Annotated in this window: 201 protein-coding genes, 7 pseudogenes and 2 riboswitches; of the genes and pseudogenes, 113 read left to right on the plus strand and 95 right to left on the minus strand. The window is 71.7% G+C overall.

From position 1 onward, the window contains the following. Positions 1–64 precede the first annotated feature (64 nt). From ABTY98_RS02620 to ABTY98_RS02640, 5 genes are all read left to right on the plus strand, one after another. Positions 65–1285: a carbohydrate-binding protein gene (locus ABTY98_RS02620; protein WP_352219028.1), complete on the plus strand. Its 1221-nt coding sequence runs from the start codon at positions 65–67 to the stop codon at positions 1283–1285. 128 nt (positions 1286–1413) lie between these two features. Then, positions 1414–2190, plus strand: a complete 777-nt coding sequence (locus ABTY98_RS02625) for a polysaccharide lyase family 7 protein (protein WP_352219029.1) — start codon at positions 1414–1416, stop codon at positions 2188–2190. 87 nt (positions 2191–2277) lie between these two features. Continuing rightward, positions 2278–3087 carry a DUF4389 domain-containing protein gene (locus ABTY98_RS02630; protein ID WP_352219030.1) on the plus strand — a complete coding sequence of 270 codons (810 nt, stop codon included), beginning with the start codon at positions 2278–2280 and terminating at the stop codon, positions 3085–3087. Between the two features lie 42 nt (positions 3088–3129). Then, the gene (locus ABTY98_RS02635; RefSeq protein WP_352219031.1) at positions 3130–3582 is read left to right on the plus strand and encodes a hypothetical protein; all 453 of its coding nucleotides are present in this window, start codon (positions 3130–3132) and stop codon (positions 3580–3582) included. A 154-nt stretch (positions 3583–3736) separates the two neighbouring features. After that, entirely contained in the window at positions 3737–4714 is a 978-nt protein-coding gene (locus ABTY98_RS02640) for an SMP-30/gluconolactonase/LRE family protein (protein WP_352219032.1), read from the plus strand. Positions 4715–4767: 53 nt separating this feature from the next. Here the strand turns inward: ABTY98_RS02640 and ABTY98_RS02645 are convergent, their stop codons facing one another. Continuing rightward, positions 4768–8142 carry a pyruvate carboxylase gene (locus ABTY98_RS02645; RefSeq protein WP_352219033.1) on the minus strand — a complete coding sequence of 1125 codons (3375 nt, stop codon included), beginning with the start codon at positions 8140–8142 and terminating at the stop codon, positions 4768–4770. A gap of 109 nt (positions 8143–8251) precedes the next feature. Continuing rightward, positions 8252–9160: a hypothetical protein gene (locus ABTY98_RS02650; RefSeq protein ID WP_352219034.1), complete on the minus strand. Its 909-nt coding sequence runs from the start codon at positions 9158–9160 to the stop codon at positions 8252–8254. Between the two features lie 231 nt (positions 9161–9391). On the opposite strand from ABTY98_RS02650, the gene bla reads away from it, so the two are divergent. From bla to ABTY98_RS02685, 7 genes are all read left to right on the plus strand, one after another. Beyond that, a complete protein-coding gene (gene bla / locus ABTY98_RS02655) occupies positions 9392–10267 on the plus strand; it encodes a class A beta-lactamase (protein WP_352219035.1) in 876 nt (291 codons plus the stop codon). A 180-nt stretch (positions 10268–10447) separates the two neighbouring features. Further along, positions 10448–12070, plus strand: a complete 1623-nt coding sequence (locus tag ABTY98_RS02660; protein ID WP_352219036.1) for a sensor histidine kinase — start codon at positions 10448–10450, stop codon at positions 12068–12070. Continuing rightward, entirely contained in the window at positions 12067–12474 is a 408-nt protein-coding gene (locus ABTY98_RS02665; RefSeq protein WP_123979438.1) for a roadblock/LC7 domain-containing protein, read from the plus strand. The genes ABTY98_RS02660 and ABTY98_RS02665 overlap by 4 nt, the downstream gene beginning before the upstream one ends. Beyond that, complete coding sequence (locus ABTY98_RS02670; RefSeq protein ID WP_352219037.1) at positions 12471–12818, plus strand: DUF742 domain-containing protein; 348 nt, start codon at positions 12471–12473, stop codon at positions 12816–12818. Before ABTY98_RS02665 ends, ABTY98_RS02670 begins: the two co-directional genes overlap by 4 nt. Beyond that, positions 12799–13425 (plus strand): GTP-binding protein, encoded by a 627-nt coding sequence (locus tag ABTY98_RS02675; protein WP_471501596.1) that lies wholly within the window; start codon positions 12799–12801, stop codon positions 13423–13425. The genes ABTY98_RS02670 and ABTY98_RS02675 overlap by 20 nt, the downstream gene beginning before the upstream one ends. Then, positions 13422–14630: a cytochrome P450 gene (locus tag ABTY98_RS02680; RefSeq protein ID WP_352219038.1), complete on the plus strand. Its 1209-nt coding sequence runs from the start codon at positions 13422–13424 to the stop codon at positions 14628–14630. Before ABTY98_RS02675 ends, ABTY98_RS02680 begins: the two co-directional genes overlap by 4 nt. A 70-nt stretch (positions 14631–14700) precedes the next feature. Beyond that, positions 14701–15927, plus strand: coding sequence for a cytochrome P450 family protein (locus ABTY98_RS02685; protein ID WP_352219039.1), 1227 nt, complete (start codon positions 14701–14703; stop codon positions 15925–15927). Here the strand turns inward: ABTY98_RS02685 and ABTY98_RS02690 are convergent. Both ABTY98_RS02690 and ABTY98_RS02695 read right to left on the minus strand, forming a co-directional pair. Continuing rightward, complete coding sequence (locus tag ABTY98_RS02690; protein ID WP_352219040.1) at positions 15924–17087, minus strand: NAD-dependent formate dehydrogenase; 1164 nt, start codon at positions 17085–17087, stop codon at positions 15924–15926. The genes ABTY98_RS02685 and ABTY98_RS02690 overlap by 4 nt on opposite strands. Positions 17088–17192: 105 nt before the next feature. Continuing rightward, positions 17193–18125: a LysR family transcriptional regulator gene (locus tag ABTY98_RS02695; protein WP_352219041.1), complete on the minus strand. Its 933-nt coding sequence runs from the start codon at positions 18123–18125 to the stop codon at positions 17193–17195. Positions 18126–18366: 241 nt separating this feature from the next. On the opposite strand from ABTY98_RS02695, the gene ABTY98_RS02700 reads away from it, so the two are divergent. Together ABTY98_RS02700 and ABTY98_RS02705 are read left to right on the plus strand one after the other, a co-directional pair. Next, the gene (locus tag ABTY98_RS02700; protein WP_352219042.1) at positions 18367–19356 is read left to right on the plus strand and encodes an aldo/keto reductase; all 990 of its coding nucleotides are present in this window, start codon (positions 18367–18369) and stop codon (positions 19354–19356) included. A gap of 47 nt (positions 19357–19403) precedes the next feature. Then, complete coding sequence (locus ABTY98_RS02705; RefSeq protein ID WP_352219043.1) at positions 19404–20564, plus strand: PP2C family protein-serine/threonine phosphatase; 1161 nt, start codon at positions 19404–19406, stop codon at positions 20562–20564. A gap of 81 nt (positions 20565–20645) precedes the next feature. On the opposite strand, the gene ABTY98_RS02710 is transcribed toward ABTY98_RS02705, so the two are convergent. Both ABTY98_RS02710 and ABTY98_RS02715 read right to left on the minus strand, forming a co-directional pair. Continuing rightward, positions 20646–21059 carry a carboxylesterase family protein gene (locus ABTY98_RS02710; protein WP_352219213.1) on the minus strand — a complete coding sequence of 138 codons (414 nt, stop codon included), beginning with the start codon at positions 21057–21059 and terminating at the stop codon, positions 20646–20648. 30 nt (positions 21060–21089) lie between these two features. Next, positions 21090–21263 carry a hypothetical protein gene (locus ABTY98_RS02715; RefSeq protein WP_352219044.1) on the minus strand — a complete coding sequence of 58 codons (174 nt, stop codon included), beginning with the start codon at positions 21261–21263 and terminating at the stop codon, positions 21090–21092. Between the two features lie 25 nt (positions 21264–21288). Here ABTY98_RS02715 and ABTY98_RS02720 point away from each other — a divergent pair, with 25 nt between their 5' ends. After that, positions 21289–22074 (plus strand): NPP1 family protein, encoded by a 786-nt coding sequence (locus ABTY98_RS02720; RefSeq protein ID WP_352219045.1) that lies wholly within the window; start codon positions 21289–21291, stop codon positions 22072–22074. Between the two features lies 1 nt (position 22075). Here the strand turns inward: ABTY98_RS02720 and ABTY98_RS02725 are convergent, their stop codons facing one another. The 4 genes from ABTY98_RS02725 to ABTY98_RS02740 form a co-directional block, all read right to left on the minus strand. Then, positions 22076–22537, minus strand: a complete 462-nt coding sequence (locus ABTY98_RS02725; protein WP_352219046.1) for an SRPBCC family protein — start codon at positions 22535–22537, stop codon at positions 22076–22078. A 73-nt stretch (positions 22538–22610) separates the two neighbouring features. After that, positions 22611–23426 carry an SAM-dependent methyltransferase gene (locus ABTY98_RS02730; RefSeq protein ID WP_352219047.1) on the minus strand — a complete coding sequence of 272 codons (816 nt, stop codon included), beginning with the start codon at positions 23424–23426 and terminating at the stop codon, positions 22611–22613. A 116-nt stretch (positions 23427–23542) separates the two neighbouring features. After that, positions 23543–23779, minus strand: a complete 237-nt coding sequence (locus ABTY98_RS02735) for a DUF397 domain-containing protein (RefSeq protein ID WP_174856016.1) — start codon at positions 23777–23779, stop codon at positions 23543–23545. A gap of 1 nt (position 23780) precedes the next feature. Further along, positions 23781–24656 (minus strand): Sco1979 family transcriptional regulator, encoded by an 876-nt coding sequence (locus ABTY98_RS02740; protein WP_352219048.1) that lies wholly within the window; start codon positions 24654–24656, stop codon positions 23781–23783. A gap of 329 nt (positions 24657–24985) precedes the next feature. Between ABTY98_RS02740 and ABTY98_RS02745 the strand changes: the two genes are divergently transcribed. Continuing rightward, entirely contained in the window at positions 24986–25594 is a 609-nt protein-coding gene (locus ABTY98_RS02745) for an ATP-binding protein (protein WP_352219049.1), read from the plus strand. Between the two features lie 497 nt (positions 25595–26091). Here the strand turns inward: ABTY98_RS02745 and ABTY98_RS02750 are convergent, their stop codons facing one another. The 4 genes from ABTY98_RS02750 to ABTY98_RS02765 form a co-directional block, all read right to left on the minus strand. Then, positions 26092–26343 (minus strand): hypothetical protein, encoded by a 252-nt coding sequence (locus ABTY98_RS02750; protein WP_352219050.1) that lies wholly within the window; start codon positions 26341–26343, stop codon positions 26092–26094. 21 nt (positions 26344–26364) lie between these two features. After that, complete coding sequence (locus tag ABTY98_RS02755; RefSeq protein ID WP_352219051.1) at positions 26365–28512, minus strand: hypothetical protein; 2148 nt, start codon at positions 28510–28512, stop codon at positions 26365–26367. Between the two features lie 95 nt (positions 28513–28607). Next, complete coding sequence (locus tag ABTY98_RS02760) at positions 28608–29066, minus strand: flavodoxin family protein (RefSeq protein ID WP_352219052.1); 459 nt, start codon at positions 29064–29066, stop codon at positions 28608–28610. A gap of 91 nt (positions 29067–29157) precedes the next feature. Beyond that, positions 29158–31122 (minus strand): DUF1996 domain-containing protein, encoded by a 1965-nt coding sequence (locus ABTY98_RS02765; protein ID WP_352219214.1) that lies wholly within the window; start codon positions 31120–31122, stop codon positions 29158–29160. Between the two features lie 330 nt (positions 31123–31452). After that, positions 31453–31627, plus strand: a riboswitch (cyclic di-AMP (ydaO/yuaA leader). A gap of 8 nt (positions 31628–31635) precedes the next feature. On the opposite strand from ABTY98_RS02765, the gene ABTY98_RS02770 reads away from it, so the two are divergent. Then, entirely contained in the window at positions 31636–33624 is a 1989-nt protein-coding gene (locus ABTY98_RS02770; protein WP_352219053.1) for a C40 family peptidase, read from the plus strand. A 33-nt stretch (positions 33625–33657) separates the two neighbouring features. Here the strand turns inward: ABTY98_RS02770 and ABTY98_RS02775 are convergent, their stop codons facing one another. Continuing rightward, positions 33658–34716, minus strand: a complete 1059-nt coding sequence (locus ABTY98_RS02775; protein ID WP_352219054.1) for an NAD-dependent epimerase/dehydratase family protein — start codon at positions 34714–34716, stop codon at positions 33658–33660. 247 nt (positions 34717–34963) lie between these two features. Between ABTY98_RS02775 and ABTY98_RS02780 the strand changes: the two genes are divergently transcribed. The 7 genes from ABTY98_RS02780 to ABTY98_RS02810 all read left to right on the plus strand — a co-directional run bounded on the left by ABTY98_RS02780 (position 34964) and on the right by ABTY98_RS02810 (position 44856). Then, a complete protein-coding gene (locus ABTY98_RS02780; protein WP_352219055.1) occupies positions 34964–36328 on the plus strand; it encodes an FAD-dependent oxidoreductase in 1365 nt (454 codons plus the stop codon). Between the two features lie 301 nt (positions 36329–36629). Then, positions 36630–37769: a hypothetical protein gene (locus tag ABTY98_RS02785; protein ID WP_352219056.1), complete on the plus strand. Its 1140-nt coding sequence runs from the start codon at positions 36630–36632 to the stop codon at positions 37767–37769. A 40-nt stretch (positions 37770–37809) separates the two neighbouring features. Then, positions 37810–38097, plus strand: a complete 288-nt coding sequence (locus tag ABTY98_RS02790) for a YkvA family protein (RefSeq protein WP_352219057.1) — start codon at positions 37810–37812, stop codon at positions 38095–38097. A gap of 99 nt (positions 38098–38196) precedes the next feature. After that, positions 38197–40692, plus strand: a complete 2496-nt coding sequence (locus tag ABTY98_RS02795) for a SpoIIE family protein phosphatase (protein ID WP_352219058.1) — start codon at positions 38197–38199, stop codon at positions 40690–40692. A 189-nt stretch (positions 40693–40881) separates the two neighbouring features. Beyond that, the gene (locus ABTY98_RS02800; protein WP_352219215.1) at positions 40882–43518 is read left to right on the plus strand and encodes a SpoIIE family protein phosphatase; all 2637 of its coding nucleotides are present in this window, start codon (positions 40882–40884) and stop codon (positions 43516–43518) included. 57 nt (positions 43519–43575) lie between these two features. Next, entirely contained in the window at positions 43576–44202 is a 627-nt protein-coding gene (locus tag ABTY98_RS02805) for a hypothetical protein (protein WP_352219059.1), read from the plus strand. 351 nt (positions 44203–44553) lie between these two features. Continuing rightward, positions 44554–44856, plus strand: a complete 303-nt coding sequence (locus ABTY98_RS02810; protein ID WP_352219060.1) for a hypothetical protein — start codon at positions 44554–44556, stop codon at positions 44854–44856. Here ABTY98_RS02810 and ABTY98_RS02815 read toward each other — a convergent pair. Then, positions 44831–46666 carry a glycoside hydrolase family 15 protein gene (locus tag ABTY98_RS02815; protein WP_352219061.1) on the minus strand — a complete coding sequence of 612 codons (1836 nt, stop codon included), beginning with the start codon at positions 46664–46666 and terminating at the stop codon, positions 44831–44833. The genes ABTY98_RS02810 and ABTY98_RS02815 overlap by 26 nt on opposite strands. 170 nt (positions 46667–46836) lie before the next feature. Here ABTY98_RS02815 and ABTY98_RS02820 point away from each other — a divergent pair, with 170 nt between their 5' ends. The 5 genes from ABTY98_RS02820 to ABTY98_RS02840 all read left to right on the plus strand — a co-directional run bounded on the left by ABTY98_RS02820 (position 46837) and on the right by ABTY98_RS02840 (position 51902). Beyond that, a complete protein-coding gene (locus ABTY98_RS02820; protein ID WP_352219062.1) occupies positions 46837–47043 on the plus strand; it encodes a hypothetical protein in 207 nt (68 codons plus the stop codon). 61 nt (positions 47044–47104) lie between these two features. Continuing rightward, positions 47105–47647, plus strand: coding sequence for a tRNA-specific adenosine deaminase (locus tag ABTY98_RS02825; RefSeq protein WP_352219216.1), 543 nt, complete (start codon positions 47105–47107; stop codon positions 47645–47647). A gap of 111 nt (positions 47648–47758) precedes the next feature. Further along, the gene (gene sthA / locus ABTY98_RS02830; protein WP_352219063.1) at positions 47759–49162 is read left to right on the plus strand and encodes a Si-specific NAD(P)(+) transhydrogenase; all 1404 of its coding nucleotides are present in this window, start codon (positions 47759–47761) and stop codon (positions 49160–49162) included. A 295-nt stretch (positions 49163–49457) separates the two neighbouring features. After that, positions 49458–50930, plus strand: coding sequence for an APC family permease (locus ABTY98_RS02835; protein ID WP_352219064.1), 1473 nt, complete (start codon positions 49458–49460; stop codon positions 50928–50930). Positions 50931–50942: 12 nt separating this feature from the next. Continuing rightward, positions 50943–51902, plus strand: coding sequence for a hypothetical protein (locus ABTY98_RS02840; RefSeq protein ID WP_352219065.1), 960 nt, complete (start codon positions 50943–50945; stop codon positions 51900–51902). A 10-nt stretch (positions 51903–51912) separates the two neighbouring features. On the opposite strand, the gene nicT is transcribed toward ABTY98_RS02840, so the two are convergent. Then, complete coding sequence (nicT, locus tag ABTY98_RS02845; protein WP_352219066.1) at positions 51913–53073, minus strand: Nickel transporter NicT; 1161 nt, start codon at positions 53071–53073, stop codon at positions 51913–51915. A 170-nt stretch (positions 53074–53243) separates the two neighbouring features. Then, positions 53244–54191, minus strand: a complete 948-nt coding sequence (locus tag ABTY98_RS02850; protein WP_352219067.1) for a lysylphosphatidylglycerol synthase domain-containing protein — start codon at positions 54189–54191, stop codon at positions 53244–53246. A gap of 147 nt (positions 54192–54338) precedes the next feature. On the opposite strand from ABTY98_RS02850, the gene ABTY98_RS02855 reads away from it, so the two are divergent. Beyond that, complete coding sequence (locus ABTY98_RS02855; protein ID WP_352219068.1) at positions 54339–54722, plus strand: BlaI/MecI/CopY family transcriptional regulator; 384 nt, start codon at positions 54339–54341, stop codon at positions 54720–54722. Beyond that, complete coding sequence (locus tag ABTY98_RS02860; protein ID WP_352219069.1) at positions 54719–55612, plus strand: M56 family metallopeptidase; 894 nt, start codon at positions 54719–54721, stop codon at positions 55610–55612. The genes ABTY98_RS02855 and ABTY98_RS02860 overlap by 4 nt, the downstream gene beginning before the upstream one ends. A 172-nt stretch (positions 55613–55784) precedes the next feature. Here the strand turns inward: ABTY98_RS02860 and ABTY98_RS02865 are convergent, their stop codons facing one another. Then, positions 55785–58130, minus strand: coding sequence for a glycoside hydrolase family 65 protein (locus tag ABTY98_RS02865; RefSeq protein WP_352219070.1), 2346 nt, complete (start codon positions 58128–58130; stop codon positions 55785–55787). Further along, positions 58127–58861 (minus strand): HAD family hydrolase, encoded by a 735-nt coding sequence (locus ABTY98_RS02870; RefSeq protein ID WP_352219071.1) that lies wholly within the window; start codon positions 58859–58861, stop codon positions 58127–58129. Before ABTY98_RS02870 ends, ABTY98_RS02865 begins: the two co-directional genes overlap by 4 nt. Positions 58862–58938: 77 nt before the next feature. Here ABTY98_RS02870 and ABTY98_RS02875 point away from each other — a divergent pair, with 77 nt between their 5' ends. Further along, the gene (locus tag ABTY98_RS02875) at positions 58939–59613 is read left to right on the plus strand and encodes a nucleoside/nucleotide kinase family protein (protein WP_352219072.1); all 675 of its coding nucleotides are present in this window, start codon (positions 58939–58941) and stop codon (positions 59611–59613) included. Between the two features lie 330 nt (positions 59614–59943). Here the strand turns inward: ABTY98_RS02875 and ABTY98_RS02880 are convergent. The 6 genes and pseudogenes from ABTY98_RS02880 to ABTY98_RS02905 all read right to left on the minus strand — a co-directional run. Beyond that, positions 59944–60154, minus strand: a pseudogene (locus ABTY98_RS02880) (hypothetical protein); the annotation flags it as partial. Positions 60155–60197: 43 nt separating this feature from the next. Further along, complete coding sequence (locus ABTY98_RS02885) at positions 60198–61916, minus strand: hypothetical protein (RefSeq protein ID WP_352219217.1); 1719 nt, start codon at positions 61914–61916, stop codon at positions 60198–60200. A gap of 2 nt (positions 61917–61918) precedes the next feature. Next, positions 61919–62821, minus strand: coding sequence for a carbohydrate ABC transporter permease (locus ABTY98_RS02890; RefSeq protein ID WP_352219073.1), 903 nt, complete (start codon positions 62819–62821; stop codon positions 61919–61921). Further along, complete coding sequence (locus tag ABTY98_RS02895; protein ID WP_352219074.1) at positions 62818–63729, minus strand: carbohydrate ABC transporter permease; 912 nt, start codon at positions 63727–63729, stop codon at positions 62818–62820. Before ABTY98_RS02895 ends, ABTY98_RS02890 begins: the two co-directional genes overlap by 4 nt. Before the next feature lie 117 nt (positions 63730–63846). Continuing rightward, complete coding sequence (locus ABTY98_RS02900; protein WP_352219075.1) at positions 63847–65175, minus strand: ABC transporter substrate-binding protein; 1329 nt, start codon at positions 65173–65175, stop codon at positions 63847–63849. A 276-nt stretch (positions 65176–65451) separates the two neighbouring features. Further along, positions 65452–66585, minus strand: a complete 1134-nt coding sequence (locus ABTY98_RS02905; RefSeq protein ID WP_352219076.1) for an ROK family transcriptional regulator — start codon at positions 66583–66585, stop codon at positions 65452–65454. Positions 66586–66907: 322 nt separating this feature from the next. On the opposite strand from ABTY98_RS02905, the gene ABTY98_RS02910 reads away from it, so the two are divergent. The 6 genes from ABTY98_RS02910 (at position 66908) to ABTY98_RS02935 (ending at position 76122) form a co-directional block, all read left to right on the plus strand. Next, entirely contained in the window at positions 66908–67813 is a 906-nt protein-coding gene (locus tag ABTY98_RS02910; RefSeq protein WP_352219077.1) for an N-acetylglucosamine kinase, read from the plus strand. A gap of 291 nt (positions 67814–68104) precedes the next feature. After that, the gene (locus ABTY98_RS02915) at positions 68105–70033 is read left to right on the plus strand and encodes a phosphatase PAP2 family protein (protein WP_352219078.1); all 1929 of its coding nucleotides are present in this window, start codon (positions 68105–68107) and stop codon (positions 70031–70033) included. Between the two features lie 92 nt (positions 70034–70125). Beyond that, positions 70126–71802, plus strand: coding sequence for an ArnT family glycosyltransferase (locus tag ABTY98_RS02920; RefSeq protein WP_352219079.1), 1677 nt, complete (start codon positions 70126–70128; stop codon positions 71800–71802). A 133-nt stretch (positions 71803–71935) separates the two neighbouring features. Then, entirely contained in the window at positions 71936–72859 is a 924-nt protein-coding gene (locus tag ABTY98_RS02925) for a MurR/RpiR family transcriptional regulator (protein WP_352219080.1), read from the plus strand. A gap of 428 nt (positions 72860–73287) precedes the next feature. Then, the gene (locus ABTY98_RS02930) at positions 73288–73671 is read left to right on the plus strand and encodes a hypothetical protein (RefSeq protein WP_351696863.1); all 384 of its coding nucleotides are present in this window, start codon (positions 73288–73290) and stop codon (positions 73669–73671) included. Between the two features lie 87 nt (positions 73672–73758). Further along, positions 73759–76122, plus strand: a complete 2364-nt coding sequence (locus ABTY98_RS02935; RefSeq protein ID WP_352219081.1) for a SpoIIE family protein phosphatase — start codon at positions 73759–73761, stop codon at positions 76120–76122. Between the two features lie 288 nt (positions 76123–76410). Here ABTY98_RS02935 and ABTY98_RS02940 read toward each other — a convergent pair whose 3' ends face one another. Next, entirely contained in the window at positions 76411–77142 is a 732-nt protein-coding gene (locus ABTY98_RS02940) for a peptidoglycan-binding protein (protein WP_352219082.1), read from the minus strand. 176 nt (positions 77143–77318) lie between these two features. Here ABTY98_RS02940 and ABTY98_RS02945 point away from each other — a divergent pair, with 176 nt between their 5' ends. The 4 genes from ABTY98_RS02945 to ABTY98_RS02960 all read left to right on the plus strand — a co-directional run bounded on the left by ABTY98_RS02945 (position 77319) and on the right by ABTY98_RS02960 (position 82095). Further along, on the plus strand, positions 77319–78062 hold the full coding sequence (locus ABTY98_RS02945; RefSeq protein WP_352219083.1) for a TetR family transcriptional regulator: 744 nt from the start codon (positions 77319–77321) through the stop codon (positions 78060–78062). A gap of 183 nt (positions 78063–78245) precedes the next feature. Next, complete coding sequence (locus ABTY98_RS02950; RefSeq protein WP_352219218.1) at positions 78246–78680, plus strand: Zn-ribbon domain-containing OB-fold protein; 435 nt, start codon at positions 78246–78248, stop codon at positions 78678–78680. A gap of 51 nt (positions 78681–78731) precedes the next feature. Continuing rightward, a complete protein-coding gene (locus tag ABTY98_RS02955) occupies positions 78732–79118 on the plus strand; it encodes a nuclear transport factor 2 family protein (RefSeq protein ID WP_352219084.1) in 387 nt (128 codons plus the stop codon). Between the two features lie 214 nt (positions 79119–79332). Next, positions 79333–82095 (plus strand): alpha/beta hydrolase, encoded by a 2763-nt coding sequence (locus ABTY98_RS02960; protein ID WP_352219085.1) that lies wholly within the window; start codon positions 79333–79335, stop codon positions 82093–82095. 60 nt (positions 82096–82155) lie between these two features. Here the strand turns inward: ABTY98_RS02960 and ABTY98_RS02965 are convergent, their stop codons facing one another. Further along, complete coding sequence (locus ABTY98_RS02965) at positions 82156–82551, minus strand: PPOX class F420-dependent oxidoreductase (RefSeq protein WP_352219086.1); 396 nt, start codon at positions 82549–82551, stop codon at positions 82156–82158. Between the two features lie 36 nt (positions 82552–82587). Continuing rightward, complete coding sequence (locus tag ABTY98_RS02970; RefSeq protein ID WP_352219087.1) at positions 82588–83760, minus strand: MalY/PatB family protein; 1173 nt, start codon at positions 83758–83760, stop codon at positions 82588–82590. Between the two features lie 190 nt (positions 83761–83950). Between ABTY98_RS02970 and ABTY98_RS02975 the strand changes: the two genes are divergently transcribed. Continuing rightward, positions 83951–85324 (plus strand): S1 family peptidase, encoded by a 1374-nt coding sequence (locus ABTY98_RS02975; RefSeq protein WP_352219088.1) that lies wholly within the window; start codon positions 83951–83953, stop codon positions 85322–85324. Between the two features lie 79 nt (positions 85325–85403). Here ABTY98_RS02975 and ABTY98_RS02980 read toward each other — a convergent pair whose 3' ends face one another. Both ABTY98_RS02980 and ABTY98_RS02985 read right to left on the minus strand, forming a co-directional pair. Beyond that, positions 85404–85592, minus strand: coding sequence for a hypothetical protein (locus ABTY98_RS02980; protein ID WP_352219089.1), 189 nt, complete (start codon positions 85590–85592; stop codon positions 85404–85406). 142 nt (positions 85593–85734) lie between these two features. Beyond that, positions 85735–86883 carry an ROK family protein gene (locus ABTY98_RS02985; protein ID WP_352219090.1) on the minus strand — a complete coding sequence of 383 codons (1149 nt, stop codon included), beginning with the start codon at positions 86881–86883 and terminating at the stop codon, positions 85735–85737. Positions 86884–87024: 141 nt separating this feature from the next. Between ABTY98_RS02985 and ABTY98_RS02990 the strand changes: the two genes are divergently transcribed. Then, complete coding sequence (locus tag ABTY98_RS02990) at positions 87025–88227, plus strand: Gfo/Idh/MocA family protein (RefSeq protein ID WP_352219091.1); 1203 nt, start codon at positions 87025–87027, stop codon at positions 88225–88227. 27 nt (positions 88228–88254) lie between these two features. Here the strand turns inward: ABTY98_RS02990 and ABTY98_RS02995 are convergent, their stop codons facing one another. Further along, entirely contained in the window at positions 88255–88950 is a 696-nt protein-coding gene (locus ABTY98_RS02995) for a L,D-transpeptidase family protein (RefSeq protein ID WP_352219092.1), read from the minus strand. 188 nt (positions 88951–89138) lie between these two features. Between ABTY98_RS02995 and ABTY98_RS03000 the strand changes: the two are divergent. Further along, positions 89139–89443: pseudogene (locus ABTY98_RS03000) on the plus strand (aspartate aminotransferase family protein); the annotation flags it as partial. Here ABTY98_RS03000 and ABTY98_RS03005 read toward each other — a convergent pair. Beyond that, positions 89429–90247, minus strand: a complete 819-nt coding sequence (locus ABTY98_RS03005) for an SDR family NAD(P)-dependent oxidoreductase (RefSeq protein WP_352219093.1) — start codon at positions 90245–90247, stop codon at positions 89429–89431. The pseudogene ABTY98_RS03000 and the gene ABTY98_RS03005 overlap by 15 nt on opposite strands. A 50-nt stretch (positions 90248–90297) precedes the next feature. On the opposite strand from ABTY98_RS03005, the gene ABTY98_RS03010 reads away from it, so the two are divergent. Continuing rightward, a complete protein-coding gene (locus tag ABTY98_RS03010; RefSeq protein WP_352219094.1) occupies positions 90298–90834 on the plus strand; it encodes a hypothetical protein in 537 nt (178 codons plus the stop codon). Between the two features lie 12 nt (positions 90835–90846). Here ABTY98_RS03010 and ABTY98_RS03015 read toward each other — a convergent pair whose 3' ends face one another. The 4 genes from ABTY98_RS03015 to ABTY98_RS03030 form a co-directional block, all read right to left on the minus strand. After that, positions 90847–91761, minus strand: a complete 915-nt coding sequence (locus ABTY98_RS03015; RefSeq protein ID WP_352219095.1) for an SDR family oxidoreductase — start codon at positions 91759–91761, stop codon at positions 90847–90849. Between the two features lie 95 nt (positions 91762–91856). Next, complete coding sequence (locus ABTY98_RS03020; protein ID WP_352219096.1) at positions 91857–92234, minus strand: DUF4180 domain-containing protein; 378 nt, start codon at positions 92232–92234, stop codon at positions 91857–91859. A gap of 57 nt (positions 92235–92291) precedes the next feature. Beyond that, positions 92292–92921, minus strand: a complete 630-nt coding sequence (locus tag ABTY98_RS03025; RefSeq protein ID WP_352219097.1) for an MBL fold metallo-hydrolase — start codon at positions 92919–92921, stop codon at positions 92292–92294. Beyond that, a complete protein-coding gene (locus ABTY98_RS03030; protein ID WP_352219098.1) occupies positions 92921–94009 on the minus strand; it encodes an S-(hydroxymethyl)mycothiol dehydrogenase in 1089 nt (362 codons plus the stop codon). Before ABTY98_RS03030 ends, ABTY98_RS03025 begins: the two co-directional genes overlap by 1 nt. 204 nt (positions 94010–94213) lie before the next feature. Between ABTY98_RS03030 and ABTY98_RS03035 the strand changes: the two genes are divergently transcribed. Then, positions 94214–95992 (plus strand): ABC transporter ATP-binding protein, encoded by a 1779-nt coding sequence (locus tag ABTY98_RS03035; protein ID WP_352219099.1) that lies wholly within the window; start codon positions 94214–94216, stop codon positions 95990–95992. 79 nt (positions 95993–96071) lie between these two features. On the opposite strand, the gene ABTY98_RS03040 is transcribed toward ABTY98_RS03035, so the two are convergent. Then, positions 96072–96359 (minus strand): hypothetical protein, encoded by a 288-nt coding sequence (locus ABTY98_RS03040; protein ID WP_352219100.1) that lies wholly within the window; start codon positions 96357–96359, stop codon positions 96072–96074. A 172-nt stretch (positions 96360–96531) separates the two neighbouring features. Here ABTY98_RS03040 and ABTY98_RS03045 point away from each other — a divergent pair, with 172 nt between their 5' ends. Together ABTY98_RS03045 and ABTY98_RS03050 are read left to right on the plus strand one after the other, a co-directional pair. Then, positions 96532–96897 (plus strand): nuclear transport factor 2 family protein, encoded by a 366-nt coding sequence (locus tag ABTY98_RS03045; protein ID WP_352219101.1) that lies wholly within the window; start codon positions 96532–96534, stop codon positions 96895–96897. Positions 96898–96989: 92 nt separating this feature from the next. After that, positions 96990–97072, plus strand: a riboswitch (ZMP/ZTP riboswitch). 26 nt (positions 97073–97098) lie between these two features. Further along, positions 97099–97947 (plus strand): bifunctional 5,10-methylenetetrahydrofolate dehydrogenase/5,10-methenyltetrahydrofolate cyclohydrolase, encoded by an 849-nt coding sequence (locus ABTY98_RS03050; protein ID WP_352219102.1) that lies wholly within the window; start codon positions 97099–97101, stop codon positions 97945–97947. Here the strand turns inward: ABTY98_RS03050 and ABTY98_RS03055 are convergent. Then, positions 97948–98265 (minus strand): annotated as a pseudogene (locus ABTY98_RS03055) (CU044_5270 family protein); the annotation flags it as partial. A gap of 16 nt (positions 98266–98281) precedes the next feature. Between ABTY98_RS03055 and ABTY98_RS03060 the strand changes: the two are divergent. Then, positions 98282–98558 (plus strand): annotated as a pseudogene (locus tag ABTY98_RS03060) (cbb3-type cytochrome c oxidase subunit I); the annotation flags it as partial. Further along, complete coding sequence (locus ABTY98_RS03065; protein ID WP_352219103.1) at positions 98548–98859, plus strand: hypothetical protein; 312 nt, start codon at positions 98548–98550, stop codon at positions 98857–98859. The pseudogene ABTY98_RS03060 and the gene ABTY98_RS03065, both read left to right, overlap by 11 nt. 96 nt (positions 98860–98955) lie before the next feature. Here ABTY98_RS03065 and ABTY98_RS03070 read toward each other — a convergent pair whose 3' ends face one another. After that, on the minus strand, positions 98956–100935 hold the full coding sequence (locus ABTY98_RS03070) for a ricin-type beta-trefoil lectin domain protein (protein WP_352219104.1): 1980 nt from the start codon (positions 100933–100935) through the stop codon (positions 98956–98958). Between the two features lie 160 nt (positions 100936–101095). Then, positions 101096–101767 carry a TetR/AcrR family transcriptional regulator gene (locus tag ABTY98_RS03075; protein WP_352219105.1) on the minus strand — a complete coding sequence of 224 codons (672 nt, stop codon included), beginning with the start codon at positions 101765–101767 and terminating at the stop codon, positions 101096–101098. A gap of 171 nt (positions 101768–101938) precedes the next feature. On the opposite strand from ABTY98_RS03075, the gene ABTY98_RS03080 reads away from it, so the two are divergent. Further along, the gene (locus tag ABTY98_RS03080; protein ID WP_352219106.1) at positions 101939–103186 is read left to right on the plus strand and encodes a YncE family protein; all 1248 of its coding nucleotides are present in this window, start codon (positions 101939–101941) and stop codon (positions 103184–103186) included. 62 nt (positions 103187–103248) lie between these two features. Here ABTY98_RS03080 and ABTY98_RS03085 read toward each other — a convergent pair whose 3' ends face one another. Then, a complete protein-coding gene (locus tag ABTY98_RS03085) occupies positions 103249–105105 on the minus strand; it encodes a cellulase family glycosylhydrolase (RefSeq protein WP_352219107.1) in 1857 nt (618 codons plus the stop codon). Between the two features lie 231 nt (positions 105106–105336). On the opposite strand from ABTY98_RS03085, the gene ABTY98_RS03090 reads away from it, so the two are divergent. The 8 genes from ABTY98_RS03090 (at position 105337) to ABTY98_RS03125 (ending at position 113554) form a co-directional block, all read left to right on the plus strand. Next, entirely contained in the window at positions 105337–105588 is a 252-nt protein-coding gene (locus ABTY98_RS03090) for a hypothetical protein (protein WP_352219229.1), read from the plus strand. A gap of 370 nt (positions 105589–105958) precedes the next feature. Continuing rightward, positions 105959–106441 carry a (2Fe-2S)-binding protein gene (locus tag ABTY98_RS03095; RefSeq protein ID WP_352219108.1) on the plus strand — a complete coding sequence of 161 codons (483 nt, stop codon included), beginning with the start codon at positions 105959–105961 and terminating at the stop codon, positions 106439–106441. Then, positions 106438–108912, plus strand: a complete 2475-nt coding sequence (locus ABTY98_RS03100; RefSeq protein ID WP_352219109.1) for a xanthine dehydrogenase family protein molybdopterin-binding subunit — start codon at positions 106438–106440, stop codon at positions 108910–108912. Before ABTY98_RS03095 ends, ABTY98_RS03100 begins: the two co-directional genes overlap by 4 nt. Next, a complete protein-coding gene (locus ABTY98_RS03105; protein WP_352219110.1) occupies positions 108909–109763 on the plus strand; it encodes an FAD binding domain-containing protein in 855 nt (284 codons plus the stop codon). The genes ABTY98_RS03100 and ABTY98_RS03105 overlap by 4 nt, the downstream gene beginning before the upstream one ends. A gap of 33 nt (positions 109764–109796) precedes the next feature. Continuing rightward, the gene (locus ABTY98_RS03110) at positions 109797–110654 is read left to right on the plus strand and encodes an AAA family ATPase (RefSeq protein WP_502994127.1); all 858 of its coding nucleotides are present in this window, start codon (positions 109797–109799) and stop codon (positions 110652–110654) included. Between the two features lie 6 nt (positions 110655–110660). Then, complete coding sequence (locus tag ABTY98_RS03115) at positions 110661–111821, plus strand: vWA domain-containing protein (protein ID WP_352219111.1); 1161 nt, start codon at positions 110661–110663, stop codon at positions 111819–111821. Continuing rightward, positions 111814–112920, plus strand: a complete 1107-nt coding sequence (locus ABTY98_RS03120; protein WP_352219220.1) for an XdhC family protein — start codon at positions 111814–111816, stop codon at positions 112918–112920. Before ABTY98_RS03115 ends, ABTY98_RS03120 begins: the two co-directional genes overlap by 8 nt. Positions 112921–112939: 19 nt before the next feature. Continuing rightward, the gene (locus ABTY98_RS03125) at positions 112940–113554 is read left to right on the plus strand and encodes an SRPBCC family protein (RefSeq protein WP_352219112.1); all 615 of its coding nucleotides are present in this window, start codon (positions 112940–112942) and stop codon (positions 113552–113554) included. Positions 113555–113707: 153 nt separating this feature from the next. On the opposite strand, the pseudogene ABTY98_RS03130 reads toward ABTY98_RS03125, so the two are convergent. Both ABTY98_RS03130 and ABTY98_RS03135 read right to left on the minus strand, forming a co-directional pair. Next, positions 113708–113848, minus strand: a pseudogene (locus ABTY98_RS03130) (GNAT family N-acetyltransferase); the annotation flags it as partial. A 252-nt stretch (positions 113849–114100) separates the two neighbouring features. Further along, a complete protein-coding gene (locus tag ABTY98_RS03135) occupies positions 114101–114601 on the minus strand; it encodes a metallophosphoesterase family protein (protein ID WP_352219113.1) in 501 nt (166 codons plus the stop codon). Positions 114602–114691: 90 nt separating this feature from the next. Between ABTY98_RS03135 and ABTY98_RS03140 the strand changes: the two genes are divergently transcribed. From ABTY98_RS03140 to rfbC, 5 genes are all read left to right on the plus strand, one after another. Then, positions 114692–115129 carry a MarR family winged helix-turn-helix transcriptional regulator gene (locus ABTY98_RS03140; protein ID WP_352219114.1) on the plus strand — a complete coding sequence of 146 codons (438 nt, stop codon included), beginning with the start codon at positions 114692–114694 and terminating at the stop codon, positions 115127–115129. Beyond that, positions 115126–116538 carry an MFS transporter gene (locus ABTY98_RS03145; RefSeq protein WP_352219115.1) on the plus strand — a complete coding sequence of 471 codons (1413 nt, stop codon included), beginning with the start codon at positions 115126–115128 and terminating at the stop codon, positions 116536–116538. Before ABTY98_RS03140 ends, ABTY98_RS03145 begins: the two co-directional genes overlap by 4 nt. A gap of 8 nt (positions 116539–116546) precedes the next feature. Next, positions 116547–117131, plus strand: coding sequence for a hydrolase (locus ABTY98_RS03150; protein ID WP_352219116.1), 585 nt, complete (start codon positions 116547–116549; stop codon positions 117129–117131). Between the two features lie 149 nt (positions 117132–117280). Then, complete coding sequence (locus tag ABTY98_RS03155; protein WP_352219117.1) at positions 117281–119308, plus strand: glycosyltransferase family 2 protein; 2028 nt, start codon at positions 117281–117283, stop codon at positions 119306–119308. A 5-nt stretch (positions 119309–119313) separates the two neighbouring features. Beyond that, a complete protein-coding gene (rfbC, locus tag ABTY98_RS03160) occupies positions 119314–119907 on the plus strand; it encodes a dTDP-4-dehydrorhamnose 3,5-epimerase (protein WP_352219118.1) in 594 nt (197 codons plus the stop codon). Positions 119908–119958: 51 nt separating this feature from the next. On the opposite strand, the gene ABTY98_RS03165 is transcribed toward rfbC, so the two are convergent. From ABTY98_RS03165 to ABTY98_RS03190, 6 genes are all read right to left on the minus strand, one after another. Continuing rightward, positions 119959–120783 carry a class I SAM-dependent methyltransferase gene (locus ABTY98_RS03165; protein WP_352219119.1) on the minus strand — a complete coding sequence of 275 codons (825 nt, stop codon included), beginning with the start codon at positions 120781–120783 and terminating at the stop codon, positions 119959–119961. Positions 120784–120939: 156 nt separating this feature from the next. Then, positions 120940–121821, minus strand: a complete 882-nt coding sequence (gene rfbD / locus ABTY98_RS03170) for a dTDP-4-dehydrorhamnose reductase (RefSeq protein ID WP_352219120.1) — start codon at positions 121819–121821, stop codon at positions 120940–120942. Next, positions 121821–122819: a dTDP-glucose 4,6-dehydratase gene (rfbB, locus tag ABTY98_RS03175; RefSeq protein WP_352219121.1), complete on the minus strand. Its 999-nt coding sequence runs from the start codon at positions 122817–122819 to the stop codon at positions 121821–121823. Before rfbB ends, rfbD begins: the two co-directional genes overlap by 1 nt. After that, positions 122816–123883 (minus strand): glucose-1-phosphate thymidylyltransferase, encoded by a 1068-nt coding sequence (locus ABTY98_RS03180; protein WP_352219122.1) that lies wholly within the window; start codon positions 123881–123883, stop codon positions 122816–122818. Before ABTY98_RS03180 ends, rfbB begins: the two co-directional genes overlap by 4 nt. 161 nt (positions 123884–124044) lie before the next feature. Continuing rightward, the gene (locus ABTY98_RS03185; protein ID WP_352219123.1) at positions 124045–124320 is read right to left on the minus strand and encodes a hypothetical protein; all 276 of its coding nucleotides are present in this window, start codon (positions 124318–124320) and stop codon (positions 124045–124047) included. Positions 124321–124388: 68 nt separating this feature from the next. Continuing rightward, on the minus strand, positions 124389–126836 hold the full coding sequence (locus ABTY98_RS03190; protein ID WP_352219124.1) for a SpoIIE family protein phosphatase: 2448 nt from the start codon (positions 126834–126836) through the stop codon (positions 124389–124391). A gap of 195 nt (positions 126837–127031) precedes the next feature. Between ABTY98_RS03190 and lanKC the strand changes: the two genes are divergently transcribed. From lanKC to ABTY98_RS03210, 4 genes are all read left to right on the plus strand, one after another. Then, positions 127032–129611, plus strand: coding sequence for a class III lanthionine synthetase LanKC (lanKC, locus tag ABTY98_RS03195; RefSeq protein WP_352219125.1), 2580 nt, complete (start codon positions 127032–127034; stop codon positions 129609–129611). A gap of 69 nt (positions 129612–129680) precedes the next feature. Then, on the plus strand, positions 129681–129797 hold the full coding sequence (locus ABTY98_RS03200; RefSeq protein ID WP_351696969.1) for a SapB/AmfS family lanthipeptide: 117 nt from the start codon (positions 129681–129683) through the stop codon (positions 129795–129797). A gap of 99 nt (positions 129798–129896) precedes the next feature. Next, complete coding sequence (locus ABTY98_RS03205) at positions 129897–131609, plus strand: ABC transporter ATP-binding protein (RefSeq protein ID WP_352219126.1); 1713 nt, start codon at positions 129897–129899, stop codon at positions 131607–131609. Beyond that, a complete protein-coding gene (locus ABTY98_RS03210; RefSeq protein WP_352219127.1) occupies positions 131606–133723 on the plus strand; it encodes an ATP-binding cassette domain-containing protein in 2118 nt (705 codons plus the stop codon). The genes ABTY98_RS03205 and ABTY98_RS03210 overlap by 4 nt, the downstream gene beginning before the upstream one ends. Before the next feature lie 7 nt (positions 133724–133730). On the opposite strand, the gene ABTY98_RS03215 is transcribed toward ABTY98_RS03210, so the two are convergent. After that, complete coding sequence (locus tag ABTY98_RS03215) at positions 133731–134339, minus strand: response regulator transcription factor (RefSeq protein WP_352219128.1); 609 nt, start codon at positions 134337–134339, stop codon at positions 133731–133733. A 313-nt stretch (positions 134340–134652) separates the two neighbouring features. Between ABTY98_RS03215 and ABTY98_RS03220 the strand changes: the two genes are divergently transcribed. Beyond that, a complete protein-coding gene (locus ABTY98_RS03220; RefSeq protein ID WP_352219221.1) occupies positions 134653–136812 on the plus strand; it encodes a SpoIIE family protein phosphatase in 2160 nt (719 codons plus the stop codon). A gap of 88 nt (positions 136813–136900) precedes the next feature. Here the strand turns inward: ABTY98_RS03220 and ABTY98_RS03225 are convergent, their stop codons facing one another. Next, positions 136901–138325, minus strand: coding sequence for a S1 family peptidase (locus ABTY98_RS03225; RefSeq protein WP_352219129.1), 1425 nt, complete (start codon positions 138323–138325; stop codon positions 136901–136903). Positions 138326–138532: 207 nt separating this feature from the next. Between ABTY98_RS03225 and ABTY98_RS03230 the strand changes: the two genes are divergently transcribed. From ABTY98_RS03230 to ABTY98_RS03250, 5 genes are all read left to right on the plus strand, one after another. Next, complete coding sequence (locus ABTY98_RS03230) at positions 138533–138946, plus strand: PaaI family thioesterase (RefSeq protein ID WP_352219130.1); 414 nt, start codon at positions 138533–138535, stop codon at positions 138944–138946. A gap of 484 nt (positions 138947–139430) precedes the next feature. Next, the gene (locus tag ABTY98_RS03235; RefSeq protein WP_132894275.1) at positions 139431–139646 is read left to right on the plus strand and encodes a type A2 lantipeptide; all 216 of its coding nucleotides are present in this window, start codon (positions 139431–139433) and stop codon (positions 139644–139646) included. A gap of 111 nt (positions 139647–139757) precedes the next feature. Next, entirely contained in the window at positions 139758–140564 is an 807-nt protein-coding gene (locus ABTY98_RS03240) for an HlyD family efflux transporter periplasmic adaptor subunit (protein WP_352219131.1), read from the plus strand. Next, positions 140561–142783, plus strand: a complete 2223-nt coding sequence (locus tag ABTY98_RS03245) for an NHLP family bacteriocin export ABC transporter peptidase/permease/ATPase subunit (RefSeq protein WP_352219132.1) — start codon at positions 140561–140563, stop codon at positions 142781–142783. The genes ABTY98_RS03240 and ABTY98_RS03245 overlap by 4 nt, the downstream gene beginning before the upstream one ends. Position 142784: 1 nt before the next feature. Beyond that, positions 142785–145601, plus strand: a complete 2817-nt coding sequence (locus ABTY98_RS03250; protein ID WP_352219133.1) for an NHLP bacteriocin export ABC transporter permease/ATPase subunit — start codon at positions 142785–142787, stop codon at positions 145599–145601. A gap of 4 nt (positions 145602–145605) precedes the next feature. Here ABTY98_RS03250 and ABTY98_RS03255 read toward each other — a convergent pair whose 3' ends face one another. Then, entirely contained in the window at positions 145606–146136 is a 531-nt protein-coding gene (locus tag ABTY98_RS03255) for an SRPBCC family protein (protein WP_352219134.1), read from the minus strand. An 11-nt stretch (positions 146137–146147) separates the two neighbouring features. Beyond that, positions 146148–146483 (minus strand): annotated as a pseudogene (locus tag ABTY98_RS03260) (ArsR/SmtB family transcription factor); the annotation flags it as partial. Between the two features lie 260 nt (positions 146484–146743). Here ABTY98_RS03260 and ABTY98_RS03265 point away from each other — a divergent pair. Both ABTY98_RS03265 and ABTY98_RS03270 read left to right on the plus strand, forming a co-directional pair. After that, positions 146744–148246 carry an MFS transporter gene (locus tag ABTY98_RS03265; protein WP_352219136.1) on the plus strand — a complete coding sequence of 501 codons (1503 nt, stop codon included), beginning with the start codon at positions 146744–146746 and terminating at the stop codon, positions 148244–148246. 216 nt (positions 148247–148462) lie between these two features. Beyond that, positions 148463–148846 (plus strand): STAS domain-containing protein, encoded by a 384-nt coding sequence (locus ABTY98_RS03270; RefSeq protein WP_352219137.1) that lies wholly within the window; start codon positions 148463–148465, stop codon positions 148844–148846. A gap of 135 nt (positions 148847–148981) precedes the next feature. Here ABTY98_RS03270 and ABTY98_RS03275 read toward each other — a convergent pair whose 3' ends face one another. Continuing rightward, positions 148982–149404 (minus strand): subtilase-type protease inhibitor, encoded by a 423-nt coding sequence (locus ABTY98_RS03275; RefSeq protein ID WP_352219138.1) that lies wholly within the window; start codon positions 149402–149404, stop codon positions 148982–148984. A 324-nt stretch (positions 149405–149728) separates the two neighbouring features. Here ABTY98_RS03275 and abmR point away from each other — a divergent pair, with 324 nt between their 5' ends. Together abmR and ABTY98_RS03285 are read left to right on the plus strand one after the other, a co-directional pair. Beyond that, positions 149729–150259: an ATP-binding transcription factor AbmR gene (gene abmR, locus ABTY98_RS03280; protein ID WP_352219139.1), complete on the plus strand. Its 531-nt coding sequence runs from the start codon at positions 149729–149731 to the stop codon at positions 150257–150259. Between the two features lie 222 nt (positions 150260–150481). Continuing rightward, the gene (locus tag ABTY98_RS03285; RefSeq protein ID WP_352219140.1) at positions 150482–152089 is read left to right on the plus strand and encodes a purine-cytosine permease family protein; all 1608 of its coding nucleotides are present in this window, start codon (positions 150482–150484) and stop codon (positions 152087–152089) included. A 598-nt stretch (positions 152090–152687) separates the two neighbouring features. Here the strand turns inward: ABTY98_RS03285 and ABTY98_RS03290 are convergent. The 3 genes from ABTY98_RS03290 to ABTY98_RS03300 all read right to left on the minus strand — a co-directional run bounded on the left by ABTY98_RS03290 (position 152688) and on the right by ABTY98_RS03300 (position 155443). Further along, the gene (locus ABTY98_RS03290) at positions 152688–154355 is read right to left on the minus strand and encodes an RICIN domain-containing protein (protein WP_352219141.1); all 1668 of its coding nucleotides are present in this window, start codon (positions 154353–154355) and stop codon (positions 152688–152690) included. Between the two features lie 467 nt (positions 154356–154822). Further along, positions 154823–155200 carry a toxin Doc gene (locus ABTY98_RS03295; RefSeq protein ID WP_352219142.1) on the minus strand — a complete coding sequence of 126 codons (378 nt, stop codon included), beginning with the start codon at positions 155198–155200 and terminating at the stop codon, positions 154823–154825. Between the two features lie 3 nt (positions 155201–155203). Continuing rightward, complete coding sequence (locus tag ABTY98_RS03300) at positions 155204–155443, minus strand: hypothetical protein (protein ID WP_352219143.1); 240 nt, start codon at positions 155441–155443, stop codon at positions 155204–155206. Positions 155444–155620: 177 nt separating this feature from the next. Between ABTY98_RS03300 and ABTY98_RS03305 the strand changes: the two genes are divergently transcribed. The 4 genes from ABTY98_RS03305 (at position 155621) to ABTY98_RS03320 (ending at position 157573) form a co-directional block, all read left to right on the plus strand. Further along, on the plus strand, positions 155621–156109 hold the full coding sequence (locus ABTY98_RS03305) for a methylated-DNA--[protein]-cysteine S-methyltransferase (RefSeq protein WP_352219144.1): 489 nt from the start codon (positions 155621–155623) through the stop codon (positions 156107–156109). A 14-nt stretch (positions 156110–156123) separates the two neighbouring features. Next, positions 156124–156846: a 2OG-Fe(II) oxygenase gene (locus ABTY98_RS03310; protein ID WP_352219145.1), complete on the plus strand. Its 723-nt coding sequence runs from the start codon at positions 156124–156126 to the stop codon at positions 156844–156846. A 134-nt stretch (positions 156847–156980) separates the two neighbouring features. Next, positions 156981–157361, plus strand: a complete 381-nt coding sequence (locus ABTY98_RS03315) for a DUF2267 domain-containing protein (protein ID WP_352219146.1) — start codon at positions 156981–156983, stop codon at positions 157359–157361. Further along, positions 157358–157573, plus strand: coding sequence for a hypothetical protein (locus ABTY98_RS03320; RefSeq protein WP_352219147.1), 216 nt, complete (start codon positions 157358–157360; stop codon positions 157571–157573). Before ABTY98_RS03315 ends, ABTY98_RS03320 begins: the two co-directional genes overlap by 4 nt. Here ABTY98_RS03320 and ABTY98_RS03325 read toward each other — a convergent pair. Continuing rightward, entirely contained in the window at positions 157545–160655 is a 3111-nt protein-coding gene (locus ABTY98_RS03325) for a glycoside hydrolase family 2 TIM barrel-domain containing protein (protein WP_352219148.1), read from the minus strand. The two genes, ABTY98_RS03320 and ABTY98_RS03325, sit on opposite strands and share 29 nt — an antisense overlap. A 272-nt stretch (positions 160656–160927) precedes the next feature. On the opposite strand from ABTY98_RS03325, the gene ABTY98_RS03330 reads away from it, so the two are divergent. Then, positions 160928–163309 carry a SpoIIE family protein phosphatase gene (locus tag ABTY98_RS03330; protein ID WP_352219149.1) on the plus strand — a complete coding sequence of 794 codons (2382 nt, stop codon included), beginning with the start codon at positions 160928–160930 and terminating at the stop codon, positions 163307–163309. Here the strand turns inward: ABTY98_RS03330 and helR are convergent. The 3 genes from helR to ABTY98_RS03345 all read right to left on the minus strand — a co-directional run bounded on the left by helR (position 163306) and on the right by ABTY98_RS03345 (position 167554). Further along, a complete protein-coding gene (gene helR, locus ABTY98_RS03335) occupies positions 163306–165486 on the minus strand; it encodes an RNA polymerase recycling motor ATPase HelR (protein WP_352219150.1) in 2181 nt (726 codons plus the stop codon). The genes ABTY98_RS03330 and helR overlap by 4 nt on opposite strands. A 127-nt stretch (positions 165487–165613) precedes the next feature. Continuing rightward, a complete protein-coding gene (locus ABTY98_RS03340) occupies positions 165614–166795 on the minus strand; it encodes a glycosyltransferase (protein WP_352219151.1) in 1182 nt (393 codons plus the stop codon). A 210-nt stretch (positions 166796–167005) separates the two neighbouring features. Further along, positions 167006–167554, minus strand: coding sequence for an RNA polymerase sigma factor (locus tag ABTY98_RS03345; protein WP_352219152.1), 549 nt, complete (start codon positions 167552–167554; stop codon positions 167006–167008). A 46-nt stretch (positions 167555–167600) separates the two neighbouring features. Between ABTY98_RS03345 and ABTY98_RS03350 the strand changes: the two genes are divergently transcribed. The 5 genes from ABTY98_RS03350 to ABTY98_RS03370 all read left to right on the plus strand — a co-directional run bounded on the left by ABTY98_RS03350 (position 167601) and on the right by ABTY98_RS03370 (position 173142). Further along, positions 167601–168998, plus strand: a complete 1398-nt coding sequence (locus ABTY98_RS03350) for a serine/threonine-protein kinase (protein WP_352219153.1) — start codon at positions 167601–167603, stop codon at positions 168996–168998. A gap of 128 nt (positions 168999–169126) precedes the next feature. Beyond that, positions 169127–169840, plus strand: coding sequence for a DUF4232 domain-containing protein (locus ABTY98_RS03355; protein WP_352219154.1), 714 nt, complete (start codon positions 169127–169129; stop codon positions 169838–169840). Positions 169841–170063: 223 nt separating this feature from the next. Further along, positions 170064–171317, plus strand: a complete 1254-nt coding sequence (locus tag ABTY98_RS03360) for a polysaccharide deacetylase family protein (protein WP_352219155.1) — start codon at positions 170064–170066, stop codon at positions 171315–171317. A 57-nt stretch (positions 171318–171374) separates the two neighbouring features. Next, a complete protein-coding gene (locus ABTY98_RS03365) occupies positions 171375–172634 on the plus strand; it encodes an arsenic transporter (RefSeq protein WP_352219222.1) in 1260 nt (419 codons plus the stop codon). Between the two features lie 16 nt (positions 172635–172650). Continuing rightward, positions 172651–173142 (plus strand): universal stress protein, encoded by a 492-nt coding sequence (locus ABTY98_RS03370; protein ID WP_352219223.1) that lies wholly within the window; start codon positions 172651–172653, stop codon positions 173140–173142. Positions 173143–173154: 12 nt separating this feature from the next. Here the strand turns inward: ABTY98_RS03370 and ABTY98_RS03375 are convergent, their stop codons facing one another. Both ABTY98_RS03375 and ABTY98_RS03380 read right to left on the minus strand, forming a co-directional pair. Continuing rightward, positions 173155–175017, minus strand: a complete 1863-nt coding sequence (locus ABTY98_RS03375; protein ID WP_352219156.1) for an RICIN domain-containing protein — start codon at positions 175015–175017, stop codon at positions 173155–173157. Positions 175018–175472: 455 nt separating this feature from the next. Continuing rightward, the gene (locus ABTY98_RS03380; RefSeq protein ID WP_502994128.1) at positions 175473–176375 is read right to left on the minus strand and encodes a helix-turn-helix domain-containing protein; all 903 of its coding nucleotides are present in this window, start codon (positions 176373–176375) and stop codon (positions 175473–175475) included. Between the two features lie 63 nt (positions 176376–176438). Between ABTY98_RS03380 and ABTY98_RS03385 the strand changes: the two genes are divergently transcribed. Next, positions 176439–177221 carry a phytanoyl-CoA dioxygenase family protein gene (locus tag ABTY98_RS03385; protein WP_352219158.1) on the plus strand — a complete coding sequence of 261 codons (783 nt, stop codon included), beginning with the start codon at positions 176439–176441 and terminating at the stop codon, positions 177219–177221. A 13-nt stretch (positions 177222–177234) separates the two neighbouring features. On the opposite strand, the gene ABTY98_RS03390 is transcribed toward ABTY98_RS03385, so the two are convergent. The 3 genes from ABTY98_RS03390 to ABTY98_RS03400 all read right to left on the minus strand — a co-directional run bounded on the left by ABTY98_RS03390 (position 177235) and on the right by ABTY98_RS03400 (position 179310). Then, positions 177235–178203, minus strand: a complete 969-nt coding sequence (locus ABTY98_RS03390) for an aldo/keto reductase (protein ID WP_352219159.1) — start codon at positions 178201–178203, stop codon at positions 177235–177237. 94 nt (positions 178204–178297) lie between these two features. Then, positions 178298–178831 (minus strand): flavoprotein, encoded by a 534-nt coding sequence (locus ABTY98_RS03395; RefSeq protein WP_352219160.1) that lies wholly within the window; start codon positions 178829–178831, stop codon positions 178298–178300. Between the two features lie 20 nt (positions 178832–178851). Then, entirely contained in the window at positions 178852–179310 is a 459-nt protein-coding gene (locus tag ABTY98_RS03400) for a nuclear transport factor 2 family protein (RefSeq protein WP_352219161.1), read from the minus strand. 95 nt (positions 179311–179405) lie between these two features. Between ABTY98_RS03400 and ABTY98_RS03405 the strand changes: the two genes are divergently transcribed. Continuing rightward, positions 179406–179957: a TetR/AcrR family transcriptional regulator gene (locus ABTY98_RS03405; protein WP_352219224.1), complete on the plus strand. Its 552-nt coding sequence runs from the start codon at positions 179406–179408 to the stop codon at positions 179955–179957. Positions 179958–180064: 107 nt separating this feature from the next. On the opposite strand, the gene ABTY98_RS03410 is transcribed toward ABTY98_RS03405, so the two are convergent. Further along, positions 180065–180301 (minus strand): NAD(P)H-dependent oxidoreductase, encoded by a 237-nt coding sequence (locus tag ABTY98_RS03410; RefSeq protein ID WP_352219162.1) that lies wholly within the window; start codon positions 180299–180301, stop codon positions 180065–180067. A gap of 15 nt (positions 180302–180316) precedes the next feature. On the opposite strand from ABTY98_RS03410, the gene ABTY98_RS03415 reads away from it, so the two are divergent. Beyond that, entirely contained in the window at positions 180317–180625 is a 309-nt protein-coding gene (locus ABTY98_RS03415) for a hypothetical protein (protein ID WP_502994129.1), read from the plus strand. Here the strand turns inward: ABTY98_RS03415 and ABTY98_RS03420 are convergent. Together ABTY98_RS03420 and ABTY98_RS03425 are read right to left on the minus strand one after the other, a co-directional pair. Beyond that, complete coding sequence (locus tag ABTY98_RS03420) at positions 180606–180806, minus strand: ferredoxin (RefSeq protein ID WP_352219163.1); 201 nt, start codon at positions 180804–180806, stop codon at positions 180606–180608. The two genes, ABTY98_RS03415 and ABTY98_RS03420, sit on opposite strands and share 20 nt — an antisense overlap. A gap of 12 nt (positions 180807–180818) precedes the next feature. Then, positions 180819–182060 (minus strand): cytochrome P450, encoded by a 1242-nt coding sequence (locus ABTY98_RS03425; RefSeq protein ID WP_352219164.1) that lies wholly within the window; start codon positions 182058–182060, stop codon positions 180819–180821. An 18-nt stretch (positions 182061–182078) separates the two neighbouring features. On the opposite strand from ABTY98_RS03425, the gene ABTY98_RS03430 reads away from it, so the two are divergent. Further along, on the plus strand, positions 182079–182357 hold the full coding sequence (locus ABTY98_RS03430; protein ID WP_352219165.1) for a hypothetical protein: 279 nt from the start codon (positions 182079–182081) through the stop codon (positions 182355–182357). After that, positions 182354–182986, plus strand: coding sequence for a LysE family transporter (locus ABTY98_RS03435; protein WP_352219166.1), 633 nt, complete (start codon positions 182354–182356; stop codon positions 182984–182986). Before ABTY98_RS03430 ends, ABTY98_RS03435 begins: the two co-directional genes overlap by 4 nt. A 15-nt stretch (positions 182987–183001) precedes the next feature. Here the strand turns inward: ABTY98_RS03435 and ABTY98_RS03440 are convergent, their stop codons facing one another. Further along, positions 183002–183421 (minus strand): nuclear transport factor 2 family protein, encoded by a 420-nt coding sequence (locus tag ABTY98_RS03440; protein WP_352219167.1) that lies wholly within the window; start codon positions 183419–183421, stop codon positions 183002–183004. A 172-nt stretch (positions 183422–183593) separates the two neighbouring features. On the opposite strand from ABTY98_RS03440, the gene ABTY98_RS03445 reads away from it, so the two are divergent. Next, positions 183594–184043 (plus strand): nitroreductase family deazaflavin-dependent oxidoreductase, encoded by a 450-nt coding sequence (locus ABTY98_RS03445; RefSeq protein WP_352219168.1) that lies wholly within the window; start codon positions 183594–183596, stop codon positions 184041–184043. A gap of 95 nt (positions 184044–184138) precedes the next feature. On the opposite strand, the gene ABTY98_RS03450 is transcribed toward ABTY98_RS03445, so the two are convergent. Beyond that, positions 184139–185140, minus strand: coding sequence for a cation diffusion facilitator family transporter (locus ABTY98_RS03450; RefSeq protein ID WP_502994130.1), 1002 nt, complete (start codon positions 185138–185140; stop codon positions 184139–184141). A 123-nt stretch (positions 185141–185263) separates the two neighbouring features. Here ABTY98_RS03450 and ABTY98_RS03455 point away from each other — a divergent pair, with 123 nt between their 5' ends. Further along, positions 185264–186277, plus strand: a complete 1014-nt coding sequence (locus ABTY98_RS03455; protein WP_352219169.1) for a glutathione S-transferase family protein — start codon at positions 185264–185266, stop codon at positions 186275–186277. A gap of 16 nt (positions 186278–186293) precedes the next feature. After that, complete coding sequence (locus ABTY98_RS03460) at positions 186294–186599, plus strand: DUF4235 domain-containing protein (protein WP_352219170.1); 306 nt, start codon at positions 186294–186296, stop codon at positions 186597–186599. A gap of 6 nt (positions 186600–186605) precedes the next feature. Here the strand turns inward: ABTY98_RS03460 and ABTY98_RS03465 are convergent, their stop codons facing one another. Together ABTY98_RS03465 and ABTY98_RS03470 are read right to left on the minus strand one after the other, a co-directional pair. Then, positions 186606–186998 carry a VOC family protein gene (locus ABTY98_RS03465; protein WP_352219171.1) on the minus strand — a complete coding sequence of 131 codons (393 nt, stop codon included), beginning with the start codon at positions 186996–186998 and terminating at the stop codon, positions 186606–186608. A 51-nt stretch (positions 186999–187049) separates the two neighbouring features. Continuing rightward, positions 187050–187805: a TetR/AcrR family transcriptional regulator gene (locus tag ABTY98_RS03470; RefSeq protein ID WP_352219172.1), complete on the minus strand. Its 756-nt coding sequence runs from the start codon at positions 187803–187805 to the stop codon at positions 187050–187052. 123 nt (positions 187806–187928) lie between these two features. Here ABTY98_RS03470 and ABTY98_RS03475 point away from each other — a divergent pair, with 123 nt between their 5' ends. From ABTY98_RS03475 to ABTY98_RS03490, 4 genes are all read left to right on the plus strand, one after another. Then, the gene (locus ABTY98_RS03475; RefSeq protein ID WP_352219173.1) at positions 187929–189422 is read left to right on the plus strand and encodes an APC family permease; all 1494 of its coding nucleotides are present in this window, start codon (positions 187929–187931) and stop codon (positions 189420–189422) included. Positions 189423–189434: 12 nt separating this feature from the next. Then, complete coding sequence (locus ABTY98_RS03480; RefSeq protein WP_352219174.1) at positions 189435–191069, plus strand: amidohydrolase; 1635 nt, start codon at positions 189435–189437, stop codon at positions 191067–191069. A gap of 178 nt (positions 191070–191247) precedes the next feature. Further along, entirely contained in the window at positions 191248–191604 is a 357-nt protein-coding gene (locus ABTY98_RS03485) for a hypothetical protein (RefSeq protein ID WP_352219175.1), read from the plus strand. A gap of 363 nt (positions 191605–191967) precedes the next feature. Beyond that, positions 191968–193707 carry a hypothetical protein gene (locus ABTY98_RS03490; protein ID WP_352219176.1) on the plus strand — a complete coding sequence of 580 codons (1740 nt, stop codon included), beginning with the start codon at positions 191968–191970 and terminating at the stop codon, positions 193705–193707. A gap of 137 nt (positions 193708–193844) precedes the next feature. Here ABTY98_RS03490 and ABTY98_RS03495 read toward each other — a convergent pair whose 3' ends face one another. The 5 genes from ABTY98_RS03495 to ABTY98_RS03515 are packed head-to-tail and all read right to left on the minus strand — an operon-like array spanning position 193845 to position 198279. Then, the gene (locus ABTY98_RS03495) at positions 193845–195095 is read right to left on the minus strand and encodes a cytochrome P450 (RefSeq protein WP_352219177.1); all 1251 of its coding nucleotides are present in this window, start codon (positions 195093–195095) and stop codon (positions 193845–193847) included. Then, positions 195092–195697 carry a GTP-binding protein gene (locus ABTY98_RS03500; protein ID WP_352219178.1) on the minus strand — a complete coding sequence of 202 codons (606 nt, stop codon included), beginning with the start codon at positions 195695–195697 and terminating at the stop codon, positions 195092–195094. Before ABTY98_RS03500 ends, ABTY98_RS03495 begins: the two co-directional genes overlap by 4 nt. Then, positions 195678–196049, minus strand: coding sequence for a DUF742 domain-containing protein (locus ABTY98_RS03505; RefSeq protein WP_234537899.1), 372 nt, complete (start codon positions 196047–196049; stop codon positions 195678–195680). Before ABTY98_RS03505 ends, ABTY98_RS03500 begins: the two co-directional genes overlap by 20 nt. Next, positions 196046–196456 (minus strand): roadblock/LC7 domain-containing protein, encoded by a 411-nt coding sequence (locus ABTY98_RS03510; protein ID WP_046733906.1) that lies wholly within the window; start codon positions 196454–196456, stop codon positions 196046–196048. Before ABTY98_RS03510 ends, ABTY98_RS03505 begins: the two co-directional genes overlap by 4 nt. A gap of 5 nt (positions 196457–196461) precedes the next feature. Then, on the minus strand, positions 196462–198279 hold the full coding sequence (locus tag ABTY98_RS03515; RefSeq protein WP_352219179.1) for a sensor histidine kinase: 1818 nt from the start codon (positions 198277–198279) through the stop codon (positions 196462–196464). Between the two features lie 347 nt (positions 198280–198626). On the opposite strand from ABTY98_RS03515, the gene ABTY98_RS03520 reads away from it, so the two are divergent. Then, positions 198627–198989, plus strand: coding sequence for a DUF1304 domain-containing protein (locus ABTY98_RS03520; RefSeq protein ID WP_352219180.1), 363 nt, complete (start codon positions 198627–198629; stop codon positions 198987–198989). Next, the gene (locus ABTY98_RS03525; protein ID WP_352219181.1) at positions 198986–199573 is read left to right on the plus strand and encodes a TetR/AcrR family transcriptional regulator; all 588 of its coding nucleotides are present in this window, start codon (positions 198986–198988) and stop codon (positions 199571–199573) included. The genes ABTY98_RS03520 and ABTY98_RS03525 overlap by 4 nt, the downstream gene beginning before the upstream one ends. Positions 199574–199577: 4 nt before the next feature. On the opposite strand, the gene ABTY98_RS03530 is transcribed toward ABTY98_RS03525, so the two are convergent. Continuing rightward, positions 199578–199775, minus strand: coding sequence for a hypothetical protein (locus ABTY98_RS03530; RefSeq protein WP_352219182.1), 198 nt, complete (start codon positions 199773–199775; stop codon positions 199578–199580). 342 nt (positions 199776–200117) lie between these two features. Here ABTY98_RS03530 and ABTY98_RS03535 point away from each other — a divergent pair, with 342 nt between their 5' ends. Then, complete coding sequence (locus ABTY98_RS03535) at positions 200118–201068, plus strand: NADP-dependent oxidoreductase (protein ID WP_352219183.1); 951 nt, start codon at positions 200118–200120, stop codon at positions 201066–201068. A gap of 19 nt (positions 201069–201087) precedes the next feature. Here the strand turns inward: ABTY98_RS03535 and ABTY98_RS03540 are convergent, their stop codons facing one another. Together ABTY98_RS03540 and ABTY98_RS03545 are read right to left on the minus strand one after the other, a co-directional pair. After that, on the minus strand, positions 201088–202194 hold the full coding sequence (locus tag ABTY98_RS03540; RefSeq protein WP_352219184.1) for an NAD(P)-dependent alcohol dehydrogenase: 1107 nt from the start codon (positions 202192–202194) through the stop codon (positions 201088–201090). 25 nt (positions 202195–202219) lie between these two features. Next, entirely contained in the window at positions 202220–203677 is a 1458-nt protein-coding gene (locus tag ABTY98_RS03545) for an aldehyde dehydrogenase family protein (RefSeq protein ID WP_352219185.1), read from the minus strand. Positions 203678–203823: 146 nt separating this feature from the next. Here ABTY98_RS03545 and ABTY98_RS03550 point away from each other — a divergent pair, with 146 nt between their 5' ends. Then, positions 203824–204252, plus strand: a complete 429-nt coding sequence (locus tag ABTY98_RS03550; RefSeq protein WP_352219186.1) for a MarR family winged helix-turn-helix transcriptional regulator — start codon at positions 203824–203826, stop codon at positions 204250–204252. 174 nt (positions 204253–204426) lie between these two features. After that, a complete protein-coding gene (locus ABTY98_RS03555; RefSeq protein WP_352219187.1) occupies positions 204427–204819 on the plus strand; it encodes an anti-sigma factor antagonist in 393 nt (130 codons plus the stop codon). Between the two features lie 28 nt (positions 204820–204847). Here the strand turns inward: ABTY98_RS03555 and ABTY98_RS03560 are convergent. The 3 genes and pseudogenes from ABTY98_RS03560 to ABTY98_RS03570 form a co-directional block, all read right to left on the minus strand. Next, positions 204848–205018, minus strand: a pseudogene (locus ABTY98_RS03560) (EF-Tu C-terminal domain-related protein); the annotation flags it as partial. Positions 205019–205033: 15 nt separating this feature from the next. After that, complete coding sequence (locus ABTY98_RS03565; RefSeq protein WP_352219188.1) at positions 205034–205990, minus strand: ribose-phosphate diphosphokinase; 957 nt, start codon at positions 205988–205990, stop codon at positions 205034–205036. Positions 205991–206049: 59 nt separating this feature from the next. Beyond that, positions 206050–206766, minus strand: a complete 717-nt coding sequence (locus ABTY98_RS03570) for an SDR family oxidoreductase (protein ID WP_352219189.1) — start codon at positions 206764–206766, stop codon at positions 206050–206052. Between the two features lie 74 nt (positions 206767–206840). Between ABTY98_RS03570 and ABTY98_RS03575 the strand changes: the two genes are divergently transcribed. Continuing rightward, a complete protein-coding gene (locus ABTY98_RS03575; protein WP_352219190.1) occupies positions 206841–207656 on the plus strand; it encodes a helix-turn-helix transcriptional regulator in 816 nt (271 codons plus the stop codon). Positions 207657–208172: 516 nt separating this feature from the next. Beyond that, entirely contained in the window at positions 208173–208805 is a 633-nt protein-coding gene (locus ABTY98_RS03580) for a DUF4230 domain-containing protein (RefSeq protein WP_352219226.1), read from the plus strand. A 27-nt stretch (positions 208806–208832) separates the two neighbouring features. Here the strand turns inward: ABTY98_RS03580 and ABTY98_RS03585 are convergent, their stop codons facing one another. From ABTY98_RS03585 to ABTY98_RS03610, 6 genes are read right to left on the minus strand one after another with little or no spacing between them, the layout of a single operon-like run. Next, entirely contained in the window at positions 208833–210584 is a 1752-nt protein-coding gene (locus tag ABTY98_RS03585; protein WP_352219191.1) for a complex I subunit 5 family protein, read from the minus strand. Continuing rightward, positions 210584–210931 carry a sodium:proton antiporter gene (locus ABTY98_RS03590; protein WP_352219227.1) on the minus strand — a complete coding sequence of 116 codons (348 nt, stop codon included), beginning with the start codon at positions 210929–210931 and terminating at the stop codon, positions 210584–210586. The genes ABTY98_RS03585 and ABTY98_RS03590 overlap by 1 nt, the downstream gene beginning before the upstream one ends. Positions 210932–210941: 10 nt before the next feature. After that, the gene (gene mbhE / locus ABTY98_RS03595; protein WP_352219192.1) at positions 210942–211682 is read right to left on the minus strand and encodes a hydrogen gas-evolving membrane-bound hydrogenase subunit E; all 741 of its coding nucleotides are present in this window, start codon (positions 211680–211682) and stop codon (positions 210942–210944) included. Further along, complete coding sequence (locus ABTY98_RS03600) at positions 211679–211933, minus strand: Na(+)/H(+) antiporter subunit B (RefSeq protein WP_352219193.1); 255 nt, start codon at positions 211931–211933, stop codon at positions 211679–211681. The genes mbhE and ABTY98_RS03600 overlap by 4 nt, the downstream gene beginning before the upstream one ends. Further along, on the minus strand, positions 211926–212378 hold the full coding sequence (locus ABTY98_RS03605) for an MrpF/PhaF family protein (RefSeq protein WP_352219194.1): 453 nt from the start codon (positions 212376–212378) through the stop codon (positions 211926–211928). Before ABTY98_RS03605 ends, ABTY98_RS03600 begins: the two co-directional genes overlap by 8 nt. Further along, complete coding sequence (locus tag ABTY98_RS03610) at positions 212375–212557, minus strand: hypothetical protein (RefSeq protein WP_352219195.1); 183 nt, start codon at positions 212555–212557, stop codon at positions 212375–212377. Before ABTY98_RS03610 ends, ABTY98_RS03605 begins: the two co-directional genes overlap by 4 nt. 533 nt (positions 212558–213090) lie before the next feature. Between ABTY98_RS03610 and ABTY98_RS03615 the strand changes: the two genes are divergently transcribed. After that, a complete protein-coding gene (locus tag ABTY98_RS03615; protein ID WP_352219228.1) occupies positions 213091–213516 on the plus strand; it encodes a VanZ family protein in 426 nt (141 codons plus the stop codon). 168 nt (positions 213517–213684) lie between these two features. After that, positions 213685–214926: a ricin-type beta-trefoil lectin domain protein gene (locus tag ABTY98_RS03620; RefSeq protein ID WP_352219196.1), complete on the plus strand. Its 1242-nt coding sequence runs from the start codon at positions 213685–213687 to the stop codon at positions 214924–214926. Positions 214927–214938: 12 nt separating this feature from the next. Here ABTY98_RS03620 and ABTY98_RS03625 read toward each other — a convergent pair whose 3' ends face one another. Then, on the minus strand, positions 214939–215187 hold the full coding sequence (locus ABTY98_RS03625) for a hypothetical protein (protein WP_352219197.1): 249 nt from the start codon (positions 215185–215187) through the stop codon (positions 214939–214941). A gap of 67 nt (positions 215188–215254) precedes the next feature. On the opposite strand from ABTY98_RS03625, the gene ABTY98_RS03630 reads away from it, so the two are divergent. From ABTY98_RS03630 to ABTY98_RS03640, 3 genes are all read left to right on the plus strand, one after another. Further along, positions 215255–216295 carry a PHP domain-containing protein gene (locus ABTY98_RS03630; protein WP_352219198.1) on the plus strand — a complete coding sequence of 347 codons (1041 nt, stop codon included), beginning with the start codon at positions 215255–215257 and terminating at the stop codon, positions 216293–216295. Positions 216296–216587: 292 nt separating this feature from the next. Next, positions 216588–217550 (plus strand): SDR family NAD(P)-dependent oxidoreductase, encoded by a 963-nt coding sequence (locus tag ABTY98_RS03635; RefSeq protein ID WP_352219199.1) that lies wholly within the window; start codon positions 216588–216590, stop codon positions 217548–217550. Between the two features lie 123 nt (positions 217551–217673). Further along, positions 217674–218702, plus strand: a complete 1029-nt coding sequence (locus ABTY98_RS03640; protein WP_352219200.1) for an SDR family oxidoreductase — start codon at positions 217674–217676, stop codon at positions 218700–218702. 12 nt (positions 218703–218714) lie between these two features. Here the strand turns inward: ABTY98_RS03640 and nrfD are convergent, their stop codons facing one another. The 3 genes from nrfD to ABTY98_RS03655 form a co-directional block, all read right to left on the minus strand. After that, a complete protein-coding gene (gene nrfD, locus ABTY98_RS03645; protein ID WP_352219201.1) occupies positions 218715–219659 on the minus strand; it encodes an NrfD/PsrC family molybdoenzyme membrane anchor subunit in 945 nt (314 codons plus the stop codon). Beyond that, on the minus strand, positions 219656–220501 hold the full coding sequence (locus ABTY98_RS03650; protein ID WP_352219202.1) for a 4Fe-4S dicluster domain-containing protein: 846 nt from the start codon (positions 220499–220501) through the stop codon (positions 219656–219658). The genes nrfD and ABTY98_RS03650 overlap by 4 nt, the downstream gene beginning before the upstream one ends. Then, on the minus strand, positions 220498–221192 hold a 695-nt coding region (locus tag ABTY98_RS03655), incomplete at its 5' end, for a molybdopterin dinucleotide binding domain-containing protein (RefSeq protein ID WP_352219203.1). The genes ABTY98_RS03655 and ABTY98_RS03650, both read right to left, overlap by 4 nt.

Here is a 221192-nt window from a genome sequence, read left to right on the forward strand (position 1 = left end):
GTGCTCGCGACACCTCTGGAAGCTGGGGCACCACCCCCACCTCCCCGCCCCCCTGGAGGCACCAGTGAGAACCCTTCGCGCATGTCTGGGCGCGGCGGCCGCCGTCACCCTCGCCGCCGCCGGCACGACCGCGCTCATCGCGAGCGACGCCTCGGGCGCGACCACCGCGCTCAGCAACCGGTGGTACGCGGCCGCTCCCTATCTGATGCCGCTGGACAACAACCCGCCGAACGCGTCCGCCATCATGGACGCCACTGGCCTCAAGGCCTTCCAGCTGGCGTTCGTCCTGGCCCCCAACGGAGGCGGCTGCTCCCCCACCTGGGGCGGTACGGCGGCGGTCTCCTCGGACACCGCAGTCCAGTCGGCCATCAACACCATCCGCGCGAAGGGCGGCGACGTCTCCGTCTCGATAGGCGGCTACGGCGGCACCAAGCTGGGGCAGACCTGCGCGGACGCCGCCTCCACCGCGGCGGCCTACCAGCAGGTGATCACGAAGTACGGGCTGCACGCGATCGACTTCGACCTGGAGGAGCCGGAGTACGAGAACACCGCGGCGATCAAGAACGAGATCGGCGCCGCGAAGATCCTCCAGCAGAACAACCCGGGCCTGTACGTCTCGGTCACCACGGCCGGTACGGCGGACGGGACCGGCTGGTTCGGCAAGCAGATGCTGCTGGAGGCGAAGTCCCAGGGGTTCACGCCGAACAACTTCTCCATCATGCCGTTCGACGGCGGCTTCAGCGGGGCGGCCTCGCAGACCAGCGCGCTCACCAACTTCAACGCGATCCTGCAGTCCACCTTCGGCTGGGACCAGGCGACCGCCTATGCCCACGAGGGCTTCTCCGGGATGAACGGCCGCAGCGACACCGGCGAGTACTTCACCCAGGCCGACTTCCAGACGGTGCTCGACTACGCCACGAGCCACAACATGGACCGCTTCACGTTCTGGTCCCTGAACCGCGACCGTCAGTGCACTCCGGTCGACAACAACGGCACCACGTCCGGGACCTGCTCCAGCGTGGCGCAGAGCGACTGGGACTTCGCCAAGTACTCGGTGAAGTTCGCCGGGGTGACCCCGCCGACCACTACTCCCACTCCCCCGCCCACCCCGACCCCGACCCCGACGCCCACCTCCTGCAAGACCGCGTGGAGCTCGACGGCGGTGTACACGGTCGGCAACGAGGTCTCGTACAACAGCCACAACTGGAAGGCCAAGTGGTGGACCCAGAACGAGGTGCCCGGCGCCTCGGAGTGGGGTCCCTGGCAGGACGAGGGCGCCTGCTGAAACCCTTGACGGAGTTGGTTCGGACCTTTAGCTTCACGGGTCATCGACGGTTATGGATGCGTCCAGGGTTCACAGGTATGAACGACTTCTGATCTCTGGACGCAGCCCTCTCCCGGAAGGACCCCCACATGAACCGTTCCCGGCTGCTCGTGGCTCCGGCCGCCGCGGGCCTCGCCCTCGCCCTCACCGTGCTCACCGGCGGCAGCGCGGGCGCTGCGGACCCGAACGTCGCGCCCGGCGGCAACTTCGACCTGTCCATATGGCAGCTCCAGGAGCCGGTCGGCTCCCCCGGCTCACCGACCACCATCCCCTCCTCCCGGCTGCAGGGTGCGGGCGGCTACCAGGACGCGTACTTCTACACCGACACCCGCGACGGCGCGATGACCTTCTGGGCGCCCGAGAAGGGCGTCACGACCCCGAACTCCAACTACGCCCGCTCCGAACTGCGCGAGATGAACCGCGACGGCAGCGCCGCCAACTGGTCGCTGAGCGGCAACCACAGGATGAGCGCGACCCTGCGGGTGGTCTCGGTGACCAAGAACGTGTGCGTGGGCCAGATCCACCTCGGCACCGGCGGCTCCTCCACCAAGCCGCTGCTGGAGCTGTACTACCACTCCAACGGCGACATCGTCCTCGGCACCGAGAACTCCCCGTCCGGCGGCCAGACCACGCACAGCGTGGGCCATGTGTCGATCGGCAAGACCTGGACCTACACCATCGCCGTCTCCGGCGGGAACACCATCGACCTGACCGTCAACGGCACTACGACCCACTACGCCATTCCGTCCTCCTTCAATCCGTACAAGCAGTACTTCAAGGCGGGCTCGTACAACCAGTCGTCCTCCGACAGCACGACCAACGGCGCCCGGGTCGCGTTCTACGGTCTGACCGTCAAACACGGCTGAGTTCGGCCGCACGGGCCTGGCGGGGGCCGGGGTTCCGCCGCACGATGGTGATGCCGTCCGCACCGCGGCCGGACGACGGGAGGACCGATGAGTCAGAGCTGGGGACCACGTCCTCCCGTCACGACGGACGGCGCCGAGTGGCGGCCGGCCCTGGACATCCCGGCACCCGGGCCGCAGCGCCGCTGGACGGTGCTGCTGCGCTGGCTGCTGCTGATCCCGCAGTACATCGTGGTCTGCCTGTTGGGCATCGCCGCGTTCCTCGTGACGGTGGCCGGCTGGTTCGCGGCGCTCGTCCTGGGCCGGCTGCCCGACGCGATCGCCTCGTTCCTCGGCATGTACCTGGCGTACGAGACACGGGTCGCGGCCAGCTCCATGCTTCTGGTGGACCGCTACCCGCCGTTCGCCCTGACCGCGCCGGACCACCCGGTGCAGATCGAGCTGCGGCCCACCACCCTGAACCGGTTCGCGGTGCTGTTCCGGCTGATCCTGATGATCCCGGCCGCGATCATCGTGAACTTCGCGGCGGCCGGCTGGTTCGCGATCGGCTGGATCTTCTGGATCATCGCGATCGTGCTGGGGCGGCTACCCGGGCCGGTCTTCGGGGCGACGGCCGCGGTCGCCCGCTACCGGATGCGGTTCGGCGCCTACACCAGCATGCTGACGCCCGTCTACCCGAAGGGGCTGTTCGGCGACCAGCCGGCCGCCAAGGCGGAGAAGGCCCGCTCCGCGACCCGGCCGCTGCTCCTGGACACCGGCGCGAAGGTCCTCATCTGGGTCTTCCTGGTCATCGGCCTGCTCACCCAGGTCTTCTCCCGCACCACCGCCGACTACGACGGCCACGACGACAACGGGCTCGCGAACCCGGCGCAAGTGGTACATCTCCCCGGACGGTCGTAGCGTCGAAGAGAAAGATGCACGGCGGAACTGGTGGGAGCGACCATGCGCAGACCAGTGGTGGGAACGGCGATCGGACTCGGGGCGGCCCTGCTGCTCACGGCGGCCATGACGACAGCCTCCGCGACCCCGCCGACACCGGCCGCGCCGCGGGCGACCCAGCACCCCGTGCTCGTCGACTGCCTCTGGCACCAGCGGTTCCGGCCGACCGACTTCATCCTGGCCTGCGGCGACGGCAACAGCGTCCTCACCGGCATGCACTGGACCCAGTGGAACGACAGCACGGCGGTGGCCCAGGGCGTGAACGCGGTGAACGACTGCAAGCCGTACTGCGCCGCCGGCACCTTCCGCGAGTACAAGGTGACCGTACGGCTCGACCGCCCGACCGCCTGGACCAAGCATCCGAACGTGCAGCAGTTCACGCGGATGAGCCTGATCTACGCCGGCGCCAAGCCGGAGGGATACACGCAGGTCATGAACTACCCGCTGTGGAACTGAGCGGGACCGTCACCCGGCTGCGCGGCAAGCGGGGCCACGCCGTGCGCCGGGCGGGCGACGTCCCGGCCGGGGCTGACACGGGCCGGGGCCGACCAACCGTCATGTTTGTGTGACCGGTACGCCGGAGCCTTGCGCTCCCGTCGAAAGAGGTCACATGCCCCGATTTCTCCGCCCGGCCGCCGTCGTCCCGGCCGCGGTCATGATCGGCCTGCTCGCGGCGGCTCCGGCCGCGAGCGACGAGCCGGTCGTCTCGAACGCCCACGTCATCGCGCACTTCGATCTGGCCAACGGGCAGACGCCCGAGAACCTCGTCACCGAGCGGGGCGGCTCGGTCGACGTGACCTTCGCGTTCGCCCGGCAGGTCGCCAAGGTCACCCGGGAGCGCCGGGTCCGGGTGCTCGCGACCCTGCCCGCCGAGAACAACGCCCGCACGTCCCTGATGGACGGCGCCGTCACGCTGGGCCTGGCCCGCGCCCACGACGGCACGCTGTATGTCAACTACGCCACCGGCACCGGCAAGACCGGCGTCTGGCGCATCCCGGCGGGCGGCGGCACACCCGAGCAGATCGCCCAGCTGCCCCCGGGCGGCCTGCCCAACGGGCTCGCCCTCGACGAGCGGCACGGCGTGCTCTACGCCGCCGACTCGGTACTGGGCACGGTGTGGCGCATCCCGCAGACCGGCGGCACGCCGACGGCCTGGGCCACGGGCACGACGCTCAGGGGGCTGCCGGCCCCGGCTACCGGCTTCGGCGCCAACGGGATCAAGGTGCACCAGGACGCGGTCTGGGTGACCAACAGCGACCGCGGGACACTGCTGCGCATCCCGGTCGGCGCCGACGGCTCGGCAGGGACGATCGAGACGCGGGCGACCGGCCTCACCGGCGTCGACGACTTCGTCTTCCCCGGGCACTCGGACGTCGTGCTCGCCGCGCTGAACCCGTCCAACGAGGTCGTCCTGGTCCACCCGGACGGCGCCCGCGCCACTGTCCTCACCGTGCAGGACGGCCTGTCCAACCCGACCTCGCTGGCCGTGAACGGCCGCGATGTGTTCGTGGCGGGCGGCGCCTACTCCACCCAGCGCGACCCGAACCTGCTGAAGGCGCATCTGCGCGCGCACTTCGCCCGCTCGTAGCCGAGGAGGGGAGGGCCGGCACGGACCGGCCCTCCCCTCACCCCGGCCCAGGCTCAGGCGATCTCGACCAGCAGGTCGCCGCCCTCCACCTGCTGGATGCGGTTGATGGCGATCCGGGAGATCCGGCCGGCCTTCGGGGCGGTGATGGTGGCCTCCATCTTCATGGCCTCGATCGTGGCGACCGTGGCGCCCGCCTCGACCTCCGCACCCTCGTTCACGGCGAGGGTGACGACTCCCGCGAAGGGGGCCGCGACATGGCCGGGGTTGGCGCGGTCGGCCTTCTCGGTGGCCGGGATGTCGGAGGCGGCCGCCCGGTCGCGGATCTGGATGGGCCGCAGCTGGCCGTTGAGGGTGGACATCACCGTGCGCATACCGCGCTCGTCGGCCTCGCCGATGGCCTGGAGTTCGATGAGCAGCCGGACGCCGGGCTCCAGGTCGACTGCGTACTCCTTGGCCGGGCGCAGGCCGTAGAAGAAGTCCTTGCTGTCGAGGACGCTGGTGTCGCCGTAGGTCTGGCGGTGGGTCTCGAACTCGCGGGTCGGGGCCGGGAACAGCAGCCGGTTCAGGGTCGCGCGGCGGTCCTTGGCGAGGCCCTCGCGGTCCTCGGTGCTCAGCTCCGGTACCGGCTTGGCGGCGCCGCGGCCCTGGAGGGCCTTGGTGCGGAACGGCTCGGGCCAGCCGCCGGGCGGGGTGCCCAGCTCGCCGCGCAGGAAGCCGATGACCGAGTCGGGGATGTCGAACCTGTCGGGCGTGGCCTCGAAGTCCTCCGGGCTCACCCCGGCGCCGACCAGGTGCAGGGCGAGGTCGCCGACCACCTTCGAGGACGGGGTGACCTTCACCAGCCGGCCGAGGATACGGTCGGCGGCCTCGTACATCGCCTCGATGTCCTCGAAGCGGTCGCCGAGGCCGAGTGCGACGGCCTGGGTGCGCAGGTTGGAGAGCTGGCCACCGGGGATCTCGTGGTGGTAGACGCGGCCGGTCGGGGAGGCGAGGCCCGCCTCGAAGGGGGCGTAGACCTTGCGGACGCTCTCCCAGTACGGCTCCAGGTCCTCGATCGACCGCAGGTCGAGCCCCGTGGGACGCTCCGAGTAGTCGGTCGCGGCCACGATCGCCGACAGGGAGGGCTGCGAGGTGGTACCGGCCATGGAGGCCACCGCGCCGTCCACCGCGTCCGCGCCCGCCTGGATCGCGGCCAGGTAGGTGGCCAGCTGGCCGCCCGCCGTGTCGTGGGTGTGCAGGTGGACGGGCAGGCCGAACTCCCGGCGCAGTGCCGAGACGAGCTTCGCGGCGGCCGGGGCGCGCAGCAGACCCGCCATGTCCTTGACGGCGAGGATGTGCGCACCGGCCTCGACGATCTGCTCGGCGAGCCGCAGGTAGTAGTCGAGGGTGTAGAGCCGCTCGTCCGGGTTGGACAGGTCTGCCGTGTAGCAGAGGGCGACCTCGGCGATCGCGGTGCCCGTCTCCCGTACGGCCTCGATGGCGGGGCGCATCTGGCCGACGTCGTTGAGGGCGTCGAAGATGCGGAAGATGTCGATGCCGGTGGCGGCGGCCTCCTGGACGAAGGCGTCGGTCACCTCGGTCGGGTACGGGGTGTAGCCCACGGTGTTGCGGCCGCGCAGCAGCATCTGGAGGCAGATGTTGGGGACGGCCTCGCGCAGGGCGGCCAGGCGCTCCCAGGGGTCCTCGGCGAGGAAGCGCAGCGCGACGTCGTAGGTGGCGCCGCCCCAGCACTCCAGGGAGAGCAGTTCGGGCAGGGTGCGGGCGACGACCGGGGCGACGGCGAGGAGGTCCCTCGTGCGCACCCGGGTGGCGAGCAGGGACTGGTGGGCGTCGCGGAAGGTGGTGTCGGTGATGCCGATGGTCGGCGACTCGCGCAGCCGGCGGGCGAAGCCCTCCGGGCCGAGCTCGACCAGGCGCTGGCGGGAGCCCGCGGGCGGCTCTCCGGCCGGCAGCGGGGGCAGCTTGGTGGTCGACTCGATCAGGTGGGGGCGCTCGCCGTGCGGCTTGTTGACGGTGACGTCGGCCAGATAGGTGAGCAGCTTGGTGCCGCGGTCGGCGGAGGAGCGGGCGGTGAGCAGGTGCGGGCGCTGCTCGATGAACGAGGTGGTGATCCGCCCGGCCTGGAAGTCCGGGTCGTCCAGGACCGCCTGGAGGAAGGGGATGTTGGTGGCCACACCGCGGATGCGGAACTCGGCGACGGCACGCCGGGCACGTCCGATGGCGGCCTTGAAGTCCCGGCCCCGGCAGGTGAGCTTCACCAGCATCGAGTCGAAGTGCGCGCTGATCTCCGTACCCGCGTGGGTGGTGCCGCCGTCCAGCCGGATGCCGGAGCCGCCCGGAGAGCGGTAGGCGCTGATACGGCCGGTGTCGGGGCGGAAGCCGTTGGCCGGGTCCTCGGTGGTGATTCGGCACTGGAGGGCGGCGCCGCGCAGCTTCACGGTGTCCTGCGACAGGCCGAGGTCGGCCAGGGTCTCGCCGGAGGCGATACGCATCTGGGCCTGGACCAGGTCGACGTCGGTGACCTCCTCGGTGACCGTGTGCTCGACCTGGATGCGGGGGTTCATCTCGATGAAGACGTGGTTGCCCGCGCGGTCGAGGAGGAACTCCACGGTGCCGGCGTTGCGGTAGCCGATCTCGCGGGCGAAGCGGACGGCGTCGGCGCAGATGCGGTCGCGCAACTCCGGGTCGAGGTTGGGCGCCGGGGCCAGCTCGATGACCTTCTGGTGGCGGCGCTGGAGCGAGCAGTCGCGCTCGAAGAGGTGAATGACGTTGCCCTCGCCGTCGGCGAGGATCTGCACCTCGATGTGGCGCGGGTCGACGACGGCCTTCTCCAGGAAGACGGTCGGGTCGCCGAACGCGGAGGCCGCCTCCCGGGAGGCCTGTTCGATGGACTCGCGCAGCGCGGCCGGGTCCTCGACCCGGCGCATTCCGCGGCCACCGCCGCCGGCGACGGCCTTCACGAACACCGGGAAGCCGATCTCGTCGGCGGCACAGACCAGTTCGTCGATGTCGTTGGAGGGCTGGGAGGAGCTGAGCACCGGTACTCCGGCAGCGCGGGCGGCGGCGACCGCGCGGGCCTTGTTGCCGGTCAACTCCAGCGTCTGGGCGCTCGGCCCGACGAACGTGATGCCCGCCTCCTCGCAGGCGCGGGCTAGTTCCGGGTTCTCGGAGAGGAAGCCGTAGCCCGGGTAGACGGCGTCGGCCCCGGCCCGGCGGGCGGCGCCCACGATCTCCTCGACGGAGAGATAGGCCCGTACCGGATGGCCGGGTTCCCCGATCTCGTAGGCCTCGTCGGCCTTCAGCCTGTGCAGCGAGTTGCGGTCCTCATGAGGGAACACGGCGACCGTACGCGCGCCCAGTTCATAGCCCGCGCGGAATGCGCGGATGGCGATCTCTCCACGGTTGGCGACCAGCACCTTGCGGAACATCCCTGGATCCCTTCAGCCTGCCGGCGACAAACACCATGGTGTCAGCCGCGCCCTGCCGTAGCCCGCGCAACATTAGGGGTTGCCCGGACCGGCTGAAGTGCGAAAACCATCACATTGACGTCGTTGAGCAGTTCGGCGGGTCGGCCGCGTGACTTATGGGGTTTCGGGGAAGCCGAGAGGGTTGGGGAGTCTCAGGGGACCCGGAGCGACGGTACGGGCTGGTGCGGTGGCCCGGATGGGACACGGGCGGGTCGGGCCGGTGGACGGGCGGGTCGGGCCGGGGCGGGGCCGGACGGGTGCCGAGGCGATCGGCGAGCCGGGCCGGGACCCGGAGCCGGCGGCCGCGCAGCAGGCCGAGGACGATCGCCGCGGCCACGGCGATCAGGTGCTCGCGGCCGGCGAGGTTCGGTACGGCGATGGACTCCCACACCATCGAGCCGCCGGTCAGCGCGAAGACGACGGGCGCACGGCGGACCACGGCCAGATAGGTGAACAGGCCCACCACTGCGGCGGACGGCCCCGTGTCGAGGATCCGGCCGGCCTCCGGGGGCAGGCCGAAGCCCCACCACCCGGGGCCCAGCGCGACCATCACACGGGCGGTCATGGTGCCGGCCAGGGTGGTGAGGTACGCGACGGCGAGGGTCCGGGCGCGGCCCAGGCTGAGTTCGGCGAGGGCGAAGGCGAGGAAAAGCTGGGTGATGCCGGCCCAGACGGGGAGGTCGAGCGCGGGGACGTAGAGCGAGATCGGGGTGCGCAGCAGGGACCGCCACAGGGGAAGGTCGGCGGTGACACCGCCCAGGTGCCATACCAGCCTTCTGCCGAAGGGGTGCTGGGCGATGTCGTGGAAGAAGATGACACCGAACGCGGCCACGAACGCCAGCACGATCCCGGAGAGACCACGCCGTACGAGCTGCCGTACCGGCTCAACCACGATGCTGTGCCATTCGTCGCGCAGCGTGCGCCGCACGAACCGGGCCGCACGCGCGGCCGCCGTCCCCCAGCTTCCGTTCCCCGTCATGAAAGGCATCGCCCCCTCGATACCGGCCCCCTGCCGTCGGGCCTGCGCCCCCCAAGAGGCTCTCCGCTCCCCGGCCGTTCCACGCGCATCGTAGAGACGTTCGGATCATTTGCGACGATGCGGGAGCTACTGCCGGTTGGATACCGGCGTCGGGTTTATCACCCGCCCACGACGCAACCTCCAGGGGAGTGATCGCGTCCCCCTCATCGAAACCTCGGTAAAGGAGTGGTAATGCAGCAGCCGTCGCGGCGAACTGTGCTGACCGCGGCCCTGGGAACCGCACTGCCCGCCCGCACGACTCCGGACACCGCGAGCAGATTCCGGGCACTGGAGCGCGAGCACCGGGCCCGGCTGGGGGTGTTCGCCTGGGACACCGGCTCGGGGGCCCGGGTCCGCCACCGCCCCGGCGAACTCTTCCCGATGTGCTCAGTGTTCAAGACGCTCGCGGTCTCCGCCGTGCTGCGGGACCTGGACGAGGACGTGCTGAGTCAGGTCGTCCACTACGACGAGAGCGATGTCCAGAAGTCGGGCGGCGCGCCGATCACGGGCAAACCCGAGAATCTCGCCGCCGGAATGACGGTGGCGGAGTTGTGCGGAGCGGCGATCTCGTACAGCGACAACACTGCGGCGAACCTGTTGCTGGAGCAACTGGGCGGGCCGGTGGCGGTCACGCGGCTGTGCCGTTCGATCGGGGACCGGGTGACGCGGCTCGACCGGTGGGAGCCGGAGCTCAACTCCGCGGAGCCCGGCCGGGTCACGGACACCACCTCTCCCCTGGCCATCGGCACCAGCTATGCGCGGCTGGTCGTCGGGGGTGCCCTGGACGGCGCGGACCGGCGGCGGCTCACCGGCTGGCTGCTCGCCAACACCACCGGAGGGGAGCGGATCCGTGCGGGGCTCCCCGCGGACTGGACCGTCGGCGACAAAACCGGAACGGGCGCCTATGGCACCGCCAACGATGTCGCGATCGCCTGGCCCCCGGGCCGTGCCCCGGTCGTCGTCGCCGTCCTCTCCACCCACACCGACGCCGCCGCCCAGGCCGACTCGGCGCTGGTGAAGGAGGCGACCGCCGTGGTGGCGGACGCGCTCACACGAGGCGATTCGTGAGTTCGTTCGCAGTCGGGACACAGCAAGTCGCCTGCCGTGGCAGCGCTTTCCTGCAAGGAGAGCGGAACTGTTCTGTTTCGATCACGAACTCTCGTATAGTGACGGCCAGTTCAGCACCGAGCGTCACTTCTCCTTCACCGGAACAACATCCCTACCCGCTCCGAGGACCAGACCGGACCGATGACCGCGCCCACGCACCCCGGCGATCGACCTGCCCTTCGTACGCTCGTTCCGACCCTCGCGCTGACCGCGGTGGTGTCGGCCCTCGTGGTCGTCGCCGCGGTGACCGCCGCGCCGGCCTCGGTCCGCACGCCCCTCGCCCTGGGGGCCAGTGCGGCCGCCCTGGTGCTGTGCGCGGCGGTGACCTGGGCCGTCCACTCGGCGCGGGCCGCCCGGCGCGCCCGGCGCCGGCTGGAGACGGTGAGCCAGGACATCGGCCGGCTGCTCCAGCAGCAGGCCCGCACGACCGAGGAGGCGCGCCAGGAGCACCAGCGGCTGATCGACGAACTGGCCCAGCAGCGCAGCGAGTTCTCGGCCTCCTTGGAGCAGGAGCGGGCGCGGATCCAGGAGGGCAGCAGTCAGGAGCTGGACCGGTACCGGCAGGAGAACGCCCGGCTCGCCGCCGAGCTGGAACAGGCCTCCCGGGAGCGGGCCGCGGCGATCGCCGCGGCAGGCAACGCGGCCGGCCGGATGCAGGCCCTGGCCACCGCCACCCTCGCCGACCTGCGGGCCATGGAGGAGCGGCACACCGACGAGGACGTGCTCGCCGACCTGCTGCACCTCGACCACCGCACGGCCCAGGCGGGCCGGATCGCCGACTCCATCGCCGTACTGACCGGGTCGCGTTCGGGCCGCCGCTGGGCGCGTCCGATCAGCATGGAGTCCATCCTGCGCGGTGCGATGGGACGCATCAGCGGCTACCGCCGGGTGCGGGTGCACTCGGTGAGCGAGACGGCCGTCACCGGCCACGCGGCCGAGGGTGTCATGCATGCGCTCGCCGAACTCCTCGACAACGCGGCCAACTTCTCGCCCCCGACGGCCGAGGTCCACGTCTATGTGGAGGAGGTGCCGGCCGGGGTCATCGTGTCCGTGGAGGACAGCGGGCTGGTGATGGGCGATGTCCAGCTGCGCCGCGCCGAGCGGGCGGTCGCGGGTGACACCTTCGGGCTGGGCGGTCTCACCGGCACCCGGCTCGGCCTCGCGGTGGTCGGCCGGCTGGCCGGCAAGCACGGTCTGAAGGTGTCGTTCCGGCCGTCGGCCCGCGGTGGCACCGGGGTGCTGATGCTGGTCCCGCAGGACCTGCTGACCCGCCCGGTCGCCGGCGAACCCGCGCTGCCGAAGCAGCCGGAGTCTCCCGAACCGGTGCCTGCCGCGCCGGATCCGACACCCGTCCACGAGTCCGCGGAGCCCGACGAGGACGAGGACGGATCCACCGGCCTGCCCAGGCGGCGCCGCGGCCGGACCCTCGCCGAGGCCGAGCGCCGGTCGGCGCCCCAGCCGGCCGAGCCGCGGCCGGCGCCGGCCGCCGAGGACGCCCGGCTCCGCGCCTCCCGCTTCAACAGCTTCCGGCAGGCCGTCCGCCCGGCCGCAACCGACTCCGCCGAGGTCCGCGGAGCACCCGACCACCCCGCCGAGGCCTTTCGCGCGCCGGACTCCGTCGAGGTCCCGGGCGCGGCGGACGCCGCCACGGCCCCGTACACCCCCACTCCGGCGCACGACCCGGCCCCCGCGCCCCACCCGGAGTCCGGCCCCGATCCCACGTCCCACCCACACGCGCACCCGGAAGGCGACACCACTCCATGACCGGCAGGACCACCGCCGACGACAAGCTCACCTGGCTCATCGAGGGCCTCCTGGAGCGCACCCCCGGCGCGCGGCACGCCCTGGTGCTCTCCCGCGACGGGCTGAAGCTCTGCCGTACTCCGGAGCTCTCCGTCGACCAGGCCGACCAGCTCGCGGCGATCGCCGCCGGCATCCAGTCGCTGTCGCACGGAGCGTCCGTCGAGTTCGGCGACGGCAGCGGTGGCGTGCGGTCGGCGATGACCGAGTTCTACGGGGGCGTGCTGTTCATCGTGGAGGCCGGCGAGGGCGCTCATCTGGCCGTGGTGACCAGCGAGGACGCGGACCCGGGGCTGGTCGGGCACAACATGAGCGAACTGGTCGAGCAGCTCGGCGAACACCTGACCGCGCAGCCCCGCACGTCATGAGCAGGCCCGGCAGGGACGACGCTCCCGACCGCCTGTACACCATCACCGGCGGCCGCAGCAGCACCGGACCCGACAGCCCCTTCGACCTGGTCACACTGGTCGTCGCCGAGTCGGAGCCGGCCCCCGGCATGCAGTCGGAGTACGCGGCGATCCTGCGGCTTGCCGAGTTCCCGACCGCGGTGGTGGAGATCGCCGCGGAGCTGAAGCTGCCCGTGAGCATCACCAAGGTCCTGCTGTGCGACCTGCAGGCGGCCGGCCGGGTCAGCGCCCGCCATCCCCACCGGCCGGCCATCACCGACCCCGACATCCTGGAGCAGGTGCTCGTTGGACTCCGCAACCTCTGACGCGCGCACCCCGTTGGGTGCCTCCGCCGACAACGGTTTCAAGATCGTGGTCGTGGGCGGCTTCGGCGTCGGCAAGACCACCCTGGTCCGTTCCGTCAGCGAGATACGTCCCCTCAACACCGAGGAGACGATGACCCAGGCCGGCGAGGAGATCGACGACATCCGCGAGGTGCGCGGCAAGTCCGCCACCACCGTCGCCTTCGACTTCGGCCGGATCACGCTGGACGCCCGCAATGTGCTGTACCTGTTCGGGGCGCCGGGCCAGGAGCGGTTCTGGTTCCTGTGGGACCGGCTGTTCTCCGGCACCCTCGGGGCGGTCGTGCTGGTCGACACCCGGCGGATCGACGACTCCTGGTACGCCATCGACCGGCTGGAGAAGCACGGCACCCCGTTCGTCGTCGCCTGCAACGACTTCGGCGGGCCCGTGCACACACCCGAGGACGTCCGGCACGCGCTGGACCTGGACCCGCACATCCCGCTGGTCAACTGCGACGCCCGGTCCCGGGAGTCCGGCAAGCAGGTGCTGATCACGCTGGTCCAGCACGTCAAGAACCGGTACGCCGGCCCCTCGGCACCGGCGGACCTGCCCCGACAGGAGTTCGTGTGACCCCCGAAGCCGTGCCGCTCAGCGGCCCCCGGTTCCAGACCGAACCCGCGCGTCTGTACCGGGAGATGCGGCGCGAGCACGGCGCCGTGGTCCCCGTCATGCTCGACGGGGACGTGCCGGCCTGGCTGGTGCTCGGCTACCGCGAGCTGCACCAGGTGACCGGTGATCCGGTGCTGTTCAGCCGGGACTCCGACCTGTGGAACCAGTGGGACATCATCCCCGCCGACTGGCCGCTGCTGCCGATGATCGGCCGCAAGCAGCCGTCGATCCTCTACACCGTCGGCGAGCGGCACCGCGAGCGCGCCGGGATGATCAGCGACGCGCTGGAGGCCGTCGACCCCTTCGAACTGCGGGGTCACGCCGAGCGGTTCGCGGACGAGCTGATCGACGGGCTGTGCACCAGCGGCGAGGCGGACCTGGTCGGCCAGTACGCGATGCTGCTGCCGGTACGGGTGCTCGCGCAGCTGTACGGCTTCTCCGACGAGGAGGGCCCCGGCCTGGTCACCGCGCTCAACGACATGATCGACGGGCGTGAGCGGGCGATCGCCGGGCAGACCCATCTGGCCACTTCCATGGCGCAGTTGCTGGCCGACCGGAAGGCGGACCCGGCCGACGACGTGGTGTCGCGGATGCTCCAGGACAAGAGCGGGTTCAGCGAGGAGGAGATCGCCCAGGACCTGATGGTGATGATGGCGGCCGGGCACCAGCCGACCGCGGACTGGATCGGCAACTCGCTGCGCCTGATGCTCACCGACGACCGGTTCGCGGCCTCCCTGTTCGGCGGCCGCAACAGCGTCGCCGAGGCGATGAACGAAGTGCTGTGGGAGGACACCCCCACCCAGAACGTGGCCGGCCGCTGGGCGTCCCGCGACACCCAGCTGGGCGGCCGCCGCATCCACGCCGGTGACCTGCTGCTGCTCGGGCTGCAGGGTGCCAACTCCGATCCGCAGGTGCGCACCGACGCCTCCGCGCTGACCGGCGGCAACAACGCGCACTTCTCCTTCGGGCACGGCGATCACCGTTGCCCGTTCCCGGCGCAGGAGGTCGCCGAGGTGATCGCCCGGACCGGTATCGAGGTCGTCCTCGACCGGCTGCCGGACATCGACCTGGCCGTGCCCGCCGAGTCCCTCACCCGCCGGCCCTCGCCCTGGCTGCGGGGGCTGACCGAGCTTCCCGTCCGGTTCACGCCCGTACCCACCCTGTAATCCACACCGACGGTCAGGCGCAGCACCGATTGGCGCAGTACTCCGACCCTGCCCTGGGAGGCATGTCACGATGACGACCGGTACCGAACACGCCCGGATCGCCCTCGACCCCTTCGTCACCGACCTGGACGGTGAGAGCGCGCGGCTGCGCGCCGCCGGTCCGCTCGCCGCCGTGGAACTGCCCGGCGGGGTGCCCGTCTGGGCGGTCACCCGTCATGCCGAGGCCAAGGCGCTGCTCACCGACCCGCGTCTGGTCAAGGACATCAATGTATGGGGTGCCTGGCAGCGCGGGGAGATCCCGCCGGACTGGCCGCTGATCGGGCTCGCCAACCCGGGCCGTTCGATGCTGACCGTGGACGGCGCCGACCACCGCCGGATGCGCGCGCTGGTCGCGCAGGCGCTCACCCCACGCCGGGTGGAGCAGATGCGGGAGCGGATCGAGAAGCTCACCCAGGATCTCCTGGACGCGCTCCCGGCGGACCAGGAGACCGTCGACCTCAAAGCAGCCTTCGCCTATCCGCTGCCCATGTACGTGGTCGCCGACCTGATGGGCATCGACGAGGCCAAGCTCCCCCGTCTGAAGGTGCTGTTCGAGAAGTTCTTCTCCACCCAGACCCCGCCCGCGGAGGTCGTCGCGACCCTCACGGAGCTGGCGCAAATCATGGCGGAGACGGTCGCCGCCAAGCGGGCCGAGCCCGGCGACGACCTGACCAGCGCGCTGATCCTGGCCTCCGAGGACGGCGACCACCTCACGGACGAGGAGATCGTCTCCACCCTGCAGCTGATGGTGGCGGCGGGGCACGAGACGACGATCTCCCTGATCGTCAACGCCGTGGTCAACCTCTCCGCCCACCCCGGCCAGCGCGCCAAGGTGCTCTCGGGCGAGGTGGACTGGTCGGCGGTGGTCGAGGAGACCCTGCGCTGGTCCACCCCCACCTCGCATGTGCTGATCCGCTTCGCCACCGAGGACGTGCCGGTCGGCGACAGGGTGATCCCGGCGGGCGACGCGCTGATCGTGTCGTACGCCGCGATCGGCCGCGACGAGCAGGCGCACGGGCCGAGTGCCGGGGAGTTCGACATCACCCGGGAGGCGAAGAACCGGCACATCTCCTTCGGGCACGGCCCGCATGTCTGCCCCGGCGCGGCCCTGTCCCGGCTGGAGGCGGGCGTCGCGCTGCCCGCCCTCTACGACCGCTTCCCCGGCCTGGACCTCGCGGTTCCGGCGTCGGAGCTGCGCAACAAGCCGGTGGTCACCCAGAACGACCTCTTCGAGCTGCCGGTCCGGCTCGGCTCCTAACTGGTCCTGACGGAGTACGACTTGGCTCCCGTGCCGGCCAGCCCGCCGCCGTCGACGATCAGGTACTCGTCGCGGATCGGCCGGCCGGCGAGCCAGGACTCCAGGATCTCCCGGGTGCCGGCCGCGTAGCGGGCCTGCGCGGAGAGGCTGGAGCCCGAGATGTGCGGGGTCATCCCCTGGTGCGGCATGGTGCGCCACGGGTGGTCGGCGGGCGCGGGCTGCGGGAACCAGACGTCGCCCGCGTACCCGGCCAGCTGCCCGTTGCGCAGCGCCCGGTCGACGGCGTCCCGGTCGGCGATCCGGGCCCGCGCGGTGTTGATGAGATACGCGCCGCGCTTCATCGTGCCGATCAGTTCGTCGCCGAACAGGCCCTCGGTCTCCGGGTGGAGGGGCGCGTTGACGGTGACGACGTCGCAGTGCGGGACCATGGCGGCCGCGCTCTCGTGGAACGTCAGGTTCAGCTCGCGCTCGACGGACTCGGGCAGCCGGGCGCGGTCGGTGTAGTGCAGCTGCACGTCGAAGGGCGCGAGGCGGCGCAGCACCGCGAGACCGATCCGGCCGGCGGCGACCGTGCCGACGTGCATACCCTCCAGGTCGTACGAACGGCTCACGCAGTCGGCGATGTTCCAGCCGCCGTCGAGCACCACCTGGTGCGAGGGCAGGTAGTTGCGGACGAGCCCCAGGATCACCATCACCACGTGTTCGGCGACGCTGATGCTGTTGGAGTACGTCACCTCGGTGACCGTCACTCCGTGGGCGATCGCGGCGTGGAGGTCGACGTGGTCGGAGCCGATGCCGGCGGTGATCGCCAGCTTGAGGTTCCTGGCGGCGGCGATCCGCTCCGGGGTGAGGTACGCCGGCCAGAAGGGCTGCGAGATGACGACGTCGGCGTCGGCCAGCTCACGGTCGAAGACGGAGCCCGTCCCGTCCTTGTCGGAGGTGACGACGAGGGTGTGGCCGGCCTTCTCCAGGAAGGAGCGCAGGCCGAGTTCACCGGATACGCTGCCGAGCAGGTGGCCCGGGGGGAAGTCGATCGCCTCGGGGGTGGGGGTGGTCTGGCCGCCCGGGTAGTGGTCGATGACGGGGATGTCGTCGCGGGCGTAGGTCTTCGGGTATCCGTCGGTCGGGTCGTCGTACAGGACGCAGAGCACCTTGGCCATGGTGGCGTCTCCTCAACTCCGTTGCGGATGGCTTGCCTTCACGATCCTCGGGGGCAACTGCGCAGGTCAAAGCGAACTTTGTTATGTGGTCGTAGCCCGCGTCTATCAGTCGCGGCCGTCCAGGTGGGCGGTCAGCAGGCTGTCGAGCGCGTCCCGCAGCCGCGCCTGACGGGCGACCTTCACCAGGGCCTCGGCGAGCACGGACTGGGGTTCGCTGCGGGCGACCACGAGGCCCACCCGCGGACCGTGGGCCGGGCCCGCCAGGGGGACCACGCGCATGCCCGCCGGCACACCGAACATGTGCAGCCAGGCGTGGGAGATCACACTGGACCAACGGCCGCCGGGGAGGTGGGCGTAGAGCCCGGCCACACTGTCGGACTCGATCGCCGGGACCGGTGCGGCGCCGTCGGCGGCGAAGCACTCGTCGATGATCCGTCGGTTGCGCATCCGCGGTCCGAGCAGGCACAGCGGGAGGGCGGCGGCCTGGGACCAGGTGGCGGCGACCATGTCGCCGAGGGGGCCGCCGACCGGGGTGAGCAGGACGTAGCGCTCCTCGTAGAGCGGGAAACGGCGGACCTGTCGCAGCTCGTCGTCGTCCAGGTAGGTCATGGCCGCGTCCAGCTCGAAGTCCGTGAGGCCGCGCCGGATGTCGGCGGACGACAGGGACTCCATCGCCACCCGGGCGTGCGGATGCCGGTCGCAGAAGGGGCCGGTGAGCAGCGAGGCGACGGGGACCACGGTGGGGATGATCCCGAGACGCAGGGTGCCCGTCAGGCCGTCCCGCAGCGCCGACAGCTCCTGGCGCAGCGCGTCCCGCTCGGCGAGGATGCGGTGCGCCCACGCCAGCACCAGCTCGCCCTCGGGGGTCAGGCCCTCGTAGCGGCGGCCCCGGCGCACGATCGGCACACCGAGTTCGTGCTCCAGCCGCCGGATCGCGGCGGACAGCGAGGGCTGGGAGACATGGCAGGCGGCCGCCGCCCGGGCGAAGTGGCGCTCCCGGGCCAGCGCGACGAGGTATTCGAGCTGGCGCAGCAACATGCGGGCTCCCCGGAAGGCTGGGCGGCGATCACGGTCCTGGGGTCTACATCTACCGGATCGGCGGCGCCGCCCGTTTGACTTCGAGTGCTCTTGAATTTGACTTCGAGTGCTCTTGAAGTCGTAGCGTCCACGGCGCCGGGGTCGCCCCGGGATGCCGACGGCCGGAAACCGCCGCTCCATGGAATAGGGGCCCGAGCCGACCGGAACCAGGAACGAATGAGCAGGAAAGGCTGGGAGTCACATGCGACAGCGCCAACTGGGAGATCTGCGGGTTTCCGCCATCGGCCTCGGCTGCATGGGAATGTCCGCCTTCTACGGCACCACGGACCAGGAAGAGGGCGCGCGGACCATCCACCGCGCGCTGGACCTCGGGATCACCTTCCTCGACACCGCGCAGCTCTACGGGCCGCTGACCAACGAGACGCTGGTCGGCGAGGCGATCCGGGGGCACCGGGACGAGTACGTGATCGCCACGAAGTTCAACTTCCGGATGGACAACGCCGTCCCCGGTGACATGAGCACCGTCGGCCGCCAGGACGGCTCGGCCGAGCACGTCCGCAGTTCGGTGCACGGCTCGCTCCAGCGTCTCGGCACCGACCACATAGACCTCTACTACCAGCACCGCGTCGACCCGAACGTGCCGATCGAGGAGACCGTCGGCGCCATGGCCGAGCTGGTCGCCGAGGGCAAGGTGCGGCACATCGGGCTGAGCGAGGCGAGCCCCGAGACGATCCGGCGGGCCCACGCGGTCCACCCGATCGCGGCCGTGCAGACCGAGTACTCGCTGTGGACGCGTGACCCGGAGGACGAGGTGATCCCGACCTGCCGTGAGCTGGGCATCGGGTTCGTGCCGTACTCCCCGCTGGGCCGTGGCTTCCTGGCCGGCCGGTTCTCCTCCCCCGACGACCTCGACGCGAACGACTGGCGCCGCACCGGTCCCCGCTTCACCGGCGACAACCTGGAGGCGAACCTGCGGCTCGCCGACAAGGTGAAGGAGATCGCCGCTGAGAAGGACGTGACCCCGGCCCAGCTGGCCCTCGCCTGGGTGCTGGCCCAGGGCGACGACATCGTCCCGATCCCGGGCACCAAGCGCCGTACCTACCTGGAGCAGAACGCCGGCGCCGTCGACGTCGAACTGACCAAGGAGGACCTGGCCCGCATCGTCGCCGAGATACCGAAGGCGGCGGGCGAGCGCTACGACGAGTCCGGGATGCGGAGCGTGAACCTCTAGGACCGTTCGGGGTGGCCGCTCGATCCGGGGTGGCGCACGCTGGGGGCATGGGGAGCTGGCAGAGCAGTGCGGCGGGGCTTCGGCAGTCATGGCAGTCGTCCCACGCGCTGCTGTTGCTCCCGGTGCTGCTCATCCTGGTGATCACGGTGGCGGACCTGCGCTCGCCCGAGGACATCCATCTGGGCCCCACCCTGGTCATCGCCCCCGCGCTCACCCCGTCCTTCGCCGGTCCCCGGACGACCGCGCTGGTCGGGGCACTCGCGGTGACCGCCCAGGTGCTGATTGCCGTGCTCCACGGCGGGCTGACCACCGCCAACCACATCGTGCAGATCGTCACCCTCGTCCTGCTCTCGGTGATCGTGGTGATCTACAGCGCCGTCCGCGAGCGGCGCCGCGCCCAGCTGGCCCAGGTCCGCACGGTCGCCGAGGCCGCGCAGCACGTGCTGATGTGGCCGCTGCCCGAGCACATCGGCCCGCTGCGGATCGCCTCGCTGTATCTGGCCGCCGAGGACGAGGCGCAGATCGGCGGCGATCTGTACGCGGCCACCCGTCGCGACGGCGAGGTCCGCGTCCTGATCGGCGACGTCCGGGGCAAGGGGCTGTCGGCGATCGGGGAGGCGGCGCTACTGCTCGGCGCCTTCCGGGAGTCCGCCCACCGACATGTCACCCTGCCGGACCTGGCGGCCGCCCTGGAGCAGAGCGTGCAGCGCTACGCGGCGGACCTGGAGCCCGTGGAGGAGGCGGGCGAGCGGTTCGTCACCGCGCTGCTGGTCGAGATCCCCGACGAGGACCCGGTCACCAGGATGACCAGCTGCGGCCATCCGCCGCCCCTGCTGCTGAGCCCGGGGCACGCGGTCACCGTCCCGAGCCTGCATCCGTCGCCGCCGCTGGGGGTGCACGGTACGGGCGGCACCGAGCACACCCTGGACGTGTTCTCCTTCGAGCCGGGCGACACCCTGCTGCTCTACACCGACGGTGTCGTCGAGGCGCGGGACGCGCAGGGCCGTTTCTACCCGCTGGCGGAGCGGGTCGCGCAGTGGACGGACGCCGCTCCCGAGGCACTGATGCACCACCTCCGGCGCGATCTGCTGGCGCATGTGGGCGGACGCCTGGGCGACGACGCGGCCCTGATCGCCCTGCACCGCACTCCGACGACCGAGCACCGCCGCCACCACGGCATCCTCGGCCACGGCGCCGCCCGGCCGTGAACGGCCCCGGCACCCCGGCCCTCGGAACCCCGGTCCTCAGAACCCCGGTCCTCAGAACCCCGGTCCTCAGAACCCCGGTCCTCAGAACTCCTTGCTCTGCGACTCCAGGTATGACTTCAGGAAGGTGAACTTGGCGTCGCTGTCCGCCGCCGCGACCGTGCCGAAGTCGGCGCCGAGTTCCATCGTCCGCGGGGTGTCGGTGGCGAGGGCGGGCCGGTCGGTCAGGGAGCTGCCGTTCGGGTCGCCGGTGGCGGCGAAGCGGGCGACGTAGGAGGCGGTGGTGTCGGCGATGTCGTAGTCCTGGGAGGTCCAGGGGCGGTCGGTGCTGTAGAGGTGGCCGAGCAGGTAGTAGACGTCGGAGCTCTGGAAGGCGCCGGTCACCTCGGTGCCGATGACCGGGTTGGTGGCGTCGTGGCCGGGCAGGACACGGGTCCAGAAGTAGGTGTGGACGGGGCCGGAGTTGCCCGCGGTGTCCTTGAACTGGGTCGCCCACAGGAAGGCGGAGACGCGTTCCTCGTCACGGGCTTAGGCGCTGTACTGCTGGGCCGCCGCCGCGTCGCCGTCCGCCGGGTACAGCTCCAGGAAGGTGTCGGCCAGCCCCAGCGGGCCGAACTCGGAGCGGGCGTACGCAATTGTCTTTGGGTCAAAGTCAAGTCGTGAGGGTGGTCTCGACCATTGCTCGAATGTCAGACTCCGCATCGCCTTTCAGAGACAGGGAGTCGACATGCCCGACCTGCAGTCCCCCACCCGCAGACGGACGCTCCGCAAGGCCGTCGCCGCCGCTCTCGGCGCGCTCGCGCTGGTCGTCGCCGTGCCCGCCACCGCGCACGCCGATGTCCTGACGCTGCTCCCGCAGAACGCGGACGGACTGGAGCAGACGTTCTCCCCGGCCTACGACTACGACGGCGACGGCTGCTACACCACCGCCGCGATCGGCGCCGACGGCACCCTCAACCCCGGTCTGGCGCTCGGTGGTGACGTCAACGGCCACTGCCACGACTACGCGCAGCTGGCCAACGCCAACACCTACTCACGCGAGAAGTGCAACAACGGCTGGTGCGCGGTGATGTACGCCAGCTACTTCGAGAAGGACCAGGCGACGTACGGGCCGCTGGCCATCGGCCACCGGCACGACTGGGAACACGTCATCGTGTGGATCCAGAACAACCAGGTCCAGTACGTCTCGGTCTCCCAGCACAGCAGCTACCAGGTGGCGGCCGCCTCGGCGATCCGGTTCGACGGCACCCACCCGAAGATCGTGTACCACAAGGACGGCCTGTCCACCCACGACTTCCGCTTCGCCAACTCCAACGACGACCCGCCGGAGAACGTGACCGGCGGCTGGTTCTTCCCGCGTCTGGTGGGCTGGAACGGCTATCCGGCGGGCTACCGCGACAAGCTGATGAACGCCGACTTCGGCGACGCCACCATCAAGATCAAGGACGGCTCCTTCGAGTCGAACCTGTCCTACTCGATGCCGTCCGGGATCGCCTTCGACCCGTACGCCTGAGTCACTCCCGGCCCTCGACGAGCCGGGCCAGGTTGTCGAGGGCCATCCGGGTGCCCAGTTCGTTGTCCTCGGGGCGGACGCCTTCGGGGATGCCCTCGTGCAGGACCTCGACGTCCGTGCCGCCACCGGCCGCGGTGAGGGCTGTCGTCATCTTCATGGTGCCGTGCACGGCGTCGTCGTCGGTCTCGAAGTCGATGACCTCGACGACGAGGCGGTCCGGGACCAGCCGGGCGAAGTGCCCTCGGTAGGTGTCGGTGTGACCGCCGGACTTCCCGGCGCGGCCGGGGTCGTCGTAGTCGAGGGACACCCGGAACTCGCCGCCCTCCCGGGCGTCGAAGGCGTGGACCCGGGCGGTCATGCCGTCCGGTGCCCGCCAGGCGGCGACCGCCTCCGGGTCGAGCAGCGCCCGGTAGACGGCGGCCGGGGGTGCCTGCATCCGCCGGGTGACGCGCGTGCTGTTCATGCCCTCACGGTAGCCGTCGGACGACCGTGCCGGGGCCTGGAAGGTGAGCCGGGCCCCGGCACGGAACCCGGGGTCACGGCTTGCGGGCGACCGCTCCGTACATCGCGATGTCCTCGTCGCGGATGCCTTCCTCGCCGGTGCCGTCCGGGTGCCACTTGTGCACCTGGACGATGCCGGGCTCGACCAGCTCCAGGCCCTCGAAGAACTCGTGGGCCTCGTCGATGGTCCGCAGCCGCATCGGCATGTTGCGGGCCGCGTACTCGTGGGCGACCCGGCCCACCTCCTCGGGCGCGAACTCGGCGGTGCCGATGGACATCGCCAGATAGCTGCCGGAGGGGAGCGGTTCCAGCAGCCGTCGTACGACACCGACCGCGTCGTCCGCGTCGAGCATGAAGTGCACGATGGCGATCACCGTGAGCGCCACCGGTCGGCCGAGGTCGAGGGTCTCACGCAGCTCGGGGGCGTCCAGGATGGCCGCCGGGTCGCGGAAGTCCGCCTCGATGTAGGCCGTCCTGCCCTCGGGCGTGCTGGAGAGCAGGCCCTGGGACAGGGTGAGGACGATGGGGTCGTTGTCCACATAGACGACCCGGGAGTCGGGGGAGACCGCCTGGGCTATCTCGTGGAGGTTCGGGGAGGTGGGGATGCCGGTCCCCACGTCCAGGAACTGGCGCATCCCCGCTTCCTCGGCGAGCCAGCGCACGGCGCGGTTCATCCAGTCGCGGTTGGCGCGCATGTGGATCGGGAGGGCGGGCCACTCCCGGGACATGGCGTCGCCCGCCTCCTGGTCGGCGGGGTAGTAGTCCTTGCCGCCCAGGATGTAGTCGTAGATCCGGGCGGAGTGCGCGTTCTCGGTGTCGATGCGGTCGGCCGGCCATCCGTTGTCGGGCAACGCCGTGTCTCCCATTCGGGTGAGGTGAGGGGGTGCGGGGGGACTTCGGGGGGGTGGTACAGGTGTGGGCCGTTGCTGAACGATCAGCTATAGCAAGGAAGTTCCAGGAACACGGTTCACATCAGGAAGTCGGCGTCACCCGCCTTCACACCGGACAGGAAACTGGTCATCTCGCGGGGCGTGAAGACCAGCGCCGGGCCGTCGGGGTCGGTCGACTGGCGTACCGCGACCCGGCCGTCGGCGAGCTTCTTCACTTCCACGCAGGCTCCGCCGGCGTCGTCGCTCCACGGCTTGGACCAGCCGCGCGCGCCGAGTTGCCGGGACGGGATGCCGTTGTGTATGGGGTGGTGCACGTCAGAGCTCCTCGCGAATCGCACCGAGGATGACCTCGGTCTTCCTGGCGGGCGCCGCCTGGGCGCCCAACCGGTCCAGGGCCTCGCGATAGACCACGACATCCTCGCTCTTGTCCAGGTAGACGGCGCCCACCAGGCCGTTGAGATAGACGATGTCGGGCAGTTCGCGGGCCCGGAACCGGAAGAGGTGGTACGCACCCGCGCGCATGGCCGGGTGCGGGCCGTTGGCGAACGGCATGATCTGCAAGGTGACGTTGGGCAGCCGGTTGATCTCGACGAGATGGTCGATCTGGGCGCGCATGACCCCGGCGCCGCCGACCGGCCAGCGCAGCACCGTCTCGTCCATCACGACCCAGAGCCTGGGCGGCGCCTCGCGGGTGAGCAGTTCCTGCCGGCGCATACGCAGCGCCACCCGGCGCTCGGTGGCCTCGGCCGGGGCGTGCGGGTTGCCCGCGCCGAGCAGGGCGGCCGCGTACTCCCGGGTCTGCAACAGGCCGTGCACGAACTGGTTCTCGTAGGCGCGGATCTGCAACGCGGCCTGCTCCAGGCTCAGATACGCGGCGAACCAGTCCGGCATCACATCGCGGTAGGTGTGCCACCAGCCGCGCTTGTTGGCCTCGCGCACCGACTGCAGGAAGGTGTCGAGCTCCTGGCGGTCCGTCACGCCGTAGATCTGCAGGAGCTTCTCGGCGTCGGTCAGCCGGAGGCGGGCCACCTTGGCGGCCTCCATCCGGCGGATCGTGGAGTGGCTGACCCCGATCGCGGCGCCCGCCTGCTCGTAGGTCAGGCCCGCCCGGGTCCGCATCTCCTCCAGCTGCCGGCCGAGGATCATGCGCAGGACGGAAGGGGCACCGCCCCAGTCGGTCTCCGAGGTCACGCCCTACCCCCTCACAGCGGGTTTCAGGGACACCGTCTCACGCACTCGTGATCGGTCACGGACTCATTCGATCACTTCTTGTCGGGAGCAGCATGCACTTCACTTCTTGCAATTTTCAACTTGCAGGTTGCGAGGCGATGTTGGCAGATGCCAGAGTGGACCTACTGCTCCGACCGACCAAGGAGCAGGCGAAGCGGTCCAGTTGGGGGAGACTGAGCTGCGATCCGGTGTCGTCCAGGCACGGGTCGTCGTCTGCCCCCCGGGCGGCCCGGGGCGGATGCGACCGCCCAGCCCCCCACGCTGCGAAGCCGGACGAAAGGCGTACGGCGATGGCCCCGCCCTCTCTCCCCCAGCCGCTCGACCGACTGCCCGACGACCGGATACCCGGTCGGCCCCGACCGGCCCTCGCGGCCGGTGCCGAGGGACCGCACCGCCCGTCGGACGCGACGGACATTCCCCGACCACCCGGAGGCGAACGCCTCGGTCGACTCCCTGGGCCGCAAGGCCTCGACCGGTTCGCCTCCGGGGACCGGCCCCTCCCGCACAGCCTGGCGTTCGACCTGGCGCCGACACCGCGGGCGGTGGGCAACGCCCGCCGCAGCGTGGGCGAGCTGCTGGCCTCGTGGGGCGTGTGCGAGGAGGCCTGCGACAACGCGGTCCTGGTGACCTCCGAACTGGTCACCAACTCGATCGTCCACTCGGCCGGCCGGCGGATCATATGCCGGGTGCACGCCGCCCCTGACCGGATCCGTATCGAGGTCGAGGACCAGAGCGGGAGCTTCACACTCCCGGTGCCCCGGCAGGCCAGACCCGACGAGCAGAACGGGCGCGGGCTGTTCCTGGTCGACGCGCTCAGCCTCGACTGGGGCGTCACGGTCGCACCAAAGGGATCCTCCGCACGCGTCGTCTGGGCCGAGCTGTCGACGGCACCGGACTGACATCCCCCACACACTCAGAAAGCCCGTCGTCTCATGAACCGTCCCCCCACGCCTGAACTCGCGGCCGACCCGTCCTGGACCCGCACCCGTCCGAAGCCCGGCCCGGAACAACCCCACACCACCCCGGCCGGCTGACCCCGCTCCCTGTCCCGCCCCGCGGCCCGGGCCTCTTGCGAGGTCCGGGCCTCGGCGTGCCCGGGGCGGGGGCGCCCGGCACGGGATGCGGTCGCCGGGGTGGCGCCCGGGCGAGGCGTGCCTGCTGGTCCTGGAGGCCGCGCTGCACGGCTGACGCCCGGAGCGCCGCGTGGTCCTGGCGTCCACCCCGTGCCGGCCGGGGACGTGGGCGCCGCCAGTCGACGGCGGCGAGGGCGGGTACGGCGTCCTGCCCGCCGAACCCGACGCCCGGGCGGCAAGGCCGCCGCTGCCCGGAAGTGCGAAAGCCGTCGAAGGGACGACGACCGCGGACCGGTCCGGGCCCGGGCCCGGGCGGGTGCCGGTCACTGTGTGGCATGCGTCAGCAATGCCGTTGCCGCGGAGCGCAGTTGGGCCGCCGCGGCCGCGCAGGCCGACGCCTGTCGTTCCAGGGTGGCTCCGCTCCATTCCGGTGCCTCGGCGCAGCCGCGCAGGGTGACGGCGGCACCGCGCAGCCGCTGTGCATAGCCGTCCATGCGGTCGGCATCGACTCTCAAGTCGTTGACGTACGCGAGGAGTTCGGGGGCGGCGGTGGCGGGACGGGATTCGGTCACCATGGGGCGCACCTGTTCTCGGGCTCAGCGCGGCAGCAGCGCGCCGGCGCTTCTGTGGGCGATGAACCGTGGGCTGGTCAGGACGAACCCGGGCCGGACGGTGTCGAGTTCGAGGATCTGGAGGTGGCGGGCCAGCGGTCCGTGCCCGCCGTCGAGCCGCAGCCGTACCCGCGGGCGGGTGTGGACACGCGGTCGGCCGGCGGCACGGACCAGGGTGCGTACGGCGCTGTCGCCCCGGCGCCCGTAGAGCACCCAGTCCGGCTCCGGACAGCGCACACCGGGGCCGAGGCTGCCCTCGACGCTCAGGCCCAACTCCGGTGCCTCGACCCGGAGTTCGTGTCCCTGCAGGGCGACCTCGGCGGATCCGTGCACGGCCGGCTGCGCCCAGAGCTCCTCGGCCACCGCCCGCGCCTCCTGGGTGCCGACGGCGACGGCGACGACGTATCGCCCGGTGCGGCGCAGGTCGACGCGGCGCAGCAGGTCCCTGGCCAGGTCGTAGGCGTGCGGCCGCCACAGGTCGTCGACCACGACGGACAGGCCGAGTTCGGTGTAGGGGCCGATGGTGGTGCAGCGGTGCTCGTAGAGGGAGAGCACGGCGAGGGCGCGGCGGCCGAGGCGGGTGGGGGCCATCCAGGTGGCGTCCGGCAGCAGGCTTCGGGCGACGTCGGTGTCGACCGGGTAGCACAGGTGGGCGGCTGAGGAGTCGTAGTAGCGGACCGGCACGTCGACCGGGCCCGCCGAGGTGGGGACGCTGCTGGTGGGGACGGTCAGCAGGGGGTAGCCCTCGGGCGGGCGGGCGCGGTCCTTGAGCCGGTAGACGCAGGTGCGTTCGACCGGGCCGCGATAGGGGGTGAGGGCCTGGTCGACGTCCTGGGTGACCTGTGGGATCACCGTCTCCAGGTGGTCGATGTAGACGCGGAGCAGGTGGCAGCGCGGGAACTCGTGGTCGGGGCCGGTGTAGTCGGCCCGGTACCGGTTGGGGTGCGGGTCGAACGCGGGGCCCGCGCTACGGCTGTCGAGGACCGGGACGATGTCGTGCCGGTTGGTGATGCCGGCGACCCAGGTGCGCGGGTCGGCGGGTTTCCTGTCGCCGATCGGGGAGCCGACGGCGACCACGTGGGTGACCCGGTATGCGCGGCAGAACTCGTCGTCCTGCGCGAGGTTCAGCAGCGCGGTGCCGCCCTCGCCGTGCCCGACGAGCGCGAGGTCGGCGCCGCGCGGGACGCCGTGCTCCCGGATCGCCAGCAGGATCGAGCGGGTGTAGGGCGAGTCGGTCGTGAACAGGTTGCGCCAGGCGCCGGCGAAGTCCTGCGGGGAGTCGCCGCGGGGGCGGCCGGGGGCCGTGCCGGGCGCCTCGACGACGTACCGGAGCACACCGTCGGGGCCTCGCACCTCCTGGACCAGGACGCGGCCGTCGGTGGCGAGGACGTCCATGGTGCGCAGGAAGGCGAGCAGGGAGCCCTCGGCGGCGATGCCCTGGGCCTCCAGGGCGGACGGTTCGACGGCCTGGACGGCGCCTTCATCCCGGTCCATGACGGAGGGATGGGCGGCGCTGACGCCCCGCACCGGGCCGGCGGTCAGCTCACGGCCGGCGACGAGCGCCCAGGCGGTCTCGTCGTTGATCGGGTCCTCGTCCAGCAGGCCGCGAATGGCGAGGAGTTCGGCCAGGACGGGGGCCATTGCGGACAGGGCCCGTTGGGCACCCTGGTCCTTGAACAGGGTCCGCAGCGCACGAACGGCCTCCCGGTCGTGGTCGGCGGTGACCGCGGCCGTCAGCCTGCGCATGCCCGGGTCGTGCCCGAACTCGGGGTGGTCGAGCAGGACGGCGGCGATCCTCAGCCGCAGCGAGGTGACCGCCACCAGCGCGGCCAGGCTCTCCCGGCCCAGCGCCTCCCCCGCCGCGCCGAGCAGACGGCCCATGCCGTCCGGTGCCACGATCGCCGAACCGCCGAGCCCCTGCCGGTTGGTGAGCGCCCGCAGCAGCGCCCAACGGGCGGCGTAGCCGGTGCGCGGGCGACGGCGCGCGGAGCTGGTCAGCGCCGGTGCGAACAGGACGGAGCTGGTCCGTGCGCAGACCTCGCGGATGCCCTCGGCGACGTCCACGACCTCACGGGCGCACTCCCGCAGCAGTTCGTTCGCGGGCGGCCCGGAGGCATGCCGATGCGCTGCCATCCGACGCTCCCTGGGATCGACGACATGGCCTCGTCCCATCGTGTGCCCTGGACCCGGCGCCCGCACCTTCGTCCCACGGGGTGACGGAGAGGACGTCAGGCGTCGTCGGCGAGTCCGGCGGCGATTGTCGCCCCGAGTTCCCAGCACGCCTCGATGTCGGCCTTGCCCGGCTCGCCGGTCACCGTGACCGGCCGGGCCGCCGCGCGCCAGCCGAGGCCGGTGGTGATGGCGTCGAGGGCACGCAGGGCGCCGGTGACGTCGTTGCCGCCGTGCACATAGGCGCCGAAAGGACGGCCCTGCGTCTCGTCCAGGCATGGGTAGTAGATCTGGTCGAAGAAATGTTTGAGGGCGCCGGAGACATATCCGAGATTGGCCGGGGTGCCCAGGAGGTAGCCGTCGGCCGCGAGAACGTCGGAGGCCGTGGCGGACAGGGCGGCCCGCCGCACGACCCGCACCCCCTCGATCTCCGGGGTCGTCGCCCCGGAGACCACGGCCTCGAACATGGCCTGGCAGTGCGGTGAGGGCGTGTGGTGGACGATCAGCAAGGTAGACACACCGGCACCCTGCCGCGCCGAGCCCGCCGACGGCAAACGCGCAGGAGGTGCCGTCTGGACCAGGCCGGCCATGAGCCGCGGTACGTCTCCGTCAGGACGAGGTCCAGCGGGTGCGCCACAGCAGCACGAACCCGGAGGCCAGCAGCAGTCCGCCGAGGAGGGCGGGCCAGAGGTGGGCGCCGGTCTCGGCGAGATCGCCCTGGACGGCCTGCGGCTCGGTCTGGGGTGCGGTCGACGGGGTCTCCTGACCCACCGGAGCGGCACCGGCCGCGCTCGCCGTGCTGGTCGGGGTCGGGGTTTCGGGCCGCTCGGTCGGCCGGCTGATGTCACCGCCACCCGATGTGGTGCCCGACGACTTCTTGGGTGAACTGCTCGTGTAGACCCTCGGCAGACCGGTGTTGCCGGTGGGGGCGGTTCCCGTGGCGGGCTGGTCGGCCGGGGGCTCGGATGGCTCCGCGCTCTCGGACTCGGCCGGGGGCTCGGAGGGCTGGGCGCTCTCGGACTCGGCCGGCGGGTCGGCCGGGGCCGCCGTGTCGCTCGGCTCGGTGACCGGGCTCGCCGTGTCGGACGGCGGGTTCTCCGGGCTCGCCGACTCGGACGGGACGGGGTCGGCGCTCTGCGACGGCGGCTGCTCGTCGGCCCCCGCCCCGCAGGTGCGACCGGAGTTGATGCAGTCGACCATCTTCCGCATCAGGCTCTCGTCGAAGACGTTGATGAAGTCGCCGTGGTCGGTGACCGGCTTGTGCAGCTGCTCGGGGAACGAGTCCACCGCGAACAGCGGGACCGTACGGCCGCCGTCCTGGAGGCTCGGCGCGTCGACGTCGTAGACGATGCGCTGCACCAGCTGCGGGATCGCCCGGAAACCGGCCGGGCAGCTGCCGTCGGCCGCGGCGAACGCCACGTGGGTGCGGTGGTTGGCGCTGTCGATGTTCCGGCCGTCCCAGCAGCTCTGGAACTTGAACGTGCGTACGACGTCACTGCCCGAGGGACAGAGCGGGTACTTGTCCTTGAGCTGCCGGTCCTCGAAACCGGTGCAGCTCCAGGAGGCGTTGGCGTTGGCCGGGCCGTTGACGAAGGCCTTGGCGTCGCCGGTGATGATGCGCAGCAGCCGCGGCATCTCGGTGACCTTGGAGCTCGGGTTGCCCTCGAAGGTGAGCGTGACCTCCTTCGCCGTCACGATCTGACCGGCGTTGCCCTCGGTGCCGCCACCCGGCTTCTCGGCGTCCCGCTCCTGCCTGCCGTTCTGCAGCCGCAGTACGGGCCAGTAGTACGTGGACTTGTCGCCCTGGTCCGCGCAGCTCGTGTCGGCGTTCGCGAGGTCGTCGTCGCTGGCGAAGGCGTTGTTGGACTGGTTGCCGACGTAGTCGTGGAAGTGGTGGGCGCCGTTGGAGACACCGGGCGCGACGATCACGTTGTCCGAATTGAACAGGCCGTTCGCGTTGACACCGCAGCTGGAGGCGAAGGTGCCGGTGGAGCCGCCGGGCTGCTCGGCCGGGGTCGTGACGTTGGGCTGGACGGTGGTGATGTCGGCGTAGTCGGCGGCGACCGGGCCGTTGCCACCCTGGCCGCCGACACCGGCGCCGGCGCTGGCGCGCTGGCTCGGCGTGGCGCTGTCCTGCGGCGCCGTTGACTGCCCGCCGCTCTGGTCCGAGGAGCGCAGGGTGCACGCGGCGAGGTCGTCGAGGCCCTGGGGGCGGCGGTCGCCCTCGCGGTCGACGGCGTCGGCGATCCGCTGGAGGGATTCGGACCGCTTCTCCTTCAGCGGATCCAGGATCGTCCGGTCGGCGAGGCCGGGGTTCTGCTGGATCGCCGCGGCGGACTCCTTGAGCTGCTGGTAGGCGGCCGCGATCTGCTGGTCCAGCTGCGCGAGTTCACCGTCGACGTCGGCCCGGGCCCCGTCGGGCACGTCCGTCAGCCGGCTGCCGATGTCGGGGCAGTACACGGTGGGCGCGGACAGCACCTGGCCGGTGGCGATCTGCCCGGACTGCTGGTCCGAACCGCCTTCGGTGGCCGAGGCGTAGACGTTCACCGCGACCAGTACTCCGCCGCCGAGCATCAGCGCGACCGCTGCGAAGGTCGCGCGTTGTGCGCCGGTCGGGCGTCTGCGCCTGTTGGGTCTCAAGGTCGTTCCCCTGCGTGTCGGTCGGCCGGACATGGAAATCCCCCGTCACATACGCAGCGTGGCGCCACCGTGTTCAACGGTCCCGCGAATTCACGGTGACCTCACAGGAAGCGCCCCCTTGGGCGGCGGTCTGGTCCCGAACGCTACGACGAACATCACAAATACGTATCGGACATTACGCACGTCAACCTTCACACGAGTGACACAAGTTGGCTAAGTTGACGGGCAAGCCGCTCGGCTCCCCCCGGCGAATCCCGTCGGGCCGCGCGGCCTCCGCCGAATCCGGTGCCCAACGGGGCGATCCGGAGCCGGGGACCCAACCGAACCACTGGGGTGAATCGGCCAACTGCCCTTAGGGGCAAGGGCCGTAGGGCATGCCTTCCGGATCGACCCGCCCGAACCCGACAGCTAACTCGGTAGGCGGAGCACGGAAGGAGCACGACCCCCATGGCGCCCGAGAGCCGTGACGAGGTTCGACAGCGGATCGACAGCCTCTACGACCAGGCCGAGAACGCCACCGGGAACTACAACGCCACACGTGCGATGAACGGGGGCTCGCGGTCCCGCGGTGTCCCGCTCTTCAAGCGGCCCCGGCGTGACGACCCGGGCCTCGACAACATCGCCCGGGAGTGGTTCGACAGCGCGCGCTCGCGACTGGGGCCGAGTGTCCCGGCGGCGCTGCCCGCCGACCGGCAGCCCGCGCGGCCCGGCCCGCGGCGGCCAGTCAGCGCCATGGCCGCCGACCTGCTCGGCCAGTTGGAGGGCTCCGGCCCGTCCCGGCCCGAGCTGACCGCGGGACCGGCCGCGAACAGCGACATCGAGGTCGTCCGCGAGCTGACCGAGCGCCCGAAGCTGGAACTGACGGCCGGGTCCCCCGCGGCGCTGCCGCCGGGACCGTCGAGTGCGCCCAAGGCGCTGCCGGCCGTCGCCGCGCCGCAGCGCCAGGCGCCGGGCACGTCCAAGACCAAGAACCAGCTGAAGATCGCCAAGGCGCGTGAGCTGCTGTCCCAGCGCACCGGACAGCGCGCGATCGCGGCGCTCGAACCGCCCGCGCCCGCCCCGGTCCCGCAGCCCGCGCCGGTCGCGCAGTCCCCCTGGCCGACGCCCGGGGCACAGATCCCGGCGCAGCAGTGGCCGGCCGCCGCCGGCATGCCCGGACAGTACGGCGACACCGGCGCCTTCCGGACCGACGCCCTGACCGGTACGGGCGCCTTCCCGGCGGTGACCGTGACGGAGACGGGTGCCATACCGGTGGTGCCCGCGACGGACACCGGCTCCTTCCAGGTCATGACCCCGGGCGCCGGCCGGCCCATGTCCCCGGCGGACACCGGCGGCTTCCGCATCATGACCCCGGGCCGTACGGACACCTTCCCGGCCGTCTCCCCCACCAACGCGAGTGCCACACCGACCGCGAGCCCGGGCGACACCGGTTCCTTCCGGGTCATGACGCCCGGCGCCACGGGTACGTTCCCGATGCCGGACGACACGGGCGCCTTCCCGACCGCGGCCCCCATGAACACCGGCGCCTTCCCGACCGCAGCGCCCGCCATGCCGGCGGCGGCCGCTTCGGCTCCGATGGACACCGGCCCCTTCCAGGGCATGATGCCGGCCGCGACCGCCGCCTACGTCAGCGCGCCCCCGGCCGCCGCGGAGACCGTTTATCCCGCTTATCCCGCCGCCGCATACGCCATGTCGTCGGACGACTGGGGCACCGGCGCCTTCCCCGCGGCGCCCGCCGCCGACATGGGCGCCTACGCCGCCGGAACGCAGCCCGCGGCCGCCGCCTACACCACCGCCCCGGCGGCGACGCCCACGGCCGTGACGGACCCTCCCTGGGCGATGATGGCGTCCGCCGCAGCGACGACCGCGCCCCCCATGACCATGGCCACCGCCGCCCCAGCCGCTCCGGCTCCGCTCCCCCCGGCAGCCCCGGTAGTCACCGCGCCCATCCCGACCGCACCCCCGATGATCACCGCCCCGCTCCCCACCACGCCCCCAGCCACCACCGCAGCCACCTTCGCCCCCGGAGCCGTCGCCGACACCGGTTCTCTCCTCGTGCCCGGCTCCGCCGCCGAGTCCGGGAAGGCCATGAAGGCGCTGGCGTTCGCACGGGCGCAGATCGGACGGCCCTGTGTCTGGGGGGCGACGGGACCGGAGTCGTACGACTGCTCCAGCCTGACCCAGGCCGCCTGGCGGGCCGCAGGGGTGTCGCTGCCGCGCAGCGCGCAGGAGCAGACCTTCGCCGGCACCCCGATGCCCCTGTCCGCCATCGAACCGGGTGACCTGGTCTTCTTCTTCGACAACGACAGCCACGTCGGGGTCTACGCGGGCAACGGCATGATGATCCACGCGCCGAGCCCGGGGGCGTCCATCCGCGAGGAGTCGATCTACAACGCCGGGGAGTCGGCGATCCACCGGGTGGTCCGCCCGGCCTGATCCCCGGCCGTCGAGGTCGTCGGGTCGTCGGGGTCAGACCCTCCGCCGCCGCGTGCGCCAGCTCTCGTGGTGGTCCAGGAGGGTCTCCTCGACGGGCCGGTAGGTGAGGCCCAGCTCGTGGACGCTGCGGCTGTTGTCGACGCGGAAGCGGATGCCGAGGTGCTTGCGTATGTAGTCCTGGGTGAGGCCGAAGTACGGGCCCAGGATGCGTACCGGCCAGTGCGGAAGCGCGGTGCGCGGCAGGCGCGGATCCCAGGGGCGGCGCGTGCGGATGATCCGGGACATCTCGTGGAAGGACGTCATGGTCTCGTGGGCCACGATGTAACGGCCCCTGGCCGCCGGGTTCTCGGCCGCCGCGATGTGCGCGTCGGCCACGTCGCGGACGTCCGCGGTGGTGAAACTGAAGTCCGGGGCGCCGTAGCAGAAGTAGCCCTTGAACAGCTCGTCCAGCAGGAACAGGCTGCCGGACTCGGAGGCGGGCGTGAGCGAAGGGCCCAGGATCAGGCCGGGGTTGACGGAGACCATGCGCCAGCGGTCCTGGGCGGCCTCGGCGTCCCAGACGGCGCGTTCGGCGACCGTCTTGGCGTAGTGGTAGGGGTTGTCGGCCACCGTGCTGGTGGTGTTGAAGTACTGCTCCGTGAGGATCTCGCCTGCCATCCCGCGGACGTCGCAGTAGTCGCCGAAGATCGCGCCCACGGTGGAGGTGAAGACCAGGGTCGCCACCTCCGGGATGCGCTCCACGCTCGCGAGCACGTTGCGGGTGCCGAGCAACGCCGGTTCCACGACGTCCCGTTGGCCGTCCTTGATCCGCTCCGGCATCAGGAACGGCGAGGCCACGTGGAAGACGGTCGCACAGCCGCGGAACGCCTCGTCGAAGGAGCCGTCCTTGAGCAAGTCGGCCTCGAACAGGGCGAGTCGGCCGGGGAAGGCCTCCTGGAGTTCCCACAGGGGCCGGACCTTGGCGACGTCGGAGGCGCTGCGGACGGTCGCGTGGACCCGGTAGCCCCGCTCCAGCAGCCTGCGTACCAGATGGCTGCCGACGAATCCGCTGCCGCCGGTCACCGCGACGGTCGTCTCCCCGCGTGCGTCCACACTGTCACCCCTCGCCGTCCGGCCACCGCGCCTCGGTACGCCGCGGAGGACAGGGTGGTGCATGCCCGGGGCGCCCGCCAAGCACCAGGAGGAGGGCTGTACCCTCTCCGGGGCATAAGCTGGCACCGACATAGGTCATAAGGTCGCCTTATGAGGTCATAGACCGGACCCGTGTACTAACTTAGGACTGCCTTAGTTTAGGCTTCCCGTTCGAGATCGAATGTCCTCACTCGAAGGGAACCTGATCATGCCGCGCCCCCTGCGGGTAGCCATCGTCGGAGCCGGCCCCGCCGGGATCTATGCCGCCGACGCCCTGCTCAAGTCCGCGGTGGCCGCCGAGCCCGGCGTGTCCATCGACCTCTTCGAGCGGATGCCCGCCCCCTTCGGCCTGATCCGTTACGGCGTCGCCCCCGACCACCCGCGCATCAAGGGCATCATCACGGCCCTGCACCAGGTGCTCGACAAGCCGCAGATCAGGCTCTTCGGCAATGTGGACTACCCGACCGACATCAGCCTCGACGACCTGCGCACCTTCTACGACGCCGTGATCTTCTCCACCGGCGCGACGGCCGACCGGGAGCTGCGCATACCCGGCATCGAGCTGGACGGATCCTACGGCGCCGCCGACTTCGTCTCCTGGTACGACGGCCACCCCGACGTACCGCGCACCTGGCCGCTTCACGCCGAGAAGGTCGCCGTCCTCGGTGTCGGCAACGTGGCCCTGGACGTGGCCCGCATCCTCGCCAAGACCGCCGACGAGCTGCTGCCGACCGAGATCCCGCCGAACGTGTACGAGGGCCTGAAGGCCAACAAGGCGCTCGAGGTGCACGTCTTCGGCCGCCGCGGCCCGGCGCAGGCGAAGTTCTCCCCGATGGAGCTGCGGGAGCTGGACCACTCCCCCAACATCGAGGTCATCGTCGACCCCGAGGACATCGACTACGACGAGGGCTCGATCGAGACCCGGCGCGGCAACAAGCAGGCCGACATGGTCGCCAAGACGCTGGAGAACTGGGCGATCCGCGATGTCGGCAACCGCCCGCACAAGCTCTTCCTGCACTTCTTCGAGTCCCCCTCGGAGATCCTCGGCGAGGACGGCAAGGTCACCGGTCTGCGCACCGAGCGCACCGCCCTGGACGGCACCGGCAACGTCAAGGGCACCGGCGAGTTCAAGGACTGGGACCTCGGTGCGGTCTACCGCGCCGTCGGCTACCTCTCCGACAAGCTGCCCAAGCTGCCCTGGGACATCGACTCGGGCACCGTCCCGGACGAGGGCGGCCGGGTCATCGAGGAGAGCGGCAAGCACCTCCAGTCGACCTACGTCACCGGCTGGATCCGGCGCGGCCCGGTCGGCCTGATCGGCCACACCAAGGGCGACGCCAACGAGACGGTGTCGAACCTGCTGGACGACCACGCCAACGGCAGGCTGCACACCCCCGCGTCGCCCGCGCCGGAGGCCGTGGACGCCTTCCTCGCCGAGCGCAACGTCCGCTTCACCACCTGGGAGGGCTGGTACAGGCTGGACGCCGCCGAGCGGGCGCTGGGCGAGCCGCACGGCCGTGAGCGCGTGAAGCTCGTCGAGCGCGAGGACATGCTCCGGGAGAGCGGCGCCTGACGCGACACCGACCTGCTCGAACAGGGGGCCGACGGACGCCGTCGGCCCCCTATCGTGTTCACCGTCAGCCCGGTGAACGGGGCCCGCCCCTGAGCGGATGGGCGGGCGGGCCCCGTTCACCGCGCCATTGTCCGGGGTATGCCTGATCGGGGGCACGGGTGAACCGGCGTCATACGACGCACACGGCGCACACCCCGGGTGCGGGGCGCGTTCCCCGTGCGCGGGCGGCCCCCGCCCGGTGGGACACGCTCCCGGGCGGTGATACTGGAAGGCACACCCGCTCCCATCAGCAGATTGGCCCATGTCGAACTCCGCCACCGACCGTGCCGTCCTTCCGCCGACCGTCTGGGCCGCCCACGGCCGCCACACGGGTCCTGACTCCGAGAAGGTGATCCGCCGGATCCTGCGCCACCGCAAGGAGACCGGCGCCCTCGACGACTTCGTCGAACCCGCCGTGCCCGAGGACTCCGACCGGCGGGTCTTCGAGGCCCGCTGGCGCGTCGACGACGGCACGGTGACGGCGCGCGCCCGGCTGACCCTCGTATCACAGCAGGCCGGGCGGGAGTGGCAGCTGGTCGCTGAGGCCGAGCGGCCCTGGGACGAGGCCTGGCCCTCCCCGGCGACGATGTTCTGGCCCGACGGCGACGAGGCCGGTGACGGCGGCGAGGCCGCCTGGGACTACCACCCGGCCGTCGCGGGCCTGCGGCTGCGCACGGTCAATCCGCTGCCCGCCGACGACAAGGAGATGCGCCGGGTGCTGCGCGACGCCGCGAAGGACGCCTGGTGCGTCAACCTCGTGGTGCACGAGGCGATGACGCCCGACGCGCTCGGCCGCCTGCCGCTGGTCCGGCAGCTGCCGCCCGGCCTCGCCCACCGTGTCGTGGAGCACCGGGCCACACCCCAGCAGTTCCGTGCCGTCAACTGGGCGGTACGTGACCTCGGCGTCGAAGTGCCGCGCGGCGGTGCCGTCCTGCTGCCCCCGGACCCGGCGCCGTCCGGCTACGACCCGCGGGAGTACGCGGTGCGCAGCGTCTTCCTGGACGGCTCGGAGCCCGCCGAGCTGGTCGCCGCCCTGATCCGGTTCGCCGCGCTGCCCAAGCCCGCGCCGCAGGGCGCCGAGGAGGCGCTGGCCGATCTGCGCGACAACTGGACCCTGATGACGCTGGAGGAGGAACTGGCACGCGAACGCGAGCGGGTCGCCCAGTACGCCGAGGCCCTGGAGGCCATGACCAGGTCCCGCGACCTGTACCGGGAGGCCGCCGAGCGGGCCGACGAGGCACTCGCCGCGCTCCGCGACACACCCGCCCCCGCCGCGCTCGCGCCCCAACCCGCCTCCCCCTTCCAGCAGTTGACCCGTGTGTTCAAGGGGCTGCGGCCGCCGAAGGAGAATGCCGAGCCGGCGGCCATGGCGGAGGACGAAACCGGGAAGACGGACCGGTGAGGAACCCCGGGCCGGACCGGGGCCGGACGACAGGACAGCCATGGACACCACCACGACCGTGCTCGTGATCTGCGCGATCGTCGCGGCGGCCCTGCTCGCCGGGGCGGTCACGGTACTCGTACGACTTGTCCGCACCCGGAGCACCCTGCGCCGGGCCGGGCTGCCGACCGGACCGCGCTGGGTGTTCTGGGGCGCTGTCCTGTATCTGGTGCTGCCGACCGACCTGCTCCCCGACCCGATCTACCTGGACGACATCGGCGTCCTCCTGCTGGCCCTGCGCACGATGCGCGCGGCCCGGGTGCTGCCGACGGAGGATCCGGAACTCTGAGCCGCCCGGGGCAGGACGGTCGCCCGGGTGCGTTCCGTGGGCGTCGTGGCGCATTCTTGCTGTGTCCCCACCGGCGGTGCACGGACGAGGTAGGACCGGATGACTGGGAGCGGCGAGCACCTGGGCCGGGCGCGTGAACGGCTGACCGCGCTGCTGGTCGACGCCTCGACCAGTGCCCTGGGCGCGGCGGGCGGCCATGTCGCCGGGGTGTACCTGCGCTCCAGCCCCCCGGGCCTGCTGCGGCTCGCCACGCTGGTGGGGCTGCCCGCCCCGCTGTTCCGACCCTGGTGGCGGCTGCACATGGACCGCCCGTACCCGGTCGCGGACGCCTACCGGCTCGGGGTGCGGGTGGTGCTGCCCAACGCCACCGAGATGGTGCGCCGCTACCCCCAGTTCGCGGCCGGTCTGCCGTTCCAGTTCGGGTCGGTGTACACGCCCGTGCCCGGGGCGGCGCCGGCTTTCGGGGTGCTCGCGGTGCTGCGTCCGGCGGCCCCGGACACGGAGGACGAGCTGCCCGGCCTGGACCATCTGGGCCGGCTGGCCGAGGACCTGGGGGCCGGGCTGCGCAAGCTGGTGGCCGAGGAGGGTGACGCGGCGGTCGCCTGGGAGGGCGAGCCGGTGTGCGTACGGCCGCCCGCGGCACACCCAGGGACAGCCCGGGCCGGCCGTTTCACCTGGGATCCGGCCACCTCGGCGGTGCGCGCGGACGACCGGCTGCATGCCTTGCTCGGCGTCGCCCCGGAGGACTTCCCCGCCACCGGCGCCGAGCTGGCGGCGGCCGTCACGCCGGCCGACGCCCACCAGGTGCTGACCGCGCTGCGCGAGACCGCGGCCGGCCGGCCGCCGGACTCCCCGCTTCGCGTGTGGGCCGCGGACGGCGCCCCGCGCCTGCTGGAACTGTGGCCGCCGCCCGGCCTCGCGGACCCGACCCTGGTCTCCGGGATCGTCCTCGACCCGGGCCCCGCCGCGTCCGCCGACGGGGTGGTCGATCTGCTCCCCCTGGGCGTGTTCTGCCTGGACCGCTCGGGGCTGCTCCGCTACGTCAACCCGGCCGCCGCCCGCCTGACGGGCCGGCCGGCCGCCGAACTGCTCGGGCGACCCGTGTGGGAGGCCATGCCGTGGCTGAGCGGGCCGCCGTACGACGACCACTGGCGCGGTGCGCTGCTCGCCCCCGACCCGGTGCACTTCCAGGTCCGCCACGGGGACACCGGCGAAGGCGACTGGCTCGCTCTGTCCCTGCACCCCGGCCCCGACCTCATCACCGGCACGGTCGTCCCCGCCCACCGGATCGACCCGGCCGTACATCTGCCCAGCCCGCCGGAGCCGGGCGCGGCGGCCGGTCCGACACCTGCCGGGGGTGCCCCGACGGCTCCGCTGTACCGGCCGATCGCCCTGGCCATCGCGCTGACCGACGCGGTGACCGCACGGCAGGTGTCGGCGGTGGTGATGCAGGAACTGCTCCCGGCCTTCGGCGGCCGCCGGCTGGCCATCTACCTCCTCCAGGAACGGCATCTCTACCTGGCGTGGGAGTACGGCTTCCCGCCGGGCTTCCTCGCCCCCTTCGAGGGCATCGGACTCGACGCCCACGTGCCCGGCGTGGAGACCCTCACCACCGGCAGACCGCTGTTCTTCGAGTCGATGCGGCGACTGGCGGACACCTATCCGGGCCTCGCCCTGGACGCCGCCGAGGGCGCCCGCGCCTTCCTGCCGCTGATCGCCTCCGGCCGCCCGGTCGGCTCCTGCATCCTCGGCTTCGACGTCGAGCGCGGCTTCACCACCGAGGAACGCACGGTCCTCACGGCGCTCGCGGGCCTGATCGCACACGCGATGGAGAGGGCCCAGCGGTACGACACCGAGTCCGCCCTCGCCCGCGGTCTCCAGCAGGCGCTGCTGCCCCGCCGACTGTCGGCCCACCCGCAGGTGGAGACCGCCGGCCGGTATCTGCCGGGCACCCAGGGCATGGACGTGGGCGGCGACTGGTACGACGTCGTCGAGGCCGGCGACGGACTGGCCCTGGTCATCGGGGACGTCCAGGGGCACGGGGTGCAGGCGGCCGCCACCATGGGTCAACTGCGCAGTGCCGTAAGGGCGTTCGCGCTCGGCGACCGGCCGCCCGACGAGGTGCTGAGCGGCACGAACCGTCTGCTCATCGACCTCGACCCGGGTCAGTTCGCCAGTTGCTGCTATCTGCGCCTGGACCCCGCCACCGGGCTGGCCCGGGTCGCCCGGGCCGGTCATCCGCAGCCTCTGCTGCGCGCCCCGGACGGCCGCACCCACGTCCTGGAGATCGCCGGCGGAGTCGTGCTGGGTGTGGATCCGCGCGCCCGGTACCCGGTGACCGAGCTGGTGCTGGAGCCGGACGCGATCCTCGCCCTGTACACGGACGGGCTGGTGGAGCGGCCGGGCGAGGACATCGACGACGGCATCGCGGTGCTGCGGCTGGCCCTGGCGAAGGCCGGGTCGGCGCCGGGCCGGCGCGGCGGCCGCTCGCTGGCCGGGGTGGCCGACCGGCTGACCGCCACGGCCCGGCACGCCACCGACCGCCCCGACGACGTGGCGCTGCTGCTCGCCGCCCTCCGCCCGGCCTCAGGGTAGCGTCGGTTACGGCACAACGGGGTATGAAGCCGGTTACCTCTGGAGACCCTCTCGCCTCGCAGGGCCGGGCAGTGTAGACATGGGCTCATGGTCCGTCTGCCCGGCCGGTCCGACACTCGGCCGCCTCCTTCCGGGATTCCGCGCGCGCCGCTCGCAGAGCGGGAGCAGACGGCGACCCGGCCCGGGCATATGCGGTCCGGGCGGCGGTGGTCGGCGCGCAGCGGCCGCAGCGTGGCCGGACAGGTGTTCATGCTGCAGGTGGTGATCGTGCTGCTGCTCGTCGTGTCGGCTGTGGTGGCACAGGTCCTCCAGGTACGGCACGACAGCAGTACGGAGGCCCGCAACCGGTCCGTGGCCGTCGCCGAGTCCTTCGCCAACGCGCCCGGTACCGCCGCCGCGCTGCTGCTGCCGGACCCGACGGCCGTGCTCCAGCCGAAGGCCGAGGCGGCCCGCAAGGCGACCGGTGTGGACTTCATCGTCGTCATGAACACCGAGGGGATCCGCTACACGCACCCGAAGCCGGACCGCATCGGGAAGAAGTTCGTCGGGGACATCGGGCCCGCGCTGGCCGGCGGCACCGTCACCCAGGAGGTGAAGGGCACCATCGGGGAGCTGGTGCAGGCCGTGGTCCCGGTCAGGGACGCCGGCGGCAAGGTGGTGGGGCTGGTGGCGGCCGGCATCACCACCGCGCACGTGGGCGGCACCGCCGACCAGCAGCTGCCGCTGCTGCTGGCCTCGGCCGCTGCCGCACTGGCCCTGGCGACCGGGGGCACTGCGCTGGTCAGCCGCCGCCTCAGACGTCAGACACACGGTCTCGGTCCGGATGAGATGACCCGCATGTACGAGCACCACGACGCGGTGCTGCACTCCGTGCGGGAGGGGGTGCTGATCGTCGGCGGCGACGGCCGGCTGATCCTCGCCAACGACGAGGCACAGCGTCTGCTGGACCTGCCCGCGGACGCCGAACGCCGCCGGGTCCGGGACCTCGGCCTGGACAGAGACACCGCGGAGCTGATCGCCTCGGGGCGGATGGCCACCGACGAGGTGCACCTGGTCAAGGACCGGCTGCTGGCCGTCAACCAGCGCCCCATCGAGGTGCGCGGTGGGCCGCCCGGCAGTGTCATCACCCTGCGCGACTCCACCGAGCTGCGCGCCCTCTCCGGGCGCGCCGAGGTGGCCCGCGAGCGCCTGAACATGCTGTACGACGCCGGAGTGGGCATCGGTACCAGCCTGGATGTCACCCGCACCGCCGAGGAACTGGCGGAGCTGGCCGTGCCCCGGTTCGCGGACTACGCCGCCATCGACCTGTACGACGCGGTCCTCAAGGGCGAGGAGCCCAAGCCCGGGGACACGGTGCGCCGGGTGGCGTTCGCCGGGCTGCGCAAGGACGCCCCGCTGTACCAGGTCGGCGAGCGGATCCGTTTCGTGCCGTCCTCGCCGCAGGCCCGCTGTCTGGCGACCGGTGAGTCCGTCGTGGAGCCGCGGCTCCGGGACGCGCCCGGCTGGCGGGCCCAGGACGTGGAAGTCGCCGGCCGGATCCTGGAATTCGGCATCCATTCGCTGATCACGGTGCCGCTGCGGGCCGGGAACCTGGTGCTGGGGGTGGCCAACTTCTGCCGTTCGGAGAAGCTCGCGCCGTTCGACACGGAGGAACTGGCCCTCGCGGAGGAACTGGTGGCCCGGGCTGCCGTCTCCATCGACAACGCCCGCCGCTACACCCGCGAGCACAGCATGGCGGTGGCCCTCCAGCGCAGTCTGCTGCCGCGCAGCCTGCCCGAGCAGAGCGCCCTGGAGATCGCCTACCGCTATCTGCCGGCGCAGGCGGGCGTGGGCGGCGACTGGTTCGACGTGCTGCCGCTGTCCGGGGCGCGGGTGGCGCTGGTGGTCGGGGACGTCGTGGGGCACGGGTTGCACGCGGCGGCGACCATGGGGCGGCTGCGCACGGCCGTGCACAACTTCGCGGCGCTGGACATGACACCCGACGAACTGCTGAGCCTGCTGGACGAGCTGGTGGGCCGTATCGACCAGGACGAGACCCCCACGGACAGCACGGCCCCGGTCACGGGCGCGACCTGTCTGTACGCGATCTACGACCCGGTCTCCCGGCGCTGCACGGTGGCCCGGGCCGGTCATCCGCCGCCGGCGCTGCTCAGGCCGGACGGCACTGTGGAGTTCCCGGACGTGCCGACCGGTCCGCCGCTGGGAGTGGGCGGACTGCCCTTCGAGACGGCCGACCTGGAGCTGCCCGAGGGCAGCAGCCTGGTCCTGTACACCGACGGGCTGGTCGAGGACCGGCAGCGGGACATCGACGAGGGGCTCGAACTGCTCGCCGGTGCCCTGGAGTCGGCGGCCGGCGGGGCCCCCGAGGAGACCTGTGCTGCCGTCCTGGAGCGGTTGCCGGCCCGCCCCAGCGACGACGTGGCGCTGATCGTCGCCCGCACCCGGGCGCTCGGCGCGGACCAGGTCGCCGAGTGGCAGGTGCCGGCCGACCCGGCGGCCGTCTCCGAGGTGCGGTCCAAGGTGACCCGTCAGCTCGCGGACTGGGACCTGGACGAGCTGTCGTTCACCACCGAACTGATCCTCAGCGAGCTGGTCACCAACGCCATCCGCTACGGCCGCGCGCCCATCGGGGTACGGCTGCTCCGCGACCGGACGCTGATCTGCGAGGTCTCCGACGCCAGCACCACCTCGCCGCATCTGCGGTACGCGGCGAGCACCGACGAGGGCGGCCGGGGGCTGTTCCTGGTCGCGCAGATGGCCGAGCGCTGGGGCACCCGGTACACGCCCGCCGGCAAGGTCATCTGGGCGGAGCAGCCGCTGCCCTGATCCACAAGACACACCCCCCTCGCACCATTGTGTTGAGGACACGTCACCCCGCGGGTGATGATCTCCGTTGTCTTCTCGCGCCGCAGTCGCCGCCCGAAGTCCGCCGAACTCGTCAAGGCCTGGGAGTGCCTGGACTCCGGGGATCTTCCCGCAGCGGTACGGCGGTTGCGGGCCGCCGGGGAGGACGTGCCGGTCGCCGAGGTGGCCCTCGTGGTCGAGCGGGCCGCCCAGGCTGCGGGTTTCGACGATCTCGAACAGGCCGCCGCCGCGCTCGCCGCCCGGCCCGACCATGCCCAGAACCTCTTCCACTTCCGGTACGCGTGTGTCGGACGCGGCCTGGCCTTCCTGGCGATCCCGCCGCTGCGCACGGTGCTGAGCCACAACCCGGGTGCGCTGATGGTCCTGCGGGAGCTGGTCTCGGCGTACGAGCGCGAGGAGCGCCACCAGGAGGCGATGGCCAAACGGCCCGGCACGAGGACGGGTTCGCCGACTGGCCGGACCGGTGTCTGCTGGTCTACAACGCGATCATGGCGGGCGATCTCGGCATGGCCCGCCGTCAGCACGCGCTGCTGCCCGAGCCGGAGGACGCGCGGTGGCTGCCCGCACGGGACCGCCGGACCCGGATGCTGGAGCGGGCCGCCGCCCTCGGCGAGCCGTCGGATCTGCGCGACCGGCAGTATGTGATCGGCGATCAGGTGCTGGGCACGCTCTCGCCCTTCGGCTTCGCCGCCGGTACGGCGGGCCGCTACGCCTGGCTCCAGGACAGCCCCGAGCTGTGTCTGGCTGGCCTGCGGCGGCCGGCCACCCTCCTGTACACGAGGCGGGCGAACCGGCGCTCGGTGTCCCTGCTGCCCGACCGCGGCTCGCCGGTCCTTGGCCTGGCCGCCGCCGAGGTGCTGCACCTGCCGGCCGAGCCGGACTGGCCCGACACCGTCGTCGTGGCGTACGACCTCAACGAGCCGGCCGTGCACCCCTCGGGTCCGGAGATCATCGGGGCCCTCTTCGAGCGTGCGCCGGGTCAGATGCTGCACGAGCATGCGAGCTGCTGGACGGGCACCCCCGGCCGTCACCGCCGACAGCATCGGTCTGCCGCACCAGTCGGTGGTGGCCTCGTGGGGCGAGCGGCTGGGGGTCGGCGAGAACGGCGGGGCCGAGCGGGCGGCGGCCAACGAGGGGGACGGCGAGGGGCCGGCCGACACGGACGAGGCGTTCGCCGCGTTCGCCGAGTCCGTCCGGGACACCTGGCTCACCGGTGACCCGGGCGGGCGTCAACTCGGCCGGTCCGGTGAGCAGTTCACGTTTCGTGTGAACCTCAGCCGAGCGCCCGGTCCAGGTTGAAGGCCGCGCTGATCAGGGAGAGATGGGTGAACGCCTGCGGGAAGTTGCCCTGTTGCTCGCCGGTGCGGCCGATCTCCTCGGCGTACAGGCCGAGATGGTTGGCGTAGGTGAGCATCTTCTCGAAGGCGAGCCTGGCCTCGTCCACACGTCCGGCGCGCACCAGGGCCTCCACGTACCAGAAGGAGCAGATGGAGAAGGTGCCCTCGTCGCCGCGCAGCCCGTCGGGGCTGGCCTGCGGGTCGTAGCGGTAGACGAGGGAGTCGGAGACCAGGTCCTCGCCCAGGGCGTCCAGGGTGGAGAGCCACTTGGGATCGGTCGGCGCGATGAACTTGGCCAGGGGCATCATGAGGAGCGAGGCGTCCAAGACGTCCCCGCCCTCGTACTGGACGAAGGCGCCGCGCCGCTCCGACCAGCCGCGGTCCATGATCCGCCGGTAGATGGCGTCCCTGGCGCCCTGCCAGCGGGCCAGGTCGGCGGGTAGGCCGCGCCGGTTCGCGAGGCGGATCGCCCGCTCGACGGCGACCCAGCACATCACCCGCGAGTAGAGGAAGTTCTTGCGGCCGCCACGGGTCTCCCAGACACCCTCGTCGGGCTGGTCCCAGTTGTCGCAGACCCACTCGACGAGATGGGTGACGTCGTCCCACTGAGCGCTGGAAATGGGCTGGGCCCACTTGTCGTAGAGGTAGATCGAGTCGATGAGGGCGCCGTAGATGTCCAGCTGGAGCTGGTCTGCCGCGGCGTTGCCGACGCGTACCGGGGCGGATCCGCAGTGGCCCTCCAGATGCGGGAGCACGCGTTCGGACAGGTCGGTGCGGCCGTCGATGCCGTACATGATCTGCAGCGGTCCTGAGGCGGCGCCGTCGCCGTGGCTGATGTAGGTGGTCAGGAACTTCATGAAGGCCTCGGCCTCGCCGGAGAAGCCGAGCCGTAGCAGGGCGTAGACGGCGAACGCGGCGTCGCGGATCCAGACGTAGCGGTAGTCCCAGTTGCGTTCGCCGCCGAACTGCTCCGGGAGGCTGGTGGTGGGAGCGGCCACGATCGCACCGGTGGGCGCGTAGGTGAGCAGCTTCAGGGTGAGCGCAGAGCGGTGCACCATCTCACGCCAGCGGCCCCGGTAGCGGGACCGGGACAGCCAGCGCCGCCAGTAGCGGACCGTGGCCTCGAACTGGCGCTCGGCCTCGGCGTGGGCGCAGCCACGCGGGGCGATGTGGTCGCCGGCCTGGTCGAGGGCGAAGACCGCGGACTCGCCCTCGGCGAGTTTGAAGTCGGCGTGGGCGTCGGGGCCGTCGCTCTCCATGACCACCGTGGAGGTGAGCGCCAGGGAGATCACCTCGGACTCGAAGAGGGCGGTGCCGTCGAGCAGGCGCAGGGTGTGCGCGTCGGCGCCGTAGTTGAAGCGGGGCGCCACCCGGACCCGGAAGGGGACGGTGCCGCGCACACAGATCACCCGGCGGATGAGCCGGTGCCGCTCGCCGTCCCCGGACTCGCCGGTGACGGGCATGAAGTCCTGGACCTCGCCGACGCCCTCCTCGGTGAAGAACCGGGTGATCAGCACGTTGGTGTCCGGGAAGTAGAACTGCTTGGTCCGGGCCGGGACGGCCGGGGCCAGCGCGAAGCGACCGCCGCGCTCGGCGTCCAGCACGGCCGCGAAGACGCTGGGGGCGTCGAACGACGGACAGCAGTACCAGTCGATGGTGCCGTCGCTGCCGACCAGGGCCACAGTGCGCAGATCGCCGATCAGCCCGTGCTCGGCGATCGGCAGGTAGCGGGGGCTACCGGGCGCATTCTGACAGAACCGCTGTTCGATCATCGCGGCGGCCTCCCCGGAACGGATGTATGGGCACAGTACATCTTAAAAAGGATAATTTCCTTCCCGTGCCGGGTATCGGGCCGGGAAGGAGCCCCTGGCCGCTCGGGATGCGGGGTGCGGCCGGGCGGGCAATTGTGAGAGTGTGCACCCCGCTCCGCGAAGGAGGGACCATGTCGACCACAGAACCCGAAGCGTCCCGGTCGTCCGACGACCGCGCCACCCCGGACTTCCTGCTGCACAGCGCCCCCGGCACCGGGGTGGCGCCCGAAGACCTGGTGATGGCGTCGGGCCGGGACGTCACCCCGGCCACGCTGGAATGGGCCAGGAAGAAGATGGAGCGCGAGGGGCCGAACTGCGTCGAGAGGCTCCTGCCCTGAGGAGAGACGGTTGACGCTGGACAGGCGCCGCCTCCTCGGACTGCTCGGATCGGCGGGCGTGGTGCCCGCCGTACACACGGCGCGGCCCGCTCCCGCCGTCGTCGTCACGTCCACGGGCGGCGACGGCGAGGATCACGAGCGGTTCATGAGAGCTGCGGTCGACCAGGCGCGCCGCAACCCTCGCTACCCCTTCGGCGCGGTGCTCGTGGGCTCGGGCCGGGTCCTGGGACGGGGGGCCAACACCTCGGCCGAGAACCGACGGACCACGGGGAGACGGTCGCCATGGCGGACTGTGTGCGCCGGGTCGGCAACCACGGGTGGCCGCGCGACCAGCCTGTACGCGACCGGGGAGCCGTGTGCCATGTGCATGAGCGCCTGCACCCTGCGCCTGGGCCGGGGTGGGCCAGGTCGTCTGGGGCACCTCGATCGAGGGGCTCGGCCGCACCGGACTGGTCCAGATCGCCATCCCGGCGCGGGAAGTGGCCGCCGCGGCCAGGTCCTTCTACTCCCTCGGCTGCACGCGGGCGTGCCGGCCGGGACGACGGACGCGCTGTTCCGGCGGGCCCAGATCCTGCGCGGGAACCGGGCGGGCGGGGCGCCCTGAGCCGGCCGAGGTGCGCGGGACGCCCAACGGCCCGGGACCGTACCCGATTTCATACGAAGGTTGCCCGTTCAGCCTTTCGAAGCGGGGCCGCGTGCTGACAGACTTCGCAGGGTGCCCGACTTCGACATGCTCGTCATCGGATCCGGACCCGGCGGCCAGAAAGCCGCCATCGCCGCGGCCAAGCTGGGCCGCCGGGTCGCCGTGGTCGACAGCCCCGAGATGGTCGGCGGTGTGTCCATCCACACCGGCACCATCCCCTCCAAGACCCTGCGCGAGGCGGTCCTCTACCTGACCGGTCTCACCCAGCGCGATCTCTACGGTCAGAGCTACCGGCTCAAGGAGGACATCACCGTCGCCGACCTGACCGCACGCACCCAGCACGTGGTCAGCCGCGAGGTGGACGTCGTCCGCAACCAGCTCTCCCGCAACCACGTCACCCTCTGCTCCGGCACCGGCCGGTTCGTCGACCCGCACACCGTCGCCCTGCGCGAACCGAACGGCGACGAACGGCTGTTGAGCGCGGAGCACATCGTCATCGCCACCGGCACCCGGCCGGCCCGCCCGGACAGCGTCGAGTTCGACGGCCGCACCATCATGGATTCGGACAACGTGCTGTCGCTGGAGCGGGTGCCGCGCTCCATGGTGATCGTGGGTGCCGGTGTGATCGGCATGGAGTACGCCTCGATGTTCGCGGCGCTCGGCAGCAAGGTCACCGTGGTGGAGAAGCGCGCGGGCATGCTCGACATGTGCGACGTCGAGGTCGTCGAGTCGCTGAAGTACCACCTCAGGGACCTGGCCGTCACCTTTCGGTTCGGCGAGACCGTAGCCGCCGTCGAGCGGCACCCCCGGGGCACGCTGACCGTGCTGGAGAGCGGCAAGAAGATACCGGCGGACACGGTGATGTACTCGGCGGGCCGGCAGGGCCTGACCGACGGACTCGACCTGGACAAGGCGGGCCTGTCCGCGGACCGGCGTGGGCGGATCACGGTGGACGAGCATTACCGCACCGAGGTGCCGCACATCTACGCCGTCGGCGATGTCATCGGCTTCCCGGCGCTCGCCGCGACCTCCATGGAACAGGGCCGGGTCGCCGCGTACCACGCCTACGGGGAACCGGTTGGGCAGATGGACAACCTGCAGCCGATCGGGATCTACACCATCCCGGAGATCAGCTTCGTCGGCCGGACCGAGGACCAACTCACCGAGGAGTGCGTGCCGTTCGAGGTCGGGGTGGCCCGCTACCGGGAGCTGGCCCGGGGCCAGATCATCGGCGACTCGCACGGGATGCTCAAGCTCCTGGTCTCCCCCGGCGACCGGCGGCTGCTCGGTGTGCACTGCTTCGGTACCGGCGCGACAGAACTGATCCATATCGGTCAGTCGGTGATGGGCTGCGGCGGCACGGTCGACTACCTGGTGGATGCCGTGTTCAACTACCCGACGCTGGCGGAGTCTTACAAGGTCGCGGCCCTGGACGCCACCAACAAGCTGCGGCAGCTCGACCGGCTGGAGGACTGAGGGCGTTCAGGAACGGCTGCTGCCGGTGTGAGAGTTGGCCCCTTCAAGTGGCATATGTGATTACCGGTCGGTCAGCTTGAAAGGTCAAAGAGGGCCGCTATCATCACACCCACACACGCGGTGTGACCGTCTGCCGACTCTCGGCATGCGGCCCTCACCACCCCTCTCTTTCTTCTGACCGGCCCCTGACCCGAGGCCATCCCTCTCCGGGTTCGAGGACGGTCGCGCACCCCCCACCCGTACCGCCGCGGGTCGCACTCCCGTGCGCCGTGCACGACCGGAAAGCAGCACAACCATGAGCAACATCAGGGGCAGAGGGCTTCAAGCCAACGCCCTCGGAACGTTCGACACCGTGGTGATGGCCGTAGCGGGCAGCGCACCGGCGTACTCGCTGGCCGCGACCACCGCGGTCCTGGTGGGGGCGGTGGGTCTGGCCAGTCCGGCCGCGCTGCTGTGGTGCGCGATACCGATGCTGGGCATCGCGCTGGCCTTCAGCTATCTCGGCCGGATCGACGTGAACGCGGGCGCGAGCTACTCCTGGGTGGGCCGCACCCTGCACCCCTTCCTCGGCTTCGTCAGCGGCTGGGCGCTGGTGGTGTCGGCGACCATCTTCATGGTGGCCGGTTCACTGCCCGCCGGCTCGATGACGCTGTCCCTGTTCGACGCGGGCCTCGCCGACAACGTGGCGCTGTCGACGGTGGTCGGGGCCGTCTGGTTCCTGGTCATGCTGGCGGTGGTGCTCGGCGGCGCCCGGCTCACGGTCCGCGCCCAGCTGCTGATGTCGGGCATCGAGCTGGCGATCCTGCTGCTGTTCGCGGTGCTGGCCCTCTTCCACACCGGCAACGCCCGCGCCTTCGACTGGTCGTGGCTCGGCTTCAGCCACTTCGACGGCGTCTCCGGCTTCGCCTCGGGCGCGCTGATCGCCGCGTTCTACTACTGGGGCTGGGACGTCACCAGCAACCTCAGCGAGGAGACCCGCAACTCCCGCCGCACGACCGGACTGGCGGGCCTGATCGGCGTCGGCATCGTCTTCGCGCTGTTCGAGGTGTTCACCATCGCCGTGAACGTCATCCTGTCCTCGGACCAGATCGCGAAGAACGACGCCAACGTGCTGGCCTTCCTCGGTGAGGAGATCTGGCCGGGCTGGGGCGGCAAGCTGCTGATCGTCGCCGTGATGCTGTCCACCATCGCCACCCTGGAGACGACCCTCATCCAGGTCACCCGCTCGCTGTTCGCCATGGGCCGCGACCGCACGATGCCGGCCGCGCTGGGCAGGGTGCACCGCACCTGGAACACCCCGTACGTGGCGATCGCCGTGGTCGGCGGGGTGGCGCTGGTGATGTTCATCGCCTCCAACGCGCTGGGCTCGGTGCGCGAGATCCTCTCCGACGCCATCTCGGCGATCGGCCTCCAGATCGCCGTCTACTACGGTCTCGCGGGCCTCGCCGTGGTCGTCGCCTACCGCAAGATGCTGTTCAGGTCCGCGGGCAACTTCCTGCTCGGCGGGGTGTGGCCGCTGCTCGGCGCGGTCTTCATGTTCTGGATCTTCGTCGAGTCGCTCAGTCAGCTGAGCACCGCGGCGATCGCGATCGGTATCGGTGGTCTGGCCGTCGGCCTGATCCCGATGCTCTGGTACTGGAAGCAGGGCAGCGACTACTACCGGCCTGCCAAGCTGGACGCCACCCGCACGGTCGAGGCCGACTACGTGCTCGACGACCACACCCCCGCACAGGCCCAGGCTTACGAAGGCCTCCCCACGGATTTCTGAGGTGCGAGCCCGATGGCGCGAGACCGCTTCGCCCCCGACTTCGACCCGGACTGCGGGGACGCCGCCCTCACCTCGGCCCGTCAGGACATCGTCATCGGCCGCTGGCAGGGCCTGAGGGACCTGCTGCGGGCCACCGGCCCGGACTGGCTCGTCCGCGGGCACCGGGTGCGGCTGCTGGCGCAGGCCTGCGCGCGCAGTTCGACGGCGGAGTCCTGGCTGGCCACCGAACCGCACGGCGCCGACGCGCTGGTACTGCGGGCGGCGACCGAGACGGCCCGGGCGTTCACCCTGGCCATCTCGGCGGGCCGGGGTGCCCCGATGGACCGGTCCAGGATCGACGCCGCCGTGCTGGCCTGCCTGGCGGCCGCGGAGGCCTACCCGCAGGATCCGACCCCCTGGGTCTCCCTGATCTCGGTGGCGCGCCTGTATCCGACCGGGGTGCGCCGGCAGGAACTCGCCCGCTGGTGGGACGAGTTGCACCGGCGCGACCCGTACAACGTGGAGGGCCATCTCCAGGTGCTCCACTACTACTCCGCACGCTGGCACGGCACGCACGGCCTGATGTACGACTTCGCCCGGGACGCGGCCGGGGTCGGCCCGCCCGGCTGCCCGCTGCCGGTCCTGGTGCAGTACGCCCGTGTCGAGGAGTTCCGTTTCGCCCTGGACGGGGCGAAGGGACAGCAGACCTCGGTGGGGCACGGCCAGCACTGGAAGCACGACGGCGCGGTCAGCGACGTACGGCGCACCTGGGAGCGCTGGATCGCCCAGCGCGGCGAGGAGCCCGTCGCTCCCGGCGAACTGCGTGACCTCAACTACCTGACGCACGCGGCCTGTCAGGCGGGGGTCACGGACATCGCCTCGGCCCTGCTGCGGCTCCAGGGGCGGCGGGCGACCCGCACCCCGTGGTCGTACACCGGCGACGCGGAGAAGCAGATCCTCAAGTGGCGGGCGGATCTGAAGATCCGCGGCTGAGGGGGGCGGCCTACGCCTCGGTCTGCTCGGCGGGCCGGGCGAGGCCCGTCGTCCACTTCTCCTCGATGCGGCCCGCCTTCCAGATCAGCAGGGCGATCACCCAGGTGGCGAAGAACAGGCCGACGATGACGAAGCCCACGGTGTTGAGGTCGAGGCCCGAGACCCAGTCCCAGAAGGCGCCGTGCAGGTCCAGCTTGTCGGCGAGGAGGCCGAGGAGCTCCACCGTGCCGATGATCAGGGCGACGGCGACGGACAGACCGGTGATGGTGAGGTTGTAGTAGACCTTGCGAACCGGCTTGGAGAACGCCCACTCGTAGGCGAAGTTCATGAACGAGCCGTCGATGGTGTCGAGCAGCGACATACCGGCCGCGAACAGCACCGGCAGGGTCAGGATGGCGTACCAGGGCAGACCGGAGGCGGCGCCGGAGCCGGCCAGGACCAGCAGGGCGATCTCCGTGGCGGTGTCGAAACCGAGGCCGAACAGCAGGCCCAACGGGTACATCTGCCAGGGCTTGCTGATCGAGCCGGTGACCCGGCCGAGGAAGCGGTTCATGAAGCCGCGGTTGTTCAGCTGTGTCTCCAGGGCGGCCTCGTCGTAGGCGCCGGAGCGCATCTGCCGGAACACCTTCCAGATGCCGGCCAGGATGACGAGGTTGATGCCGGCGATGAGGTAGAGGAAGGTCCCGGAGACCGTCGTACCGATGAGGCCGGTGACGTCGTGGAGGTGCGAGTCGTCGTCCTGGACGGGTCCGGCCAGGGTCTTCATGCCGAGCGAGAGCAGGAGGGCGAGGCCGAAGACGATGCTGGAGTGGCCGAGGGAGAACCAGAAGCCGACCGACAGCGGGCGCTGCCCCTCGCCCATCAGCTTGCGGGTGGTGTTGTCGATCGCCGCGATGTGGTCGGCGTCGAAGGCGTGCCGCATGCCCAGGGTGTACGCGGTGACGCCGATGCCGATGCCGAAGGACTCCTTGCCGACGCTGAAGTGCTGCGGCGCGATGATCCCGACCAGGGTGCCCCAGCCGATGACGTGCAGGGCGAGCACGAAGGAGGCCATCCCGCCGACCCTGATCCACTCCTGCCGTGTCATGGAGCCCCGGACACGGTGCCAGGCCGAGCGCTTGGTCTCGGCCTGGGCGGGGAGGGACGGAGCGGAACCAGGGGCGGCCGTCATCGGGAGGTGGCATCCTTCGGTCGAGCTTCGAGCAGCTGCCGTCGGCAGCCTTGTGCCATCTTTCCGTACTTGCAATTCGTTCGCATTAAAGCCGGCGACAGACCTTTCCCATGAGAACCCCATGGGACGGTAAAGGGGCGGTTGGGGTGATCACTCGGCCGGCAGGCGGGTCACAGCGCCCGGCGCCGGACCAGCACCCCGAGCACCAGCAGGCCGGGCAGCAGCGGCAGCCACATGGTCAGCAACCGGTAGCCGAGCACGGCTGAGGCTGCCGCGGCGGCCGGGGTTCCGGAGGCGGTCAGGGCGAAGGCGAGGGCCGCGTCGAGCGAGCCGAGGCCGCCCGGGGTGGGCAGCAGGGCGGCGGCGCCGCTGGCGGCGAGGTAGAGCAGCGCCACCCGGGCCGGGGACAGCGGGAGTTCGACGGCCCGGGTCACGGCGATGAGGACCAGGGCGTGCAGCCCGGCGAAGGCGACGGAGCCGCCCCACAGCGCGGCCGCGCGGACGGGGCGGCCGTGCAGGGCCCGGATGTCGGCGGCCACGGCGGTCACCGCACCCCGGCAGCGGGCCCACACCCGGACCCGGAGCAGGACGACGAGCAGTGCGGCCGCGGCGGTCACGGCGAGCAGCACGGCCACGGACACATGCGGGATCCGCAGCAGCCCCGGACAGGCCGGGGCGAGGACGGCGATCAGGACCAGGCGGACCACGGCACCGGCGGCGGCCTTGACTGCCAGGGCCGACGCACCACGGCCCGCCGGGAGTCCGCAGCGCATCAGGAAGCGCAGGTTCACCGCGCCCGCACCGAGCCCCGCGGGCAGCAGGTGGTTGGCGGCCGAGGCCGCGAACTGCGCGGCGACCAGGCGCCCGCCGGGCAGCCCTTGGGCGACCGCGCCCTGCTGGGCGAGGGCCGAGGCCGCCCAGGTCCCGGCCGCCGCCAGGGCCGCCACGAGCAGCCAGCCCTGGTCGGCGACGGCGAGCCGGAGCGCCCCGTGTTCCACGGTCGGCCAGTGCCGCCGGAGCAGCCAGCCCGCACCGGTCAGCAGGGCGAGGCAGAGACCGGTCTGCCAGTAGACACCTCGGCGGCCCGTGACGGGCGTGGCGTTCACGTTCGGGACCATCGAGGCACCCACCCCTGTTCCCTTACAGCTCGCAGGACCGTCCTTGAGCTTCAGGGACAAAGACTGACAAACTAACCAGAATTACTGGTGGAGGCCGCGCAGGTACGTCCATACGAACGGCGGCACTACGCGCTGTAAGGTTGTGCCATGGCTGGCACAGGGTCCCGCGGCAGGGCGGAGCGGCGCAGCGCCGGAGAGCTGGAGAGCGAAGTGCTGGCAGCCCTGTGGGCGACCGAACGCCCGTTGACCCCCGCCGAGATCCAGTCCGAGATCGGCGGGGGACTCGCGTACAACACGGTCCACACCATCCTCAAACGGCTCTACGACAAAGGGCTGGTGCTGCGGGACGCCGACGGGCGACGCGGTGCCTACCGGCCGGCGAAGAACGCCGCCGAGCTGACCGCCGAGGCCATGCACGAGGCCCTGGACCGGGGGCCTGACCCGATCGCCGCCCTTCAGCAGTTCGTGTCCGGACTGAGTGCGGAGGAGGAGCGGGCGCTGCGCAATCTGTTCGCCGGGGGCGCGGCATGAGGTTCGACGTCTACACCCCGCTGCTGGTCTCCCTGCTGCTGCCGTCGGTCAGTGGGCTGATCGGCCGCCGGGTGGCCCCGGCGCTGGCCGCGCGTGTGCTGACCTCCGCCGCCGTACTGACCGCCGCCGCGACCACCTGGTCCCTGGTGCTGCTGACCACCGCCCTGCTCGGCGACGCGCCGCCGGTGATCCGGGAGGCCCACGAGGACGGCCGCCCGCTCACCGACCCGGTGCCCGAGGTGATCGGCGTCGCCGCCTGCCTCACGCTGGCCGTGGTGGTGTGGCGGGTGCAGCGGGCGGTTCGGGCCGAGCGCCGGACCCGGCGGGCGCTGCGCCGGCTGTGCGAGGGGCATCCCGGAGACACCGAGCTGGTGGTGGCCGCCTGCGAGGTGCCGCAGGCGTTCGCGATCCCGGGCCGGCCCGGCCGGATCCTGGTCACCTCGGCGATGCTGAGCGCGCTGGCACCGGCCGAGCGGCGGGTGCTGCTGGCCCATGAGCGGGCCCATCTGACGCACCGGCACGGCCGTATGGTGACGGCGGCGACCCTCGCCGCGGCCGCCAACCCGCTGCTCGGCCCGGTCCGTGCGGCCGTGACCTTCCTGGTGGAGCGGTGGGCGGACGAGGAGGCGGCGACCGAGGTCGGGGACCGCGGGACCACCGCCCGGGCGCTGGCCCGGGCGGCGCTCAGCGCGGGCCGGGGCCGCCCGTCCTGCGCCCTGAACTTCACGGACCGCGCGGTCACCCGCCGGATCGCCGCCCTGCAGACCACTCCTCCCCCGCACCTGTGGCTCGCCGCGGCGGCCGTTCTCGCGCTGGGCGCTCTGGCGGCGCTGTTCGCGGTGGACGCGACAGGCGATCTGATCGGTCTGCTCTTCAACGCGCTCACGTGAAGTGCCCCGTTTTCAGGGGCGTGGGGAACTGCGCGACCAGCCACGACGGCGCCGCGGACGAACGATCGCGCATCTTTTCGGATTGCGCCGCAGGGCTGCGGATGCGTTGCAGAGTGCCGGTGGGTTGTGGCCGGTCGCGCAGTTCCCCGCGCCCCTTGCGGGGCGCTGCGGCTCACGCCGGTCGGGTCGGCGCCCGATGTGGCGGTTGTTGCGGTGTCGGTCCCGGGCGCACCGGGGGTACCGCGCGCACCGCAGGACCGTCCGTGCTGACCGTCAGCGGCTCCCCGTGGTGGTGGAGGGTGAGCGGCGGGCCGTCGAGGAGCGAGTACGTCGCCTTGTCGGCGCCGATCTCCACACGCAGTCTGCTGCCGCGCAGTTGCAGGGTGAAGGCGAGGCGGCGCAGCCGCTCGGGCAGCCGGGGCGCGAAGCGGGCGCCGTCGTCGTGGTGGCGCAACCCGCCGAAGCCCGCGACCAGTGCCATCCAGGTGCCGGCGAGGGAGGCGATGTGCAGTCCGTCGCGGGTGTTGTGCTCCAGGTCGTCGAGGTCCATCAGCGCGGCCTCGGCCGTGTAGGCGTGGGCGAGGGTGAGGTGCCCGGCCTGGGCGGCGACGACGGCCTGGCAGCAGGCGGACAGGGAGGAGTCGCGTACGGTCAGCGGCTCGTAGTAGGCGAAGTTGCGGGCGATGTGCTCCTCGTCGAAGAACGCCCCGCAGGTGTACATCGCCAGCACCAGGTCGGCCTGTTTGACGACCTGTTTGCGGTAGAGGTCGAAGTAGGGGAAGTTCAGCAGCAGCGGGTACTGCTCGGGGCTGGTGTTCGCGAAGTCCCACCGCTGGTAGCGGGTGAACCCGGCGTGCTGTTCGTGGACGCCCAGTTCGTGGTTGTAGGGGACGTGAACGGAGTCGGCGGCGTCCCGCCAGGCGGCGCTCTCCTCCGCGTCGACGCCGAGCGCCGCCGCCTGGCGCGGGTGGCGTTCGACGGCGTCGGCGGCGGCCAGCAGGTTCGCCCTCGCCATCAGGTTGGTGTACGTGTTGTCGTCGGCGACCGCGCTGTACTCGTCGGGGCCGGTGACGCCGTCGATGTGGAAGGCGCCGCGGCTGTCGTGGTGCCCGAGCGAACGCCACAGGCGGGCGGTCTCCACGAGCAGTTCGACACCGGTGTCCCGTTCGAAGTCCACATCGCCGGTGGCGGCGACATAGCGGACCACCGCGTCGGCGACGTCGGCGTTGACGTGGAAGGCCGCGGTGCCGGCCGGCCAGTACGCCGAGCCCTCCGAGCCCGCGATGGTCCGCCAGGGGAACGCGGCGCCGTCCAGGCCCAGTTGGGTGGCCCGCTCACGCGCGGCGGGCAGGGTGTTGTAGCGCCAGCGCAGCGCCTCGGCGACGGCGTCGGGGGCGGTGTGGGTGAGCACGGGCAGCACGAACATCTCCGTGTCCCAGAAGGCGTGCCCGTCGTATCCGGAGCCGGTCAGCCCCTTGGCGGGTATCGCGCGCTGTTCGGCGCGGGCCCCGGCCTGCAGCACATGGAAGAGGGCGAACCGGACGGCCTGCTGGACCTCCTCGTCACCGTCCACCTCCACGTCGGCGCGGGACCAGTAGTCGTCCAGGTAGCCGCGCTGTTCGTCGGCGAGGCCCGGCCAGCCCTCGTGCGCGGCGGCCGCGAGCGCCGCGTCCACCTGGTCGGCCATGGCGGGCAGCGAACGCACCCCGGACCAGCCGTGGGCGACGAACTTCTCCACCCGCAGCCGCTCCCCCGGCTCCAGCACGGAGGTGACGGTCAGCCGGGCCACATCGATGTCGCTCTCGGCGTGCGTGGTGGTCCGGCCGGGACCGGCGACCGTGTGGTCGGCGGCGACCGCGACCCGCAGGCCGCTGCGCCGGGTGCGGTGCACCAGGCGCAGCCGGCGCCCGGCGGCGAAGCCGTCCTCCTGCTCCAGCGGTGACTGAAGCGCCACCGCGGCGCGCGGGTCGCCGTTCGCCCCGGGCAGCTGCTCGTTGGCGACCAGCTCGGACTGGATGACGACCCGGCAGCGCCGGTCGACGGCCTCCACCTCGTAGGCGACGGCGGCCACCGCGCGCTGGGTCAGCGACACCAGCCGGGTCGAGCGCACCCGGACGGTGGACCCGGCCGGCGAGGTCCACTCACAGGTCCGCTCCAGAACGCCCCGGCGCAGGTCCAGCACCCGCTCATGGGCGACGAGGCGGCCGTAGCGCAGGTCGAAGGGCTCGTCGTCGACCAGCAGCCGCAGGATCTTGCCGTTGGTGATGTTGATGACGGTCTGCCCGGACTCCGGATAGCCGTAGCCGGCCTCGGCATACGGCAGCGGATGCACCTCGTGCACGCCGTTGAGGTAACTGCCCGGCAGACCGTGCGGCTCGCCCTCGTCGAGGTTGCCGCGCCAGCCGACATGCCCGTTGGACAGCGCGAACACCGACTCGCTCTGCGCGAGCACATCGAGGTCGAGTTCGGTCTCGCGGACCGCCCAGGGCTCCACGGCGTACGACCGTTGGGTGATCACTGCTTGCCTCCCAGTTCGGCGAGGTCCTTCACGACGGTGTCCGCGCCGTGGGCGTACAGGGCGTCCGTCTGCCCGACGCGGTCCACGCCGACGACGTACCCGAAACGGCCGGCTCGACCCGCGTCCATGCCGGCGAGGGCGTCCTCGAAGACGGCGGCGTGGGCGGGCTCGACGCCGAGGTCGTGGGCGGCGGCAAGGAAGGTGTCGGGGTGCGGTTTGCCGGGCAGGTGGCGCTCGGTGGCCACCACCCCGTCGATGCGGACGTCGAAGAAGTGCTCGGCGCCGATCGAGCGCAGCACGTCACGGCAGTTGGCGCTGGAGGAGACGATCGCGGTGCGCAGTCCCCGCGCGCGGACCGCCTCCAGGTAGCGCAGGGTGCCGTCGTAGGCCTCGACGCCGTCGGTGTGGATCTTCTCCAGGAGCAGTTCGTTCTTGCGGTTGCCGAGGCCGTGCACGGTGGCGGCGTCCGGCGGGTCGTCCGGGGTGCCCTCGGGCAGGTGGATGCCGCGGGAGTCGAGGAAGGCGCGGACCCCGTCGGCGCGGGGGCGCCCGTCGACGTATTCGTCGTAGTCGGCGACCGCGTCGAAGGGCCGCTGGCCGTCGTAGCCGCGCAGGAAGGCGTCGAAGGTCTCCTTCCAGGCCGCCGCGTGCACGACGGCCGTCTTGGTGACGACCCCGTCGAGATCGAAGAGGCAGGCCTGGATGGTGTCGGGCAGACCGAGTGCTGTCATGTCCGGCATCTTCCCCATCCGGAGGCTTCGAGGGGGTGGCACACACCACATCCCGGGTGCGATGTCACACTTTTTGCGTGCCGCTGACTTTCGACGACCTCCTCGACCGGGCCCGTTCACTCACCGGACGCGGTCCGCGCGCGATCCTGGGCATCGCGGGCGGCCCCGGTGCCGGCAAGACCACGCTCGCCGAGCATCTGGTGCGCGAGTTGAACGGCTCCGGCGAGCCGTGGGTGGCGCAGGTACCCATGGACGGCTTCCATCTGGCCGACGTCGAACTGGACCGGCTGGGGCTGCGCGACCGCAAGGGGGCGCCCGCGACCTTCGACGCGGCCGGGTACACGGCGCTGCTGCGGCGGTTGCGCGAGGACACCGGCGAGGTGGTGTACGCGCCGGAATTCGAGCGGGTCCTTGAGCAGCCGCTGGCGGGCGCGATCCCGGTGCCGCCGACGGCCCGGCTGGTGGTGACGGAGGGCAACTACCTGCTGCTGACGGACGGCCCGTGGGCGCGGGTGCGGCCGGCCCTGGACGAGGTGTGGTTCTGCGAGATCGACGAGGCCGAGCGGATACGGCGGCTGGTCGCCCGGCACGAGGAGTTCGGCAAGGGGCACGAGCAGGCGGTGGCCTGGGTGGCGGGCACCGACCAGCGCAACGCCGACCTGGTCGCGGCGACCCGGGACCGGGCGGACCTGGTGGTGCCGGAGACGGCGCTGCCCGTGCCGTATGACGCGGGCAGCCGTGGCCCCGGCTAGGGGTCCGGCGGATCAGGTCGGCCGGGAGGGACTGCGCTTCTCGGCCGAGCCGAGAACCCGGCTGAAGGGGGATCGTCGTCGACCGACGACAACTCAGCCGTGTGAACAACACTGCGAGTCAATACACCTGGCAACTGGTGAGGGCGAGGCCGGGATCGCCGTGGGGTCCTCGGTTTCGATGACGGCGGTGAAAGCCTCGGTGTGCACGGTCAGGTCGCCTTCGAACGATGGCGTGAAGTCTCCGCCGGGTCCGTACCGTACGGCGAACACATGCAGGTGCTGCGGTGCGCCCGGCGCCGGTTCGGCCTCGTACGCGGTGGAGGTGACCAGAAGCCGCGGGTCCTTGGCGCGCTGCCAGGCGAGGGCCAGCAGGGAGGTGTCGCCGATGTCGTCGTCGGTGTCGGGATGTTCGAGGCTGCCCTCGGGCGTGAGGCGGCCAGGGCCTGCTCCACGACGTCGGCGAGGACCGCGTCGTACGCCTCTGGGGTGGACGGCAGGTCGTGCAGCGGGCCGAGCCGGCGGAGGAGGCGCACGGGTGGATCAGCCCTTCATGCCGGAGGTGGCCATGGCGTGGGTCGTCGGGGTCAGAGGACGGGTGCGGGGTGGCGGGCGCGCAGTGTGACGCTCAGTGTGTGAGGGCCGTGCCCACCGATGTAGACGCGGTTCCCGGTCGTCGCGTCTGTGCCGCCCACCACGGTGTGGTCCTGCCCCGGGTCGTACCGCAGTACGTCGCTCCGGTCCGGCCCGGCAAGCGGTTCGCCTGCCTCGACGCCGACCTCGACCCGGATCTCGTCGTCACCGGCCCGGTAGGTCATCGGCCCCGTCGTCAGGCACCAGCGCCCGTCGCCGATCGGTACGGCGCCGTCTGGCACGCCACCCGGCCGGAAGGTCAGTTCGAGGGCCCAGGGCACCCTCGGTCCGCTGATGTCGATCCGCAGGTCGGCACCGTCTTCCCGCAGGTCCACCTCGACGCGGGTCGTGTGTGAGACCTCGTCCCGAGGCCGGTCCGGGAAGGCCATCGCGGCCGAGAAGCGCCCCTCGTCCGCCATCCGGTAGGCGCCGTCGTCCCGCCTCCGGTCCGGCGGGAGCGGCTGGTAGTAGGCGGCCGTGAGGGTTTCGGTGAGCCGGTACTGGTTGCCGGCGAGCTGTTGCATGCCGGCGGCGCGGAACGGGCCCAGGTCGAAGAAACCCCGCGAGAGACGGACCGCGTCGAGGACGGCGTCGCCGGCGAACAGGCGCATGAAGGTGGGATTGCAGGCGAGGCCCGAGCGGATGCGCCGGTGCTCGGGCACGTCGGAGCCGCCGTACACCACCGTGTGCGCGATGGCCGAGGCGCGCGCGGCGAGGCACGCGGTGGTGATGTACCGGTCGCGCGGAAGTGGCTCCGCGGCCGGGGCCGGCAGGGCACGGCACAGGTCCGGGGTGAGGAGGGTCTCGGCGAGCAGGTCGGGGTCGTCGATGCCGCCGGCCGCCGCCAGCCGCGCCGCCCGGCTGAAGTCGCCCCGGCCGGTGCGGATCGCGAGCAGCCGGTAGTGCGGCAGATAGGGCTCCAGTGGGAACGGGTGGTTCTGGTCCTGCCGTCGCGAGTGGACGGTCTCCACCGTGCCGTCCGGCCTGATGAGGTCCAGGGTGGTGGCGAGATTGCGTTCGACGGCGTCCAGCAGGTCGGCGCGGCCGAGCACGCCGGCCAGCAGCAGCAGCGACGGGTTGGAGACGTGGGCCGCGTAGTTGGCGCTCCGTTCCGAGTACAGGCCCTCCGCGTCGATGTCGACGCCCTCGGCGAGCCACTCCTCGACGCGGTCGAGCAGCCGGTCGTCGGGGAACGACCGGTGCAGCCGGGCCAGCGCCGCGCACAGCTCCCAGCGGTGGTTCGGGGTGTGCACCCCACCGGTCAGGAGACTGCCGGAGGCGGCCCCGGCGATCTCGGCGAGCGCGGACGTGACGTCGCGCAGTTCGGGCCCCGCGCCGGCGGCGAGGACGTGCGCGTCGCACACGTCGTTCACGGTGAAGGCGGAGTCCGGCGGTGACTGCACGTTGTCGCCGCCGGCGAAGAAGCCGGTGCTGGTCTGCGCGGCCCGCAGGGCGCGGAGGTGGGTCATCGTGGCGGCGATGGCCTGCCTGCTGCCGTACAGCGCCGAGTTGGGGGAACGGTATACCGCGATCAGAGTCTTCACCCGGCGCGCCAGACCACGGTGCGGCACGCCGGCGGGTTCCTCGTCGGGGCCGGCCGCCAGCGGGGCGGCCAGCCGGTCGGCGGCACGGGCCACCGCGCGGACGAACTCGTGGTCGAGCGGGGTGGGCACCATCAGTCCTTCAGTCCGGCGTTGATGTCGGCGCTCATGACGTAGCGCTGGAAGACCAGGAAGATGACGATCAGCGGGATCATGGAGATGACCGATGCGCCGAGCAGGACCGACCAGTTGATGTTCTGCGCGCCGACGATGCTCTGGATGCCGATCTGCACGGTGAACTTGTTGGGGTCGTTGAGCATCAGCAGCGGCCAGATGTAGTCGTTCCACCGCCACTGGAAGGACAGGATGGCGAGGGTCAGCATGATGGGCCGGGAGAGCGGCACCATGATCCGCAGGAAGATCGACAGTTCGCGGGCGCCGTCGATGCGCGCCGCTTCCACGAGCTCGTCGGGAACCGTCAGGAAGAACTGGCGGAACATGAAGCATCCGGTCGCGGTGAGCACGGCCGGGAGGATGATGCCGGCGAACGAGTTGTAGAGGCCGAGGTTGCGGACCACCAGGAACTCCGGGGCGAGCATGACCTCGGACGGCAGCATCGTGGTGGCCAGGATGCAGATGAAGAACGCCTTGAGCCACCGGTTGTCGTACTTGGCCAGCGCGTACCCGGTGCAGCAGCTGGCTCCTACCGTGAGGATCGTCGTGATCACGCACACGATGGTCGTGTTGATGAAGTACTGGGAGAAGTTGGCACTGCGCCACGCCGTCAGGTAACCCGACAGGGTCGGGTTGTGCGGAACCAGGGTCAGCGGATAGGAGAACAGATCCCCGGCCGGTTTGAGGGAGCTGAGGATGAACCACAGCACGGGCAACCCGTAGAGGCACGCCAGGATCCACAGCAGTGTCGTCGCGGACACCGCCCGCCGGAGCCCACCGCTGCCCGCGCTGCGCGGCCGCTTCTTGGAGACGGCTCGTCCGGGACCGGAGTCGACCGGGCGTGGCGTGTCTGTGGTTGTCATCGGTTCTCCACCCGCCGGTTGACGATCAGCTGGACGATCGCGACGGTCATCAGGATGAGCATGAGCACGAATGACGCGGCGCTCGCGTAGCCGATCTGGCCCCGTTGGAAGCCGGTCTGGTAGATGTACTGGACAAGCAGGTTGTTCGACGTTCCGGGTCCGCCGTTGTTGAGGGAGACGAACAGCGGATATTCCTTCATCGCGTTGATCGTGTTGAGCAGGATGACGATGAACGAGGTGGGCGCGATGCTCGGCAGTGTGATGCTGATGAACTGGCGCCAGGGGCCGGCGCCGTCGAGCGAGGCCGCCTCGTAGTACGACACCGGCACGTTCTTGATCGCCGCGATGAACAACAGCATCGAGAAGCCCGTCCAGGCCCAGGATGCCGCCATCACCACCACCAGCAGCGACAGGTCCGCGTTCGACTGCCACGGAACCGCGTGTCCGCCGAGCTTCTCGATGACGTAGTTGGCCAGTCCGAAGTTCTCACCGAACAGCCACCGCCACAGGACACCCACGACGATGGGCGACAGGAGCCACGGGATGAAGAAGACGACGCGGGCGACCGACGCGCCCTTGGCGTGCTTGCTCACCACCACGTTGGCGATGAGCAGCGAGAGCGCGAAGTTCAGCGGAACGAAGAGCACGGTGTACAGCAGCGTCCGGAACAGCGCGTCGTAGAAGGTGGAGTCCCCGAACAGGTTGTGATAGTTGTCCAGTCCGACGAACTGGAACGGCCCTACACCCGTGTAGTTCGTGAAGGAGTAGACGAGCCCGATCACCGCCGGCCAGACGAAGAACAGCGCGAAGAGCACGACATTGGCCGCGATGAGGACGAGCGGCGCGATGGTGTAGGTGCTGCGTCGCCTGGGCGGGCTCCCGGACACGTCCGAGGCGCTTTTTGTCATCTTCCTGACTCCGTGCTGGTGGAATGGATTGCTGTGGGCTCACGCCATGAGCCCGGCATCAGGTGGGCGTCCAGGGCCGGGCGGCGGTGTCTCGACCCCGCCGCCCGGCCCTGTGGCCTACGATCCGCCGCCGACCTGCTGGTTGTAGCCGTCCACGATGTTCTGCAGGGCCTTGTCGGCCGACTGCTGGCCGTTGATCGCCTTGCCGAGCTCCGTCTTCGTCGGGTCGGTGGTGAGGCTCTTGCCCTTCAGCACCCAGTTCGTCTGCGCGCCGTTGAAGTAACCCGAGATCGGGGCGTAGAGCGGGATCTCCTCGTTGTACAGCTTGAACGCCGCCTGCGCCGCCTCGGAGGTGAAGGGGTACTTCGGGGTCAGACCGCTCTCGACAGGGAGGAACCCGGAGGTCTCGACCAGCTCGGTGTACTGCTTCGGGTCGTAGACCCAGGACATGAACTTCTTCGCGGCGGTGGCCGCGGCGCCGTTGTTGTTGAAGCCCACCATCATGCCGCCGCTGTTTACGTCACTGGCCTGCACCGGCTGGGCGGGAGTCGGGACGCTCGCCCAGTCGAACTTCTTGATGCTGTCCGCGAAGGCGGCGACCTGCCAGACACCGGACCAGTAGGCGACCACGTCACCGCTCTGGAACATGGCCGACGGGTCGGCGCCGCTGGTCCACACCGACTTCGGCATGGTCTTGTCGTCGTTCAGTCCGACGAAGTAGTTCACGGCCTTCTTGGTCGCGGCGTCCACCGAGAACTTGCCGGAGGAGTCCGCGTGGACGTACTTCCCGCCCATCTCGTACACCATGGCGCGGAGCCGGGACGGCGACTGGTCGAACGTCAGGGAGTACTTGGCGCCGGTCTTCTCCCGGACCTTGTTCGCCGCCGCGATGAACTCGGTCCAGGTCCAGGTCTTCGAGGGCGAGGTCGGGACGGAGACACCGGCCTTCTTGAACAGCGTCTCGTTGATGAACAGGCCGGACGCGGTGACGTCCGAGGGGATGGACAGCACCTTCCCGGACGAGTCCTTGGCGAGGAAGTTGGCGTTGATGTTGTAGCTCTTGTCGTTGGCGATGGAGCTGAGGTCGATCAGCTTGTTCGACCAGATCGGGTCCAGCGCCGGCACGTCCGCGACGTCGGGCAGCGAGTTCGCCTGCGCGGCGTTGTGCAGCTTCGTCGGGTAGCCGTCGTAGGGGATGTTGACGAGCTTGACGTCGACGCCCGTTTCCTTCTTGTACTGCGCCACGAGCTTCTTCCAGCCCGCGTCCTGCCCCGGAACCGTGGAGATCCAGAACGTCAGCGACTTGGAGGTCCCGCCCGAGCCGGACCCCGACCCGCAGGCGGAGAGCAGCAGGGCTCCTGCCGTGGCCACGGCAGCGAGGGGAACCAGGCGGCGCATACCGCCGCGGCCGAGTCGGCGGGAGCGCCGCACACCCACAGTGGTCATCTTCGATCCCATTTCGTTCGTAGGGACGGAGCACGGCGCCGACCGAGGCGGCACGGGTGCATTTTGAAGGAAAGGTCGCTTTCCGGGGGCGCGGCCTCGCCCGGCCGCATCGTCCACGCGGGGCGAGATCCCCGGCCGTCCTGGCCGTCACCGCACGGGCACGCCCTCGTGCGGTTGCCGTACGTCGTGTACGGGCTGGGACGCTCACCCCAAGTCGGCGTCCCGGCCGACTTAGAAAGCGCTTGTCCGGACATTGGCAGACCGAGTTGGAGGCCGTCAATCCTTCGCCTGCGCGCCTTCGGTCACGTTTTGGACTCCCTTGGCCACCGCGAGCCGGGCCGCGCCCACGACGGTACCGAGATCGCCGATCTGGCTGCTGACCACCTCGGTGGGCCAGCTCAGCCGCCCCAGTTCGGCCCGCACCCCGGGCAGGAGCTGGGGATCCGCGCCGGTGCTGCCGCCGAGCACGATCAGCCCCGGGTCCAGTACGGCGGCCACGGCGGCGGCCAGCCGGCCCACGTCGGCGGCGTGCCGGGCGACCAGGGCACGGGCGGGCTCCAGGCCGTCGGCGGCCAGCGCGAAGAGCCGGTCGGCGGTGCGGGGGCGCGGGCCGTCGGCGGCCCGCCAGGCCCGGGCGGCCCGGCGCAGGAGGGCCTGTGAGCCGACGTAGGCCTCCAGGGCCTCCTGGCGCGGCTCCCGGTCGTCGTCCCAGGGGTAGGGCAGCCGGGCCAGCTCACCGGCCGCCCCGTTGGCCCCGCGCAGCACCTGGCCGCCGATGACGATGCCGAGACCGATACCGACCCCGATCCGCAGATAGCCGAAGCTATGGCGCCCCCGGGCGGCGCCCTCGTGGAGTTCGGCGAGGGCGGCGCAGTTGACGTTGTTCTCCAGGTGGACGGGGACGCCCGATGGCAGCGCGACGGACACCGCGTCGAAGACCGGTCCGGCCTTGGCGGTCGCCGGGCGCATCCCGCCGCCGGTGCGGTCGGGGGCGGTGACATCACCGACGGCGACCACGATGGCCCGCAGCGGGGCGCCGACGGGCAGTGCGGCCAGCGCCTCGCGGACCGCGTCGGCGGCCCGGGCCCGCGGAGTGGCCGCCTCGGCGAGCAGGGTGCCGTCCAGGGCGCAGCCGCGCACCCGGGTGCGGGCCGGCCCGAGGTCGACGGCGAGGACGGATCCGGAGGCGGGCCCGAGCCCGTAGACGACGGCGGAGCGGCCGGTGCCGCCGGACGCGGTGCCGGAGCAGGCGGCCAGCCGTGCGCCCTCCAGTTCCGCGACGGCGGCGGAGACCGTCGGCTTGGACAGGCCCGCGAGGCTCGCGAGCTGCGGCCGGGTAGCACTGCCGGCCCGGGCCAGCACGGCGAACACCGCGCCGGCGCTCTCGGTGAGGCGGGGGGCTTCGGTCACGACGTGTTTCACAGTTCCCCCATGGGTCAGGGGCCGCGCTCCCCGGATGGCGGGATGCGGCGATGCGATGCCCTCGTGCCGCGCGGCCCCGCCCTGCGGCGGCGTCCCGTTGATCGACTGCGCGACAACTCTTGACGCACTGTACTTCGTTAGTTAACTTCCTAACGAAGTACACGGTACTCGCCTGCCGTGCCCCGAAAGAAGCCCGTCCCGGGGCTTCCCGATTCGCTCAACTCCTGTTCGGCCAGGCACGGTTCGCCCGCCGTCGCAGCACAGTGCCAGGCTATTCGGTGCTCTTCGCCCGGACGACGAAAGAGGATCCGTGCAGGACGCTCCTTCTTCCCCGCTCGTGGTCGGTGTCGACGTGGGCGGCACCAAGACCCATCTCCGTGCGCTCGCCGGCGCGGACGTGGTCGCCGACCACGTCCGTTCGAGCAGTGGCTGGCGGCCGCACGACCCGGCCGCCGCCGCCCGCTGGCTGGCCGCGCTGGTCCACGAGGCCCTGCCGGCCGGCGCCCGCCCCGCCGCCCTCGCCGTCGGCGGGCACGCATGTGAGACCCCACGCCAGTGCGCCGCGATCACCGCCGCGCTGCGGGACTTCCACGAGACGCCCGTCCTCGTCGTCGGCGACGCCGAACTCCTTGTCCCCGCCGCGGGCCTGGACAAGGGCGTCGGCCTGGTCGCCGGTACCGGTTCGGTGGCCGTAGGAGGGCACGCCGACGGGAGCCCCGTGCAGGTCGGCGGCTGGGGTGCGGTCCTCGGTGACGAAGGCGGCGCCGCCGGACTCGTGCGCGAGGCCGCCCGCGCCGTCTGGGCCGCGCACGACCGCGGCGAGGCACCCGACGCGCTCGCGACAGGGCTGACCGCCGCCTTCGGCGTGACCGAAGTACCCTCGCTCGGCGCCGCGTTGGAGGGTGTCACCGACGTCTCCGCGGAGTGGGGTCGGCACGCTCCGGTGCTCTTCGCCGCCGCCGACGCGGGCTCCGTCCTCGCCGAGGACGTGATAGCCCAGGGCGGTCGCGCCCTCGCCGGCCTCGTGCTGCGACTGGCCGCGCGCGGTGTCGCCGTGGACGACGTGGTGGTAGCGGGCGGCACGATCCTCTCCCAGCCGCGCCTGTACGACGCCTTCGCCGCCGCGCTCGCCCAGGCCCTGCCGGGCGCCCGGCCAAGGCGCCTGCGCCTCCCGCCGGTCGAGGGGGCGGTGGCGCTGGCGCGTTCGATCATGTGAGAAACCTGTCTTCGGCCCGTTCGGTCTACCGCGTGTGGACCACGGGCTGTTCGACGCTGCGAACGCGCAGGTCCGGGCCCTTCTTCCGGTGAACCACCGGGCTGTCGTTCAACTCCGGGTCATGTGGCGGTCGTCGGACCATGACCGCCGGGACACGGGCCCGCCTTAGAACTTCGCTCGTTCAACACTTTTCCCACGCGAACCCACACGCTCACGCACATCGGGCGCACCGGGTGTGCGTGTGAACTCCCCTCCGGCCGTCGCGCCGTAGACCTCAAGAGAGGCACACCCATGCCGTCACCTGCCGGGCATCACACCTCCTCACCGGCCCGTGGACTCGCCGTCGGCCGACGGGGATTCCTGAAGACCTCGCTCGGCGCGTCGGCGGGTGTGCTGGCGGCCCCGACGTTCGTCGGCTGGCTCGCCGCCGCGGACGCCAAGGCCGCGACCGCTCTCGCGTTCGTCGACGACTACAAGACGAACATCAGCACCAACCTCACCGCCGACACCAACGCGGTGGTCCGCATCCTCGGCGGCTTCGCTCAGATATGGAAGACCGGTGCCGCCTGGAACACCGGCACCGTGCTGCGGGCCGACATCCTGCGCGACAACATGCGCTACTGCGCCAAGATCACCGCCAGGCGCTCCGTCGCCGAGGCGAAGAAGGCGTTCCTCTACGACCGCCAGCACCAGAGCTACGCGATGATCGCCGGCCTCGGCCCGCTGGCCGACCTCTACAAGGCAGGTGCGCTCGCGGTCACCTCGATCACCAGCGCCCCCGACGGGACGCCCGCGACCACCATCAACGACGCCGTCCCGGCCGACGCCCCGGCGGGCTCTGCGCTCGGCGCGGGCTCGCACAGCTCCGCGCTCGGGAAGGTGGCCGAACTGGTGGACACCGTGCGGGGCAACTACGCGTCCGGCAACCCGTCCAAGTACGCCTACCAGTACCCGCGTCCGTGGCGCATGAACGAGGACAGCAAGGTCGTCGACACCGGCAGGACCGACGCCTACGGCTTCCCCGTCTACGAGTCCGACGTGGTCGTCGCCCCGCAGCTGCTGCGCCAGCGCAGCAGCTCCCCGGTCGACGACGGCGGCTTCCCGTCCGGCCACACCAACGCCTTCCACCTGGCGGGCCTGGCCTACGCCTACGCGGTGCCGGAGCGCTTCCAGGAGCTGGTCACCCGCGCCCTGGAGCTCAGCGACACCCGCATCGTCGCCGGTATGCACAACACGGTCGACGTGATCGGCGGCCGCATCATGGCCACCGCCCTGGCCGCCGCCACCCTCGCCGACCCGGCCAACGCCGCCCTCAAGGCGGCCGCCCGCGCCCAGGCCCTCGCCTACTTCGAGGCGCAGACCGGCAGCACCGCCGACACCCTGTACGCCTACGCCCACTCGGCCCCCGCCGCCGACCCGTACGCCGACCGCGAGGCCAACGAGCGCGCGGCCACCCCCCGGCTGACGTACATCCTGCGGCGGCAGGGCGGCGACCTGCCGTTCACCGTGCCCAAGGGCGCCGAGGTGCTCCTGGAGACCCGCCAGCCCTACCTCACCGCCGACCAGCGCCGTGAGGTGCTGCGCACCACCGGGCTGCCCTCCGGCTATGTGCTCCTTGACGGCGTCGAGCAGTGGGGCCGCCTCAACCTGTTCGCCGCGGCCGACGGTTACGGCGCCTTCGACACGGACGTCACGGTCACCCTGGACGCGGCGGCCGGCGGCTTCTCGGCGGCCGACAGCTGGCGCCACGACATCGACGGCCACGGCGGGCTGACCAAGGAGGGCACCGGCACGCTGACGCTCACCGGGAGCAACGGCTACCGCGGCGGCACCGTGGTGGCCGGGGGCACCCTGGTCGCCGCCTCGAACGAGGCGCTGGGCCGCGGCGACGTCCGGATCACGGCCGGCACCCTGCGGGTGGCCGGGGGACTGTTCGTGCGCGGGACGTACACGCAGGACGCGGGCACCCTGGAGGTGACGCTCGGAAAGGGCCGCAAGGCGCCGCTCCAGGTGAAGCACCTGGCGGTGCTCGGCAAGGGCAGCACGCTGTCCCTGAACCTCGACACCGAGCACCCGCCGGCCGCGGGCTGCACCCTCCTGGTGCTCGACGCACCGCGGCTGCGCGGACAGTTCGACCACGTCGAGCTGAACTCCGACAAGCTGCGGGCCGTACCCGTGTACACGGCAGACGGTCTGTCGGTACGACTCGTGAAGCGGTGACGCGCCCGGTGGCGGGAGCGATGCGACAGTAGGGCCATGATGCGGCCCTTGATCGCTCCCGTCACCGCGGGCCCGGTGTCCCCGCGGGGCGGATGATGGCAAGCGAACAGCAGTCGGTCCTCGATCCCGGCGACCTCGACGACCCCGGACCCGCCCCCATGGCCCGGCTGCGGGCCGCCCTGCGCGCCCGCCGCCGGTGGCTGGTGCCGCTCCTGGCGACGCTGCTGCTGGCCCAGATGGCGGTGGCGATGGTGACCACCGCCGTCCAGCAGACTCCCACCGTCGACGAGCCGGTGTATGTCGCCACGGCCACCGACTATCTGCACGAACACCGGCTGCGCTACAACCCCGAGCACCCGCCGCTCGGCAAGCTGGTCGTCATGGCCGGCGTCGCGGTCGCCGATCCGCACTACGACCCGTCGTACCAGGGCAGCCAGGGCCAGGTGGGCAGGCATCTGCTGTACGCGTCGGGCAACGACCCCTGGCGGCTGATGCTGTGGGCCCGGCTGCCGATGATCGCCCTGACACTGCTGTTCGGTCTGGTCGTCCTCGCCTTCGCCCGCGAGATCCTCGGTGCGGCCGCCGGGCTCCTGGCGCTCGCCCTGTACTCCTTCTCCCCCGACGTGATTGCGCACGGCTCGCTGGCCACGCTGGACGTCCCGGCGGCCGGGTTCGTCCTGACATCGGCCTGGCTGGTGTGGCGGGCCCGTCGCCGCCCCCGGCTGTATCTCCCGCTCGCGGGTGTCGCCCTGGGCGCCTCGGTCGCGACGAAGATGAGCGCGCTGCCCGCGATCCCGGTGCTGATGGCACTGGCGGTGGTCACGGTGTGGCACGACCGCCCGCAGAGACTGCGGCGCGTGCTCGCCGCGTCAGCCGTGATGGCCGTGACGGCCGTCGCCGTCGTCTGGCTCTCGTATCTCGCGGTCGATCCGCGGCTGCGCTTCGTGCCCGCCGAACCCGTGCCCGCCGTCCACGGGCTGCGCGGGCTGATGGCCGGCCTGATGCCCTTCCCGCGCGCCTACCGGGACGGCATGCGGGTGCAGTTCGCCTTCGAGGACCTGCCCTGGCAGGGCTTTCTGTTCGGGCATCTGTACACCGGCTCCCGCTGGTACTACCTGCCGGCCGCGCTGCTGGTGAAGACCCCGCTCGGCATGCTCGCGCTGTGGGCGGCCGGCGCCGTGGCGATGACGTCGGTACGCCGACTGCGGCCGGCCGCGCCGTATGTACTGCTGCCGCCGGCCGTGCTGCTGGCCTCGGCGATGACCGGGTCGCGGGACTTCGGGACGCGGTACGCGGTGTTCGTGCCGATGTTCCTGGCGGTGGGCGGGGCTTCGGTGCTCGCGCTGCGGTGGCGGTGGTCGCGGCCGGTGAGCGGGGCGCTGGTGCTGTTCGTCGCGGTGAGTTCGCTGCGGACGTTCCCGTTCTATCTGCCGTACTCCAACGAGGCGTTCGGCGGCCCGGCGAAGACGCATCTGCGGTTGCACGACTCCAACGTGGACTGGGGCCAGGACCTGGGCCGGCTCGCCGACCGGCTGAGGGAACGCTACCCGGGCGAGCGGATCTGGCTGGTCTACAAGGGAAGTGGCGTTCCGTCGTACTACGGCATCCATGCCGCCGACCCCCGCAAGGTGCCGCTCGGCACGGTGCACGGGCTGCTGGTCGTCTCGGACTCGTGGGTCGCCAAGGCCCGCGGCGGACTGGCCGAACTGATCGACAGCAGCCGTCCGATCGATGACGTCGGTCATTCGATCACCATCTACCGGCGCTGAGCACCGGGACCCGGGGACGGATGCGCAAGCTCTGTCCTCGGCTCCCGGGGCGGTCCGGCGCTGCGCACAACCCCTGGTCACCATGGGCCGTGAGCTATGTTGAGTCCTCGTGGGAGACAAAGGAGGCGCTTCGGTGCCATCGCCGCAGCAGGCTCGCGCTCAGGCATCCGCGATCACCTCGGGCAAGACCGTGCCGGAGGCGGAGGCCGCACCCACCTCCCAGCTCCGCGAGCTCTTCGACGGTCCCCGGCTCTCCCCCGGCCAGCGGCGCATCGCCCAGTACCTGATCGACCACATCACCGAGGCGGCCTTTCTGTCGATCACCGACCTCGCCGAGCGGGTCGGGGTCAGCCAGCCGTCGGTGACCCGGTTCGCGGGGGCGGTCGGCTTCAGCGGCTATCCCGCGCTGCGCGAGCGGCTCCAGTCGATCGCGCTGCGCACCCTGGCGGGCGGCACGGGTGCCGCCACCGAGCACCGCAGCAACGAGCTCCAGGCGGCCGTCGACGCCGAGATCGAGAACCTGGAGAATCTGCGCCGGGACTTCGCCGATCCGGACCGGGTGATCTGGATCGGCCGTGAGCTGTCCCAGTCGGCCCCGCTGACCGTACTCGGCCTGCGTATCTCCGTCTCGCTGGCGGAGTACTTCGCCTACGCCGCTCGCCGTATCCATCCCGACGTACGGCTGGTGACCCGGGGCGGCAGCGTGGCCTACGACGCGCTGCTGCAGTCGCGCGAGGCCGGCGGCACCTGGGTGCTGGCGTTCGGTATGCCGCGGCACGCGCAGGAGACGCTGACCGCGATCCGGGTGGCGCGCACCGCCGGTCTGCGGGTCGCCCTGGTGACCGACCTGGCGCTCGGCGCGCTCGCCGACGAGGCTGACGTCACCTTCAGCACCGGCATCGGGTCCCGCCTGGTCTTCGACACCTACGCGGCGCCCGGCCTGATGGCCGCCGCGCTGCTCCAGGCCATGACCGACGCCGACCCCGAGCGCACCCAGGCGCGCCTGGAGGAGTACGAGCACGTCGCCGAGCAGCACCAGTTCTTCCTCAAGGACTGAGCCCGAGGCCCGGGGTACGGGCCGTCCCTCCCCTCCCGTCGCAGGAACCCGTAGGCGGACCATTCACCGCAATTCGAGCATGAATGTTTTCATACGTCTTGCAAACAGGACGGCATATATAAATACTGCTCACGGATCACCCCGGCCCACTCCGGGCACGTTCCGCACCGAGGACGCACCGCTCGCACCCGCCCCGAGAAAACCGACGGACCGCCCATGCGCACGCAGCACCACCCGCAGCGCCGGCGGCCGACGCCCGGGGTCCCTGCACGGACGCCCCCTGCCGCCGTCTCCTACCCGCGTCGGCGCCGGGGGTGTTCGAACGGGCATCGCCTGCGCGATTCGCCCGCGGCGGCTCCGGCCATCCCCTAGGCCGGAGCCGCCCAGACATCCGTCGACCACCCTTCCCGACGCCGCACCCGGAAGCGATGATCATGACCCTGACGACGACCACCCGCATCAGTCCCGACTGGCCCTGCCAGGTCAAGACGCCGGGCAGTTACGACTGGGAGCGCTCCGCCACCAAGTGGCTGCGTGAGCTGGTGCCGGCCCGCTACGCCAGCTACCCGGCGCTGATCCGTCACCCCGTGCTGCTCGCCCGGCACGCGCAGATCCAGGTCCAGCACGAGATCCGGGTGGCGCGCACCGCGCTGCAGACCGCGCGGGCCGAACTACCTCTGCTGGGACTGCCGGAGTCGGTCATCGAGCACACGATCAAGCTGTACGCGGCGGAGGTCCTCCAGCTCCAGCACATCGCCCGCAGTGTCCGCGTGGTCACCGAGGCGCTCGTCGGGCACAGTACCGGCCGTTGACCAGTCCGGTTCCCGGATACCCCGATCCTTCACCGATCCGGCACAGGTGTGAGGGGAGGCTCCTTCCTGTGACATGCTCGATCCGTGATGAGCGAGCAAGCGCCGCCGGTCGGAACCGGTGCCGTCGCCGACCTGGCGGCTCTGGCCAAGGTCGTGTCCCGGCAGCGCGCCGAGCTGGACCGGCTGCGGGACCAGGTGGCCACCTCCACCGTGGTGGAGCGGGCCAAGGGCGCGCTGATGGCCACCACGGGCTGCTCCCCCGACGCCGCGCACGAGGCGCTGCTGCAGCGGGCCCTTGCCGGTAGCCGCACGCTGCTCGAGGAGTGCTGGCTCACCCTCGGCGCCCTGACGCCCACCGTGCCCCCGGCCCTCGACACCCTCACCGAACTCCCCGCCCCACAAGCCCCACGGAAGTCGCTCGCCGGGCTCGGCACCGCAGAGACGCTCGGCCGCCTCGGCAAGGCCCTGGTGCACGTCGACTCCCCACAGGAGCTGGCCGACTCGCTGCTCGACCACCTGGCCCCCGGGGTCGGCGCCGACGCGGTGCTGCTGTACCGGCGGCTGCCCGGCCAGGGACTCGAACTCGTGGGGTACGCCGGCGTCGACGCGACCCTTGCCGCCCAGTGGCACCGGCTGCCGGCGCTGCGCGGGATCGCCCCGCTGGAGACGCTCAGGTCCGGTGAGCCCCTCTGGCTGGAGCACTTCGCCCAGGACCGGCAGGAGTACCAGCTGATCGACGAGCCGCACGGGCGCTGGCTGTCCCGGGCCTGGCTGCCGGTGACGACCGGGGACACCACCGGCGTGGCCGTCGGTGTGCTGCGCCGGCCGGACGCGGTCTTCGGGCCCGCGGACCGCGAGCTGCTGCGGGCCGTCGCCCGGCTGTGCGCAGGCCGGCTCACCGCCCTCGGATCGCCGGCCGAACCGCTGGCCTCGGGCTTCTCCCGGACGGTGCAGACGGTGCTGGACGCGCTGCCGGGAGCGGCGGTCCTGCTGACCCCGCTGCGCACCGCCATCGGGAAGGTGGAGGACTACCGCATCGACGCGGCCACCCCGAACGCCGCCGACATCCTCGGCCGTACCGGCCGCGAGCTGGTCGGCTCGCACATCCTGGAGAGCTATCCCTCGATCGCCGGCGAGTCGCTGTGGCAGGGGTATCTGAAGGCGCTCGACGGGGAGCCGTACGAGGGTGAGCCGTTCGTGCACGAGGAGGTCGTCGCGGGGACGACCGTTACGGCGGTCTACTCGGTGCGGGCCACGCGGCTCGGCGACGGGCTGCTGGTGAACTGGCAGCAGCACGACATGGAGGCGCGGCAGGAACAGCGTCTGGCGGACATGCAGCGGCTGGGCAACCTCGGCTGGGCGAACTGGAACCTGATAACCCATCAGGTCACCTGGTCGTCCCAGGTGTACACCATCCTGGGCCGGGACCCGGGACGCGGAGCAGTGGCCCTGGACCTGCTGCCGGACCTGGTCCTCCCCGAGGACGCCCACGCGCTGGCCCGCGCCGTCTCCGAACTCGCCCGCACCGGCGGATCGTTCGACGTCCCGTTCCGGATCAGGACCGGGAACGGCGTACGGCATCTGCGGGCCGTCGCGGAGGGGGTGACCGCCGCGGACGGCATGGTCGTCGAGGTGCACGGCTTCGTCCAGGACCTCACCGCGCAGCGCAGCGCCGAACTCGCCCTGGTGGACAGCGAGCGGGCGATCCTGATGCAGCGCGGCGTCCTGGAGGCCGAGCGCGCGCTGGCCGCCCGGCTCCAGCACGCGCTGCTCCCGCTGCCCAGCGGACCGGTGCGGCTGTGCGGGCTGCGCGTCGAGGTCGCCTATCTGCCCGCGCAGGCGGACGTGCATGTCGGCGGCGACTGGTTCAGCGCCATCCAACTTCCCGACGACTCCGCGCTGTTCGTCGTCGGAGACGTGGCGGGCCACGGCGTCGACGCCGTCGCGACGATGGCCCAGCTCCGGTTCACCGCCAAGGGCATGGTGAGCACCGGCTCCTCGCTGACCGGTGCGCTCGCCCGGCTGAACTTCCTGCTCCTGCACTCGCGCGACAGCCAGTCCACCGCGACCCTGATCCTCGCCCGCTATCAGCCCGCCGAGCGCCGTCTCGTCTGGGCCCAGGCGGGTCACCTGCCGCCCCTGCTGGTGCGCGCGGGCGAGGTCCACCGGCTCGACCGCCCCGACGGCATGCTGCTCGGGGCTTCGGCGGACCCGGTCTACGAGTCCGCCGAGTTCCGGCTGGAGCCCGGCGACCGGCTGCTGCTGTACACCGACGGACTGATGGAGCGGCCCGGCGAGGACATCGACATGGGCCTGACCCGCCTGGCGGAAGCCGTCCGCACCGCCGAGCCCGGGTCACTGGAGGCGCTGCTCGCCGCGATGCTGGAGGGCGAACGCCGCGACGACGTGTGCGTGCTGGACATCCGGGTGCCGGTGGCGGAGGAGGAGTAGCCGGAGCGGTCAGTCGTCGTCGCGGTGCCGCCAGTACCAGAACAGGCCCGCCACCAGGGCCAGCAGGAACACGGCGGGCACCAGCAGGCCCGGGATGCGGGAGCCGTTCATCGGCATGGCCTTCGGGGTCGTTCGGAGGGAGCTCGGCAGCACGGGGCTGCCGGGTGGCTGCCCATGGTGACGCCCGCTCCTCGCACGTTCCCAGCGTTTTCCTGATCCATTGCCCGGCGTTCGAAAATGCTCGTCTGAGCGGCCGGCGGTACCGCTCACCGGGCCGTTCGTCGCCGCTCAGCCGTCCGTCGGGCTGGTGCGCGACTCCAGGGCCCGGCGGGTGTCGTCGCCGTAGACGCCGCGCTCGTCGCCGCTGATGCCGTACCAGATCTGGAAGCGTTCCACGGCCGCGGTGAGGGCGGCGTCGTACGTTCCGCCGGTGGAGCCGTCACGGTAGACGTCCGGGATGCGCAGGAGGCGCTGCTCCAGGTCGACGACCTCGGGGCCGGTGTCGCCCTGGCGGAGGGTGCCGGCCCCGTCGGGGTCGGTGGAGGTGTCCGAGGCCGGTGGGGTGGTGGCCGGTGCGGTGGTGGCGGACGGGGCGGGCTGGGCGGCCGCGGCGGTGCCGTCGCGGCCGGGCAGCAGGAGGGCGCAGCCGAAGCCGACCAGGGCGGCCGCGCCGACGGCCACCACGGCGGCGGCCCGGCGCAGTCCCGGGCCGAAGCCGAAGGCGCGGGACGGGCGGGTCCCGTGGCCGCCCTGCGCGGTGCGCGAGCCCTCGGTGACGGGCGGCAGTTCCTGGGTCTCGTCCTCGGTGCCGGCATCGGACCACCGGTCCTGGTCGAAGGCCTCGAAGGCCGCCGGACCCGGCTGCTTCCCGGTCTCCCTCCCCTGCTCGCCGGCCTCCGCCTCCTCCCGGATCTCGCGCATCAGCTCCGCGAGAGCGTCGAGTCGGCGGGGGCGCAGGACCCGGATCGGTTCCAGGACCGGCCCGCGGTGCGGCTGCTCAGGGTCGGGCGGTGTCGACACACTGCTCTCCTTCTACGTCCCGTACGCACGGGTGTCCGCGATCCCCGAGAACACATACGGCAGGACCGGTCCATCGGTTCAGCCCGAGCGCAAGAGGCAGCAGAGCACTGCACTCAGTTCCCCGTGCGGCGTGCACTGAGTGCCATGAGGGGCGGCGGAATGCTACGTTCGCGTCCATGAGCTCCAGCAGCACGGCGCCGCCCGCGAAGCCGCCCATGCGGGACGCCCTGGTCGCGTCGGCCTTCCGGCTCTTCCTGGAGCGCGGCTACGAGCAGACGACCGTCGACGACATCGTTGCCCTGGCCGGGGTCGGGCGGCGCTCGTTCTTCCGTTACTTCCCGTCCAAGGAGGACGTGGTCTTCCCCGACCACGAGGGCTGCCTGGCCGACATGACCGCCTTCCTGGCGGCGAGCGACCCGGAGTGCGAGCCGGTGCGGCGGGTGTGCGACGCGGCGCGGCTGGTGCTGCGGATGTACGCGGAGAACCCCACGTTCTCGGTGCAGCGCTACCGCCTGACCAAGAAGGTTCCGGGGCTGCGCGCGTACGAACTGTCGGTGGTGTGGCGCTACGAGCGTGCGCTGGCCGAGTATCTGCGGGGCCGGTACGCCGGCCGCCCGGACGGGACGCTGCGGGCTGACGTGATCGCGGCGGCCGTCGTCGCGGCGCACAACAACGCCCTGCGTTCCTGGCTGCGTTCGGACGGCGAGGGTGACGCGGCGGCGCCGGTCGACCACGCCCTCGGGTATGTGCAGGCCGCGTTCGGCACCGAGGCCGCCGGGCCCGCTCCCGGTGGGGCGTCGGCCGCTCTGTTCGGCGGCCCGGTGGAGCACCCGGACGACGTGGTCGTGCTCGTCTCCCGGCGGGACGCCCCGCTGTGGCGGGTGGTGCAGGAGATCGAGACCGCGTTCGGCCGGGCCTGACCGCGCCGGTACGCGGGGCCCAGATCGACGCAATTTTGGGGTACGCAGTGCCTTTACGCCTGACACTGAGTGCCATACTCTGTCGACGTGCACGGTCGCACGGCGAACCGGGCACAGGCGTGCGCGGCCGGGTCCGGGCACGCGGGATTCCGGATTCCGGGCGAGCGCAGGGAGTTGACCAGCGTGTACCACCACTCAGCGAGCGCCGCGCAGTCGGCGGTCGGATTCGCGACGAGCGTTCTCGACCCCGCGCCCGCGGACCACCGCCCCGCGGACCACCACAAGGACGCCATCGTCTTCCAGCGCTGCACCTGGTGCGGCACCGCCATGTACCACCGGCTGCTGTGTCCGGTCTGCCAGGGCAGCGAGTTGCGCACGGAGCGCAGCGAGGGCACCGGCACGGTCCGCCACGCCACGGTGGTGCACCGCAACACGCCTGCCGCGCGCAATGTGTCCCTGATCGAGATGGCCGAGGGATTCGTCGTGCGGGGCCGGGTCATGGGCCCGCTGATCGGCATCCACAGCGGCGACCGGGTCAGGCTCTCCACGGCGAAGGACCCGGTGCGGGGCGAGCCGGTCTTCCAACTGCTCGACGAGCCCTACCGGGCCTGGACCTGACGGTCCGAAACCAGTTGCGCGAAGGCCGGTGACCTGGGCGAGGATGCGTCCATGGACGATGAATCGGCCCAGGTGGAGACGGCGATCGCGGGCGAGCTGCGGCTCATGGACCCCGAGGTGCGCGCCTCACGGGAACGGGCGGGCGAGCTGCTCGACCCGGAGTTCGTGGAGGTCGGCGCGTCCGGCCGGCGGTACACGTACGAGCAGCTACTCGCCGAACTCCCGGACAAGGCGGGCGCGTCGAAGGACGGCCCCGTTTACGAACCCTCCGGCATGAGCGGTGTCGTACTGGCTCCGGGCCTGGTGCATGTGACCTTCGAGGCAAGGCTCGGCGACCGCCGCTCCCGGCACAGTTCCCTCTGGCGCAGGCGCGACGAGGAGAGCGGCTGGCGGATGTACCACCACCACGCCACGGTCGTACCGCCCGGCGTCGAGTAGCAGCGGCGCCGTCCAGGACCACGGGCCCTCCGGTCCCGGCGGAGGCCGCCGCGGGACGGGCCGCCCCCGAGCTCACCAGGTGCCGCCCGTCCCGCAGGTAACCAATCCTTCTTCCTTCACAGGCAACCCACAGTCTTCCCTCCCCGTCCTCCGGGGCGCGAGGGGCTCCCCGGGACGGCCGGCGTGCCCGCACTCGCCTTCTGAGGAGGGAACATTGGTCCGTACCCGGCGCATATGGGTCACCGCGGCCGCGGTGCTCGCGCTTGCGGGAGGGGTGTCCGGCACCACCGCACACGCCCGACCGGCCCCAGCTGCCACCGAGTCCGACGGGAAGCTGCCCCCGGGCTGGCGCATCGACGACGGGCGGTCGGCGCCCCAACTGGTGTGGCGGTCCGGCAGACGGGTGCCGATGGGTGACGCGCGGGTTGAATTCCGTTCGGACGGGCGGCTGTTGGGAGTGCCGAAGCCGGAGCGGGACGGGCACACCTTCCGGCTCGGCCTCGAAGGAGCCCGGGCCGGTGAGCTGAAGGGCCTTCAGGTCTGGTCGGGGGGACGGCGGTTGGACACCCCGGCCGGCGCCGCCACGGCGACGAGCCCGGCCGCCCGGCCGCCGGCCCCGCTGCCCGCCGGCCCTGTTGATCCGGGCAAGCCCGGCCGCTACCGCACTACCACCGGCGAGTACCAGCTCAAGTCGGTGCGTCTGCCCGGGTTCTCCGTCCCCGTCGAGATGCGCGCCGTGGTGGTCGCGCCCACCGGGGTCTCCGGCCCGCGCCCGCTCGCGCTGTTCCTGCACGGCCGCCACGCCACCTGTTACGCCCCGCACGGCGACAACGGGGAGGCCTCCGGCGCCTGGCCCTGTCCGGCCGGGACCCTCCCGATACCCAGCCACCGGGGCTACCTCCGCGACCAGCGGCTGCTGGCCTCTCAGGGCTATGTGACCGTGTCGATCTCGGCGAACGGGATCAACGGCCAGGACTGGCAGGCCGAGGACGGCGGCGCACAGGCCCGTTCGTCGCTGATCCGGCTGCACCTGGCGCACTGGGCCGACTGGGCACAGCACCCGGCGCACGCGCCGAGGATCGTGCGCCAGGCGCCCCGCGCCGACCTGTCGCGGGTGCTGCTGATGGGCCACTCGCGGGGCGGCGAGGGCGTCAACCGGGCCGCGCTGGACAGTCTCTACCCACCGCCGGCCGACCAGGACGGCTACCACGGCAAGGTGCGCTGGCACATCAGCGGCACCGTGCTGATCGGCCCGACCGTCTTCGGCCAGAACCCGGTGCCGGACGTGCCCTCGCTCACCGTCCTGCCGGGCTGTGACGGCGATGTCTCCGACCTCCAGGGCGAGGTGTACGTCGACGGCACCCGCGCGGTCAGCGCCGGCAAGGCCCTGCACAGCGCGGTCTATGTGATCGGCGCCAACCACAACTTCTTCAACACCGAGTGGACGCCTGGGCAGGCGCAGGCCCCGGCCGAGGACGACTTCTACGACGACCCGGACCAGCGGGACCCGGTGTGCTCCAAGGGGACCGCGACGCGGTTGACCGCCGACCAGCAGCACCGGGCGGGCTCGACGTACATCGCGGCGGCGGCCCGGCTGTTCGTCGCGGGTGACGACAAGGTGCGTCCACTGCTGGACGGTTCGGGGCGGCGGGCGCCGTCGGCGGATCCGGCCCGCGTGCTGAGTCACGCGGTCGGCGCGAACCGTGGCGCCGGGTTCCTGCCGGACGGCGAGGTGACCGTGACCGGTGGCCGGCTGTGCGCCGCGGCCGATCCCGACCCGGCGGTGGCCTGCCTGGGCGAGGGCGCCAAGGGTGCCTCGCCGCACTTCGCACAGTGGGAGACGGCCCGGGAGGCAGGGCGGAACGCGGTCGCGCTGCGCTGGACGGCCGCGGGGGCGGCGACCCGCGTACAAGTGGCGCGGCCGCTCTCCCTCCGGGGCGCCGACGCGCTCGCGCTCCGGGTCTTCGTGCCCCCGAACACCAAGGGCACCGAACTCGACGTGGCCGTCACCGACGCACACGGCCGTAGGGCGACGCTGGGCCGGATCCGGGTCGACGGGCTGCCCGGCAGCGAGCGCACCGCGTCCTACTGGGCGCGTGAAGTGCGCGTGCCACTGACCGCCGCGCGCCGGGCCGGCGTCGATCTGCGTTCGGTCAAGTCCCTCGAACTGACCCCGCGTTCGGCCTCGGGACGGGCCTGGCTGATGGACGCCTGGGGCTGGCGGCCGGGCACCCCGGCGGTACGGGCGGCCGCGCTGCCGCGCGTCGACGTCGGCCGTCTCACGGTCGACGAGGGCGACTCGGGCGTACGCACCTACCACGTCCCGGTGCGGGTGTCCGGCCGGGGCAGCGGCCAGGTACGGGTGTACGTCATCGACCCGGCGACCGGCACCGCGAAGGACCGCCTGGTCACCGCGCGGCCCGGCGGCCACGCCGTCGACGTACCGGTCGAGGTGCGGGGCAACACCCGCTTCGGGGCCGACCTGCCGTACGACGTACTGGTCAAGGCCGTGCACGGGGCGGTCGTCGGCTCCTACCGGGGCGGGCTGACCGTGCGCAACGACGACCCTGCGCCCACGGTCACCGTGACCCCGCTCGCGGACAAGGTGACGGAGGGCTCGGCGCTGAAGTGGCGGATCTCGCTGTCCGAGGCCGCGGACACGGACATCGGTGCGCCGTTCGTCCCGGTTCCGCCCGGCGGCGGTCCGGAGCTGTCCACCAAGGACGTCGACCCGCGCTGGCTGGCCGAGGCATCCGGCGCCGAACCCGACCCGGAGCGGCCGCTGTCCAGGGTGGACGGCTTCTACCTGTGGCTGGACATCCCGGCCGGGCAGACGAGCCTCGACGTCACCGTGCCCACCGTCGAGGACCGGGTCCGTGAACCGGCCGAGTCGGTCAGTTTCCGGCAGACCGGCGACGACGGTGAGCCGCTGCCGGACGGTCTGGTGCTGAACGGCACCGTGCTGGACGCCTCTTAGCGTTCCTCGCGCTGCCGGCCGCCTCGCAGCGCTCCTCGCGCCCTGGGAGATACGGCCTCCTCAGGGCGCGAGAGTCACCCGGATGCCGACGGTGCCCTCGCGGCCGCGCCGCAGCCTGCTGCCGAGCAGGGTGAGGCGGCCGGTGATGCCGTACTTGCGGGCGATGAGGTCGCGATAGCGGGCGGTGGTGGGCGCGTCAGCGATCTCGGCGGTGGCCGGGACCGGGTCGCCGGTCGGGCGTCCGCGCAGGTCGCAGGGGGCGACCCGGACATCGGCGCGGCGGCGGATCCGCTTGACCTTCCAGGTGTCGGCGGCCGTCCAGACGCCGAGGGTGTCTCCGTCCCGCACCACCCAGACCGGGGTGGGGACGGGGGTGCCGTCCTTGCGGTAGCTGGTGACAAGCAGGTACTTGCCGGCGCCGAGCCGGTCGAGGTCGGTCCCGGTGGTGTCGTCCATGCCGGAAGTGTAGGAGGCGCGCCGCCGGGCGGCGCCTCAGGCCAGTGCCGCCGCCATCCGCCGTACCGCCTCCGTGATCACCTCGGGCGAGGTGGCCAGGTTGAGCCGTACGTGCCCGGCGCCGCCCGTCCCGAAGGAGATACCGGAGTTGACGGCGACCCGGCCGCGCGTCAGGAAGACCTCGGCCGGGGCGTCGCCGAGTCCGAGGGCGCGGCAGTCCAGCCAGGCGAGGTACGTGGCCTCGGCGGGCCGGTACCGGATCGCGGGCAGGTGGCGGTCGAGGAGTTCGGCGAGCAGGCGCCGGTTCTCGTCGAGGCCGGCCAGCAGGGCGTCCAGCCAGGCGGTGCCGTCGGTGAGGGCCGCGGTGTGGGCGATGACGCCGACATGACTCGGGCCGTGGCTCACCTCCTCCGGCATCCGGGCGAGGTCGGCGGCGGCACCGGGTCCGGCCACGCCGAGCGCGGCCTTGAGGCCCGCCAGGTTCCAGGCCTTGGACGCCGACATCAGGGACAGGCCGCGCTCGGCGCCCGGCACGCTCAGATACGGCACGAAGTCGACGCCCGGGGCGGTGAGCGGGGCGTGGATCTCGTCGGCGACGACCCGGACGCCGTACCGCTCGGCGAGTTCCGTGACGGCAGTGAGTTCCCCGGCGGTGTGGACGGTGCCGGTCGGGTTGTGGGGGCTGCACAGCAGATGGGCGGCCCGCCCGCCACCGAGCCCGCGGAAGGCTTCCTCCAAGACGTCCAGGTCGATACGCCCGTCGGCGCCGAGCGGGGCCTCCACCACCCGCCGGTCCATGTGCTCGACGAACTGGTAGAACGGCGGATACACCGGCGAGTTGACGACCACCGGGTCACCGGGCCCGGTGACCAGTCTCAGCATCTCGACCACGCCGAGCATGACGTCGGGGACGATCGCGGTACGGGCCACGTCCAGCCCGTGCCAGCCCCAGCGTTTGGCGGCGAACGCGGCGAGTGCCTCGGCGTAGCCGGTGCCCGCGGGATAGCCGGTGTCCCCGAGTTCCAGCGCGTCCGTGACCGCGCGCACGACCGGCTCGGCGAGCGGCACGTCCATTTCCGCCACCCACACCGGGAGCACGTCCTGCGGGTAGGTGTGCCATTTCATGCTGGTACGGCGTCGCAGCCGGTCGAGGGTGAGGGCGCGCAGCGGGTTCGGTTCGTCCGGGTTCTCCTGCGGGATGCTGGTCATGGGGTCAAGATAGGCGGCCTCGGGGTGCCCGGGAACGCGTCGGACGGCCACGTCGTACCGCCATGGGATCGCAAAGATCACCGTGGTGCTGAACGCCTTCGGGGCCGGCCCCGTATGGAGAGCAGGGCGCTCGACGACCGGAGGGCCCCGCGGTGTCGACACCGCGCGTTCGGGGTTTCGGGAGCCATGGATGAGGCACGCACGACGACGGGTCGTCCGGCGGGGGACACAGCTGGCGGCGGTCGGCGGACTCCTTCTGGGAGGCGCGATGGTCACGACGGCCATGGCGAGCGAGACTCCCGGCGCGTCCGCCGTCCCGTTCAGCTCCGCCGCCAAGGCCGGTGACACCGGCGCCGCGCTGGTGGCCAAGCTCGGTGCGGCCCGTACGGCGGGCAGTTGGATCGGCGCCGACGGCAAGCCGGTGGTCGCGGTGACCGACGAGCAGGCCGCGGCGATGGTGAAGCAGGCGGGCGCCGAGGCCAAGATGGTGTCGCACAGCATGAACGAGTTGAAGGCGGCCACCGCCACGCTGCGTGCGGCGCCTCGCGTGGCCGGTACCGCGTGGGCGGTGGACTACCGGACCAACCGGGTGATGGTGGAGGCCGACAGCACGGTCTCCGCCTCCGACTGGTCGGATCTGAGCCGGGTCGCCGCGGGCATCGGCAGTTTTGTGCAGATGCAGCGCTCGGAGGGCAAGTTCACCACCCGGCTCAACGGCGCGCAGCCGATCCTGTCGACGGGCGGCCGCTGTTCGGCGGGGTTCAACGTCACCAACGGGCAGACCGACTTCATCCTCACCGCCGGTCACTGCGGTCCAGCCAACACCGTCTGGTTCGACGACGACCAGGGCAACCAGCAGCTGGGCACCACGATCAACACACAGTTCCCGGGCAGCGACTTCTCACTGATCCAGTACGCGAACGGGAAGGCCGGTGACAACGCCGACGTGGTCGCCATCGGCAACGGCCAGGGCGTGCGGATCACGGGGGCGGCCGATCCGACGGTGGGGCAGCGGGTGTTCCGCAGCGGCTCCACCAGCGGGCTGCACGACGGCACGGTGACCGCGCTCAACGCGACCGTCAACTATCCGGAGGGCACGGTCACCGGGCTCATCCAGACGAACGTGTGCGCCGAACCGGGCGACAGCGGCGGTCCGTTGTTCTCCGAGGGCATCGCACTGGGCATGACCTCGGGCGGCAGTGGTGACTGCACCACGGGCGGGGTGACGTTCTTCCAGCCGGTGACGCGGGCGATGGCGGCGCTGAACGTGCAGTTGATCGCGTCGACGCAGAACGCGACCGGGGGGCAGAGCGCCTCGCCGGCGCCCTCGACGCCTGCCACGCACAGTGCGATCGCGCCGAGCGCGGCGTCGCCGGGTTCGTCGACGCCGGTCGGCAACGCGGGCGACACCGGTCTGGTCGCCCGGCTCACGGACACCCGCAATGTCGGCCCGGGTCTGCTGGTGATCGGGGGCAGCCTGGTCGCCCTGGTCGCGACCCGCTACTTCCGCGCGGAGCAGGACCGTAAGGCTTACCAGCGCTATTACTCGGCTACTTGGGGCTGACGGCGGGGACCGGGGCTGCCGAAGGACCCACGGGCCTACGAGAAGGGCACCCGTCCCGACGGGTGCCCGGGACGGGCGGTCAGGCCGCCTGGTCCGGCTGGTGCGGGGACGCGGCCGCCCATTCGAGGACGAGCCGCCGGTATTCCTCGCGCTGCTCGGTGCTCAGTGTCCCGCCCGACCGGAGCCACAGGGCCCGGATCTCCTCGTTGACCTCGTCGGCCGATCGCTCGGTGACGGCTTCAACAGTGGTGGACATGGTGTGAAGCATATGCCGGTCGACGTGAAGGCACCGTGAGTAAGTGCGATCGAATACGAACATATCGGACCGTGTTACTCATCACGTCAATGAGTCAAGGGGACACGGGAGTTCGATGCCGTGCGGCGGCGGACAGCCGGGCGGAGACAGCGGTTCAGGCCCCGTCCCCACCGAGCACCAGCACCTGGATCGCCAGCACGGCCGCGCCGCGCGCCCAGTCGTGGAAGTCGGAGACCTTGGTCTCCAGCCGGATCGGCGCCGCGAGCGGATGGCGGTGGGCGCTGACGGTGTCCCGCACCGTGTCCCCGGCCACCTCCATCAGGCCGACCCCTTCCCCGGCGAGCAGGATCTTCTGCGGCATGACGAAGTTGGAGATCTGCGCGAGCAGGGTGCCCAGCGCCCGGCCGGCCTCGCCGATCACCCGTGCGGTCATCGGCTCGCCCTCCGCGGCGCGGGCGAGGATCTCCTCGTACGACGCGTCACGGCCGGTGGCGGCCCGGATCTGGTAGCGGATGCTGGGGATGGTGAGCAGCGACACGGCGCTGCCGCGTTCGCCCTGCGGGGTGAGCGGGCCCTGCGGGTCGATGATCCAGTGGCGGCCGAAGCCCCGGTCCTCCTCGGCGTACGGCACCCGCCTACCGCCGAGCACCAGCCCGTAGCCGATCCCGGCGCCGATGGTCAGGACGACGAAGCGGTCGAGTCCCCGGCCGGCACCGAACCAGGTCTCGGCCTCGACCAGGGCGGCCACGTCGTTCTCCACCACGACCCGCAGGCCTGTGCGCCGCCGTACCAACGCGGCCAGCGGGACGTCACGCCATCGCAGGTACGGCGACTCGCCGACCACCGCGTGCTCGCGCACGAACCCGCCGACACCGATGCCGATGCCCGCGACGGCGGGGTGCCCGGCGGCGAGCTCGGCGGTCATCATGGCCAGCAGGTCGGCGACCTGCTCGGGTTCGTGGCTGGTGAGGGGCCGGTCGAGGCGCGCGACGATATCGCTGCGGAGGGTGGTGACAACGCCGTACACCGCCTCGTCGGTGACCTTGAAGCCGAGAAAGGAGCGGGACTCGGCGACCACGTCCAGCGGCTGCGAGGGGCGGCCCTGGCGCGCCTCCGCGAGGGCGCCCGCCCAGGGAGCCTCGACGAGCAGTCCGGACTCGATGAGCGGCTTGGTGAGACGGGTGAGGCTGCCCTGGGAGAGGTTCAGCCGGTGGGCCAGCTCGGTGCGCGACAGCGGTCCGTGGACGAGCACCTCGATCGCCACGGAACGCTCCGCGGGGCTCAGCGGCAGCCAGTCGGACACGGCATCCCTTTTCTTCCGTAGCTGAAGTAACCCGTCCACCCTACTGTGCGACCGGCGCGCCGCAGAGGCGCTCTCCTGATGTCTCTTCTGCTTCCGTCCACCCCTTGACGACTAGATTCTTCCGAAGCAAAAGTAACCGCCATGACTTTCTCAATCGGCATCGTCGGCGCCGGCCAGTTCTCCGGCCAGTTCGCCACCCTGTTCCAGGCCCATCCCGGCGTCGGTGACGTGTACGTCACCGATCTGCTGCCCGAGCGGGCGGAGCAGCTCGCCGCCGCCCAGAAACTGGCGGGGACCTTCCCGTCGTACGAGGCGATGCTGGAGTCGGCGGACGTCGACGCGGTCGCGATCTTCACCCAGCGCTGGACGCACGGCCCGCTGGTCCTCGCGGGACTGAACGCCGGCAAGCACGTGTACTCGGCGGTCCCCATGGCGATCACCACCGAGGAGATCGCGGCGATCATCGACGCGGTCAAGGCGACCGGCCTGACGTACATGATGGGCGAGACCAGCCAGTACAACCCGGCGACAGTGCACGCCCGCAACCAGATAGCCGAGGGTGCCTTCGGGCGGCTGTTCTACGCCGAGGGCGACTACGTCCACGACATGGACCTGGGCTTCTACGACGCGTACCGCTACAGCGGCGGCGAGAACTGGAAGGCGACCGCCAGCTATCCCCCGCTGCTCTACCCGACGCACGCGGTGGGCGGGGTGCTCGGCGCCTGGCGGACGCACGCGGTGAGCGTGTCGGCGATCGGGGTGGTGGACGACCGAGGCGACGGTGTCTTCGACAAGGACGTCAGCCAGTTCGGCAACGACGTGTCCAACGCCACCGCGCTGTTCGAGGTCGCGGGCGGCGGGTCGTTCCGTACGAACGAGTTCCGGCGGGTGGGCTATCCGTCCCACATCCGTGAATCACGCTTCCGGTTCTTCGGGACCGAGGCCAGCATGGAGCAGCTGGCGACGGTCGCGCTGTGGCAGGACAAAAAGGGCGTGAAGGACATCAGCGAGCTCCTCGAGCCCAAGCCCACCATGTCGCCCGACGATCCCTCACTCCAGCACATCGCGCCGGAGCTGCGGGCGGCGTTCACCTCCGGGTCGGCGCCGGTGCACGACCGGGCGCGGCTGCCGCGGGAGTTCGACGCGCTGCACAACGGGCACGAGGGCAGCCACCACTTCCTGGTCGACGACTTCGTGACGGCCGTCAACACGCGCGCCCTGCCCTCGGTCAACGCATGGGTCGCCGCCCGCTACACCCTGCCGGGCATCATCGCGCACGAGTCCGCGCGGCAGGGCGGGGCCAGGCTGGAGATCCCGGACTTCGGGGACGCCCCGGAGAGCTGAGCCGGGGCGCGGCCGGGCCGGGTGCCGTCAGGTTCCCGGCTTGCGGCCGTACACGTAGACGTCGTCGCCGTTCTTCAGCAGGGACCAGTACTTCTTGGCTTCCGTCGTGGTCATGTTGACGCAGCCGTGCGAGCCCGGCGGGTTCCACATGCTGAGACCCACCGAGTGGAAGGCCTGGCCGCCGTCGAAGAACTGGCTGTAGGGCATCGGCACGTTGTAGACGGACGAGACGTGGTCGATGTCACGCCAGTAGATCTTCTTCAGACCGGTCCGGGTCTCGTACCCGTTACGGCCGGTACGGACCGGCACCGGGCCGTAGACCAGCTTGCTGCCGTCCTGGATCCAGCTCAGCTGGAGCGTGAGGTTGACGCAGGCGATGCGCCCCTTGTTGGTGGGGCACTTGCCGTCCTTGTTCGGCTTGTTGCCGACGGCCTTCTGCTTGTTCATCAGGTCCATCACGCCCCAGGTGACGGGCCCGGCGTAGCCGATGTCGGGCGTGATGCCGTGTTTGTCCTGAAAAGCCTTGATCGCCTTGCAGTCGGCGGCGGACTGCTTGCCGTCCACCGGCCGGCCGAGGAACTTCTCCACCTGCTTCTGGTACGGCCCCGCCTGCGTGGTGCAACTCGCGGCCTGCGCCGGGGCGGCGGTGAGGGCGAGCGTGAGCGGTGCCACGAGTCCGGTGACGCCGAGTACGACGGCACCTCGTCTGCGTATGTCCCCCATGTGAAGTCTGTCTCCTTCCTGTGTGCTGCTATCTCGTCGTCCTAGACCGGCCGATCGAGGGCATTGGTTGTAGCCCCGGCCAGGCTGTGACGAAACGGTTAACTTCGGCATCGGGGTCGGCCTGGGCTGCCGTCCATGCACCGCACCCTTGCCGACGAGCTGGCCGGTCTTGGCGAGCGGCCGGTGGCGAGATCGTCGAGCGCGACGTCGCCCTGGCCCGGTGCCTCGGCTCGGGCATCGACGCCCTCCCGGGCCTGCGGCTGCTGGCCCGGTCCGGCTCAACGTAGTCTGCTTCACCCTCGCCGAGAACCCCACCCAGGCGCGGGGGGACGCCCTGGCCCGGGCCCTCGCAGCGTCCGGGGGGACGTTCCTCACCCCGACGGTGTACGGCGGGGTGCCGGCGCTGCGGGCGGCGTTCGGCAACTGGCGGACCACCGAGGACGACACCCGGCGGGTGCTGGCGGCGGGCACGGCGGCGTCAGCCGCCCTGTGACGTGTGCCGGGCCTCCCGGTGCGGCCGCAGCGCCGCGTGGAAGCCGCTGTGGACGGCGGTGAGACCGCCGTCGACGCGGAGGGTGGTGCCGGTGATCCAGGCGGCGTCGCGGGAGGCGAGGAAGGCGACGGCCGCGGCGACGTCCTCCGACTCGCCGACCCGGCCGAGGGGGTAGAGGGGCAGCAGGGCGTCCAGTTCGTCCTCACGTCCCGCCCACGCCGAGGTGCGGACCGTGCCCGGCTCCACCAGGTTGACCCGGACCCCGCGTGCGGCCGCGTGCCCGGCGAGGGTGCGGGTCAGCGAGCCGAGGCCGGCCTTGGCGGCGCTGTAGGCGTGGTTGCCGAAGTCGGCCCCGGCGTTGACGGAGCCGACGCTGACGACGGCGCCCCGGCCGGAGGCGGCCAGGTGCGGAAGGGCGGCGCGGCAGCAGCGGTGGACGCCGGTGAGGGTGATGTCGAGGTCGAGGTCCCAGCCGTCGTCCGACTGGTCCTCGAAGAGGGGGACGTCCGGGGTGCAGTGCGCGGCGCAGTTCACCAGCACGTCGAGTCCGCCGAAGGCGCCGACGGCACGGTCGACGGCGGCCTCCACTGAGCCCCGGTCGGAAACGTCGCAGTCGAACGCCTCGACCGCCAGCCCCTGTTCGCGCAGCGCGGCAGCCGTCCGCTCCGCCTCGGGCAGGTCCCGGTCGGTCGCCAGTACCCGTGCGCCCTCCTCGGCCAGCCGCCGGGCGACGGCCGCGCCGATGCCGCGGGCCGCGCCCGTGACGAGAACCCCGTGTCCCGCGAAGCGATTGAGTCCGGTCATGGCAACGACCGTACGGGCGGAAGGATCAACAGGACAGATAGCGTGCGGGCATGTCCGCGTTCTTGCAGCAACTCCCGGCCCTCATAGGCGTCGTGATCGGCGCGCTCGGTTCGTATCTCGCCGTCGTGCGAGGTGATCAGGTCCGGTTCCGGCAGGAGCGGGCGGCGCGCTGGGAGGAGCGGCGGCTGGCGGTCTATGGCGACTACGCGCGAGCGCTGAAGAAATCGGTGAACCTCACCTACCGGGTCGCCGCCCACCTCGGCAACGACCCGCATCCGCATCCGCTCTCCCCGGCCGAGGCCGAGCCGCTGCTGGCCGCGGCCACCGACGGCCGCGATCCGGCCGGGGAGGCGCTGATCATGCTGGGCAGCCGGGACGTGGTGGAGCGAGCACGGGAGTGGGTGACCACGGTGATGGACATGGAACGGTTCATGCGCGGCGGGACGGTCGACCCGGACGCCTGGCAGGACCTGCTGGAGCGACAGCGGGCCTGCCGCGAGCGGTACTACACCGCCGTCCGCGAGGACCTGGCGCTGCCCCCGGGTCATCCGGCGCTCTGGCCGACCCGGCCGGTCTCCGACGGATGAGGGCGTGCCGGGTCAGCGGTAGCCGGTGACGTCCGCGGGCTTGCCCGCGTCCTGCACCTCCAGGAGGTACCGCCAGGCGTCCGGCCGGCTGCCGTCCAGGTCCGTGAACCCGTACTCCTGGGCGAGGCCGCCGCTGGAGAGGGACCGTCCGTTCCAGCGGGCCACGTCCGGGTCGGCGGCGAGTGCGGCGACGGCGCGGCCGACATAGCGCGGGGTCTCGGAGATGGCGAAGTGCGGGGTCCGGTCGAGCGCGTCCCGCCAGGTCTCCTCGGTGACGCCGTGATGGTCGAGCATGATCTCCGAGCGCAGCCAGCCGGGGGTGAGGGCGACCGCGGTGGCACCGCGCGGGCCGAGTTCGTGGCCCAGGGCGAAGCCCATGCGCAACACGGCCGTTTTGGCGAGGTCGTAGAAGAAGGAGACACGGTAGGCGTCGCGGTTGTAGTCGGCGGTGCCGTCGGTCACCTCGACGACCAGGCCGCCAGGCCGGCGCAGCACGAGCGGCAGGGCGAAGTGGCTGGTGATCGCATGTGTCTCGACGGCGAGCCGGAGCAGCCGCAGCCCGTTGTCGAGGTCGTGCTCCCATACCGGGCGGTCCCAGGCGAAGAGGTTCTCGGCGCCCCAGATGTCGTTCACCAGGACGTCCAGACGGTCCTGTTCGGCGGCGATCCGGTCGACGAGGGCCTGTACGGCGGAGGGTTCGAGGTGGTCGGTGGGTACGGCGATGCCCTGCCCTCCGGCCGCGGTGACCAGGTCGGCGGTGTCCTCGATGGTCTCCGGGCGGTCGTACTCGGAGCGGTGGGCGCGGGTGGAGCGTCCCGTCGCGTAGACGGTGGCGCCCGCCGCGCCCAGTTCCACGGCGATGCCGCGTCCGGCGCCGCGCGTCGCCCCCGCGACGAGCGCGACCCTTCCGTCTAGCGGTCCGGGCATGTCAGGCCTCCGATGCGTGATCTCTCGCTGTCTCCGTCGAGGATCGCGCGGAAGCCTGACATCTCCTGTCGCCTTTTCCTGGCGGATGCCGCACGTCACCCGGTGGGACGCAGCCGATCCTCCAGTTCGCGGTCGTCGGTCAGGAACCAGAGCTGACGGCCGCGGTTCGCCTCGTACACGAAGTCGCGCAACGCGGAACTGCCGGCGAGGTGCCGGGAGATGTCGCCGACGACGGCCAGCCGCAGCCGGTAGTTCGCGAACTTCTGCGCCACCGCGCCGGCGACCCCCGAGCGGAGCCGGAAGAACTCGTCCCCGACCCGTTCGGCCGGGACGGCGACCAGCTCCGCGTCCTGACCCATCGCGTCGCCGACGAGATCGAGCGCGGCGCTCTCACCGTCGAGCGCCGGCCCGTCGGGGGCACAGCGCAGGACGCGGGTGGTGTGCAGGGTCACGAGCGTGGCTGTGGAGGTCATGGGCGTGATGGTAGGGGCGCCCCGCGGTGGCGCGCCCCGGTTTTCCGGCCGACCGGGTCAGTGCCCTCGGGCGATCCATTCCTCCAGATGGGGCGCCTCCGCGCCGATGGTGGTCGAGTCGCCGTGTCCGGTCAGGACCTTCGTCTCCGGGGGGAGGGTGAGGAGCTTGTCCCGGATGGAGTCGACGATCGTCGGGAAGTGGGAGTACGACCGTCCGGTCGCGCCGGGGCCACCCTGGAAGAGGGTGTCCCCGGTGAACACCGTGGCCAGGCCGGGCTCGTAGAGGCAGACGGCGCCGGGCGCATGGCCGGGGGTGTGCAGCACGGTCAGGTCGGCGCCGGCCGCCTCGATGACCAGCCCGTCCGCCAGATGGTTGTCGGGATCGCGGTCGGGGTGGGTGAACCTCCACAGCGGCAGGTCGTCGGGGTGCAGCCAGATCTTGGCACCGGTGAGGTCCGCGAGGGCGGGCGCGGCGTCGATGTGATCGTTGTGGGCGTGGGTGCACACGATCGCCTTCAGCACGCGGTCCTCGACCGCCTCGGCGATGGCCCGGGCGTCGTGGGCGGCGTCGATGACGATCACCTCGCGTTCGTCCCCGATGATCCACACGTTGTTGTCGACGTCCCAGGTGCCGCCGTCGAGGGTGAACTGCCCGGAGGTGACGATGCGTTCGATGCGCGTGGTCATCACAGCACCACCACCGAACGCAGCACGTCACCCTGGTGCATCCGGTCGAACGCGTTCTCCACCTCGTCGAGTTGGATGGTCTCGGTGACGAAGGCGTCCAGGGGCAGCCGGCCCTGCAGATGCAGGTCGATCAGCATGGGGAAGTCCCGGGAGGGCAGGCAGTCGCCGTACCAGCTGGACTTGAGCGCGCCACCGCGGCCGAAGACGTCGAGGAGCGGCAGTTCGAGCTTCATCTCGGGGGTCGGCACGCCGACGAGAACGACCGTGCCCGCGAGGTCGCGGGCGTAGAAGGCCTGCCGGTAGGTCTCCGGGCGGCCGACCGCCTCGATCACGACGTCGGCACCGAAGCCGCCGGTCAGCTCGCGGATCGCCTCGACCGGGTCGCCCTCGCGCGAGTTGATCGTATGGGTGGCGCCCAGGGTGCGCGCCTTCTCCAGCTTCCGGTCGTCGATGTCGACGGCGATGATCTTCGCGGCGCCCGCAAGACGGGACCCGGCGACCGCCGCGTCACCTACCCCCCCGCAGCCGATCACGGCGACCGAGTCGCCCCGGCCGACACTGCCCGTGTTGATCGCGGCGCCGATGCCGGCCATCACCCCGCAGCCGAGCAGTCCGGCGACCGCAGGGGAGACGGCCGGATCGACCTTGGTGCACTGTCCGGCGGCGACCAGCGTCTTGTCGGCGAAGGCCCCGATACCGAGCGCCGGGGACAGTTCCTGTCCGGTCGAGGCGAGCGTCATCTTCTGCCGGGCGTTGTGTGTGTTGAAGCAGTACCAGGGACGGCCGCGCAGACAGGCCCGGCAGTTCCCGCACACCGCACGCCAGTTGAGGATCACGAAGTCCCCGGGCGCCAGGTCGGTGACCCCCTCGCCGACCGACTCCACCACACCGGCGGCCTCGTGGCCGAGCAGGAACGGGAACTCGTCGTTGATGCCGCCCTGTCTGTAGTGCAGGTCGGTGTGACAGACCCCGCAGGCCTGCACCTGTACGACGGCTTCGCCGGGCCCGGGGTCCGGCACCACGATCGTCTCGACCCGCACGGGCTCGTCCTTGCCCGGTGCGATCACGCCGCGTACTTCCTGCGCCATGGACCTGACCCCTTCGTCGCTCTGCTGACGTGCCTGTCTTCCGACCCTACGCGCGACCGATCGGTAACAGCACGGAGCACGTCGAGCCTTCCGGATCTTTCCGGCGTACGAACGGGTGCCGGTGGCCGACGGAGCCGTGCCCCCGGGACCGGGGCGGCCCGTCGTAGCCTTGGTGCGCCGCCCACCGCCCGGACGAGGAGCACCGTGACCACCGCAGAAGCAGTTTCACCGAGACGGACGAGGGACCGGACCGGTCCGTCCGCGTTCCGGCTGCTCCTCTCCTATGTACGGCCGCACCGCTGGGCCCTGGTGGCGGGTGCGGTGCTCTCGCTGGTGACGGGGGCGACCGGGCTGTTGCTGCCGCTGGTGGCGCGGGGGTTGATCGACGACCTGTCCCACGACCGTTCCATCACCGGGAAGCTGCTCGCGATGGCCGGTCTGGTGGTCACCAACACCGTGGTGGGCGCGCTGGGTTCGTATGTGCTGCGGCGAACCGCCGAGTCGGTGGTGCTCGGGGCACGGCGCACCCTGTCGTCGTACCTTCTGCGGCTGCGGATCACCGCCGTGGACCGCACCGAACCCGGTGATCTGATGGCGCGGATCACCTCGGACACCACCCTGTTGCGCGAGGTCACCACGGACTCGCTGGTCGCGCTCGGCACCGGCGGGCTCACCCTGGTCGCCACCGTGGTGATGATGGGCGTGGTCGACCCCGTGCTGCTGGGCGTAACGCTCGCGGTGATCGCCGGGGCCGGCATGGTGCTGGGCACGATCGTGCCGCGCATCAACCGGGCGAGCCGGCGGGCCCAGGACGCGGTCGGGGTGATGGGGGCCTCGCTGGAGCGGGTGCTGGGCGCGCTGCGTACCGTGAAGGCGTCGGGGGCCGAACCCCGCGAGGAACGTGCGCTGCACGAGGCCGCCGAGGAGTCCTGGCGGCAGAGCGTGCGGGCCGCCAAGTGGTCGGCCGCGGCGGGCAACACGGCGGGGCTGGCGATGCAGCTGGCGTTCATCACGGTCCTGGCGGTGGGCGGGGCGCGGGTGGCGACCGGCGCCATCGGCATCGGCACGCTGGTGGCGTTCCTGCTCTACGTCTTCTATCTGATGTCACCGATCCAGCAGGTCGTCGGCGCGGTCACCCAGTACCAGACCGGCGCCGGCGCGCTCGCCCGGATCCAGGAGGCGCTGCGGCTGCCGGCCGAACCCCCGTCCGAGCCGGCCGAGTTGCCGTCCGCCGGCGCCGAACCGGCCTCCGTCACCTTCACCGACGTACGTTTCCGCTACGCCGACGACCTGCCGTACGTCCACCACGGGGTCAGCTTCGCGATACCCGCGCGGGGCATGACGGCGTTCGTCGGCCCGTCCGGCGCCGGCAAGACCACCGTCTTCTCGCTGATCGAACGGTTCTACGACCCGGAGTCCGGCACCATCACCCTCGACGGCCGCCCTCTCACCGACTGGGAACTGGCACCGCTGCGTTCGGCCATCGGGTACGTCGAGCAGGACGCGCCCGTGCTGTCGGGGTCGCTGAGGGACAATCTGCTCCTCGGCAATCCCGAGGCGGACGAGGACGCGGTGACGCGGGTGCTGAAGACGACCCGGCTCGACGGTCTCATCGCGCGGCTGCCGCAGGGCCTGGAGACGCTGGTCGGGCACCGCGGGACCAAGCTGTCCGGCGGGGAGCGGCAACGGGTCGCGATCGCACGGGCGTTGCTGCGCCGGCCGCGGCTGCTGCTCCTGGACGAGGCGACCTCGCAGCTTGACGCGGTCAACGAGGCGGCTCTCAGGGACACGGTCGCCGACGTGGCACGGTCGACGACGGTGCTGGTCGTCGCACACCGGCTGTCCACGGTGACGATGGCCGACCGGATCGTGGTGATGGACGCGGGCCGGGTCCGCGCGGTGGGCACGCACCGGGAGCTGGTGGCGGCGGACCCGCTGTACACGGAACTGGCGGCGACACAGTTCCTGGCCTCCGAGCACTGAGCCCGCAGTAGGCCACTACGTACCGAGTACGACGAAGGGCCGCCCCCTTCCGGGACGGCCCTCGGGGTGTGGCCGGGGGTCAGTGCGCGATGCCCGGCACCAGTCCCATGGCGGGTGCGGCCAGGTCGGTGATCTGGTGCAGTTCGCCCAGCTTGTGGAGTCCCTGCAGCTGCTCCGAGACCTTGGGGATCTCGTCCTTGTACTCCGCCGGAATGTCACTGCGGGAGAGCGAGTCGAGGACGCCGAGCGCGGTGAGCTTCCCGGGGTCCTGCGCGCTCGCGTCGGCCGCGCTCGCCAGCGGGGCGGCGAGGCCGGTGACCCCGACGGCGAGGCCGACGGCGGCGACGATACGTCGTGTTGAGATCATGTCCTCAGCAACGGCCCGGGCGCGGGCCCGGACACGGGCAGCCGCTCCCCCTCACCCGTCAGGCGGAGCGCCCGGCCTGCACTTGCCGAGCCCCGTGGGGCGGAGGACGCTCGAAGGTGGGGCTCTCGCGGCCCGCCCCGCATCAGGTCGCGGGCTCCGACAGGAGGTCACCATGGGCACCGCCACAGGCTCCACGTTCGACACCGAGACGCTGCGCCGGGCCATAGAGGGCAACACCGGGAACAACCTGCTGTCGCTCTACGCGGACGACGCGGAGATCCGTATCGTCGACCGCAACGCCCAGCCCAGTCATCCCAAGGTCCTGCACGGCCGCAAGGACATAGCCGCGATGCTGGACGACGTCTACACCCGCGACATGACGCACAAGCTGGACCAGTGCATCGTGCAGGGCGACCGGGCCGCCTACAGCGAGTCCTGCGAGTACGCGGACGGCGTCCGGGTGCTCGCCGAGTCGATGATCACGCTGCGCGACGGCAAGATCGCCGAGCAGATCATGATCCAGGCATGGGACGAGTAGTCGGAAGGACGGCGAGGGTCCAGGTCGGCGGCCGGCTGACCCGGACCTTCTCGGTACGGGCGGGACTGACGCCGAGCGCCTCGGTTACGCTGGGCGTGGGCCGTGACTGGCGCTGAGGTGGAGCACCACCGGGGAGCGGTCCGCACTGTCGATGCCGTGCGCCTGGGCGATCAAGGTCGAGCCAGCTCAGGAGTATGCCGCATGACCCATGCCCGTCTCATGAACGGAACCGCCGTCGCCCGCCGGATCGTCGAGCAGACCGCACAGCGGGCCGCCGGCCTCGCCGCACGCACCGGCACCACGCCGTGCCTGGCGACCGTACTGGTCGGCGAGGACCCCGCCTCGGTCACCTACGTCCGGATGAAGCAGAACCGCAGCCGCAAGGCCGGCATCGCCTCCCGGCACGTGGCCCTGCCCGCCACCACGACCACCGAGGAACTCGTGGGCACATTGCGGGAGTTGTCGGCCGACCCCGCGGTGCACGGCATCCTGCTCCAGCACCCGGTCGGCGAACACGTCGACGAGCGGGCCGCGTTCGAGGCGATCGCCCCGGAGAAGGACGTGGACGGCGTGACCTTCGCGTCGTTCGCGACGATGAGCTTCGGACTGCCGGGCTTCGTCTCCTGCACGCCCGGCGGCATCCTGCGGCTCCTCGACGCGTACGACGTCGACCCGGCCGGGAAGCGGGCGGTGGTCGTCGGCCGCAGCGCGATCCTGGGCAAGCCGGCCGGCATGCTGCTGCTCGCCCGGGACGCCACGGTCACCTACTGCCACTCCCGCACCGCCGACCTCTCGGCGGCCGTCCGCGAGGCCGACATCGTGGTCGCCGCGGTCGGCCGGCCCCGGCTGATCCGGGGGCAGGACATCAAGCCGGGGGCAGTCGTGCTCGACGCGGGCTACAACGAGGGCAACGTCGGTGACGTCGACTTCGACTCGGCCGTGGAGCGGGCCTCGCTGATCACGCCGGTGCCGGGCGGTGTCGGTCCGATGACCATCGCCGTGCTGCTGGAGCAGACGGTGACCGCGGCGGCCCGGCAGCTCGGGGTGTGATCAGCGCAGCCAGGCGCTGTACTCCATGACGTCACCGGCCTTCACGCCGTACTCGGGATCGTCCCGGGTGACCGTGGTCTCCAGGCCGAGTACGGCACCGGTGGCCGGGTCCAGGATCAGCATCCGCCGGCCGCCGGTGCCGTCGTCGTGGACGTACGCCTGCCCGGTACGGCCCAGCCGGTCGGTGACCTGGCCGACCGGGCGCAACCCCTCGGCGTCGGCGAGAAGCGCGGCCAGCGCCGCCGACTCCCGTGCCCCCAGCGTCCAGTTGTCCAGCAACTCCTCGGTGGTGTCGAGGAGTTCGGACGTGGTGAGGGTGTCGCGGTGGTCCACGGTGCGCACCCCGGGCGCCGGCGCCGATATGTGGATCATGGGCCTGGCCTTCTCCGGCTTCGGCACGATCCTGGGCGCGGTCAACTTCATCACCACGATCATCTGTATGCGAGCGCCGGGCATGACCATGTTCCGGATGCCGATCCTCGTCTGGAACGTCCTGCTCACCTCGGTGCTCGTGCTGCTCGCCTTCCCCGGTCCTGGCGGCGGCCCTGTTCGCGCTGGAGGCGGACCGCAAGTTCGGCGCACACGTCTTCGACGCGGCCAATGGCGGAGCGCCAGATCGAGGGGCATCTGCTGCTGGCCGCCGCCCGGGCGGAGGGCCGTGCCGCGGGGGCCCGGGCGGCGGATCGGTTGGGTTGGCTGATAGATAGCCAACGGGACGATATCGAACGGCAGTTGGAGTCCGAGTATGTGGAACTCGCCCGAATGTCGTGGCGCCGTACGGCGGAGAGGGGCGAGGAGTTGAGGCGGGAGTACGAGACCAGATACCGGTCCTTGCGCCAACGGCTTCTGGCCTGCTCCGTACTGGCCTGCGCGTTCCTCACCGCAACGGCGTTTCTGACACTGGCGATGTGAGCGCCCCTTCAGGGGCGCGGGGCTGTATTGGATATGCGGCTGCCGCCGCGCGGGCGCGACCAGTCACAGCCCACCCGCGCCCAAGGAACTACCGGCTCAGCTCTGACTCCACTGCTGGTTGGTCCCCCCGTTGCAGCCCCACAGCACCAGCGAAGTCCCGTTACTGCTGGCCGCGTTGTACGCGTCCAGGCACAAACCGGCATTGACGTTGGTGATCGTCCCGTCCGAGTTGACGTTCCACTTCTGGTTGTTCTGCCCGTTGCAGTCCCAGATCACGACCTTGGTGCCGTTGGTGGTGCCGAGGTTGTACGCGTCCAGGCACTTGTTCCCGTACACCACCAGCTCCTTGCGAGAGGTGTACGTCCAGGCCTGGTTCTGACCGCCGTTGCAGTCCCAGATCTCCGCCTGGGTGCCGTTGGTGATGGTGTTGTTGTAGATGTCGGCGCACCGGCCGGACTGCTTGCCGACGAGCAGCGTGCCGTTGGTGCCCGGCACCGGACTCACCGCGACGGAACCGAGTGTCGGCAACGAACTCCCCGTGAAGGTGAGCGAGTTGCCCGACCCCTTGCTCAGGTCGACCTGCACCGAGATCGTCCCCTGCGAGGACCCGGTCGGCGGGAAGGAGACGGTCGTCGAGGTCTGGCCGTTCACCTGGAGCGTGCCGGTCACGGCGGTGGAGCGGGTGTTGGTGTAGGCGACGTCGACGACGTTCAGGCCGGTGCTCGCGGCGCTGACGCCGGTGTACTTGCCGGTGGCGGTGGCGCTGTAGCCGGTGCTCGCCGCTTCCGTGCCGCCGCTCACCTTGAGCATCACCGAGCCGCCCGCCGGGACGCTCGCGGTGTAACTCGTGGCGTACGAGCCGAGGTTCTGCTGCGCCCACAGATCGCGCACGGTCGCGGAGGCGCCGGTCAGGCCGAGGTCGGACCAGCGGACGGTGATGTTCTGGGCGGCGGAGGTGCGGTTGAGCAGCACCACCGCGCGGTTGCCGGTGCCGGAGAGGACCTTGCCGTAGACCTGGAGGCCGGTGGTGTCCTCGGCGACCTTGACCCCCTGGAGGCCGCGCGGGTCCTGGTCGACGGCGACGACGTCCGAGTTCTTGAGGATGGCGGCCGTCTCACTGGTCATCGTGGTGAGGTCGTTGCCGGCGAGCAGGGGGGCTCCGGAGATCGCCCAGAGGGCCATGTGAGTGCGGTTCTGGGCCGCCGTGAGGCCGGACATGCCGACCGTCAGCATGTCGGGGTCGTTGTAGTAGCCGGTGTGCTGGGCGGCCGGATGCAGGGTCTGGTCGAAGTTGGACAGCACGCTCGACTGCGACGCCGTGCCGCCGTAGTAGTAGATGTCCGTGCTGGTCCGCCACATGGGGGCGAGGCCCGGTGCCCAGTTCCAGGTGTTCTGGTAGCCCCAGTTGCAGATGGACAGCGTCAGCGGGCGGCCGGTGGTGGCGGTGGCCCTGGTGACCGCCGAGCTGATCGACTTGTAGGCGGTCGCCGCGTCCAGGCCCTCGGCGTCGCCGCCGCACCAGTCGACCTTCACGAAGTCGAAGCCCCACTCGGAGAACTGGAGCATGTCCTGGTCGTAGTGGCCCTCGCTGCCGGTGTTCGCGGCGGCGGGGCGGCCGGTCGGGTAGTAGTAGCCGCAGCCGTTGGAGCCCGCGTCGGTGTAGATGCCGGCCTTCAGGCCCTTGCTGTGGATGTAGTCGGCGATGGCGCTCATGCCACCGGGCCACTCGGACCCGTCGACGGTGATGTTGCCGGCACTGTCCCGGGTGCCCTGCCACCAGCCCTCGTCGATGTTGATGTACTTGTAGCCGGCGGCGGGGAGCCCGGCCGCGACGAACGCGTCGACCTGCTGCTTGATGACGCTGTAGTCGATCTTCGCGGCGAAGCTGTTCCAGGAGGCCCAGCCCATCGGGGCGGTGGGCACCGATATCTGCCGGGCCGTCGCCGCCTGGGCCGGTCCCGGCGTGGCGAAGAGGAGCGCGGCGGCTGCCGTCAGGGCCAGGGCGAGGGCGCGTACGGCGGTGGCCCACAGGTGTCGTACAAGACCGCTGCCGGTCGATCTGGGCGGGGGATACATGCGGCTCCTCCACGGGGGTGCACGAGGGTCTACGGCTCCATCATGTTCGTAATGCCGAACGGAGATCGGTCGTCCGAACATGTCGCGCCGACCGTAGAACCGGTGGAGGGCGAAGTCAACGGATGCGACAGGGGTGAACCCGCCTCGCCCTTCGGCTGGTTCACCCCATGCGGGGACCGCTCGACGTCCACCCCTCCGGCCGCAACATCCCCACCAGCAACCGCACCAGTTCCCCCACGACGTCATCCAGCGTCGCGTCCACCCACCCGGCACTCCAGTCGTGCAGCAACCCGTTCACGCTGCCGATGAAGGCGGTCGCGGCCAGCCGGTAGTCCCGCGGTGCCGCATCACCGCGCGCCACCGCCGCGTTCGCCTCCCCGCATATCAGCTCCACCCACCGCGCCCGCCGCGCGAGGCGCTGCTCCTCCAGCCGTGGACTGACGCCGATGATCTCGACGAAGGCGACACGGATACGGCGCGGGTCCGAGGTGACATCACTGGCGTAGGCGCGGAAGAGCACCGTCACCCGCTCCACCAGCGGCAGCGGCTTCGCCTCCGGGAACGCGTCCCGCACCGCTTCCTCGGCCCACCCGTTGACCTCCAGGTGCAGTGCGGCGAGCACATCCTCCAGCGTGTGGAACTCCTCGTAGAACTGCCGGGTCGACAGGCCGGCCGCCTGGCTGAGCGCGGCCACGGTCGTGGCGCGGAATCCCGGTGTGCCGCCGAAGAGCTGGAGCGCCGCGTCCAGGAAGCGCCGACGCCGCTCGGCCTTGCGTTCCTCGGCGGACCGGCCGCCGTAGCGTCCCGTCGGTGCCTTGAGCCTGCCCGGCAAGATTGCCCCCTCCGTCATCCGCCCGATGGCCAATTTTGTCGTGTACGCCTCTTGTGAAGTAAGCCGCCCCCTCCTTACTTTTCAGTAAGTTCGTTTTGAACGCGCCCGTGTTCAGATTCCGTCATCGCTGGCTGCACGCGCGCCCCCACCCCCTCAGAGGAGAGAGCAGTCATGCCTGCCTTCAGAACCAGGCACCTTTGCTCCGTAGCCGCCGCCCTCGTCCTGACCGTCACCGCGCCCGCGACCGCCGCCACCGCCGCGTCCGGCGGCTCCCTGCGCGAGGTGCTGTTCGTCGGCAACAACTGGGACGGCACCGCGACCGTCCTGAAGTCGTCCGGCGACTTCGCCAAGGTCGGCCAGATCAACGTCATTCCCGACAAGGACCAGCGGATCGCCGAGATCAACGCCGACCCCATCAAGTGGATCTACTACACGTCGATCCGCAACGAGGTCGGTCAGGGCCACGACCAGTACGCCGACGACATGTACTCCACGCCGGACGGCAGGTCCGTGGTCGTCTCGCGTCCGAGCTTCGCCGACGTCGTCTCCATCGACCTGGCCACCGACACGATCAACTGGCGTTTCCCGGTGGCCGGTTACCGCGCCGACCACATGGCCGTCTCCCCCGACGGCACCAAGGTCGCGGTGTCGGCGTCCACGGCGAACAAGGTGCAGGTGCTGGACATAGACACCGGCAGGGAACTGGGCGAGTTCGCCACCGGTGACAAGCCGCACGAGAACGTCTTCAGCCCCGACGGCAAGTACATCTGGAACATGTCGATCGGCGAGGTCACCACCTCGCTCGACGACCCGGTCTGGGACTGGACCAAGGGCGACCGGCACATCACCGTCGCCGACGCCACCACCTACAAGCAGGTCAAGACCATCGACATGCGCGACCGGCTGAACGCGATCGGGCTGACGGACTTCTCGGACGCGGTGCGGCCCGCGGCCTTCACCCCCGACTGGTCCAAGATGTACTTCCAGGTCTCGTTCTTCAACGGCTTCCTGGAGTACGACATCGCCAGCGACAAGATCACCCGGGTGAAGACACTGCCATCGAACCCGGCGACCAGCACGGATCGCACCACCTGGCTCCTCGACTCGCGCCACCACGGCATCTCGATGAAGCCGGACGGCACCAAGCTGTGCGTCGCCGGGACGATGGACAACTATGCGACCGTCGTCGACCGGGCCACCCTGCAGGAGGGTCCGCTCATCACCGCGTCGACCCCGTACTGGGCCACGGTGAGCGGTGACGGCAAGGACTGCGTCATCTCCGAGAGCGGCGCCGACCAGGTGACGGCCATCGACTTCGCCACGGGCGAGAAGGTGACCTCGGTCGCGGTCGGCGACCACCCGCAGCGCGTCCGGCTCGGCCATGTCCAGGCCGACTGGACCGGTGCATCCGGAAGTTGACCGATCATCAGGGTTCTTCGGCCTCCGGGGTGCGTTGGCACTCGGGAGGCCGAAGCGCACTGTCAGAACTTCGCCGCCACCCAGGCGGCCAGCTCCGACCTGGCCGCGTTCAGCAGGGTGGAGCCGGGCGAGGTCGCCCCGTTGGTCACCAGCGCGTAGTGCAGCACGCCGGAGTCCGAGTCGCTGAGCAGCAGTCGGCGGCTGCCCGTGCCACCCGGTTCGGCCGCCACACCGACCGGCGTCGACGACGTGTACGACGGGGGTGCGTAGACGGTTCCCAGGTCGGAGACGACCGTGGTGGACGCGGTCGGGAAGGACGCCGGGAGGTGGAGCTCGGTGGGTGCGGTGGCGCTGCCGGAACGCCAGACCTGGACGGCGTACTGGCCGGAGCCGACCAGCGCGGCCACGTTCGGCAGCGAGCTGGGCACCGGGTTCCAGGTCAGGGTCGTCGAGCCGTCCCGGGAGCGGTCCTCGTAGGTGAAGGCGAGGGTGCTGCCCGAGGTGGCGCCCGGGTAGATCCGGTCGAGGAGCCTGGCGTCCTGACGGAGGGTCACCGTGCCGGAGTCGTTCATGGCGACGGCCGAGAGGTCCTCGTCGTTCCAGGCGTCACCGGAGGTGAGGACCTTGTCGGGATTGTCGTTCATCAGCTCGTGGTGGCGACCGCTGTAGATGTCCCACTGCCACTGGGTGCCGGAGAGCACCGGACCGGAAGTGGCCGGGGTGGACCACCAGGTGGATCCGGGGAGGCGGGAGTCGAGGGCCTGGTACATGGCCTTGTCGACGGTCGGCGCCTTGCCGGCGGTCGTACCCGACAGCGGATGCCCGAACTCGCTGACGATCGCCGTGGTTACGGCGGCCGAGGCACGGTCGCGGACGGTGCCGAAGTCGGTGCTGTACTGGCCGTCGGAGGCGTTGCCCCACATCAGGATGCCCGAGATGGCCTTCTGGTCGTAGAAGTGGGTGTTGAAGACATAGCGCGAGCCGAGCCTGCCCGCGTCCAGCAGACCGCCCTCCTGCTTCTGGGTGTCGATGTTGGCGTTCCAGAAGAGGTTGGGCTCGACCAGGGCGGGCTTGGCGCTCCAGCCGGCCGCGTCCATCCGGGCCCGGAACTTCTGGTAGAAGGGCCACAGCAGGTTCTGCTCCCAGGTGCGGGAGTTCTGGCCGGAGTCGTACGAGCCCGCGTACGGCTCGTTGTAGGGGTCGAAGCCGACGACGCCGGCGAACTCGTCGGACGTGAGATGCTGGGCCAGGTAGGCCATGGTGGTCTGGGCGGTGGCCAGGAAGGCGTCCTGGAGGCCGTGGTTGTTGTGCCAGAAGTCGTACTGGCCTTGCTGGACGGCCGCGTTCTGGGTGATGTTCTGACCCCAGAACAGGCAGATACCGCAGGACTCGGCCGGGTAGCCACCCAGCTCCACCGCCCACTCGGGGGCGCCGTCACCCGTGTACCAGCTGCCCGAGTTGAACAGGTAGCGGGAGTACAGGTCCTGGTGGAAGTCGGGGAAGACCCGGATGCCGGCGTCGAGGAACGCCTGCGTCTGCGCGGTGACGGCTGCCAGGTACGCGGTGTCCACCTGGCCCTTCGCGGGTTCGGCGTGCGCCCAGGAGAGCAGGAAGCGCACGGCGTTGCCGCCGCCGAGGGCGCGCAGCGCGGTGGCGGACTTCTTCGCGTCCGCGACCGAGGCGAACGGCAGTCCGCTGTTCTCCTCCAGCTTGGTCTCGCCGGAGACGTTGTAGCCGCGCAGCACCACCTCACGGCCCTGGCCGTCGACGAAACGGCCGTTCTGCACGGTGAGCGAGGTGCCGTCGAACCAGAGGGAGTCGGACGGGGTGGCCGCGGTGGCGGACGGGGTGCCCGCCACCGCGAGGAATCCGCAGAGGACAACCAGGACAACGATCAAACGTGCCCGGATAGTAGTCATGTCCACTACAGTCCGGTGATTTCCGGACACCGTCAATACTTCTGACTCATGAGTAAGTTGAATACCTGCCCGGCACTTGTCGCTCACCTGCTCACTCGACCCGTCACGTTCAACAGGTACTCCTTGCAGCTGAGCGGATTGTGATCGGTCCGTGCGCGTTCGGGGACCGTTCCGTGGGAAACGGGCGCGTGGTGGTCGAACGCGCTCTCCAGGTCGGGCACCCCGGTGCCGGTGACGGCGGAGCCGAAGTACACCGGGTGGACCAGGGTCCGCCGGGTCTGGTCGGCGAGCGCGGAAGCCGTCGCGGCTACGGGCGAGACCGATGCGACGATCGCCCCAGCCGGAACCATCGGCGTCCACGTGATCAACACCGTCAATCGTGACCGCATCAGGTCCCAGGTCCTGGCGATGCTCGCCGACCAGCGTCTGAGCGGCATGCTCAGCGAGGCCACCGAACGTGGAACTCCCTGCCACTCCTGCTGACCGTCAGCAGGCCACGGGCGCGCAGGGCACAGGCAGAGCGCCGGCCCCCCGGCGCCCAGACCCCGGGTTCCTCACCGGCAGCCAGCCGTTCCAGAAGCACGCGCCGCCGTTCGTTCAAGGCAGTGGGAGTCCCCCGGGACTCTCGACCACGGCCGTCGATCACGCGGTGTGATCGGCACTTCCGTCCAATCAAGTCAGGGGAAGTGCAGCAGGACGCCACCCGCGACAGCGATGGATTAATGCTCAACCAAATCCTCCTCGCAGCGCTCGCCGCCTCCAGAGCCCGGTCTTAGAGTGATGTGCATCACGTCTTTCTGATGCATACCCCCTATTTTTCCCCTCGCTCCTGCCCGCACGGTCTGGAGGGCACATGACCCACATCAAGGTGAACGTGGACGGCACGCCCTACGAGGACGAGGTGGAACCCCGTCTGCTGCTCGCCCACTACCTGCGCGACCGGCTCGGCCTGACCGGCACCCCGATCGGCTGCGACACCTCGAACTGCGGCGCGTGCACCGTCGACCTGGACGGGGCCACCGTCAAGAGCTGCTCGGTCCTGGCCGTCCAGGCGGACGGCGGCACCGTGACCACCGTCCAGGGGCTGGCCAAGGACGGCGAGTGGACAGCGCTCCAGCACGCGTTCCACGAGCGGCACGCTCTGCAGTGCGGCTACTGCACCCCCGGCATGATCATGGCGGCCCGCGATCTGCTGAGCGAGAACCCGCACCCCACCTCCGACGAGATCCGCCAGGCCCTGGAGGGCAATCTCTGCCGGTGCACCGGCTACCAGAACATCGTCCGCGCGGTGCTCGCCGCCTCCGGGCAACAGGTACCCGAGGAGGCCACGGCATGACCGATCAGGCCGTCGAACACGAGGTCGGCCGCGCCCGGCTGCGCAAGGAGGACGCCCGGCTGATCACCGGCCAGACCAACTGGACCGACAACATCCAGGTCGCCGGACTGCTCCACCTCGCCATCCTGCGCAGCCCGATGGCCCACGCCCGCATCACCCGCGTCGACGTCTCCCCCGCCCGCGAACGCCCCGGCGTGATCGCCGCGTTCGCCGGCGCCGATCTCGCCGAGGGGCTGGGCTCGCTGCCCTGCGCCTGGCCGGTGACCGAGGACATCGTGCTCCCCGACCACCCGCCGATCGCCGTCGACGAGGTGCGCCACGCGGGTGACCCGGTGGCCGTGGTCGTCGCGCGCGACCGGTACGCGGCGGCCGACGCGCTGGAGGCGATCGAGGTCGACTACGACCCGCTGCCCCCGGTCCTCGACCTGGAAGCCGCGCTGGCGGACGACGCTCCGCTGGTCCACGCCGACAAGGGCACCAACCGCTGCTACACCTGGCCGCTCGCCACCGGCGAGAGCTACGACGCCGTACGACAGCGCGCCGAGGTGACCCTCAAGCGCCGATACCACCAGCAGCGGCTGATCCCCAACGCCATGGAACCGCGCGCGGTCGTCGTCACCCCGATCGCCGCCTCCGGCGAGTACACGGTCTACTCGGCGACCCAGATCCCGCACATCCTGCGGATCATGCTGGCCATGGTCACCGGGATCCCCGAGCAGAAGCTCCGGGTGATCGCCCCGGACGTGGGCGGCGGCTTCGGCTCCAAGCTCCAGGTGTACGGCGAGGAGGCCCTCGCCCTAGCGGTGGCGCGCAAGCTGGGCCGCCCGGTGAAGTGGACCGAGTCCCGCTCCGAGGGCTACCTCGCCACCCACCACGGCCGCGGCATGATCCAGGACATCGAGGTGGCCGCCACCCGCGAGGGCAGGCTGCTCGGTCTGAAGGTCGACCTGATCGCCGACATGGGCGCCTATCTGATGCTGGTCACCCCGGGCATCCCGCTCCTCGGCGCCTTCATGTACCCGGCGATCTACAAGATGGACGCCTACGACTTCACCTGCACCGGTGTCTTCACCACCCGCACGCCCACCGACGCCTACCGCGGTGCCGGGCGCCCTGAGGCGACCTTCGCCATCGAGCGGACCATGGACGAGCTGGCGGCCGAACTCGGCCTGGATCCGGTGGAGTTGCGGCGCCGCAACTGGATCCGGCATGACGAGTTCCCGTACACCACGATCGCCGGACTGACCTACGACAGCGGCAACTACGAGGCGGCCACCGAGAAGGCCCTCGCCCTGTTCGGCTACGACGATCTGCGCGCCGAGCAGCAGCAGCGCAACGAGCGCGGCGACCCCGTACGCCTCGGCATCGGCGTGTCGACCTTCACCGAGATGTGCGGGCTGGCACCGAGCCGGGTGCTGCGCGACCTCAGGTACGGGGCCGGCGGCTGGGAGGCGGCGAGCATCCGCATGCTGCCCACCGGGAAGGTCGAGGTGGTCACCGGTACCAGCCCGCACGGGCAGGGCCACGAGACCTGCTGGAGCCAGATCGCGGCCGACGTGCTCGGGGTGCCGTTCGACGACGTCGAGGTGGTGCACGGCGACACCAGGTCGGCTCCGCAGGGGATGGACACCTACGGCTCGCGGTCACTGTCCGTCGGCGGCGAGGCCGTGCACCGGGCGGCGACGAAGGTGGTCGAGAAGGCGCGGAAGGTCGCCGCGCACCTCCTGGAGGCGAGCGAGCAGGACCTGGAGTTCACGGACGGCGTGTTCGCGGTGAAGGGTTCGCCGGAGGCCCGGAAGACCATCCAGGAGATCGCCTTCGAGACGTTCACCAGCCACGACCTGCCCGACGGCGTCGAACCGACCATCAACGCCGAGACCGTGGTCGACCCGGAGAACTTCTCCTACCCGCACGGCACCCACCTGTGCGCGGTCGAGGTCGACACGGAGACCGGGCAGACCCGGATCAGGTCGTACGTCTGCGTCGACGACATCGGCCGGGTCGTCAACCCGATGATCGTCGAGGGCCAGGTGCACGGCGGTCTGGCCCAGGGCATCGCGCAGGCGCTGTACGAGGAGGCCGTGTACGACGACGACGGCAACCTCGTCTCCGGGACCATGGCCGACTACCTGGTGCCGTCGGCGGCGGATCTGCCGGACTTCGTCACCGACCGGACGGAGACCCCGGCGGCCTCGAACTCCATGGGGGTGAAGGGAGTCGGCGAGGCCGGGACGATCGCGTCGACACCCGCCGTGGTCAACGCCGTGGTGGACGCGCTGCGGCCGCTGGGCGTGCAGGACGTACGGATGCCGTGTTCGCCGCACCGGGTGTGGCAGGCCGTGCAGGCCGCCCGCGCCGGCCGGGGCGGGGCGGGCGAGGAGGCCGGCGGGACCGGTCCCGCACAGTCCGGGCAGTCCGGGCAGGCCGCCCGGTCCGGCGACCTGGGCCAGTACGAGGAGGATTCCTCATGATTCCCCCCGCGTTCGAGTACACCCGCCCGACGAGCGTCGACGAGGCGGTACACGCGCTCGCCGACGCGGGCGAGGAGGCGAAGGTGCTGGCCGGCGGACAGAGCCTGCTGCCGCTGCTGCGCCTGCGGCTCGCCTTCCCGGAGCTGGTCGTGGACGTCGGCCGGATCCCGGAGCTGCGGGGCGTCCGCGAGGACGGCGACATACTCGCCATCGGCGCGCTGACCACGCACCACGACGTCATCCACGATCCCCTGGTGCGCCGGCACGCCGGACTGCTGGCGGAGGCGACGGCCACCGTCGCCGACCCCGCCGTACGGCACCGCGGCACCCTCGGCGGTTCCCTGGCGCACGCGGACCCGGCCGGGGACCTGCCCGCGGTCGCCCTGGCCCTCGACGCCGCACTGGTCGTCGCCGGGCCGGGCGGCCGGCGCACCATCCCGGCCGGGGAGTTCTTCGTGGACTACCTCCAGTCGGCCCTGGCGCCGGACGAACTGCTGGTGGAGGTGCGGATCCCGAAGGCGGACGGCTGGGGCTTCCACTACGAGAAGTTCCACGCGGTCGCCCAGTCCTGGGCCATCGTCGGGGTCGCCGCGCTGGTCCGGCGCGACGACGGGCGGATCGCCGGGGCCCGCATCGGGCTCACCAACATGGGCTCGACCCCGCTGCGGGCCACGGCCGCCGAGGCGGCGCTGTCCGGTGCCGACGGCCCGGCGGCCGTGGCACAGGCGGCGGAGGCCGCGGCCGAGGGCACCCGCCCGTCCCAGGATCTGTCGGCCTCGCCCGAGTACCGGGAGCACCTCGCACGGGTGCTGACCCGGCGGGCGGTGCTGACCGCCGGCGGAATGGGGTGAGCGCCGATCACCCGGAAGGACGACCCGGAGCAGGTGCGGGCGTGTCTGGAGGAGACGGGGTACCTCGTCGACGAAGGGCTGGCCGTCACCTGCTTCCTGGCACTGAGGCTGCACCGCCCGCTGTTCTGCGAGGGCGACGCGGGTGTGGGCAAGACCGCGCTCGCGTCCGCCCTGGCCGAGGCGCTCGGCGCGCCGCTGATCCGCCTGCAGTGCCATGAGGGCATCGACGCCTCGCAGGCGCTGTACGACTGGGACTTCCCCCGGCAGCTGCTGCACCTCAGGGCCGCCGAGGCCGCCGGTGTGAACGACGCGGACCGCCTGGAGAGCGAGCTGTACGACCGGCGGTTCCTGATCGCCCGGCCGCTGCTGCTGGCCCTGCAGACGCAGCCGTCGGTGCTGCTGGTCGACGAGATCGACCGGGCCGACGACGAGTTCGAGGCGTTCCTGCTGGAGCTGCTGTCCGAGTACTCCGTCACGATCCCGGAACTCGGCACGCTGCGGGCCGAGGAACCACCGGTGGTCGTGCTGACCTCGAACCGCACCCGGGAGGTGCATGACGCGCTGAAACGGCGCTGCCTCTACCACTGGTTCGACCATCCCTCCTTCGCCCGCGAACTCGCCATCGTCCGCCGCCGGTTGCCTCGGGTGTCGGCGCGGCTGGCCGAGCAGGTCACCGCGCTGGTGCAGGCGCTGCGGGGCGCGGACCTGGTCAAGCCGCCGGGTGTGGCCGAGACGCTGGACTGGGCCGAGGCCCTGGACGCGCTGGGGGCGAGCGAGGTGGACGCTGAACTGGCCGTGCAGACCCTCGGTTCGGTGCTCAAATACCGGGAGGACACGGCACGGGCGCGAGGGATGGATCTCGCGGCGGTCCTCGCGGCCCGGGGCGGGTGACCGGGGATGGACGCGACACTGCCGAGACCGGCCGGGCTGCCGGCGGACGCCGTACTGCTCGGCTTCGTACGGGCGTTGCGGGCGGCGGGCGTGGACGCGAGCACCGAGCGCGGGTACGCGTTCCTGCGCGCCGTGGCAGCCCTGCGGCCGGAGATGCGCTCCGATGTGTACTGGGCGGGGCGGGCGACGCTGTGCGGCGGCCACGACGACCTGGAGCGCTACGACCGGGTGTTCGCCGCCTACTTCGGACCGTCCGGCGCCCCCGCCCGGCAGCCGGCACATACCGCTCCCCCACCCCGGCTGCGGCTCGTCGCACGGGAGGCGGCCGCGGCGCCCCGGGCGCGCGGCACGAGCGAGCCGTCGGGGCCGCCGACCGCCGCCCTCGCCAGCTCCGCCGAGGTGCTGCGGCACCGCGACGTCACCGAACTGGACGCCGCCGAACGGGCCCAACTGCGCCGTCTGCTGTCCGTGTTCACGCTGGAGGGGCAGACCCGGCGCTCGGCACGGCGGCGGGCCGCCCGGCGCGGCCAGGTCGATCCGCGCCGTACGGTACGGGAGTTGCTGCGGCGCGGCGGGGAGCCGGCATTGCTGCGCCGGCACGCGCGGGTGGTGCGGCCCCGCCGGGTGGTGCTGCTCGTCGATGTGAGCGGTTCCATGGGGCCGTACGCCGACGCGCTGCTGCGGTTCGCGCACGCGGCGGTCCGTGCGGGCCGCACGGAGGTGTTCACCGTCGGTACCCGGCTGACCCGGGTGACCCGCGAACTGTCGCACCGCGACCCCGACCTGGCGATGGCGGCCGTCGCGGCGGCGGTGCCCGACTGGCGCGGCGGCACCCGGCTCGGCGAGCTGCTGCGGGAGTTTCTGGGCCGGTGGGGTCAGCGCGGGATGGCGCGCGGCGCGATCGTCGTGCTGCTCTCGGACGGCTGGGAGCGCGGCGATCCCGAACTGCTCGGGCAGCAGATGCGCCGGCTGCACGCCCTGGCCCACCAGGTGGTGTGGGCGAACCCCCGCAAGGCACGGCCGGGTTACGCGCCGTTGGCGGCCGGGATGGCGGCGGCGCTGCCCAGCGTCGACGCCTTCGTCGAGGGGCACAGCCTGGCGGCGCTGGAGCGGCTGGCGTCCGTGGTGCGTGGGGCGCGGGTGGCGAGAGGAGCGGATGGTGCGTGAGATTCTGCCGGCGCTGGCCGGCTGGCATGCGGACGGCATCCCGTTCGGGCTGGCCACGGTGGTCGCGGTCAGCCGCAGCGCGCCGCGCGGGCCCGGAGCGGCCATGGCGGTGGGGCCGGACGACGAAGTCGTGGGCAGCGTCTCCGGCGGCTGTGTGGAGGGCGCCGTGTTCGAGCTGGCGCAGGAGGTCGTGGCGAGCGGCGAGCCGCGGCTGCAGACCTTCGGTTACAGCGACGAGGACGCCTTCGCGGTGGGGCTGACCTGCGGCGGTGAGATCACCGTGCTGGTACGGCCGGTGACCGCCGCATCGGACCCGGCGTTCGGCGCGGTCGCCGCGTCGGTCGCCGCGGGCGAACCGGTGACCGTGGCCACGGTGGTGGACGGGCCCGCACCGCGCGGGGCCACCCTCACCGTCTGGCCGGGCCGGGTGGCGGGCACGCTCGGCGCGACCGGCCTCGACGTCGCCGTCACCGCGGACGCGCGCGGCGAACTCGCCCTCGGTGCCTCGGTCTTGAGGCACTACGGGCCGCGCGGGGAGCGCCGTGAGGATGCGGTGACGGTGTTCCTGGAGTCGTTCGCGCCGCCGCCGCGGATGCTGGTGTTCGGCGCGATCGACTACGCGGCGGCGGTGGCCCGCATCGGTGACTTCCTCGGCTACCGGGTCACCGTGTGCGACGCCCGCCCGGTCTTCGCCACGGCCAAGCGTTTCCCGGCCGCCGTCGAGGTGGTCGTGGACTGGCCGCACCGCTATCTGAGCGGCACCGTGACCGACGACCGCACGGTGATCTGTGTCCTCACCCACGACCCGAAGTTCGATGTGCCGCTGCTGGAGGAGGCGTTGCGTCGGCCGGCCGCCTACATCGGGGCGATGGGCAGCCGCAAGACCCACGAGGAGCGGCGCGCCCGGCTGTCCGAGGCCGGTCTCGCCGAGGCCGAACTGTCCCGGCTGCGCTCACCGCTCGGCCTCGACCTCGGGGCCCGTACGCCCGAGGAGGTCGCGGTGTCCGTCGCCGCCGAGATCGTCGCCCTGCGCTGGGGCGGCAGCGGCGCGCCGCTGACCTCGACCACCGGGGCCATCCACGCGGCCGCCGGCCGCTGACTGTCAGGAGGAGTGAGTCATGGAACTGCACCACGAGTTCACCGTCCCCGTCCCCGTCGAGGACGCCTGGCGCGCGCTCCTCGACATCGAACGGGTCGCGCCCTGTCTGCCGGGCGCGGTTGTGGAGGACTACGACGGCAGGACCGTGACCGGCTCGGTGAAGGTGAAGGTCGGCCCGGTCACGGTGACCTACCGGGGCACCGCGGTCTTCGACGAACAGGACGAGACGGCCCACCGAATGGTGCTGGCGGCGACCGGCCGGGAGACCCGGGGGCAGGGCACGGCCAGGGCCACGGTCACCGGCTCGCTCGCCGAACGCGACGGCGGTACGGCGGTGTCCGTCGACACCGACCTGACGGTGACGGGACGTCCGGCGCAGTTCGGACGCGGGGTGCTGTCGGAGGTGGGCGACCGGCTGGTGGGACAGTTCGCGGCCTGCCTGGCGGAACGGCTGGCCGAGCAGGCACCGGGCGAGCCGGTCGTCGACGAGGAGGAGGCACCGCCGCTCGATCTGCTGCGCATGGCGGGGGTGCCGGTGGCCAAGCGGGCGGCGGCGGTGGTGGTCGGGGCGCTCGCGTTGACATGGCTGGCGACAAGGCTCCGCCGGAGGAGGCGGGCCTCCGGGCACCGGTGACGCCCACGCCTGATGCTGGTCGTGTCTGCCGTCGACGTGCCGCAGGGCACCGCGCATGGCGCCTTCGAAGGTGTATCCGGCTTCTCCGCGACACGGCCGGGCGGCGGGGTCGGCCACCGAGTGACACAGCCGCAGCCGGTGCAGGCCAAGGTCGTCCGGGGCCCAGTGGCTGAGCCGTCGTACCGCTTCCACGGCGATGCCGCCGCCGCGCGCCTCGGGCAACACCCAGTAGACGATCTCGGCGCTGCCGCCCGCGAGGTCGACGTCGTTCCGGCCGACGAAGCCGAGGGCCACCTCGCCGGGAGGGCGACGACCCAGGCGGCGCCGGTCTCGGGACGTCGGCGTTCACGTCCGCGTTCGATGCGTCGGGCCGCCTCGGCCCGGGTCGGCACGGTTGGCAGGTTCCCCTGCCGGATCGCGGGATCCTGACCGGCGGCGCGCTCGGCAGCAAAAGGGCGGCCTGCTCGCTGCGGGCGATGCGGCCTGCCGGAACGGCGTCGGGAATCTCGGAGCCGGAGATCATCGCCGCATCCTGCCGGAGCGTCGTCAGCGTGGTGGCAGCCGGTGGAGTGTCACCTCCGTGAGGGCGTCGTCGGCGATGGTCGCGGTGAGGTAGGTGCAGTGGGGCTGGCGGCGGCGGTCGGTGGGTGAACCGGGGTTGAGGAGGCGCAGGCCGCCGGGGGCCGTGGTGTCCCAGGGGATGTGGCTGTGCCCGAAGACCAGGACGTCCAGGTCCGGGAAGCGGGCGGCGCAGCGGTCCTCACGGCCCTGGGCGGAACCCGTCTCGTGGATGACGCCGAAGTGCAGGCCGCCCAGCTCGGCGTAGGCCACCTCGGGAAGCCGGGCGCGCAGGCCCGGCCCGTCGTTGTTGCCGTACACCGCGATCAGCCGGCGGCTGTGGCTCTCCAGCAGGTCGAGGGTGGCCTCGTCGACCCAGTCGCCGGCGTGGAACACGACGTCCGCGCGCGGGAGTTCGGCGAGGAGCTGGTCCGGGAGCCGCTTGGCGCGCACCGGGAGGTGCGTGTCGGAGGTGAGGAGCAGGCGCACAGGACCAGCCTAGCGACCGCGCGAGGTCCTCAGTTTGAACTTAACAGTTTGGACTGGACAGTTTTCGCTGACGGTTCTAGGGTGGGCCGCATGGTTCAGATCTCGGACTCAGCGAGCCGCGGGGCGCGCGACCTGCGGGTGGTGTTCAGCAGACTGCGGCGCCGTATCCGGGAGGTCGCGCAGGACGCGGACCTCACCCCGTCCCAGGAGTCGGCGCTCACCCTGGTCTCCAAGCACGGCGCCGCCACCGCCAGCGCGCTGGCCTCCGCCGAGGGGGTACGGCCGCAGTCCATGGCGACCACGCTGGCCGCCCTCGACCAGCAGGGGCTGATCCGCCGCAGCCCCGACCCGACCGACGGCCGCCGCCAGCTGGTCACCCTCACCGAGGCCGGGCAGGCACGTGTCGAGGGCAACCGGCAGGTGCGCGACGAGTGGCTGGCCCGCGCCTTCCAGGAGCGCTACACCGAGGAAGAACGCCAGACCATGCTCACCGCGTTCGAACTGCTGGAACGGCTCTCGCGGTCGTGATACCCAGGCTCACCGGACGCACCCGGCGGGACACCCGCCCGGCCCCCGCCGGCTTCGACCGGCGGCTGATCGCGCCGATGGTCCTCGGTTCCGTACTCAACCCGATCAACTCCTCGATGATCGCCGTGGCCCTGGTGCCGATCGGCATCGCCTTCGGGGCACCGCCCGCCGAGACGGTGTGGCTGGTCTCCGCGCTCTACCTGGCGACGGCCGTGGGCCAGCCGGTGATCGGGCGACTGGTGGACATGTACGGGCCGCGCCGGCTGTACCTCCTCGCCACGGGCCTGGTGGGCGTCGCCGGACTGATGGGCGCGCTGGCGCCCTCGCTGGGTGTGCTGATCGCCGCGCGGGTACTGCTCGGTTTCGGCACGTCGGCGGCGTTTCCGGCGGCGATGCGGCTGACCAGGAGCGAGGCCGAACGCACCGGGCGGGACAGCCCGGCCGGGGTACTCACCGCGCTCGCCGTGTCGGGGCAGACCGTGGCCGTGATCGGCCCGACGCTGGGCGGGCTGCTGATCGGCGCCGGCGGCTGGCACCTGGTGTTCACCGTGAACGTGCCGCTCTCGGCGGCCTGTCTGGTCCTGGGCGTCCTGTGGCTGCCGAAGGCCGACCCCGCCGAGCGGCGCCAGAGCATGGACCTCCCCGGCATGGCCCTCTTCGCCGTCCTGCTGGTCTCCCTGATGCTCTTCCTGATGGACCCGCGGCTCGACCGCTGGTACCTGCCGGCCCTGACCCTGGTCGTGGCCGTCGCCTTCGCCGCCCGGGAACTGCGCGTGCCTGACCCGTTCGTCGACCTGCGCGTCCTTGGCGGCAACGGCCCGCTCATCGCCACCTACGTACGTCAGTTCCTCGGCTGCGTCACCTCCTACGCCTTCCTGTACGGCTACACACAGTGGCTGGAGGAGGGCCGCGGGCTCAGCGCCTCCACCGCGGGGCTCGTGCTGCTGCCGCTGTCGGTCGCCGCGCTGGTCGTCTCCACGCTCACCGGCCGCCGTGAGGCGATCCGCGCCAAGCTGCTCGTCGGCTCCGTGCTGCAGCTCGCGGGCTGCGCGGCGCTGCTGCTGTTCGACGCCCACAGCCCGGTCTGGATGCTGCTCGCCACCGGGGTGCTGCTGGGCATACCGCAGGGTCTGCTCGGTCTCGCCGCGCAGAACGCGCTGTACCGGCAGGCCGACCCGGAGCGGATCGGCTCCGCCGCCGGGCTGCTGCGCACCTTCATGTACCTCGGCGCGCTGGGTGCCTCCGCCGCCACCGCGGCGTTCTACCCGCACCGCGCCGACACGGGCGGGCTGCACGGCCTGGCCCTGTTCATGCTCGCCGGCTCCGCACTGCTGCTGGCGATCACCCTGCCGGACCGCTCCCTGGCCCGGCTCACCCCCCGACCCCGTCAAGCCCCCCGAAAGGCCTGATCCACCCCATGTCTCTGAGCACCCTCGACCCGCGTACCGCCCTTGTCGTCGTCGACCTCCAGCAGGGCATCGTGGGCATGCCCACCCAGCCGTACTCCGGAGCCGAGGTCGTGGCCCGTACCGTCGAGCTCGCCGACGCCTTCCGCGCCCAGAACCTGCCCGTGGTCCTGGTCCGGGTGTCCTTCGCCGCCGACGGCGCCGACGCCGTCCCGGGCCGCACCGAGCGCCAGCCGCGCGGGCTCGCCTTCCCGGAGGGCTGGGACACCGTCGTCGCCGAACTCTCCGGCCACGACGGCGACATTCTCGTCACCAAGCACAACTGGAGCGCCTTCCACGGCACCGACCTGGACGTCCAGCTGCGCCGCCGGGGCGTCACCCAGATCGTCCTGACCGGCATCGCCACCAGCATCGGGGTGGAGTCGACCGCCCGCGACGCCTATGCGCACGGCTACCACGTGACGCTCGCCACGGACGCCATGGCCGACGCCGACCCCGAGGCGCACCGCGGCAGCATGGAGCGGATCTTTCCGCGGCTCGGCGAGTCCGGCAGCACCGCCGAGGTCCTTGAGCTGCTCGCCAAGACACACGGCTGAGCAGGCATCTTGACGCACGGCTGACCCTTCACGACCCGGTCTTGACCAAGGGGTGGGACACACCCGAGGCCAAGACCGGGTTAGCATTCGGCCACATGTACGTGCCGTCCAGGAGAACGGACGGCTTATCCAGGGGGCTAGGAAGCCGGATGCCGGTCAAGGTCAGTGTTGTCGTCCCTGTCTACAATCCGGGGCCCTATATCGAGGACTGCATCGCCTCGGTGCTGCGGCAGTCGCTGCCGCGCGACGAGTACGAAGTGATCTTCGTGAACGACGGCTCCAGCGACGAGACCCCGGCCCGGCTCGACGCGCTCGCCGCCGAGCACCCGCACGTCCACGTCATCCACCAGGAGCCCTCCGGCTGGTCCGGCAAGCCCCGCAACGTCGGCATCGCGGCCTCCAAGGGCGAGTTCGTGATGTTCGTCGACAACGACGACTTCCTCGGCGACGAAGCCCTGGAGCGGATGTACGACTACGGCGTCGCGAACGAGGCCGATCTGATCATCGGCAAGATGGCCGGCAAGGGCCGTCCGGTGCCGGTGGAGCTTTTCCGGCGCAACCACCCGCGGGCCACCGTCGAGAACGCCCCGATCATGGACAGCCTCACCCCGCACAAGATGCTGCGCCGGTCCTTCCTGGACCGCATCGGGCTGCGCTTCCCCGAGGGCAGACGGCGTCTGGAGGACCATGTCTTCGTCGCCGAGGCGTACCTGCGCGCGTCGAACATCTCCGTGCTCAGCGACTACGTCTGCTACTACCACCTCAAGCGCGAGGACGCCTCCAACGCCGGCTTCCAGCGCTTCGACCCGGTGGGCTACTTCGCCAACCTGCGCGAGGCCCTCGACGTCGTCGAGCGCTACACCGAGCCCGGCGCCAGGCGCGACCGGATGTTCCGGCGCTGGCTGAACAACGAGATGACCGAGCGGCTGCGCGGCAAGCGGTTCCTCAAACTGCCGGACGACTACCGCAAGGAACTCTTCGACGAGATCCACAAGGTGATCGCCGAGCGCATGGGCCCCTCCGTGTTCGCCCTGCTCGGCCCCGCCCAGCGGGTCGTCGCCGAGCTGGCCGCGGCCGGCCGGTACGAGGACGTGGTCGCCGTCGCCGAGTGGGAGGCGTCCGTCGCCCCGTCGACGGCCCTGGAGAGCGTCACCTGGGACGGCGGCGCACTGAAGGTCGACTTCAGCGCCGAGTACACCGCCGACGGCGCGCCGAAGACCTATCCGGCCGACACCGCCGTCACCTCGCCCGACGGCCCGGCGGCGTCGGCCGCCGACGCCGTCGACCGGCTGGAGCGCGGCACCGCCGCCCGCTTCGAGAAGGCCAACGTCGACCTGGTGGTGCGCGAGCGCGAGACGCACGCCCAGTTCTTCCAGCCGGTCGAGATCACCCGCGAGACGCTGCCCGCCGAGGGCGAGCCGGACCGCGTCCGCCTTGTCGTGCGGGCCATGGCCACCGTGGACCCGGGGACCGCGGCCAGCGGCCAGGCGCTGCCGCCGGGGCTGTGGGACGCGTTCGTCCGGCTGACGATCGGCGGCTGGACGCGGGAGCACCGGCTCTTCCCGGTGTCCAGGGAGCCGTTCCCCGCGATGCCGTCCCCGGGTGTGGTCGGCGGCCGCCGGGTACTGCCGTACTGGACGGTCAAGGACAACTTCGCACTGGACGTCGACCTGGCGAGCAAGCGGCTGGGCTTCGGCGAGTTCAAGCCGGAGGACTTCACCGTCGCGGGCGACCGGCTGCGCGCGGTGCTGCCCTTCCATGTCGCCGGTGACGTCAAGGCGTCGGTCCGGCTGACCGGCCCGAAGCCCGCCGCCGAGGTGCTGGAGGTGCCCGCCACGCTGTCGCCCGCCGGGGGCGGCGGAGCGGTGCTGGACGCCCCGCTGCCGGTGCGTTCGCTGCAGGAGGGCGGCTGGCGGCTCGCCCTGTGCCTGGTCGCGGACGCGACCGAGCCGCGCTTCTTCACACTGCCGCTCGTCGTCCGTAACTCCCCCGAGGGCCTGAAGGTGGTCAAGCAGGCCCCGAAGAAGCCCGCGGCGGCCGCGCCCAGGCCCGCCGCCAAGCCGAAGCCCAGGCCGAGCGCGGCACGCCGCCTCGCCCGCCGGCTGCCGCTGCCGGTGCGCCGCGCACTGGTCAGGGCCCTGGGCCGGGGCAGGCCCGCACGACAGGAAGGCAAGTAAGAACCGTGCGACCGCTGAACATCGAAGGCGCCTGGGTCCAGGAGCCCAAGGCCTTCCCCGACGACCGGGGCAGCTTCCACGAGTGGTTCAGGGCCGCGGAGTTCCGCGAGGCCCTCGGCTACGATCTCGACCTCGCGCAGGCCAACTGCTCGGTCTCCCGGCGGGGCGTGCTGCGCGGCATCCACTTCGCCGACGTACCGCCGAGCCAGTCCAAGTACGTCAAGTGCGTACGCGGGGCCGTGCTGGACGTCGTCGTGGACATCCGGGTCGGCTCCCCCACCTTCGGCCGCTGGGAGGCGGTGCGGCTCGACGAGGAGAACCGGCACGCCGTGTTCCTCTCGGAGGGCCTCGGGCACGCGTTCATGGCGCTGACCGACGACGCGACGGTGGTGTACCTGTGCTCGGCCGGGTACGCGCCGGGCCGCGAACACGGCATCAACCCGCTCGACCCCGAGCTGGGAATCGAGTGGCCCGAGGGCTTCGAGCCGGTGCTGTCGGAGAAGGACGCCGAGGCGCCGTCGCTGGCGGAGGCTGAGGCGTCCGGGCTGCTGCCGACGTACGCGGACTGCCTGGCGTACTACGAGCGGTTGCGGGCCTGAGCACGCCGAGGGGGGCCGAGCCGTGGCTCGGCCCCCCTCGGGCGAGCGGTGTCAGGACCTGGCGTAACGCTGCTTCAGCGCGCTGCGCTTGTTGCTGCCCTCGGCATTCCTGCCTTTTTCGATGATCACCAGGTTGTGGTAGAAGTGCACGGCCACCACATTGAGGTCCGTGTACGTCGGCTGATAGTTCTCGACGACGAATTCCTCGTAATTCAGCCCGTCCACCAGCCGCTTCAGCATCCCCATACTGGTGTGCGCGGCATCCAGATCCTCGCTGCCCTGCCATTCGGGCCAGTACGACGACTGCGTGTCCTCGACGATGTAGATGCCACCGTCCTTGAGACGGGGGAAGAGCGTCGCGAACGTCGTGAGCACATGCGGACTACGGTGACTGCCGTCGTCGATGATGACGTCCAGCTCACCGATCTTGTCGGCGACTGCGTTCAGGGACGACGGATCGGACTGGTCTCCGATGAACGTCGTGATGCGGTCCTCGTCGACAAATGACTTGTCCTGGATGTCCATTCCGAAAATTCGCGCCTTCGGGAAGAACTGCTTCCACATGCGCAGCGAAGCACCGCCCTGACCTGGCCTGTTGTAGCCGCCGATGCCGATTTCCAGCAGGTTGAACGACTCGTTCCTCAGGTGCTCGAGATGGCGCTGGTAGTGCTGTGTGTAGCGGTGTATTCCCCACTTGTCCGTCTTGAAGTGCTGGGCGAGTTTGTTGAGATCCCCGGAGATCGCGTCGAGCCCGGTCGGAGGCGCCGGCTTGGCCGACCCGACCGGCGGCCGACCTGAGATACGCCGCTTCAGCCTTCGCAACACCCGCACATTCTTCTCACCCAATACGGACTTCACGGTCGCTCGGATCGACATCGCGAGACTTGTCCTTTCCGCACCCGGTTCACATGGCATTCAAAGCATCATCGTAGTGACGAAGTCGGATCCACAAGTGGTGAACGCAACAGAGTGCGGAAAAGCCGGTCCGGTATAGACGGCTGTGGGGCACCCCGGGGGTGCCCCACAGTTCTTCTACAGGGAGATCTCCTTGCGGAGGAGCGGCAGTGCCTCATGCAGGGCCGCCCGCCAGTCCCGCAGCGGCTCCAGACCGGCCTCGGCCCACCGGTCGTGGCCGAGGGCGCTGTACGCGGGGCGGGGGGCCGGCCGGACGAACGCCTCACTGGTGGTGGGGCGCACCCGTTCCGGGTCGGCGCCGAGGAGGCGGAACACCTCCCGGGCCAGCTCGCACCAGGTGGCCGCGCCGGAGTTGGTGCCGTGGAAGACACCGTGCGCGCGGTCGTCCGGCCCGAGACGGGGGCCGAGGTCGGCGATCCGGGCGGCCAGGTCCGCGCTCCAGGTGGGCTGTCCACGCTGGTCGTCCACGACGTCGAGGGTGTCCCGGCGGGACTCCAGCTCGATCATCGTGCGCACGAAACTCTTGCCGTGGGTGCCGTACAGCCAGGCCGTGCGGACCACCGCGCTCGTGCCCGGGAGCTCCGCCAGGACGGCCCGCTCGCCGGCGAGCTTGGTGCGTCCGTAGGCGGTGCGCGGGTCCGTGGGATGGTCCTCGGCGTACGGGGTGGTGCGGGCGTGGCCGTCGAAGACGTAGTCCGTGGAGACATGGACGAGGCGGGCACCGTGCCGGGCGGCGGCGCGGGCCAGCAGGCGCGGGCCCTCGCCGTTGATCAGCAGGGCCCGCTCCTCGTCGGTCTCGGCGTCGTCGACGGCCGTGTACGCGGCGCAGTTCACCACCAGGTCGGGCCGGTGCCCGGCGAGTGCCGACTCCACCGAGTCGGCGCTGGTGATGTCGAGTCCGGCGCGGCCGAGGGCCACGACCTCCGCACCCCGGCGGGTGAGTTCCTCGACCATGTCGTGGCCGAGCATCCCGCCCGCTCCGGCGACGAGCCACTTCATCAGTGCTTCTCCTGCTCCTTGCGGGATTCGAGGGCGGCGCGCTCCTTCAGCGGCTCCCACCAGTCCCGGTTGTCGCGGTACCAGGCGACGGTGGCGGCGAGTCCTGAGGTGAAGTCGTGCTTGGGGGTGTAGCCCAGCTCGTCGTGGATCTTGCTCCAGTCGACGGAGTAGCGCTGGTCGTGGCCCTTGCGGTCGGCGACGTGGTCGACGCGGTCCCAGCCGGCCCCGCAGGCTTCCAGAAGCAGACCGGTGAGTTCCTTGTTGCTGAGCTCGGTGCCGCCGCCGATGTTGTAGACCTCGCCGGCCCGGCCGCCGGTGCGGACCAGCTCGATGCCCTGGCAGTGGTCCTCGACGTGGAGCCAGTCGCGGACGTTGCTGCCGTCGCCGTAGAGCGGAACGTTCCTGCCGTCGAGGAGGTTGCTCACGAAGAGCGGGATGACCTTCTCGGGGAACTGGTGCGGCCCGTAGTTGTTGGAGCAGCGGGTGACGCGGACGTCCAGGCCGTGGGTGCGGTGGAAGGCCAGCGCGAGCAGGTCCGAGGAGGCCTTGGACGCGGAGTACGGCGAGTTCGGCTGGAGCGGGTGGGTCTCGGGCCAGGAGCCGGTCTCGATGGAGCCGTAGACCTCGTCGGTGGAGACGTGCACGAACGGGCCGACGCCGTGCCGCAGGGCCGCGTCGAGCAGGGTCTGGGTGCCCAGCACATTGGTGCGGACGAACGCGCCGGCCCCGTCGATGGAGCGGTCCACGTGCGACTCGGCGGCGAAGTGCACCACCTGGTCGGCCTCGGCCATGAGCTTGTCCACCAGCTCGGCGTCGCATATGTCGCCCTGCACGAAGGTCAGGCGGGGATGCGACTCGGGCAGGTTGGTGAGGGTGCCCGCGTAGGTGAGCTTGTCCAGCACGGTGATGTGCGGCGCGTCAGGAGCGCTGTCGGCGAGGAGGCCGCGGACGTACGTGGAGCCGATGAAGCCGGCGGCGCCGGTGACGAGGAGGTTCATGAACGGATCTGCACCTTGCTGTGGTCTCCGAGAACGAGGCGGTGGGCACTGGGGGTGCCGGGTGCCGGGGTCACCTCGACATGCCGGCCGATCAGCGAGGACTCGATCCTGCCCACCCCGTCGATGGAGGAGTCCCGCAGCACTATGGAGAACTCCAGCTCACTCTCGGTGATCCGGCAGTTCTCGGCGACGGACGTGAAGGGGCCCACGTAGGAGTCGCCGACGACGGTCCCGGCGCCGATCACGGCGGGGCCGACGATTCGCGAGTTGGTGACGCGGGCGCCCGCCTCGACGACCACCCGGCCGACGATCTGGCTGGCCTCGTCGACCTCGCCGTCGATGCGCGGCTCCATGCCCTCAAGGACGGTCCGGTTGACCTCCAGCATGTCGACGACGTTGCCGGTGTCCTTCCAGTAGCCCTTGATCACCGTGGAGTGCACGTCGGCACGCTGGTCGATGAGGTGCTGGATGGCGTGGGTGATCTCCAGCTCGCCGCGCCAGGACGGCTTGATGGCGCGCACGGCGTCGTGGATGGCGGCCGTGAAGAGGTAGACGCCGACCAGGGCGAGATCGCTCTTGGGCTCCTGCGGCTTCTCCTCCAGGCCGATCACCTGGCCGTCGGCGTCGAGTTCGGCGACGCCGAAGGCCCGCGGGTTGGGCACATGGGTGAGGAGGATCTGGGCGTCGGGACGGGTCTCGCGGAACTCGTCGACCAGTCCGCTGATGCCGCCGACGATGAAGTTGTCGCCGAGGTACATGACGAAGTCGTCGTCGCCGAGGAACTCCCGCGCGATCAGCACCGCGTGGGCCAGGCCCAGCGGGCGCTCCTGGGGGATGTAGGTGACGTCCAGGCCGAACTTCGACCCGTCGCCGACCGCTTCCTCGATCTCGGCGGCGGTGTCGCCGACGATCATCCCGACCTCGGTGACGCCCGCGGCGGCAAGGGATTCGAGCCCGTAGAACAGCACGGGTTTGTTCGCCACCGGCACGAGCTGTTTCGCCGATGTGTGGGTGATCGGCCGCAGCCGTGTGCCGGCACCGCCGGAGAGCACCAAAGCCTTCATTCACTACACCTTAGAGGTGAACATCTGATTGAGACGTTCTTCTGTTTCCCTGATTGGTTACGACAGTATGGCCTTGGCACGGACGTCACGTGGCCACGAGGTGCCCTGAACTGGCATCTCGCCCTTTTTGTCGGTAATTTCGGCGCACGCGCCGTCGCGGCTCAGGAGTCCTCCGGCAGGGCCGCCGCGCGTTCCACCTCCGCCTCCACCTCGGAGCGCGGCCGGCCCTCGTCGCGGGCGTACTCGCTCACCGCGGTCAGTTCGTCACGGGCCAGGTCGCGCCAGGCGCGCAGGGCGGTCTCATAGGTCTCGGACTGGACGCCGCCGGGCTGCTGCAGGGCCGGGGGTCCGTAGGTGTCCCGCAGTTCCAGGACCTTTTCGTGGGCCGCGTCGGCCGCGCGGTGCTTCGCCACGAGTTCTTCGAAGGTGTGAGCCACGTCAAGACCCTAAGAAGGGTCGAGCCGCGCCGCCTCCCGAGACGGCCGGACATGCACCCGTGTGGCGCTCATCCGGCGTCGAGGACGAGGTCCGCCCACACCTGTTTGCCGCCGCTGACCGGCACGGTCCCCCAGGTGGCCGATATGGCCTCCACGAGGAGGATGCCGCGCCCGCCCGTGGCCTCCCAGCCGATGTTCGCGGGTTTCACCGGGCTGCGCGGCGAGGCGTCGGCGACGGCGATCCGCAGCCGGTGGTCGACCAGGGTCAGATCGAGCCGGACCGGGCCGTCGGTGTGGATCAGGGCGTTGGTGACGAGTTCGGAGACGACCAGCAGGACCGCGTCCATGGCGTCGTCGGTGACACCCCAGGAGCGAAGGGTGCGGCGGCTGAAGCGGCGGGCGTGCCGGGCCGCCTCCGGGACCCGCCACACGGTCCAGCTCTCCCGCAGCGGCAGCACGGCCATGCCGTCGTAGCGCATCAGCAGCAGGGCGACGTCGTCGACGCGGCGGGCGTTGCCGAGCAGGGCGTCGGCGACCAGGCCCAGGTGAGTGGGGTCGGAGACGCCGAGGTCGCGGGCGAAGCGCCGCATGCCGTCGTCGATGTCGGCCCCGGGGGACTCGACCAGGCCGTCGGTGGTGAGCGCGAGCAGGGTGCCGGGGCGCAGGCTGAGCTGGGTCATGGGGAAATCGGCCTGGGCGACCACGCCGAGCGGGGGGCCGCCGTCGGTCCGGACGACCTCGGTGGCACCGTCCGGGTGACGCAGGACCGGCGGCAGATGCCCGGCGCGCACACACCAGGCGGTGCCGGCCTCCATGTCGACGTCGACGTAGCAGCACGTGGCGAAGAGGTCGCTCTCCATGTCCATGAGGAGCCGGTTGGCGTGCGAGACGACCACGTCGGGGGTGTGGCCCTCGGCGGCGTAGGCGCGCAGCGCGGTACGCATCTGGCCCATCAGGGCGGCGGCGGCCGCGCTGTGGCCCTGGACGTCGCCGATGACAAGGGCGACGTGGTTGTCGGTCAGCAGGATGACGTCGTACCAGTCGCCGCCGACCTCCAGGCCCTCGGTGGTGGGCAGGTAGCGGGCGACGGCGGCCCCGCCGGGCAGCCGGGGCAGCCGGCGGGGCAGCAGAGATCGCTGGAGCATGCCGACGAGTTCGTGCTCGGCGTCGAAGGCGTGGGCGCGCACCAGGGCCTCGCCGGCGAGGCCGGCGGAGGCGGTGAGCAGGGCGCGTTCGTCGTGGCCGAAGTCGTGCGGGCTGTCCCAGCCGATCAGGCAGACGCCCGCCATCCGGCCGCCGGCGGGCAGCGGGAGGACGGCGAGTCCGCCGGGGCCGACCTCGGCGAGGGCGGGCTCCAGGGCGGTACGGGCGGGCCAGATCCGGGGGCGGCCCTCGCGCAGGGCGGCCGCGAGGGTGGGCATGGCGCGCACCGGCGCGTCGGGCCATTCGGTGCGCCATTCACTGCGCCACAGTTCGGGCCAGGACTCGGCGTCGGGCGGGTCCAGGACGGTGACGACGAGACGGTCGTTGTCCAGTTCGGCCAGGGCTATGCGGTCGGCCTTCAGCGGTCCGCGCAGGGCGGTGACCACGGCCTGACTGACATCCTTGACCGTGCCGGCAGTGGCCAGCGCGGCGGCGAGCCGCTGCACGCGGGCCACATCGGTGACGTCGGAGCGGAGCGTGGAGGCGTCGGCGACGGTGCCGGCCAGCCTGGCGGGGTGCCCCTCGCCGGCCGGCACCATGCGGCCGCGCAGCCGCAGCCACCTGGGCGAGCCGGAGGGCTCCAGGATCCGGAACTCCAGCTCGCGGTCCCCGATGGACATGTGGTCGGCCTCGACGACGGACATCAGGGCGGGCACGTCCTCGGGCACGGTACGGCCCAGCAGTGTCTCGACCTTGCCGTCGAAATCGTCCCGGCTCATGTCGAAGAGGCCGAGGATGCCGTCGCCGACCTCGATCCGGCCGGTGTCCATGGCGAGGCTGAACGCGTCGGCGGGCAGTTCGCCGTTGTCGGCGACCGTGGGGAGCGGGGCGGGCAGGGCGATCGCGTCGGCGATCAGTTCCAGGCAGGCGCGGTCCTCGGGGCCGAACCCGCCCTCCCGTTCGCTGACGACTGCCAGAAGTCCGGCGCGGCCGGGCACCGGCAGGACCGCCAGCGAGAACTCAGGGGACGGGGTCCGCCGGGCGTCCGGGAAGTCGGCCAGTTCCCCGGGTCCCAGCCAGCGGGACCGCCCGGTGCCGTGGACCTCGGCGGCCGGGGAGTGCCCCACGGCCGGGTAGGCGTCGCGGAGCCCGAAGAACGTACGGGGCAGCCCGGCCGAGTCGGCCAGGCGCAGCACGGTTCCGTCGTCGCCGGGCGTGTAGACCCCGGCGAACGCCGCACCGGCGAACACCAGCGCCTGTTCGAGGACGCGGCGAAGCCGGTCGGGTGCGCCGGGATCGCCCGTGAGCGTTTCGAGGGCGATTTCGACGCGCTCCGTTCTGGTTCCGCGTACCGCAGCGCCCTCACTGACCACGCCGCCATTACAGCGCTTATGGGGCGTCCGCGCAGCCCCTGTGGCCGTTCTGCCGTAGCCGGGGCCGCCGTGCTCGAAAGGAACCGAACATGTCTTGACCCGTGCGTTCCGCACGGTGACCTCGTGACAGACATGACTGTCCGCGACCGTGTGGCGCCTGCGAGTGTCGGGGCCGGGCCACAGAAGGGGAGGCGGATGGACAGGCGGTACGAGGTGTACGCGCTCGCCGACGAGCACTTCTACGACACGCCCGACCGGCTCGGGACGGGCGGGTCGCAGACGGAGCCGCTGTTCGCGACGGCACGTCGTGCGGTGCCGAAGGGCTGGCACGCGGCGCGGTCCGGCGACTGGCTGACCATGACGCCGCTCGGTGCCGACGGTGCGCCGCTGCCGTCGCCGGCCCAGGGCTGGAAGATCCACTCCTCGGCGACCCGGGCGAACGCGGAGCGGATCGCCGCGATCGTGTGGGACTACTGCGTGCCGCGCCGCATCCCGTTCAAGTTCGTTCCGGGACCGCATCTGCTGCATCTGCGCAACGCCAAGTACGCGGGTCGCGACACCAGCGGCAAGTTCGTGACGGTCTACCCGGCCGACGAGGAACGGCTGCAGGAGGTGCTGTGCGAGCTGGGTGCGCTCCTGGGGGGTTTCGAGGGGCCGTACATCCTGACCGACCTGCGCTGGAACGAGGGGCCGCTGTACGTCCGCTACGGCGCCTTCGCGCGCACCTATGTCGTCGACGAGCGCGGTTCGCTGGTGACGGCGGTGCGGGACGGCGCGGGGAAGCTGGTGCCGGACCGGCGGGCGCCCTCCTTCCAGGTGCCGGAGTGGGTGACGCTGCCGGAGTTCCTGCGGCCACAGCTGGCGGCGCGGGACGCCACGACGGTCGGCGAGCTGCCGTACCGGATCGAGAAGGCGCTGCACTTCTCCAACGGCGGCGGGGTGTACGCCGGGACCGACACGCGGGACGGGCGGCGGGTGGTGCTCAAGGAGGGGCGGCCGCACGCGGGACTCGCGGCCGACGGCGCCGACGCCGTCGCTCGACTGGGCCGGGAGAAGGCCGCCCTCGAGGCGGCGGCCGGCACCGGGGTGGTGCCCGAGGTGCGGGACTGGTTCACGCTGGGCGACCACCGGTTCCTGGTGATGGACTTCCTGGAGGGACGCCCGCTCAACGCCTTCTTCGCCGAACGGCATCCGCTGCTCACCGCGGACCCGGACCCGGCGGCCGTACGCGCCTACACGGAGTGGGCGCTGCGCATCCACGGGAAGGTGGCGGAGGCCGTGGAGGCGGTGCACGCACGCGGGATCGTCTTCAACGACCTGCATGTCTTCAACATCATGGTCGGACCCGACGAGGAGTCGGTGTTCCTCATCGACTTCGAGGCGGCCGCGCCCGTCGAGGAGAACGGCCGTCAGATCGTCGCCCACCCCGGCTTCTTCGCCCCGCCGGACCGCAGGGGCGTCGAGGTCGACCGCTATGCGCTGGCCTGTCTGCGGCTCGCCCTGTTCCTGCCGGTCACCACCCTGTTCGTCGTCGACCGCGGCAAGGCGGCCCATCTCGCGGACGTGATCGCCGGGCAGTTCCCGGACGTGCCGCGGGCCTTCCTGGACGACGCGGTCGCAGAGATCACCCGGGGCACGCCGGCCGCGCGTCCCGTCGTACCGGCGGACTGGCCGCACAGCCGCGACTCGATGGTCAAGGCGATCCTCGCCGCCGCGACACCCGAGCGCGACGACCGGCTCTTCCCCGGTGACATCGCCCAGTTCGGCGACGGCGGCGGGCTCGGCCTCGCGCACGGCGCGGCCGGCGTGCTGTACGCCCTGGACCGGGCCGGCGCAGAACGCTACGACGAGGGCGAGCGCTGGCTGCTCGACCACACCGCACCGCCGCCGCCCGGCACCCCGCTCGGCCTGTACGACGGTCTCGCGGGCGTCGCCCATGTCCTGGACGGGCTCGGCCACCGGCAACGCGCCCTGGAGCTCATGGCAGGCGTCCTCCGGGAGAACTGGCGCAACCTCTCCTCCGACCTGCACGGCGGCCTGGCCGGTCTGGGTCTGGTCCTTGACGCCCTCGCCGACTCGGCCGGCGAGCCGGAACTGCGCGAGCGGGCCGCGGAGGCCGCCGAGATCCTCGTACGACGGCTCGCCGAACCGCTCCCGGACACGCCCGGGCGGCGCGCCGGGCTGCTGCGGGGCGCGACCGGGCCCGCGCTGTTCCTGCTGCGGCGGTACGAACGGACCGGCGAGCCACGTCTGCTGGCCGCGGCCGGCGAGGCGCTGCGCCGGGACCTGGACCGCTGTGTGGTGCAGAAGGGCGGCGGTCTGGAGGTCGACGAGGGCTGGCGCACGCTCCCCTACCTGGGCGACGGCAGCGCCGGGATCGGGCTGGTCCTCGACGACTGGCTCGCCCACGGCACCGACCCGACCGGGGTCTTCGAACGGGCCCGCGCGGCCGTCCTGACGGCCGCCACCTCACGCTTCTACGCCCAGCCGGGCCTCTTCCAGGGCCGCGCCGGGATGATCCTGCACCTCGCCCGCACCGGCGCCGACCCGGAGCGGCTCGCCGCCCAGATCGACGGACTCGGCTGGTTCGCGATGGCCTACCAGGGCCAACTCGCCTTCCCCGGGCACCAGATGATGCGGCTCTCCATGGACCTCGCCACCGGAACCGCCGGGTGTCTGCTCGCGCTGACGGCCGCCCTCGACGGCGACCGCGCGGCCCACCTGCCGTTCCTCCCGCCGCCACCGGCGGCCCCCGCACGCGGCTCCGCACGCTGACGGAGCCGTGACACAACCCCGTCCCCAACAACACCGGGGGGACCGCTCGGTCCCCGGAAAGGACACACTATGGCCCTTCTCGACCTGCAGACCCTGGAGTCCGAAGAGCGTCACGACGGCGGCGGCGCCAGCACGGTGAGCCTCCTGTCGTGCGTGTCGGCGGCGAGCGTTCTGCTCTGTCTCTGACCGCATCGCGAATCCGGCTCCGGGCGGCCCTCTCCTGCGGGAGGGGGTCCGTCCGGGGCCTTCGCCCGAAGCCGTCACCCGAGGCGAGGCCCGCGGCCGATGACAGCACCTCCCGAACCTCCCCGAGACCTTTCGCGCACCGCGCTGCGCCACGCCGGGGCGCGCTGTGCCGTCCTGTGCCTGGTGAGTACGGCCGCCACGGCGGCGGGGCTGCTGCTGCCCGCCGTGCTGGGCCGCGCCCTGGACCTGCTGCTGGCGGGCGCCCCGGCGGCCGGCTGGGTGGCCCGGGCCGCCGCCCTGGTACTGCTGCTCGCCCTGCTGGACGCCTGCGCGAGCGTACTCGCCGGGACCGTCGACGCCCGGGCCACGGCCGGGCTGCGCAGCCGGCTGACCGCGCATGTGCTGGCGCTGGGACCGCGCGCGACGACCCGGTTCGGCGCCGGGGACCTGGTCGCCCGGCTGGTCGGGAACGCCACGCAGGCCGGCACCGGGCCCGCAGCCCTCGCCGCGCTGCTGGCCGCGTTCGCCGGTCCGGTCGGGGGCGTGGTCGCGCTCGGCGTCGTCGACCCCTGGCTGGCGGCCGTGTTCCTGGCCGGGGCACCCGTACTCGCCCTGCTGCTGCGGGCCTTCACCCGGGACACCTCGGCGTGCGTGGCCGAGTACCAGCGGGAGCAGGGCCGGATCGCCGGCGCGCTGGCGGAGGCGGTCGACGGGCGGCGGACGATCGCGGCGGCCGGCCTCCAGGACCGGGAGACGGCCCGTGTCCTGCGCCCGCTGCCCGGACTCGCTCGCGCCGGGCACCGTATGTGGCGGGTGCAGGGCCGGGCGGCAGCCCAGGCGGTCACCGTGGGCCCCCTGCTCCAGCTCGCCGTCGTGGCGGTCGCGGGCTTCCTGCTCTCCCGGCACCGGATCTCGGTCGGCGAGGTCCTCGCCGCCTCCCGCTACGCGGTCCTCGCGACCGGTGTCGGCGTACTGGTCGGACAGCTCGCCGCCCTCACCCGGGCCCGCGCGTCCGCCCGGCGCCTCGGCGAGGTGACCGCGTACCCGGCGCCCACTCACGGCACCCGCCCGCTCCCACCGGGCCCCGGCCACCTGGAACTGCGCCAGGTCACGGCCCACCGGGGCGGCCGCGCCGTCCTCGACAGCCTCGATCTGACCGTCCCCGGCGGCACCGCCCTCGCGGTCGTCGGCCGCTCGGGCACGGGCAAGTCCCTGCTGGCCGCCCTCGCGGGCCGCCTCACCGATCCGGACGCCGGGGAGGTCCTGCTCGACGGCGTTCCGCTGCCCGCCCTCCCCCACGGCGAGCTGCGCCGGGCCGTCACCTACGCCTTCGCCCGCCCGGCCCTCCTCGGTACGACCGTCGAGGACACCATCGCCTTCGGCCGCACCGTCCCCTCCCCCGCCGAACTCCGCTCCGCCGCCCGCCGGGCACAGGCCGACGCCTACATCCGCCGTCTGCCCGCCGGCTACGCGACCCGCCTCACCGACTCCCCGCGCTCCGGCGGCGAGGCCCAGCGCCTGGGCCTCGCCCGCGCCTTCGCACACCCCGGCCGGCTGCTGATCCTCGACGACGCCCTCTCCAGCCTGGACACGGTCACCGAACACCGCATCACCGAGTCCCTGCTGGCCCCGGGCCCCGGACCGACCCGTCTGATCGTCGCCCACCGCGCGGCGACGGCGGCCCGCGCGGACACCGTGGCCTGGCTGGACGAAGGCAGGGTGCGGGCGGTGGGAACGCACGCGGAGCTGTGGCGGGATCCGGAGTACCGAGCGGTGTTCGGAGCGCGGGTGGCCGAGGGGGCTGCGCGGTGATCGGAGGGCTGCTCCAGGTGCGCCGGCCGGTGCTGGCGCGCCTCGCGTTCTGGTCGGTGCTGGAGGCCGGGCAGACCTTCCTCCTCGGGTACGCCCTGGCCCGCGCGCTGGACGCCGGGTTCCTGGCCGGGGACGCCCGGACCGGTCTGCTGTGGCTCGCGGCGGCCGCGCTCGGTGTGGGCGTCGGGGCGTTCGGGACGCGCCGGGTGTACGGGGTGGTCGCCGACCTGGTGGAGCCGGTGCGGGACCGGCTGGTGACGGGGGTGGTGGCGCGCGGGGTGCGGGAGGCGGACCGGCGGGCGCTGTCAGGGCTGACCCAGCAGGTGGAGATCGCCCGGGACACCCTCGCCGGGCTGGTGATGGTGTCCCGCTCGTTCGTGTTCACGGTCGCCGGCGCCCTCGCCGGGCTGTGCACCCTCGCGCCACCGCTGCTGCTGGTCGTCGTGCCCCCGCTCCTCGCCGGACTGGGCCTGTTCGCGGCGACCCTGCGCCCGCTGGCCCGCCGGCAGGAGGCCTTCCTCGTCGCCGACGAGGCCCTCGCGGCAGAACTGGGTGAGATGTGCCCGGGACTGCGGGACGTCACGGCGGCGGGCGCCGAAGAGTACATGGCCGAGCGCGTCGGGAAGCACGTCGACGGCGAGTTCCGGGCCGCCCGGGCCCTGGCCCGCTGGAGCGTGGTACGGGTGGCGGCCCTGGCGGTCGGCGGCCAGCTGCCCCTGGTGCTGCTGCTGGCCACCGCGCCCTGGCTGCTCGCCCACGGCGTGACCGCGGGTGCCCTGATCGGCGCGCTCGCCTACGTCACCCAGTCCCTGCTGCCCGCCCTGCAGAACCTCGTACACGGCCTGGGCACCAGCGGGGCCCGCCTCACGGTCGTACTACGCAGGCTCCGCCCGCCTTCGCACTCCGACGCGCCCACCGAGGCCCCCAGTGCTTGGAACGCCGACACGCCCACCAAGGCCGCCGACGCCCCGGACAGCGACGCATCCACCGAGGCCCTCGGCCCCCGAAACTCCGACGCATCCACCGAAGCCCTCAGCGCCCGAAACTCCGACGCATCCACCGAAGCCGATGCTCCAGACACCGACGCATCCACCGAGACTCTCGACACCCGAAAACTCGACGCGCCCGCCAAGACCCCCGACGCCCCAGACCCCGACACAGCCACCGAGGCCCTCGGCGCCCGAAACTCCGACGCGTCCACCGAGACTCTCGACACCCGAAACTCCGGCGCGTCCACCGAAGCCGCCGACGCCCCGGACCCCGCCAGAGCCGCCGAGACCGTCGACACACCGCACTCCGGCACACCCACCAGGAACGGCGACACCCCAGACCCCGCGGCACCCACCAAGACCGCCACCACTCCGCACGCCGGCGCCTCCACCGCGACCCCCGCCGCCCCGGCCCTCGCCCTCGCCGGGGTCACCTTCGCCTACGGCCCGGCGAGTGCCCCTGTCCTCGACGGGCTCGATCTGTGCGTTCCGCACGGCGGTCACCTCGCCGTCGTGGGGCCCAGCGGGATCGGCAAGTCGACGCTCACCGCGGTGGCCGCCGGTCTGCTGACACCGGCTCACGGCGAGATCCGGGTGTACGGGCACCCCGTGGCGGGGGCGCGGGCGGCCGCGCTGCGGGTACTGATCCCGCAGGAGGCGTACGTCCACACGGGCACCCTCGCCGAGAACCTCGTCCTGCTCCGCCCGGACCCCGTCCCGGAGCCGGAGCTGCTGGCCGCCGCCGAGGCGGTCGGGCTCACCCCGCTCCTGGAGCGGTGGGGCGGCCCGGACGCCCCGGTGCACCCGGCGGAGCTGTCGGCCGGCGAGCGGCAGCTGATCGCGCTCACCCGCGCCTACCTCTCCCCCGCGCCGCTCGCCCTTCTCGACGAGGCCACCTGCCATCTCGACCCGGAGGCCGAGGCCCGCGCGGAGCGCGCCTTCGCCGTACGGCCCGGCGGCACCCTGGTGGTCGTCGCGCACCGGATCGCCTCCGCCCGCCGTGCCCAGCGGATCCTGGTGATGGACGGCCCCCGCACGGCGTACGGCACCCACGAGGATCTGCTGCGCACCTGCGCCCTCTTCCAGGACCTGGTGGCGCCGGCCCGGATGCCGCAGGCCCGCTGAGAAGGGCTCACAGCCAGCCTTCGCCCTGGGAGATCCGGATCGCGTCGATGCGGTTGCGGGCGCCGGTCTTGCGGGTGATCGCGGCCATGTAGTTGCGGACCGTCCCGTTGGACAGGTGCAGGCTCCCGGCTATCTCCGCGATGGACGCCCCGCCGGCCGCCAGCTCCAGTACGCTCAACTCGCGTCTGGTGAGCGGGATCTCGGCGGCCTTGAAGAATCCGAAGCCCAGCGAGTCGTCGACGAAACGTTCCCCCTCGGCGGCGCGGCGGATCGCCCGTACCAGCCGTTCCGGCGCGCCCTCCTTGTCGACGTAGCCGAGCGCCCCCGCTTCGGCGGCACGTTTCAGCAACCCGGGTCTGTTCGCACCGGCAAGCACGACCAGCCGCGGCGGGACCGTGCCCGGCTCCACCGGGCGCAGGTCGGCCAGTGGTGGCACACCGTGGGTGCCGGAGCAGTCGAGGTCCGCCGCGCACACGTCCGGCCGTACCGCCCGGACCCGGCCCCGTGCGCTGTGCCACGGCGTGTCGTCCACCCGGAGCCCCGGTTCCCGGCGTAACCACTCCGCCAGGACCGACCTCACCAGACACGTGTCGTGCACCAGAAGTACCCGGATCACCGCCGCCCCCTCAGCCGTCCTTCGGCTCTTCGGTTCAAGGTGTTGAACGCGTGCCCCATTCTTGGCGTCCGCGACCGTTCGTGGGCGCGAAGATCCGGCCATCAGGGTGCGCGGGGGCGCACGCCCGGCGCCCGTCCGCCACCGCGCGCTTCGGCTGCGGGGGAATGTGCCTGGGCGAATGGGGTAGGCAGAGGCGGCCCGGCGTGGGGCTCGTGCCGCTCTCGCCGTGCGCCGACCGCCGCCACGAGGGAGTCTTGACCGGGAGGACGCGAGGCGCGGCCGGACGAGGAGGTGGTCGGGCGTGTCCGACAGGATGGGGGCCCCTCCCGCGTCGGCGCAGCCGGGCCTGGAGGCGACGGCGGCCGACGCGACCCGGTCCGGCCGGCCACCGCTGCTGTCGCTCGCGCTGGCCTCGGTGATGGAGGAGGTCCAGGCGCACTCCGGCGCGGTCTATCTCCTCGCCGCCGACGAGCCGGTCCTGGAGATGGCGGTGACGGCCGGGCTGCCCCGGGCCTTCGCGGCGCCCTGGGAGCGGGTCGGGCTGAGCGCGCCGATCCCGGTGGCGGAGGCGGTGCGCGAGCGGCGCCTAGTGTGGGTGGGCGGTGAGGAGGACATGGCCCGCCGGTATCCGCGGATCGCCGTGGTGCTGCCCTATCCGTTCGCTCTCGCCGCGGTGCCCGTGGCGACGGCGGACGCCGTGTACGGGGCGTTGTACGTGACCTGGCCCGGTTCGCATCCGACGGTGCTGTCCGACCGGGAGCGGGCGGGGCTGACCGCGGCGGGCGACCGGCTGGCGAAGCGGCTGGCGCGGGCCGGCCGGGAGCACCGTCCGCTGCGGGCCGAGCCGGATCTGCTGGCGGCGCCGGCGTCCGGGGTGGCGGGCACGCTGGGCACGGTGGAGGCGGCCCGGATGGTGGGGCGGCTGCCGTACGGGCTGGCCTCGCTCGACCTGCACGGGCGGGTCGCCTTCGCCAACGGGGCGGCGGCCGAGCTGCTCGGCGTCAAGGTCGCCGATCTGCTCGGCACCCAGCCGTGGGTGTCGGTGCCCTGGCTGAACGACCCGATGTACGAGGACCGTTACCGGGCGGCGCTGATCAGCCAGCACGTGACGTCGTTCGTGGCGCTGAAGCCGCCGGGCGACTGGCTGTCGTTCCGGATGTATCCGAGCACGAGCGGGCTGACCACCCGGATCAGCCGGGCGCGGGCGGTCGCCGAGATGGTGGGCGCGCTGCCGCGGGCCGACGCGGCGCCCGGCTCCCGGCTGGTCACCATCTCGCAGGTGCTGAGCCTGTCCGGGGCGCTGACGGAGGCCGTCGGCGTGCAGGACGTGGTGCAGCTGGTGGCCGACGAGGTGGCCCCGGCCGTCGGCAGCCAGGCACTGGTGGTCCTCGGGTCACGGGGCGGACGTCTGCACGTCCTCGGGCAACGCGGGTACGAGGATCCACGGACCGTGGAGCGCTTCGACGGCCTGCCCCTGGCCGAACGGACGCCGGGCACCCATGTCCTGAACACCGGCGTGCCCGCGTTCTTCGAGTCGAAGCAGCAGCTGGAGCGGCTGTATCCGAGCCGGAACGAGACCCCGGACGGGTTCGCCGCCTGGGCGTATCTGCCGCTGATCGCGTCGGGCCGGCCGGTGGGCACCTGTGTGCTCGCCTACGCCGAGCCGCATGCCTTCCCCGCCGACGAGCGCGCCGTGCTGACCAGTCTCGGCGGCCTCATCGCGCAGGCGCTGGAGCGGGCCCTGCTCTACGACGCGAAGAACCAGCTGGCGCACGGTCTCCAGGCGGCCCTGCTGCCGCACTCTCTGACCCCGCCGTCCGGCATCGAGGCGGCCGCGCGCTATCTGCCGGCCATGCACGGCATGGAGATCGGCGGCGACTTCTACGACCTGGTGCCGACCAGGCCGCTGGCGGCGGCGGTGATCGGGGACGTACAGGGGCACAACGTGACGGCGGCCGGGCTGATGGGCCAGATCCGCACCGGAGTACGGGCCTTCACGACCGTAGGGCAGGCGCCGGAGGAGGTGATGAGCAGCACCAACCGGCTCCTCATCGACTTCGGGGCGGACCTGTTCGCCAGCTGTCTGTATCTGCGGCTGGATCCGGAGCGGGGGCGGGCGGTGATGGCCCGGGCCGGGCATCCGCCGCCGTTGCTGAGACGTCCGGACGGGCGGGTGCGGGTGCTCGACCTGGCCGGCGGCCCGCTGCTGGGCATCGACGCGGAGGCGACGTACCCGACCACCGAGGTGTCGCTGGCGCCGGGCTCGGTGCTCGCCCTCTACACCGACGGGCTGGTCGAGTCGCCCGGTGTGGACATCGAGGACGCGCTGGTCGATCTGGGCGAACTGCTCGCGGAGAACGGTGACCAGCCGCTGGACAAGCTCGCCGACACGCTCGTGCGGCACAGTGCGGCGGCGCAGGAGCGTGTCGACGACGTGGCGGTGCTCTTGCTCAGAGCGCAGTCCGAGGGCTGACGGACGCGGGGCGCGATGCGGTCCGGCCCTCCCGCCGGAGGGCCGGACCGTCCACCGTCGGCCGGAACCGCTGGAGCCGGGCGGTGGGTCAGTGGGACGACGAGGTGTCGTCCGCGCCGGTCCCGGTCTGGTCTCCCGTGCCGGTCTGGTCACCGGTTCCGGTCTGGTCTCCCGTGCCGGTCTGGTCACCGGTTCCGGTCTGGTCACTGGCCGTAGCGGACGGGTCGGCAGCCGTTGCGGACGGGTCGGCGGTGCCGCCGATCTGGTCGCCGCCGGCCTGGTCACCGGCACCGCTCCCGTCGCCGGCCGTCGCGGACGGGTCGGCCGTGGCCCCGGCGCCACCTGCGCCCGCGCCCGCGTCGCCGCCGAGGGTCGCGCCGGTCGCCTGGAGGGCGGTGGTCACCGGCTGGAAGAAGGTCTCGCCGCCGGAGGTGCAGTCGCCGCTGCCGCCGGAGGTCATGCCGACCGCCCCGCCGTCCTGGGTGAACAGCGAGCCGCCGCTGTCGCCGGCCTCGGCGCAGACGTTGGTCTGGATGAGACCGGTGACGGTGTCGACGCCGTTGGGGTCGGTCTCGCTCTGGAAGTTGACGGTGGCGTCGAGGCCGGTGACCTGGCCGTCGTGCAGACCGGTGGTGGAGCCCATCCGGAACACGGTCTCGCCGACGGTGGCGTCGACGGCCTGGTTGATGGCGACGGTCTGGCCGTTGCCGACGTTGACCTCGCTCGGCGCCTGGGTGGTGGCGTCGTTGTACTTGACGAGCGAGAAGTCACCGTCGCCGGGGAACTGCGCCTGGTCCACGGTGGCGATCGGCTGGCCGGTCTCGGAGTCGGACCAGTCCTTGGCCGCGACGCCGCAGTGACCGGCCGTCAGAAAGGCGGGGCTGCCGTCCGAGGCGGTCACGTTGAAGCCGAGGGAGCAGCGGACGGTGCCGTCGGCGACCTGGGAGAAGATCGCGTCGCCGCCGGAGACGAGGGGCTTGAAGGTGCCCGACGACTTCTTGAGGGTCGCCATGTTCGAGCCGAGGCTCTGCACCGTCGACTCCAGCGTGTCCCACTTGGTGCCGGTGACGGTGCTGTCGGCGGTGACCACGACCTTGTTGGTCTTCGGGTCGACGGCCCAGGCGGTGCCCGGGATGGTCGCCTTGGTCTTCAGGGTGCCGGCGACCGCCGCCAGTTCGGAGTTGCTGTTCTCCACCTGCCGGACGACCGCGCCGGCCTTCTCCGCCTGGACGACCGTGTTGTTGTCGCCGCTGACGACGTTGACGACGAGTTGCTGCTTGCCGCTGTCGTAGTAGGAACCGGCGAAGGCCTGGCCGAGCAGGCCCTGGAGCTGCGCGGCGAGATCCGAGGCGTCGGTCGCCGACTTGAGTGTCCTGGGAGCGGTGGCAGTGGCGCCGGAGGCGTTGTCCTGGGACGCGTTGGCGTTCGGCAGCAGAAGGGCCGCAGCGCCGAGCGCGGCGACACCGCCCACCGCTATCGCGGCCTTGCGCTTCGGAATTCGCTTGTGACTCAAACTTCTCGACCTCCAAGGGACGGAGTGCCTGCCGTGATCGGGCAGTCGTTCGTGAGCGGCGCCTGGATGGCCATAGGTACGGGCGGGTCACGTGGTGCGTTCAATTCCGGTTCTTAACTTCCTCTGACCGAAGGCGAATCGGCCACGCCTCGCGGGTCGGGCGGCGGTTGCGCGTGCCGTGGCGCGAGCCCGGGAACAATTCCCCATATGACGATGACCACCGCCGAAGCCGACAAGATCCTCTCCGTCAACTTCGCCCCCTGGGTGCTCGATCTCGGGCTGTCCGTCGAGGCGGTGGGCGAGGACCGGGCTGTGCTGCGTCTGCCCTGGTCGGACCGGCTGTCCCGGGAGGGCGGCGGGCTGTCGGGGCAGGCGTTGATGGCGGCGGCCGACACCGCGACGGTGATCGCGGTCTCTGCGGCCCGGGGTGGCTTCGTGCCGATGACGACGGTCCAGCAGTCGACGTCGTTCATGCGCGCGGTGAGCGGTTCGGATGTCCTGATCGAAGTGGTGCTGACCAAACTCGGCCGCCGGATGGCGTTCGCCGACATCACGATGAGCGACGAGCGGTCAGGTGCGCTCGCGGCCCGGGCGAGCACGGTCTACGCACTCCTGGGGTGAAAATCCGCACCCCCGAACCGACACGGTCAGCAATCACTCATCGACGGTCTGTCGCGATCACGTACCGGAATCCTTGCTTCAGGGAATCTGCACATCCACTACCCAAGCAAGTCACCGGAACCGGCGGATCTGCACAACCGCACGCCCCCTGGCGTGCCTTTGGCGCGGAGTGCCGGATTCGCCGCCGCAGGGGCAAGCCGTGTGGCTGCGGCGAAGTCGTGCGGTGTGTGAAGGAGTCGCCGACAAGACGTGCCCGGTCCTGCACGGATGAAGCCTGCTGAGGCTCAAGAGCCCAGGTGAGGCGCATGGTTGATTGGATGCGCGGACGGCGGGCGTGCTTTGATCCATCGCACCGCGGGGTCGTCAAGGGCTCCCGGAGACGGGCGTCCGGCGCCTGCGGTCGCGGCCATCCGTACTGTCCCCATAGGGCCGTTGGGGGGCCGCTCTCCCCCTTGTGAATATCCATATGAAGGGAAGTTCCATCATGAACTCCACCCCCCAGGTTGAGACCGTCGAGATCTCCGACGCCGAGCTCGACAACGTCTCCGGCGGCCTGTCCGTGAACGCTCTCGGCACCGTCACCGGCCTGGTGGACGGCGTTGCCCCGGTTTCCGGCCTGGTCAACACGGTTGTCGGCACCGTCGAGGGTGTCACCGGCCTGAACACCCAGCCGGTCACCAACCTGGTCGCCGGTCTCTGATCGCACCTCGTTGCCGCTGAGTCCCGGAGCCGTACCCCGGCCCCGGGGCTCTCGGGTGTTTTGAGACACCCCCAGTTCACCAGCGTCTCTCCCACAGGTGAGGGAAGTTCCGTGCAGTTCCGCCAACAGGCCCTCGCCAAGCTCCAGTCGCCGGAGGAGCTCGATCTTCCGGTGCGTTTCGCCCGTCCGCAGGGCTGGCTCGCGCTGTCGGTCTCGGTCGTCGTGATGGCGGCGGCCTCGGTGTGGGCGGTGACCGGTTCGGTCGCCTCCACGGTGAGCGCCCAGGCCATCCTCACCCACGGGCAGGGCAGCTACATCCTGCAGAGCCCGGTCGCCGGACAGGTCACGGCCGTCCTCGCACAGCAGGGCGAACGGCTGCCGGCGAACTCCCCCGTCCTGAAGGTGCACACCGGCCAGGGTGACTCGGTGGTGCGCACGGTCGCCGCGGGCCGGATCAGCGCGCTCGCCGCCACCATCGGGCAGATCATCCAGACCGGCGCCGACGTCGCCGCAGTGGAGAAGATCGCCCACGCCTCGGACCCGCTCTACGCCACGGTCTACGTCCCCGCCGAGAACGCCTCCGCAATCCCCGCGAACGCCCCGGTCGACCTCACCGTGTCGTCGGTGTCGACACAGGAGTACGGCGTGCTGCGCGGCCATGTGAAGTCGGTGGACCGCGCCGCCCAGTCGGCCCAGTCGATCTCCGCGTTCCTCGGGGACAACCAGCTCGGCGAGCAGTTCACCAGGAAGGGCCGCCCGGTGGCGGTCCTCGTACGGCTGGACCCGTCGAGGAAGACGAAGAGCGGATACAAGTGGTCCTCGGCGGACGGACCCCCCTTCGCGCTCGACTCCATGACCCTGGCCTCGGGTGCGATCCGGCTGGCCGACCAGCACCCCGTCGATTGGCTGCTCCCGTGACCACCGCCCAGGAGACCCGCGGCCGCCGGCGCGCCGCCCCGCCCAAGCGACCGGTGCCCAAGGGCCGCGGCCACACGGTCCGCACCCCCACCGTGCTCCAGATGGAGGCCGTCGAGTGCGGCGCCGCCTCCCTCTCCATGGTCCTCGGCCACTACGGCCGGCATGTCCCGCTGGAGGAGCTGCGGATCGCCTGCGGTGTCTCCCGCGACGGCTCGCGCGCCAGCAATCTGCTGAAGGCTGCCCGCAGTTACGGCCTCACGGCCAAGGGCATGCAGATGGACCTGGCCGCTCTCGCCGACGTGCAGGCCCCGGCGATCCTGTTCTGGGAGTTCAACCACTACGTCGTCTACGACGGCATGGGCCGCCGCTTCGGCCGCCGCGGTGTCTTCGTCAACGACCCCGCCAAGGGCCGCCGGTTCGTGCCCATGGAGGAGTTCGACGGCAGCTTCACCGGCGTCGTGCTGGTCCTGGAGCCGGGCGACGGCTTCGAGAGGGGCGGCCGCAAGCCCGGTGTCCTCGGCGCGATGCCGGCCCGGCTGCGCGGCACCGCGGGCACCATGCCGGCGGCGGTGCTGGCCAGTCTGCTGCTGGTGGTCGTGGGCGCGGCGGTGCCCGCGCTCAGCCGGCAGTACATCGACATGTTCCTCATCGGCGGCCAGACCTCGCTGCTCGGCGTCCTGTTCGCGGCGATGGGCACCTGTGTGCTGCTCACCGTCGCCCTGACCTGGCTGCAACAGGCGAACCTGCTGCACGGCCGGATCGTGTCCTCCACCCTGTCCAGCGCCCGCTTCCTGCGCCATCTGCTGCGGCTGCCGGTGACCTTCTTCTCCCAGCGCAGCCCGGCCGACCTGGTCCAGCGCCTGCAGTCCAACGACCAGGTCGCCGAGACCCTGGCCCGCGACCTCGCGGCGGCCGGCGTGGACGCGGTGGTCGTGGTGCTGTACGCGGTGCTCCTCTACACCTACGACGTGCAGCTCACCTTCCTCGGCATCGGCGTGGCCCTGCTGAACATCGTGGCGATGCGGTTCGTCGTACGACTGCGCGCGACCCGGACCGCCAAGCTGCGCGCGGACACCGCCCGGCTCACCAACACCTCCTACACCGGCCTCCAGCTGATCGAGACGATGAAGGCGACCGGCGGCGAGGACGGCTACTTCCGCAAGTGGGCCGGGCAGCACGCCAGCACCCTGGAGGAACAGCAGCGACTTGGTGTGCCGAGCGCCTGGCTCGGGGTGGTCGCCCCGACGCTCGCCACCCTCAACAGCGCGCTGATCCTGTGGATCGGCGGGATGCGGGCGGTCGAGGGCGGTATCTCGGTCGGGCTCCTGGTCGCCTTCCAGTCCCTGGTCACCCGCTTCACCGCCCCGCTCACCCGGCTCAACGGCGTCGCGGGCCGGATCCAGGACTTCGCGGCCGACGTGGCCCGCCTCAAGGACGTGGAGAACTTCCAGGCGGACCCGATCTACGCCCGCCCCGGCTCCGGCGAGTCGACCCGGCGGCTGCACGGCCATGTGGAGCTGGAGAACATCACCTTCGGCTACAGCCCGCTCGACAAGCCCCTGCTCACCGGCTTCGACCTGACCGTCGGCCCGGGCCGGCAGGTGGCCCTGGTGGGCGGCTCGGGCAGCGGCAAGTCGACGGTCTCCCGGCTGATCTCGGGCCTTTACGCCCCCTGGGAGGGCGTGATCCGTATCGACGGACAGCGTCTGGAGGACATCCCGCGCGGCGCCCTCGCCGCCTCCGTCTCCTTCGTCGACCAGGACGTCTTCCTCTTCGAGGGCTCGGTACGCGACAACGTGGCGCTGTGGGACCCGTCGATCCCGGACGAGGCCGTGGTGGAGGCGCTGCGGGACGCCGCCCTGTACGACGTGGTGACGCGCAGGCCCGGCGGCATCCACAGCAAGGTCGAGCAGGACGGCCGCAACTTCTCCGGCGGCCAGCGGCAACGCCTGGAGATCGCAAGGGCGTTGGTGCGCAGGCCGAGCATCCTCGTACTCGACGAGGTGACCAGCGCGCTGGACGCCGAGACCGAGCTGACGGTCATGGACAACCTGCGCCGGCGCGGCTGCGCCTGTGTGGTGATCGCGCACCGGCTGAGCACGGTCCGTGACAGCGACGAGATCGTCGTACTCCAGCACGGCACGATCGTGGAGCGCGGACGGCATGACGCGCTGGTGGCACACGGCGGGGCGTACGCCGCGCTGGTCAGGGAGCGATGAGATGACGACCGCAGACGACGGCGACCTCGTTCTCGGCGCGCTCGGCTCACTGGGCGCCCGGATCGACTGCACCGGCTTCAACCGCCTGGACCTCGAAGGGCCGCAGGTGCTGTGGCTGGTGGTGTCCGGTGCCCTGGACCTGTTCGCCGTGGACGCCGAACAGCAGGGGCACTGGCACCATCTGGGCCGGCTGGAGGCAGGTGCTCTCCTGCTGGGCCCGGTCGCCGGACCCCAGCACACCCTGGTGGCACGCCCGTTGCGGGACTGCGTGGTCCACCGCATCGGCCTGCGCGAGCTGTACCAGCCCGCCAGCACCCAGACCTGGTCCTACGACGAGTACGGCAACCCCCAGTATGTGCCGCCGACCACGAGTCCCCTGGAGTACGCGCTCGCACTCGGCGTCGGCCGTGGCCTGTCGATCCTCTTCCAGGCCCCGATGGCCGCCAGCGAGCGGGCCGCGGCCCTCACCGACGACGACGTCTTCTGGATGCAGGTGCCGCCGGGCAGTGTGCAGTACGGCTCGCTGTACGGCGCGGAGGCGGCCGCCGATCTGCTGATGGACCCCGCCCTGTGGCAGAGCATGGTCGACCAGCAGTACCGGCTGCTCACCACGCTGGACCGGTGGATCGAGCAGCTGGAACGCACCCACGAGACGCGCACGGCGGCCGGGATCAAGGCCGGTGAGGCGGTCCGCGCCCAGGCCGACCGTACGCTGCTCGCCTCCATCGGCAAGGCGGCCAAGCGCACCACGGCCGCCGACGCCGACGCCTCCTACGCGGCCTGCAAGCTGGTCGCGCAGGCGGCCGGCATCACTCTCGCCGAGCCCGCGCAGAGCGGCACCGAGAGCGACCGCATCGACCCGATCGAACGGGTGGCCCTCGCGTCCCGGGTGCGTATTCGGGCGGTGCGCCTGGACGGCCGCTGGTGGCGGGACAACGTAGGCCCGCTGGTCGGGCACCGTGCCTTGTCCGGCGCTCCGGTCGCACTGCTGTGGCGGCGCGGCGGCTATGTCGCCGTCCATCCGGCGACCGGCCGGGAGACGCCGATCGAGAAGGCGAACGCGGCGGAGTTCGAGCCGCGTGCGGTGATGTTCTACCGCCCGCTGCCCGACAAGGCGCTCACCCCGTTCGGCCTGCTCCGGTTCAGTCTGCGCGGCACCCGCGGCGACCTCGGCAGTCTGCTCCTCGCCGGTCTGGTGACCGTGGCGATCGGCTCACTGGTGCCGATCGCGACCGGCAAGGTGCTGGGCGAGTACGTACCGAAGGCCCAGACGGACCTGATCGTGCAGGTCTGTCTGGCGGTGATGATCAGCGCGGTGGTGGCGGCCGCGTTCACGCTCCTGGAGAACCTCACCATCCTCCGGCTGGAGGGCCGGATCGAGGCGACCCTCCAGCCGGCCGTCTGGGATCGGCTGCTGCGCCTTCCGACGAAGTTCTTCACCCAGCGTTCGACCGGTGAGCTGGCCAGCGCGGCCATGGGCATCAGCGCGATCCGCCGGCTGCTGGCCGGCGTCGGCCCGGTGGTCGCCCAGTCGGTGACCGTCGGGGCGATGAACCTGGGCCTGCTGTTCTGGTACAGCGTCCCGATGGCGCTGGCGGCGCTTGCCATGCTCGTCGTCATCGGCGCCCTCTTCCTGGGGCTCGGGCTGTGGCAGGTGCGCTGGCAGCGCAGGCTGGTGGTGCTCGGCAACAAGCTGAACAACCAGGCCTTCCAGACCCTGCGGGGCCTGCCGAAGCTGCGGGTCGCGGCGGCCGAGAACTACGCGTACGCGGCCTGGGCGGGCGAGTTCGCGCGCAGCCGTGAACTCCAGCAGAAGGTGGGCCGGATCAAGAACCTCACCACCGTGCTGGGTTCGGTGTATCTCCCGGTCTGCACCCTGCTGATGTTCATGCTGCTGGCGGGCCCGGCGAAGGGTGCCATGGACGCGGCGGCCTTCCTCACCTTCAACACGTCGGTGACGATGCTGCTCACCTCGGTCACCCAGCTGACCGGTTCCTTCGTGTCGGCGGTGGCCGCGCTGCCGCTGTTCGAGGAGATCAAGCCGGTCCTGGAGGCCGCCCCGGAGGTCCGGACCGCCAGCACCCGCCCCGGCCCGCTGTCCGGCGGCATCGAGGCCCGCCGTCTCTCGTTCCGGTACTCCGACGACGGTCCTCTCGTCCTCGACGACGTCTCCTTCGAGGTGCGGCCGGGCGAGTTCGTGGCGATCGTCGGCCCCAGCGGCTGCGGCAAGTCGACCCTGCTCAGGCTGCTGATCGGCTTCGACAAGCCGGTGTCGGGGAGCGTGCTGTACGACGGCCAGGACCTGGGCGCGCTCGACCAGTCCGCCGTGCGCCGGCAGTGCGGAGTGGTGCTCCAGCACGCGCAGCCGTTCACCGGCTCGATCCTGGACGTCATCTGCGGCACCGAGCCGTACACCCCGGAGGAGGCGATGGCGGCGGCCGAGATGGCGGGCCTGGCCGAGGACATCAAGCGGATGCCGATGGGGCTGCACACGATCGTCGCCGGCAGCGGCGCGATCTCGGGCGGCCAGCGGCAGCGGCTGATGATCGCCCAGGCGCTGATCCGGCGGCCCCGCATCCTCTTCTTCGACGAGGCGACCAGCGCCCTGGACAACGACACCCAGCGCACGGTCATCGAGAGCACCCGCAAACTGAACGCCACCCGGATCGTCATCGCCCACCGGCTGTCGACGGTCATGGACGCCGACCGGGTCGTCGTAATGGAGGACGGCAAGGTCGCCCAGCAGGGCCCGCCGGCCCAGCTGCTCGCCGACACCGGTGGGCGGCTGCACGAGCTGGTGCGGCGGCAGCTGGCGTGAGCGGTCAGGCGTCGAGGCTGGGGACGGGTGCGCCGGAGGGGATCCCGGCGCCCAGATAGGCGTCGTAGAACTCCCGCCAGTTGGCGGCGTCCTCGGAATGCGGACCCCCGTGGCCCTCGCCGCGGGCCAGGGCGTCCAGGGCGAGCAGGCACACCTCCCAGCCGGCGCCGTTGCGGGCGGCCGTGTTCTCCTCGGCCAGCACCTGGGTCAGGGTGAAGCGGGTGCGCTTCCCGTCCAGCGCCTCGAGGTCGAAGTGCAGTTCGTCACCACCCCAGGTGAAGGAGAGGTGCCGCGGCTCGTCGAATGCGAGCACCGTGCCCGTGGCGTTCGCCTGGCGGGGATCGCCGCTGAACCGCACGGTGCCGCCGTCGCGCAGCTCGATGTCGAGACGCGACGGGAACCAGTGCGCCGACTCGTCCGGGTCGGTCGCGAACTGCCAGACGCGCTCTACGGGGTGGTCGTAGGTACGGGTGAATCGGACGGCGGAGCGGCCGTCGTCGAGGGTGAGATAGGTGCCGGTGAGTTCGGCGGCCATGGGGACCAGTCCTTCGCGGAGGGTTCTTTCGGGTCGTCCGCCGTCTCGTCGAGACGGCGCCCCAGCGCGTCCAGGCTGCTGTTCCACAGTCGGCGGTAGGGGGCGAGCCAGGCGTCGAGCTCGGCGATGGGGGCCGGGTCGAGGGCGTAGACACGGCGCTGGGCGTCCTGCCGGACCCGGACCAGGCCTGCCTCGCGCAGCACCTTGAGGTGCTTGGAGGTGCTCGGCTGGCTCAGTCCGCACGCGTCCACGATCTCGCCGACGGGCCTGGGGCGCTCCAGGAGGAGGCCGACTATGGCCCGTCGGTGGGGGTCGGCGAGTGCGGTCCAGAGGGCGGAGTCGGACATGCCTTCAATATTCCTTGGTGGTTATATTCCTGTCAAGGAATGCACGACGCTCCAGAAGGCTTCCGGGGCACCCTCACACAGGGGTGCGACTCCGCCGTGCAGGCCATGCCTGATCTCCGCCTCCAGCGAAACGTTGCCGTTTCGCTGGGAGTGGTTTAAGGTCGATGTGTACGAAACCGTTTCGTTCGCGGTGCATCAGGCCGGCGTACCGAAGCGGCTCTTTGTGATAGCCAGAGCGACTTCCCTGGAGTGGTTCCCCGATGTCTGAGAAAACCCTGACCGACGACGTCCGCGTCGGTGCCGTGGAGGCACCGCCGGCCGCCTCCTCGAAGCGGTGGTGGATCCTCGCGGTCGTCGCCGTCGCCCAGCTGATGGTGGTGCTCGACGCCACGATCGTGAACATCGCCCTTCCGTCCGCTCAGGCCGACCTCGGGTTCTCCGACGGCAACCGGCAATGGATCGTCACCGCGTACGCCCTCGCCTTCGCGTCCCTGCTGCTGCTCGGCGGACGGATCGCCGACCTGTTCGGCCGTAAGACGGCCTTCCTCATAGGAGTCGTCGGCTTCGCCGCCGTCTCCGCACTCGGCGGTGCCGCCAACGGCTTCGGGATGCTGGTCACCGCACGTGCGCTCCAGGGTGCCTTCGGCGCACTGCTCGCGCCGGCCGCGCTCTCCCTTCTCAACACCACGTTCACCGACGCCCGTGAGCGCGCCAGGGCGTTCAGTGTCTACGGCGCCATCGCGGGTGCCGGCGGTGCGGTGGGTCTGCTGCTCGGCGGTGTCCTGACCGACGCCCTCGACTGGCGCTGGACGCTGTACGTGAACGTCGCGATCGCCGTCGTCGCCTTCGTGGGCGGCCTGATGCTGCTGACCAACCACCGTGACGCCGAGAACTCCAAGCTGGACGTGCCGGGCACGGTCCTGGTCGCCGCCGGTCTCTTCTCGCTGGTGTACGGCTTTTCCAACGCCGAGACCCACGACTGGGGCTCGCCGCTGACCTGGGGCTTCCTGATCGCCGGTGGAGTACTGCTGGCCGCCTTCGCCTGGTGGCAGACCAAGACCGCGCACCCGCTGCTGCCGCTGCGCATCCTGGTCGACCGCAACCGGGGCGCATCCTTCCTCTCCGTGCTGATCTCCGCCGGGGGCATGTTCGGCGTCTTCCTCTTCCTCACCTACTACCTCCAGCTGAACCTCGCCTTCAGCCCCACCAAGACCGGTGTGGCGTTCCTGCCGATGGTCGCGGCGCTGATGGTGGCGGCGCAGATCGGCACCACGGTCCTGGTCCCGCGCATCGGGCCGAAGGCGGTCGTCCCGCTGGGCTTCGCGATCGCCGCGGTCGGCATGGCCTGGCTGACCGGGATCGGCATCGGGTCGAGCTACGTGAGCGCGGTGCTGCCACAGCTGATCATCACCGGCTTCGGCCTCGGCCTGGTCATGCCGGCGGCCATGCAGATGGCCACCGGCGGGGTGTCGGCGGAGGATGCGGGCGTCGCCTCCGCGAGCGTCAACGCCATGCAGCAGGTGGGCGGCTCGGTCGGAACGGCGTTGCTCAACACGCTGGCCGCGAGCGCCGCGACCGACTATCTGTCCGGACGGGACGCGACCAACAAGCTGGTGCAGGCCCAGGCGACGATCGAGAGCTACACGACCGCGTTCTGGTGGTCGGCCGGTCTGTTCGCGGCGGGTGCGGTGATCGCCCTCCTGCTGTTCCGCAAGGGGGTGCCGCAGCAGGACGCCGATGCGGCGCCGGTCGTTCACATGTGAGGTGAACTTCGGAGAGCCGCCGAAGACCGAGGGGTCGCCGTCAGCAGGGAGACGGTGGCCCCTCGCCCGTGTCACCTGCGAGCCGCAGTCAAGCCACTTGAGAGAAATTCACCGAGCCGAGTGAACTTGATCTTGCGCTACCCGCATCAGGGATGGCAGGGGCTCCCGGCGGGTACCAACCGGGCCCGTACGCGCCCTGCGCCAGCGGGAGCAGAAATGACGCCGGAAGCCGTCGAACCCGGGCCGGCCGCCGCCAACTCCTGTGCGCGGACCCGGCGGTGCGGGGCGTATCTCGTCGTCGAGGTCCTCGGTGAGGTGGACATCGCCACCGAGGGGCTGGTCGCCGAGCATCTGCTCGCGGCGACCGCCGGGGCCGAGCCGGATGTGCTCGTCGATCTGCGGCGGCTGGACTTTCTCGACCGCTCGGGGCTGCGGGTGCTGTGCCGGGCCGAGTCGCGGGCCAGGGAACGGGGCGGGCGACTGCGGCTGGTGTGCGAGGGGCCCCGCATTCCGTGGCTGCTCAGGGCCTCGGGTCTGCTGGGGCGGTTTCCGCCGCTCCCCGGGTTTCCCCGGGACGGGAGAGCCAGGGAGCGGCGGTGATGCCGGGAGTCGGACGGGCAGCCCCACACCACCCGTCCGACTCCCGGTGCGAGATCGCAGGTTCCCCGCTCCAGGGGCCGCACTCCCCAGTTGCGGACCTGTTCCGGCAGTCACGAGGACCGTGCGATCCCGGGCTCAGAAGGCGAAGATGCCGACTCCGTAGGAGTCCCTCATGCACTGGTTGCCGAAGGTGCGCTCATAGGAGACGCGCTTGCCCTGCCAGACGCCCTCGACCGTGACCACGACGGGGTTGTAGAGCTTGGTGCACCACACGTCGGTACTGGGCGCCAGGGCGTCGAAGTCGCCGCCGGCGCCGCCCAGTTCGGCGCAGGCCTGGGCGGCCGCCGGATGGGTGCCGGACGGGGCCGGGGCGCAGTTGAGGGTGACGGCGCGCTCGGGCGTGGCGGTGGCCGCGTCAGTGCCGTGGCCGGTGGTGAGGACCAGGGCCGATGGCGCGTAGAGCGTGCTCGGGGCGGCGACGGCGGCCCCGGTCAGGGGCCCGCAGACGGCGGCGGCCGTGAGGCCGAGGGTCGCTGCCCAGCGCGCGGGGGTTCGCATTGTGTGCATCCTTCCGCTTGATTTCGACGGGTGCCGCCCACGGCCCGGTGGGTGCCGGGGCGGCGGGCGCCACTCTGCCGAGTCCGGCGTCGAAACACACATCGCACCCGCAGGTTTCAGTAACCTTGCGTATTGAATCAGTGGCGCGAAGTCACGGAAATCGAACGCATCGACCGCGCAACTGAGCGGTTCTTGATCGCTCGAAACGGCCCGATGGCCGGATCCCATCACCTCGTTAATCGTCCTGAAACATTCCGCTTCCGCTGTCGGCGGACTTCTCCGCAAGCCCTTGCCTTTGCGCTGCAACGGAGTAATCGTCATTACATGATTACTCAAGAGCAACGAGACAAGCTGCGCGGCTGGTTCGCCGGCCGGCTGCCCGACGACCTGTTCGAGGAACTGGTCGAGGTGACGGTGGACCGCGAGGAGATCACCGTCGTCGGGCGCATCCCCGGACCCAAACTGGCGGAGGGCGTCTCGGACGCCGAGCGGGAGGCCGCCGTAGAGGGCCGGATCCAGGAGTTCCGGGAGCGGACCCGGGAGGCCCGCATCGGTGTCGCGCGCGAGGCTGAGCACCAGTTCCGGCGCAAGGTGGCCTGGGGTGTGGAGTGCGCCGGGCAGCGGGCGCTGTTCACGCATGTGGCCGTGCCGGTGATGACCCGGCTGCGCCAGCCCGAGCGCCAGGTACTGGACACACTGATCGCCGGGGGTGTCGCGCGCAGCCGCAGTGAGGCGCTGGCGTGGTGTGTGCGGCTGGTCCAGAAGCACACCGACGACTGGCTGACCGAACTGCGCGACTCGCTGGAGCATGTCGAACGGGTCCGGGCCCAGGGACCGGACGCCGATCAGGACTGAGACCGATCGGGGCTGCCGACCGTCCGGTTATGGCCGAATCATCCACTGTGACTGCGAAAGTTGGATGAATGGTCCACTGGTCGCCGGCTTGACCCGGGCTCTAGCGTCGGCAGAACCCCTCGGGGACGGCCTCCGGTCCGTCGCACACCCCGCGACACCGACGGCCGTCCGCCCGCCGCCGCGCCACCCCGCGCTCCACCGCCGTCCCCCGCTGGAGCCCCCTTGTCCTCGCAGCACTCGCAGCACTCGCAGCACTCGCAGCCTGCCCCCTCCCCCGCGCCGTCCCTCACCGAGGTCGAGGCCCACGGTGTGGAGCGGATCCCCGACGCGGACCGCACGGCGAGCCCGCTCGACCTGTTCCGGCTCGCCTTCGGCGGTGCCAACACCTTCTCGACCTGTGTCCTCGGCGCGTTCCCGATCCTGTTCGGCCTGTCCTTCTGGCAGGGCCTCGCCGCCACACTGCTCGGGGTGGTCGCGGGCGCGCTGATCCTCTGCCCGATGGCGGTGTTCGGCCCGGTCAACGGCACCAACAACGCCGTCGCGTCCTCCGCGCACCTCGGCGTGCACGGCCGTGTGGTCGGCTCGTTCCTGTCCCTCCTCACGGCGATCGCGTTCTTCTCCATCTCGGTGTGGAGTTCCGGCGACGCCCTGGTCGGCGGTGCGCACCGGCTGTTCGGCCTGGAGCGCTCCACCCTGTCGTACGTCGTCGCGTACGCGCTGTTCGCGGTGCTGGTCCTCGCGGTGTGCGTGTACGGCTTCCGGTTCATGCTGTTCGTGAACAAGGTCGCGGTGGCCTCGGCGAGCGTGCTGTTCGTGCTCGGCGCGATCGCGTTCGCCGGGGACTTCGATCCGTCGTACGCCGGGGTGTTCACGGCCTCGGCGGACGCGGCGACGAAGTCGATGTTCTGGCCGTCGTTCATCGGCGCGGCGCTGATCGTGCTGTCCAACCCGGTTTCGTTCGGGGCATTTCTCGGCGACTGGTCCCGCTACATCCCGGCCGACGCCCCGCGCCGCCGGGTGGTCGGGGCCGCGTTCCTGTCGCAGATCGCCACGCTGCTGCCGTTCGTCTTCGGACTGGCCACCGCGAGCATCATCGCCGCGAAGGCACCGAAGTACGTCGACCCGGCGGCCCCGGACTTCGTCGGTGGTCTGCTGGCCATCTCCCCCGGCTGGTTCTTCCTGCCGGTCTGTCTGCTCGCCCTGATCGGCGGCATGTCGACCGGCACGACCTCGCTGTACGGCACCGGCCTGGACTTCTCGTCGGTGTTCCCGAGGCTGTCGCGTGTCCAGGCGACCGTGCTCGTCGGCGTGTTGTCCATCGCGTTCATCTTCATCGGCCGCTTCGGCCTGGACCTGGTGCAGTCGATCTCGACCTTCGCCACGATGATCATCACCTGCACCACGCCATGGATGGTCGTGATGATGCTGGGCTTCTGGACCCGGCGCGGGTGGTACGACCCGGACGCCCTTCAGGTCTTCAACCGCCGCCAGCGCGGCGGCCGTTACTGGTTCTCGCACGGCTGGAACTGGCGCGGGATGACGGCCTGGTGGGTCTCGGCGGTGATCGGCGTGCTGTTCACCAACATCCCGGGCCAGTTCGTCGGTCCGCTGGGCGACCTCGCCAACGGGGTCGACATCAGCCTGCCGCTGTCCCTCGCGGTGGCCGCCGCACTGTTCCTGACGCTGCTGCGGCTGTTCCCGGAGCCGCGCGCGGCCTACGGTCCCGACGGACCTCGACTGGCCCGGACCGTCGACGTCCCGGTGCCACCGATCACCGGCCCCGGTACCGAACCGGACACCGCCCGGCCTGCGGCGACGGCCGCGAGCTGACGCGGGCGCCTCGACCGCGCCCCACAGGGCGCGGTGCGGCACCGACGTGCGGCCCTGCCACGTGGGCCCAACCAGCCATCGCGGGCGCCCCGGCGGCCGGGGTGCGGCGCCGCGCGCCATTGCCGCGCGTGCTCGCGACGCTCCGCGGCGACGGGATACGGCCGGGAGGTCCGGTCCACGAGGGCCGCGACGGGCCGGGTCGGCGGCACGGCCGCCCGGAGCAACCACCGGCCGGGCACGGCGCCTTGAGCGACGCGCCCAGGGCCTGTCAGGCGGATCACGCCGCGGAGGCGGGGGTGGCCCGCACTGCCCCAGAGGGGGGACCCCCAGCGGATTGTCGTCACTCGCGGGCGTCCCCCAGCCTTCGGTCGCGGGTGCCGCCGCGCGAACTGGCCCGGCCTGGGGCCTGTCTGACAATTCCCGTCTGCCTCGCGACGCCATGCACGCACTCTCGCCGCACCGGGCGCAGACCCGAGTACGTCCAAAACGAGGGCCTCCGCCCGACACTCCCCCAGCCTCCGGCCGGGGGGACCCCAGAGCACGCACCTGACGCCGCGAGGCCGCCCTCCGGGCGACCACGGGAATTGCCAGACAGGCCCTATTTGCCGGCCAGTTCCGCCGGCTGGGCCGAAGGTCCTCCGGTTCCGGCGATGGAGAGTGAGCCGGGGCTCTGGGACGGGGCCGACGGCGGGTCGGTCAGCCAGTGCTGGCCGGTGGAGCGGTCGCGGACCTTCACGACGACGTCGGCACCCGCGTCCTCGCCGGCCGTGGCGAGGGCGAGGGTCTCGTCCCAGCGGGGCAGCAACTCGCCCTGGACGGTGAGGTCGTAGCGCACGTCCTCACCGCGCTCGGCGTCGGCGTCCGCGCAGGTGCCGAGGATGACCACCCCGCCGTCCGCGTGCGAGTCCAGGCACAGCCCCTGGTCGGCCACGCTGCGCAGTTCGCCGTCGCTCCCGTAGGTCCACTCCTGGGTGGAGGACGAGGAGCACACCGCCAGGACGACGCTCGCCCCGGCCTTCGGCGCGCCGTTGACGTCCAGGCACAGCTGGGCGGCGGCGTTGCGCAGCCGGGTCTCCTGGTCGGCGGCGGGCAGTCCGGCCTTGCCGGAGGTCCCGGCCGTGCCGGAGGTCCCGGCCGTGCCGGAGGTGGGCGTCGCCTCGGGGTCGGAGTCGCCGGGCACCAGGCCGGCGGAGGCCACGGGGTCCTTGCCGTCGCCGCCACCCGACAGCGTACTGACGGCGAGGACGGAGGCCAGCAGGCCCGCGCCGGCGACGCCGACGCCGGTCAGCAGCGTCTTCGACGACCAGGACCCCGGGGGACGGCGCACCGGCACGGGGATGCGGGCCAGGATCCGGGTCCGGGCCGCCGCGCGGCGGCGCCCGCCTCCGGAGCGCCGGGAGGCGGAACGGGTACGCGGCTCCACCTCGCCGCCCTTGCGTCCCGGGCGCGAGTCGAGGTAGCGGCGGGCTCCCCAGCCGAGCACCGCTTCGACGAGCAGCACCCCCAGACCGCCCTCGACATGGCCGAGTTGTTCGGCGGCCGCCCGGCAGTACGGGCACACCGCGAGATGCTCCTGGACATCCGGCAGCAGAGCGCCGCCGCGGCGGAGCGGAACGTCCAGCAGCCGGTTGTAGTAGCGGCACTCCTGGGACGGCGCGAGTTCCCGGTGGGCGCGGACACAGCCCTCCCGGAATTTCTCCCGGGCGTCTTCGAGAGCGGCCACTGCGGTTGTCGTGTCCATGCCCAACAGACCGGCCGGTACGGTTATCGGTTCCGCCTCGACCTCGATGTGCCAGAGCAGACTCTGGGCGAGCGCCGGAAGACCCAGGAATGAACGCTCCGAGAGGGTGCGGTTTTCCGGTGTCATGGACTTCGTGGCACGCATACCGCGACCGCCGGCCGGCTTCCCGAGGTCGGGGAGAACCTCCGATATTCGGTCCTCGGCGGACCAGTTGGCGACCGTGTCACGGACGGAGACGAGCAGCCGGGGCCGGAGCGCGTCGGCGGTCTCCCCCAGGGCCACCCGGTCGAGGACCTGATGGAAGGCGGCGGCCGCGACCATGTGGGCGACGGGCCCGGAGGCGGCCAGGCAGATGACCGCGTATTCCTGAACCGGACGCCAGTGCCGGGCCATGAGCAGCGCGGCGGACCGGGAGGCCTCGACGTCGGAGCCGGCGCGCAGCGGGGCGGCGAGGGACTCGTCGGACTCCCCCGCACCACCGCCCGGCGGCGGATAGGGGGGGCGAGGCGGGTGGGGGGTGGGCACGGAGCGGATTCCTTTGGTGCGGTGGTGCGTACCTCTTCGGTGCGCTTGCGGGGAGCGGGAATTGACCGACATGGCGTCGGTCGCGTTCCCCAACTGCGGAATAGTTCCTGGCCCTTACTCCCCGCGGGGATGATTCACCCTCGCACAAGTCTCACACAAGCAACAAGGCACCTGTACAACATCGACAGCATTGACAGAAAGTCAGAAAGGCGGCCGCGGCCATTGTCCGGTCACGGCCGTATTCACCTTTCCGCACACCCCGTGTGAACGGTGCGCCCACTCCGGTCCCGCGCGCACGCTCCCGGCCCACCCGTACGGGTAGTCCACTGGGGACCGGCCCTCCTCGCACGGCCCCGCGCAGAACGGCGGCTCTTCTGCGCGAAACAGGCCGCCGGCCCCGTTCCTCCCGCCCGTGGCCGGCGGCCCCCGAGGCGCCGGAGGCAGCCTCCCCCGCGGGTCCGGGCGGGTCAGAGCTGCCAGGAACGGAGCCGGTCCGCCGCGGCGTAGACGTCGGCCTTGCCGTCGATCAGGTCGCGGGCGAGGTCGACGAGGGCACCGTAGGGCGGGTCGATGCCCACCCCGCTGACGAACATGTAGGCCACGGCGGTCGCGCAGGCGAACCGTGCGTTGGCCGAGGGCAACGGCTTGAGCAGGGCCAGGGTGTGCAGCAGGGCGGCGGCCCGCCAGGCCGGGTCGGAGTCCACACCGAGCCGGGGCGGATCGACGCGGTGCCGGGCGACGGCGGCGACCAGCGCGGAGAAGTCGTCGACGGTGGGCTGGTCCGGCAGCACTTCCTCGTGGCGCTGCAGGAGCCAGGGCACGTCGATGTGGATGACCGACGGCATGGCTCAGGCGGCCTCGCCCTTCGCGCGTGGCTCGTCGTCGGGGAACGCGGCCGCGAACTCGGCGGCGTGCGCGGCGAAGAACCGGCGGAATTCCTCCGCCCCCTCCTGCAACGCCCGGTGCCGGGCGATGTCGGCGGCGGCCGCCTCGCGGACGAGGGCCTTCATGGACGTACCGCGCTCCTTGGCGATCTGCCGCAGGTCCTCTAGCTCGCGGTCGCTGAACTCCACGTTGAGAGCTGGCATGCCTTTCACCGTACCGCGAGGGTACTCACCCGTAAATACCCGCAGGTCAGGACAGACTGTTTGCGGTACCCCCGGGCCCGCAGCGCCATGTCCGTTTTCCGCCGGTCATCCCCGCCGGTCCGGGGCCACACTCGATCTCACGACGCTCACGACGTCACAGGAGAGCGAGGAAGAGCAATGGACGTGTACACCGTGTACGACAGCCCGCTGGGCGAGCTACGCCTGGCCGGCGAGGAATCGCCCGGCGGATTCGTCCTCACCGGGCTGTCCCTGCCGGGGCAGCCGAGCAGGCCCGCCGCCCGCCGCGACGGGCCCTTCACCGAGGCGGTCGGCCAGTTGGACGCCTACTTCGCCGGCCGGCTCACCCGTTTCGACCTGCCGTGCGCCGCCCACGGCACGGAGTTCCAGCAGCAGGTGTGGCGGGCGCTGGACGACATCCCGTACGGCACCACCACGACGTACGGCGAACTGTCCCGCCGACTGGATGTACCCCGCGCCGAGATCCGGGCCGTGGGCGCGGCGGTCGGCGCCAACCCCCTGCTCCTGATCCACCCCTGCCATCGCGTGATCGGCGCGGACGGATCGATGCGCGGGTACGCGGGCGGGGTCGAGAACAAGGTACGGCTGCTCACCCACGAGGGTGCGCTGCAGCCGATGCTCGGCTGAGGAAGGGAGCCGCCATGACCTACACGCTCACCGAGGCCCGCCGACGCGTGGCCGGCACCGACTGGGACGCGCTCACGGCCGAGCTGGACGAACTGGGCAGCGCCCCGACCGCTCCCCTGCTCACCCCGGAGGAGTGCCGGGAACTGGCCTCCCTGTACGAGAAGCCGGAGCTGTTCCGGACCACGGTGGACCTCTCCCGGCACCGGTTCGGCTCCGGCGAGTACCGCTACTTCACCCATGAGCTGCCCGTCCCGGTGGCCGCGCTGCGTGCCGCCCTCTATCCACGGCTGCTGCCGATCGCCCGGGACTGGGCGGTCCGCCTGGGCCGCCCGGCCCCCTGGCCCGACGCACTGGACGATTGGCTGGAGCGCTGCCATGCCGCCGGGCAGGACCGCTCCGCCCAGATCCTGCTCAGCTACGGCCCCGGCGACTGGAACGCCCTGCACCGGGACGTCTTCGGCGATCTGGTCTTCCCGCTGCAGGTGGCCGTCGCCCTGGACGTGTACGGCGAGGACTACACGGGCGGCGAGTTCCTGATGGTCGAACAGCGTCCGCGCGCCCAGTCCCGGGGCACGGCGACACCCCTCCGGCAGGGCCACGGCCTGGTGTTCACGACCCGCGACCACCCGGTGCGCACCAGGCGCGGCTGGTCGGCCGGGGCGATGCGGCACGGCGTGAGCACCGTACGCTCCGGCCGCCGCCGCACCCTGGGCCTGGTCTTCCACGACGCCGCCTAGCTAGTAGTGACTCGCAGAAACTGGCCGGGAGGTGAAGCGCTCGTTCCGCGGTGCGCGCGCGAGGACCGCTGCCGCGTGCCAGGCTGGTCGAAGGGCCGCATGTCCGGATGAATGCCAGCAAAGGGGTAGACGGCATGGAAGAGAAGGAGTTCATCCAGGCGGTGTCCGAGCGCACGGGCCTGACACGGCAGGAGGCCGCGGACATCACCCGGGCCACGCTCGAGACGCTCGCCCATCGGCTGAGCCCGGGCGAGGCCAGGGACCTGATCGTGGAACTCCCTGAGGGCCTGGCGGAGTACGTGCGCCGGGGAGCCGCGGAGCGGATCGAGCGCTTCGGCTATCGCGACACCGTACGGCAGGTCGCCGAGCGCAACATGCTCAAGGAAGAGGAGGCCGACCGGGGTGTCCGCACGGTCCTGGCCGAACTCCGCGAGGCGGTCGACGACAAGGAGTTCAGCGACCTCATGTCGCAGCTCGGGGCCGAGTTCCGCCAGGCGGTGGCGTCGGCCGAGTGATCGGCCACGGCGCGGCACCGCCGCAAGGGCAGGTGGAGCCGGCCGCCATCACCCCGTCCCACGCCGCCGCCGACGGTCCGTTCGACGACCTGCCCGTCGCGGACGCCCTGGAGCACGTCGGACACCCCGTAACCGTGGGGCTGCCCACACCCGCCGACGGCGCGGCCGCCGGCGGGTGTGCGCTCAGCTCGCGGGCACCTCCAGCCTGCTGATGCGCACCGCACCCCGCGCCTCGCCCGGGTAGCGGCTGGTGAGAGTGAACCGGATCCGGGAGCCGCGCACCGCGTCGAAGGTGATCACCGTCGGGGTGTCCGAGGCGGTCGCCCACTCCACCGCCAAGCCTTCCGCCGGCACATAGGACCGCCCGTCCCACACCGCCACGTCGACCGACGCCGGCAGCGCGTGCGTCGCGTCGGCCGTGAAGGAGACCTCCGCCCGGTCGAAGGCGCGACTCCGTCCGTAGTCGACGGACACCCAGTCCTTGGGGCGGGCCCCGTTGAAGGCGGGCAGCAGGGCCGTGGCCGACTTGGCGAAGGCGTTGGACCAGCCGGTGGCCGGGTCGCCGTCGAGCATCGCGGCCGGGAGGGTGTCGGGGCGACCGGAGTAACCGGCGTCGGCGTGGGGGTAGTCCACGGGTGCCGGGTGGCCGGGCCCGAAGTCGGGGGCGGCCGTGCGGGTGACCGAGCGGGCGGCCGTCGCGCGCACGCTCACTGTTCCCTTGCGCAGGCCGTCCACCCGTGCCGTCACCTTCAGGGCGCCCGGCTCGGTGCCGGACCGGACGATCGCCAGGGCCTTGCCGTGGAAGGTGGTTCGGGTGCTGGCCTGATAGCGCTCGGCGCTCTCCTCTCGGCCGTTGTCGAGCCCGGCGAGCGAGCCGCCGGCCACGGCGAAGGAGACGAGGTGTTCGGCGTCGGGCACCACCACGCCATGCGCGTCGACGACCTCGGCGGTCACGAAGACCAGTGAACGCCCGTCGGCCGCCCGGGACTTGCGGTCGGCGGTGAGGCGCACTGCGTGCGGGGCGCCGGCGGTGCGCAGGACGTCGGTCGCGACCACCTTGCCGTCGCGCCGGGCCACCGCCTTCAACTCACCCGGCCGGTAGGGCACTTTCCAGATCAGGTGCAGCTTTCCGGCGCTGCCGTTCGGACTGGTGTAACTGCCGGGATAGGGGCCGGTGGTGAAGGTCTTGTCGTCGCCAGTGGCCTCGGTGGTCTCCAGGTAGGTACGGCCGTCGACGGTCTTCTTGACGTCGAACTCCCTTACGCCCAGGGACTTTCCGTTCAGGAACAGCTCGACGGAGGGCACATTGGCGTACGCCCATACCTCGACCGTGTCCCCCGCCTCGTGGTTCCAGCTCATCGGCAGCAGATGCACCATGGGCTCGCTCACCCACTGGCTGCGGAAGAGGTGGTACATGTCCTTCGGGAAGCCGGCCGTGTCGACCGCGCCGAAGAAGGACGCCTTGACCGGGAACACGTCGTACGGCGTCGGCTCGCCGATGTAGTCGATGCCCGACCACAGGAACTGACCCGCGAACCACTTCCGGTCCCGGTCCTTCTTGTGGCCGTACTCGCCGCTCATCGTCCAGGAGGCCAGGTTGTTGTCGTACGACGAGGTCGCGCGGCGGCCGGGCGTGTGGTTCTCCCCCGTGTTGAGGTGTTCCGGCTCCTGGTAGGCGCCGCGGGTCGAGGTCTCCGAGGAGGACTCGGACTCGAAGAGGAAGAGGTGCGGGTAGGCCGCGTGCAGCGCGTCCACGGACTTGGCGGTGTTGTAGTTGAGGCCGAGTCCGTCGAGCTTGGCGAGCATCAGGTCGGCGGCGGAGCCCTGCTTCGGTACGCCGCGGTACTTGTCGGAGCCGATGACGAGGGGGCGGGTGTCGTCGGCGGCCTTGACGGCGGCGATGATCCGGTCGGCCATGGCGAGGCCGGCGCTGGAGGTGGAGTCGGGGATCTCGTTGCCGATCGACCACAGGACGACGGCGGGCGAGTTGCGGGCCGCGAGGACCATCTCGGTGGCGTCGCTCTCGCACCACTCGTCGAAGAACCGGCCGTAGTCGTACCTGGTCTTGCCGGTCCGCCAGCAGTCGAAGGCCTCCACCATCATCACGATCCCCAGCTCCTCGCAAACCTCGATCATCTGCGGCGAGGGCGGGTTGTGCGAGGTGCGGAAGGCGTTGACACCCATCGACTTCATGATGGTCATCTGTCTGCGTACCGCGTCGGCGCTGATCGCCGCGCCCAGGGCGCCCTGGTCGTGGTGGAGGTCGACGCCCTTGATCTTGGTGTGCACGCCGTTGAGGGAGAAGCCCTCGTCGGGGTCGAAGCGGTAGCCGCGGATGCCGAAGACCGTGCGGTAGGTGTCGGTGGTGGTGCCGCCGACGCGGAGTTCGGTGTGCAGGGCGTAGCGGTGTGGGGCCTCGATGTCCCACAACTTGGGTCTGTCGACGGTCAGTTCATGGGTCTCGGTGGTCCCGCCCGTGCCGCTGACGGTGACCGTGGAGGAGGTACGGGCGACCGTACGGCCGTCGGGGTCGACGATCCGGGAGACGACCGTGACGTCCGCGCCTTCCCCGGACTCGTCGACGACGGCCGTCCGCACCCGCACCACGGCCCGCTCGGCGCTGATGTCCGGTGTGGTGACGTACGTCCCCCAGCGCGCCACGTGCACGGGGTCGGTCACCACCAGGCGGGCTTCGCGGTAGATGCCGCTGCCCGAGTACCAGCGGCTGCTGGGCAGCTGGTTCTGCACCTTGACCGCGAGGACGTTCTCGGTGCTGCCGTCGGTGTGCAGCAGCCCGGTGAGGTCGAAGGCGAAGCCGGTGTAGCCGTACGGGTGGCGGCCGACCTCGGTGCCGTTGCAGTAGATATACGAGTCCATGTAGACGCCGTCGAACTCCACCGAGATCCGCTTGCCGGCGTAGCCGGGCGGCAGGGTGAAGGTGAGCCGGTACCAGCCGAGGCCGCCCGGGAAGAAGCCGGTGCCGCTGGTGGTGCCGTGGTCGGTGGTGGGGGTCTGCTCGATGCTCCAGTCGTGCGGTACGGCGACCTGCCGCCAGGCCGAGTCGTCGTACCCGGGGTCGGCGGCAGTCGCGTAGGCGCCGGTCGGGTCGGTGATCCCGCCCGGGTTGACCAGCGCGAACCGCCAGCCGTCACGCAGGGCGACCGTGCGGCGGCCGGTGACCTGCGTTGGCGTATCCGCCGCTGGGGCCGCCCAGGCGCCCGGAGCGCCCAGCAGGGCGCCGGCCGTCGGGGCTGCCGTGGCGGCTGCCAGTACCGATCTGCGAGTGACCGTCATGGTGCGGCTCTCCCTCATCAGGACCCAGAACTACTCACAACTGATCGTGAACAAACAGATTCTGACGGGGTGCCACTTGCGGCCGTCAAGGGTCCGGAAGCGGTCGGCCATCACTTGCGTCCCGGCGGCCGGTCCTCGTTCGGCTCCCCGGACAGGGGCCGGTCCTTGCCGACCGGCCACCGGTGCCTGCCGGTCACGGGAGGGCCCGACGCACTAGGCTGAACACGGGTGGTGCACCTGTTGACTGTGAGTGTGCGCTTGGGAGTGGCGAGATGAGCCGGGTCTATCCGTTCGACGATGCGGCGACGGCCCGGGCTGTCATCGGCGAGGACGGCACACTGGTCGAGTGGAACGAGGGCGCACAGCGGCTCCTCGGCCACCCGGCCCAGGATGTCGTGGGCCGGCCCGCCGCGCTGCTGATCGCCGGGGACCCACCGCCCGCGCCCGTCGGCGCCCGCTGGCACGGCACCCTCCCACTCCGTCACCGGGACGGCCGTACGATCCCGCTCTGGCTGCTCGCGCACCACCACGCGGCACACGACGAGCGTCCCGGCCGCTGGCTCGTCTTCTCCCCGGTGACGGGCGGCGAACCGCCCGCCCCTGACCATCCGCTGGCCACGGCCGCACTGGCCCAGTCGCCGTGCGCGCTCGCGGTCTACGACGAGCACCTGCGGCTGCGCCTGCAGAACGACGCGATGGCCGAGGTCGTCGGGCTGCCCGGGGAGCGGATCCAGGGGCTCAGGGTCACCGAGATCGGCGGCAAGCCGCAGAGCGAGGAACTGGAGCAGAACATGCTCCGGGTGTTGGCCTCGGGCCGCCCCCTGGACGTGCAGACCTATGCGCGCACCGGCGGCGAGGACCGGGAGCACGCCTGGCTGGTCCGGCTGGCGCCGATCACCGATGACTCGGGGCAGGTGCGGGGGGTGAGCCTGGCCGCGCACGACTTCACCGAGATCTACGAGGCCAGGGAGCGGCTCCAGCTGGTCAACGAGGCGAGCGTGCGCATCGGCAGCACCCTGGACGTCACCCGTACGGCCCAGGAGCTGGCGGACGTCTGTGTGCCTGCGCTCGCCGACTTCGTCACCGTCGACCTGCTGGACCCGCCGGAGAACGGCGGCGACCTCCCCACCCGGCTGACGGCGCCGGTCACGCTGCGCCGCATCGCGCACCAGTCCGTGCTGCCCGGCGTCCCGGAGGCGGTCCTCAAGCCCGGCCACAGCGAGTCCTACCCGACCTCCTCACCGCACGCCGTCGCGCTGACCGCGGGACGCAGCATCGTGGCCGAAGGGGCGTCCGGCGAGATGGCGCAGTGGTTGGACTCGCACAAGCTCCGCGGGGAGCGGGTGCGCGAGTTCGGCGTCCACACCTCGATGGCCGTGCCGATCCAGGCACGCGGGACGACCCTGGGGGTCGCGGTGCTGACCCGGCACCAGCGGCCCGACCCGTTCGGCCCGGACGACGTGCTGCTGGCCGAGGAGATCACGGCCCGCGCCGCCGTCTGCATCGACAACGCCCGCCGCTATTCCCGCGAGCGCGAGACCGCCCTGGCCCTGCAGCGCAGCCTGCTGCCCCGGACGCTGCCGCACACCGCCGCCCTGCAGGCCGCCTCCCGCTATCTGCCGGCCGCCCGGGCCGGGGTGGGCGGCGACTGGTTCGACGTGATCCCGCTGTCCGGGTTGCGGGTCGCCATGGTCGTCGGAGACGTCGTCGGCCACGGTGTGCAGGCCTCGGCCACCATGGGCCGGCTGCGCACCGCCGTGCGCACCCTGGCCGACATCGACCTGGCCCCGGACGAGCTGCTCACCCACCTCGACGACCTGGTGGTCCGGCTCTCCGAGGAGCACGGCGGCGACGGCAGCCCCGGCGAGGTCGGCGCCACCTGTCTGTACGCCGTCTACGACCCGGTGTCCCGGCGCTGCACTCTCGCCCGTGCCGGGCACCCGCCCCCGGTGGTGCTGCGCCCGGGCCACCGCCTCCACGAGGTGGACCTGCCCGCCGGTCCCCCGCTGGGCCTGGGCGGGCTGCCGTTCGAGTCCACCGAGATCGAGCTGCCCGAGGGGACCCTCCTGGCCCTGTTCACGGACGGGCTGATCACATCCCGGCACCAGGACCCGGACACCGGCCGCCGACTACTGCACGAGGCGCTGGCCGCCTACAGCGACTCGCTGGACGAGACCTGCGACCGGATCCTGCACGCCCTGTTGCCGTCGGGCGGCGTCGCCGACGACGTGGCCCTGCTGCTGGCCCGCACCCAGGGCCTGCCGCCGTCCCGGGTGGCGACGTGGGACATCCCCGCCGACCCCGCCCTGGTCGCGTCGATCCGCAAGCAGGTCGTGGAGCAGCTGGACAGGTGGAACCTGAGCATGGCCGCCTTCACGACGGAGCTGGTGGTCAGCGAACTGGTCACCAACGCCATCCGCTACGGCTCCCACCCCATCCGGCTCCGCCTGATCCACGACACGACCAGGCTGATCTGCGAGGTCTCCGACACCAGCCACACCGCCCCGCACCTGCGCCGGGCCAAGACCTGGGACGAGGGCGGGCGGGGCCTGCTGCTGGTGGCACAGCTGACCCAGCGCTGGGGCACCCGGCACACGGCCGAGGGCAAGACGATCTGGGCCGAGCTGTCCCTGTTCGAGGAGGACACCCCCTAGCAGGCCCCTGTGCTCTTCAGGACGACCAGCTGCCGGGTCGCCCGGGTCATGGCGACATAGCGGTCGACGGCGCCCTCGACGCCCGTGCCGAAGTCCTCCGGGTCGACGAGGACGACCAGGTCGAATTCGAGCCCCTTCGACAGCTCCGGGGTCAGCGACCGGATCCGGGGCGTCGGGGTGAAGGCGGGATCGCCGATGACGCAGGCGATGCCCTCGGCGTGGGCGGCGAGCCAGCCCTCCAGGACCGGGGTCAGCTGCTCGACGGATCCGTGGACGACGGGCAGGCCGCTGCCGCGGATCGAGGTCGGCACGTTGGCGTCCGGGAGCGCGGCCCGGATGACCGGCTCGGCCTCCGCCATGATCTCTTCCGGTGTGCGGTAGTTGATGCTGAGCGAGGCCAGGGTGATCCGGTCGAATCCGACCCGCTCCAGGCGTTCCCGCCACGACTCCGTGAACCCGTGCCTGGCCTGGGCGCGGTCCCCGACGATGGTGAAGCTCCGGGACGGGCAGCGCAGCAGCAGCATCTGCCATTCCGCGTCGGTCAGTTCCTGGGCCTCGTCTACGACGATGTGCGCGAACGGGCCGGCGAGCAGGTCCGGGGTGAGGGTGGGCAGTTCGGACTCGTCGACCAGGCTGACCTTGGCGTCCTCGCCGCGCAGCATCCGTACCAGGCCCTCGCCGTCGTCACCGTCGGCGCCGGAGTCGACGGCGGCCCCGATCAGGTTGTCGACGACCTGTGCCATGCGCTCGCGCTGGGCGGCTAGCGCGGCCTCCTGCCGCCGCCTGCGCCGGGCCGCCTCCGGGTCGCCGAGCCGCTGCCGGGCCGCGTCCAGGAGCGGCAGGTCGGACACCGTCCAGGCCTGGGCGTCGGCACGCTGGAGCAGCCGTACGGCGTCGCGGTCGAGCCAGGGGGCGCACATCCGCAGATAGGCGGGCACCGACCACAGGTCCCCGACCAGGTCGGTGGCCTCCAGCAGCGGCCAGGCGCCGTTCAGGGTGTCGACCAGCTCCCTGTCCTGCTGGAGCGACCTGCGGAAGCGGTCGGGCGGGACGTCGTCGCCGGCGTACTTGTCCAGCAGGAGGGTCGTCAGTTCCTCCCAGATCTGGTCGCGGCCCTCGTTGTGCGGTGTGCCCGGCCCCGGTGCCCGGAACGCGTCGGCCCAGTCGTCGGCGCTCAGCCACAGGTCGCCCCAGTCGGTGGCGACCGTCATCCCCTCGGCGGGCGGCTCCTCATAGAAGCGGACGGCCGTCTCGATCGCCCTCACCATGTCCACGGTCGACTTCAGGCGGGCCACCTCGGGGTCGGCCTCGGGAGTCGCCGCGGCTCCTTCGTCGACGAGGTCGGCCAGGACGCAGGTCTGCACGCCCTCCTCGCCGAGGCTGGGCAGCACGTCGGAGACGTAATTCAGGTAGGGCCGGTGCGGGCCGACGAACAGCACACCGCCTCGGCGGTGCCCGAGGCGCGGGTCGGAGTACAGCAGGTGGGCGGTGCGGTGCAGGGCGACGACCGTCTTTCCGGTGCCCGGGCCGCCGTCGACGACGAGAGCGCCCCGGGATCCCGCGCGGATGATGGCGTCCTGGTCGGCCTGGATGGTGGCGAGCACGTCCCGCATCCGCTCCGACCGGTCGGCGCCGAGGCTCGCGATGAAGGCGGACTGGTCGTCGAGCGCGGCGTGCCCTTCGAGCCCGTCGGCGGTGAACACCTCGTCCCAGTAGTCGCTGATCCGGCCACCGGTCCAGCGGTATCTGCGGCGGCTGCGCAGCCCCATCGGGTCGGCGTGGGTCGCCGCGAAGAACGGCTCGGCCGCCGGTGACCGCCAGTCGAGCAGCAGCCGACGGCCCTCGCTGTCGGTGAGGCCGAGCCGGCCGATGTACACGGGCTCGGGGTCGTCCGCGGCGACCATGTGCCCCAGGCACAGGTCCAGGCCGAAGCGGCGCAGGGTGCGCAGCCGTCCGGTCAGCCGGTGGACCTCGATGTCCCGGTCCATCGCGGCCCGGCCGGTTCCGCCGGGCGCCCTGAGTTCGGTGTCGAGGCGGTCGGAAAGGTCGGCGATCGTCTCGTCGAGGCAGCGCGCGATGGCGGCGAAGTGGCGCTCGTCGTCGTCGATCAGCGCCGGTGCGGCCTTGGCGGAGAGGCGTTCGGGGAGGTCGAAGGCACGGGTGGTCAGGGGGTTCACTGCATCAGCTCCGTTGGGGGGGTGCCGGGCGCGGCGGCGGGTGCGGGCGGCTCTGCTTCCGTGCGGTTCATGGAAAGTCCATGCGCCGCACGGGACAGCCGTGGGTTTCATGGGACATCCGTGCGCCTCATGCGGAGATGGGCGGTGTCTCCCGGCCGGCCTCGTCGAGCAGGAGCTTCGCGGCGACCGTCGCGCCGTCGGGGCGGATGTCTCCGGCCACAGCGGCCGCACGGGCGCGGGTCCCGGGGGCGAGGGCGGTCGCGAGCGCGGTCGAGAGGGAGTCGGCGGTCGGGGTCGGGCCGTCGTGGGCCACGCCGATGCCCAGCTCGGCCACCCGGGCGGCCCAGTGCGGCTGGTCCACGATCTGGGGGACGACCACCTGGGGCGCACCGGCCAGGGCGGCGGTCGTCGTGGTGCCCGCGCCGCCGTGGTGGACGACGGCGGCCACCTGCCGGAACAGCGCCTGGTGGTTGACCTCGCCGATCGCGAGGCAGTCGTCCCGGTCGTCGATCGGGGCGAGGTCGGCCCAGCCGCGCCCGACGAGCACCCGACGGCCCCGGGCGCGCACCCCCTCGACGGCCGCCCGGGCGGCGTCCGGCGCGACGCGCATCGCCATGCTGCCGAAGCCGACGTACACCGGCGGCTCACCGGCCGCCAGGAAGGCCGCCAGCTCGTCCGGAAGCGGGCGTTCGTCCGGCAGCAGCCACGCCCCGGTCTGCACCAGGTCGAGGTCCGTCAGGTCCTGCCACGGTCCCAGGACCGGGTCCGCCGCCAGCCACGGCCGGCCGGTGAGGACGTGGGCGCGGACGTCGTCCACCGGTGGCAGTCCGATCGCCGCCCGATGGGTGTTCAGGGCCTCGCCGTACAGCGCGTCCACCCGCTCGGCGTCCACCTTCCACAGCGTCCGCAGGTCGGCGTCCGGCGGGGCCGGGCGGCCGGGGCGGCCCGACGGCGGAAAGTGCGAGGACGGCATCCCGAAGGGATGGGGGCACGCGAACACGTACCGGATGCCCAGCTTCTCGGTCACGGACCGCACGCCGGCCGGCATCAGGCCGGTCGCCACCACAGCGTCGCACCCCTCGGCCGCGGCGGCGACCACGTCGAAGTGCGCGGCGACCAGGTCGGCAGCGAGCCGGAACGCGTCCGACGGCTGCGGATTCGGCCTGGTCACCACCGAGCGCACCGACGGCCCGAACGGCACATGCGCCACGCCCGCCCGGGCCAGCAGCTCGGCGAACTCCTGGTCCGGCGGGGCGCACACCCGTACCTCCGCGCCGAGTCCCCGCAGCGCCGACCCGAGTCCCGCCATCGGTTCGACGTCCCCGCGCGATCCGTATCCCATCAACAACACACGCACTTGGCGAATCCCCCAAATACCGCTGGTTCTGGCTTCGGCCTGCGATTTTGCGGGACGAGGGGGGCCTTGCCGCAAGCCCCCCTGTGCGCTATAAGTTGAGAGTGGCAAGGAGTGGTTGAATTCCTTGCCTTGTTTGTTGCTCCTTGCCTTGTTCGTCGCCTGTCACGGCGCGCTGAGCCAAGGCCGGACCTGCTTACGGGCCTCGTGCAGCCGCGACTTCAGCGTCCCCAGCGGAATCCCCACCCGTTCGGCGACCTCGGCGTAGTCCAGCTGGCAGATGTCCCGGTACACCAGCGGCGCGACCAGCTGCGGATGCTCCCGCTCCAGCCGGTCCAGCGCCTCCAGCAGATCGATCCGGGAACCGGCGATCACGCTGGTGGTGCGCGGGTCGACGTGCTCGGCCGGTTCGATGGTCGCCGGCTGCTCCGCCGCCCGCCGCTTCAGGTCCCGGTACTTCTGCCGGGAACAGTTGGCGACGACCGTGTACAGCCAGGTGCTGAAGCGGCTGCGGCCCTCGAAGGTGGAGATCTTCCGGGAGATCTGGAGCAGCACGTCCTGGGCCGCCTCCTCGGCGTCCTCGCGGCACGGCAGAAACCGGGCGCAGCGTCGTACGACGTCGGGCCAGACCTCGGCCAGCAGCTGGTTCAGGGCCAGCTGGTCGCCGGCGGCGGCCCGCCGGGCGAGGTCTTCGGTCAGCACGGCGTCCGGCACGGGAGGTCCCCCTCGAAGTCGATCTCAGGCCAGGCATGATAGTCGTATGCAACCACTGGAGCGGATCGGCCGCTATCGCCTCGAACGGCGCCTGGGCACCGGTGCCTTCGGGACGGTCTGGCTCGCCCACGACGACCAGTTGGACGCCTCGGTCGCGGTGAAGGTGCTCGCCGACAACTGGTCCCACCGTCTCGACATCCACGACCGCTTCCTGTCCGAGGCGCGACTGCTGCGCCGGGCCGACTCGAAGCGGGTGGTGCAGGTCTACGACATCGGCGAACTCCCCGACGGGCGGCCGTACTTCGTGATGGAGTACGCCGACGCGGGCACCCTCGCCGATCTGCTCGCGGCGGGGCCGCTGCCGGTCCTCGACGCGCTGCGGCTGACGGCGCTGGCGGCGCGCGGCGCGGCGGATCTGCACGGGGCGGGGATCGTGCACCGGGACATCAAGCCGACCAATGTCCTGCTGCGCACCACGCAGGACGGCACCCGGCGGGTGCTGCTGGCCGACCTGGGGCTGGCGAAGAGCCTGGCGCAGGCGTCGGGGCTCACGCTCGCCGCCGGTTCGGCGGGCTATCAGCCGCCGGAGCAGGCCGAGCCCGGCGAGGGCATCGACGCACGCGCCGACGTGTACGCGCTGGGTGCGGTGGGCTACGAGCTGGTCACCGGGACGGTGCCGGGGGCGCCCGGGAAGGTGGTGCGGCCGGAGCGGCTGCGGCCGGACCTCGGGGACGACGTCCAGCGGGCCCTGATGCGGGCCCTGGAGCCGGACCGGCAGCGGCGCTGGCCTTCCGCGCAGGCCTTCGCGGACGAGCTGGACCGGCTGGCGGCAGCCGCCGCGGCGCGCCGGCCACGGCGCCTGGACGGCGTCCGCAGGCACCTCAACGCGATCACGCTGACCGTCGCCGCGGTCCTCGCGGCCGGGGGCACGGCCCTCGCGGTCACGCTGGTCGACCGGAACGGCTCGGCGGGCGACGAGGTGAAGATCACCGACTCCACCGGGCGGGTGGTGGCCGAGGTGCCGTCCGGGTGGGCGGGTGAGCTGCGCAGCTCCGGCTGGAATCCCAAGGCCCTGGGGCTGGCCTCCGGGCACGAGCCGGGGCTGGAGGTCGCCGACGACGTGTCGGAGTGGCAGGACCTGACCACCGCGGTGAACGGCGTGTTCATCGGCCTGAGCGAACACGGCGACGTCACGGCCAAGGTGAGCGCCCTGTCCCATTCGCAGTGCCACTACGACGGCAGCCGCACCTTCACGAGCACGTCCTGGAAGGGCCGGGTCCGCACCTGGAGCGACTGTTCCGGCGCCGGCGGCTCGATCCAGGAAGCGGCACTCGCCCCGGCCGACGGGGACGACCAGCCCCGGGTGTATGTCCAGATACGGCAGAAGGGAGCCGTCGACGACACCGCCACGGACGGCATACTCCGGTCGATCCGGGTCACCTGACTCGATGAATCACGGCGTGCCCTCGAACTTTTCCGCCGTTTCTCGCATCGGATGGGAGTGACGGCGCACGGAGCGCCTCGGGCACGCCCTCGCAGCGTGCCGCAGAACAACCAGGAGTGTGGAGAGACATGGCGCACACGTCCCAGTCCTTGCGGCGCGGGGCGGCCCTGCTCGCGAGCACGGTCGCCGCCCTGGGCCTCCTGACCGCCTGTGGCAACGACAGCCCGGGCAAGTCGCCGGAGTCGGTGTCGGGCACGGCCGCGCCCGCGACCGGCGACTCGGCGGGTTCGAGCGCGTCGGACACCGGTGCCGCCCCGTCCGGCACGGCGTCCTCGCCGGCGTCCCAGAACACCGGCTCGACGGCAGGCAGCGGCGGATCGACGAGCGGCGGCGACGGCACGACTCCCGCCACCGCGACCGGCAGCCGCTGCCACACCTCCGAGCTGACCGCCTCGGTGGGCGGCAACGACCCGGGAGCCGGTCAGGAGAACTTCCCGATCGTGCTCACCAACAAGTCGGGCCGCACCTGCACCGTCCGTGGCTTCCCGGGCGCGGCCTTCGTGAACGCCTCCGGCACCCAGCTAGGCTCCGACCCGCAGCGAGAGTCCGGCAGCACCCCCGCCACGGTCACCCTCAAGCCCGGCCAGAGCGCCTGGGCAGGGCTGACCTTCTCCAACCCGGAGATCAGCGGCGCCAAGACGGCGACCCCGGCCGCGCTCAAGGTCACCCCGCCGGACGAGCGTGACTCGCTGAAGGTCACCTGGAAGGGCGGCACGGTCCCGGTCTCCGGCAACGCCTCCTCCGTACGGCTGTCCGTGTTCAGCGCCGGTACCGGTGCCTGACCGGCCCGAACGCCGGCCGCCCGGGTCCTGATCACCCCGCACCCGGACCCCGCTGCCCACTCCCCCCGGGCAGCGGGGTTCGTCATGTCCGAACCACAACTGTCACAGGCGTGCAACACACGCCCTCGGCTCCGATCTTTTTCGCCGGCCCGTTCATCGAACCCGTCGACCACACAGCAGGAGGGCCCCGCGAGGGGCCGGGGCGACGGAATCGGGGACGAACATGAGCGGCATCTCTCGCAGGCGGGTCCTGACGGCGGGCGCGACGGCGGGCGCCCTCGGCGCACTGGGCGCGGTGTCGGGGTGCTCGAACGGCAACTGGACCGTGGGCGGCGGCAGTTCGGCCGACGGCGGCAAGAGCGGCGGCGTGCCGGCCAAGCCGCTGAAGCTCATCGGGGACGGCTCCACCGCCGACACCGGCGCGCAGCCGCACCAGCCGAAGGCGACGCGCCTGGCGGCCGGCGCCAAGCCGCCGCAGTTCGTGGTGTTCTCCTGGGACGGCGCGGGCGAACTCAGCAACAAGCTGTTCTCCCGGTTCCGCAAGGTGGCAGCCGACCACGGAGCGAAGATGACCTTCTTCCTGTCCGGCATCTACACCCTGCCCGAGGCCAAGAAGGACCTCTACCGGCCGCCGCAGCACGCCGTCGGCGCCTCGGCGATCGGCTACCTCTCCGACCGGCACATCCACAACACCCTCCAGCAGGTGCGCGCCGCCTGGCTGGAGGGCCACGAGATCGGCACCCACTTCAACGGGCACTTCTGCGGCAGCGACGGTGTGCGCAACTGGTCTCCCGCCGAGTGGCGCAGCGAAATCGACCAGGCGATCGACTTCGTCACCAAGTGGAAGACCAACACCGGCTTCACCGACCTGGACCCGCTGCCCTTCGACTACCGCAAGGAGCTGATCGGCGGCCGCACCCCCTGCCTGGAGGGCCAGACCAACCTGCTCCCGACGGCGGCCGCGCTCGGCTGGAAGTACGACGCCAGCTCTCCCGGCGGTCTGCAGATCTGGCCGGGCAAGGTGCAGGGCAACCGCATCTGGGACTTCCCCCTGCAGTCCATACCGTTCTCCGGGCACTCCTTCCAGGTCCTGTCGATGGACTACAACATGATGTACAACCAGTCCGCCGGTAACCCGCTGGGCGACAAGTCCCAGTACGACGCCTGGCGCTCCCAGGCCCGCGACACCTATCTGGCGGGCTTCGAGCGGGCGCACTCCACCAACCGGGCGCCGTTCTTCATCGGCAACCACTTCGAGCGCTGGAACGGCGGCATCTACATGGACGCCGTCGAGGAGGCGATCGGCAAGATGGCCGAGTACGACGATGTGCGCTTCGTGTCCTTCAAGCAGCTGGTGGCGTGGCTGGAGGCGCAGGACCCGGCGGTGCTGCGCACCCTGCGTACCCTGAACCCGGGACAGGAGCCGACGGGCGGGTGGGCTGAGTTCCTGGGCACAGCGGGTACCCGGTCCTCGTAATCGGTCCGTCTGCTTTCATGGGCGGGCCGCACCTGACCACGCCCCGAGGAACGCACCCTGAACACCCCGCTCGCCGAAACCCTGTCCGTCCTGCTGCTCGCCGCCGTCCTCGCCTGGGCCGTGATCCGGCCCCGCGGCTGGCCGGAGGCGGTACTCGCCGTACCGGCGGCGGGGGTGGTGATCGCCACCGGGGCGATCTCGCTGGACCACACCCGGGCGGAGGCCGAACGGCTCGGCCCCGTCGTCGGTTTCCTCGCCGCCGTCCTGGTACTCGCCCACTTCTGCGACGTGGAGGGGCTGTTCAAGGCCTGCGGGGCGTGGATGGCCCACTGGGCGGACGGCCGGCCGGTACGGCTGCTGACCGCGGTGTTCGCCCTGGCCTCGGTGATCACCGCCGTACTGAGTCTGGACGCGACGGTGGTACTGCTGACCCCGGTGGTGTTCGCGACGGCGGCCCGGTCCGGGGTGCGGGCCAAGCCGCACGTCTACGCCTGCACGCATCTGTCGAACACCGCCTCGCTGCTGCTGCCGGTGTCCAATCTGACGAACCTGCTGGCGTTCGCGGCGAGCGGGCTGAGCTTCACCCGGTTCGCGGCGCTGATGGTGCTGCCCTGGCTGGTGGCGATCGGCGCCGAGTACGTGGTGTTCCGGCGGTTCTTCGCCCGCGATCTGTCCTCGGCGGCCCCGGGGTCGAAGGACACCGGAGAGCCGCCCCGGCTCCCGCTGTTCGCACTGGTGACGGTGGCCTGCACGCTCGCCGGGTTCGTGCTCACCTCCGCCCTCGGGATCGACCCGGCGTGGGCCGCGTGCGCGGGTGCGCTGGTGCTCGCCGGGCGGGCACTGGTACGACGCCAGGCGACACCGCTGTCGGTCGTGAAGGCGGCCGCACCCGCGTTCCTGGCGTTCGTGCTCGCGCTCGGGATCGTGGTGCGGGCGGTCGTCGACAACGGGCTGTCCGACGCGCTCGGGCAGGTCCTCCCGGGGGGCACGGGGCTGCCGGCCCTGCTCGGCATCGCCGCGCTGGCCGCCGTACTGGCGAACATCGTCAACAACCTGCCGGCGGTGCTTGTGCTGCTGCCGCTGGCCGCGCAGACCGGGCCGGGCGCGGTGCTGGCGGTGCTGCTGGGCGTGAACATCGGGCCGAACCTCACCTACGCCGGTTCCCTCGCGACACTGCTGTGGCGCAGGATCGTGCATCAGCACGACCACGGGGTGGACCTCGGGGAGTTCACCCGGCTGGGGCTGATCGCCGTGCCGACCGCGCTGGCCGGTGCGGTGGTGGCACTGTGGGGGGCGCTCCAGGTGGTCGGGATCTAGACGGGAGGCCATGGACATGCGGGTGATCGTCTGGCTGGTCGAGGGGACCTGGCCCGCCTGTGTGGACGCGGCGCGTGACTACGCGCGGGACGCGTCCGAGGTGGTGCTGCTGCACGTGGCCGAGGCGGGGGTGCCCGGGCTCGCGCACGGCGCGTTCGTGGGGCTGCTGGGCCGGGCGGGTTCGGAACCGGACCCGGAGCAGCGGTTGGTGGAGCACGGCGGCACGGCGGCGGCGGAACTGCTGGACGCGGCCGAGGCACGGCTGGGGCGGCCGTGCACCCGGCTGGAGCGGACCGGGCGCGTGGAGCGGGAGGTGGTGGCCGCCGCCGAGGGCGCCGCTCTGCTGATCGTGGCCAGGGACGGCGACCGGTCCCGGCTGGGCCCGCACAGCCTGGGCAAGGCGGTGCGGTTCGCCGTCGACCACGCGCCCTGCCCGGTGCTGCTGGTGTGGCCGGAGGGAGCGCCGGACCTGACGACGATGCCGCCCCCGCCGCCGCACCACCACTGAGCCGGTACCGGCTCAGTGGCCGTGGTGACCACCACCACCGCCGCCGTAGCCGCCGCCGTACCCCCAACCGTCGCCGTACTGGCCGCCGCCGTAGCAGTAGCCGGGGTACTCCTCGCACGGGTTGTAGCCGGGGGCGCTGCTCGACGGCGTCGGCTGCGCGGTCGTCCTCGACGCCGACGGGGTGGGCGTCGGCGTGGGGGCGGGGGTCTTCGCGGCCTTGGTCGTGGGGGTGGCCGACGGGGTCGGGGTGGGTGCCGGGGTGGTGTCGGCGTCCCAGTTGACGATCTGCATCTGCAGGTCGGGCTGGGAGGTGTCCATCACCCAGCGCTGGGCGGCGACGTTCGCCCGGGTCTTGACCACCAGGGAGCCACCGCCGTCGGTGGCGGCCGGGGCGAGCGCCAGGTCCTGGTCCCAGCGGGGTACCAGGGCGCCCTGGAGGGTGAAGTCATAGCGGATGCTCCGGCCGGCGGTCCCGGAGGCGGCCGAGCACGGGGCGAGCTGGACGGAGTAGCCGAGGTGCGAGTCGAGGCACAGGCCGGGGTCGGCGCCGTTGCGCAGCAGCCCGTCGTTCTCGTACGTCCACTGCTGGCCGGCGGCCGAGGAGCACTCGGCGAGTTCGGTCTCGGCGCCCTTGGCGGGCTTCTTGCCGACCACGCCGATGCACAGGCCGGAGGCGTTGTTGTGCAGGCGCCCGCGCAGGGTGCCCTGGGCGGTCTGGCTGGTGCCGATCCAGGACGGGCCCGAGCTGGAGGTGCCCTTGCCGGGCGTGGCGGAGGGCTTGCCGGCGGCCGCCGGGCCGGAGTCGTCGCCTGAGCCGAGCACCGACCACAGCACCAGCGGCAGTACGAGGAGACCGCTCACCGCGCCCACGGCCACGGCGAGGTTGCGGCGGCGCACCCGGCGGGCGGCCCGCTGCTTGGCGCGGCGGGAGAGGGCGGGGTGCACGATCAGGTCCTTGCCCGGCGCGCCCGGCGCCGGCGCGAAGGCCTCGCCGCCCGCGAGACGGCCGTGGGGCGTGGCCTCCTGTTCGGCGGGCTCCTCGGCGAGGCCGGCCCGCGACTCCACATAGGTGTGGGCGCCCCAGCCGAGCACGGCCTCGGCCAGGGCGAGGCCGAGGCCGTGGCCGCCGTTGAACTGGTGGAGCTGGTCGGCGGTGTGCCGGCAGTGGGTGCAGCCGTGGAGGTGCTGCTGGAGGTCCCGGTCGATGTCGACGCCGCCACGCCGGAATGTCACGTCGATCATCCGGACGTACCGCTGGCACTCGTCCTCGTGGGCGAGTTCGCGGTGCACCTGGAGGCACTCCTCACGCAGCCGCTCGCGAGCCCGGCGCAGTTCGACCCGCGTGTCCTGCTCGTCGAGGCCCAGCAGTCCGGCGGGGGTCGACAGCGGTTCCGACTCGACCTCGGTGTGCCACAGCACGGCCCGTGAGGACTGGGTCAGGCGCTGGAAGGCGCGGGAGAGCAGTCGCCGGTTCGCGGGCGGGAGCAGCCGGGAGGCGGCCCGCTCCCCCTTGCCGACTCGCAGTTCGGGATGCAGGAGTTCGCTGCGGCCGTCGTTGTCCCATTCGGCGGCGATACGACGGACGGTGACCAGCAGTTGGGGACGCCAGGCGGCGGTGGGGCCGGTCTGGCGGAGGGATTCACCGAAAAGCCGGGTGAATGCGGCGGTGGTGAGCATTCCCGCGCCGCGGGTTCCGTCGGTGCACAGACGGGCGTAGGCGAAGGCCGCTTCCCAGTGCCGGTCGAGGAGTTCGCCGACGGGGTGCAGCGCGGGCGCGGCGCCCGTCCATTGCTTGAGCTCGGCGCTGAGCTGCTCGTCGGTGACGTCGAACGGCCGGGCGGGGGCAGGGGAATTCCCCAGGCCTGCGTCATTCACGGCGGCATTCCTTCCAGACGCAACGCGGGATTTAGTCCATACCAACTGGTATGCGACCGGTATGCGACCCGGCCGAGGCCATGATCGGATGGGCCTGTTGGGGGTTCGGCCCTCGAACGTCCGCCGACGGCAGCTCTTTTGAAGCGTGAGGGGCGTACGGGAGCGGCCTCGCGCATGCGGGGGTGAAAATAATTGTCCGCATGCCGACACGGCACACCTTTGCACAGGCCAGCAGGGCAGAACAAGGGATCTCAGGGTTTTGCGCATTGCCCGGAGCTTGCGTTAATTTGACGAAACGTCAATGAGTGTGCCAACACATTGTCGTTGTATCGACATCGTAATTCCGGCGGGGATTCGGGGCGGACCGCCCCGCCGGCGACACCAACCATTGAACCACGGCCCGACCTGCGCATGCCGCCCGGCCGACGGTGTCCGCGAACCAATGGCCGCGGGTTTTACGGACGTTCACCGGAACGGTAGGCCCCGGGCGGGACACCGTATCTTTCGCGGAAAACCCGGTTGAAATGGAACGGGCTGGGAAATCCGGACGCGGCGGCGACCCGCTCGACGGTCAGGTCGGTGCTCTCCAGCAGCCGGGCGGCGTGTCGCAGCCGCGCCTCGCGCAACGCGCGCATCGGGGGCACGCCGGTCTGCCGGGTGAAGAGGTGGGCGAACCGGGACGGCGACAGTGCGACACGCGCGGCGAGCGTGCCGACGGTGTGCGGGGCGCCCGGGTCGGCGGCGATCAGTTCCTCGGCGCGGCGCACGCGTCCGTCCCGGGCGTCCGGACCGGGTGGCGTCCGGTGCGCGCCGGCCGTCGCGAGCAGGACCACCTCCTCCAGCGCGCAGAGGGCGAGTTCGCGAGCCGCGCTGCCGTACGCGACAGCGACGGGCGCTTCGCCGGGTGCGGCCGCGGGCGGGGCGCCGCTGCCGGTCCAGCGGGAGTCGGCCAGCAGCCGGTGGAAGGCGGCTTCGATCCGGGCGTGCGTGTCGTCCGGGGCGCCGACGGCGTACACACCGTCGCCCACGTTGCACGGGCCCAGCCACTGGGCCCAGCCGGCGCGGGCCTGGCAGTGGGTCCACCAGAAACGCCAGCGGCTCGCGCCGGGCGCCACCGTGTAGGTGTGCGGGACGCCTGGGGCGAGGACGACCAGGTCGCCGGGGCGGGCGTGGGCCTGTGCGGTGCCCTGCCGGAGCAAGCCGCGGCCGTCCGTGGTCCAGGTGAACAGCCAACTGCTCGACCCCCGGGGGCGGTTGATCCGGTAGCCGGGGCCCTGGTCGTAGCGGCCGGTGACGACCATGCCCGGCGGCGGGGCCGGGACAGCAGCCCCGGGCAATCCCTCAGCGGTCATGGGCATCCTCTCCGCGAGTGCGTCGGCCTAGCGTGACAGGCCCAGGGCACCGGACCGAGGAGCGCGGGTATGACAGTCACGGGCATCGACACCGCCATTCTGCGGCAATTCGAGGAGGACGGGTTCACCGTCGTACGCGGGTTGTTCGGGTACGACGAGATCGACGGGTTGTGTGCGGAGTTCGCGGCGCTGCACGCGGCGGGGCGGCCCGTGCCGGGCCACTTCCAGCCGGGGCCGACGGCGGATCCTCTCCACCGGTATCCCCGTGTCATGCAGCCGCATGAAATCAGCGCGCTCGCACGGGAGTTCCTGCTGGACGCGCGGCTGCGGGTGATCCTGGAGGGGCTCTTCGCGGAGGAGGTACTGGCCGCGCAGAGCATGTTCTACTTCAAGCCGCCGGGGGCCCGGGGGCAGGCGCTGCACCAGGACAACTTCTATCTGCGGGTGGCACCGGGAACGTGCGTCGCCGCGTGGGTCGCCTGCGAGGAGATCGACCGGGACAACGGCGGGTTGGAGGTGGTGCCGGGGACGCACCGGATGGAGCTGTTCTGCCCGGAGGAGTCGGATGCGGAACTGTCGTTCGCGCGGGAGTACGTGGCTCCGCCGGAGGGGCTGGTGACGGTGCCGGTCGATATGGGGCCGGGGGATGTGCTGTTCTTCAACGGGAGTCTGGTGCACGGGTCACAGCCGAACCGGTCCGGGGACCGGTTCCGGCGGTCGTTCATCGGGCACTACGTGGGGCGGTCGGCGGTGCGGATCGGGGAGTACTACCGGACGTTGACGATGAACGGCGAGAGGGTTCCCCTGCTTGAGAGCGAGGGGGCCGGTCCCTGCGGGACGGAGCGGTTGTGATGCGGGGCGCGCCTCAGTGACCGGCGATCGAATGGGGGCCGTAGGACTGCTCCAGTTCTTCGAGTTCCTTGTCGCTGAGCTTCAGGTCCACTGCCGCAACCGCGTCCTCGATGTGCTGGGGCTTGGACGCGCCGACGATCGGGGCCGTCACCGTGTTCTGGTGGAGGAGCCAGGACAGGGCCACCTGGGCTCGCGGGGCGCCCCGGTCGCCGGCGATGCGGGTGACCGCCTCGACGATCGCGCGGTCGCCCTCCTGGTAGAGGCGGTCGCCGAAGTTGTCGTTGGCGCTGCGCTCGGTGACCGTGCCCCAGTCGCGCGTGAGGCGGCCCCGGGCCAGCGGGCTCCACGGCAGCACGCCCACGCCCTGGTCGGCGCAGAGCGGCAGCATCTCGCGCTCCTCCTCGCGGTAGAGGAGGTTGTAGTGGTTCTGCATGGAGACGAACTTGGTCCAGCCGTTCCGCTCGGCCGTGTACTGGGCCTTGGAGAACTCCCAGGCGTACATCGAACTCGCCCCGATGTACCGCGCCTTGCCCGCCTTGACGACGTCGTGCAGCGCCTCCATCGTCTCCTCGATCGGCGTGTCGTGGTCGAAGCGGTGGATCTGGTAGAGATCGACGTAGTCGGTACCGAGGCGGCTGAGGCTGTGGTCGATCTCCGTGAGGACCGCCTTGCGGGACAGACCGCCGCCGTTGGGGCCGGGGCGCATCCGGCCGTGCACCTTGGTGGCGAGGACGATCTCGTCGCGCTGGGCGAAGTCGCGCAGCGCCTTGCCGACGATCTCCTCGCTGGTGCCGTCCGAGTAGACGTTGGCGGTGTCGAAGAAGTTGATCCCCGCCTCCAGCGCCTGCCGGATCAGCGGGCGGGACGCCTCCTCGCCGAGGGTCCACTCATGGGTGCCGCGGTCGGGCAGGCCGTAGGTCATGCAGCCGAGGCAGATCCGGGACACGTCCAGACCGGTGCGGCCGAGCTTCACGTACTCCATCGTTGTCTCCCACCGTCGAGATCACGTCGTACAGAGCCGAGCGTACGTCGGCCCGCCGTGCGGTCCCGCGTCACTGGGCGGTAATCGGACGCCGTCAGCCCCGCTCCAGCAGGTCCAGCGCCCGTTCCCAGGCGAACTCGGGGCGCCGGCCGTCCACTTCGGTTCCGCCGGTGTGCGGGTCGCCGAAGCGGACGCCCAGCCCGCGCAGCCGGTTCAGGCTCTCCTGGTAGGCGGGGTGAGCGGCCAGCGCGTCGGCGACACAGGGCAGGACGGCTATCGGGACGCCCAGGCCGAGGGCCTCGCAGAGGGTGCCGACAGCGAGGGTGTCGGCGAGCCCGGCGGCCCATTTGTTGACGGTGTTGAAGGTGGCGGGGGCGACGACCACCGCGTCCGGCGGCGGGAAGGGGCGCGGGTCGGAGGGCCGGCGCCAGGCCGACCGGACGGGGCGGCCGGTGCGGGCCTCGGCCTCGGCGGTGTCGAAGAAGCCGTTCACGGCGACCGGTGTGGCGATGACCCCGACCTCCCAGCCCCGTTCCTGGGCCGCGGTGATCAGCTTGCCGACGCCCGAGGCGATGCCGGCCGCGCAGACGACGAGGTAGAGGAAGGGCTTCGAGGTCGCATCGGTCATCCCGAAACCCTATGCGGGTGCTAGCGGAGCGGGAACGACAGGCCCCACTCGGACTCCGGACGCGGACCGTGGAGACGGCGTTCGCGCTCCTCGATCCGGACGTCGTTGATGCCGGCCTCGCGCCGGGTCATCAGCCCGTGCTCGTCGAACTCCCAGAGCTCGTTGCCGTACGACCGCCACCACTGGCCGGCCGCGTCGTGGCACTCGTACTGGAAGCGGACCGCGATGCGGTTGCCGTCGAAGGCCCACAGGTCCTTGCGCAGCGCGTACTCCAGCTCGCGCTCCCACTTGGCGGTGAGGAACTCGACGATCTCGACGCTGCCGGTGACGAAGGCGTCGCGGTTGCGCCAGACCGAGTCCTCGGAGTAGGCGAGCGCCACACGCCGCGGGTCGCGGGTGTTCCAGGCGTCCTCGGCGGCCTGGACCTTCTGGGCGGCGGTCTCACGGGTGAAGGGTGGCAGGGGCGGACGGTCGGGCATGATCTCCTCCTCAAGTGGAGAACGCACGTTCTCACGGTCGCTGCTAACGTATGAGAACGTACGTTCTCTCGTCAAGGAGCGATCCGGGAATGGTGATGGACAGCGCGGTCGCGCGGGAGCAGGCCCTGGACGCCGCCGAGCGGCTGTTCTACGGGCGCGGGGTGCAGTCCGTCGGCATGGACGACATACGCGCCACCTCCGGGGTCTCCCTCAAGCGGCTCTACCAGCTCTTCCCCGCGAAAGAACAGCTCGTGGTGGCCTATCTGGAGCGCCGGGACGTGCGCTGGCGGCAGCGGCTCGCCGAGCATGTCGAGCGGCAGACGGATCCCCGGGAGCGGCTGCTCGCCGTCTTCGACTGGCTGGCGGGGTGGTTCGGCGAGGAGGACTTCCGGGGGTGCGCGTGGATCAACGCGTACGGCGAACTGGGGGCCAACTCCGAGCGGGTGGTCGCCCAGGTGCGGGGCCACAAGCGGGCGTTCCGGGACTACCTGGCGGGCCTGGTGGCGGGCGCCGGGCTGGACGCCGCGCTCACCGGGCCGCTGTTCCTGCTGGCCGAGGGGGCGATGGTGACCGCGGGCATCACCGGGAGCACGGAGCCCGCGGCCGAGGCGCGCGAGGCGGCCCGGGCGCTGCTGCGCGACCGGTGAGGTCAGGCCGCGGCGAGCGCCGACAGCGCGGCCCGGGCCGCCGCGAGGGAGTCGGCGGCCGCCGCTTCCCGGCCGGCCAGGTGGGGCAGCACATCGACGCGGGTCAGCTAGGCGACGACCGGGTGAAGGTCTTCCGGGCGCACGCCGAGCCGGCCCAACCAGGCCTTCAGGTACGGAGTCCGGAAGTCCGGGGACGGCCGGCCGGTGTCCGGGCCGTAGGCGCCGCCACGCGCCATGACGGCCACCACCCGGGTGCCGGCCAGCAGACTCTCCCCCGTGTCCGGGTGGAGAAAGGCACCGGGGAACGTCACCCGGTCGATCCACGCCTTCAGGGCGGCGGGCACCTGCTCGCCCCGGACGTGGTCCGGCGTGCCGACCCCGCGGCCCTGCCGCCGGGCGTGGCGGCGGAGCTGCGGGGTGCCCGGGCGGTCGCCCAGGGCACGGTGCTGCTGCGCCGGCGCGCCCGGTTCGCCGTACCGGCGCTGGTCGACGGCCGGACCGGTCTCGCGGTCGCCCCGCGCGGACGGCTGCTGTACGTCCTGCGGGTCACCGTCGAGGGCGACCGGGTGACGGCGTACGAGGTGATCGCCGACCCGGCGCGGCTGCGCGGGCTGGAGCCGGCGGTGCTGGAGGCACCGCCGGCTGTTGCTAGCCCGTCGGTTCCTTGACGGTGATGGCGTGCACCGGGCAGGCCCGGGCCGCCTCTCGGACCAGCGGGTCGCCGCCGCCGTCCTCCTTGCCGGGGAGCAGTGTGCTGAAGCCGTCGTCGTCCTGGGTGAAGACGTTCGGAGCCGTCATGGCGCACTGGCCGGATCCGATGCAGACGTCCGTGTCGATCTCGATGTGCATGGCAGGAGCCTCTTACCAGGTCACGGGGAGTTCCAGCATCCCCTGGATCGTGTCGCCGGGTTTGAAGGGAATCTTCTCCGGTGGCGCGGCCAGCCGCAGGTCCGGCAGCCGCTCCCACAGGGCGCCGAGGGCGATCTCCAGCTCGGTGCGGGCGAGGTTCTGGCCCAGGCACTGGTGGATGCCGAAGCCGAAGGCCACATGGTGGCGGGTCGGGCGGTGCCAGTCGACGGTGTCAGGGTCGGCGTACACGGACTCGTCGCGGTTGATGACCGAGGTCGCGAAGAGCACGCCGTCGCCCTTGCGGATGGTGGTGCCGGCCACCTCGATGTCCTCCAGGGCGACACGCAGCAACCCGTCGGCGATGGAGAGCATCCGCATCAGTTCCTCGACGGCGGCGGGCAGCAGGGCGGGGTCGGTGCGCAGTTCGGCGAGCCGCTCGGGCTGCTGCAGCAGGGTGAAGGTACCGAGCGAGATCATGTTGGCCGTGGTCTCGTGCCCGGCGACCAGCAGGATGAGGGCGAGTGCGACGACCTCGGCGCGGTCCAGGGCACCCTCACGCAGCCGCTCGTGGACGAGGTCGTCGAGGACACCTTCGCCGGGCGCCTCGTCCCGGCTCTTACGGTCGACCAGGTCGCCCAGGTAGGCCTCCAGCCTGTCCCGCGCGTCCAGGGAGTCCGCGGGCGCCGGGCCGCGCAGCAGCCGCCGGGACTGCGCCTCGAAGAACTCGTGGTCCGCGTACGGCACACCGAGCAGGTCACAGATGACCATGGACGGCACCGGCAGGGCGAAGGCGCTCACCAGGTCGGCCGGCGGTCCCTGGGCGATCATCCGGTCGAGCAGCCCGTCGACGATCCGCTGGATGGCCGGCCGCATCCCGGTCGCCCGTTTGAGGGTGAAGTCCGGGATCAACATCCGGCGCTGGGTCTGGTGCTCGGGATCGTCGAGTCCTAGCAGGGCGACCTGGCGGCGCTCCCGCGCCGCCGCGAACCGGGCGTTCGGCATCGGGAAGTCTTCCCGTCGGCGGTCGCTGGAGAGCCGAGGGTCGGAGAGCAGCGCCCGGGCTGTGCCGTGGCCGGTGACCGCCCAGGCCGTGCGGCCGTCGTAGAGAGTGACACGGGACAGCGGGGTTCCGTCGCGCAGTGGGTCGTAGCCGGTGGGCGGGTGGTAGGGGCACGTGCGGTCCTGCGGCCAGGCCACAGGGTCGGCCGGGCGGTCAGGAATCGTGGATTCCGTCAGGTCCGTCAGTTCGTTCATGGAAGACCTCGCAGACGAATGTCGTACGTCGTGCCGATCTTCATTAGATGCTCGGGGCATCTATGGGACGACCGCAAGTTCAGCCAGATCGGCGAAACGGGTGATCTGGCCGAACCGCACGCGGTCGAAGGACGATTCCGCGCCGAAATTCGCTTGCCGGTGCGGCTAGGCGGACCACAGGATCTGCGCATGAACACTCCTGACGCCGTGGTGCCGCTGACCTTCACGACCGTCGGTCGGGGGCGGGTCCAGCAGCAGCCGAGGCGTTCCTGGAGGCCCGAGCCCGCACGCCCGTGACGGCCGCGCTCGTCGCCGGCCTGCTTGCCGGGTACGGGATCGCCGTCCCGGTCGGTGCGGTCGGCACATACCTAGTGTCCCTCACGGCTCGCACGTCACTGCGGACCGGCGCCTGCGCCGCGCTAGGCGTCGCGAGCGCCGACGGCCTCTACGCCCTGCTCGCCGCGGTCGGCGGCGCCGCGCTGGCGACGGCGCTGCTGCCGGTCCTCGGGCCGCTCCGCTGGGCCTCCGCCCTGGTCCTGGTGGGACTGGCGGTTCGCGGTGCGGCGGTGGCGCTGCGCCAGTACCGGGAGCGGCGACTTTCGGCCCGGCTCGAGCGGCCGGTACCCGGTCCCGGACGGGCGTATCTCGGCCTCCTCGGGATCACGCTGCTCAACCCCACGACGGTGATCTACTTCGCGGCTCTGGTGGTCGGCACGCGTTCCGCCGAGGCGGTACGACCGCTGCAGCAGGGCGTCTTCGTCCTCGCCGCCTTCGCCGCCTCCGCGAGCTGGCAGCTGTTGCTGGCGGGCGGTGGCGCGCTGCTCGGCCGGGGCCTCACCGGCCACCGGGGACGCCTGGTCACGGCGCTGCTGTCGAGTTGCGTGATGCTGGGGCTCGCGGCCCGGATGGTCCTGTCGCCGGGCTGAGGATCCCGCACGCGGTCAGGGCGCGAAGGCACGGGCCACGGCGAGACTGTCCTCGTAGACGTGGTGCCGTACGACCAGTCCGTCCCGGACGGTGAGACGCAGGGCGAACCTGGCGTGATACGAGCGCCCGGTGGGCTTGGCGGTCTGCCGGATCTCGCCCGGCACGACCGCGTCGTCGCCGTCGGCCAGCACCCGCTCGATCCGGGTGTCCGCCCGCCCGGGGACATGGTGCGCCGCGAGGTCGCGGTAGTGCGCGGCGGCCCCGGCGCGGCCGCTGCGGTGGGTGATCCACGGAGTGGCCGGGCGGTCGTGCCGGTCCTGCGGCCGGTTCAGCCGCCAGTCGGCGTCCTGGGCGTACAGCTCGGCGACCCGCTCGGGGTCACCGTCGCCGATCCGGCGGAGGAGTTCCTCGACGACGGCATGCGTGGGGGACATGGGACCTGCCTCGGGTGTCGGCCGGACGGGGTGTGTCCACGACTGTGCCCGCGACGTGCGGGAAGTGCGATTACCCGGGAGGTGAGGAGGGCCCGGTGTCGTGTGGATGATCCGGGGCACTCCCGGTGTTGAATCATGGCGTCAGTCTTGGAAGCGACGAGGGGAGGACCTCATGCCTCTTGAGGGCGAGTACGAGCCCAGCCCGACAGCCTGGGTGCGTGAGCAGGTCGAGCTGTACGAGAGCTCCGGCGGGACGAAGGGCACGACCCTGATGGACACCGGGATGCCCGTCATCCTGCTGACCACCCGGGGGGCCAGGAGCGGGAAGATCCGCAAGACGCCGCTGATGCGGGTGGAGCACGACGGGAAGTACGCCGTGGTCGCCTCGCAGGGCGGTGCGCCCCAGCATCCGGTCTGGTACTTCAACATCAAGTCGGATCCGCATGTCGAGCTCCAGGACGGTCCGGTCAAGCAGGACATGACCGCCCGTGAGGTCACCGGCGCGGAGAAGGCCGAGTGGTGGGAGCGGGCGGTCGCCGCCTACCCCCCGTACGCCGAGTACCAGGAGAAGACCGACCGGGAGATCCCGGTGTTCGTGCTGGAGCCCCAGCAGGGGAACTGACGGTTCCGGGAATCCTTTCCGGCCGGGGAACGTCGGAATTTAGAAAAATCTGTTTCCCGCAGGCATGAACCGGCTTCGGGCCGGGCAGCCGAATGTCAGGCCCCGCCGCGTTCCCCCGTCGCGGCGGGGCTTTCTCGTGCCTCCTGCGCGGAGCGGTCGGTCACGTCCAGGAAGATCTGGCCGGTCTCGCCGAACTCCCGGTACAGGGACCGCTTGATGCGCACCAGGACCTCCTCGACGTCCTCGCTGTCCAGGCCGGGCACCAGGTCGACCCGGGCCGCGACCAGGGTCGTGTCGAGGCCCAGCTTCATCGTGAACAGCGCCTCCACACTGTCGATCTCGGGCTCCTCCGCCAGCCGCTCCCGGATCATGGCGCTCAGCTCCGGATCCGCGGCCTCCCCGATCAGCTGGTCCCGGGCGTCCGCGCCCAGCCGGTAGGCCACGAACACCAGCAGGACGCCGATCGCCAGTGAGGCGGAGGCCTCCCACGCGACCTGGCCGGTGACCATGTGCAGCACCATGCCGACCATCGCGAGCAGCACACCGAGCACCGCGGTGCCGTCCTCGGCGACGACCGTGCGCAGCGCCGGATCCCGCAGCCCCCGGTCCTCCCGGCGGGCCTGGTGCAGCGCCCGGATCAACGAGGCGCCCTCGGCGAGCAGGGCGACACCCAGCACGATCAGGCCCGCCACATAGCCGCTGAGCTTCTCCTCCGCGCCGTTGCGCAGCGCCTCCACGCCCTGGAAGAAGGAGAAGCAGCCGCCCATGACGAAGATCCCGACGGCCGCGAGCAGCGACCAGAAGAAGCGCTCCTTGCCGTAGCCGAAGGGGTGCCGGTCATCGGGCGGACGGCGGCTGCTGCGCAGGGCGGCCAGCAGGAACACCTCGTTGAGGCTGTCGGCCACGGAGTGCGCCGCCTCGGACAGCAGGGCCGGCGAGCCGGCGACGACACCGCCGACGGCCTTGGCCACGGCGATCACCAGATTGGCGGCGAGCGCCACGAACACGGTCAGACGTGTCCTCCGGTCGGCGTTCGCCCGGCTCGAATGTTCTTGCGACTGTTCTTGCGGCTGATCTTTCGATGAAGTCCCACTCACGACGGCCGACTGCCCCGGCCCGAGCTGATCACACCGCACGGGATGCGCGAATCGGGGAACATCGGGGAACACGGCCCATCGGGCGCGTATCGGCCCGCGCCCGCACCTCGGCAAGGAGGCACCATGAGCGGTGACGGCAACACCTCGTACGGGCACAAGAAGTTCTCCCGCTCCCCCAGTCACTTCGCGGACCGGATCACGGCGGACGGGCGGGACGGCTGGCCCGTGGCGGCCGGCCGCTACCGGCTTGTGGTCAGCCGTGCCTGCCCGTGGGCGAGCCGGGCACTGGTCTCACGGCGGCTGCTCGGCCTGGAGGGCGCCCTGTCGCTGGCCGTCACCGACCCGGTCCAGGACGACCGCAGTTGGCGTTTCACCCTCGACCCCGACGACCGTGACCCGGTGCTCGGCATCCGGTTCCTCAGCGAGGCCTACGACCGGCGGGAGACCGGCTACCCGGGCGGGGTGAGCGTGCCCGCGATCGTGGACGTACCGAGCGGACGGCTGGTCACCAACGACTACCAGCAACTGACCCTGGACCTGGCCGCCGAGTGGACGGCACTGCACCGCGACGGGGCGCCGGACCTGTATCCGGTCCAGCACCGGGACGAGATCGACACGGTGATGGCGGAGGTCTACGAGGACGTCAACAACGGTGTCTACCGGGCCGGGTTCGCGCACGAGCAGAAGGTGTACGAGGAGGCGTGCGCGGCGGTGTTCCGGCGGCTCGGTCTGCTCGCCGAGCGGCTGGCGGGGCAGCGCTATCTGGTCGGGGACACGATCACGGAGGCCGACATCCGGCTGTTCACCACGCTGGTGCGGTTCGACGCCGTCTACCACGGCCACTTCAAGTGCAACCGCTGGAAGCTGACGGAGAACCCGGTGCTGTGGGCGTACGCCAGGGACCTCTACCAGACGCCGGGATTCGGTGACACCGTCGACTTCGACCACATCAAGCAGCACTACTACCAGGTTCACACCGGGATCAACCCCACCCGTATCGTTCCCCTCGGCCCTGATCTCTCCGGGTGGCTGACGCCCCATCACCGGGAGCAGCTGGGCGGCCGGCCCTTCGGGGACGGGACCCCGCCCGGCCCGGTGCCGGCGGGCGAGGAGGTTGCGGTCGCGGGGCGGCCCTGAGAACGAGGAGGCAGACATGGCCAAGCGCAGGAAGAAGCAGAAGCTCCCTCTCGTCTACGCGCCGCTCGGCTTCGTGCTGAGCTGGGCCGGCGGCGCGCTGGGCGCACTGGTCTTCCGTCGGACCTGGATGGCGCTGCGCGGCGAGGAGGACGCGCCGGACGCCCTGGACCGGGACCGCGGCTGGGGCGAGGTGCTGCTGGCCGCGGCCCTCCAGGGCGCCGTCTTCGCGGTGGTCCGCAGTGCCGTGGACCGCACCGGCGCCACCGCCGTCGAGCGCTCCACCGGGACGTGGCCGACGACCCGCAAGGGGGGCCGGGACTGAGGAGGGTCAGCCCTGCTTGGGTGCCAGGGGCGGCACCAGGCGCAGGGTGAAGGAGTGTCCGGCCGGGTCCGAGTACCCACGTTCCTCGTAGGGCCCGGCCGGGTCCCGTGCCTCGATCGGCCGTCCGCCGAGCCCGACCACCCGGCGCTCGGTCGCGTCCAGGTCCTCGACGAGGAAGACGAGATGGGCCTGGAGGGAGTTCTCGGGGCGCGGCCAGCTGGGCGGGGTGGCGTTGACGTCCCGCCGGAAGGCGATCCGGACGCCGTCGGCGGTGCGGATCTCGACGAGGTTGGCGGATGCCTCGCTCTCCTCGCCGTCCAGCAACTGCCGGTAGAAATGGGCGAGTTTCTCGGGCTCGTTGCAGTCGAGCACCACGACGGCCGCGGTCACCAGTGCCATGCTTCCTCCCTGGGAAGGTTCTCCCAGTGCATCTGTCCCCCCGGACCGGATTCAGTCGGCCGCAGGCCACTTCCCGTCGGGGTCATGGTCGTTGGCCTCGGCGGCACGGATCTGCGCGAGCCGGGCCTCGGCCGCCGTCAGCAGCAGGTCCAGGGCGGCCGGGTAGGAACTGCCCCGCATCGAGGCCACGAGGTGGCGGGCGGTGGCCGCGATGTTCGGGTGGGTGGCGGCGGGCAGCCGGGCGTAGGTCGCCTGCCACACGTCCGCCTCGGCCTCGCGGGCGGGCTTGGGCAGGGCGGTGTTGGCGGAGTCGAGGGCGCTGTACGCGAGGGCCTGGTCGACGAAGGCGTGGTAGACGCGGACCGCCTCCGCGTTCGGGAAACCCGCGCTCCGCAGCACTCCGAGGATGGTCTCGACGGCCTGGATCTCGTACGTCCGTCCGGTCACCCGGTGGGCGCTGAGTACCGCCGCCCGCGGATGGGCGAGGGCTCCGGCGTGCATGCGCAGGCCCAGGTCGCGCAGGTCGGCGCGCCAGTCGCCGGTGGGCCGCCAGACGCGCAGGGTACGGCCGATCAGTTCGTCGGCGACGGCCAGCATCAGCTCGTCGGTGTGCCGGAAGTAGCGGTAGAGGGAGCTTGGGTCGGCACCCAGGGCGCGGCCGAGGCGGCGCACGGACAGGGCCTCGGCGCCGTGCTCCTCGATCAGCCGCAGGGCGGTCTCGACGATCAGCTCCTCGGAGAGGACCACGCCGTGTTTGGTGGGGCGCCTGCGCCGCCGGTCGGCGGCCGGGACGACTCGTTCGCTCATGGGGCCTCCGTTCCTGCCGGACCTTATGACAACACCGTTGACCTGTGAAGTGCACCGGCAGTTTCATGTGCGGTCACCGGGGCCGACCAGGTCCGGCCCCCAGGTGTGAGCGGAGTGCTGGCCATGACCGACAAGCCCTACACAGTCGACCCCCCTGAGTTGCGCAGATCCCTCGGTGTCCTCGACACCGTCGCGGTCGCCGCGTCCAGTACGGCCGCCACCACCAGCATCGGTATCGGGCTGGGGGTGACGGCCGGGGTGGTCGGGCTGCATCTGCCGGCCATCATGCTGCTGGCGTTCCTGCCGATCCTGGGCATCGCGGGCGCCTACTCCCGGCTGAACCGGGTGGAGCCGAACGCGGGCAACGGCTATGTGTGGGTGGGCCGTTCGCTCAATCCGTGGCTCGGCTTCATGGTCGGCTGGGTGAACATCGTGGCGACGGTCGCCTTTCTCGCGTACACCACGGCGGTCACCGGGTCGGCGATGCTTCAGCTGGCGGGAGAGGCCGGACTGCACCGCGTCGGCGGGCTCGCCCTCGACCCCGGATCGACGGCGCAGACCACGGCCGTCGGCATCGTCGTCCTGGTCGCCGTCACCCTCACCGCGGTGACCGGCATCCGCACCGCCGCCCGGCTCCAGACCGGGCTGCTGGTCTTCGAGTACGTGGTGCTGCTCGGGTTCTGCGGCTACGGCATCGCCACCGGCTCGCACCCCTTCAGTCTCAGCTGGTTCGACCCGTTCGCGATCCCTTCGGCGACGGCGCTGGCGCAGGGTCTGCTGCTGTCGGTGTTCTGCTACTGGGGTTTCGAGGCCGCGTTCAGCGTCAACGAGGAGGTCCGCGACCCCCGGGACGCCTCCCGGGCCGGGCTGATCACCCTGGTGACCATGCTGGGGCTGTTCCTGCTGGGCTCGGTGGCCTTCCAGCGGGTGCTGTCGGAGCCGGAGCTGGCCGGGCACGGGGCCGAGGGGCTGGCGTTCTTCGGCGACCGGCTCGCCTCCCAGCCGTGGGCCGCGCTGCCGCTGGTGGCGCTGATGTTCTCGGCGATGGCCTCGCTCCAGGCCGGGGTGATCCCGACCGCGCGTGGCATGTTCGCGATGAGCCGGGACCGTACTCTCGGGCCGGTGTGGGCCAGGGTCAGTCCCAGGTACGGCACTCCGGCGGCCGGGACGCTGCTGATCGGGGCGCTGGCAACGGCGGTCGCCGCGCTCGCCCTGGTGATCCCGAGGCTGGCCGACATGATCATGGCGACGGTGAACGCGGTCGGCATCGTCGTCGCCCTGTCGTACGCGCTCACCGCGCTGGCCGCAGCCGTGCGCTTCCGGTCTCTGCTGCGGGAGGACTGGCGCCAGGGCGTCCGTGCGGTGGTGCTCCCGGCGCTGAGCGCCCTCACACTGCTGGGCCTGGGCGGTTATCTCGGCTGGTGCTTCTACACCTCGGCCGACCACTTCGAGGTCAGCGCGGACAACGGCTGGTTCCTGCTGACCACCCCGCTGGTGATGATCGCGTCCGGTTTCCTCGCGGCCGGATGGGCGAAGTACGTACGCCGCTCGCCGTACTTCCGCACCGGTGAGGGCACGGACGCCGATGCACCCCAACTGCTCACGACCCCCAACTAAGGAACAGGAAAGATGCACGCTGATCTGCTCTTCACCGGTGGCCCCGTCCTCACCCCCGGGGGCCCGACGGCCTCTGCCGTCGCGGTCACCGGTGAGCGCGTCACCGCCGTCGGCTCCGCCGAGGACCTGCGGGAGCTCGCCGGGCCGCGCACCGAGGTGGTCGATCTGGCCGGACGGCTGCTGCTGCCCGGTTTCCAGGACGCGCACGTCCATCCGGTGCCGGCCGGCCTCGAGTTGAGCCAGTGCGCCCTGACCGGTCTGCGGACCGCCGCGGAGACCGTGGCCGCCGTACGCGCCTATGCCGAGGCACATCCGGAGCGGGCGTGGATCCTGGGCGGCGGCTGGTCCATGGAGGCCTTCGAGGGCGGTACGCCGACACGGGAGCTGCTGGACTCCGTCGTACCGGACCGGCCGGTGTATCTGCCGAACCGGGACCATCACGGGGCCTGGGTCAACAGCCGGGCCCTGGAGCTGGCCGGGATCGACCGCGACACGCCCGACCCGGCCGACGGGCGGATCGAGCGGGACGCGTCCGGCGTGCCGAGCGGCACGCTCCAGGAAGGGGCGATGCAGCTGGTCGGCCGGCTCGCGCCGCCCGCGACCCCGGCGGACCGGGTCGCGGCCCTGCTGCACGCCCAGCGGTATCTGCACGCACTGGGCATCACGGCCTGGCAGGACGCGCTGGTCGGGGACTTCCTCGGCATGGACGACCCGGCGCAGGCGTATCTGACGGCGGCCCGGGACGGTTCGCTGACCGCGCGGGTGGTCGGCGCGCTGTGGTGGGACCGGGAGCGCGGCGCCGAACAGATCCCGGAACTCGTCGAGAAGCGGACCGCGTTGAGCCATGGCCGGTTCCGGGCGGGCACGGTGAAGCTGATGCTGGACGGGGTGGCCGAGAACGGCACGGCCGCGCTGCTCGACCCGTACCTGGACAAGTGCGGCTGCGCCACGGCAAATCGGGGCAAGAGCTTTATCGACCCGGCGCAGCTTCCCAACTACGTGACCGAGTTGGACGCGCTCGGCTTCCAGTGCCACTTCCACGCGCTGGGCGACCGGGCCGTACGGGACGCGCTGGACGCCGTCGAGGCGGCGCGGGCCGCGAACGGCCCCAGCGACACGCGGCCCCACCTGGCACATCTCCAGGTCGTGCACCCCGCCGACGTACCGCGTTTCGCCCGGCTCGGCGCGACCGCGAACATCCAGGCGCTGTGGGCCGCGCACGAGCCGCAGATGGACGAGCTGACCATCCCCTTCCTGGGGTCCGAACGCGCCGGGTGGCAGTACCCGTTCGGGTCACTGCTGCGCTCCGGGGCGCGGCTCGCGGCCGGCAGCGACTGGCCGGTGAGCAGTCCCGACCCGGTCCAGGGCATCCATGTCGCGGTGAACCGGGTCGAACCGGGCGGCGACGCGCCGGTGTTCCTGCCCAAGGAGCGGCTCGGGCTCAGGGACGCGATCACGGCGTACACGGCCGGATCGGCGTATGTGAACCACCTCGACGACACGGGCCGGGTGGCGGCCGGGGCGTTCGCGGACCTGGTGGTCCTGGACCGCGATCCGTTCGCCGGGCCTCCGGAGACCATCGCGGACACCCGGGTCGCGCAGACCTACGTGGCGGGCGCGCGAGTGTACTCAGCTCAGGAGGCGTGAGCAGTAACACACGTCACGGCGAGGTCACGCGTAGATCATTTACGCTCTGGGCAGCCTCGTAGCGCTTCACGGCTCAACTTTCGAGCCACGAAGGCCAGTTCGAGTGCACGGGTGGCCGACAGGCCACCCGTTCGCAGGGACGGGGGGACTCTGCGCACTGTCGCCCGAAAGGAAACACATGCCTCAGGACGTCACCTTCGACCTGCCCTTCGAGACCCCCGTCAGCGAGCATCCGGAGTTCGCGCGCGCCCGTCACCTTCGCCGGATCCTGGACATGGACCTAGTACGCGGCAAGGCCGGGTTCGAGGAGTACAGGTCGTGGGACCTGCCGCAGGCGACCGCCCGGACCCGTCCGCACGCCCCGGCAGCGGACTTGGCCGTCCTGATGAACCGGTTCTCGCCAGCCTTCCGGTTCCGCGACCGGTTCGACGCCGGCGTCGGATCCGTCGGCCTTCCCGGAGCGGCCGCGCACCGCGGATCCGATGGTCGCGCCACGCCTGACGGACCGCGAGTGCTTCCTGACCGACACGGCTGAGGCGGCCGTGCGGGTGCTCGTCCCACGGCAGCAGTGCTTCGGCAAGGGCGGCCCGCCCACCGAAGGCCGGCGGTGCCGAGGATTCAACCGCCGTGGACGAGCGGCTCGCCGCGTTCGAGAACCGAGCGGACATCTGGCAGTTCGTCCTTCTGGGGCAGCTGGGCGGACCGCTCCGCTTTCTCGGCCGTCAACGCAGCAGTCGTGCCCCTCGCGGTCGTTCGCAGCAGGAGCCGGAGCCGGTCGCGTGGGTCCGGCTGTCCGGCGAGGCCGTCGCGGAGGGGACAGCAGATCCTCGGACCCGACCGGCCGACGACCACGGTCGGTCGATTCCGTTGCCAGGACCACAACTCGAAGGAGACCGGTGTGAAATCTCAAGGCGTAAGTGCTGTCCCGAAGGCGTCCGCCGACAGCTTGCTCCCGGCGCAGCCAGGCGCCCAACTCCAGCCGGGGGAGGCGGGGAACGCCCTGGCCGGCCTCTTGGCGCAACGCATCATTGGCAGCACGGAGCAGCATCGAAGGTCCCAGAACGCCGCTCAGCAGCGGCTGGACGCACTCGGCTCCCCCGACTCCAGCCGCTTCAGCACCACGCTGCAGGTGGAGGGAGCCCTCCGTCTGGCGCAGCGCGCGTTCCTCCCGCCCGACGAGGAGGGCTACGCCAGGTTGAGGCGCCTCGACACCAGCCTGCGCATGATCGAAACAGCATTCCCCCAGGTCAGCATGGATGCCGAGGTCTGCCGACTGACCTGCACGATGCTGGAGGGGGCCTGGCGGAGCCGGGCGCTCACCCCGCCGCGCGAGGAGGTGGGGACAACCGCCTGCACCTGCCCGCTGTGCCGTCGGCTGCCCACGCCCCCCGCACGCACGCTGGGCGACTACGGCTGGCGGCACAGCGCCGGTCGTCCCCTGGCCGTCAAGACCTGGCCGTATCGCCGGGAACTCGACAGCGTCCTGACCGGTGGGTGGTCCTGGACCCGGCAGATGAACGACCTCGAACACGACCTCGGCCACCGCCACCGCTTCGAGGACGACATCCTCGTCTTCCACGAATACAAACGCGTGATCGACACCATCGACACCACGCGCCTCACCCAACACGTCGAAGGCCGCTTGGCCGAGAGTTTCAGCACCAACAGCGCACGGGCCCTGGTCTCCGGCCTCTTCGCGGCCCACAAGCGATCCGTCGACGAGTACTGGCTCCAGCAGCACCACGCGGGCAGCGTCGTGCTCCCCCAGACCAACCCGCTCGGCCAGAGCACCTACTCACTCCTGCAGATGCTGGACTGCCTGTTCTGGCACGTCGCACCCGACACCGAACTCTGGCAGGAGGAGAACCTCGCCTCCCTGCTGCTGTGCCGCGTCATCGACGACATGGCCGACGTACGGGCCGACGCCCTCACCGGCGAGATCAGCAACTTCTGGCTCGCCGAGATGCCCACCCACACCAAGGCCCTCTACGCCGCCTGCGCCATAGCCCTGGTCAAGTACGGCTGCATGCCCGAGGCGCATCGCCCGATGTGGAACACCTGGCTGATGACCACCACCATCGTCTGGATGGGGCTCACGGGCCGCCACGCCCTGTGGTTCGACGGCATCACCGAGGGCCTCCCTCCGGCCGAGGCGTGCCCGCTCTGCGACCTGCAGCCCAACGCATGCACCGGCATCCTCACCCACGGCACCACCCTCACCACCACCCCGCGGCCCACCGTACCGGCACTCAGCCCCCGGACCGCCGAGCTGTCCGCACGCTGCCGAGCCCAGTACCCGGGGACATGGCCCCTCTTCGACGCCGAACTCCACGCCTTCGAAGCACTGCACGGACCTTGGCACGGCAACACCGACAGCACATGGGAGATCCTGCGCCGCACCTACATCGCCGCCGTGGAGGCATCCAGCGCCGCACCGTCCACGGCCCGCGCCCGTCATGTCCAACAAGACGCCGGCGTGGTCGGATCCGAAAGATTTCACACCCTGCACGACCCTCGAACCGGGAGGGAAGACACCACCCTGCTCGCCTACATGTTCGGCTGCGCCCACCCGCACTTCCTCTGGAACGCCACGGGATACCGTCCCACGGACGTCGCGGGCGACTGGCTCGACGGCTGACGCCGCCGTACGGCTGCTGCGCGACAGCGTCCGTGAGCCGGTCCTGCCGGACCGAGCCCGACGGACGGCCTGCCGGGCGGGTGAGACGACGCCGCTGCCCGGTCGGGTGAGCCGACCGGGCAGCGGCGTGTCCGGGCCTATACCGCGAACTCGACCGGCAGGCTGTCCAGCAGGGACATCCATGTGGACGCGGTCGAGGTGAGCTCCTCCGCCGGCACCGCCAGGCGCAGGCCGGGCAACCGGTGCAGCAGGATGTCCACCGCGATCTCGATGATGGACAGCCCGATGCTCTGCCCGGGGCACTCGTGCGGGCCGGCGCTGAACGCCAGGTGCGACTCGTTGCCCTGCACCGAGACGCCCGGGTCGGGCCGGACCTCGGGGTCGAGGTTGCCCGGTGCGAGGCCGAGGACGAGCAGGTCGCCCTCCTCGATGTGGTGCCCGCCCAGTTCGACGTCGCTGACGGCGAAGCGCCCCGGCAGGACGGCCAGCGGTGGCGAGTTCCACATGACCTCCTCCACCAGCGCGGAGATGGTCAGCTGCCCGCTGGTCAGGCCGGAGAGCCGCGAGGCGTCCGTGAGGATCAGCTGGAGCACCCGGGCCAGCAGATTGCTGGTCGTGCTGTGCCCGGCCATCAGCACCAGGCGCAGATGGCTCACGACCTCGTCGTGGTCGAGGGCCGCGGGGTGTTCGAGCAGGCCGGTGGCGAAGTCGGAGCCGGGCTCGGCCCGCTTGCGCGTGGCGAGTTCGCCGAGGATCTCCCTGATGATGCCGTCGTGCAGGATCGCGTCCTCGCCGCCCTGGAACACCAGGCCGCTGGACTCGACCAGCCGGCGCCCCTCCGCCTCGGTGAGCCCCAGGATGCGGGTGAGAACCAGCATCGGCAGGTAGCCGGCGTAGTCCGCCACCAGATCGGCGCGGCCGTTGTCCGCGAACGCGTCGATCTGCTTGTTGGCGAAGTGCGTGGCGTGGCGCCGGATACCGCGGCCCACGGCGGCCTGGAGCCCGTCGTTGACGGCACCGCGCAGCCGGCGGTGCGCGTCGCCGTCCTGGGACACACAGTCGGGGCGCCAGGCGACCATCGGAACCAGCGGATGGTTCTCCGCGACCCGGCCCTCCCGCCAGTCCCGCCAGATCCGCGCGTCCCGGGCGAACTGGCGGGGATTGTCGAGCACCCGCCGGCTGTCCCGGTAGCCCAGCACCAGCCAGGCGGGGACGTCGCCCTCCAGCAGCACCGGCGCGACGGAGCCGTGCTCCTTGCGCAGCCGCTCGTAGATGCCGAACGGGTCGGTCGCCGCCTCGGGCCCGTACAGCCGGGCCAGTTCTCCCGAACCGTGCGCGACCGGGCAGCCGCGGGGGGCGTCGGGACTGTCGGGGCTCTGGTCGTTCATCGGGGCTCCAGTGCGACGGCGGAGCGTTCCTTCAAATGACTTATCAGTGCGATCAGCACGTCACGACTGGAGGCCCGGTCACGGGCGTCGCAGGCCACGATCGGGGTGTGCGGGGAGATGTCGAGGGCGTCCCGGATCTCCTCGACGGGGTGCTCCTTGGAGTCCGGGAAGACGTTCAGGGCGATGACGAAGGGCACGTTCTGCCGCTCCATCTCCTCGATCGCCCGGAAGCTGGAGGCCAGCCGTCGCGTGTCCACCAGGACGATCGCACCGAGCGCGCCCTTGAACAGGCCGTTCCACAGGAACCAGAACCGCTCCTGCCCGGGGGTGCCGAACAGGTACAGCATCAGGCTCTCGTTGAGGCTGATCTTGCCGAAGTCGAGGCTTACCGTGGTCTCGGCCTTGTCCGCGACGCCGATGAGGTTGTCGACGCCGACGGTCGCCTGGGTCAGGGTCTCCTCGGTGGTGAGCGGCTTGATGTCACTGACGGAGCGGACCATGGTGGTCTTCCCGGTGCCGAATCCCCCGGCGATCATCACCTTGACCGAGCGGGTCCCCCCGGCACCGGGGTCACCGGGATGGTCAAAGCCTTTCAAGTCCACTGAGTACCTCCTGGAGGAGCGCGAGGTCGGGCCCGCGGCCGGCGTGGTGGGCCGGAATGGGATCACGGGCTTCAATACGGCCTGCGTCCAGCAGATCCGCCAACAGCACCGCGAGAATGTTGAAGGGCAATCCGAGATGGGCGGTGAGTTCCGCCACCGACAGCGGATCGCGGCAACGCCGGACTATCTCCTCGTACTCGTGCTGCATCCCCGGGACCGGGGCGGTGCGGGAGACGACGAGGGTCGCCACGTCGAGGCTCGACGCCGACCCGCCCGGTCCGCTGCGTCCCCCGGTGAGGACGTAATAACGCTCTAGACCGGACGGATCCGTTGGCCGGCGGGGAGCACTCATCCAGAGTGCTCCTCCAGACGCGGAGAGGTGCCGAGCAACTCGCCCATCCGCCGCGACAGGTCCCTCATCTGGTGCCCGAGCAGCCCTTGGTCGAGTCCTTCGCGCGCGAGGACCCCGAGATACGTCTCCACACCGGCCCGTACGACGAAGAGGTGGCCGCCGTCGACCTCGATCATCGCCAGTCGCAGCTGCCCCGCGTACTTGGGGAACTGCTCGGCGACCGGCTGAGCCAGCGCCTGCAGTCCTGCCACCACGGCCGCGAAGCGGTCCACGTCGTCGGGGTCTTCGGCGCCGAAGGAGGTGATGGCCTTGCCGTCGCTGGAGGCCACGAGGGCGAAGCGGATCTCCGGGATGCTCTCCACCAGATCGCGGAGCGCCCAGCTCACGTCGGTTCCCTGTTGCGTCATGTGGACTAGTCGCTCTCTTCAGTGTGGTGCTCCGCGGCCTCGCGTCCGGCGGCGTCTTCGGCGCCGGCCGGGGTCGCGGGGGCCACGACGTCTTCTTCTCCGGTCAACTCGGCCTCGCTGTCCGCCTCTTTGGACACGGCGGGCGCGCGGCCCGCGGTGGCGAAGGCGGCCAGGCCCGCGAAGGACTCCTCCGGCGGGACCGCGGTGAAGGCGATGCCCTCCGTGCGGGCGGTCCGCTCCTCGGGCTCCTCCTCGGCATGGCGCCGGCTGCGCCGCCGGGGCAGTCCGCCCGGGGTGGTGTCCGGGACCTCGCCGGACTCCGGCTGAGTGACGGGTTCGACGGCGACCGGGCCGTGCGCCTGCACCGGTGACGCGGCGGCGGGGGCGGCCGTCGCGGGGGCCGGGGCGGCGGTGGCCGCGGGCAGCGGGCTGAAGAACTTGTGCGGGACCACGACGACCACCGAGGTGCCGAGCCAGGGCGAGTCCGCGAAGGTGACCCGGATGCCGTAGCGGCGGGCGAGGATGCCGACGACCCGCAGGCCGATGTTGGCGTCCTCGGAGATGCCGCCGATACCGGGGCCGTTCTGAGTGCCCGTCAGGGAGTGCTCGGCCTCGCGCTTCTTCTCCTCGCTCAGGCCCTTGCCGGAGTCCTGGATCTCGATACCGACGCCGTTGGGCACCTCCTTGCCGGAGACGACGACCGGCTCGGTGGGCGGCGAGTAGCGGGCCGCGTTGTCCAGGAGGTGGGAGAAGATCAGCGTGAGGTGGTCCACCAGACCGCCGTCGACGCCGAGTTCGGGCAGATGCCGTACCTCGACGCGGTGGAAGTCCTTGATCCGGCCGATGCCGCCGCGCACCACGCTGAGCAGTCGCTGGGGCTCCTGCCACTGGCGGCCCGGGCGGTCCGAGCCGCCGAGCACGCCGATGCTCGCGGCGAGCGAGTCGGCGGGGCCGAGTTCCTGGTCGAGCTCCATGAGACCGCGGGCCACGGCGGGCAGCCGGCCGTGCTCGCCCTGCATCTCGTGCAGTCGGCCGCGCAGCTTGCTGGTAAGGACGTGGATGCGGTTGCCGATGCTGATCACGGCCTGTTCGGCGGAGGTGGAGCGGTTGAACTCCTCCTCCACGCCGATCAGCGAGGTCCGCAGGATGCGGCGCAGGTCGGCCTGGAGGTCCTTGTCGACCTTGGCGCACTGCTCGGTCACGGGCAGCAGGTCGTCGATGGCATCGCCGTCACGCAGCCGCCGGAGCGCCTCGGGCAGTTGGTCGTCGGCGAGCCGGGAGATCGCGGCCCGCTGGTGGGAGATCTGCTCCTGCCAGACCTCGGCCTGGTCGGCGAGCTGCGCCTCGGCGGACTTCAGCTGGTCGGCCAGCCGCTCCTCGTACGCCCGTGCCTGCTCGGCCAGTTGGGCGTCGTAGTGGGCGGTCCGCTCACCGAGCCGGGACTCGAAGGCGGCGGCCTGTTCACCGAGCTGGGCTTCGAACGCGGCCGACTGCTCGTTCAGCTGACTCTCAAGCGTGGCGCGCTCGGCGGCGAACTTCCGTTCCAGGCCTGAGACATGCTGCTGCCACTGCTGGGAGTGCTCGGTCTGCGAGGCGCGGAACGACCCCTCGGCGCTGCGCAGCCGGCGCTGCGAGCCGATCAGCAGTCGCACGCACACGGAGCTCGCCACGGTGGCCGCGGCGCCGGCGACGGCCGCGGTTATTCGCTCGGAGCTCATGAACGTGGCGGCGACCGTCCCTCCCCCTAAGGCCAGCGGCATCAGCCACCAGCTGTACCAGGCGACAGGGGCCCGCGCCGCCGGCGGCGGAGTGGCGAGTTCCATCTGCATCCTTCGAAGCAACACAATCGAACAACAGCGAACAAGGGCAGTGTGCGAGGGCCGCACCATGACTGCGTACGGCGGGACGGACCCACCGTGGGGCGCGTCAACTCGCTGTGACGGCATGGAGCTTATCGGGTTTGAACCCGAAAGGATCAACCTCGACGAGCAGAGGAGGTGAGGGTTCCGTCACGCCCCGCCAGTTGGTGGCAAATCAACAAATACCTATTGCCGCCTGCGACTTGTCGACATGTTCCCCTCACTCGGGCCTGGTTCGGCCGCGCACACTCCTGGACATCTGTCCAGCTATAATGGACACCTGTCCAAATGAGCGAGAGAGTCGGTCGATCATGGAAATCCTGGCGAACGCGGTGGTCGGCCTGGTGGCCGCGCTGCACGCGTACATCCTGGTGATGGAGATGTTCCTGTGGCAGAAGAAGCCGGGGATGCGCTTCCACGGCTTCGACGCGGAACTGGCCCGGCGGACCGCGCCGCTCGCCGCCAACCAGGGCCTGTACAACGGTTTTCTGGCGGCCGGCCTGATATGGGGGCTGGTGGCGGCCGACCCGACGGGCTTCCGCGCCCAGGTGTTCTTCCTGTCGTGCGCGGTCGTGGCGGGGGTGTACGGCGCGGTCACGGCCAACCGGCGGATCCTGGTCGCGCAGGCGCTGCCCGGTGCGCTCGCCCTGGCCGCCGTCCTCGCGACCCGATGACCGACCCGACGACCGGCCCCGTGCCCCGCCCGGCAGCCGAGGACCCCCGCGCAGCCCGCACCCGGGCGCGGCTACGGGCGGCCCTGCTGGCGGAGTGCGCCGAGCGGCCGCTGGCGGAGGTGGGGGTGGCCGCACTGGTGCGCCGGGCCGGGGTGGGCCGGGCCACGTTCTATGTCCACTACGACGGTCTGGAGGCGCTGGCGGTCGACGCCTGCGCTGATGTCGTACGGGAGGCGGTGGACGCGCTGCACGCCTGGCGGGGCCGCCCCGATCCGGTGCACGCGCCACCGGCGCTGCTGGAGTTCTTCGCCGGGCTGGTTCCGCACGCGGCCCTGTACCGGGAGTTGCTCGCGCCGGGCGGCGGGGGTCCGCTGGGCCGGGTGCTGCACCGGGACCTGCGGGCGCGCAGCCTCGCCGAGCGGGAGCTGGTGGGGGCGGCGGACGCCCCACTGGTGGCCTCGGCGGTGGCCGCCACCTTCGCCGGGGTGCTGGCCGACTGGCTGCACGGTCTGCTGGACGCCCGACCCGGCGAAGTCGCCGACCAGGTCTGGCAGTTGCTGGTCGCCCTGCACATGAGCCGCTGACCGGTCAGTCGCAGGCGAAGACGCGCCGCTCCTTCGGCCAGGCCTCCACGCCCTGGGAGGTGCGGACGTACGCCGTGTCGCCGTCGTCTGTGATGCGGTGCGGATGACGGACGCACGTCTTCTCACCGAGCGTCGGGAAGTACGCGGACTGCCAGCCGCAGTGCTCCGCGCCGGAGAAACTGGCGATCTCCGTGACGGGCACGCGCCGACCACTCGCGCCCATCCAGCCCTCGGGCCGACCGGGAGCGCCGACAAATCCTTGGCGACCACGACCGCCACCCTCGTGCGCCCCCGACGTCGTAGGAGCAGAGCACGCGACCCGCTTCCCGCCGCCTGGCGTCGACCTCCCCCGCCACCAGTGCCTTCGCCGCCGCCGGCCCTCTGCGCACGCCCGCCCCTTCTCCACGCACGTTACCCTCCTTCGACGCCGGTGCGGGCCGGAACGCTCATGCTCTCCCCGAGACGGCAGGCTTGGCACGATCGTATCGAAGGTTGACCATCGTGCCATTTCCCGGACGAGCGCATCCCGGCAGGCTGGGTGACCATGAGCGATGTGAACACGATGCGTGCGGTCAGCCAGGACATCCTCGGCGGACCCGAGGTACTCAAGGTGATCGAGGTGGCGCGGCCGCGGCCGCGCCCCAACGAGGTGCTGGTCCGGGTGCGGGCCGCCGGGCTGAACCCGACCGACTGGAAGCACCGGGAGAACGGCGGCTTTCTGGGCAAGCCGCCCTTCGTCCTCGGCTGGGACGTCTCCGGCACGGTCGAGGAGACCGGGATCGGGGTCGCCGCCTTCAGGCCCGGCGACGAGGTCTTCGGCATGGTCCCCTACCCGTTCGGTCACGGCACGCACGCCGAGTACGCGATCGTCCCCGTCCGCGCCCTGGTGCCGAAGCCGTCCGGGATCGACCACGTCCAGGCGGGCGCGCTGCCGCTGGTGTCACTGACGGCCTGGCAGGCGCTGGTGGAGTACGCCGACCTGCGGCCGGGGCAGCGGGTGCTGGTCCATGCGGCGGCCGGCGGGGTCGGGCATGTGGCGGTGCAGATCGCCAAGGCGCGCGGCGCGTATGTGATCGGCACGGCGAGCGCCGGCAAGCACGACTTCCTGCGGGAGATCGGCGTGGACGAGCCGGTCGACTACCGGTCCGTGGACGTCACGGACGCGGTGCGGGACGTCGACGTCGTGCTCGACACGATCGGCGGTGACACCTCCACCGACTCGCTGCGGGTGCTGCGGCCGGGCGGGGTCCTGGTGTCGATCCTGCCGGTGGGCTCCGCGGAGCTGTACGAGGAGGCCGAGCGGCTGGGCGTGCGGGCGGTGCGGATGCTGGTGGACGCCGACCGGGCCGGGATGCAGGCGGTCGCCGGGCTGGTGGAGGAGGGGAAGCTGCGGGCCACCGTCGCGGGGACCTTCCCGCTGGCCGATGCCGCCAAGGCCCATGAACTGGGCGGCACCGGCCGGACCACGGGCAAGCTGGTCCTGGTGGTGGACTGACCCCAGAAGGGCCAAGGGATCAGAAGGTGAGCACGGGCTTGATCGCCTTGCCCGTGCTCATGTCCTGCACGGCCCGGTCGATCTCGGCGAACGGGTAGGTGCTGATCAGCCGGTGCAGCGGGAGGCGCCCCTCGCGGACCAGCCGGACCAGGGCCGGGATGAAGGCCTGGGTCTCGCTGTCGCCGAGGGTCAGGCCGACGATCCGCTTGCCGGCGAGCAACCCGTTGACGTCCAGGGGGACTTCGGTGCCGAAGGGCGGGGCTCCGACGACGACCAGGGTGCCGCGGGCGGCCAGGGCGTCGACGCCCTGGCGGAGCACGGCGACGCTGCCGGTCGTCTCCACGATGCCGTCGGCGCCGTGCCCCCCGGAGAGGCGCTGGACGGCTTCCGGCACACTCTCCCGGGTGGCGTCGACGGTGTGGGTGGCGCCCACCTCCCGTGCCAGTTCGAGGCGCTCGGCGACCCGGTCGACGGCGATGACCGTGGTGGCCGGGGTGAGCGCGGCCGCCATGACCGCCGAAAGGCCCACCGCTCCGGCGCCGAGGACGACGATCGTGCTGCCGGTGGCCGGCTCCAGTACGTTCCACACGGCGCCGACCCCGGTCTGCACCCCGCAGCCGAGCGGCGCGATCGTCTCCAGCGGGACCTCGGGGTCGACCTTGACCAGGCTGCGCTCGTCCACCAGCGCCCGTTCCGCGAAGGAGGACTGGCCGAAGAAGTGGCCGCCGAGTGGCTCGCCGTCGCGGACGACCGTGCCGGTGCCGTCGGCGCGGCGACCGCCGATCAGGTTGAGCGGCAGCCAGGTGGCGCAGTAGGCGGGGTGACCGCCGTGGCAGTTGCGGCAGTTGCCGCAGGAGGTGAAGGACAGCACGACGTGGTCGCCGGGGGCCACGGCGGTGACGGCGGAACCGACGGCCTCGACGACTCCGGCGCCCTCGTGGCCCAGGACCCCGGGCAGCGGGAAGGGGAGCGCGCCGCTCGCCACGCTGAGGTCGGTGTGACACAGGCCGGTGGCCACCATGCGGACGAGCGCCTCGTACGGCCCCGGCTCGTCGAGTTCGACGTCGCTGAGGGTGAAGGGCGCGCCGCCGGACTCGACCACGGCGGCTCGGGTGGTGATGGGCATCGTACGGACTCCTGGTGGGCGGGGCTCAGTCGAGCGAGACGACGACGGACTTGACCTTGGTGTAGGCGGCAAGGGACTCGGGGCCGTACTCGCGGCCGAAGCCGGAGGCCTTGACACCGCCGAAGGGGACGGCGGAGTCGAGCATCGCCCAGTCGTTGACCCAGACGATCCCGGCCTGGAGGCGGGCGGCGACGCGGTGGGCGCGGGCGAGGTTGCCGGTCTGGATGCCAGAGGCCAGGCCGTACGGCGTGGAGTTGGCGAGGGCGACGGCCTCGTCCTCCGAGTCGAAGGGCTGCACGGTGAGGACCGGGCCGAAGATCTCGTCCTGGATCACCCGGGAGTCGTTCGGCAGGTCGGCGATGACGGTCGGCCGGTAGTAGTGGCCGCCGTTCAGGTCGAGGCGTTCACCGCCACAGACGATACGGCCGCCCTCCTTGCGGGCGAGCTCGACGTACTCCTCGACCTTGCGCAGATGCTTCTCCCCCGCCATCGGGCCGACCACGGTCGCCGGGTCGCGCGGGTCGCCGACCGGGACGCCGGGGACGGCCTCGGCAAGGATCCCGAGGAGGGTGGCGTGTACGGGACGGGCGACCAGCAGCCGGGGGCCGCCCATGCAGAACTGGCCGGTGTTGAAGACGAACGCCTTGATGACCGCGCCGACCGCCTTCTCCAGGTCGGCGTCCTCGAAGACCAGGTGGGCCGCGTTGCCGCCGAGCTCCATGGTGACCGGCTTCAGCGCCTCCCCGGCGGTGCTCGCCACATGCCGGCCGACGGCGGTGGAGCCGGTGAAGGCGACCTTGTCGACGCCGGGGTGGCGCAGCAGGGCCTCGCCGGCGACCGGTCCGGCGCCGGTGACGACGTTGACGACGCCGTCGGGGACGCCCGCTTTCTGGAACAGGCGGGCCATGTAGAGAGCGCTGAGCGGGGTCTCGTCGGCGGGCTTGTGGACGACGGTGTTGCCGGCGGCGAGGGCCGGGCCGATCTTCGAACCGGCCAGGATCAGGGGGAAGTTGAAGGGGGTGATGGCGGCGACCACGCCGAGGGGTTCGCGCCGGGTGTAGGCGAGGGCGTTGAGCGGGGTGTCGCGGACGGCACCGTCCAGGGAGTGGGCGAGGGCCGCGAAGTGCTCGTAGTCGTTGGCCGCGTTGGTGACGTCGACGGCGCCGGCCAGGGTGATCGGCTTGCCGACGTCCAGGCTCTCCAGGGCGGCTATCTCCTTCGCGTTCTCCCGGATCAGCTCGGCGATCCGGTGCAGCACCCGGCCGCGCTCCCGGCCGCTGAGCCCCGGCCACTCCCCCGCGTCGAAGGCCTCCCGGGCGGCACGCACGGCGTCGTCGACGTCGCCGGCGCCCGCCTCCGCGACGGTGGTGATCACCCGGCCGGTGGCCGGATCGGTCACCTCACTGCGGGCCCCGTCGGCGGCTTCCCGCCACTGTCCGCCGATGAACAGCTGCCCGGGTACCGACTCGAAGGTGGTCGTCATTGCCCACTCCCCAGCGTCGATGGCGCGGCCGGCGTCTATATCGCCGCGATCGCCAAGTTTTCAACAAACAGGATTCCTGTCGGTTCAGCTCCTGGTCCGCAGTCTGATTACAGACAGGATTCCTGTCAATGGTCTAGGGTGAACGCATGGTCGGTACAAGGACACGCCCCTCGCTGCTGTACATGGTCAAGCAGCTGGAGCTCGTGGTGCGCTCGCACCTCGACGAGCTGGTGAAGCCCGCCGGGATCACCGCGCTGCAGTACACGGCCCTGACCGTCCTGGAGCGCCATGACGGTCTTTCGGCCGCCCAGTTGGCGCGGGACTCCTTTGTGACCGCCCAGTCGATGGCGGACCTCGTACGGTCGCTGGAGAGCCGTGGGCTGATCCGGCGGGAGCGCAATCCGCGCAACCGGCGGGAGCTGCTGCTCCTGCTGACCGACGCCGGGCGCGAGCTGCTCGCCGGGGTCGCCGGGCCGGTGCGGGAGCTGGAGGAGCGGATGGCCCGCGAGCTCACCGCCCACCAGGAGGAGCAGTTTCGCCAGGCGCTGGGCAAGGCGTGGCACGCGCTGTCCTAGAGTGGTGGTAGCGCTCCCACGTGCCGGGCCCCCGACTGTCGCGTACGCCACAGAAAATGACGCACCGAAGCAGCAGACATATGTCAATCGAACATGCTCAAATTCCCTCTATCGAGGGTAACTTGCAAGGCGGGGAACGGAATTGGACCGGCCGGGGTGGGAGGTGATGCCGTCGTGCGCCAGGAACCCCGACAGGATCCCGCGCCGCTCACCCGGCACCTGCGCGTCCACCAGGACCGCGGATACACGGTGCTGGAGTTCCGGGGCGAGATCGACATCGCGGCGGCGACCGAGATCGCGCCGTACCTGGACCGGGTGACCGCACGGGAGGCCACCCGGGTGGTGATCGACCTGCTGCATGTCGACTTCTTCGACTGTTCCGGGCTGCGGCTGCTGTACCGGGCGCGCGGCCGGGTGACGGAGCGCGGCGGACAGCTCCAGCTGGTGTGCACCCACCCGCTGACCCTGCGCGTGCTCAAGGTGACGGGACTGTCGCAGCTGCTGCCGCCGCTGGCGACGCTGGACGCGGCCCTGGGCCGGCCGGAGGCCACGTCCGGATCGTTATGACGTCACATCAGAGGATGTGCTGCGATGGCTACTTGAGGTCCTCCTCCATCGCGATCGGCTGGATCAGCTGGACGTGCACGGTGGTGTTGTCGCCCGGCATCAGCATCTCGGTGCCCGGCGGCAGGGTGACGACTCCGGTCACGTCGGTGGTGCGGAAGTAGAACTGGGGCCGGTAGTTCTCGAACACCGGTCCGGGCCTGATGCTCCTTCCTGTCTAGAGGTTGCGCGGCTCGTCGAACAGGGCGCTCACGGACTCACCGTTGTGAATACGGCGTACGGCCTCGGCGAGCGCCGGGGCGATGGACAGGATCCGCAGCTTGTCGGTGTACTCCTCGACGGGTACCGGAACGGTGTTGGTGCACACGATCTCCAGCACGTCGGGCTGCTCGCTCAGCCGCTTGAGCGCACCGGCCGCGAACAGCCCGTGGGTGCACGCCACCCGGATGGACCGCGGCGGCCCCAACTCCCGCAGTCGCTCCAGCAGTTCGATCACCGTGCTGCCCTTGGCGATCTCGTCGTCGAGCACGATGACGTCCCGGTCGGCCACATCGCCGATGACGGAGCTGATGACGACCCGGTCGTCGGCGAACCGCTGCTTGGCGCCGGCCGCCACCTGGGCGCCGATCAGCCGGGCGAAGGCGGCGGCCTCCTTGGCGTTGCCGAGGTCGGGCGAGACGACGGTGGTACGCGTCAGGTCGTACCGCCGGAAGTGCGCGGCCAGCTCCCGCAGTGCGTGCAGATGGTCGACCGGCACCGAGAAGAAACCGTGCACCTGCGGGGCGTGCAGGGTCATGGCGAGGACCCGGCTGGCGCCGGCGGCCACCAGCAGGTCGGCGACGAGGCGGCCGCCGAGCGAGATGCGCGGGGCGTCCTTCTTGTCGGACCGGGCGTAGGAGTAGTGCGGCATGACGACGGTGATCCGGCCCGCGGAGGCGCCGCGGGCGGCGTCGCACATCAGCAGCAGCTCAACCAGGTGCTCCTGCACCGGCCGGACCAGGGGCTGGATCAGGAAGACGTCCCGCTCCCGGCAGTTCGCCTGGAGCTGTACCTCCAGACAGTCGTTGGCGAACCGGCTGACCCGCGTCGGGCTGAGCGGCACCCCGAGGTGCGCGCAGACCTCCTCGGCCAGCTCGGGATGGGCGCTGCCGGTGAAGACTGCGATGTCTCGCACGATCCGCTCCTCGCATGATCAATACGGGCTACGCGCTCATGCTACGGACCGTGGCGCTCTCACCAGGGCACGGGTGTGCCGTCCCAGGAGTGGAACCCGCCCGTGGGACCGTCGTCGGGCAGCAGTGCAAGGCGTACGACCCCTTGTGCGCCCTCGGCCGGATCGCCGCCCCGGTCGGCCATCCCGGGGACCAGGTCGGTGGCCCGCCGCCCCGGGGCGACGGCGTTCACCTTGATGCCGTCCTCGGCCAGTTCCTGGGCGTAGAACACGGTCAGCGCGTTGAGTGCGGTCTTCGAGGAACGGTAGGCGGCGGACCGGGGGCTGCCGTGGGCGAACTGCGGATTGGGGTGCGTACTCCAGGTGAGGGACGCGGTGCCGCTGGAGACGTTCACGATGCGCGGGTGGGCGGAGCGGCGCAGGGCGGGCAGGAAGGCGTTGGTGACCGCGACGACGCCGAAGACGTTCGTCTCGTACGTCCGCCGGAGGTCCTCGACGCCGGTTTCGGTGGGCGGGCCGGTCACCGGCTGGACGCCCGCGTTGTTGACCAGGACGTCCAGGCGGTCGACGCGGGCGGCGGCGCGTTCGATGCTGCCGGGGTCGGTGACGTCGAGGACCAGGAGCCGCGCGTCGCCGCCGATCCGCGCCACGGCCCGCTCGCCGTGCTCGATGTCCCGGGAACCCACGTGGACGCTGAAGCCCTCCGCGACGAGAAGCCGGGCGACATGGAAGCCGATGCCCTTGTTGGCACCGGTGACGAGTGCTGTGCGATCGTTCATGACAGCCACGATTCCCCGGCCGCGTCCGTCCTGCCAGGGACCACCTGTACCAGGCGGACCGGGGAGGCGGCGGTATGGCGAGGCAGGAACTGGCCCGCTTCCTGCGGGAGCGCCGGGCGGGCCTGCGACCGCAGACGGTGGGGCTCTCGCCGGGCACCGTCCCGCGCCGTACGCCCGGCCTGCGGCGCGAGGAGGTCGCGGAGCTGGCCCATATGTCCGTCGACTACTACACCCGGCTGGAGCAGGCCCGCGGCCCCCGCCCCTCTCCGCGCGTCCTGGACGCCCTGGCCGGGGCGCTGCGGCTGGCCCCCGCGGAGCGCAGCCATCTCTTCCGGCTGGCCGGCTCGCCCGCACTCCCGCCCGCCCCCACGGCGGTCCGGCGGGTGCGCCCGCACGTGGCCGGGATGCTGGAGCGGCTGCCCGACACCGCGGCGATCGTCACCGACGCGTCCTACGGCCTGGTCGCCTGGAACCCCCTCGCGCAGCTGCTGTTCGGGGGAGACCTGGGACACGGCACGACCAACCTGGCGCGGCGGCGCTTCCTGGGCGAGGGACGGATGTACGCGAGTTCCACGGCCGGGGAATTCGGTCACATCGTGGTGGCCCGGCTGCGGCGGGCCGCCGAGCGGTATCCGCACGACGGGCAACTCGCCGCACTGCTGGACGAGTTGCGCACGCGGAGCGAGGAGTTCCGGCGGATCTGGGCGACCCATCCGGTGCATGCCCCGGGGCATCGCAGCAAGGTTCTCGACCATCCGGAACTGGGGCGGCTGCGGCTCAACTGCGACGTCCTGCTGGTGCCGGAGGACGACCAGGAGGTCGTCCTCGTGACAGCGGATCCGGGCTCGGTGTCGGCGCGCCGGATCGCGGAGCTGGCCGAGCGGGTCTAGCCGGGCCAGGTACGGTACGACGTCCGGTCGTACGACCGGCTCGACTCGGGCCGCTCCACGGCGATGTTGCCGAGCGTGGACATCGTGGTCTGGTGTCCGGCGACCGCCGGCCCGCAGACCAGATCGTCACGGGAGCAGGCCCCCGCCGCGGATGCGTTCGCGGTCGATGTGGTCGGGCTCCGGCCCAGGGCCGCCGACGGGGCGACGGCTCGCAGGTGGCCGTCGGCTGCACCGTGCCGCGCACCCGCTGATGGCCCGAAACTTCTGGGTCACCAGCCCGTCGGGCCGCTCCACACGGTCGTCCGGGGCTCCTGGTACGCCGAGGGGAGGTCGCTCCGCGCCAAAGCGTGTACCAGTACTGCGTCAGCTGTCTCAATCGGCCAACAACACGGTCTGGCAAGGCTTTCGGCGGGCATTCGTCTCGTGGGAAAGGAGGACCGTCACATGGCGAGTTCCACCAAGGAGAGCAAGGAGACCTCCGCGAAGGAGGCTCCCGTCAAGGCCCGGCCCCGGCGCATGCCCGGTTGGGCGAAGCTGCTCACCGCGTTCGTGCTGGTGCTCGTGGTGCTGTTCGCCGGGATCAAGCTGGCGGTACTACCGGGCATCAAGGACCTGTTCGGTACGGAAACCCGTGACAACACGGGCCCGGCGCTGCTCAAGTCCATCCAGGACATGAGCCGTTACGACGCGGCCTCCGGCAACTTCCAGGTCGTCGTGGATCTGGAGAAGGACGCCAAGTACCTGCCGAGCGCGATCCGTGGCACCCGCACCCTGTACGTCGGGGCGGGCACCGTGGATTCCTATGTCGACCTCGGCAAGATCGCCGAGAAGGACGTGACGGTCAACGACGACCGCACCGAGGCCACCATCCGGCTGCCGCACGCGCAACTCGGCAAGGCCGCCCTCGACGCCGACCACTCCTACGCCGTCTCCAAGCAACGCGGACTGCTGGACCGGCTCGGCGACCTGTTCTCGGACAACCCCAACAGCGAGCAGGCGGTGCAGAAACTGGCCGTCAAGCACATCTCGGACGCGGCCAAGACCAGCGGTCTGACCAAGCGGGCCGAGACCAACACCACCGACATGCTGGAGGGCCTGCTGCACTCCCTGGGGTTCACGGAGGTGCATGTGTCCTACGGCACGGTCTGATCAGTCCGTGTGATCAGGACCGTGTGATCAGCCGCCCAGCACAGTGGGCAGAGCCAGCGCCCCGAGCGCGGCGGCGCCGACCAGCAGCCAGGCCACGTAGTCCCCGACGTGCCCGGACTGCAGGCGGCGCAGCGGCAGCGCCGGGCCCCGCGCCACCAGCAGGCCGGGGCGGGCGACCGCGAGGGCGGCCAGGCCGACGGCCAGGAGGGTGGAGAGGCAGCCGAGCAGGACCCCGGTCATCGTCCAGTGGACGGCGACCGGGGTCCTGCCCCTGTCGACGGCATGGGCGAGCACCTCCGGAAAGCCGGGGGCGAGGCCCACGGCGAGGGCGCCGGCCAGCAGCACGGCGGGGACGGCGACCATCGTGTCCGGGATCCGCCCCAGCCGGCCCTCGGTCTCGGGCTCCTCACCGGCCCCGGTGGTCTCGTACGCGTCGCCCGGGGGCGGACTGTCGCCGAGGCCGAGGAAGACCCGGGCGGCGACCCGCAGCACCGCCCCCGCCGTCACCGCCGACACGACGACGTACAGCACGGTCAGCGGAGCGCCCACCGCCTCCTCGGCGGCCGACTTGCCGAGCGCGGTGCCGAACGGCGGCAGCCCCGCGAGGGCCAGCGCCCCGAGGACGAACAGGACGCCCACCGTGCGCAGTTCCTTGGCCCGGCCGTGCAGCGCGCGTTCGTCGACGTTGCCGTAACGGTCCAGGAGGATCCCCGCGCAGGCGAACAGGGCGGCCTTCACCCCGGCGTGCCCGAGCAGGTACAGGGCGATTCCGGCGTCGCCCTGCGGGGTGAGGACGCCGAGGCCGACGAGGAACAGTCCGGTGTGGGCGATGGTGGAGTTGGCCAGCAGCCGCTTGATGTGCCGCTGGTGCCAGCACATGAACGCGCCCAGCACGGCCGTGAGCACACCGAGGACGACCAGCGCCCGCTCCAGGTCGGCGGCCGGGATGCCGCCGGGTCCGGCGAAGACCGTGCCGTACACCCGCCACACACCGTAGGTGCCGAGCTCGACCATGACTCCGGAGAGCAGCATGCACACCGGGGTGGGGGCGACGGCGTGGGTGTCCGGGAGCCAGAAGTGGAAGGGCACGGCGGCCGCCTTGACCAGCAGTGCGGTGAGCACCAGGACGAAGGCGGCCAGGACCAGCGCGTCGGGACGGCCGTGCGCGTCCAGGCCGTGGCCGATCTTCGCCATGCCCAGTTCGCCGGTGCGGGCGTACAGCAGGCCGATGCCCGTCAGCATGGCGTACGCGCCGAGGGAGTTGACCACGCCGAAGGTCAGCGCCCCCTGTACCGCCTTCGCCTCGTCGATGCGGTAGCCGGTCAGCGCGTAGGCGACGACGCTCATCAGTTCGAAGAAGACGAACGCGTTGAACAGGTCGCCCGCGACGGCGAAGCCGCACATGCCGGCCTGGAAGACCAGCATCAGCGCCGGGTAGGAGCCCGCGTGCCGGTGCGGCGGCTCCGCGAAGTAGCGCCAGGAATAGGCCAGTGCGGCCAGGGTCAGCAGCGAGGCGAGGGCGGCCATGCCGAGGGCGGGACCGTCCCCGACCAGTACGATCCCTACGCTCTCCCCGCCGACCGGCCGCCAGCCGCCGACCCACTCGACCAGTGGGGGCGAGGAGTTGAGCAGCAGGATCAGCGCGAGGGCGCAGGTGCCCGCGCACACCGCGCAGGCGAAGGCCTCGGCGAGGACCCGGTGCAGCCGGCGGCCGCCGGCCACCAGCAGGGTGGCGCCGAGCAGCGGGACGGCCACGAGCAGCGGCAGCAGGTGGTGCATCAGCCGCGCAGCTCCGTCAGTTCGTCCGGGTCGACCGTGCCGTGCCGCTTGGCGATCTGCAGGACCAGCGCGAGCAGCAGCGCGGTGACGGTCGCGCCGACGACCACGTCGGTCAGGGCGAGGGCCTGCACCACCGGGTCGACCAGCGGCCGGGTCCCGGGCGTGAGGTCGGAGAAGACCGGTGCGGTGCCGCCGTCGCGGTAGCCGACCGCGAGCAGCAGGACATACGTCGACGACTGCACGACGGCCAGACAGCCGACGGCGTGGATCAGGTTCCGGCTGGTGGCAAGGCCGTAACAGCCCGTCAGGAAGATCCAGACGGCGACCAGATAGGGGAAGACGTGCATCACCGGCGGCTCAACTCCCTTTCTCCTCCTCGATCTCGACGGCCTGGTCGAGGAAGCCCGCGAGCAGCACGACGACCGCGCCCGCCACCTCCATGCCGATGGCCGCGTTCAGCAGGGGGACCAGACCGCCGGAGGACAGCGTGTTGAACGTGCCGTACGGCAGCAGTGTGTTGGCGAGGAACGCGGTGCCGGCCAGCACCCCGGAGAGGCCCAGGACCAGGTAGGCGCAGGCGGCGAGGGAGTCGGTGGCCTCGAAGACGCCGATCGGGCGGACGCGTTCCAGGGCCCGGTAGTCGGCGCCGAGGTAGAGCAGGTGCAGGGCGGTCGCGGCGACGACCCCGCCCTGGAAGCCGCCGCCGGGGCTGAGCTGGCCGTGCGCGATGACGTACAGGCCCGTGACCAGGGCGACGGGAAGCACCAGCAGGGCGTACCGGCGGACGGGCACGGCGACTTCGGCGGGCCGCGGGCGGGCCCGGTGCTCGTCACGGCTCTGGCGCAGCAGGACCACACAGCCGAGGACGGCGGCGAAGAGGATGCTCATCTCGCCGAGGGTGTCGTAGGCGCGCTGGTCGAAGTTGACGGAGGCGATGACGTTGGCCGTGTGCCGGGCCAGGGAGGCCCGGACGGCGCGTTCGCCGTAGGGGTGGCTGCGGCCGCCGAAGGACGGCAGGTCGAGGCAGGCGGCCACCAGCAGTGCGGCGAGCCCCGCGCCGCCGAGGGCCAGCAGACACATGCGCAGGCGCCGGGTCACCTGTCGCCCTCCTTGCCGCGCCGCTTCACCTTGCGGACCGACAGCATGATCAGCAGCGGGGTCAGCGCGGAGCCGACGGCGAGCTGGGAGAGGCCGACGTCGGGGGCCTGGAGCACGGTGAAGAGGGCGCCGAGGAGCAAGCCGAGCAGGGACAGGACCAGGGCCTGGCGGGCCGGGTCACGGGTCGCCACGGCCGCGGTCGCCGAGGCGGCCGTCAGCAGCAGTGCGACGACGATCACCGCGTCAGCCACCGCGCACCCCCCGCAACCCGCCGGAAAGCGCCCGTGAGGCCACCACGTTCCCGCCGATCAGCAGCGCCCCGATCACCAGCAGTTTCACCATCGCCCGCCCCGGTCCGGTCACCGCGCACAGCACGAGCACGACCACCGCGCCGACCCCGGCCGCCGTCCAGGTCAGACCCCAGGCGCTGGGCCGCTCGGCCGCCAGGTCGTCCGCGAGCAGCCGGGCGAAGACCAGGGTGCCGACCGGTCCCAGGAGCGCCAGCAGCAGTGCGAGATCGACGTAGGACGTACGGCCGTATCCCTGGGCGAGCAGCAGCAGGCTGGGGCAGACCGCCGAGGTGGCGAGGTTCTGGGCGACCACCCGGCGGCTGAGCGGGCCGGTGGCGACCGCCCACAGGGCGGTGCCCGCTCCCCCGCCCAGCAGCACGGTCGCGGCCAGGATCCAGCCGTTCACCGCCAGGTCACCGCCCGTCGGCCGGCGCGGGCCACGAGGGCGCCGACGGCCGCCACGCCGGCGCCGACGATCCGCTCCAGGGTGTCGACGGTGCTGATGAACACCAGCCAGAGCAGGGCGAGTCCGGCCCACCAGGTCAGCAGTTCGGCCGCGGCGACGAGCGCCGTTCGCCTGGTCATACGCCGCCTCCTCCGGTCACCTCGCGGCACGATGTCCGTTTCGTCGCTTCTTCGCCGCTTGTGCATCCAAGCACCGCGGCCACCGCCCTCGGCGGCGGCACGCGGAACGGACCCGGAGTGCCCCGGGAGCGCGCGCGGAAACCACCGGCGCACTCCGGCCGCCGCCGGGACTTCGGCATCCCCGGACGATTCGCGGGTAACTGGCTTAGCGCCCCGGAATGTTGATGAGTGGAGGACCAATGGTCAGCGCCGCCTCGCGTCTGCGGATCGCCAAGAGCGACAAGAACGAGGGGACGAAGGAGGACGGGGGGCCCGGCAGAAAGGCCGGGGTCTTCACCAGGGCCGCACGCGTCGTCAAGGTCCGCACCGCCAAGCCGGACGCCGGCACGAAGAAGGGTGCCACCGCCAAGGCGGCCGGCGCCGGCAAGAAGAGCGGCACCGGCAAGAAGAGCGGCGCCGGCGGCAAGGGGGCCTCCTCCGCCAAGGCCGGTGTCGAGCGTCGGCCGCTTCCCCTCCCGCTGCGGCTGCTGGCCATGACCTGCGCCTTCGCCGTGATGGTGGCGTTCGCCGTGGTCCTGGCCCGGCTTACCCTCGATCCGTCCCCGGCGTCCGTGTCGATCGCCCACACCAATCTGCACCCCGGCGCCACCATCAAGATCTATCTCGACCAGCCCGCGTTCCGGGACGCGGTCAAGCAGATCGGCGGGAACGTCCTGCTCGGCCTCCCCTTCGGCATCCTCGTGCCGGTCCTCGCGCCCGGTGCGCGGGGCATCCTGAAGGTACTGGCGCTCACCGCGATCGTCATGCTGCTGGTGGAGATGGCGCAGGGCGCGTTGGTCACCGGCCGGGCCTTCGACGTGGACGACGTCATCCTCAACACCTCGGGGGCGCTGGTCGGTTGGCTGCTGCTGGGCCGGCGGCTCGGCCGGGCGGTGCACGCACGCAGGCGCAAGGCCTGAGCGGCCGGCCGGTCCTTCGGACCGGCCGGCTGTGATCGTCCGGTACTGGTCCGTACCAAGGGATTGACGCCCCACTTATCTCACCTCTTAAATCAAGAGGCGACGCCTTCACCCCCCACCCCGGCCGGATGCCTCCCCGCGCCCGGCCGCCGTACGGAAGGAAGAGCCGTGGCCTCCCCACGCATGCTCCGCAGATGCCTCTTCGCCGCCCTGTCCGCCGCCCTGGTCGGATCCGTCGCGGTCGGTCCCGCGCACTGGGCCGAGGCCGCCGACGCCGGCGCGGCCGCCGTGACCTTCTCCGACACCTTCGACGGTGCCGCCGGTTCGCCGGTCAACTCCTCGAAGTGGACGCTGGAGACCGGCGACAACGTCAACAACCACGAACGGGAGTACTACACCTCGGGCACCAGCAACGCGGCCCTCGACGGCCAGGGTCACCTGGTCATCACGGCCAAGAAGGAGAACCCCGCCAACTACCAGTGCTGGTACGGCACCTGTCAGTACACCTCGGCCCGGATGAACACGTCCGGGAAGTTCAGCGCCCAGTACGGGCATGTCGAGGCCCGGATGAAGATCCCGCGCGGGCAGGGCATGTGGCCCGCGTTCTGGATGCTCGGCAACGACATCGGACAGGTCGGCTGGCCGAACTCCGGTGAGATCGACGTGATGGAGAACGTCGGTTTCGAGCCCTCGACCATACACGGCACCATCCACGGCCCCGGCTACTCCGGCTCGGCAGGGATAGGCGCCGGCTACACGCTGCCGAACGGCCAGGCCTTCGCGGACGGCTTCCACACCTTCGCGGTCGACTGGGCACCCAACTCGATCAAGTGGTCGGTCGACGGGAACGTCTACCAGACGCGCACGCCCGCCGACGTGGGTGGCAACACGTGGGCGTTCAACAAGCCGTTCTTCCTGATCCTGAACCTGGCCGTCGGCGGCTACTGGCCGGGCGACCCCGACAGCTCCACGGCGTTCCCGGCGCAGCTGGTCGTGGACTCGGTGTCGGTGACGACGAGCGACACCGCGGCCGGCGTCGCGATCAAGGGCCTGGCGGGCAAGTGCGTGGACGTGGCCGGGGCGAACTCCGCCAACGGCACCCCCGTCCAGCTCTACGACTGCAACGGCACCGCCGCCCAGCAGTGGACGGTCGGCAGCGACGGCACGATCCGTGCGCTGGGCAAGTGCCTGGACGTCACCGGCGGCGGCACAGCTGACGGCACGACGGTTCAGCTCTACGACTGCAACGGCTCCGCCGCCCAGAAGTGGGCCGTCTCGTCGGCGAACGACATCGTGAACCCGCAGGCCAACAAGTGCCTGGACGTCACCGGCAACAACTCGGCCAACGGCACCCGACTGCAGATCTGGACCTGCTCGGGCGGCGCCAACCAGAAGTGGACCGTCGGCTGAGAGCAGGCAGGGCTAGCGGCGGGGCACCCAGCTGAACTTGTCCCCGCCCACCCAGCAGACCACGGACGGGTCGTCGAGGTCGTGGACCGTGATCCCGTAGGCCGCGGCGATTTCCAGTACGTCGATGATGCCCCTCGCCTCACCGACCACCTCACCGTCGATCTCCACGATGCGGAAGGGCGGGGTGCCCGGCCTTCCGGACATGACCCCGAGCACCAGGATCCGCGGCTGGGAGATGAACGGGCTCGCTATCTCGGTCATGCAATCGAGGGTAGATCTCCCCGGGCGGAAGTGACTTGCCTGAGTCACCCTGACGGTGGAGGTGGCCATGGAACCCGTCGAGGCGCTGGAACGGATCGCCTTCCTGCTGGAACGCTCTCTGGCACCGTCCTACCGGGTCCGTGCCTTCCGCACCGCCGCACGGGTCCTGGCCGCCCTGCCCGCCGACGAGGTCGCCGAGCGGGCCCGTGCGGACACCCTCGAATCGCTGCGGGGCGTGGGCCCGAAGACGGCCCAGGTGGTCCGGGAGTCGCTGGCCGGAGATTTGCCCGGATATTTGCGCAAGCTCGAGAAGGAGGCGGGTGCGCCTCCGACGGGTCCCGGGTCCCGGCTGCGGGCGCTGCTGCGCGGGGACTGCCATCTGCACTCGGACTGGTCCGACGGCGGCAGCCCCATCGAGGAGATGGGCCGCACCGCGGCCGCGCTCGGCCACGAGTGGGCGGCGCTCACGGACCACTCGCCCCGGCTCACGGTGGCCCGCGGACTGTCCCCGGAGCGGCTGCGCGAACAGCTGGCGGTGCTGGCAGCACTCAACGCCTCCTGGGCGCCGTTCCGGCTGCTCACCGGCATCGAGTGCGACATCCTGGAGGACGGCTCGCTGGACCAGGAACCGGAGCTGCTGGAGCGGCTGGACGTGGTCGTCGTCTCGGTCCACTCCAAGCTGCGGATGGACGCCCGCTCGATGACCCGGCGCATGGTGCGAGCCGTGCGCGATCCACACGCGGACATCCTGGGCCACTGCACGGGCCGCCTGGTCACGGGCCGGGGGCGGCCGGAGTCCGAGTTCGACGCGGACGAGGTGTTCGCCGCGTGCGCGGAGTCCGGTACGGCCGTGGAGATCAACAGCCGCCCGGAGCGTCTGGACCCGCCCCGGCGGCTGCTGCGCCGGGCCGTCGAGGCGGGTGTGCTGTTCTCGATCGACACCGACGCCCACGCGCCCGGCCAGCTGGACTGGCAGATCCTCGGCTGCGCCCGGGCCGAGGAGTGCGGGGTGCCCGCCGAACGGGTGGTGACCACCTGGTCGGCGGAGGAACTGCTGACCTGGACCGGGGAGGGACGGATCCCCGCGCGCGTGGCCGCCTCGCGGTGACGCGGATCACGTACGGGCTCGGAACACCGGGAGGTTGTTGTCCGTTGAACCAGCCGTGGGTGCGGATGGGACAGTGTCCCCGGGCCTCACCATTTGCCCACAGGGAAGATCGTTCGGCTGAAGCCCTGTGGAGCCTTTCGCCGCGAGGCGACCGCCGTCCGTGCCCACCACCTGGCCGCCCCGGCCGCGAATCCCCCGTCGCGGCCGGGGCTTTCCACTGTTCGGGGGCCTTCCGAGGGCTCCGGGGCCTCGGCTTGACTTCGAGAGCACTCCAATTCGTAGCGTTCAAGTCATGAGCACTACGACTCCTCAGCACAAGATCGGTTCCGGATTCGGCGCGGACAGCACCGCCGACGACGTCCTTGCGGGCCTCGACCTCGCCGGCCGGCTCGCGATCGTCACCGGTGGCTACTCGGGGCTCGGCCTGGAGACCACGAAGGCGCTGACCGAGGCGGGCGCCCATGTCGTCGTCCCCGCACGGCGCGCCGAGGCCGCCCGGGATGCGCTGGCCGGCCTGGACCGGGTCGAGGTGGACGAGCTGGACCTCGGTGACCTGGACAGCGTGCGCGGCTTCGCCGAGCGGTTCCTGGCCTCCGGCCGGACCCTCGACTTCATGATCGACAGCGCCGGGATCATGGCCTGCCCCGAGACCCGCGTGGGGCCCGGCTGGGAGGCCCAGTTCGCCACCAACCACCTCGGGCACTTCGCCCTCGTCAACCGGCTCTGGCCCGCCCTTGAGCCGGGCGGCGCCCGCGTCGTCTCGGTCTCCTCGCGCGCCCACCACTTCTCCGGTATGCGCTGGGACGACGTCCAGTGGCAGCACGACTACGACAAGTGGCAGGCCTACGGCCAGGCCAAGACCGCGAACGTGCTGTTCGCGGTGCACCTCGACCGGCTCGGCCAGGACTCCGGCGTGCGCGCCTTCGCCCTGCACCCCGGCGGCATCATGACCCCGCTCCAGCGGCACATCCCCCGCGAGGAGATGGTCGAGCGCGGATGGATCGACGAGCAGGGCAACTTCCTCAACCCGCAGGGCTTCAAGACGCCCCCGCAGGGTGCGGCCACCCAGACCTGGGCGGCCACCTCCCCGCAGCTGGCGGGCATGGGCGGGGTGTACCTGGAGGACTGCGACATCGCCGAGCCCGCCGTGGAGGGCGAGACGAACGGCGTCAAGGCCTGGGCGATCGACCCGGACCAGGCCGCCCGGCTCTGGGACCTCTCGGCGGAGCTGACGGGCGTGAACGCGTTCGCCTGACACCCGGCCGCGCTCAGGCTGCCGCGCGTATCGATGATCTCCCGGTCATGGCCCGGCTCAGCGGGTGTGCCCGCTGAGCGCCCCGGGTACCCGGGGCGTGCCCGCCGGTGAGAGGAGCCGAAGGTGAGCAGCTCAGCGGAGCACAAGGTTGTTGTCACGGGGGCCACCGGGAACGTCGGTACGAGCGTGGTACGGGCGCTCGCCGAGGATCCGGGGGTCGGGTCGATCCTGGGGCTGGCGCGGCGGATCCCGGACTGGGCACCCGCGAACACGGAGTGGTCGCCGGCGGACATCGCTTCCGAGCGGACGCCGCTGGCCGAGCTGTTCGCGGGCGCCGACGCGGTGGTCCATCTCGCCTGGGCGTTCCAGCCGACGCGTGATCCGGCGCGGACCTGGCGCACCAATGTGCTCGGTGGCATCCGGGTCTTCGAGGCGGTGGCGACGGCCGGTGTGCCGGTGCTGGTGCACGCCTCCTCGGTCGGCGCGTACGCCCCGGGCCCCAAGGACCGGGCGGTGGACGAGTCCTGGCCCACGCACGGCTGGCCGGACGCCGCCTACTGCCGGGAGAAGGCCTATCTCGAACGGGCCCTGGACATCTTCGAACGCGACCACCCGGACGTGCGAGTGGTCCGGATGCGTCCTGCCTTCATGTTCAAACGGGAGTCGGCGAGCGAACAGCGCCGGATCTTCGGCGGGCGGCTGTTGCCCGGTCCGCTGGCCCGGCCCGAGCTGCTGCACTTCCTGCCGGACGTACCCGGGCTGCGGGTGCAGGCGCTGCACACCGACGACGCGGCCGAGGCCTTCCGGCTGGCCGTGACGAGCGAGGTCCGAGGTGCCTTCAACCTGGCCGCCGATCCGCCGCTGGACGCGGGCGTACTGGCCGAACGGTTCGGTGCGCGTCCGGTCCGGCTGCCGCGCACCGCGGCCCGGTCGGCGATCGCCGCCGCCTGGGGCCTGCACCTGCTGCCGGCCTCTCCGCACCTTTTCGACGCGGTACTGCGGCTGCCCCTGATGGACTGCACCCGGGCCCACGAGGAACTGGGCTGGCAACCGCGCCGGACCTCGACCGAGGTTCTGCAGGAGTTCCTGGAGGGCCTGCGCGAGGGCGCCGGGGCGGCGACGAGGCCGTTGCACGGGAGCAAGGTCGGCTGAGGGGAGACGGCCTCAGCCGGCCTCAGCCCGCTCCCGCTGCGGCACCACCGTGTACTTCGGGTCCTCCGCCGACGCCACGCCCGCCGCGAACACGCCGAAGCGCGTGCACGCCGAACCGGCGAGGAGGGCGAGTCCCGACGCGACCGCGGGAGCCCGGCGGCCACCGAGCACGACGGCTCCCAGGGCGCCGGCCGCCGTGAGGTACCGCGCGGCGCGCAGCAGGTTGCCCGCCCGTCCTTCCCGCCATGTCTCGGCGACCATGCCCAGCCGCCGCTCCGCGGCCCGTTCCACCGCGGCGTCGGCCAGCGCCGCCAGCCCGGCGGCACAGCGCGCGGGTACGTTCTCGTGCGTGGGCCCGGTCACGAGGGCCATTCCGGCCGCCGCGGCCGTGGCCGAGGCGCCGAACAGATAAGGCAGTTCACGGTGGGCGCCGTGCCAGGCCGGCACAGCGGTGTCGGCGGCCAGGACCCCGGTGTACGTGGCGACCGCCGGCCCGAGCAGCGCCGCGGCGCCGGTCGCCGCGCCCCCGAGCCGCGGCAACCGACCGGTCACGGCGCTCGCGGCGGCCGCACCCGCCGCGGGCCCGTAGACACCGAGCAGCCAGGACCCCATGCTCATCGGTGAGGTCGGCTTGAACACCCGCAGCATGTTCGCGAACCGGCTCGGCCTGCCCAGGTCGTGGATCAGTGCGGCGGCCGACAGGGAGACGGCGGTCAGCGAGGACACCTTCAGTGCGGTCGCGGTCGTGGTACGACCGGTCAGGTGCGCCCCCGCGGCGAGGACCGATCCGGCACCCGCCAGCCCGCCGAGGAAGAAGTACCCGGCGATGTCGGGGGCGGCCCAGGACGGCGGCTTGATGACCGGGCGGCCGTAGTAGGACTGGAACTCGGCGCGGGGGACGACGGGTTGCTCACCTCGTCCGCGCCGCTTGCGCCCTGCACGCTCGGTGGCGCTCATCGCCGGGTCCCTCCTGTCTTTGCCGTCCTTCCAGCGATCGCGAAGCAGGCCGCCACGCCACCCAGCAGGGACAGGGCCGCGGCTCCCGCGTGCCTCCACATGGCGGGCAGATCGCGGGTGGTGACCACGGGGGCGGGCGGCAACCCGTACACCTCGGGTTCGTCCAGCAGAAGGAAGAACGCGCCGTCGCCGCCGACCCCGTCGTCGGGATCGTGGCCGTAGAGCCGGGCGTCGCCGACGCCCTGTTCGTGCAGCTGGTCGACGCGCAGGGCGGCCCGTTCCCTTAGTTCGTCCAGGGGGCCGAACTGGATGGAGTCGGTGGGGCACGCCTTGGCACAGGCCGGTTCCTGTCCGGCGCCGAGGCGGTCGTAGCACATGGTGCACTTGAACACCCGCCCGTCGGACGGCCGTTGCTCGATGACGCCGTACGGGCAGGCAGGCACGCAGTAGCCGCAGCCGTTGCAGATGTCCTCCTGGACGACGACCGTGCCGAACTCGGTGCGGAACAGGGCACCGGTCGGGCAGACGTCCAGACAGGCTGCGTGGGTGCAGTGCTTGCACACGTCGGAGGACATCAGCCAGCGCATGTCGGAGCTGCCCGTGTCCGCGGACTCACCGTCCACCAGAGGGAGTTCGGTACGGCCGTCCGGGCTCGGCTGTTCGATGAAGGCCACGTGCCGCCAGGTCGAGGCGCCGAGCGCCTCGGTGTTGTCATACGACATGGCGGTCAGCGAGAGGCCGTCCTCGGGAAGCGCGTTCCACTCCTTGCAGGCGACCTCGCAGGCCTTGCAGCCGATGCAGACGGAGGTGTCGGTGAAGAATCCGACGCGTTCCTGGGTCACTTGCGTACCTCCGTTCCGGTGGCCGCGGTGATGCCGGCCCGCCTGCGGTATTCGGCGACCAGCTTCGGCAGGTTGGGGCCGCGGGGACGGCGGCCGGGCAGGATGTCGGCGGAGAGCGCCTTGTCCTCCTGGATGTGGGCGTTGGGGTCGAGGGCGATGGCCACCAGCTCGTTGGCCGCGTCACCGGTCGACAAGCCGTTGGGCCCCCAGTGGAAGGGCAGGCCGATCTGGTGGACGATACGGCCCTGGACACGCAGGGGGCGGATGCGGTCCGTGACCAGCACCCGCGCCTCGACGGCGTTGCGTGCGGTGATCACGGTGGCCCAGCCGCCGTTCTCCAGGCCGCGTTCGCGGGCCAGGGCGGGCGAGACCTCGCAGAAGAACTCCGGTTGCAGCTCGGACAGATACTCCGACCAGCGGCTCATGCCGCCTGCCGTGAAGTGCTCGGTGAGGCGGTGCGTGGTGACGACGTACGGGTACACCTCGGCGCCCTTCTCGTCTCCGCTCGGGTGGTAGCGGTTGCCCTCACGGGGCAGCAGCTGGCGCACCGGGTTGCGCGGGACGGACGGGTACAGGGCGTTGGGGAACGGGGAGTCCTGATTCCGTTGGCGAAGTCGACTGGTTGAGGTCAGGCCGCTGCGAGGCCGTGAGCGGTGCACAGTTCGCGGATTCTGCTGGGGCGGGCTGCGGG

Source organism: Streptomyces sp. NPDC096040, assembly GCF_040303265.1.
In the GTDB taxonomy this organism is placed as follows: Bacteria; Actinomycetota; Actinomycetes; order Streptomycetales; family Streptomycetaceae; genus Streptomyces.

Coding starts and splice junctions, on each gene's coding strand:
- ABTY98_RS03030 (WP_352219098.1), bottom strand. CDS start 94,009: ATGGCGCAGGAAGTACGCGGCGTGATCGCACCGGGCAAGGACGAGCCC.
- ABTY98_RS03095 (WP_352219108.1), top strand. CDS start 105,959: ATGACCCACATCAAGGTGAACGTGGACGGCACGCCCTACGAGGACGAG.
- ABTY98_RS03520 (WP_352219180.1), top strand. CDS start 198,627: ATGGAAATCCTGGCGAACGCGGTGGTCGGCCTGGTGGCCGCGCTGCAC.
- ABTY98_RS03370 (WP_352219223.1), top strand. CDS start 172,651: ATGCGGGTGATCGTCTGGCTGGTCGAGGGGACCTGGCCCGCCTGTGTG.
- ABTY98_RS03515 (WP_352219179.1), bottom strand. CDS start 198,279: ATGGAACTCGCCACTCCGCCGCCGGCGGCGCGGGCCCCTGTCGCCTGG.
- ABTY98_RS03360 (WP_352219155.1), top strand. CDS start 170,064: ATGAGCGGCATCTCTCGCAGGCGGGTCCTGACGGCGGGCGCGACGGCG.
- ABTY98_RS03150 (WP_352219116.1), top strand. CDS start 116,547: ATGTCTCTGAGCACCCTCGACCCGCGTACCGCCCTTGTCGTCGTCGAC.
- ABTY98_RS03220 (WP_352219221.1), top strand. CDS start 134,653: ATGGGGGCCCCTCCCGCGTCGGCGCAGCCGGGCCTGGAGGCGACGGCG.
- ABTY98_RS02625 (WP_352219029.1), top strand. CDS start 1,414: ATGAACCGTTCCCGGCTGCTCGTGGCTCCGGCCGCCGCGGGCCTCGCC.
- ABTY98_RS03430 (WP_352219165.1), top strand. CDS start 182,079: ATGTCGTACGTCGTGCCGATCTTCATTAGATGCTCGGGGCATCTATGG.
- ABTY98_RS03405 (WP_352219224.1), top strand. CDS start 179,406: ATGGACAGCGCGGTCGCGCGGGAGCAGGCCCTGGACGCCGCCGAGCGG.
- ABTY98_RS03355 (WP_352219154.1), top strand. CDS start 169,127: ATGGCGCACACGTCCCAGTCCTTGCGGCGCGGGGCGGCCCTGCTCGCG.
- ABTY98_RS03315 (WP_352219146.1), top strand. CDS start 156,981: ATGGAAGAGAAGGAGTTCATCCAGGCGGTGTCCGAGCGCACGGGCCTG.
- ABTY98_RS02780 (WP_352219055.1), top strand. CDS start 34,964: ATGCCGCGCCCCCTGCGGGTAGCCATCGTCGGAGCCGGCCCCGCCGGG.
- ABTY98_RS02670 (WP_352219037.1), top strand. CDS start 12,471: ATGAGCAGGCCCGGCAGGGACGACGCTCCCGACCGCCTGTACACCATC.
- ABTY98_RS03080 (WP_352219106.1), top strand. CDS start 101,939: ATGCCTGCCTTCAGAACCAGGCACCTTTGCTCCGTAGCCGCCGCCCTC.
- ABTY98_RS03540 (WP_352219184.1), bottom strand. CDS start 202,194: ATGCCCATCACCACCCGAGCCGCCGTGGTCGAGTCCGGCGGCGCGCCC.
- ABTY98_RS03140 (WP_352219114.1), top strand. CDS start 114,692: ATGGTTCAGATCTCGGACTCAGCGAGCCGCGGGGCGCGCGACCTGCGG.
- ABTY98_RS02650 (WP_352219034.1), bottom strand. CDS start 9,160: ATGACGGGGAACGGAAGCTGGGGGACGGCGGCCGCGCGTGCGGCCCGG.
- ABTY98_RS03585 (WP_352219191.1), bottom strand. CDS start 210,584: ATGCACCACCTGCTGCCGCTGCTCGTGGCCGTCCCGCTGCTCGGCGCC.
- ABTY98_RS03475 (WP_352219173.1), top strand. CDS start 187,929: ATGACCGACAAGCCCTACACAGTCGACCCCCCTGAGTTGCGCAGATCC.
- ABTY98_RS02745 (WP_352219049.1), top strand. CDS start 24,986: ATGGCCCCGCCCTCTCTCCCCCAGCCGCTCGACCGACTGCCCGACGAC.
- ABTY98_RS03535 (WP_352219183.1), top strand. CDS start 200,118: ATGAGCGATGTGAACACGATGCGTGCGGTCAGCCAGGACATCCTCGGC.
- ABTY98_RS02750 (WP_352219050.1), bottom strand. CDS start 26,343: ATGGTGACCGAATCCCGTCCCGCCACCGCCGCCCCCGAACTCCTCGCG.
- ABTY98_RS02665 (WP_123979438.1), top strand. CDS start 12,067: ATGACCGGCAGGACCACCGCCGACGACAAGCTCACCTGGCTCATCGAG.
- ABTY98_RS02915 (WP_352219078.1), top strand. CDS start 68,105: ATGCCGTCACCTGCCGGGCATCACACCTCCTCACCGGCCCGTGGACTC.
- ABTY98_RS03505 (WP_234537899.1), bottom strand. CDS start 196,049: ATGAGTGCTCCCCGCCGGCCAACGGATCCGTCCGGTCTAGAGCGTTAT.
- ABTY98_RS03005 (WP_352219093.1), bottom strand. CDS start 90,247: ATGACCGGACTCAATCGCTTCGCGGGACACGGGGTTCTCGTCACGGGC.
- ABTY98_RS03580 (WP_352219226.1), top strand. CDS start 208,173: ATGCCCGGTTGGGCGAAGCTGCTCACCGCGTTCGTGCTGGTGCTCGTG.
- ABTY98_RS02630 (WP_352219030.1), top strand. CDS start 2,278: ATGAGTCAGAGCTGGGGACCACGTCCTCCCGTCACGACGGACGGCGCC.
- abmR (WP_352219139.1), top strand. CDS start 149,729: ATGATTACTCAAGAGCAACGAGACAAGCTGCGCGGCTGGTTCGCCGGC.
- ABTY98_RS03045 (WP_352219101.1), top strand. CDS start 96,532: ATGGGCACCGCCACAGGCTCCACGTTCGACACCGAGACGCTGCGCCGG.
- ABTY98_RS03400 (WP_352219161.1), bottom strand. CDS start 179,310: ATGCCCGACCGTCCGCCCCTGCCACCCTTCACCCGTGAGACCGCCGCC.
- ABTY98_RS03305 (WP_352219144.1), top strand. CDS start 155,621: ATGGACGTGTACACCGTGTACGACAGCCCGCTGGGCGAGCTACGCCTG.
- ABTY98_RS03510 (WP_046733906.1), bottom strand. CDS start 196,456: ATGACGCAACAGGGAACCGACGTGAGCTGGGCGCTCCGCGATCTGGTG.
- ABTY98_RS03010 (WP_352219094.1), top strand. CDS start 90,298: ATGTCCGCGTTCTTGCAGCAACTCCCGGCCCTCATAGGCGTCGTGATC.
- ABTY98_RS03255 (WP_352219134.1), bottom strand. CDS start 146,136: ATGGCCGCCGAACTCACCGGCACCTATCTCACCCTCGACGACGGCCGC.
- nrfD (WP_352219201.1), bottom strand. CDS start 219,659: ATGAGCGCCACCGAGCGTGCAGGGCGCAAGCGGCGCGGACGAGGTGAG.
- ABTY98_RS02755 (WP_352219051.1), bottom strand. CDS start 28,512: ATGGCAGCGCATCGGCATGCCTCCGGGCCGCCCGCGAACGAACTGCTG.
- ABTY98_RS03420 (WP_352219163.1), bottom strand. CDS start 180,806: ATGCACATCGAGATCGACACGGACGTCTGCATCGGATCCGGCCAGTGC.
- ABTY98_RS03310 (WP_352219145.1), top strand. CDS start 156,124: ATGACCTACACGCTCACCGAGGCCCGCCGACGCGTGGCCGGCACCGAC.
- ABTY98_RS03230 (WP_352219130.1), top strand. CDS start 138,533: ATGACGATGACCACCGCCGAAGCCGACAAGATCCTCTCCGTCAACTTC.
- ABTY98_RS02795 (WP_352219058.1), top strand. CDS start 38,197: ATGACTGGGAGCGGCGAGCACCTGGGCCGGGCGCGTGAACGGCTGACC.
- ABTY98_RS02685 (WP_352219039.1), top strand. CDS start 14,701: ATGACGACCGGTACCGAACACGCCCGGATCGCCCTCGACCCCTTCGTC.
- ABTY98_RS02810 (WP_352219060.1), top strand. CDS start 44,554: ATGCGAGCTGCTGGACGGGCACCCCCGGCCGTCACCGCCGACAGCATC.
- ABTY98_RS03485 (WP_352219175.1), top strand. CDS start 191,248: ATGCCTCAGGACGTCACCTTCGACCTGCCCTTCGAGACCCCCGTCAGC.
- ABTY98_RS03545 (WP_352219185.1), bottom strand. CDS start 203,677: ATGACGACCACCTTCGAGTCGGTACCCGGGCAGCTGTTCATCGGCGGA.
- ABTY98_RS02855 (WP_352219068.1), top strand. CDS start 54,339: ATGGCTGGCACAGGGTCCCGCGGCAGGGCGGAGCGGCGCAGCGCCGGA.
- ABTY98_RS02660 (WP_352219036.1), top strand. CDS start 10,448: ATGACCGCGCCCACGCACCCCGGCGATCGACCTGCCCTTCGTACGCTC.
- ABTY98_RS03385 (WP_352219158.1), top strand. CDS start 176,439: ATGACAGTCACGGGCATCGACACCGCCATTCTGCGGCAATTCGAGGAG.
- ABTY98_RS02955 (WP_352219084.1), top strand. CDS start 78,732: ATGGACGATGAATCGGCCCAGGTGGAGACGGCGATCGCGGGCGAGCTG.
- ABTY98_RS03465 (WP_352219171.1), bottom strand. CDS start 186,998: ATGGCACTGGTGACCGCGGCCGTCGTGGTGCTCGACTGCAACGAGCCC.
- ABTY98_RS03040 (WP_352219100.1), bottom strand. CDS start 96,359: ATGATCTCAACACGACGTATCGTCGCCGCCGTCGGCCTCGCCGTCGGG.
- ABTY98_RS03635 (WP_352219199.1), top strand. CDS start 216,588: ATGAGCACTACGACTCCTCAGCACAAGATCGGTTCCGGATTCGGCGCG.
- ABTY98_RS02860 (WP_352219069.1), top strand. CDS start 54,719: ATGAGGTTCGACGTCTACACCCCGCTGCTGGTCTCCCTGCTGCTGCCG.
- ABTY98_RS03100 (WP_352219109.1), top strand. CDS start 106,438: ATGACCGATCAGGCCGTCGAACACGAGGTCGGCCGCGCCCGGCTGCGC.
- ABTY98_RS02840 (WP_352219065.1), top strand. CDS start 50,943: ATGGCGCGAGACCGCTTCGCCCCCGACTTCGACCCGGACTGCGGGGAC.
- ABTY98_RS03200 (WP_351696969.1), top strand. CDS start 129,681: ATGGCCCTTCTCGACCTGCAGACCCTGGAGTCCGAAGAGCGTCACGAC.
- ABTY98_RS03380 (WP_502994128.1), bottom strand. CDS start 176,375: ATGCCCATGACCGCTGAGGGATTGCCCGGGGCTGCTGTCCCGGCCCCG.
- ABTY98_RS03300 (WP_352219143.1), bottom strand. CDS start 155,443: ATGCCAGCTCTCAACGTGGAGTTCAGCGACCGCGAGCTAGAGGACCTG.
- ABTY98_RS02790 (WP_352219057.1), top strand. CDS start 37,810: ATGGACACCACCACGACCGTGCTCGTGATCTGCGCGATCGTCGCGGCG.
- ABTY98_RS03480 (WP_352219174.1), top strand. CDS start 189,435: ATGCACGCTGATCTGCTCTTCACCGGTGGCCCCGTCCTCACCCCCGGG.
- ABTY98_RS02945 (WP_352219083.1), top strand. CDS start 77,319: ATGAGCTCCAGCAGCACGGCGCCGCCCGCGAAGCCGCCCATGCGGGAC.
- ABTY98_RS02800 (WP_352219215.1), top strand. CDS start 40,882: ATGCGGTCCGGGCGGCGGTGGTCGGCGCGCAGCGGCCGCAGCGTGGCC.
- ABTY98_RS03350 (WP_352219153.1), top strand. CDS start 167,601: ATGCAACCACTGGAGCGGATCGGCCGCTATCGCCTCGAACGGCGCCTG.
- ABTY98_RS02640 (WP_352219032.1), top strand. CDS start 3,737: ATGCCCCGATTTCTCCGCCCGGCCGCCGTCGTCCCGGCCGCGGTCATG.
- ABTY98_RS03330 (WP_352219149.1), top strand. CDS start 160,928: ATGAGCCGGGTCTATCCGTTCGACGATGCGGCGACGGCCCGGGCTGTC.
- rfbB (WP_352219121.1), bottom strand. CDS start 122,819: ATGAACCTCCTCGTCACCGGCGCCGCCGGCTTCATCGGCTCCACGTAC.
- ABTY98_RS02725 (WP_352219046.1), bottom strand. CDS start 22,537: ATGAACAGCACGCGCGTCACCCGGCGGATGCAGGCACCCCCGGCCGCC.
- ABTY98_RS02850 (WP_352219067.1), bottom strand. CDS start 54,191: ATGGTCCCGAACGTGAACGCCACGCCCGTCACGGGCCGCCGAGGTGTC.
- ABTY98_RS02870 (WP_352219071.1), bottom strand. CDS start 58,861: ATGACAGCACTCGGTCTGCCCGACACCATCCAGGCCTGCCTCTTCGAT.
- ABTY98_RS03295 (WP_352219142.1), bottom strand. CDS start 155,200: ATGCCGTCGGTCATCCACATCGACGTGCCCTGGCTCCTGCAGCGCCAC.
- ABTY98_RS03550 (WP_352219186.1), top strand. CDS start 203,824: ATGGTCGGTACAAGGACACGCCCCTCGCTGCTGTACATGGTCAAGCAG.
- ABTY98_RS03205 (WP_352219126.1), top strand. CDS start 129,897: ATGACAGCACCTCCCGAACCTCCCCGAGACCTTTCGCGCACCGCGCTG.
- ABTY98_RS03470 (WP_352219172.1), bottom strand. CDS start 187,805: ATGAGCGAACGAGTCGTCCCGGCCGCCGACCGGCGGCGCAGGCGCCCC.
- ABTY98_RS03615 (WP_352219228.1), top strand. CDS start 213,091: ATGACCTGCGCCTTCGCCGTGATGGTGGCGTTCGCCGTGGTCCTGGCC.
- ABTY98_RS03390 (WP_352219159.1), bottom strand. CDS start 178,203: ATGGAGTACGTGAAGCTCGGCCGCACCGGTCTGGACGTGTCCCGGATC.
- ABTY98_RS02990 (WP_352219091.1), top strand. CDS start 87,025: ATGACTTTCTCAATCGGCATCGTCGGCGCCGGCCAGTTCTCCGGCCAG.
- ABTY98_RS03395 (WP_352219160.1), bottom strand. CDS start 178,831: ATGACCGATGCGACCTCGAAGCCCTTCCTCTACCTCGTCGTCTGCGCG.
- ABTY98_RS02700 (WP_352219042.1), top strand. CDS start 18,367: ATGCGACAGCGCCAACTGGGAGATCTGCGGGTTTCCGCCATCGGCCTC.
- ABTY98_RS03165 (WP_352219119.1), bottom strand. CDS start 120,783: ATGTCGATCCGAGCGACCGTGAAGTCCGTATTGGGTGAGAAGAATGTG.
- ABTY98_RS02635 (WP_352219031.1), top strand. CDS start 3,130: ATGCGCAGACCAGTGGTGGGAACGGCGATCGGACTCGGGGCGGCCCTG.
- ABTY98_RS02815 (WP_352219061.1), bottom strand. CDS start 46,666: ATGATCGAACAGCGGTTCTGTCAGAATGCGCCCGGTAGCCCCCGCTAC.
- ABTY98_RS02805 (WP_352219059.1), top strand. CDS start 43,576: ATGATCTCCGTTGTCTTCTCGCGCCGCAGTCGCCGCCCGAAGTCCGCC.
- ABTY98_RS02785 (WP_352219056.1), top strand. CDS start 36,630: ATGTCGAACTCCGCCACCGACCGTGCCGTCCTTCCGCCGACCGTCTGG.
- ABTY98_RS03625 (WP_352219197.1), bottom strand. CDS start 215,187: ATGACCGAGATAGCGAGCCCGTTCATCTCCCAGCCGCGGATCCTGGTG.
- ABTY98_RS03630 (WP_352219198.1), top strand. CDS start 215,255: ATGGAACCCGTCGAGGCGCTGGAACGGATCGCCTTCCTGCTGGAACGC.
- ABTY98_RS02765 (WP_352219214.1), bottom strand. CDS start 31,122: ATGCTCGGCGGCGGAGTACTGGTCGCGGTGAACGTCTACGCCTCGGCC.
- ABTY98_RS03525 (WP_352219181.1), top strand. CDS start 198,986: ATGACCGACCCGACGACCGGCCCCGTGCCCCGCCCGGCAGCCGAGGAC.
- ABTY98_RS03085 (WP_352219107.1), bottom strand. CDS start 105,105: ATGACTACTATCCGGGCACGTTTGATCGTTGTCCTGGTTGTCCTCTGC.
- ABTY98_RS02920 (WP_352219079.1), top strand. CDS start 70,126: ATGATGGCAAGCGAACAGCAGTCGGTCCTCGATCCCGGCGACCTCGAC.
- ABTY98_RS02835 (WP_352219064.1), top strand. CDS start 49,458: ATGAGCAACATCAGGGGCAGAGGGCTTCAAGCCAACGCCCTCGGAACG.
- ABTY98_RS02890 (WP_352219073.1), bottom strand. CDS start 62,821: ATGACAACCACAGACACGCCACGCCCGGTCGACTCCGGTCCCGGACGA.
- ABTY98_RS02900 (WP_352219075.1), bottom strand. CDS start 65,175: ATGACCACTGTGGGTGTGCGGCGCTCCCGCCGACTCGGCCGCGGCGGT.
- ABTY98_RS03105 (WP_352219110.1), top strand. CDS start 108,909: ATGATTCCCCCCGCGTTCGAGTACACCCGCCCGACGAGCGTCGACGAG.
- ABTY98_RS03590 (WP_352219227.1), bottom strand. CDS start 210,931: ATGCACGTCTTCCCCTATCTGGTCGCCGTCTGGATCTTCCTGACGGGC.
- ABTY98_RS03155 (WP_352219117.1), top strand. CDS start 117,281: ATGCCGGTCAAGGTCAGTGTTGTCGTCCCTGTCTACAATCCGGGGCCC.
- rfbD (WP_352219120.1), bottom strand. CDS start 121,821: ATGAAGTGGCTCGTCGCCGGAGCGGGCGGGATGCTCGGCCACGACATG.
- ABTY98_RS03250 (WP_352219133.1), top strand. CDS start 142,785: ATGACGACCGCAGACGACGGCGACCTCGTTCTCGGCGCGCTCGGCTCA.
- ABTY98_RS03445 (WP_352219168.1), top strand. CDS start 183,594: ATGCCTCTTGAGGGCGAGTACGAGCCCAGCCCGACAGCCTGGGTGCGT.
- ABTY98_RS03455 (WP_352219169.1), top strand. CDS start 185,264: ATGAGCGGTGACGGCAACACCTCGTACGGGCACAAGAAGTTCTCCCGC.
- ABTY98_RS02895 (WP_352219074.1), bottom strand. CDS start 63,729: ATGACAAAAAGCGCCTCGGACGTGTCCGGGAGCCCGCCCAGGCGACGC.
- bla (WP_352219035.1), top strand. CDS start 9,392: ATGCAGCAGCCGTCGCGGCGAACTGTGCTGACCGCGGCCCTGGGAACC.
- ABTY98_RS02935 (WP_352219081.1), top strand. CDS start 73,759: ATGAGCGAGCAAGCGCCGCCGGTCGGAACCGGTGCCGTCGCCGACCTG.
- ABTY98_RS03125 (WP_352219112.1), top strand. CDS start 112,940: ATGGAACTGCACCACGAGTTCACCGTCCCCGTCCCCGTCGAGGACGCC.
- ABTY98_RS02645 (WP_352219033.1), bottom strand. CDS start 8,142: ATGTTCCGCAAGGTGCTGGTCGCCAACCGTGGAGAGATCGCCATCCGC.
- ABTY98_RS03610 (WP_352219195.1), bottom strand. CDS start 212,557: ATGACCAGGCGAACGGCGCTCGTCGCCGCGGCCGAACTGCTGACCTGG.
- ABTY98_RS03020 (WP_352219096.1), bottom strand. CDS start 92,234: ATGACCTCCACAGCCACGCTCGTGACCCTGCACACCACCCGCGTCCTG.
- ABTY98_RS03440 (WP_352219167.1), bottom strand. CDS start 183,421: ATGTCCCCCACGCATGCCGTCGTCGAGGAACTCCTCCGCCGGATCGGC.
- ABTY98_RS03270 (WP_352219137.1), top strand. CDS start 148,463: ATGACGCCGGAAGCCGTCGAACCCGGGCCGGCCGCCGCCAACTCCTGT.
- ABTY98_RS02980 (WP_352219089.1), bottom strand. CDS start 85,592: ATGCTTCACACCATGTCCACCACTGTTGAAGCCGTCACCGAGCGATCG.
- ABTY98_RS02715 (WP_352219044.1), bottom strand. CDS start 21,263: ATGCGGAGTCTGACATTCGAGCAATGGTCGAGACCACCCTCACGACTT.
- ABTY98_RS03050 (WP_352219102.1), top strand. CDS start 97,099: ATGACCCATGCCCGTCTCATGAACGGAACCGCCGTCGCCCGCCGGATC.
- ABTY98_RS02820 (WP_352219062.1), top strand. CDS start 46,837: ATGTCGACCACAGAACCCGAAGCGTCCCGGTCGTCCGACGACCGCGCC.
- ABTY98_RS02965 (WP_352219086.1), bottom strand. CDS start 82,551: ATGGACGACACCACCGGGACCGACCTCGACCGGCTCGGCGCCGGCAAG.
- ABTY98_RS02720 (WP_352219045.1), top strand. CDS start 21,289: ATGCCCGACCTGCAGTCCCCCACCCGCAGACGGACGCTCCGCAAGGCC.
- nicT (WP_352219066.1), bottom strand. CDS start 53,073: ATGACGGCCGCCCCTGGTTCCGCTCCGTCCCTCCCCGCCCAGGCCGAG.
- ABTY98_RS03570 (WP_352219189.1), bottom strand. CDS start 206,766: ATGAACGATCGCACAGCACTCGTCACCGGTGCCAACAAGGGCATCGGC.
- ABTY98_RS03340 (WP_352219151.1), bottom strand. CDS start 166,795: ATGGCGGGACTCGGGTCGGCGCTGCGGGGACTCGGCGCGGAGGTACGG.
- ABTY98_RS02975 (WP_352219088.1), top strand. CDS start 83,951: ATGAGGCACGCACGACGACGGGTCGTCCGGCGGGGGACACAGCTGGCG.
- ABTY98_RS02690 (WP_352219040.1), bottom strand. CDS start 17,087: ATGGCCAAGGTGCTCTGCGTCCTGTACGACGACCCGACCGACGGATAC.
- ABTY98_RS02930 (WP_351696863.1), top strand. CDS start 73,288: ATGATCATGACCCTGACGACGACCACCCGCATCAGTCCCGACTGGCCC.
- ABTY98_RS03460 (WP_352219170.1), top strand. CDS start 186,294: ATGGCCAAGCGCAGGAAGAAGCAGAAGCTCCCTCTCGTCTACGCGCCG.
- ABTY98_RS02695 (WP_352219041.1), bottom strand. CDS start 18,125: ATGTTGCTGCGCCAGCTCGAATACCTCGTCGCGCTGGCCCGGGAGCGC.
- lanKC (WP_352219125.1), top strand. CDS start 127,032: ATGGACAGGCGGTACGAGGTGTACGCGCTCGCCGACGAGCACTTCTAC.
- ABTY98_RS03575 (WP_352219190.1), top strand. CDS start 206,841: ATGGCGAGGCAGGAACTGGCCCGCTTCCTGCGGGAGCGCCGGGCGGGC.
- ABTY98_RS03425 (WP_352219164.1), bottom strand. CDS start 182,060: ATGAACGAACTGACGGACCTGACGGAATCCACGATTCCTGACCGCCCG.
- ABTY98_RS03180 (WP_352219122.1), bottom strand. CDS start 123,883: ATGAAGGCTTTGGTGCTCTCCGGCGGTGCCGGCACACGGCTGCGGCCG.
- ABTY98_RS03325 (WP_352219148.1), bottom strand. CDS start 160,655: ATGACGGTCACTCGCAGATCGGTACTGGCAGCCGCCACGGCAGCCCCG.
- ABTY98_RS02705 (WP_352219043.1), top strand. CDS start 19,404: ATGGGGAGCTGGCAGAGCAGTGCGGCGGGGCTTCGGCAGTCATGGCAG.
- ABTY98_RS03495 (WP_352219177.1), bottom strand. CDS start 195,095: ATGAACGACCAGAGCCCCGACAGTCCCGACGCCCCCCGCGGCTGCCCG.
- ABTY98_RS03115 (WP_352219111.1), top strand. CDS start 110,661: ATGGACGCGACACTGCCGAGACCGGCCGGGCTGCCGGCGGACGCCGTA.
- ABTY98_RS03265 (WP_352219136.1), top strand. CDS start 146,744: ATGTCTGAGAAAACCCTGACCGACGACGTCCGCGTCGGTGCCGTGGAG.
- ABTY98_RS03065 (WP_352219103.1), top strand. CDS start 98,548: ATGGCGGAGCGCCAGATCGAGGGGCATCTGCTGCTGGCCGCCGCCCGG.
- ABTY98_RS03015 (WP_352219095.1), bottom strand. CDS start 91,761: ATGCCCGGACCGCTAGACGGAAGGGTCGCGCTCGTCGCGGGGGCGACG.
- ABTY98_RS03070 (WP_352219104.1), bottom strand. CDS start 100,935: ATGTATCCCCCGCCCAGATCGACCGGCAGCGGTCTTGTACGACACCTG.
- ABTY98_RS02770 (WP_352219053.1), top strand. CDS start 31,636: ATGGCGCCCGAGAGCCGTGACGAGGTTCGACAGCGGATCGACAGCCTC.
- ABTY98_RS03025 (WP_352219097.1), bottom strand. CDS start 92,921: ATGACCACGCGCATCGAACGCATCGTCACCTCCGGGCAGTTCACCCTC.
- ABTY98_RS02970 (WP_352219087.1), bottom strand. CDS start 83,760: ATGACCAGCATCCCGCAGGAGAACCCGGACGAACCGAACCCGCTGCGC.
- ABTY98_RS03235 (WP_132894275.1), top strand. CDS start 139,431: ATGAACTCCACCCCCCAGGTTGAGACCGTCGAGATCTCCGACGCCGAG.
- ABTY98_RS03275 (WP_352219138.1), bottom strand. CDS start 149,404: ATGCGAACCCCCGCGCGCTGGGCAGCGACCCTCGGCCTCACGGCCGCC.
- ABTY98_RS02995 (WP_352219092.1), bottom strand. CDS start 88,950: ATGGGGGACATACGCAGACGAGGTGCCGTCGTACTCGGCGTCACCGGA.